Origin of the sequence: Conyzicola nivalis (genome assembly GCF_040548875.1) — a bacterium.
Taxonomy (GTDB): Bacteria; Actinomycetota; Actinomycetes; order Actinomycetales; family Microbacteriaceae; genus Conyzicola; species Conyzicola nivalis_A.
The window spans coordinates 337592-562333 of record NZ_JBEPSJ010000002.1; the positions used below are offsets into that span (position 1 = coordinate 337592).

The 224742-nt window shown below is 69.0% G+C and carries 225 protein-coding genes, 1 tRNA gene and 1 riboswitch (1 of these 227 running past the window's edge); of the genes, 84 read left to right on the forward strand and 142 right to left on the reverse strand.

What is annotated here, in order from left to right; genetic code table 11:
- Positions 1 to 13 precede the first annotated feature (13 nt).
- Complete coding sequence (locus ABIE21_RS10265) at positions 14 to 826, reverse strand: TetR/AcrR family transcriptional regulator (protein ID WP_354024722.1); 813 nt, start codon at positions 824 to 826, stop codon at positions 14 to 16.
- On the opposite strand from ABIE21_RS10265, the gene ABIE21_RS10270 reads away from it, so the two are divergent.
- Positions 798 to 1544, forward strand: coding sequence for an SDR family NAD(P)-dependent oxidoreductase (locus tag ABIE21_RS10270; RefSeq protein WP_354024723.1), 747 nt, complete (start codon positions 798 to 800; stop codon positions 1542 to 1544). The genes ABIE21_RS10265 and ABIE21_RS10270 overlap by 29 nt on opposite strands.
- A gap of 82 nt (positions 1545 to 1626) precedes the next feature.
- Here the strand turns inward: ABIE21_RS10270 and ABIE21_RS10275 are convergent, their stop codons facing one another.
- The 3 genes from ABIE21_RS10275 to ABIE21_RS10285 form a co-directional block, all read right to left on the reverse strand.
- On the reverse strand, positions 1627 to 1809 hold the full coding sequence (locus ABIE21_RS10275) for an Rv0909 family putative TA system antitoxin (protein WP_354024724.1): 183 nt from the start codon (positions 1807 to 1809) through the stop codon (positions 1627 to 1629).
- 109 nt (positions 1810 to 1918) lie between these two features.
- The gene (locus tag ABIE21_RS10280) at positions 1919 to 3145 is read right to left on the reverse strand and encodes an RNA polymerase sigma factor (protein ID WP_354024725.1); all 1227 of its coding nucleotides are present in this window, start codon (positions 3143 to 3145) and stop codon (positions 1919 to 1921) included.
- A gap of 15 nt (positions 3146 to 3160) precedes the next feature.
- Entirely contained in the window at positions 3161 to 3577 is a 417-nt protein-coding gene (locus ABIE21_RS10285; protein WP_354024726.1) for a YciI family protein, read from the reverse strand.
- 129 nt (positions 3578 to 3706) lie between these two features.
- On the opposite strand from ABIE21_RS10285, the gene ABIE21_RS10290 reads away from it, so the two are divergent.
- The 4 genes from ABIE21_RS10290 (at position 3707) to ABIE21_RS10305 (ending at position 6413) form a co-directional block, all read left to right on the forward strand.
- Positions 3707 to 4330 carry a histidine phosphatase family protein gene (locus ABIE21_RS10290; protein ID WP_354024727.1) on the forward strand — a complete coding sequence of 208 codons (624 nt, stop codon included), beginning with the start codon at positions 3707 to 3709 and terminating at the stop codon, positions 4328 to 4330.
- Positions 4327 to 5082 (forward strand): hypothetical protein, encoded by a 756-nt coding sequence (locus tag ABIE21_RS10295; RefSeq protein WP_354024728.1) that lies wholly within the window; start codon positions 4327 to 4329, stop codon positions 5080 to 5082. Before ABIE21_RS10290 ends, ABIE21_RS10295 begins: the two co-directional genes overlap by 4 nt.
- An 86-nt stretch (positions 5083 to 5168) precedes the next feature.
- Entirely contained in the window at positions 5169 to 6008 is an 840-nt protein-coding gene (locus ABIE21_RS10300) for an SDR family oxidoreductase (protein ID WP_354024729.1), read from the forward strand.
- A 12-nt stretch (positions 6009 to 6020) separates the two neighbouring features.
- Positions 6021 to 6413, forward strand: coding sequence for a hypothetical protein (locus tag ABIE21_RS10305; RefSeq protein WP_354024730.1), 393 nt, complete (start codon positions 6021 to 6023; stop codon positions 6411 to 6413).
- A 4-nt stretch (positions 6414 to 6417) separates the two neighbouring features.
- Here the strand turns inward: ABIE21_RS10305 and ABIE21_RS10310 are convergent, their stop codons facing one another.
- The 3 genes from ABIE21_RS10310 to ABIE21_RS10320 all read right to left on the reverse strand — a co-directional run bounded on the left by ABIE21_RS10310 (position 6418) and on the right by ABIE21_RS10320 (position 8086).
- Positions 6418 to 7224: a nitroreductase family protein gene (locus ABIE21_RS10310; RefSeq protein ID WP_354024731.1), complete on the reverse strand. Its 807-nt coding sequence runs from the start codon at positions 7222 to 7224 to the stop codon at positions 6418 to 6420.
- A gap of 5 nt (positions 7225 to 7229) precedes the next feature.
- Positions 7230 to 7592, reverse strand: a complete 363-nt coding sequence (locus ABIE21_RS10315) for a hypothetical protein (RefSeq protein ID WP_354024732.1) — start codon at positions 7590 to 7592, stop codon at positions 7230 to 7232.
- Positions 7593 to 7657: 65 nt separating this feature from the next.
- Positions 7658 to 8086, reverse strand: coding sequence for a hypothetical protein (locus tag ABIE21_RS10320; RefSeq protein WP_354024733.1), 429 nt, complete (start codon positions 8084 to 8086; stop codon positions 7658 to 7660).
- Positions 8087 to 8207: 121 nt separating this feature from the next.
- On the opposite strand from ABIE21_RS10320, the gene ABIE21_RS10325 reads away from it, so the two are divergent.
- On the forward strand, positions 8208 to 8642 hold the full coding sequence (locus ABIE21_RS10325) for a GNAT family N-acetyltransferase (protein ID WP_354024734.1): 435 nt from the start codon (positions 8208 to 8210) through the stop codon (positions 8640 to 8642).
- A gap of 105 nt (positions 8643 to 8747) precedes the next feature.
- Complete coding sequence (locus ABIE21_RS10330; protein ID WP_354024735.1) at positions 8748 to 9782, forward strand: hypothetical protein; 1035 nt, start codon at positions 8748 to 8750, stop codon at positions 9780 to 9782.
- A 2-nt stretch (positions 9783 to 9784) separates the two neighbouring features.
- Here the strand turns inward: ABIE21_RS10330 and ABIE21_RS10335 are convergent, their stop codons facing one another.
- Positions 9785 to 10426: a dihydrofolate reductase family protein gene (locus ABIE21_RS10335; RefSeq protein ID WP_354024736.1), complete on the reverse strand. Its 642-nt coding sequence runs from the start codon at positions 10424 to 10426 to the stop codon at positions 9785 to 9787.
- A gap of 107 nt (positions 10427 to 10533) precedes the next feature.
- On the opposite strand from ABIE21_RS10335, the gene ABIE21_RS10340 reads away from it, so the two are divergent.
- Genes ABIE21_RS10340 through ABIE21_RS10350 form a run of 3 tightly spaced genes read left to right on the forward strand, consistent with a single transcriptional unit; the run spans position 10534 to position 12991 of the window.
- Positions 10534 to 11025: a GNAT family N-acetyltransferase gene (locus ABIE21_RS10340; RefSeq protein WP_354024737.1), complete on the forward strand. Its 492-nt coding sequence runs from the start codon at positions 10534 to 10536 to the stop codon at positions 11023 to 11025.
- 14 nt (positions 11026 to 11039) lie between these two features.
- Complete coding sequence (locus ABIE21_RS10345; RefSeq protein ID WP_354024738.1) at positions 11040 to 11234, forward strand: hypothetical protein; 195 nt, start codon at positions 11040 to 11042, stop codon at positions 11232 to 11234.
- Entirely contained in the window at positions 11231 to 12991 is a 1761-nt protein-coding gene (locus ABIE21_RS10350; protein ID WP_354024739.1) for a sensor histidine kinase, read from the forward strand. Before ABIE21_RS10345 ends, ABIE21_RS10350 begins: the two co-directional genes overlap by 4 nt.
- Here the strand turns inward: ABIE21_RS10350 and ABIE21_RS10355 are convergent.
- Positions 12948 to 14411 (reverse strand): PLP-dependent aminotransferase family protein, encoded by a 1464-nt coding sequence (locus tag ABIE21_RS10355; RefSeq protein WP_354024740.1) that lies wholly within the window; start codon positions 14409 to 14411, stop codon positions 12948 to 12950. The genes ABIE21_RS10350 and ABIE21_RS10355 overlap by 44 nt on opposite strands.
- Positions 14412 to 14494: 83 nt before the next feature.
- Here ABIE21_RS10355 and ABIE21_RS10360 point away from each other — a divergent pair, with 83 nt between their 5' ends.
- The 3 genes from ABIE21_RS10360 (at position 14495) to ABIE21_RS10370 (ending at position 17271) form a co-directional block, all read left to right on the forward strand.
- Entirely contained in the window at positions 14495 to 15334 is an 840-nt protein-coding gene (locus ABIE21_RS10360; protein WP_354024741.1) for a DMT family transporter, read from the forward strand.
- A gap of 20 nt (positions 15335 to 15354) precedes the next feature.
- Positions 15355 to 16191, forward strand: coding sequence for an MBL fold metallo-hydrolase (locus ABIE21_RS10365; protein ID WP_354024742.1), 837 nt, complete (start codon positions 15355 to 15357; stop codon positions 16189 to 16191).
- 87 nt (positions 16192 to 16278) lie between these two features.
- Entirely contained in the window at positions 16279 to 17271 is a 993-nt protein-coding gene (locus tag ABIE21_RS10370) for a hypothetical protein (protein ID WP_354024743.1), read from the forward strand.
- A 142-nt stretch (positions 17272 to 17413) separates the two neighbouring features.
- On the opposite strand, the gene ABIE21_RS10375 is transcribed toward ABIE21_RS10370, so the two are convergent.
- Positions 17414 to 18595, reverse strand: coding sequence for a YihY/virulence factor BrkB family protein (locus ABIE21_RS10375; RefSeq protein ID WP_354024744.1), 1182 nt, complete (start codon positions 18593 to 18595; stop codon positions 17414 to 17416).
- Between the two features lie 100 nt (positions 18596 to 18695).
- On the reverse strand, positions 18696 to 18992 hold the full coding sequence (locus ABIE21_RS10380) for a hypothetical protein (protein WP_354024745.1): 297 nt from the start codon (positions 18990 to 18992) through the stop codon (positions 18696 to 18698).
- A 131-nt stretch (positions 18993 to 19123) separates the two neighbouring features.
- On the opposite strand from ABIE21_RS10380, the gene ABIE21_RS10385 reads away from it, so the two are divergent.
- The 4 genes from ABIE21_RS10385 to ABIE21_RS10400 all read left to right on the forward strand — a co-directional run bounded on the left by ABIE21_RS10385 (position 19124) and on the right by ABIE21_RS10400 (position 21740).
- The gene (locus ABIE21_RS10385; protein WP_354024746.1) at positions 19124 to 19933 is read left to right on the forward strand and encodes a hypothetical protein; all 810 of its coding nucleotides are present in this window, start codon (positions 19124 to 19126) and stop codon (positions 19931 to 19933) included.
- Positions 19930 to 20346, forward strand: a complete 417-nt coding sequence (locus ABIE21_RS10390; RefSeq protein WP_354024747.1) for a phage holin family protein — start codon at positions 19930 to 19932, stop codon at positions 20344 to 20346. The genes ABIE21_RS10385 and ABIE21_RS10390 overlap by 4 nt, the downstream gene beginning before the upstream one ends.
- Positions 20343 to 20909, forward strand: a complete 567-nt coding sequence (locus ABIE21_RS10395; RefSeq protein WP_354024748.1) for a DUF3618 domain-containing protein — start codon at positions 20343 to 20345, stop codon at positions 20907 to 20909. Before ABIE21_RS10390 ends, ABIE21_RS10395 begins: the two co-directional genes overlap by 4 nt.
- A gap of 153 nt (positions 20910 to 21062) precedes the next feature.
- Positions 21063 to 21740: a DUF6766 family protein gene (locus ABIE21_RS10400; protein ID WP_354024749.1), complete on the forward strand. Its 678-nt coding sequence runs from the start codon at positions 21063 to 21065 to the stop codon at positions 21738 to 21740.
- 10 nt (positions 21741 to 21750) lie between these two features.
- Here ABIE21_RS10400 and ABIE21_RS10405 read toward each other — a convergent pair whose 3' ends face one another.
- The 4 genes from ABIE21_RS10405 to ABIE21_RS10420 all read right to left on the reverse strand — a co-directional run bounded on the left by ABIE21_RS10405 (position 21751) and on the right by ABIE21_RS10420 (position 26873).
- Positions 21751 to 23661, reverse strand: coding sequence for a glycoside hydrolase family 127 protein (locus ABIE21_RS10405; protein WP_354024750.1), 1911 nt, complete (start codon positions 23659 to 23661; stop codon positions 21751 to 21753).
- A gap of 2 nt (positions 23662 to 23663) precedes the next feature.
- The gene (locus ABIE21_RS10410; protein WP_354024751.1) at positions 23664 to 24575 is read right to left on the reverse strand and encodes a carbohydrate ABC transporter permease; all 912 of its coding nucleotides are present in this window, start codon (positions 24573 to 24575) and stop codon (positions 23664 to 23666) included.
- A complete protein-coding gene (locus ABIE21_RS10415; protein WP_354024752.1) occupies positions 24575 to 25492 on the reverse strand; it encodes a carbohydrate ABC transporter permease in 918 nt (305 codons plus the stop codon). Before ABIE21_RS10415 ends, ABIE21_RS10410 begins: the two co-directional genes overlap by 1 nt.
- Positions 25493 to 25577: 85 nt before the next feature.
- A complete protein-coding gene (locus ABIE21_RS10420; RefSeq protein WP_354024753.1) occupies positions 25578 to 26873 on the reverse strand; it encodes an ABC transporter substrate-binding protein in 1296 nt (431 codons plus the stop codon).
- 162 nt (positions 26874 to 27035) lie between these two features.
- Here ABIE21_RS10420 and ABIE21_RS10425 point away from each other — a divergent pair, with 162 nt between their 5' ends.
- The 3 genes from ABIE21_RS10425 (at position 27036) to ABIE21_RS10435 (ending at position 29428) form a co-directional block, all read left to right on the forward strand.
- Positions 27036 to 28064 (forward strand): LacI family DNA-binding transcriptional regulator, encoded by a 1029-nt coding sequence (locus ABIE21_RS10425; protein WP_354024754.1) that lies wholly within the window; start codon positions 27036 to 27038, stop codon positions 28062 to 28064.
- 162 nt (positions 28065 to 28226) lie between these two features.
- Positions 28227 to 28841: a ClpP family protease gene (locus ABIE21_RS10430; protein WP_354024755.1), complete on the forward strand. Its 615-nt coding sequence runs from the start codon at positions 28227 to 28229 to the stop codon at positions 28839 to 28841.
- Positions 28838 to 29428: a ClpP family protease gene (locus tag ABIE21_RS10435; protein ID WP_354024756.1), complete on the forward strand. Its 591-nt coding sequence runs from the start codon at positions 28838 to 28840 to the stop codon at positions 29426 to 29428. Before ABIE21_RS10430 ends, ABIE21_RS10435 begins: the two co-directional genes overlap by 4 nt.
- Before the next feature lie 24 nt (positions 29429 to 29452).
- Here the strand turns inward: ABIE21_RS10435 and ABIE21_RS10440 are convergent, their stop codons facing one another.
- The gene (locus ABIE21_RS10440) at positions 29453 to 29854 is read right to left on the reverse strand and encodes a helix-turn-helix domain-containing protein (RefSeq protein ID WP_354024757.1); all 402 of its coding nucleotides are present in this window, start codon (positions 29852 to 29854) and stop codon (positions 29453 to 29455) included.
- 267 nt (positions 29855 to 30121) lie between these two features.
- On the opposite strand from ABIE21_RS10440, the gene ABIE21_RS10445 reads away from it, so the two are divergent.
- Entirely contained in the window at positions 30122 to 30445 is a 324-nt protein-coding gene (locus ABIE21_RS10445) for a hypothetical protein (RefSeq protein WP_354024758.1), read from the forward strand.
- On the opposite strand, the gene ABIE21_RS10450 is transcribed toward ABIE21_RS10445, so the two are convergent.
- The 3 genes from ABIE21_RS10450 to ABIE21_RS10460 all read right to left on the reverse strand — a co-directional run bounded on the left by ABIE21_RS10450 (position 30442) and on the right by ABIE21_RS10460 (position 35412).
- Positions 30442 to 31521 (reverse strand): alkene reductase, encoded by a 1080-nt coding sequence (locus tag ABIE21_RS10450; RefSeq protein WP_354024759.1) that lies wholly within the window; start codon positions 31519 to 31521, stop codon positions 30442 to 30444. The two genes, ABIE21_RS10445 and ABIE21_RS10450, sit on opposite strands and share 4 nt — an antisense overlap.
- A 103-nt stretch (positions 31522 to 31624) precedes the next feature.
- Positions 31625 to 33682: an ABC transporter ATP-binding protein gene (locus tag ABIE21_RS10455; protein WP_354024760.1), complete on the reverse strand. Its 2058-nt coding sequence runs from the start codon at positions 33680 to 33682 to the stop codon at positions 31625 to 31627.
- The gene (locus ABIE21_RS10460) at positions 33679 to 35412 is read right to left on the reverse strand and encodes an ABC transporter ATP-binding protein (protein WP_354024761.1); all 1734 of its coding nucleotides are present in this window, start codon (positions 35410 to 35412) and stop codon (positions 33679 to 33681) included. Before ABIE21_RS10460 ends, ABIE21_RS10455 begins: the two co-directional genes overlap by 4 nt.
- A gap of 254 nt (positions 35413 to 35666) precedes the next feature.
- Here ABIE21_RS10460 and ABIE21_RS10465 point away from each other — a divergent pair, with 254 nt between their 5' ends.
- Positions 35667 to 38057 carry a hypothetical protein gene (locus ABIE21_RS10465; protein WP_354024762.1) on the forward strand — a complete coding sequence of 797 codons (2391 nt, stop codon included), beginning with the start codon at positions 35667 to 35669 and terminating at the stop codon, positions 38055 to 38057.
- A 32-nt stretch (positions 38058 to 38089) separates the two neighbouring features.
- Here the strand turns inward: ABIE21_RS10465 and ABIE21_RS10470 are convergent, their stop codons facing one another.
- The gene (locus ABIE21_RS10470; protein ID WP_354024763.1) at positions 38090 to 40513 is read right to left on the reverse strand and encodes an MMPL family transporter; all 2424 of its coding nucleotides are present in this window, start codon (positions 40511 to 40513) and stop codon (positions 38090 to 38092) included.
- Positions 40514 to 40583: 70 nt separating this feature from the next.
- On the opposite strand from ABIE21_RS10470, the gene ABIE21_RS10475 reads away from it, so the two are divergent.
- The 5 genes from ABIE21_RS10475 (at position 40584) to ABIE21_RS10495 (ending at position 43320) form a co-directional block, all read left to right on the forward strand.
- Positions 40584 to 41165: a TetR/AcrR family transcriptional regulator gene (locus ABIE21_RS10475; RefSeq protein WP_354024764.1), complete on the forward strand. Its 582-nt coding sequence runs from the start codon at positions 40584 to 40586 to the stop codon at positions 41163 to 41165.
- Positions 41166 to 41222: 57 nt separating this feature from the next.
- Positions 41223 to 41981, forward strand: a complete 759-nt coding sequence (locus tag ABIE21_RS10480; protein ID WP_354024765.1) for a M23 family metallopeptidase — start codon at positions 41223 to 41225, stop codon at positions 41979 to 41981.
- Complete coding sequence (locus ABIE21_RS10485) at positions 41962 to 42237, forward strand: helix-turn-helix transcriptional regulator (protein ID WP_354024766.1); 276 nt, start codon at positions 41962 to 41964, stop codon at positions 42235 to 42237. The genes ABIE21_RS10480 and ABIE21_RS10485 overlap by 20 nt, the downstream gene beginning before the upstream one ends.
- Positions 42234 to 42719 (forward strand): hypothetical protein, encoded by a 486-nt coding sequence (locus tag ABIE21_RS10490; protein ID WP_354024767.1) that lies wholly within the window; start codon positions 42234 to 42236, stop codon positions 42717 to 42719. The genes ABIE21_RS10485 and ABIE21_RS10490 overlap by 4 nt, the downstream gene beginning before the upstream one ends.
- A gap of 79 nt (positions 42720 to 42798) precedes the next feature.
- On the forward strand, positions 42799 to 43320 hold the full coding sequence (locus ABIE21_RS10495) for a DUF5655 domain-containing protein (protein ID WP_354024768.1): 522 nt from the start codon (positions 42799 to 42801) through the stop codon (positions 43318 to 43320).
- Between the two features lie 43 nt (positions 43321 to 43363).
- Here the strand turns inward: ABIE21_RS10495 and aztD are convergent, their stop codons facing one another.
- The 4 genes from aztD to aztB are packed head-to-tail and all read right to left on the reverse strand — an operon-like array spanning position 43364 to position 47635.
- Complete coding sequence (aztD, locus tag ABIE21_RS10500; protein WP_354024769.1) at positions 43364 to 44593, reverse strand: zinc metallochaperone AztD; 1230 nt, start codon at positions 44591 to 44593, stop codon at positions 43364 to 43366.
- Positions 44594 to 44619: 26 nt separating this feature from the next.
- Positions 44620 to 45543 (reverse strand): zinc ABC transporter substrate-binding protein AztC, encoded by a 924-nt coding sequence (aztC, locus tag ABIE21_RS10505; protein WP_354024770.1) that lies wholly within the window; start codon positions 45541 to 45543, stop codon positions 44620 to 44622.
- Complete coding sequence (locus tag ABIE21_RS10510; RefSeq protein WP_354024771.1) at positions 45540 to 46763, reverse strand: ABC transporter; 1224 nt, start codon at positions 46761 to 46763, stop codon at positions 45540 to 45542. Before ABIE21_RS10510 ends, aztC begins: the two co-directional genes overlap by 4 nt.
- Positions 46760 to 47635 carry a zinc ABC transporter permease AztB gene (gene aztB / locus ABIE21_RS10515; RefSeq protein WP_354024772.1) on the reverse strand — a complete coding sequence of 292 codons (876 nt, stop codon included), beginning with the start codon at positions 47633 to 47635 and terminating at the stop codon, positions 46760 to 46762. The genes ABIE21_RS10510 and aztB overlap by 4 nt, the downstream gene beginning before the upstream one ends.
- A 44-nt stretch (positions 47636 to 47679) precedes the next feature.
- Here aztB and aztA point away from each other — a divergent pair, with 44 nt between their 5' ends.
- The 4 genes from aztA to ABIE21_RS10535 all read left to right on the forward strand — a co-directional run bounded on the left by aztA (position 47680) and on the right by ABIE21_RS10535 (position 49641).
- Positions 47680 to 48354: a zinc ABC transporter ATP-binding protein AztA gene (gene aztA, locus ABIE21_RS10520; protein ID WP_354024773.1), complete on the forward strand. Its 675-nt coding sequence runs from the start codon at positions 47680 to 47682 to the stop codon at positions 48352 to 48354.
- Positions 48355 to 48450: 96 nt separating this feature from the next.
- On the forward strand, positions 48451 to 48885 hold the full coding sequence (locus ABIE21_RS10525) for a DUF6325 family protein (RefSeq protein WP_354024774.1): 435 nt from the start codon (positions 48451 to 48453) through the stop codon (positions 48883 to 48885).
- A gap of 25 nt (positions 48886 to 48910) precedes the next feature.
- The gene (locus tag ABIE21_RS10530; protein WP_354024775.1) at positions 48911 to 49219 is read left to right on the forward strand and encodes an SHOCT domain-containing protein; all 309 of its coding nucleotides are present in this window, start codon (positions 48911 to 48913) and stop codon (positions 49217 to 49219) included.
- Between the two features lie 14 nt (positions 49220 to 49233).
- The gene (locus tag ABIE21_RS10535; protein WP_354024776.1) at positions 49234 to 49641 is read left to right on the forward strand and encodes an SHOCT domain-containing protein; all 408 of its coding nucleotides are present in this window, start codon (positions 49234 to 49236) and stop codon (positions 49639 to 49641) included.
- Positions 49642 to 49672: 31 nt separating this feature from the next.
- Here ABIE21_RS10535 and ABIE21_RS10540 read toward each other — a convergent pair whose 3' ends face one another.
- From ABIE21_RS10540 to ABIE21_RS10580, 9 genes are all read right to left on the reverse strand, one after another.
- Positions 49673 to 50413 carry a potassium channel family protein gene (locus tag ABIE21_RS10540; RefSeq protein WP_354024777.1) on the reverse strand — a complete coding sequence of 247 codons (741 nt, stop codon included), beginning with the start codon at positions 50411 to 50413 and terminating at the stop codon, positions 49673 to 49675.
- A 63-nt stretch (positions 50414 to 50476) separates the two neighbouring features.
- Positions 50477 to 51031: a hypothetical protein gene (locus ABIE21_RS10545; protein WP_354024778.1), complete on the reverse strand. Its 555-nt coding sequence runs from the start codon at positions 51029 to 51031 to the stop codon at positions 50477 to 50479.
- Between the two features lie 97 nt (positions 51032 to 51128).
- Positions 51129 to 51584, reverse strand: coding sequence for a Fe-S cluster assembly sulfur transfer protein SufU (gene sufU, locus ABIE21_RS10550; RefSeq protein WP_354024779.1), 456 nt, complete (start codon positions 51582 to 51584; stop codon positions 51129 to 51131).
- Positions 51581 to 52882 carry a cysteine desulfurase gene (locus ABIE21_RS10555; protein ID WP_354024780.1) on the reverse strand — a complete coding sequence of 434 codons (1302 nt, stop codon included), beginning with the start codon at positions 52880 to 52882 and terminating at the stop codon, positions 51581 to 51583. Before ABIE21_RS10555 ends, sufU begins: the two co-directional genes overlap by 4 nt.
- 42 nt (positions 52883 to 52924) lie before the next feature.
- A complete protein-coding gene (locus ABIE21_RS10560; RefSeq protein WP_354024781.1) occupies positions 52925 to 54241 on the reverse strand; it encodes an O-acetylhomoserine aminocarboxypropyltransferase/cysteine synthase family protein in 1317 nt (438 codons plus the stop codon).
- Positions 54238 to 55413, reverse strand: coding sequence for a MalY/PatB family protein (locus ABIE21_RS10565; RefSeq protein WP_354024782.1), 1176 nt, complete (start codon positions 55411 to 55413; stop codon positions 54238 to 54240). Before ABIE21_RS10565 ends, ABIE21_RS10560 begins: the two co-directional genes overlap by 4 nt.
- 82 nt (positions 55414 to 55495) lie before the next feature.
- Positions 55496 to 55825, reverse strand: coding sequence for a DUF7882 family protein (locus ABIE21_RS10570; protein ID WP_354024783.1), 330 nt, complete (start codon positions 55823 to 55825; stop codon positions 55496 to 55498).
- A gap of 63 nt (positions 55826 to 55888) precedes the next feature.
- The gene (locus ABIE21_RS10575; protein ID WP_354024784.1) at positions 55889 to 56254 is read right to left on the reverse strand and encodes a hypothetical protein; all 366 of its coding nucleotides are present in this window, start codon (positions 56252 to 56254) and stop codon (positions 55889 to 55891) included.
- A gap of 3 nt (positions 56255 to 56257) precedes the next feature.
- Complete coding sequence (locus ABIE21_RS10580; protein ID WP_354024785.1) at positions 56258 to 57619, reverse strand: hypothetical protein; 1362 nt, start codon at positions 57617 to 57619, stop codon at positions 56258 to 56260.
- A gap of 177 nt (positions 57620 to 57796) precedes the next feature.
- Between ABIE21_RS10580 and ABIE21_RS10585 the strand changes: the two genes are divergently transcribed.
- Complete coding sequence (locus ABIE21_RS10585) at positions 57797 to 59035, forward strand: polysaccharide pyruvyl transferase family protein (RefSeq protein WP_354024786.1); 1239 nt, start codon at positions 57797 to 57799, stop codon at positions 59033 to 59035.
- A 19-nt stretch (positions 59036 to 59054) separates the two neighbouring features.
- Here ABIE21_RS10585 and ABIE21_RS10590 read toward each other — a convergent pair whose 3' ends face one another.
- The 4 genes from ABIE21_RS10590 to ABIE21_RS10605 all read right to left on the reverse strand — a co-directional run bounded on the left by ABIE21_RS10590 (position 59055) and on the right by ABIE21_RS10605 (position 63083).
- The gene (locus ABIE21_RS10590; protein ID WP_354024787.1) at positions 59055 to 59510 is read right to left on the reverse strand and encodes a MarR family winged helix-turn-helix transcriptional regulator; all 456 of its coding nucleotides are present in this window, start codon (positions 59508 to 59510) and stop codon (positions 59055 to 59057) included.
- Positions 59503 to 61155 carry an MDR family MFS transporter gene (locus ABIE21_RS10595; RefSeq protein ID WP_354024788.1) on the reverse strand — a complete coding sequence of 551 codons (1653 nt, stop codon included), beginning with the start codon at positions 61153 to 61155 and terminating at the stop codon, positions 59503 to 59505. Before ABIE21_RS10595 ends, ABIE21_RS10590 begins: the two co-directional genes overlap by 8 nt.
- A 121-nt stretch (positions 61156 to 61276) precedes the next feature.
- Positions 61277 to 62098, reverse strand: coding sequence for an ammonia-dependent NAD(+) synthetase (gene nadE, locus ABIE21_RS10600; RefSeq protein WP_354024789.1), 822 nt, complete (start codon positions 62096 to 62098; stop codon positions 61277 to 61279).
- A 64-nt stretch (positions 62099 to 62162) separates the two neighbouring features.
- Complete coding sequence (locus ABIE21_RS10605) at positions 62163 to 63083, reverse strand: DsbA family protein (RefSeq protein WP_354024790.1); 921 nt, start codon at positions 63081 to 63083, stop codon at positions 62163 to 62165.
- Positions 63084 to 63301: 218 nt separating this feature from the next.
- Between ABIE21_RS10605 and ABIE21_RS10610 the strand changes: the two genes are divergently transcribed.
- A complete protein-coding gene (locus tag ABIE21_RS10610; protein WP_354024791.1) occupies positions 63302 to 64402 on the forward strand; it encodes an ABC transporter ATP-binding protein in 1101 nt (366 codons plus the stop codon).
- A 96-nt stretch (positions 64403 to 64498) separates the two neighbouring features.
- On the forward strand, positions 64499 to 65773 hold the full coding sequence (locus ABIE21_RS10615; protein WP_354024792.1) for a DUF4032 domain-containing protein: 1275 nt from the start codon (positions 64499 to 64501) through the stop codon (positions 65771 to 65773).
- Positions 65774 to 65876: 103 nt separating this feature from the next.
- Here the strand turns inward: ABIE21_RS10615 and rlmB are convergent, their stop codons facing one another.
- Genes rlmB through ABIE21_RS10635 form a run of 4 tightly spaced genes read right to left on the reverse strand, consistent with a single transcriptional unit; the run spans position 65877 to position 70013 of the window.
- Positions 65877 to 66905 (reverse strand): 23S rRNA (guanosine(2251)-2'-O)-methyltransferase RlmB, encoded by a 1029-nt coding sequence (rlmB, locus tag ABIE21_RS10620; protein WP_354024793.1) that lies wholly within the window; start codon positions 66903 to 66905, stop codon positions 65877 to 65879.
- Positions 66902 to 68329 carry a cysteine--tRNA ligase gene (gene cysS, locus ABIE21_RS10625; protein WP_354024794.1) on the reverse strand — a complete coding sequence of 476 codons (1428 nt, stop codon included), beginning with the start codon at positions 68327 to 68329 and terminating at the stop codon, positions 66902 to 66904. The genes rlmB and cysS overlap by 4 nt, the downstream gene beginning before the upstream one ends.
- Before the next feature lie 10 nt (positions 68330 to 68339).
- Positions 68340 to 69515: a 2-C-methyl-D-erythritol 4-phosphate cytidylyltransferase gene (ispD, locus tag ABIE21_RS10630; RefSeq protein WP_436232336.1), complete on the reverse strand. Its 1176-nt coding sequence runs from the start codon at positions 69513 to 69515 to the stop codon at positions 68340 to 68342.
- Complete coding sequence (locus ABIE21_RS10635; RefSeq protein WP_354024796.1) at positions 69516 to 70013, reverse strand: CarD family transcriptional regulator; 498 nt, start codon at positions 70011 to 70013, stop codon at positions 69516 to 69518.
- A 164-nt stretch (positions 70014 to 70177) separates the two neighbouring features.
- Between ABIE21_RS10635 and ABIE21_RS10640 the strand changes: the two genes are divergently transcribed.
- Positions 70178 to 70669 carry a hypothetical protein gene (locus tag ABIE21_RS10640; RefSeq protein WP_354024797.1) on the forward strand — a complete coding sequence of 164 codons (492 nt, stop codon included), beginning with the start codon at positions 70178 to 70180 and terminating at the stop codon, positions 70667 to 70669.
- A 397-nt stretch (positions 70670 to 71066) separates the two neighbouring features.
- Here ABIE21_RS10640 and ABIE21_RS10645 read toward each other — a convergent pair whose 3' ends face one another.
- Together ABIE21_RS10645 and ABIE21_RS10650 are read right to left on the reverse strand one after the other, a co-directional pair.
- Complete coding sequence (locus ABIE21_RS10645) at positions 71067 to 71747, reverse strand: response regulator transcription factor (RefSeq protein WP_354024798.1); 681 nt, start codon at positions 71745 to 71747, stop codon at positions 71067 to 71069.
- Positions 71744 to 72895, reverse strand: coding sequence for a sensor histidine kinase (locus ABIE21_RS10650; protein WP_354024799.1), 1152 nt, complete (start codon positions 72893 to 72895; stop codon positions 71744 to 71746). The genes ABIE21_RS10645 and ABIE21_RS10650 overlap by 4 nt, the downstream gene beginning before the upstream one ends.
- A gap of 165 nt (positions 72896 to 73060) precedes the next feature.
- Between ABIE21_RS10650 and phoU the strand changes: the two genes are divergently transcribed.
- A complete protein-coding gene (gene phoU, locus ABIE21_RS10655) occupies positions 73061 to 73714 on the forward strand; it encodes a phosphate signaling complex protein PhoU (protein WP_354024800.1) in 654 nt (217 codons plus the stop codon).
- Between the two features lie 88 nt (positions 73715 to 73802).
- Here the strand turns inward: phoU and ABIE21_RS10660 are convergent, their stop codons facing one another.
- Complete coding sequence (locus ABIE21_RS10660) at positions 73803 to 74546, reverse strand: phosphoglyceromutase (protein WP_354024801.1); 744 nt, start codon at positions 74544 to 74546, stop codon at positions 73803 to 73805.
- Between the two features lie 44 nt (positions 74547 to 74590).
- On the opposite strand from ABIE21_RS10660, the gene ABIE21_RS10665 reads away from it, so the two are divergent.
- Positions 74591 to 75382, forward strand: a complete 792-nt coding sequence (locus ABIE21_RS10665; RefSeq protein ID WP_354024802.1) for a class I SAM-dependent methyltransferase — start codon at positions 74591 to 74593, stop codon at positions 75380 to 75382.
- Positions 75382 to 75864 (forward strand): GNAT family N-acetyltransferase, encoded by a 483-nt coding sequence (locus tag ABIE21_RS10670; protein WP_354024803.1) that lies wholly within the window; start codon positions 75382 to 75384, stop codon positions 75862 to 75864. Before ABIE21_RS10665 ends, ABIE21_RS10670 begins: the two co-directional genes overlap by 1 nt.
- Before the next feature lie 102 nt (positions 75865 to 75966).
- Here the strand turns inward: ABIE21_RS10670 and ABIE21_RS10675 are convergent, their stop codons facing one another.
- From ABIE21_RS10675 to ABIE21_RS10690, 4 genes are all read right to left on the reverse strand, one after another.
- Positions 75967 to 77034: an FUSC family protein gene (locus tag ABIE21_RS10675; RefSeq protein WP_354024804.1), complete on the reverse strand. Its 1068-nt coding sequence runs from the start codon at positions 77032 to 77034 to the stop codon at positions 75967 to 75969.
- 44 nt (positions 77035 to 77078) lie between these two features.
- Positions 77079 to 78191 (reverse strand): CAF17-like 4Fe-4S cluster assembly/insertion protein YgfZ, encoded by a 1113-nt coding sequence (gene ygfZ / locus ABIE21_RS10680; protein WP_436232328.1) that lies wholly within the window; start codon positions 78189 to 78191, stop codon positions 77079 to 77081.
- Positions 78181 to 78777 (reverse strand): FABP family protein, encoded by a 597-nt coding sequence (locus ABIE21_RS10685; protein WP_354024805.1) that lies wholly within the window; start codon positions 78775 to 78777, stop codon positions 78181 to 78183. The genes ygfZ and ABIE21_RS10685 overlap by 11 nt, the downstream gene beginning before the upstream one ends.
- Before the next feature lie 161 nt (positions 78778 to 78938).
- A complete protein-coding gene (locus ABIE21_RS10690; RefSeq protein ID WP_354024806.1) occupies positions 78939 to 79196 on the reverse strand; it encodes a hypothetical protein in 258 nt (85 codons plus the stop codon).
- Between the two features lie 51 nt (positions 79197 to 79247).
- On the opposite strand from ABIE21_RS10690, the gene ABIE21_RS10695 reads away from it, so the two are divergent.
- The 4 genes from ABIE21_RS10695 to ABIE21_RS10710 all read left to right on the forward strand — a co-directional run bounded on the left by ABIE21_RS10695 (position 79248) and on the right by ABIE21_RS10710 (position 84161).
- Positions 79248 to 79940 carry a response regulator transcription factor gene (locus ABIE21_RS10695; protein WP_354024807.1) on the forward strand — a complete coding sequence of 231 codons (693 nt, stop codon included), beginning with the start codon at positions 79248 to 79250 and terminating at the stop codon, positions 79938 to 79940.
- A 92-nt stretch (positions 79941 to 80032) separates the two neighbouring features.
- A complete protein-coding gene (gene mshD / locus ABIE21_RS10700; RefSeq protein ID WP_354024808.1) occupies positions 80033 to 80887 on the forward strand; it encodes a mycothiol synthase in 855 nt (284 codons plus the stop codon).
- A gap of 52 nt (positions 80888 to 80939) precedes the next feature.
- A complete protein-coding gene (locus tag ABIE21_RS10705; RefSeq protein ID WP_354024809.1) occupies positions 80940 to 83117 on the forward strand; it encodes an RNA degradosome polyphosphate kinase in 2178 nt (725 codons plus the stop codon).
- A 168-nt stretch (positions 83118 to 83285) separates the two neighbouring features.
- Positions 83286 to 84161, forward strand: a complete 876-nt coding sequence (locus tag ABIE21_RS10710) for a S66 family peptidase (protein WP_354024810.1) — start codon at positions 83286 to 83288, stop codon at positions 84159 to 84161.
- An 82-nt stretch (positions 84162 to 84243) separates the two neighbouring features.
- On the opposite strand, the gene ABIE21_RS10715 is transcribed toward ABIE21_RS10710, so the two are convergent.
- Positions 84244 to 84651 (reverse strand): hypothetical protein, encoded by a 408-nt coding sequence (locus ABIE21_RS10715; protein ID WP_354024811.1) that lies wholly within the window; start codon positions 84649 to 84651, stop codon positions 84244 to 84246.
- Between the two features lie 180 nt (positions 84652 to 84831).
- Between ABIE21_RS10715 and ABIE21_RS10720 the strand changes: the two genes are divergently transcribed.
- The 5 genes from ABIE21_RS10720 to pstB all read left to right on the forward strand — a co-directional run bounded on the left by ABIE21_RS10720 (position 84832) and on the right by pstB (position 89961).
- The gene (locus ABIE21_RS10720) at positions 84832 to 85773 is read left to right on the forward strand and encodes an NUDIX hydrolase (RefSeq protein ID WP_354024812.1); all 942 of its coding nucleotides are present in this window, start codon (positions 84832 to 84834) and stop codon (positions 85771 to 85773) included.
- A 195-nt stretch (positions 85774 to 85968) separates the two neighbouring features.
- A complete protein-coding gene (pstS, locus tag ABIE21_RS10725) occupies positions 85969 to 87009 on the forward strand; it encodes a phosphate ABC transporter substrate-binding protein PstS (RefSeq protein WP_354025157.1) in 1041 nt (346 codons plus the stop codon).
- Positions 87010 to 87120: 111 nt separating this feature from the next.
- A complete protein-coding gene (pstC, locus tag ABIE21_RS10730; protein WP_354024813.1) occupies positions 87121 to 88056 on the forward strand; it encodes a phosphate ABC transporter permease subunit PstC in 936 nt (311 codons plus the stop codon).
- Positions 88057 to 88070: 14 nt separating this feature from the next.
- A complete protein-coding gene (gene pstA, locus ABIE21_RS10735; RefSeq protein WP_354025158.1) occupies positions 88071 to 89147 on the forward strand; it encodes a phosphate ABC transporter permease PstA in 1077 nt (358 codons plus the stop codon).
- Between the two features lie 34 nt (positions 89148 to 89181).
- On the forward strand, positions 89182 to 89961 hold the full coding sequence (pstB, locus tag ABIE21_RS10740) for a phosphate ABC transporter ATP-binding protein PstB (protein WP_354024814.1): 780 nt from the start codon (positions 89182 to 89184) through the stop codon (positions 89959 to 89961).
- Positions 89962 to 90031: 70 nt separating this feature from the next.
- Here the strand turns inward: pstB and ABIE21_RS10745 are convergent, their stop codons facing one another.
- From ABIE21_RS10745 to ABIE21_RS10760, 4 genes are all read right to left on the reverse strand, one after another.
- Entirely contained in the window at positions 90032 to 90385 is a 354-nt protein-coding gene (locus ABIE21_RS10745; RefSeq protein ID WP_354024815.1) for a hypothetical protein, read from the reverse strand.
- A gap of 21 nt (positions 90386 to 90406) precedes the next feature.
- Complete coding sequence (locus ABIE21_RS10750; RefSeq protein ID WP_354024816.1) at positions 90407 to 91279, reverse strand: anti-sigma factor; 873 nt, start codon at positions 91277 to 91279, stop codon at positions 90407 to 90409.
- Positions 91276 to 91878 (reverse strand): ECF RNA polymerase sigma factor SigK, encoded by a 603-nt coding sequence (gene sigK, locus ABIE21_RS10755; RefSeq protein ID WP_354024817.1) that lies wholly within the window; start codon positions 91876 to 91878, stop codon positions 91276 to 91278. Before sigK ends, ABIE21_RS10750 begins: the two co-directional genes overlap by 4 nt.
- A 195-nt stretch (positions 91879 to 92073) precedes the next feature.
- The gene (locus tag ABIE21_RS10760) at positions 92074 to 92703 is read right to left on the reverse strand and encodes a DNA-directed RNA polymerase subunit beta (RefSeq protein ID WP_354024818.1); all 630 of its coding nucleotides are present in this window, start codon (positions 92701 to 92703) and stop codon (positions 92074 to 92076) included.
- Between the two features lie 25 nt (positions 92704 to 92728).
- On the opposite strand from ABIE21_RS10760, the gene ABIE21_RS10765 reads away from it, so the two are divergent.
- Positions 92729 to 92801 (forward strand) — tRNA-Lys (locus ABIE21_RS10765).
- Between the two features lie 90 nt (positions 92802 to 92891).
- Here ABIE21_RS10765 and ABIE21_RS10770 read toward each other — a convergent pair.
- Positions 92892 to 94013, reverse strand: a complete 1122-nt coding sequence (locus ABIE21_RS10770; RefSeq protein WP_354024819.1) for a zinc-binding alcohol dehydrogenase family protein — start codon at positions 94011 to 94013, stop codon at positions 92892 to 92894.
- 75 nt (positions 94014 to 94088) lie between these two features.
- Here ABIE21_RS10770 and ABIE21_RS10775 point away from each other — a divergent pair, with 75 nt between their 5' ends.
- Entirely contained in the window at positions 94089 to 94670 is a 582-nt protein-coding gene (locus ABIE21_RS10775; RefSeq protein ID WP_354024820.1) for a TetR/AcrR family transcriptional regulator, read from the forward strand.
- A 1-nt stretch (position 94671) separates the two neighbouring features.
- Here the strand turns inward: ABIE21_RS10775 and ABIE21_RS10780 are convergent, their stop codons facing one another.
- The 12 genes from ABIE21_RS10780 to ABIE21_RS10835 all read right to left on the reverse strand — a co-directional run bounded on the left by ABIE21_RS10780 (position 94672) and on the right by ABIE21_RS10835 (position 110049).
- Complete coding sequence (locus ABIE21_RS10780) at positions 94672 to 95328, reverse strand: response regulator transcription factor (protein ID WP_354024821.1); 657 nt, start codon at positions 95326 to 95328, stop codon at positions 94672 to 94674.
- On the reverse strand, positions 95325 to 96635 hold the full coding sequence (locus ABIE21_RS10785; RefSeq protein WP_354024822.1) for a sensor histidine kinase: 1311 nt from the start codon (positions 96633 to 96635) through the stop codon (positions 95325 to 95327). The genes ABIE21_RS10780 and ABIE21_RS10785 overlap by 4 nt, the downstream gene beginning before the upstream one ends.
- 37 nt (positions 96636 to 96672) lie before the next feature.
- Entirely contained in the window at positions 96673 to 97497 is an 825-nt protein-coding gene (locus tag ABIE21_RS10790; protein ID WP_354024823.1) for a hypothetical protein, read from the reverse strand.
- Complete coding sequence (locus ABIE21_RS10795) at positions 97497 to 98231, reverse strand: ABC transporter ATP-binding protein (protein ID WP_354024824.1); 735 nt, start codon at positions 98229 to 98231, stop codon at positions 97497 to 97499. Before ABIE21_RS10795 ends, ABIE21_RS10790 begins: the two co-directional genes overlap by 1 nt.
- Before the next feature lie 147 nt (positions 98232 to 98378).
- Positions 98379 to 99602 carry a serine hydrolase domain-containing protein gene (locus ABIE21_RS10800; RefSeq protein WP_354024825.1) on the reverse strand — a complete coding sequence of 408 codons (1224 nt, stop codon included), beginning with the start codon at positions 99600 to 99602 and terminating at the stop codon, positions 98379 to 98381.
- Positions 99603 to 99729: 127 nt separating this feature from the next.
- On the reverse strand, positions 99730 to 102567 hold the full coding sequence (locus ABIE21_RS10805; RefSeq protein ID WP_354024826.1) for a discoidin domain-containing protein: 2838 nt from the start codon (positions 102565 to 102567) through the stop codon (positions 99730 to 99732).
- Between the two features lie 159 nt (positions 102568 to 102726).
- Positions 102727 to 103953: an ROK family transcriptional regulator gene (locus ABIE21_RS10810; RefSeq protein WP_354024827.1), complete on the reverse strand. Its 1227-nt coding sequence runs from the start codon at positions 103951 to 103953 to the stop codon at positions 102727 to 102729.
- Between the two features lie 14 nt (positions 103954 to 103967).
- Entirely contained in the window at positions 103968 to 105533 is a 1566-nt protein-coding gene (locus tag ABIE21_RS10815; RefSeq protein ID WP_354024828.1) for a glycoside hydrolase family 5 protein, read from the reverse strand.
- Positions 105534 to 105536: 3 nt separating this feature from the next.
- Positions 105537 to 106406: a carbohydrate ABC transporter permease gene (locus tag ABIE21_RS10820; protein ID WP_354024829.1), complete on the reverse strand. Its 870-nt coding sequence runs from the start codon at positions 106404 to 106406 to the stop codon at positions 105537 to 105539.
- Positions 106396 to 107274 carry a carbohydrate ABC transporter permease gene (locus tag ABIE21_RS10825; RefSeq protein ID WP_354024830.1) on the reverse strand — a complete coding sequence of 293 codons (879 nt, stop codon included), beginning with the start codon at positions 107272 to 107274 and terminating at the stop codon, positions 106396 to 106398. Before ABIE21_RS10825 ends, ABIE21_RS10820 begins: the two co-directional genes overlap by 11 nt.
- Before the next feature lie 71 nt (positions 107275 to 107345).
- Complete coding sequence (locus tag ABIE21_RS10830) at positions 107346 to 108590, reverse strand: extracellular solute-binding protein (protein WP_354024831.1); 1245 nt, start codon at positions 108588 to 108590, stop codon at positions 107346 to 107348.
- A 76-nt stretch (positions 108591 to 108666) separates the two neighbouring features.
- Complete coding sequence (locus ABIE21_RS10835; RefSeq protein WP_354024832.1) at positions 108667 to 110049, reverse strand: GH1 family beta-glucosidase; 1383 nt, start codon at positions 110047 to 110049, stop codon at positions 108667 to 108669.
- Positions 110050 to 110234: 185 nt separating this feature from the next.
- Here ABIE21_RS10835 and ABIE21_RS10840 point away from each other — a divergent pair, with 185 nt between their 5' ends.
- On the forward strand, positions 110235 to 111077 hold the full coding sequence (locus ABIE21_RS10840; RefSeq protein ID WP_354024833.1) for a GNAT family N-acetyltransferase: 843 nt from the start codon (positions 110235 to 110237) through the stop codon (positions 111075 to 111077).
- On the opposite strand, the gene ABIE21_RS10845 is transcribed toward ABIE21_RS10840, so the two are convergent.
- On the reverse strand, positions 111060 to 111854 hold the full coding sequence (locus ABIE21_RS10845) for an IclR family transcriptional regulator (RefSeq protein WP_354024834.1): 795 nt from the start codon (positions 111852 to 111854) through the stop codon (positions 111060 to 111062). The two genes, ABIE21_RS10840 and ABIE21_RS10845, sit on opposite strands and share 18 nt — an antisense overlap.
- A gap of 142 nt (positions 111855 to 111996) precedes the next feature.
- On the opposite strand from ABIE21_RS10845, the gene ABIE21_RS10850 reads away from it, so the two are divergent.
- The gene (locus ABIE21_RS10850) at positions 111997 to 112788 is read left to right on the forward strand and encodes an IclR family transcriptional regulator (RefSeq protein WP_354024835.1); all 792 of its coding nucleotides are present in this window, start codon (positions 111997 to 111999) and stop codon (positions 112786 to 112788) included.
- Between the two features lie 26 nt (positions 112789 to 112814).
- Here the strand turns inward: ABIE21_RS10850 and ABIE21_RS10855 are convergent, their stop codons facing one another.
- Together ABIE21_RS10855 and ABIE21_RS10860 are read right to left on the reverse strand one after the other, a co-directional pair.
- Positions 112815 to 113105 carry a Dabb family protein gene (locus tag ABIE21_RS10855; protein ID WP_354024836.1) on the reverse strand — a complete coding sequence of 97 codons (291 nt, stop codon included), beginning with the start codon at positions 113103 to 113105 and terminating at the stop codon, positions 112815 to 112817.
- Complete coding sequence (locus tag ABIE21_RS10860) at positions 113102 to 114949, reverse strand: bifunctional sugar phosphate isomerase/epimerase/4-hydroxyphenylpyruvate dioxygenase family protein (protein WP_354024837.1); 1848 nt, start codon at positions 114947 to 114949, stop codon at positions 113102 to 113104. Before ABIE21_RS10860 ends, ABIE21_RS10855 begins: the two co-directional genes overlap by 4 nt.
- Before the next feature lie 161 nt (positions 114950 to 115110).
- On the opposite strand from ABIE21_RS10860, the gene ABIE21_RS10865 reads away from it, so the two are divergent.
- The gene (locus ABIE21_RS10865) at positions 115111 to 115575 is read left to right on the forward strand and encodes a type II 3-dehydroquinate dehydratase (RefSeq protein WP_354024838.1); all 465 of its coding nucleotides are present in this window, start codon (positions 115111 to 115113) and stop codon (positions 115573 to 115575) included.
- Here the strand turns inward: ABIE21_RS10865 and ABIE21_RS10870 are convergent.
- The 7 genes from ABIE21_RS10870 to ABIE21_RS10900 all read right to left on the reverse strand — a co-directional run bounded on the left by ABIE21_RS10870 (position 115572) and on the right by ABIE21_RS10900 (position 122891).
- Entirely contained in the window at positions 115572 to 116963 is a 1392-nt protein-coding gene (locus ABIE21_RS10870) for an MFS transporter (RefSeq protein WP_354024839.1), read from the reverse strand. The two genes, ABIE21_RS10865 and ABIE21_RS10870, sit on opposite strands and share 4 nt — an antisense overlap.
- 15 nt (positions 116964 to 116978) lie before the next feature.
- Positions 116979 to 117866 (reverse strand): shikimate dehydrogenase, encoded by an 888-nt coding sequence (locus ABIE21_RS10875; protein WP_354024840.1) that lies wholly within the window; start codon positions 117864 to 117866, stop codon positions 116979 to 116981.
- Entirely contained in the window at positions 117863 to 118969 is a 1107-nt protein-coding gene (locus tag ABIE21_RS10880) for a Gfo/Idh/MocA family protein (protein ID WP_354024841.1), read from the reverse strand. Before ABIE21_RS10880 ends, ABIE21_RS10875 begins: the two co-directional genes overlap by 4 nt.
- A gap of 100 nt (positions 118970 to 119069) precedes the next feature.
- Positions 119070 to 119843 (reverse strand): IclR family transcriptional regulator, encoded by a 774-nt coding sequence (locus ABIE21_RS10885; RefSeq protein WP_354024842.1) that lies wholly within the window; start codon positions 119841 to 119843, stop codon positions 119070 to 119072.
- A gap of 85 nt (positions 119844 to 119928) precedes the next feature.
- Entirely contained in the window at positions 119929 to 120972 is a 1044-nt protein-coding gene (dctP, locus tag ABIE21_RS10890) for a TRAP transporter substrate-binding protein DctP (protein WP_354024843.1), read from the reverse strand.
- Positions 120973 to 121063: 91 nt separating this feature from the next.
- A complete protein-coding gene (locus ABIE21_RS10895; protein ID WP_354024844.1) occupies positions 121064 to 122338 on the reverse strand; it encodes a TRAP transporter large permease in 1275 nt (424 codons plus the stop codon).
- A 1-nt stretch (position 122339) separates the two neighbouring features.
- On the reverse strand, positions 122340 to 122891 hold the full coding sequence (locus ABIE21_RS10900; RefSeq protein ID WP_354024845.1) for a TRAP transporter small permease: 552 nt from the start codon (positions 122889 to 122891) through the stop codon (positions 122340 to 122342).
- Between the two features lie 170 nt (positions 122892 to 123061).
- On the opposite strand from ABIE21_RS10900, the gene ABIE21_RS10905 reads away from it, so the two are divergent.
- Both ABIE21_RS10905 and ABIE21_RS10910 read left to right on the forward strand, forming a co-directional pair.
- Complete coding sequence (locus ABIE21_RS10905) at positions 123062 to 123403, forward strand: UBP-type zinc finger domain-containing protein (protein ID WP_354024846.1); 342 nt, start codon at positions 123062 to 123064, stop codon at positions 123401 to 123403.
- A 168-nt stretch (positions 123404 to 123571) separates the two neighbouring features.
- Entirely contained in the window at positions 123572 to 123922 is a 351-nt protein-coding gene (locus tag ABIE21_RS10910) for a DUF7882 family protein (RefSeq protein ID WP_354024847.1), read from the forward strand.
- On the opposite strand, the gene ABIE21_RS10915 is transcribed toward ABIE21_RS10910, so the two are convergent.
- The 4 genes from ABIE21_RS10915 to ABIE21_RS10930 form a co-directional block, all read right to left on the reverse strand.
- Positions 123877 to 124320: a hypothetical protein gene (locus tag ABIE21_RS10915; protein WP_354024848.1), complete on the reverse strand. Its 444-nt coding sequence runs from the start codon at positions 124318 to 124320 to the stop codon at positions 123877 to 123879. The two genes, ABIE21_RS10910 and ABIE21_RS10915, sit on opposite strands and share 46 nt — an antisense overlap.
- A 34-nt stretch (positions 124321 to 124354) precedes the next feature.
- Positions 124355 to 125416 (reverse strand): VIT1/CCC1 transporter family protein, encoded by a 1062-nt coding sequence (locus ABIE21_RS10920; protein ID WP_354024849.1) that lies wholly within the window; start codon positions 125414 to 125416, stop codon positions 124355 to 124357.
- A gap of 203 nt (positions 125417 to 125619) precedes the next feature.
- Positions 125620 to 126543: an aldose 1-epimerase family protein gene (locus tag ABIE21_RS10925; protein WP_354024850.1), complete on the reverse strand. Its 924-nt coding sequence runs from the start codon at positions 126541 to 126543 to the stop codon at positions 125620 to 125622.
- A gap of 4 nt (positions 126544 to 126547) precedes the next feature.
- Positions 126548 to 127363, reverse strand: a complete 816-nt coding sequence (locus ABIE21_RS10930) for a DeoR/GlpR family DNA-binding transcription regulator (RefSeq protein WP_354024851.1) — start codon at positions 127361 to 127363, stop codon at positions 126548 to 126550.
- Between the two features lie 62 nt (positions 127364 to 127425).
- On the opposite strand from ABIE21_RS10930, the gene galT reads away from it, so the two are divergent.
- Together galT and galK are read left to right on the forward strand one after the other, a co-directional pair.
- The gene (gene galT / locus ABIE21_RS10935) at positions 127426 to 128541 is read left to right on the forward strand and encodes a galactose-1-phosphate uridylyltransferase (protein ID WP_354024852.1); all 1116 of its coding nucleotides are present in this window, start codon (positions 127426 to 127428) and stop codon (positions 128539 to 128541) included.
- Positions 128538 to 129698, forward strand: coding sequence for a galactokinase (galK, locus tag ABIE21_RS10940; protein ID WP_354024853.1), 1161 nt, complete (start codon positions 128538 to 128540; stop codon positions 129696 to 129698). Before galT ends, galK begins: the two co-directional genes overlap by 4 nt.
- A 176-nt stretch (positions 129699 to 129874) precedes the next feature.
- Here galK and ABIE21_RS10945 read toward each other — a convergent pair whose 3' ends face one another.
- The 6 genes from ABIE21_RS10945 to ABIE21_RS10970 form a co-directional block, all read right to left on the reverse strand.
- Positions 129875 to 129997: a hypothetical protein gene (locus tag ABIE21_RS10945; protein WP_354024854.1), complete on the reverse strand. Its 123-nt coding sequence runs from the start codon at positions 129995 to 129997 to the stop codon at positions 129875 to 129877.
- A 132-nt stretch (positions 129998 to 130129) separates the two neighbouring features.
- Complete coding sequence (locus tag ABIE21_RS10950) at positions 130130 to 130612, reverse strand: YbaK/EbsC family protein (protein ID WP_354024855.1); 483 nt, start codon at positions 130610 to 130612, stop codon at positions 130130 to 130132.
- Entirely contained in the window at positions 130605 to 131501 is an 897-nt protein-coding gene (locus ABIE21_RS10955; protein WP_354024856.1) for a bifunctional methylenetetrahydrofolate dehydrogenase/methenyltetrahydrofolate cyclohydrolase, read from the reverse strand. The genes ABIE21_RS10950 and ABIE21_RS10955 overlap by 8 nt, the downstream gene beginning before the upstream one ends.
- Before the next feature lie 85 nt (positions 131502 to 131586).
- Positions 131587 to 132879, reverse strand: coding sequence for a serine hydroxymethyltransferase (gene glyA, locus ABIE21_RS10960; protein ID WP_354024857.1), 1293 nt, complete (start codon positions 132877 to 132879; stop codon positions 131587 to 131589).
- 33 nt (positions 132880 to 132912) lie between these two features.
- Positions 132913 to 132994: riboswitch (ZMP/ZTP riboswitch) on the reverse strand.
- A 299-nt stretch (positions 132995 to 133293) separates the two neighbouring features.
- Positions 133294 to 134568 carry a hypothetical protein gene (locus tag ABIE21_RS10965; protein WP_354024858.1) on the reverse strand — a complete coding sequence of 425 codons (1275 nt, stop codon included), beginning with the start codon at positions 134566 to 134568 and terminating at the stop codon, positions 133294 to 133296.
- Between the two features lie 126 nt (positions 134569 to 134694).
- Positions 134695 to 135261 (reverse strand): TetR/AcrR family transcriptional regulator, encoded by a 567-nt coding sequence (locus ABIE21_RS10970; protein ID WP_354024859.1) that lies wholly within the window; start codon positions 135259 to 135261, stop codon positions 134695 to 134697.
- Positions 135262 to 135319: 58 nt separating this feature from the next.
- Here ABIE21_RS10970 and ABIE21_RS10975 point away from each other — a divergent pair, with 58 nt between their 5' ends.
- Positions 135320 to 136795, forward strand: a complete 1476-nt coding sequence (locus ABIE21_RS10975) for an MFS transporter (RefSeq protein ID WP_354024860.1) — start codon at positions 135320 to 135322, stop codon at positions 136793 to 136795.
- Positions 136796 to 136863: 68 nt separating this feature from the next.
- Here ABIE21_RS10975 and ABIE21_RS10980 read toward each other — a convergent pair whose 3' ends face one another.
- Complete coding sequence (locus ABIE21_RS10980; protein ID WP_354024861.1) at positions 136864 to 138081, reverse strand: MFS transporter; 1218 nt, start codon at positions 138079 to 138081, stop codon at positions 136864 to 136866.
- A gap of 91 nt (positions 138082 to 138172) precedes the next feature.
- On the opposite strand from ABIE21_RS10980, the gene purU reads away from it, so the two are divergent.
- The gene (purU, locus tag ABIE21_RS10985; protein WP_354024862.1) at positions 138173 to 139030 is read left to right on the forward strand and encodes a formyltetrahydrofolate deformylase; all 858 of its coding nucleotides are present in this window, start codon (positions 138173 to 138175) and stop codon (positions 139028 to 139030) included.
- A gap of 39 nt (positions 139031 to 139069) precedes the next feature.
- Positions 139070 to 140200 (forward strand): N-acetylglucosamine-6-phosphate deacetylase, encoded by a 1131-nt coding sequence (gene nagA / locus ABIE21_RS10990; protein ID WP_354024863.1) that lies wholly within the window; start codon positions 139070 to 139072, stop codon positions 140198 to 140200.
- Between the two features lie 431 nt (positions 140201 to 140631).
- On the opposite strand, the gene ABIE21_RS10995 is transcribed toward nagA, so the two are convergent.
- From ABIE21_RS10995 to ABIE21_RS11030, 8 genes are all read right to left on the reverse strand, one after another.
- Complete coding sequence (locus ABIE21_RS10995; RefSeq protein ID WP_354024864.1) at positions 140632 to 141405, reverse strand: glucosamine-6-phosphate deaminase; 774 nt, start codon at positions 141403 to 141405, stop codon at positions 140632 to 140634.
- A complete protein-coding gene (locus ABIE21_RS11000) occupies positions 141393 to 142307 on the reverse strand; it encodes an ROK family protein (RefSeq protein ID WP_354024865.1) in 915 nt (304 codons plus the stop codon). Before ABIE21_RS11000 ends, ABIE21_RS10995 begins: the two co-directional genes overlap by 13 nt.
- Positions 142304 to 143692 (reverse strand): glycoside hydrolase family 3 protein, encoded by a 1389-nt coding sequence (locus ABIE21_RS11005; protein ID WP_354024866.1) that lies wholly within the window; start codon positions 143690 to 143692, stop codon positions 142304 to 142306. Before ABIE21_RS11005 ends, ABIE21_RS11000 begins: the two co-directional genes overlap by 4 nt.
- Positions 143689 to 144525: a carbohydrate ABC transporter permease gene (locus ABIE21_RS11010; RefSeq protein ID WP_354024867.1), complete on the reverse strand. Its 837-nt coding sequence runs from the start codon at positions 144523 to 144525 to the stop codon at positions 143689 to 143691. The genes ABIE21_RS11005 and ABIE21_RS11010 overlap by 4 nt, the downstream gene beginning before the upstream one ends.
- Complete coding sequence (locus tag ABIE21_RS11015; RefSeq protein WP_354024868.1) at positions 144522 to 145430, reverse strand: carbohydrate ABC transporter permease; 909 nt, start codon at positions 145428 to 145430, stop codon at positions 144522 to 144524. Before ABIE21_RS11015 ends, ABIE21_RS11010 begins: the two co-directional genes overlap by 4 nt.
- Positions 145431 to 145562: 132 nt before the next feature.
- Positions 145563 to 146852, reverse strand: coding sequence for an extracellular solute-binding protein (locus ABIE21_RS11020; protein WP_354024869.1), 1290 nt, complete (start codon positions 146850 to 146852; stop codon positions 145563 to 145565).
- Positions 146853 to 146902: 50 nt separating this feature from the next.
- A complete protein-coding gene (locus ABIE21_RS11025; protein WP_354024870.1) occupies positions 146903 to 148075 on the reverse strand; it encodes an ROK family transcriptional regulator in 1173 nt (390 codons plus the stop codon).
- A gap of 346 nt (positions 148076 to 148421) precedes the next feature.
- Positions 148422 to 152042: a S8 family serine peptidase gene (locus ABIE21_RS11030; RefSeq protein ID WP_354024871.1), complete on the reverse strand. Its 3621-nt coding sequence runs from the start codon at positions 152040 to 152042 to the stop codon at positions 148422 to 148424.
- A 232-nt stretch (positions 152043 to 152274) separates the two neighbouring features.
- Here ABIE21_RS11030 and ABIE21_RS11035 point away from each other — a divergent pair, with 232 nt between their 5' ends.
- The 4 genes from ABIE21_RS11035 to ABIE21_RS11050 all read left to right on the forward strand — a co-directional run bounded on the left by ABIE21_RS11035 (position 152275) and on the right by ABIE21_RS11050 (position 155647).
- Complete coding sequence (locus tag ABIE21_RS11035; protein WP_354024872.1) at positions 152275 to 152736, forward strand: FMN-binding protein; 462 nt, start codon at positions 152275 to 152277, stop codon at positions 152734 to 152736.
- Positions 152737 to 152752: 16 nt separating this feature from the next.
- The gene (locus tag ABIE21_RS11040) at positions 152753 to 153586 is read left to right on the forward strand and encodes an FAD:protein FMN transferase (protein ID WP_354025159.1); all 834 of its coding nucleotides are present in this window, start codon (positions 152753 to 152755) and stop codon (positions 153584 to 153586) included.
- Positions 153587 to 153621: 35 nt separating this feature from the next.
- Entirely contained in the window at positions 153622 to 155088 is a 1467-nt protein-coding gene (locus tag ABIE21_RS11045) for an FAD-dependent oxidoreductase (protein WP_354025160.1), read from the forward strand.
- An 85-nt stretch (positions 155089 to 155173) separates the two neighbouring features.
- Positions 155174 to 155647, forward strand: a complete 474-nt coding sequence (locus ABIE21_RS11050; RefSeq protein WP_354024873.1) for a hypothetical protein — start codon at positions 155174 to 155176, stop codon at positions 155645 to 155647.
- A gap of 21 nt (positions 155648 to 155668) precedes the next feature.
- Here the strand turns inward: ABIE21_RS11050 and ABIE21_RS11055 are convergent, their stop codons facing one another.
- The 5 genes from ABIE21_RS11055 to ABIE21_RS11075 all read right to left on the reverse strand — a co-directional run bounded on the left by ABIE21_RS11055 (position 155669) and on the right by ABIE21_RS11075 (position 160720).
- Positions 155669 to 156367 carry a ribonuclease H family protein gene (locus ABIE21_RS11055; RefSeq protein ID WP_354024874.1) on the reverse strand — a complete coding sequence of 233 codons (699 nt, stop codon included), beginning with the start codon at positions 156365 to 156367 and terminating at the stop codon, positions 155669 to 155671.
- A 78-nt stretch (positions 156368 to 156445) separates the two neighbouring features.
- Positions 156446 to 157420 (reverse strand): malate dehydrogenase, encoded by a 975-nt coding sequence (locus ABIE21_RS11060; protein ID WP_354024875.1) that lies wholly within the window; start codon positions 157418 to 157420, stop codon positions 156446 to 156448.
- A gap of 123 nt (positions 157421 to 157543) precedes the next feature.
- Positions 157544 to 158758: an NADP-dependent isocitrate dehydrogenase gene (locus tag ABIE21_RS11065; protein ID WP_354024876.1), complete on the reverse strand. Its 1215-nt coding sequence runs from the start codon at positions 158756 to 158758 to the stop codon at positions 157544 to 157546.
- A 94-nt stretch (positions 158759 to 158852) separates the two neighbouring features.
- Positions 158853 to 159608, reverse strand: a complete 756-nt coding sequence (fabG, locus tag ABIE21_RS11070) for a 3-oxoacyl-ACP reductase FabG (protein ID WP_354024877.1) — start codon at positions 159606 to 159608, stop codon at positions 158853 to 158855.
- Complete coding sequence (locus ABIE21_RS11075) at positions 159605 to 160720, reverse strand: zinc-binding dehydrogenase (RefSeq protein WP_354025161.1); 1116 nt, start codon at positions 160718 to 160720, stop codon at positions 159605 to 159607. Before ABIE21_RS11075 ends, fabG begins: the two co-directional genes overlap by 4 nt.
- A 107-nt stretch (positions 160721 to 160827) precedes the next feature.
- Between ABIE21_RS11075 and ABIE21_RS11080 the strand changes: the two genes are divergently transcribed.
- Positions 160828 to 161280 carry a GNAT family N-acetyltransferase gene (locus ABIE21_RS11080; RefSeq protein WP_354024878.1) on the forward strand — a complete coding sequence of 151 codons (453 nt, stop codon included), beginning with the start codon at positions 160828 to 160830 and terminating at the stop codon, positions 161278 to 161280.
- A gap of 6 nt (positions 161281 to 161286) precedes the next feature.
- The gene (locus ABIE21_RS11085) at positions 161287 to 161589 is read left to right on the forward strand and encodes an MGMT family protein (RefSeq protein ID WP_354025162.1); all 303 of its coding nucleotides are present in this window, start codon (positions 161287 to 161289) and stop codon (positions 161587 to 161589) included.
- A gap of 78 nt (positions 161590 to 161667) precedes the next feature.
- Here ABIE21_RS11085 and ABIE21_RS11090 read toward each other — a convergent pair whose 3' ends face one another.
- The 8 genes from ABIE21_RS11090 to ABIE21_RS11125 form a co-directional block, all read right to left on the reverse strand.
- Positions 161668 to 163485, reverse strand: a complete 1818-nt coding sequence (locus ABIE21_RS11090) for an ABC transporter ATP-binding protein (RefSeq protein WP_354024879.1) — start codon at positions 163483 to 163485, stop codon at positions 161668 to 161670.
- The gene (locus ABIE21_RS11095; RefSeq protein ID WP_354024880.1) at positions 163482 to 165326 is read right to left on the reverse strand and encodes an ABC transporter ATP-binding protein; all 1845 of its coding nucleotides are present in this window, start codon (positions 165324 to 165326) and stop codon (positions 163482 to 163484) included. The genes ABIE21_RS11090 and ABIE21_RS11095 overlap by 4 nt, the downstream gene beginning before the upstream one ends.
- Positions 165327 to 165703: 377 nt before the next feature.
- Positions 165704 to 166774 carry a hypothetical protein gene (locus ABIE21_RS11100; RefSeq protein ID WP_354024881.1) on the reverse strand — a complete coding sequence of 357 codons (1071 nt, stop codon included), beginning with the start codon at positions 166772 to 166774 and terminating at the stop codon, positions 165704 to 165706.
- Between the two features lie 68 nt (positions 166775 to 166842).
- Positions 166843 to 168048 carry a dimethylargininase gene (gene ddaH, locus ABIE21_RS11105; protein WP_354024882.1) on the reverse strand — a complete coding sequence of 402 codons (1206 nt, stop codon included), beginning with the start codon at positions 168046 to 168048 and terminating at the stop codon, positions 166843 to 166845.
- Positions 168049 to 168123: 75 nt separating this feature from the next.
- Positions 168124 to 169773: a bifunctional phosphoribosylaminoimidazolecarboxamide formyltransferase/IMP cyclohydrolase gene (gene purH / locus ABIE21_RS11110; RefSeq protein WP_354024883.1), complete on the reverse strand. Its 1650-nt coding sequence runs from the start codon at positions 169771 to 169773 to the stop codon at positions 168124 to 168126.
- A complete protein-coding gene (gene purN, locus ABIE21_RS11115; RefSeq protein ID WP_354024884.1) occupies positions 169770 to 170363 on the reverse strand; it encodes a phosphoribosylglycinamide formyltransferase in 594 nt (197 codons plus the stop codon). Before purN ends, purH begins: the two co-directional genes overlap by 4 nt.
- 10 nt (positions 170364 to 170373) lie before the next feature.
- Positions 170374 to 171711 carry a cell division protein PerM gene (locus ABIE21_RS11120; RefSeq protein ID WP_354024885.1) on the reverse strand — a complete coding sequence of 446 codons (1338 nt, stop codon included), beginning with the start codon at positions 171709 to 171711 and terminating at the stop codon, positions 170374 to 170376.
- Between the two features lie 145 nt (positions 171712 to 171856).
- Entirely contained in the window at positions 171857 to 173377 is a 1521-nt protein-coding gene (locus ABIE21_RS11125) for an alpha/beta hydrolase (protein WP_354024886.1), read from the reverse strand.
- A 46-nt stretch (positions 173378 to 173423) separates the two neighbouring features.
- Here ABIE21_RS11125 and ABIE21_RS11130 point away from each other — a divergent pair, with 46 nt between their 5' ends.
- Positions 173424 to 174026, forward strand: a complete 603-nt coding sequence (locus ABIE21_RS11130; protein WP_354024887.1) for a DUF4166 domain-containing protein — start codon at positions 173424 to 173426, stop codon at positions 174024 to 174026.
- 149 nt (positions 174027 to 174175) lie between these two features.
- Here the strand turns inward: ABIE21_RS11130 and sucD are convergent, their stop codons facing one another.
- The 6 genes from sucD to ABIE21_RS11160 form a co-directional block, all read right to left on the reverse strand.
- Positions 174176 to 175066, reverse strand: a complete 891-nt coding sequence (sucD, locus tag ABIE21_RS11135) for a succinate--CoA ligase subunit alpha (RefSeq protein ID WP_354024888.1) — start codon at positions 175064 to 175066, stop codon at positions 174176 to 174178.
- Between the two features lie 18 nt (positions 175067 to 175084).
- Entirely contained in the window at positions 175085 to 176248 is a 1164-nt protein-coding gene (gene sucC / locus ABIE21_RS11140) for an ADP-forming succinate--CoA ligase subunit beta (RefSeq protein ID WP_354024889.1), read from the reverse strand.
- Positions 176249 to 176374: 126 nt separating this feature from the next.
- Positions 176375 to 176923 (reverse strand): hypothetical protein, encoded by a 549-nt coding sequence (locus ABIE21_RS11145; RefSeq protein ID WP_354024890.1) that lies wholly within the window; start codon positions 176921 to 176923, stop codon positions 176375 to 176377.
- 114 nt (positions 176924 to 177037) lie between these two features.
- Complete coding sequence (locus ABIE21_RS11150) at positions 177038 to 177616, reverse strand: hypothetical protein (RefSeq protein WP_354024891.1); 579 nt, start codon at positions 177614 to 177616, stop codon at positions 177038 to 177040.
- A 161-nt stretch (positions 177617 to 177777) separates the two neighbouring features.
- Complete coding sequence (locus ABIE21_RS11155) at positions 177778 to 178362, reverse strand: hypothetical protein (RefSeq protein WP_354024892.1); 585 nt, start codon at positions 178360 to 178362, stop codon at positions 177778 to 177780.
- A 110-nt stretch (positions 178363 to 178472) separates the two neighbouring features.
- Positions 178473 to 179054: a hypothetical protein gene (locus ABIE21_RS11160; protein WP_354024893.1), complete on the reverse strand. Its 582-nt coding sequence runs from the start codon at positions 179052 to 179054 to the stop codon at positions 178473 to 178475.
- Positions 179055 to 179176: 122 nt separating this feature from the next.
- On the opposite strand from ABIE21_RS11160, the gene ABIE21_RS11165 reads away from it, so the two are divergent.
- Positions 179177 to 179956, forward strand: coding sequence for an oxygenase MpaB family protein (locus ABIE21_RS11165; RefSeq protein ID WP_354024894.1), 780 nt, complete (start codon positions 179177 to 179179; stop codon positions 179954 to 179956).
- A gap of 76 nt (positions 179957 to 180032) precedes the next feature.
- Here the strand turns inward: ABIE21_RS11165 and ABIE21_RS11170 are convergent, their stop codons facing one another.
- Positions 180033 to 182459: an ATP-dependent helicase gene (locus tag ABIE21_RS11170; protein ID WP_354024895.1), complete on the reverse strand. Its 2427-nt coding sequence runs from the start codon at positions 182457 to 182459 to the stop codon at positions 180033 to 180035.
- Positions 182460 to 182685: 226 nt separating this feature from the next.
- Here ABIE21_RS11170 and ABIE21_RS11175 point away from each other — a divergent pair, with 226 nt between their 5' ends.
- Positions 182686 to 183555 (forward strand): endonuclease domain-containing protein, encoded by an 870-nt coding sequence (locus tag ABIE21_RS11175; RefSeq protein ID WP_354024896.1) that lies wholly within the window; start codon positions 182686 to 182688, stop codon positions 183553 to 183555.
- Positions 183556 to 183627: 72 nt separating this feature from the next.
- Here ABIE21_RS11175 and ABIE21_RS11180 read toward each other — a convergent pair whose 3' ends face one another.
- A complete protein-coding gene (locus ABIE21_RS11180; protein ID WP_436232329.1) occupies positions 183628 to 184698 on the reverse strand; it encodes a glycerophosphodiester phosphodiesterase family protein in 1071 nt (356 codons plus the stop codon).
- A 31-nt stretch (positions 184699 to 184729) separates the two neighbouring features.
- Here ABIE21_RS11180 and ABIE21_RS11185 point away from each other — a divergent pair, with 31 nt between their 5' ends.
- From ABIE21_RS11185 to ABIE21_RS11205, 5 genes are all read left to right on the forward strand, one after another.
- Entirely contained in the window at positions 184730 to 184954 is a 225-nt protein-coding gene (locus ABIE21_RS11185; RefSeq protein WP_354024897.1) for a zinc ribbon domain-containing protein, read from the forward strand.
- A gap of 92 nt (positions 184955 to 185046) precedes the next feature.
- Positions 185047 to 185835, forward strand: a complete 789-nt coding sequence (locus ABIE21_RS11190; protein WP_354024898.1) for a Bax inhibitor-1/YccA family protein — start codon at positions 185047 to 185049, stop codon at positions 185833 to 185835.
- A gap of 128 nt (positions 185836 to 185963) precedes the next feature.
- Positions 185964 to 187190 (forward strand): sensor histidine kinase, encoded by a 1227-nt coding sequence (locus tag ABIE21_RS11195; protein ID WP_354024899.1) that lies wholly within the window; start codon positions 185964 to 185966, stop codon positions 187188 to 187190.
- Positions 187187 to 187846 carry a response regulator transcription factor gene (locus tag ABIE21_RS11200; RefSeq protein ID WP_354024900.1) on the forward strand — a complete coding sequence of 220 codons (660 nt, stop codon included), beginning with the start codon at positions 187187 to 187189 and terminating at the stop codon, positions 187844 to 187846. The genes ABIE21_RS11195 and ABIE21_RS11200 overlap by 4 nt, the downstream gene beginning before the upstream one ends.
- Before the next feature lie 39 nt (positions 187847 to 187885).
- Complete coding sequence (locus ABIE21_RS11205; RefSeq protein WP_354024901.1) at positions 187886 to 188152, forward strand: PLD nuclease N-terminal domain-containing protein; 267 nt, start codon at positions 187886 to 187888, stop codon at positions 188150 to 188152.
- On the opposite strand, the gene ABIE21_RS11210 is transcribed toward ABIE21_RS11205, so the two are convergent.
- From ABIE21_RS11210 to ABIE21_RS11235, 6 genes are all read right to left on the reverse strand, one after another.
- A complete protein-coding gene (locus ABIE21_RS11210) occupies positions 188140 to 188484 on the reverse strand; it encodes a hypothetical protein (protein ID WP_354024902.1) in 345 nt (114 codons plus the stop codon). The two genes, ABIE21_RS11205 and ABIE21_RS11210, sit on opposite strands and share 13 nt — an antisense overlap.
- Positions 188485 to 188667: 183 nt before the next feature.
- Positions 188668 to 190218 carry a glutamine-hydrolyzing GMP synthase gene (gene guaA, locus ABIE21_RS11215; protein ID WP_354024903.1) on the reverse strand — a complete coding sequence of 517 codons (1551 nt, stop codon included), beginning with the start codon at positions 190216 to 190218 and terminating at the stop codon, positions 188668 to 188670.
- A 35-nt stretch (positions 190219 to 190253) separates the two neighbouring features.
- Positions 190254 to 190697, reverse strand: a complete 444-nt coding sequence (locus ABIE21_RS11220) for a DUF3817 domain-containing protein (RefSeq protein ID WP_354024904.1) — start codon at positions 190695 to 190697, stop codon at positions 190254 to 190256.
- Between the two features lie 4 nt (positions 190698 to 190701).
- On the reverse strand, positions 190702 to 191475 hold the full coding sequence (locus tag ABIE21_RS11225; protein WP_354024905.1) for an SURF1 family protein: 774 nt from the start codon (positions 191473 to 191475) through the stop codon (positions 190702 to 190704).
- A gap of 3 nt (positions 191476 to 191478) precedes the next feature.
- A complete protein-coding gene (locus ABIE21_RS11230; protein WP_354024906.1) occupies positions 191479 to 192861 on the reverse strand; it encodes a cation:proton antiporter in 1383 nt (460 codons plus the stop codon).
- Between the two features lie 2 nt (positions 192862 to 192863).
- Entirely contained in the window at positions 192864 to 193352 is a 489-nt protein-coding gene (locus ABIE21_RS11235) for a cation:proton antiporter regulatory subunit (RefSeq protein ID WP_354024907.1), read from the reverse strand.
- A 409-nt stretch (positions 193353 to 193761) separates the two neighbouring features.
- Between ABIE21_RS11235 and ABIE21_RS11240 the strand changes: the two genes are divergently transcribed.
- A complete protein-coding gene (locus tag ABIE21_RS11240; protein WP_354024908.1) occupies positions 193762 to 194730 on the forward strand; it encodes a hypothetical protein in 969 nt (322 codons plus the stop codon).
- Positions 194731 to 194847: 117 nt separating this feature from the next.
- Here ABIE21_RS11240 and ABIE21_RS11245 read toward each other — a convergent pair whose 3' ends face one another.
- Both ABIE21_RS11245 and ABIE21_RS11250 read right to left on the reverse strand, forming a co-directional pair.
- Positions 194848 to 196575 carry a glycerol-3-phosphate dehydrogenase/oxidase gene (locus ABIE21_RS11245; RefSeq protein ID WP_354024909.1) on the reverse strand — a complete coding sequence of 576 codons (1728 nt, stop codon included), beginning with the start codon at positions 196573 to 196575 and terminating at the stop codon, positions 194848 to 194850.
- A gap of 54 nt (positions 196576 to 196629) precedes the next feature.
- The gene (locus ABIE21_RS11250) at positions 196630 to 197751 is read right to left on the reverse strand and encodes a GuaB3 family IMP dehydrogenase-related protein (RefSeq protein WP_354024910.1); all 1122 of its coding nucleotides are present in this window, start codon (positions 197749 to 197751) and stop codon (positions 196630 to 196632) included.
- 68 nt (positions 197752 to 197819) lie between these two features.
- Here ABIE21_RS11250 and ABIE21_RS11255 point away from each other — a divergent pair, with 68 nt between their 5' ends.
- The gene (locus ABIE21_RS11255) at positions 197820 to 198914 is read left to right on the forward strand and encodes an SPFH domain-containing protein (RefSeq protein ID WP_354024911.1); all 1095 of its coding nucleotides are present in this window, start codon (positions 197820 to 197822) and stop codon (positions 198912 to 198914) included.
- 9 nt (positions 198915 to 198923) lie between these two features.
- Complete coding sequence (locus ABIE21_RS11260; RefSeq protein ID WP_354024912.1) at positions 198924 to 199829, forward strand: hypothetical protein; 906 nt, start codon at positions 198924 to 198926, stop codon at positions 199827 to 199829.
- 6 nt (positions 199830 to 199835) lie between these two features.
- On the opposite strand, the gene ABIE21_RS11265 is transcribed toward ABIE21_RS11260, so the two are convergent.
- Positions 199836 to 201527 (reverse strand): ABC-F family ATP-binding cassette domain-containing protein, encoded by a 1692-nt coding sequence (locus tag ABIE21_RS11265; protein WP_354024913.1) that lies wholly within the window; start codon positions 201525 to 201527, stop codon positions 199836 to 199838.
- Positions 201528 to 201786: 259 nt separating this feature from the next.
- The gene (gene guaB, locus ABIE21_RS11270) at positions 201787 to 203289 is read right to left on the reverse strand and encodes an IMP dehydrogenase (RefSeq protein ID WP_354024914.1); all 1503 of its coding nucleotides are present in this window, start codon (positions 203287 to 203289) and stop codon (positions 201787 to 201789) included.
- Positions 203290 to 203576: 287 nt separating this feature from the next.
- Between guaB and ABIE21_RS11275 the strand changes: the two genes are divergently transcribed.
- From ABIE21_RS11275 to ABIE21_RS11295, 5 genes are all read left to right on the forward strand, one after another.
- Positions 203577 to 204878 (forward strand): branched-chain amino acid ABC transporter permease, encoded by a 1302-nt coding sequence (locus tag ABIE21_RS11275; RefSeq protein WP_354024915.1) that lies wholly within the window; start codon positions 203577 to 203579, stop codon positions 204876 to 204878.
- Positions 204879 to 204887: 9 nt separating this feature from the next.
- Positions 204888 to 205862 carry a branched-chain amino acid ABC transporter permease gene (locus tag ABIE21_RS11280; RefSeq protein ID WP_354024916.1) on the forward strand — a complete coding sequence of 325 codons (975 nt, stop codon included), beginning with the start codon at positions 204888 to 204890 and terminating at the stop codon, positions 205860 to 205862.
- Positions 205855 to 206811: an ABC transporter ATP-binding protein gene (locus ABIE21_RS11285; RefSeq protein WP_354024917.1), complete on the forward strand. Its 957-nt coding sequence runs from the start codon at positions 205855 to 205857 to the stop codon at positions 206809 to 206811. The genes ABIE21_RS11280 and ABIE21_RS11285 overlap by 8 nt, the downstream gene beginning before the upstream one ends.
- Positions 206808 to 207587 (forward strand): ABC transporter ATP-binding protein, encoded by a 780-nt coding sequence (locus ABIE21_RS11290; protein ID WP_354024918.1) that lies wholly within the window; start codon positions 206808 to 206810, stop codon positions 207585 to 207587. The genes ABIE21_RS11285 and ABIE21_RS11290 overlap by 4 nt, the downstream gene beginning before the upstream one ends.
- 86 nt (positions 207588 to 207673) lie before the next feature.
- On the forward strand, positions 207674 to 208450 hold the full coding sequence (locus tag ABIE21_RS11295) for a hypothetical protein (RefSeq protein WP_354024919.1): 777 nt from the start codon (positions 207674 to 207676) through the stop codon (positions 208448 to 208450).
- A gap of 59 nt (positions 208451 to 208509) precedes the next feature.
- On the opposite strand, the gene ABIE21_RS11300 is transcribed toward ABIE21_RS11295, so the two are convergent.
- The 3 genes from ABIE21_RS11300 to groES form a co-directional block, all read right to left on the reverse strand.
- Positions 208510 to 209796 carry an ABC transporter substrate-binding protein gene (locus ABIE21_RS11300; RefSeq protein ID WP_354024920.1) on the reverse strand — a complete coding sequence of 429 codons (1287 nt, stop codon included), beginning with the start codon at positions 209794 to 209796 and terminating at the stop codon, positions 208510 to 208512.
- A 161-nt stretch (positions 209797 to 209957) separates the two neighbouring features.
- Positions 209958 to 210854 (reverse strand): EamA family transporter RarD, encoded by an 897-nt coding sequence (rarD, locus tag ABIE21_RS11305; protein ID WP_354025164.1) that lies wholly within the window; start codon positions 210852 to 210854, stop codon positions 209958 to 209960.
- A 213-nt stretch (positions 210855 to 211067) separates the two neighbouring features.
- Positions 211068 to 211364: a co-chaperone GroES gene (groES, locus tag ABIE21_RS11310; protein WP_184232811.1), complete on the reverse strand. Its 297-nt coding sequence runs from the start codon at positions 211362 to 211364 to the stop codon at positions 211068 to 211070.
- A gap of 156 nt (positions 211365 to 211520) precedes the next feature.
- On the opposite strand from groES, the gene ABIE21_RS11315 reads away from it, so the two are divergent.
- Positions 211521 to 212702, forward strand: coding sequence for a class I SAM-dependent methyltransferase (locus tag ABIE21_RS11315; protein WP_354024921.1), 1182 nt, complete (start codon positions 211521 to 211523; stop codon positions 212700 to 212702).
- Here ABIE21_RS11315 and ABIE21_RS11320 read toward each other — a convergent pair.
- The 9 genes from ABIE21_RS11320 to glmS all read right to left on the reverse strand — a co-directional run bounded on the left by ABIE21_RS11320 (position 212699) and on the right by glmS (position 219847).
- The gene (locus ABIE21_RS11320) at positions 212699 to 213172 is read right to left on the reverse strand and encodes a DUF4190 domain-containing protein (RefSeq protein WP_354024922.1); all 474 of its coding nucleotides are present in this window, start codon (positions 213170 to 213172) and stop codon (positions 212699 to 212701) included. The genes ABIE21_RS11315 and ABIE21_RS11320 overlap by 4 nt on opposite strands.
- A 51-nt stretch (positions 213173 to 213223) precedes the next feature.
- On the reverse strand, positions 213224 to 213565 hold the full coding sequence (locus tag ABIE21_RS11325) for a hypothetical protein (RefSeq protein WP_354024923.1): 342 nt from the start codon (positions 213563 to 213565) through the stop codon (positions 213224 to 213226).
- A 65-nt stretch (positions 213566 to 213630) separates the two neighbouring features.
- The gene (tsaD, locus tag ABIE21_RS11330) at positions 213631 to 214698 is read right to left on the reverse strand and encodes a tRNA (adenosine(37)-N6)-threonylcarbamoyltransferase complex transferase subunit TsaD (RefSeq protein ID WP_354024924.1); all 1068 of its coding nucleotides are present in this window, start codon (positions 214696 to 214698) and stop codon (positions 213631 to 213633) included.
- Between the two features lie 17 nt (positions 214699 to 214715).
- Positions 214716 to 215204 (reverse strand): ribosomal protein S18-alanine N-acetyltransferase, encoded by a 489-nt coding sequence (gene rimI, locus ABIE21_RS11335; protein ID WP_354024925.1) that lies wholly within the window; start codon positions 215202 to 215204, stop codon positions 214716 to 214718.
- Between the two features lies 1 nt (position 215205).
- Positions 215206 to 215823 carry a tRNA (adenosine(37)-N6)-threonylcarbamoyltransferase complex dimerization subunit type 1 TsaB gene (tsaB, locus tag ABIE21_RS11340; RefSeq protein ID WP_354024926.1) on the reverse strand — a complete coding sequence of 206 codons (618 nt, stop codon included), beginning with the start codon at positions 215821 to 215823 and terminating at the stop codon, positions 215206 to 215208.
- A 209-nt stretch (positions 215824 to 216032) separates the two neighbouring features.
- Entirely contained in the window at positions 216033 to 216482 is a 450-nt protein-coding gene (tsaE, locus tag ABIE21_RS11345) for a tRNA (adenosine(37)-N6)-threonylcarbamoyltransferase complex ATPase subunit type 1 TsaE (protein ID WP_354025165.1), read from the reverse strand.
- A gap of 29 nt (positions 216483 to 216511) precedes the next feature.
- On the reverse strand, positions 216512 to 217612 hold the full coding sequence (gene alr, locus ABIE21_RS11350; protein WP_436232337.1) for an alanine racemase: 1101 nt from the start codon (positions 217610 to 217612) through the stop codon (positions 216512 to 216514).
- The gene (locus ABIE21_RS11355) at positions 217606 to 217977 is read right to left on the reverse strand and encodes a holo-ACP synthase (RefSeq protein ID WP_354024928.1); all 372 of its coding nucleotides are present in this window, start codon (positions 217975 to 217977) and stop codon (positions 217606 to 217608) included. The genes alr and ABIE21_RS11355 overlap by 7 nt, the downstream gene beginning before the upstream one ends.
- 19 nt (positions 217978 to 217996) lie before the next feature.
- The gene (gene glmS / locus ABIE21_RS11360) at positions 217997 to 219847 is read right to left on the reverse strand and encodes a glutamine--fructose-6-phosphate transaminase (isomerizing) (RefSeq protein WP_354024929.1); all 1851 of its coding nucleotides are present in this window, start codon (positions 219845 to 219847) and stop codon (positions 217997 to 217999) included.
- A gap of 107 nt (positions 219848 to 219954) precedes the next feature.
- Here glmS and coaA point away from each other — a divergent pair, with 107 nt between their 5' ends.
- Complete coding sequence (gene coaA, locus ABIE21_RS11365) at positions 219955 to 220920, forward strand: type I pantothenate kinase (protein WP_354024930.1); 966 nt, start codon at positions 219955 to 219957, stop codon at positions 220918 to 220920.
- A 73-nt stretch (positions 220921 to 220993) separates the two neighbouring features.
- Here the strand turns inward: coaA and glmM are convergent, their stop codons facing one another.
- The 4 genes from glmM to truA all read right to left on the reverse strand — a co-directional run bounded on the left by glmM (position 220994) and on the right by truA (position 224510).
- Positions 220994 to 222373 carry a phosphoglucosamine mutase gene (glmM, locus tag ABIE21_RS11370; protein ID WP_354024931.1) on the reverse strand — a complete coding sequence of 460 codons (1380 nt, stop codon included), beginning with the start codon at positions 222371 to 222373 and terminating at the stop codon, positions 220994 to 220996.
- 19 nt (positions 222374 to 222392) lie between these two features.
- Entirely contained in the window at positions 222393 to 222878 is a 486-nt protein-coding gene (gene rpsI / locus ABIE21_RS11375; RefSeq protein ID WP_354024932.1) for a 30S ribosomal protein S9, read from the reverse strand.
- 31 nt (positions 222879 to 222909) lie between these two features.
- Positions 222910 to 223356 (reverse strand): 50S ribosomal protein L13, encoded by a 447-nt coding sequence (rplM, locus tag ABIE21_RS11380; RefSeq protein WP_354024933.1) that lies wholly within the window; start codon positions 223354 to 223356, stop codon positions 222910 to 222912.
- 143 nt (positions 223357 to 223499) lie between these two features.
- The gene (gene truA / locus ABIE21_RS11385; RefSeq protein ID WP_354024934.1) at positions 223500 to 224510 is read right to left on the reverse strand and encodes a tRNA pseudouridine(38-40) synthase TruA; all 1011 of its coding nucleotides are present in this window, start codon (positions 224508 to 224510) and stop codon (positions 223500 to 223502) included.
- Positions 224511 to 224586: 76 nt separating this feature from the next.
- Here truA and ABIE21_RS11390 point away from each other — a divergent pair, with 76 nt between their 5' ends.
- Positions 224587 to 224742 carry the 5' portion of an acyltransferase family protein gene (locus ABIE21_RS11390; RefSeq protein ID WP_354024935.1) on the forward strand. The gene runs 1704 nt beyond the window's last position, so the window shows 156 of its 1860 coding nt (coding positions 1-156); the start codon lies at positions 224587 to 224589; its stop codon lies beyond the right edge, outside the window.

A 224742-nucleotide genomic window follows, 5' to 3' on the forward strand; every position in this document is an offset into this window, starting at 1 on the left:
GAGCGATGAGGGGTCAGTCGCGACCCGTTGGCGATAGCAGCGATCGCAATGGGAATGCGGCACGGTGCAGGTCGGCGTCGAGCAGGGTCAGCAGTTCACCGGCGTCTCCGGCCCGCTTGGCGATCGCCCGCAGAGTGCCGACGAAGATTCCCTGGTATGCACCTGCGATCGCCATGGGCCCGACGCTGTCCTCCGACACACCCGTCCGTTCGGCGACGTATCCGGCGAGGACGCTTTTCCACCGTTCCCAGTGCTGGTATGCGCCGGGGCGCAATGCCTCCACGCTGTCGATAAGTTCGAAACGCTCCAACCAGACCGCACTGTCGTGGGTCGCCGATTCGGTGGAAGCCAGAATCGCGACGCGGATCACGTCGAGCGGGTCGTCCTCTGCGCGGGAACGCGAAATGGATCCCGACAGGTCTGCGATGTTGGCATCGAATGCAGCCCAGATGACGCCGGGCTTCGAACCGAAATAGCGGAACACCGTGGTGCGGCCAATGCCCGCCGTCGTCGCGATCATCTCGACCGATACGGCGTCATAGCCGTCGCGCAGCATCAGTTCGAGCGCAACCCTCTCGACATGCGCACGAGACGCAGCGGGAGGGCGTCCCGCAGATCGCGGCTCATCAGAAGCGGGCATGTTCCCGATAGTAGCCGAGCGACCGCTCGCCCTCGCCGCAATTTCGGGACCGAGTACCACTATTATCGAGAGCGCCGATGGAAACGCACGAGCGCGACCACCGACTCGGCATCTGCACACTGCTGTGCCGACCGATCGAACTGAGGAGTGACCCGACATGGGAAAGCTAGACGGCAAAGTGGCCATAATCACCGGCGCTGCACAAGGGATGGGCAAGGCCCATGCACGACGGTTTATCAGCGAAGGCGCCAAGGTGGCGATCACCGACCTCAACGTAGAGGGCGGTCAGAAGCTGGCCGACGAACTCGGCGAGAATGCGCTGTTCATCAAGCACGACGTGACATCCCTCGCCGACTGGGCCCGTGTCCTCGAGGAGGCCGAGAGCACGCTCGGAACGGTCACCGTCCTGGTCAATAACGCGGGCATCATCGGCCCGGTCACACCGACCGTGGAACTCGCCGAAGAGGACTACCTCAAGGTCGTCGCAGTGAACCAGCACTCGCAGTACTACGGCATGAAGACCGTCATCCCTTCGATGCAGAAGGCGGGCGGCGGCGCCATCGTCAACATCTCCTCCACGGCGGGAATGGTGTCGATCGTCGGAGCGCCGAACCTGGCGTATGTGGGCAGCAAGTTCGCCTCACGCGGCATGACCAAGCACGTCGCCGTGCAGTACGGCCCCGACAATATCCGCGTGAACTCCGTGCACCCCGGGTACATCAAGACACCGATGATGGCAGCGGCCACCGACGCCGAAGGAGGGGGAATCTCGGCGCAGGTGCCCCTGCGGCGAATGGCCGATCCGGACGAGGTCTCCAGCCTGGTGCTCTTCCTCGCATCGGAAGACTCGTCGTACATCAGTGGCATGGAGCATGTCATCGACGGTGGCCTCACGGCCTCCTGAGCCCCCCTGCCGCGTCGACGGTAGCCTGCCGCCGGGTCTCGGCGGGCCACCGTCGACGCGGCCTCTCTGCGCGAATAGCGCCTTAGTCGCCGACTTTCCTGTCGGCCGCGTCTCCGGCGCCCTCGATCTTCTCGTCGAACTTGCCACCGCTGGCGTTGCTCGCCGCGTCCTCGGCCTTGTCGATGCCGGAGTCCGTCGCCTTCTCGCCCTTGTCGCTGTTCGCGAAGTCTTTCGCCTTGTCGCCCAGACCGCCTAGATCAGCCATGATCTTCCTCCCGTGTTCGTCGGCCGCCGACGGCGGCCCTCGTTCCAGTATCCGAATCTCCCCAGACGTGGTGCTTCGGGGTTGCGTTCGCGACGACCCCGTGCGCGAGTCAGAGCGCGGCGGCCTTCGCCCGCAGCACGGCGCTCTCGCGCTCGTTGCTGGCGAGCCCTGCCGCTGCCATCAGCTCCGAGCGCGCCTCGTCGACGCGCCCGAGGCGGGCGAGCAGCTCGCCGCGCACGCTCGGCAGCAGGTGCGATCCGCGAAGCGCCCCCTCCGAGGCCAGGCGGTCGACGATGAGAAGGGCATTGGCCGGTCCGGTCGCCATCGACACGGCGACGGCGCGGTTCAGCTCGACCACGGCGCTCGGGGCGATGCGTCCGAGCGCTTCGTAGAGCACGACGATGCGGTCCCAGTCGGTGTCGTCGACGCGCGGGGCGATCGCGTGGCATTCCGCGATCGACGCCTGCAGGGCGTAGCTGCCGCGGCCGCGTCCCAGCTGATCGACGTGGCGTAGGGCCGCCCGGCCGCGCTCGATCTGCGCACGGTCCCACCGCGACCGGTCCTGGTCGGCCAGCAGGATCGGGGTGCCGTCACGCTCGACGCGCGCCCCGAACCGCGACGCCTGCAACTCCATCAGCGCGACCAGGCCGTGCACCTCGGGCTCGTGCGGCAGCAGTTCGGCGAGAATCCGGCCGAGGCGCAGCGCCTCGTTCGCGAGCTCGGTGCGGATCCAGCGGTCGCCCGAGGTCGCCGCGTAGCCCTCGGTGAAGACGAGGTACACCACCCCGAGCACGGCGCTCAGCCGAGACATCCATTCGCTCGGATCCGGCGTCTCGAACGGCACGTGCGCCGCCGACAGGGTCTTCTTCGCACGCACGATGCGCTGCTGCACGGTCGCGACCGGCACCAGCAGCAGGCGCGCGATCTGCTCGGTCGTGAGCCCTGCGACGACGCGCAGGGTGAGGGCGACCTGCGATTCGCGCGAGAGCACGGGGTGGCAGGCGGTGAACACGAGACGTACGACGTCGTCGTCGATCGGCTGCCATTCGTCTTCGGTGGTCTCCGACAGGTCGTGGGCGATTGCCCGGTACCGTTCGTCGAGGCGTTGCCGCCGGCGCCATCCGTCGATGGCCTTGCGCTTGGCCACGGCCGTGAGCCAGGCGCCCGCGTTCTGCGGAACGCCCGAGGCCGGCCACTGGGTCAGCGCATCGACGAGCGCCTCCTGCGCGAGGTCTTCGGCGAGGCCGACGTCGCCGGTCACCTTGGCGAGCGTCGCGACGATGCGCGCGCTCTCGATGCGCCAGATGGCGTCGACCGTGCGCTGGATGTCGGTCACGGTGTCACCGGCGTCTCAGTGGCGGTCGGGCAGCTCCGCCGCCTTCTTGACGTACTCGTTGTCGGCGAAGTCGGCGAATGCCTCCTCCTGGCTCGGGATGCGGCGTACCTCGAGCTTCGAGCCCGGCCCGAGCGGTGCGCGGCTCGCCCACTCGACGGCCTCCTCCTTGCTCGAGACCTCGAGAATCCAGAACCCGTTGAACAGCTCATGCGTCTCGCCGTATGGACCGTCGGTCACGATCGGCTTCTCGCCCGCGAAGTCGACGACGAACCCCTCGGTCGCCGGCGCGAGGCCCTCCGCGCTGGCGAGCACTCCCGCCTTCATCAGCGCCTCGTTGTAGGCGCCCATGGCGTTGATGATCTCTTCGAAGTCGACCTCCTGGCTGGCCTCGAAGGCCTCCTGCGAGTCGCGCATGATGAGCATGTACTTCATGGTGATACTCCTTTGTGCGGGGCCGCCCGTCGCGTCCTCCTACTATCGCGTCGAACGGGGTCGACAGGAATAGACATCACGCCCAAGATTTGACCAGGCGCACTGACCGAACGTGACGAAAGGCTGGCGATGAACGACAAGCCCGGACAGGTGGTGCTGGTGCGCCACGGCGAGACTGAATGGAGCGCGAACGGCCGGCACACCAGCCGCTCGGATCTGCCGCTCACACCGGATGGTGAAGAGCAAGCGCGCGCGGTTGGTCGCGTGCTGCAGTCCCGTCGCTTCGGGCTGGTCCTGACCAGTCCGAGACGCCGTGCTTCAGACACGGCGACGCTCGCCGGGTATCCGGGAACCGAGACCGACCCAGACTTGGCGGAGTGGGACTACGGCGCCTACGAGGGACTGACGACAGCCCAGATCTCCGACTCCACCGGCTACCGGTGGAGCCTCTGGGAGCACGGCGTGCTCCCCACGGCGGACGGTGTCGGCGAGCAGGCGGACGAGCTGCTGGTGCGCAATCGGCGGATCATCGACAGGATCTCGCCGGCCCTCGAACGCGGCGACGACGTTCTGCTCTTCTCCCACGGCCACTACCTGCGAACTCTCGCCGCCACGTGGATCGGGTCGCCGATCGCTCTGGGACAATTTCTCGTGCTCGACACTGCGGCCATCTGCGTGCTCGGCTTCGAGCACGACCACCAGGTTCTGTGCCAGTGGAACCGCTCCGCGTGGCGGGAGATGCCGTCTCGATGACGCGAATGAAGCCGCTGAAGACGCCACCCAACGAGGCCTTCTGGTTTCCGGGCCGCTGGATAGGCGGAATCTCCCTGATTTTCGGCCCGCTCCTGCTGCTCACCGCCGCCCTTCTCCGCCTCCCGTTCCACTACTTCTACGATGCGCAGTTGACGGCCTACGCCGAGCATCCGGCCCTCATCACGGCGGCCTACACCTGCTACACGCTCGGGTGGCTTTTCACCTGGCCGGGCGTCATCACCCTCGCGCGGCTCATCGGAATGCGACTTCCGACCCTCGCCGTCATCGGCGGAACGGTGGTCGTCCTGGGGCTGGTGGGTCGCGTCTTCCACGCCGGGATCGATCACCTCGCCTTTCAACTGGTCGATGCGCAGGGCCTCGAGGCGGCGATCCGAGCGGTGGATGATTCGTACCTGGCGTTTCATGTCGTCCGCTACTTCAACGGCATGATGATGGTCGGCTGGCTGCTGATCGCGATCGGCGCCTACCGAGCGGGTGTTATGGGATGGTTCCGCTCGATCGCCCTCGCGTCGATGTTTTTCCTGCCGTTCGGCACCCTCAAGGGAACGCGAGGCGAGACCGTGTTCCTACTGCTGGGCCTGTGCATCGCCTTCATCCCGCTGGGCATCAAGGTGCTGCGGGAGGGGCCTCGTCCATCGCGCAAGGCCGTGATCTGGTCTCTGGCGTTCGTGATCGGCGAGGCCCTGTTCATCTGGCTGTCGATCGTCTTCCCGGAGATCATGCGGCACTAGGCCCGGCGACCGGCTCGAGCAAGCCCCTTGTCGCATCCGCCGCGCACTGCGGTGATGGAAGGACACCCCTCGATCGAAGGAGACCCATGTCCCAGCCAGAACAGCAGCAGGATGCGCCAGGCACCACCGCGGAGATGACCCCCACGCCCGACCACGGTGAAGACAGCTATCGGGGGTCGGGTCGGCTCACGGGGAAGGTCGCCATCATCACGGGCGCCGACAGCGGCATCGGCAAGGCCACCGCCATCGCGTTCGCACGCGAGGGCGCAGACATCGTGATCTCCTACCTGGAAGAGGAGGAAGACGCGCAGAGCACCCGCGAGCTCGTCGAGAGCGCTGGCCGCACCGCGCTGCTCTTCGGCGGAGACCTCTCCACCGCCGAGCAGTGCCGGGCTCTCGTCGAGCGCACGGTCGCCGCGTTCGGCTCCATCGACGTGCTCGTACACAATGCCGCCTTCCAGCGCACCCACGACGACATCTCCGAGATCGAAGACGAGGAGTGGGACTACACGATCGCGACCAACCTCAGCGCCTACTTCTACCTGGTCAAGGCCGCGCTTCCGCACATGAAGAGCGGGGCATCCATCATCGCGACCTCGTCCATCCAGGCCGACGCGCCATCCCCGCAGCTGCTGCCCTACGCCGCGACGAAGGCGGGCATCGCCAACATGACGGCGTCGCTCTCGCAGCTGCTCGGCGAGCGAGGCATCCGCGCGAACGTGGTCGCGCCGGGGCCGATCTGGACACCGCTCATCCCGTCGACCATGCCCGCAGAGAAGGTTGCGGAGTTCGGCACCGACACCCCCCTCGGACGCCCGGGCCAGCCAGCCGAGGTGGCGCCGGCCTACGTCATGCTGGCGTCGGACGAGGCGAGCTACATCTCCGGCGCCGTCATCGCCGTGACCGGCGGCAAGCCGATCCTCTGAGCGGCCGGATCTATGGCTAAGGCATACGCGGTGATGCTCGGCATCCTCATCGGCAGCCACGCGCTCATCGGATGGTTCATCGAGGGGTCCCGCATGCTCGGGGTACTCAATGTCGACATCTTCAACGACATCGTCTACACGCTGTGTGCGGTGGCTCTGCTGATCGTCGGGTCGACGCACACCCCGGTCAAGGTCGTGCAGGCGGTGCTGGTGGTCGTGGGCCTGGTGTTCGTGCTGCTCGGCGTCGGCAGCGTGATCGACGAGCGCCTCGGCGGGCTGCTGCCCACAGGCACGACGATCCTCGACCACCTGCTGCTGTTCGGCACGGGCGGGGCGGCTCTGCTGCTCGGTGTCTCGCCGTGGGCGCGGAAGCCGCTCACCACCAACGGCGTTCCGCTGAACTAGGGGCTCAGGGGGCTGGGAGCGGGTCGTCCCAGCCCTCCTGCGGCGTCGCGCAGGTGCCGCGGAACACGAACTGCGACGGCAGCTTGCGCTGGTGGCTCGACCAGTCGATCGCCGGTCGGCGCTGTTCCGGCGGCAGATAGCCCAGCCGGTACACCGCCATCAGCTCGAGATCAGCCGGCACCTCGAGCAGTCGTTCGATGCGGCGCCAGTTGTCGGGCACCTCCATCGGGAACGACACGAACTGGATTCCCATGCCGAGCTCCACCGTGGTGAGCCAGATGTTCTCGATCGCGGCGCCGAGGCTGAACGTCGAGTAGAACGACGACAGCTCGCCCGGCCGGTTCTCGGAGCGGTCGAGCATCACCCCCAGCAGCAGCGGCGAGCCGGCCACGAGCTTCTCGTTCTCCGCGCCGAGCGTGGAGGGCACTCGCAACGCGTTCATCAGCATCTGTCCACGCGGTGTGTAGACCTGGTTGGTGAACGGTCGCAGTGGCGCCGGCAGCTTGTCGAACAGCATGCCGTCGCGACGTCGCTCCATCTCCTCGGCGCTGAACCGGAAGTACGGCTTGTACCGCTCGAAGAACGTGCCGTTCGACATGGTCGTCTTCATGCTCTCGCCGCTGATGCGGGCGATGGTGCGGATCGTCTCGGGCTCCTCGATGATGACGAACCGCCATGGCTGGCTGTTGAGCTGCGAGGGCGCCCTGCTCGCCACCTCGATGAGCAGCCGCTGATGCTCCTCGCTCACCGGATCGGGCATCAGGTGCCCGTTCGTGGTGCGGCGGCGGCGGATGGCATCGAGTAGTTGCACGGGAGCTACTTTCGGGAGTGGACGAAACCGGCGACGAAGAAGGGCGCGGCCGAGAGGGCGACGAATGGATGGCGCGGAAACCGGGGGCCGAGGCGCGCGAGTGCGGCCAGTGGCACCGCCGCGGGGAGCAGCGACCATCCGGCCCGGCTCGGGCTCCACACCAGCGAGCTCACGGCCGCTCCAGCGAGCGCGACGGTGCCGACGTACAGCGCGTGGTGCACCCAGCGCGCTCCGCGAAGGTCGAGCACACCGGTTGCCACGCCCGTGCCCACGGCACAGCTGGCGATGTACGCGGCACCGGCAGCACCGAACGCGGCGCGGACCGCGGGGGTCGACCGCGATCGCCTGCCGTGTCTCTGAGCGCTCATCACTGTCACGCTACGGGCAGACGGCGAGCGCTCGCTCGGGCTTGACGCCGCGTCGTAGCGAGGCCTCAGGTCGCCGCCTTCGCGACGAGCCCGCCGAGCATCGCCAGGTCGGAATCGGTCATCTCGTTGTGCACGGCGAACGCCGTCGCCCAGACTGCTCCGTCGTCGAGAGACGCCGCCGTGTCGAACTCGAAGGTCGAGTAGCGCACCTTGAACTTCGACTTGGGCTTGAAGAAGCAGACGACCTTTCCGTCGCGTGCCCAGGCAGGGAAGCCGTAGTACGTCTTCGGATCCAGGTGCGGCGCCGAGGCGACGACCATGTCGCGGATTCGCTCGGCCAGCTCGCGTTCGTCGTCGGGCAGGATCGCGATCGCCTGCTCGTTGGCCGCCGCGTCGTTCTCCCTGCCCGCCGCCGCCTTCAGTTCTTTCGCGCGGTCGCGCATCGCCTTCTTCTCTTCGGGGCTGAAAGTGTCTGGTTTCGTTGAATCGGCCATGCGCCCAGTGTAGGAACGCGAAGCATCCGCCCGCTTCTCCGAAACTGCTCGGTGGTCGTCACAAACCCGCCGCGCCCCCGGTCATTACTCACAACAGGACTCAGCAGAGGAGCATCGCGCCATGGACAGATACGAATACCCCGACGCCGCGGGATACCCCGACGGCGGCGGATTTCTCGACGAGGGCACCGCGGCGGTGCTCGACGGCACCGACGTCGACCCGCTGCGCGACATCGACACGCCATCGGCAGACACCGACTCCGAGGTCGACGTGCGCCGCGACGACGCGCACCGCGTCTACGCGGCCACTCTGGGCGGGCGGCAGATCGCGAACATCCGCTACGACGAGGTCGAGGGCCGTGTCGTCGTGCTGAAGACCACCGTCGTTCCCGAGTTCCGCGGGCGGGGCATCGCCGAGCAGCTCGCCGCCTATGCCCTCGACGACATCCGTGCCCGCGGCATGCACGTCACCGTCTACTGCCCGTTCGTCACCACGTTCATAAAGGGCAACCGGCAGTTCGCCGACCTGCTCGACCCGCAGTACCCGGGCCGCTGACTCTCGCCCGGTCTGACGGGGGGCGTCGGCGGACGCTCCGGAGCCGGCACCTCTGCGCGGGCGATTCCGCTTGACCGCCCGCAGGGCATGAGGTTGACTCGGCTCATGACGCAGTCGGGCCCGGACGTGACGAACTCGATCGACCGCGACGTCGAGCCCGTGGCATCCGGATCCCTCCCACCCGCCCTGCGGACGGCGCTCGCCATGGGGGTCACCGCTGTCGTCCTGATCGCCGCCCTGAGCGTCGGCATGGGCGGCGCCGTCGTCGCGATGTTCGGCGGGCCGTTGGGGCTGCTCGTGCCGGTCGTCGTCATGGCCGTCGCGGTCGTCCTGATCTCGCTGATCGTCTTGTCGCTCACCGGCCGGCGCCGAGTCGGGGCGGCAATCGTGGTGACCGTGACGGCCTTCGTCGCCCTGGGGGTCGCGGTCTTCGGCTTCGGCACCGTGCCGATGCTCTGGGTGCAGCCGGGATTCGAGCTCGTGTACGTGTTGATCGCAGTTCCCTCCGCGCTGATGCTCGGCCTGTTTCTCGAGACCCGGCCGCTGCGCGTCGTGGGGCTCGTCGGCGCCGCCCTGCTGGTCGCCGGCGCCGTGTGGGTCAGCGTGCCCGAGCCGCAGGCCGAGGGTCCGTCGGCCGAGCAGCAGCAGTTGGACGCGAACTTCGAGGCCTACATCGACAGCCGCGCCTTCCCGATGGTCGCCGACATGCCCGGCGGCACGGTCGCCGGGGTCGTCGCCGACGGCGGTCCCGCTCGGGCGCTCACCGTCACCGCAGACGGCGGAGTGGTCGAGGTCGTGATCGACCGGCAGCCGATCGCGACCAACCCCGAAACCGCGCCGTGCCTCTACCTGGCCGCACCCGACATGGGGCTCGAAGACACCGACACGCTCGACGAGTACGCCGACTGGTGCGTACGTGACGGTGACGAGTGGCGGCTGACCGACGGAACCGGCTACGCGCGGATGGAGAACGGCGCCCTCATCGCGGTGACGTCCGCCATCAGCCAGAACGTGCGGGCGGGAGCTGGCGAACGGGCGGCGGATGCCACGGAGGTGCTGGAGGCATGGCGCTCGCTGCGCGTCATGACCGAGGCCGAGGTGCGGGAGCAGCGGGAGCGCGAGCAGCAGGAGCGGGGTTAGCCTCAGCGCTCGAATGTGACGTGGATGACGCCGCTCTCGGCGATCTCCGACGACACGGTGTAGTCGCGCTCGAGCTCGCGCAAGTCGTCCCAGAGCCGCACGCCGCGGGCGAGCACGATGGGCGTTATGGCGACGTGCAGCCGATCGACGAGCCCGGCCGCCAGGAAGGCGCTGACCGTGCTCGCTCCCCCGCCGACGCGCACGTCGGCCCCGCCTGCCAGGCCCTGCGCGCGCTCGAGCGCCCCTTCGGGCGTCGCGACGAGAAACTCGAACCGGGTGCCGTTCGCGAACTCGAGCGGCGGGCGCTCCCGGTGGGTGAGCACGAGGATCGGGTAGCCGAACGGCGGCTCCTCGCCCCACCATCCGCGCCAGTCCGGGTCGTCGGGAAAGGCGTGGAGTCCGAACATCCCGGCTCCCATGATCTCAGCGCCCACACCCTCGAAGTACGCCGCGGCGTAGCGGTCGTCGACTCCGGTGGTCCCCTCGCCCGAGGTGTCGTGCATCACGCGCTCGCGCACGGTCTTCGTGGCGGCGTAGGGCGCGACCAGCCGGCCCCAGTCCTCGCCCATCGGGTTCTCGGGTGTCGGGTCGGCCGGCATCACGATGCCGTCGAGCGAGAGGTTGAGGTCGACGCGAACGGTCATGAGGCCCTTCCTGAGCGAATGTTGACGCTGTTCACATTGCCAGTCCGGCCCGGCCCCGTCAATAGCAGTGGCGCCGGCAGCCTCGACCCGTCACCATGGGGAAGGTCATGACCCGCATACGACTGATCCCCGCGACGCCCGACCACCTGACGGCGTTCCTCCGCGACCCGCACGAGCTGGCGGCGTTGCTCGGCTCCGCCCTGCCCGACGGATGGCCGGAGTTTCCCGAGGCGATCCCGCACACCCTCGACGAGTTGCAGAAGAACCCCGACGACGCGGACTGGTGGATGCACTTCTTCCTCGACGCCGATACCGGCGCGCTCGTCGGGTCGGGCGGCTTCGCCGGAAGACCGGAAGACCGGTGTGTCGAGGTCGGGTACGAGATCGCCCCCTTATACCGCCGCCAGGGATACGCCACCGCTGCAGCGAACGCCCTGGTCGCGAAGGCGCTGGCATCGGGAGAGGTCGGGAGTGTCATCGCGCACACGCTGGCATCAGACGAGAGGTCGGCCGGGGTTCTCCGGGCGACCGGCTTCGCAGAAGTCGCACACGTCACGCATCCCGACGACGGCGAGCTGGTGCGGTGGCGACGCGGATAGCGGCGTACTCTCTGATGACATCGAACGAAGGATTCGCCGTGCGCACCGACGACCAGTACCCCGCTCAAGAGCACATTCCCGGCCCGGACGAGCCCACCGTGCCGGAGCTCGAGGCCGACCAGACCATCGCGCCGCGCCCGGAAGAGGAGATCGCAGACGCCCTGCGCGCCAAGCCAGACGTCGAAGATCACACGCAAGATCCCGAGTGACGAAGACGACCTCGGGGCGGATGATTCGGGGAGACGTCATCCGTTCCGCTGACTCCGGCAAGACCGATCGCGCCATCCGAGTGCTGCTCGTACTCACGGCGATCGCGAACCTCGTGTACCTCGCCGCCCTCCTCGTGCCCGGAGACCCGGCCAGCACCCTGGTCAACGTGTGGCTGTCGCTACTGGTGCAGTGGATTCCGGTCGGCGTGTTCTGGCTCGTCGCCGTGCGCACGAGCTTCGCGAGGGGGGAGGTGATCCTCGCGGCGGCGGCCATGACGTTCAATGCCGCGGGCGACACATACTTTGCCTTGGCGATGGACTCGTCAGGAAATCTCCCCTCCCCCTCGCCCGCCGATCTCGGCTACCTCCTCTATTACCCGTTCATGATGGCGGCCGTCCTCGTATTGGTCCGGCGCAAATCGCAGAAGTGGACCGGCTCCGTGCTCCTCGACAGCGCCTTGGCAGCACTGGGTGCGGCAGCTGTTCTCGCGGTGGTCCTCGGCCCGGTGTTCGACGACGCGACCACTGACTCGACCTTCCTCGACGGCGCGATAGCCTCGCTCTATCCCCTCTTCGACCTTCTCCTCGTCGCCGTCGTCGTCGGCATCGCCGCATCCCCGGTCTTGCGCCTCGGGCCCAGGTGGCAGTTCCTCGTGCTCGGCCTCCTCCTCTTCACGGCCGCGGACATCGCCTACGCCCTCCTCAGCAGCGCGGGCAGCTACGGCTCGGGCACTCCGATCGACGCAGCGTGGACGGCGGCCGTCGCCCTCATCGCCGTCTGGGTCGACGGGGTCGGCCGTCCGCTGCCGGAGCAGCAGGCATCCACCTCGAGGGCGCGAATGCTGCCCATCCCCGCCCTCGCCGTGCTCGCGGGTCTCGCCGTGCTCCTCGTCGCGACTCAGACCCCGGTGCCCACCGTCGCCCTGGTGCTCGCGGCCGCGGCTGTCGCACTCTCCGCCGTGCCGGTGATGTTCCGTCAGGCCATGCTCGTGCGTCTGCTCGAGGGCCGGGAAGAGGTCGTCGCACAATTGACCGAGCTCGACAGGTCGAAGAGCGACATGATCGGCACCGTCAGTCACGAGATGCGCACCCCGTTGACCTCGATTCTGGGATTTCTCGGGCTCGTGATGGACGACCCGGGCGTTCCCGACGACGCGAAGGACATGCTGCTCGTCGCCGACCGCAACGCCCGACGACTCGAGACCCTGGTCGGCAACATGCTGATGCTGACGCGCCTGGACTCGGGCGAGGCCGCGCTCGCTCTCGCACCGGTCGACATGGCGCGGCTGGTCGGCCGGTCGACCGAGTCGGTGGGTTCTTTCGCGGACTCACGCGGTGTCACGCTCACGATCGTCTGCGACGTCTCGGTGGTGGTCGAGGGCGACGAGTTCCAACTCGAGCGGGTCGTCACGAACGTGATGGAGAACGCGGTCAAGTTCACCCCGGCGGGCGGGTCCGTACGCGTCGAGGTGGCCGCGGGCGCCTTGCTCGACGACCGGCCCGCCGTCGCGATCGTGGTCGCCGACACCGGCGTGGGCATCGCCGAAGACGAGATTCCCCAGCTCTTCGACCGCTTCTACCGGGCTGCGAAGGCCCGTGACGATGTCGTGCCGGGCACGGGCCTCGGACTCGCCATCGTGCGCGAGGTCGTGTGGGCGCATCAGGGCGAGGTCACGGTCGACTCCGCCGTCGGCGAGGGAACCACCGTGCGCATCACCCTCCCGCTGCGGCAGCGCGCGGTCGAAGCGCGACAGTAGCGAGAGTGCGGATGCCACCACGGATCTGCTCCTCGCCGACGTTGCCGAAGCCGAGCACGAGCGCGGGCGGAGGCGCCGACGGCTCCGACTCCCCGTCCGCGGTCGGGACCCGGTAGAGGCCGAGCGGGTTGACCCGCACGCCCATCGTCGCCGCGGTCGCCGCGACCTCCCGCTCGGATACCCCGTCGGGAAGCTGCAGCACCGCGTGGCATCCGGCCGCCAGTCCGCGCAGCCGACCCGGCCCGAAGGCGAGCTCCGCCTCTGCGGCGAGCACGTTGCGGCGATGGCGGTAGATGTCGCGCATACGCCGCAGGTGGCGGTCGAAGCGTCCCGTCTCCATCAGCAGCGCGAGCGCCTCCTGGTCGAGGCCGGGAGCGCCGCGGCTGCTGAGCCGCTTTTCGGTGATGATGCCGGCCAGCAACCGCGGCGGGGCGAGCACCCAGCCCAGCCGGATCGCGGGGGCGAGCGTCTTGCTCACCGATCCCAGGGCGATCACCCGGGCGGGACTCAGGCCCTGCAGCGAGCCGACCGGCTGGCGGTCGTAGCGGAACTCGGCGTCGTAGTCGTCTTCGAGGATCAGCCCGTCGACATCGTCGACCCACGCGACCAGTTCGCGACGGCGCGACGGTGCGAGCGCGACGCCCGTCGGACACTGGTGGGCCGGCGTCAGCAGAACCGCCCGCGCGCCGCTCTCGCGCAGTCGCTGCACGTCGAGCCCCTGATCGTCGACGGCGACGGAAACCACCTCGAGACCCGCGCGGCGGGCGATCAGCGCGTGCTCGCGAGGCCCCGGGTTCTCGAGCGCGATGCGGTGCACGCCGTTCTCCTTGAGGGCCGCGAGTGCGAACGTGAGCCCCTGCCGGAACCCCGAGACGATGACGGCGTCGTCGGCGCTGGCGCAGCCCGAGCGCACGCGCCGATGGTACGAGGTGACGACCTCGCGCAGGTGCCGCGACCCGGCCAGGTCTTCGTCGCCGAGCTCCGCCGTCGGCAGAGTGCGCGTCGCCTCCGAGATGGCCCAGCTCCAGTCGGTCAACGGCACCGAGCCGAGATCGGGGATGCCGTACTCGAAATCGATCGCGACCAGCCGCGACGGCGCCACGCCCGACGAGGAGACGGCAGAGGCGCCGGGCGCAGCCGCAGCCGGCCCCGACATCGCGGCCACCCGTGTGCCTGAACCGACGGCCGACTCGACGTATCCCTCGGCCAGCAGCTGCTCGTAGACGTCGACGACCGTGCCGCGCGACACCTCGAGAAGCCCCGCGAGGTGCCGGGTCGAGGGCAGGCGCTCTCCGGCCGCGAGACGTTGCTCCCGGATCGCCGCCCGCAACTGGTCCTGGATCTGTGTCCCGAGCGATCCCGCGTCACGGTCGAGCACCACGAGCAGGTCGGGTCCGCCGCGCGCCCACTTCACTGTCATGCCGCCATTACAGCAAATGGTCCACTCGCTTGGCCAGAGGGCGGACCTACAGACCGGACCGCATCGGCACCACACTCGATGCCATGAACATCGGCATCCTGTTGGCACTCGCGTCGGCCGTGGCGTACGGCGCATCCGATTTCGTCGGCGGCGTCGGTTCGCGGCGGTTCTCGTCGTGGCAGATCGTGCTGGTCGGTCAGAGCGCCGGCGCGGTCGTGATGCTCGTGGCAGGGCTCGCGCTTCCTGGCAGTCCGACCCTGCTCGACTTCGCCTGGGCCACCCTCGCCGGCGTGGGCTCGGCGACCGGCGGCATCTTCCTGTTCCGCGGATTCGCCCGCGGCCGCATGGGACTCGTCGCGCCGATCTCCGCCGTCGGGGCGGCCGTTCTGCCGGTGCTGGCGGGCGTCGCCTTCGGTGATCGCCCGGGGTGGCTGGCCTGGATCGGCATGCTGGTCGCCCTGCCGGGAATCTGGCTGGTCGCACGCGGCTCGGCCGCACACAGGGCGACGGATGCGCCAGGGGCGCTCGTCGACGGCGCCCTCGCGGGTGCGGGCTTCGGCGTGCTGTTCATCGCCCTCGGGCAGATCTCCGACGGCGCCGGATTGTTGCCGCTCGCCGCCAACCAGCTCGTCGGCGCGACCCTGACGATCGTCACGGCCGTGGCACTCCGGCAGGCCTGGCGCCCCGCACCCGGTGTGCTCGGCTGGGGCAGCGCTTCCGGAGTGCTCGGCGCCTCTGGCACACTCGCATTCATGATCGCGACCGGTTCGACGAGCCTCGGCATCGCCGGCGTCCTGGCCTCGCTGTACCCCGCGGTCACGGTGCTGCTCGCCGCCGCGTTCCTCGGCGAGCGGGTCGCACTCGGCCAGAGGGCCGGCATCGGAATCTGCACCATCGCGGTCGCCGCGATGGCCCTGGGATGACACGAGAGGAAGGGAAGCCCATGTTGACCGAGATCGCCGAAGGCGTCTTCGTTCGCGAGAGCGAGTTCATCCAGAGCAACACCACGGTCGTCCAGGGCAGGAACGGTGTGCTGCTGATCGACCCGGGCATCACAGAGAGCGAGCTCGCCGGCCTGGCCGACGACCTCGACGAGCTGGGCCAGCCGGTGGTGGCCGGCTTCTCGACCCATCCCGACTGGGACCACCTGCTCTGGCATCCGCGGTTCGGCGACGCGCCGCGGTACGGCACCGAGCTCGGCGCCCGGTCGATCCGCGACCAGCTGGCGAGCCCCGACTGGGAGGAGAACCTGGCCGGCGGGCTGCCGCCGGAGCACGCCGACGAGATCCCGACGCGCCTGCTCGGACTCATCGAGGGCCTGCCCGCCGGCACGACACTGATCCCGTGGGACGGCCCCACCGTGCACATCGTCGAACACCGCGCCCACGCTCCGGGACACGCGGCGCTGCTCGTCGAACGGGCAGGCGTGCTGGTCGCGGGCGACATGCTGTCCGACATCCTGATGCCGTTTCTCGACCTCGACGCCGCCGATCCGCTCGGCGACTACCTCGCGGCGTTGACGCTGTTCGACAGCGTGGCCGACGGCGTCGAGGCCGTCATCCCCGGCCACGGCTCGGTCGGCGTTGCCGGCGACCTGAGGGAGCGGATCGCACTGGATCGCGCGTACGTGCTCGCCGTGCGTGATGGCGGCGATCTCACCGACCCGCGGATCGGCCCGGCCGCGCCGCTGGAGTGGCTGCCCGACGTGCACGCCTGGCAACTGCAGCGGCTCGCCGCCAGACGGCGGGGCCGGGAGACCGACACAGCGACTTTCGGATGACCCCAGCCGCGTAGTCGACCCGAACGGCCGATGAGGCGCGTGGGGCCGCGCACCTAGCGTGAGAAGTCCGCTACCCGGAGGATTTCCATGCCCCAGCGCTCGCTGATCACCACTGTCGTCGCCCTAGCCGCCGCTCTCTCACTGACGGGATGCACCGCGGCGGCTCGCGAAACCTCCGTCGCCGCTGACGGCGACGCCACCCCGGCGGCGGCCACGGAGACGCCGTTCAGCCCCTACTGGGACGCGATGTACGGCGTGTACGACGCGCGCGACGAGATCGTGAAGCGGGAGAAGATCGAGAAGCTGGTGGCCGCCTGCATGACCGCCGAGGGTTTCGACTACACGCCGGTCGACCAGTCGCCCGACACCTCAGTGCCCGGCTACGAGCAGGGGTGGGGCACGGAGGCCTGGGTGGCCGAGCACGGATACGGCGCGTTCCCGACACCGGAGGAGACCCGGCAGATCGACGCGCAGGTCGTTGCCGAAGACCCGAACCTCGGCTACGTCGCGAGCCTGTCACCGAGCGAGCAGGAGGCGTACTATCGGGCGCTCGAGGGCCCGCTTCCCGACCGCGACACACTCGCCACGACGAAGGAGGGAGGCGACGCGCCCGCCTACGACTGGACGACGGCCGGATGCCGCGGCGAAGCGCAGCACACGGTGACGGGGGTCGACCCGACGCAGAGCAAGCGCTTCGAGCCGCTCGTGGCCGCGATGAACGCGATCGAGCAGGACCAATTGTCCGACCCGGCAATGCAGCCGATCGACACCGAATGGTCGGAGTGCATGGCCGGCGCCGGCTACGACGGCCTGGCGACCAAGCAGGCGGCGGTCGACGCCGTCTTCGCTCAGTCGTCTGCGTACTGGGACTCGGGAGCGACCGATGAACCGGCGGCTGACCTGCGCGCCGAGTGGCGCGACTTCGAGATCGACGTCGCGCTCGTCGACTTCCGCTGCGCCGAGGCCGTCGGCTACGCGGCGAAGGCTCTCGCCGTGCAGGCCGCGCGGGAGACGCAGTTCATCGCGGACAACAGGGTCGAGCTCGACGCCATGCTCGCCGAGATCGAGCAGGGCGGGTAGCGGCGGGGCCTCGACGAACAGATGAGGTACCGCCTCGTCGGCCTGTCGAGAGAGTCGGCGATCCGGTGCCTCACTCGCGCGCACACATGAGGAGCAAAGCGGTCGTAGAGCTCCGCGAAGGCGTCATGATCGCCCCTCGCGGCTAGTCGCGGCTGAGTAGCTTCTTCGCCTTGGTTAGGATCGAGCCGTCGCCGTCGCGCGAATCGTCGTCGTCCGAGCCATCCGACTTCTTGTCATCCGACGTCTTGTCCGCCGACTTGCCATCGTCGGCCGTCGACTGACGACGCAGATCGCGGCCCTCTTCGATGTCTTTGCGGTGCTGCTTCTCGATCTTGTCGCTCTTCTTCGTATCGCGCGGCGGGAGCTGGATGTTCTCCTCCGCCTCGATGCCCGCCTGCAGCTCGCGCCCGCGCTCGAGCTCGGCGTCGAGCTCGGCGCCGAACAGCAGGGCGAGGTTCGAGATCCACACCCAGAGCAGGAAGACGATGACGCCGCCGATGGATCCGTAGGTCTCGTTGTAGCTGGAGAAGTTGGCGACGTAGAAGGCGAAGCCCGCGGATGCCACGACCCAGACGATGAGCGCGAATAGAGCGCCGAAGCTCATCCAGCGGAACTTGGGCTGCTTCACGTTCGGCGTCGCGTAGTAGAGCACGGCCACCAGCAGCACCACGAGGAACGCGAGCAGCGGCCACTTCGCGATGTTCCAGATGAGAACCGCGGTGTCACCGATGCCGAGTGCCGCGCCGATCTCTTCGGCGACGGGCCCGGATAGGGTGATCAGCAGCGCCGCGAGCACGGCGATGACGATCGCCAGAACAGTGACGGCGAGGGTGACGGGGCGCAGCTTCCAGAAGGGCCGCCCCTCCTGGATCGAGTAGATGCGGTTCATCGCGCGAGAGAACGCTCCGACGTAGCCCGACGCCGACCACAGTGCGCCGACGACACCGGTGATGAAGGTGAATCCGGCAGCCGGCGAGGTGGCGAGATTCTCGATCGGGCCGCGCACGGCGTCGAGCGTCGTCGACGGCACGAGGCCGCCCAGAAGATCGAGCAGTGCGTCGGTCGTCTCGGCCGGATCGCCGAAGAGGCCGACGAGCGAGACGAATGCGAGCAGTGCGGGGAAGATGGCGAGGACACCGTAGTAGGTGAGGGCGGCGGCCAGATCGGTCGCCTGATCCGCACTGAACTCGCGGTAGGTCTTCTTGACCACGTAGATCCACGAGGGTTTGGATATCTCGCTGATCTCGTCGGGCTTGCGGGGGTCGTCGGGGTGCGGCGCATTCTTCGCGCGCGTGCTTGCCTTCTCGCCAGTTTCTTTCGCCATGTCGACACGGTAAGTACCGAATCGGATTCGCCACGAGGGGGTTGCTTATCTGTATGAAGGCTGCAGGGCGGGCGGCGACCGGTGCCGACCGCATCGGTGGTCAGCCGGCAGACAGCTTGGCGAGAACGTCGTCGACGACGGCGTCGTCGAGGCCGAGCTTCGTCTTCAGAAACTCCCGCGCGGCACCTTGGTCGCCCCTCGAATAGGAGTTGTACGCGGACTCCGCGTCACGCGCGAGCTCCGGGGTCAGCGTGCCTTTGGCACCCAGCTTGTCGGCCAGCTGCCCGGCGGTGTCGGCACCGAACGCCCGCTTGATCCGGTCGGGCAAAGGGTAGTTGGAGTAGTTTCCGAGGTCCATGAGGTCTCCGATCGTCGGGGTGGATGAGGCGGGGCGCACTTGCCCAACATGGCACTGTAAAGCGACTCTGCCGCAAATGGCAGGGGGTATTTATCCGAAAACAGACGTCGAACGCTTGAAGTGCACGGGATGAAGCACGTCCCGATCCATCGAGAGAAAGAGGAACGGGAATGTCGAACACATACTCATCGACACCATCGGATCCGATCGGCACGACGCCCATGACGAGCGGCATCGGCGGAACGACTTCTGGAACCGCGGCGCCCACGGGGACCACCGAGACGCCCGAGACTTTCGGAACCACCGGCACCGCGGGCACCACCGGCACGTCAGACACCTCAGGCACCGCCGGTACGGCGAAGGAGCAGGCGTCGCACGTCGCCGACAAGGCGAAGGACGCCGGCGGCAAGGTCTTCGGCACCGCCAAGGACGAGACCGCGAAGGTCGCGGGCGAGGCCAAGTCGCAGGCGAAAGACCTCTTCGCGCAGACCAAGGACGAACTCGTCGAGCAGGCGGGCAGCCAGCAGCAGCGCGCGGCCAGCGGACTCCAGACGCTCAGCGACCAGTTGCAGGAGATGGCCACCAACGCCCCGAGCGGTGTGGCGGGCGACCTCGTCGGCCAGGCCGCCAGCCGGGCCGGCAGCGTGGCGAGCTGGCTCGAGCAGCGCGACCCCGGAACGCTCGTCGACGACGTGCGTCGCTTCGCGCGCGAGAAGCCGGGCACCTTCATCGCCATCGCCGCCGGCGCGGGGCTGCTCATCGGCCGCCTGACCCGGTCCGTGGCGAGCGCGGGCTCTGACAACGCCGCGCCCACAACCGGAACCGCACCGAGCGGGGGCACCCGCGTCGACACCACCCCGCCCGACTACCCGGTCGAGACGGAGCGGGTCGTGGAAGTGGACGCCGCCCTCGAGGGCGACCCCACCTACCCTGACGCACGGTACCCCGGCGCGACGACCGTCGGGGAGACACGGCTGTGAGCGACATCCCGACCCCCTCGGAAGACAAAGCCAGCCGCACCTCGTTGGGCGACCTGCTCGGCGAGGTGACCCGCGACCTGTCGACGCTGATGCGTCAGGAGATCGAGCTTGCCAAGGCAGAGCTCTCGCAGTCGGCGAAGCAGGCCGGCAAGGGTGCCGGGCTTTTGGGCGGCGCCGGCTATGCCGCCCTGATGGCGGTGCTCTTTCTGTCGATCGCGCTGTGGTGGGGTCTCGGTCACCTCATCGACAACGGATGGTCGGCCGTCGTCGTGGCCGTGATCTGGGGCATCATCGCCCTGATCCTCTACCTCGTCGGCAAGAGAGAGATGAAGTCGGTGCAGGGCGCACCGCGCACCGTCGAGTCGATCAAGCAGGTTCCAGAGGCAATCAAGAGAAATGAGGAGAACCGATGAGCAACAACCCCGACCAGATCAGGGCAGACATCGAGAACACGCGGAGTAACCTCGGCCAGGACGTCGACGCTCTCGCCGACAAGGTGACGCCGTCGAAGATCGTCGACCGCCAGATGGGCAAGGTCAAGTCCGCAGTCGGCTCCGTTCGCGAGAGGGTCATGGGCGCGACATCCGATGCCCGTGGCGGCCTGTCCGACGTTCGCGACGGGCTCTCCGACGCTCCCGGCCGCGCCGTCGAGAAAGCGAAGGGCAACCCGCTCGCCGTCGGTCTCATCGCCTTCGGCGTCGGCTGGCTCGCCGCCTCGCTGATTCCCGCGAGCGAGAAGGAGAAGGAGCTCGCCGGCAACCTCAAAGACGCCGCGCAGCCCCTGGTCGAAGAGCTGACGGATGCGGCCAAGCAGGTGGGTGAGAACCTGAAAGAGCCGGCCCAGCAGGCCTTCACCGCGGTGAAGGACACCGCGACTGACGGCGTCGACAACGTCAAGTCGGAGGCGGGAACCGCGGCCGAAGACATGTCGGGCGAGGTTCGCGAGGCGAAGCACGCCGTCGACGACGAGAGCTAGCCGAGCCGTCACTGGCCGGAGCGGGACGACGCAGTCCCGCTCCGGCTGTCGGCAACGGAACATCGCATGCGCACCGTGTTCTTCTCCTGGCTGAGTGTCGTCACTGTCGGGCTGGTCTTTATGATCGTCATCGCCCTGTCGGGGAGGTGACTCGTGGCGCAGAGACTCCGACCGCACTCGCTGAGCATCTTCTTCGGCGCGATCTTCCTGCTCGCGCTGTTCGGCCAGTCGATCGCCGGGCTCGCCGCCTTCAACGAAGACCAGCTCTCCCACGCGCTGCCGCCGGTGTCGTACGGCGCGTTCGTCACGTCGTCCGACTTCGTGGTCGACGTCGCCGAGAACTGGCAGTCGGAGTTTCTGCAGTTCTTCCTCTTCATACTCGCGACGATCTGGCTCGTGCAGCGCGGCTCTCCCGAGTCGAAGAAGCCCGGCGACGAGGGTCCGGGAACCGACGAGGAGCAGATGGTCGGCGAGTACGCCGGGCCCTCGTCGCCGAAGTGGGCGCGGATGCGAGGCTGGCGGCTCGCCCTCTACTCGAACTCGCTGCTGCTCGTCATGGGCGCCATCTTCGTGCTCTCGTGGTGGACCCAGTCGATCGCCGGGGTCGTGGTCTTCAACGACGAGCAGGCCGAGCACGGCCAGCCGGCCGTCGACTGGCTCGCCTACGTGGGCTCGCCCGACTTCTGGAACCGCACGCTGCAGAACTGGCAGTCGGAGTTTCTCGCGGTCGGCGCCATGGTCGCGTTCTCGATCTTCCTCAGGCAGCGCGGCTCGTCGGAGTCGAAACCGGTCGGGGCGCCCCACCATCAGGCCGCCATCGAGGGCGAGTGACCGGGCCGGCCTAGCTCGTCGGGATCCACACCCGCATCGTCGACGGCCCCCGGGCCGCCCAGTTGTGGTACCGCACGAGGGCGACCTGCTCCGTGACATCCGGCTCCCCCCGGTGCACCAGATCGACGGCGACCCCGCTGCCCGTATCGCGCGGTGTCGCGCCGTCGGCGAGCCGCACGTTCTCGAACCCGCTGCGGGTCAGCCGGGCCGGCAGGTCGACCGACTCGAGGGCGAACACCTCGGGCCCGCGTTCGACCACGATGCAGCCGCGCACGGCGTCGACACGCGGATCCGGGTGGGTGACGCGCGGCGCCATGGGGAGCGACAGGCGCACGACGTCGCCCGCGCGGAACTCGCGCCGAACCTCGGCGTAGCCGGGAGCGACCTCCGCGACCGCCTCGTCGTTCACCGTGAGGGTCGCCCCCTGCGCCCACTCCGGCACTCGGATCGACAGCGTCCACGGTGTCGTCGGCGAGGCGACGACGCGCACCGCCAGCTCGCCGTCGGAGGGGTAGGCGGTGTCGACCCGGAGCTCGACGGCCGATCCGTCGGCGAGCGCCGTAGTGATTTCCGCCGCGGCGAGCTGGTGGAGCTGGAGGCCGTCGTCGCTCACGGTCGCCACGTAGGCGGACAGGCTGGCGAGGGTGCGCGCGACATTCGTCGGGCAGCAGGAGACCTCGAACCACGGCGAGCGCAACGACGAGGACGCCCGCGGCGACAGCTCGTCGCTGTTGCCGGCGACGCCCGCGCGGCGCTGGTGCAGGGTGTTCGCGTAGTAGAACTCGGTGCCCTCGTGCGATGGCGAGGTCGCGACGACGTTGTACAGGGTGCGCTCGATGAGGTCGGCGTACGCGGCGTCTCCCTGGCTGAGCAGCATGCGCCAGCTGAACTGGATCGACGCGATGCCGGCGCAGGTCTCGGAGTACGCCCGGTCGGGCGGAAGCTCGAAGTCGTCGCCGAACGCCTCGTCCTGGTGGTGCGAGCCCTGGCCGCCCGTGACGTAGGTGCGCTTCGCCCGGGTGTTCTCCCATTGGCGGGCGAGCGCCCGGGTCAGTTCGTCGTCCCCGCGGTCGGCCGCCACGTCGGCTGCTCCCGAGGCGAGGTAGTTCGCCCGCACCGCGTGCCCGCGCATCGCGTCGGCCTCGCGGACGGGCATGTCGTCTTGAAAGTACGAGCGCCCCCATTCGATGTCGGCGAGCACACCCGTGCCGCGCCGCTCGACGAACAGCCGCGCCTGCTCGGTGTAGCGGTCGTCGCCGTTGGCCCTGCCGAGTTCGGCGAGCGCGGTCTCGATCTCGGCGTGGCCGCACACCGACTGGATGCCGTCTGCGCCGAACACCTCGCAGACGAGGTCGGCCGCACGGAGCGCCACCTCCCACAGCCCGTCGTCTGCGCCGGGGCTGGTGCGCCGGCGGGCGACGGCTGCCTGCACCAGATGACCGATGCAGTACAGCTCGTGACCCCACTCGAGATCGCTCCACCGCGGGCGCTGGCCCTGGCGTCCGAACTGCGTGTTGAGGTAGCCGTCGTCTTCCTGCGCGGCCGCCACCCGCGCGACGACAGCGCGGAACAGCGTCTCGAGCTCGGAATCCGGGCGCCGGCCGAGCTCCCACGCGACGGCCTCGAGGTACTTGTAGACCTCGGAGTCGGAGAACTCCCGCCCGTGGCGCCCCTCGGGGAGGGTTCCCGCGACGGCGAGGTCGAAGTTGGGCAGCCAGCCGGCGCGCTCGAGCCAGTAGTGGATGTGGCCGAGGGTGGCCCGGGAGTTCGTCTCCTGCCGCTCCCCCCAGAAGCCGCCCGTGAGAGTGACCTCGTCGAGCCCGAGCGGGCGCAGGACGCCGGCGCGCGGAACGGCCGGAGCGACCGGCTGCCGCACGGCTGCGGCGCGACGGGTGTCAGTGGAGTTCTCAGTAGTAGTCATCGTTATCCCTTGAATGCACCGGACATGAAGCCGCTGACGTATTGGCGTTGGAGGAGGAGGAAGAGCAGCACGCACGGGAGGGCGAGAACGACGACGCCGGCCTCGGTGGCGCCGTAGTCGACAACGCCCTGCACCTGCCCACGGAGGTTCGACACGGCCAGGGGCAGCGTCATGCGGTTCGAGTCGTTGATCAGGATGAGCGGGGCCATGAAGTCGTTCCACGAGGCGAGGAACGCGAAGAGCCCGACCGTGAGCAGGCCCGGTCGCACGGCAGGGACCAGCACCCGCCAGAGCGCGGAGAACGTGGAGCAGCCGTCGACCATCGCCGCCTCGTCCATCTCCTTCGGGATCGACTCGAACGAGATGCGCATCATGAACGTGGAAAACGGCAGCTGGAACATGGTCAGCACCAGGGCCACGCCCACGAGCGAGTTCGAGAGCCCCACCATGTTGAGCAGCACGTAGAGCGGGATGAGCAGCGTCGCGTACGGCACCATCAGGATCGCCAGGGTCGAGAGGAACAGCAGGTTCTTTCCGGGGAAGTCGAACCGGGCGAACGCGTAGCCGCCGAGCAGCGAGATCGTGAGCGTGAGCACCACCGTCAGCGTCGACACGAAGAGCGAGTTGAGCAGGTAGACCCCGATCCCCGCCTGGTAGTTCGCGAGGGTGATGTAGTTGCCGAACCCCCAGCCGTCGACCTGGTTGGTGCCGGGGAGCGGCGAGACCGACGAGATCGCGGTCCAGACCAGCGGGTAGAGAAACAGCACGGCGAGGCCGGTGGTGAAGACCCAGTACGGGGTCTTGAGGGCAACACCTCCCAGGGTCATCCGCCGCTCTCTCCTTCGTCTGTCCGGGGGCGTGACGCCGGTCGAGACGGCGGTGGCCGCCGCGGGGCGTTCGTCGAGTGAAGTCATTAGTCCTCTGCCTTCCGGCTGAATGAGCGGATCTGCACGATGTTGATCACGACGAGGGCGAGCAGCACGATGACCGACAGCGCTCCCGCGACGCCGAGGTCGTTGCGGCCCTGGAACGCGACGCTGTAGATGAGCTGCACCACGGTGATCGTCGAGTTGTCCGGTCCGCCCTTGGTCAGGATGTAGAACTGCTCGAACGCAAGCAGGCTGCCGGTGACGCAGAGCACCGCGGTCAGGGCCAGCGTCGGCTTGAGCAGCGGCAGGGTGACCCCGAAGAAGATCTGCCGAGGCGAGGCGCCGTCGATGCGGGCCGCCTCGTAGACGTCGCCGGGGATGCCCTGCAGCCCGACCAGCATCAGCAGCATGTAGAAGCCGGCGAACCGCCAGACGATTAGGAAGATCGTCGACCACAGCGCGCCGTCGGGCGTGCCGAGGAAGCTGAAACCGAACGTCTTCATCAGGCCGGCGAACGGGCCGGCGATCGGCGAGTAGAAGACGTAGAAGAGCAGAGAGGCGGATGCCAGTCCGAGGGCACTCGGAATGAGGAACGAGGTGCGCAGAAAGCCCTTCCAGCGGCTCGACTCCTGCACGAGCATCGCGAGCCCGAGGCTGAGCACCAAGAGGATGACCGTGGTGAAGACGGTGTATTTCAGGGTGAACAGCACCGAGTCGAGGAAGAAGCGGTTGGAGACGGCCGCGGTGAAGTTGTCGGGCAGGTTGATTCCCTGGTCGCCGGCCAGCAGCGGCCAGTCGGAGGCGGACATCTTGAAGACGAGCGCCAGCGGCAGCACGAAGAGCAAGAACACGAACAGGGCCGTGGGCAGGGCGTAGAGCCAGCCCCGGTAGTCCTTGGCCTTGCGCTTCCTCCGTTGTCGAGTCGGGCGCCCCGTAGGGGAAATCGGGATAGTTGCGGCCATGCTCAGTCACGCCTCTCTGCGGTGCGGCCCGTGACCGGTGCCGGGCTTCACGCCCGGCACCGGCTGTTGCGGATGGTCGTGCGCTCTACTGCTCGAGCACGGCGGTGATCTCGTCGTTGTCGGCGTCGACCGTGGCGCCGTCGCCGAGCACGGCGTTGCGCACCAGCGTCAGCCACGGACTCGTCGGCGAGTTGAACGCCTCCTGGAAGTTGCGGGCGACGGGTGTCTCCCCCTCGCCGGCCACCTCGTTGATGGTTATCAGCCGCGGGTCCTTCGACGAGTACTCGTTGTCGGCGAGGTCGGAGCGCGAGACGACGTCGTTGTTCTTCGCGAGCACCTCCACCTGCGCCTCCTCCGACATCAGCCAATTGAGGAAGCTCCACGCCTGGGCTCCCTTCTCGGAGTCCTTCGAGATGCCGATGCCGTCGCCGCCGACGAACGTCGACGCGCCGCCGTCCGGGCCGGGGATTCCTGCCACGCCGGCCTCGAACGGAGTCGACGACAGAAGGGTCGCCGGGTAGAACTGCAGCCCGACCTTGCCCTCGGTGAACCCGGCGGTCCAGGTGGGGCCGGCCTCGTCCTTCGACGACGGCAGCACAGCGCCGGAGTCGTAGAGGTCCTTCCACGTGGAGTAGACCTCCTTGGCGGTGTCGCTCGCGAGCAGCGACTCGGCGCCGTCGTCACTCAGCACCTCTTCGCCGGCAGCCCAGACCGCTGGGAACCAGGTGAAGACGAGGCAGCCGCCGCAGTTGAGCCCCGTGGCGGTGCCGTAGGTGTCGGGCTTGTTGAGCGCCTGGACCGCTTTGGCCGCGTCGGCGAACTCCGCGAGGTTCGCGGGCGCCTTCTCCGGGTCGAGCCCCGCCTCGGCGAACAGCTCCTTGTTCCAGAACAGCATCGACAGGTCGAGCACGAAGGGCAGCGCGTACTCCTTGTCTTCGAACGTTCCCGCCTCGAGGTGGCCCTCGTTGATCTCGTCCTTGAAGTCGAGGCCGTCGATGTTCTCGGTGAGGTCCTGGAAGAGCCCCTGCTCGGTCCAGTTCGGCATGTAGACGATGTCCGCGGCGAAGAGGTCGGGCAGGCTTCCCGAGCCGGCGGCCGCGCCGACCTTGGCCACGTAGTCGTCGTTGGGCACGACGGTGAGCTCGACCTGGTTCTCGTGGCTGTCGTTGTACGCCTCGACCAGCAGCTTCGCCTGCTTCTCCAGCGGGGCGCGGGTCCAGAGGGTGAGCGTCGACCCGTCGTCGACTCCCTCGGCGCCCGCGTCGGCGAGCGACGACGCCGGTGCGGCGCCTCCGCCCGAGCAGGCGGCCAGGCCGACCACCAGGAAGGCGGCGAGCGCCGTCGTAGCGGCCTTCCGCGCCCTGCTATTCATGGATTTCATGGGTTCTCCTCTAGCTCGTCGTTGAGCCGGCCGGTGCCGGGCTGCGCTGCGGCGACTGCGGCTTTACGAAACATCCGAAATCGCTTTCGTCGAGTAAAGCGCAGGACTACGGCGCAAGTCAACCCATGTTTCCTGTAGGCTTTTCGGCGCGGGAGGAAATGGATGACACAGAGCAACCGGCGAGCCGGTCGAGCGGCGACGCTCACCGACGTTGCGCGCATCGCCGGGGTGTCGATCGCCACCGCATCCAAGGCCATCAACGGCCGTGACGAAGTGGCGCCCTCCACCCGCAAGCGCGTCATCGACGCGGCAGAACAGCTCTCGTTCACCCCCAACGCCCTCGCCCGCAGCCTCACCGAGGGCCGCTCGGGAACCGTCGGCCTGCTCACGAGCGACCTCGAGGGGCGGTTCGTGCTGCCCGTGCTGATGGGCGCCGAAGACGCGTTCGGGGCCGGGGCGATCAACGTGTTCCTCTGCGACGCGCGCGGCGACTCGATCCGCGAACAGCACCACCTCAAGGCGCTCCTCAACCGCCGCGTCGACGGCATCATCGTGGTCGGCCGCAGCACCGACCCGCGCCCGTCGCTCGGACAGGACCTGCCCGTTCCGGTCGTCTACGCCTACGCGCCGTCGGACGACCCGCGCGACGCGTCGCTCGTTCCCGACAACCGTGCCGGCGGCCGGCTCGCCGTGGAGCACCTCATCAGCTGCGGCCGTCGCCGCATCGCCCACATCTCGGGCGACCCCACCTTCGCCGCCGCCCGCGACCGCGAGATCGGCGTGCGCGAGGGCATGGCCGACGCCGACCTCGAGCTCGTCGGCGACGTGCTCTTCTCCAACTGGTCGGAGCATTGGGGCCGCGACGCCACGGCCCTGCTGCTGAACCAGCACCCCGACGTCGACGGGATCGTTTGCGGCTCAGACCAGATCGCGCGCGGCGTCATCGAGACGCTCCGCGACCTTGGACGGTCGGTCCCCGAGGACGTCGCCGTCGTGAGCCACGACAACTGGGAGACCCTCGCGACCAACTCGCGCCCCGAGCTGTCGAGCGTCGACGCGAACCTGCAACAGCTCGGCCGGGCCGCCGCGACCCGCATCTTCGAGGCCATCGACGGGGTCGAGGCCCCGGGCGGGGTCGAGCACCTGCCCGTGCGCCTGGTGATCCGGGGTTCCACGATCGCGAGGCGCTAGCGGCGCGCTGCTTGCGCTACACCTTGGGACAAGCGCTACAGCGCGCGCTGTAGCGCTCGTCCCGAGATGTAGCGCAACCGTGAGGTCGGGGTCTGCGCTGGGCTGATCAGCGCACGGCAGAGTTGCGGCACGGATCATCCGCCCCCGTCGCATCCTTGTCGCATGACAGACGACCAGAAACGCCCCATGTTCGACGAGCGGATGCGACAGCAGCTGCTCTACCAACGCGTGCTCGTGCTCGACGGCGCCCTCGACGACGACAACGGAACCCTGCTGATCAGCCAGCTGCTCACCCTGGCCGCCGAAGACGCGGCCTCCGACATCGCCCTGTGGATCCACTCGCCTGGCGGATCGGTGCCGTCGATGCTCGCGATCCGCGACGTGATGCGGCTCGTGCCGTGCGACGTCTCGACCCTCGCGCTCGGGCTCGCCTGCAGCGCCGGGCAGTTCCTGCTGTCGGCGGGCACCCCGGGCAGGCGGGCGGCACTCCCCCACGCGCGCATCCTCATGCACCAGGGCTCGTCGGGCATCGGAGGCTCGGCCGGCGAGGTCGAGGTACAGGCGAACGACCTGCGCCACACCCGCGACACGGTGCTCGGACTGATCGCGGCCGACACCGGCCAGACGCCGGAGCAGATCTTCGACGACTCGCTGCACGACCGCTGGTACACGGCGCCGGAAGCCAGGGACTACGGGTTCATCGACCGCATCGTCGACTCGTTCGACCAGGTGATGCCCGCGAAGACCCGCCGCGCCGCACTGGGGGTGAACGCATGAGCAGCTACACGATCCCCAACGTGATCGCGCAGCATCCGCGCGGCGAACGGATCATGGACGTCTACTCGCACCTGCTCACCGAACGCATCGTCTACCTCGGAACCGCGATCGACCCGGGCGTGGCCAACGCGCTGATCGCGCAGCTGCTGCACCTCGAGGCCGAGAGCTCGGAGCGCGAGATCAACCTCTACATCAACTGCGAGGGCGGCGACATGACGTCGATGCTCGCCGTCTACGACACGATGCAGTTCATCCAGGCGCCGGTCGCCACGACGTGCGTGGGCGAGGCGATCGCGGCGGGCGCGGTCCTGCTCGCGGCCGGAGCGCCCGGACGCCGCGCGGTGCTGCCGCACACGCGCGTCGTGCTGCACCAGCCGGCGGCCCGCGGGCAGGGGACGATCCCCGACCTGATCCTGCAGGCCGACGAGGTGGTGCGGGTGCGCGCCGACATCGAGTCGATCCTGTCGGAGCACACCGGACAGTCGGTCGAGGTGCTGCGCAACGACACCGACCGCGACCGGGTCTTCACCGCGCGTGCGGCGCTCGGGTACGGGCTGGTCGACCGGGTGCTGTCGCGACACGAATAGGGCTGATTCGAGGGCGGGCGGATGCTACGCCGCGAGCGACAGGACGACGCCGCCCGACGCGGCGGACTGATCGGCCGCGCCGCCGCTGCGGGGAAGCGCGGTCGGGCCGGTGAGGCCGAGGCCGGTCGACCCGGTGGGGCCCGTCGACCCGGTCAGGTCGAGACGCTGCCGGCCGAGCATCTCGTTCGCCACCTGGGCGGTCAGCGCCGTCAACGAGACCTCGAGGGCTCCGGCGATGGCGGCGATGATCTCGCTCGAGGGGTCTTTGAGCCCGCGTTCGACCTCGGAGAGGTACTGCGGCGAGATGCCGGCTCGCGCGGCGGTCTCGGTCAGCGTCTTCTTCTGGAGTTCGCGTCGGGCGCGGAACCTGCGTCCGAGCACCTCGCGCCAGAGCGGCTCGAATCGGGGGCGTCGGGTGATCTCCATGCGACCGAGAGTAGACGCTTCGCGGCGCCGCGTCGCGAGAATTCCGCTCACAGCAGACGCGGACGCGCAGGCTACCGCTACACCGCGGCACACGCGCGCCAGCTCGACGCGTAGCGCCTGCACCGAGATGGCGCGCACACCGCGCGCCAATGCGTACGGGCGCAGCCTCGCGCGCACTTTCACGCTCCATCCGCGATGCGTAGAGTGGTAGCGACCGACGCCCCAGACCCCGGCTGAGTTGTCATTTCGACGATTCGGAGGGGTGTTATGGAACGACGGGTCCGCGATACGACGGCGACTCGTGACAGCGAATGGCTCGGGCAGCTGCTCAGCGGTGCGATCGCCGACGCGATGGCCACGCGCGGCGCGCATCTGGAGCCGCTCGACTGGAACGTCCGGCTGGAGAGCGGCGAACTCTACGTGCGCGGCACGCCCGCAGCCGGGAGCGAGCGCCCCCTCGACACCTGCCGCGCCTGGGCGCGGGCACTCGAACTGTTCAAGCAGGAGTTCGACGGCGACGAGCAGCACATCGTGTGGTTTCTCTACTCGAACCCCTGGATGATCGAGGTCGTCTGCGACTCGCCCGCCTAACCGGCCGCCGCGATCGTCGGGTAGTCGGTGTAGCCGCGGGCGCCCGCCGTGTAGAACGAGTCGGCGTCGGGCTCGTTGAGCGGCGCGTGCTGCGACCAGCGGTGCGCGAGGTCGGGGTTCGCGATGACGAGCCGGCCCACGGCCACCGCGTCGGCGTGGGCGTCGCGCACGAGCGCGGTCGCCTCCTCGCGGGTCGTGACGGTGTCGAAGCCAGAGTTCGCGATCAGCTTTCCGCCGAAGCGGGCGCGCAGGTCTTGAACGAGGTCGCCGCCCATGTCGGGGTGCAGCACGCTGACGTAGGCGAGGCCGAGGTCGGAGATTCCGTCGACGAGAGCTTCGTAGGTCGCCCGCACGTCGGTCGCATCCGTCTCGACGACGTCTTGGATGTTCCGTTCCGGCGAGATGCGGATGCCTGTGCGCCCGGCACCGATCGCTTCGCTGATCGCGCGGGTCGTCTCGACGACGAAGCGTGCGCGGTTCTCGGGGCTTCCGCCGAACTCGTCGTCACGCACGTTGGAGACCGGCGACAGGAACTGGTGCAGCAGGTAGCCGTTCGCGGAGTGCACCTCGACGCCGTCGAACCCGGCGCGCATCGCGTTGCGCGCCGCGGCGACGAGCGCGAGCTTGGTCGACTCGAGCTCGTCGACCGTCAGCGCGTGCGGCACCGGGTACGGCTGCTTGCCGGTCGGGGTGCGCAGCTCGCCCGAGATGGCGACGGCACTGGGGGCGACGACACGGTCGCTGCCGTTGACGTCGGTGTGGGTGACGCGTCCGCTGTGCATGAGCTGCACCACGATCGTGCCGCCGGCGGCGTGCACGGAGTCGGTGACCCGCTTCCAGCCGTCGACCTGGGCATCGGTCTCGAGGCCGGGCTGGCCGCTGTAGGCCTTCGACTCCTGCACCGGGAAGGTGCCCTCGGTGACGATCAGGCCGAGGCCCGCGCGCTGCGTGTAGTGCTCGGCGACGAGCTCGGTCGGCACCCCGTTCTCGTCGGACCTCATCCGCGTCATCGGCGCCATGGTGATGCGGTTGGCGAGGCGGAGGTCTCCGAGGGAGAGCGGGCTGAACAGGTGCATTGACGATGCCTTTCGATGAGAACGGATGCTTCGAACCCAACCGTCGCTGGGGAGAAGTATTCCCGTCATCGGCCCGTCTCCGGGATCTCGTTACGAAGAGCGTCTACTCCTTGGCGGCCTCCGCGGCGAGCTCGGCGTCTGCGAACTCGGCGTCTGCGAACTCGGCGTCGATGTCGGTCGCCCCCTCGAACTGCGAGTTGTACAGCCGGTAGTAGGCGCCCTGGTTCTTGATCAGCTCGGCGTGGGTGCCCTGCTCGACGATGTCGCCCGCCTCCATCACGAGGATGAGGTCGGCGTCGCGGATGGTCGACAGCCGGTGCGCGATCACGAACGAGGTGCGCCCCTGACGGAGCGCCGCCATGCCGTGCTGCAGCAGCAGCTCGGTGCGGGTGTCGACCGAGGAGGTGGCCTCGTCGAGGATGAGCACCGACGGCTGGGCGACGAACGCCCTCGCGATCGTGATGAGCTGCTTCTCGCCCGCGGAGACGTTCGAGGCCTCCTCGTCGAGCACGGTGTCGTAGCCGTCGGGGAGGGAGTGCACGAACCTGTCGACGTAGGTCGCCCTCGCGGCATCCATCACCTCGTCGTCTGTCGCGTCCTGGCGCCCGTAACGGATGTTCTCGCGGATGGTTCCGGCGAACAGCCACGGGTCTTGCAGCACCATGCCGGTGCGCGAGCGCACGTCGCGGCGGGTCAGGTCGGCGATGTCCTGGCCGTCGAGCAGGATGCGTCCGCCGTCGAGCTCGTAGAACCGCATGATGAGGTTCACGAGCGTGGTCTTGCCTGCGCCGGTCGGGCCGACGATCGCGACGGTCTGCCCCGGCTTGACCGAGAACGACAGGTCGCGGATGAGCGGGTGGTCGGGGTTGTAGGAGAACGCGACGTTCTCGAACACGATCGTGCCGTCGCCGTCGACCGGCTCGGGCGCGTCGGCAGCGTCGGCTCCCTGCTCGTCGGCGTCGAGCAGCTCGAAGACGCGTTCGGCCGAGGCCGTTCCCGACTGCACGACCGCGGCCATGCCGCCGAGCTCCGACAGCGGCTGCGTGAATTGCTGCGAGTACTGGATGAAGGCCTGCACGTCGCCGAGACGCAGCTGGCCGCTCGCGACCATGAGGCCGCCGAGCACGGCGATGCCGACGAAGGAGAGGTTTCCGATGAACATCATGCCCGGCATGATCATGCCCGACAGGAACTGCGCCTTGAAGCTCGCGCGGTACAGCTCCTCGTTCTCGGCCATGAACTTCTCGTGGGCGTCCTTCTCGCGGCCGAACACCTTGACCAGCGAGTGGCCGGAGAACGACTCCTCGACGCGGGCGTTGAGCAGGCCCATCTTGCGCCACTGGATGCCGAACGCCTTCTGCGACTTCGGCCCGATGATGCCGAAGATCACGGCCATCAGCGGAAGGCTGACGAGCGCGACGAGGGCGAGCTGCCACGAGATGGAGAACATCATGATGAGCACGCCGACGACGGTGAGGATCGCGGTGAGCGCGCCGGAGAGCGACTGCTGCATCGTCTGGGTGATGTTGTCGATGTCGTTCGTCACCCGGCTGAGCAGGTCGCCGCGCTGCACCTTGTCGAAGTACGACAGCGGCATGCGGTTGATCTTCGCCTCGACGCTGCGGCGCAGGCGCCACATGGTGCGCACCATGATGACGTTGATCACGTAGCCCTGCAGCCAGCCGAGCACCGACGCCACGATATAGAGGGCGAGCACGAACACGATGACCTGGCTGAGGCGCGCGAAGTCGACGCCCTCCCCCGGGGTGATCTGCATCGCCCCGACCATGTTCGCGAGGTCGGTCTGCCCCGAGGCCCGCAGCTGCTCGACCGCCTGCGCCTTGGTGATGCCGGAGGGCAGCTGGGCAGAGATGAAGCCCTCGAAGATGATGTTCGTCGCCTCGCCGAGCACACGCGGGGCGAGCACGGTGAGCACGACGCTGATCGCGCCCAGCAGTGACACGAACGCGAAGGCGAACGCGTGTGGCCGCAGCAGGCCGATCAGCCGGCGGAAGCTCTGGCCGAAGTTCGCCGCCTTGCCGGGGGCGACGCTGTCCCACGAGTCGGAGGCCAGGCGCGCCTTCTCGGCGAGTTCGAGCTCGTACCGCTCGTCTTCGCTCAGCTCCGCGGGCGGGAGGGGGATCTGGTTCTCGACGCTCATGCCGTTGCCTCCACGCCGAGCTGCGACTCGACGATCTCGCGGTAGGTCTCGCTCGAGGCGAGAAGTTCTTCGTGGGTGCCGATGCCGACCATGGCGCCGTCGTCGAGCACGACGATGCGGTCTGCGCCGGTGATCGTCGACACCCGTTGGGCGACGACGATCTTGGTGACGTCGGGCAGCTCGCGCCAGAGCGCCTGCCTGAGCCGGGCGTCGGTGGTCAGGTCGAGGGCAGAGAACGAGTCGTCGAAGACGAGTACGTCGGGGGCGTGCACGATCGCGCGGGCGATGGCGAGCCGCTGGCGTTGGCCGCCCGATACGTTCGTGCCGCCCTGGGCGATGCGCGCGTTCAACTGGCCGTCCATCTCCTCGACGAAGTCGCGGCCCTGGGCGATCTCCAGCGCGTGCCAGAGGTCGTCGTCTGTGGCATCCTCTCGTCCGAAGCGGAGATTGGATGCCACGGTGCCGGTGAAGAGGAACGGACGCTGCGGCACGAGCCCGATTCCCGACCAGAGCAGGTCGAGGTCGACCTGTCTGACGTCGACGCCGCCGACGAGCACGGAGCCGCCGGTCACGTCGAACAGGCGCGGGATCAGCGAGATGAGAGTGGTCTTGCCTGCGCCGGTCGAGCCGATGATCGCCACCGTCTCACCGCGCGCGGCGGAGAAGGAGACGCCGCCGACAACGGGGAACTCCGCGCCCGGGTAGGTGAAGGTGGCGTCGCGGAACTCGATCGTGCCCGGCGTGGGGAGTGCGGCGACCGGATTCTCGGGGCGCGCGAGCGTGGTCTCGCTCGCAAGAACGGCGGCGACGCGCTCGGCCGACACGGCGGCGCGGGGGATCATGATGGTCATGAAGCTCGCCATGAGCACCCCGCCGAGGATGAGCCCGACGTACTGCATAAACGCGAACAGCGTGCCGATCTCGATGTCGCCGTTGTCGACGCGGATGCCGCCGAACCAGATGACGCCGACGACGGTGACGTTGAGCACCAGCATCGCGAGGGGGAAGAGCAGCACGAACAGCGATCCGACGCGACGGCCGACGTCCATGATGTCGGTGTTGGCGGCCTCGAACCGCTTCTCCTCGATCGGCTCGCGCACGAAGGCGCGCACCACCCGGATTCCGGTGAGCTGCTCGCGCATGATGCGGTTCACGTTGTCGAGGCGCTTCTGGAAGGTGCGGAACAGCGGCACCATCCGCGAGATGATGACGCCGACGACGAGCAGCAGAACCGGCACGATCACCGCGATGATCCAGCTGAGGCCGATGTCTTGGCGCAGCGCCATGATGATGCCGCCGATCGCCAGCAGCGGCGCGGAGACGAGCATCGTGGCGCCCATCATCGCGAGCATCTGCACCTGGGTGACGTCGTTGGTGTTGCGCGTGATCAGCGACCCGGCGCCGAAGTGGGAGACCTCCCGCTCTGAGAACGCGCTCACGCGCTCGAAGACGTCGTTGCGGATGTCACGGCCGGCCTGCATCGCGGCTCGCGCGGCGAAGTAGGTGGCGATGATGGAGGCGACGATCTGCCCGAGCGAGATGCCGAGCATCATCAGTCCGGTGGCCCAGATGAACTCGGTGTCGCCGGTGGCGACACCCTTGTCGATGATCTCGCCGTTGAGCGTCGGCAGATAGAGCGAGGCGAGCGCCGCGATGAACTGGAAGACGAGCACACCGATGAGCTGCTTGCGGTACGGACGCAGATAGCGTCCGAGGAGTTTTGCGAGCATGGGACTCCCGACGTTGGGGGGGGTGAAAGTGTGGGGGATTAAAAGCGAACCGAACCATCTTCGGCTTTTCGACGGCCGCGCTCAAGAGTCGGCCGCACTCAATATACGGCGAAATATACGGGGAGCCTCCGACACCCGTAGGACACGGACGTCGGGCCCCACAATGGGGCGGTTCGCGACGGAGGAGGCGGCCGTTACAGTTTGTAGTGGCACCGCCATCGTGGAGGGCCGCCACCCCAATCGAACGGACACCCATGTCGCGCGCCGCCCTGACCCCGAGCCGTCGACACCGGTACTCCGCGGTGGTCGCGTTCGGCCTCATCGTCGCACTGCTCTCCCCCGCCGCACCCGCCACGGCGGCACCCGGGCCAGTCGCCGGGCCGAGCGAGCTCACCGTCGCCTACGACGCGCTCGACAGTGTGACGCTGGCCTGGGGACCGGCGCCGGTCGACGCGGTCGGGTTCGCGCTGAGCTACATCGACACCGCGGGGGACGAGACGACCATCGCGCTCGCGCTCGCCGATCGCAGCATCCGACTCACCGACATCGGCTACGGGTCAGCCCCGGCCGGGCTTCGCAGTCGGTTCGCCGACGGTTCCTTCAGCGAACCCTCGCTGATCGACGTGCTGCGCGGCAGCGTCGCCAACCTCGCCTCCGCAATCGACCGGATCGAGCAGGAGACCGAGACGACCCTCACCGAGACGGTCACCCTGAGCTCTCGCACGCGTCTCGCCGCGGCGATCGACGCCGCGCGGGATCTCGTGGCCGATGGCGCGACACCCGACCAGGTGCTGGCAGCGGCCACCGCGGTGACCGACGCCGCGGCCGACCTCGTCGACTACCGGGTCGTGCTGAAGTACATCGCCGATTTCGAGGCTCGGGATGTCTCGGCCTTCACTCCCGGCTCGCAGGCGAGATTCGCGGCCGCTCTCGACGCCGCTCGCCAGCTGGTGGCGGTCGCCGCCACCGACCCTGCCGCCGCCGTCACCGGGGTGCAGATCGAGACGACGGTCAACGAGCTGAGCTACGCGTTCTTCTCGGCGCTTGCCGCCCCCGAGGAGCTCGCCGCGCTTCTCGCCGAGGCGCACACGGTCGTCGATGGGCCGCTCGCCGAGGATGTCACCGGTTTCAGCGCGCGCGGGATCCGCACGGCGATCGCCGCCGCCGATGCCGCCATCGCCGACGTCGACCCGACCGTCGACGCGCTCGACGCCGCCGTGGAATCTCTGCGGTCGGCCCTCGCGGCCACGGTCGCCCGCCCGTCGGCGCTGCGCGCGGCGTTCGCGGCATTCGCCGAACTGGGCCTCGACGGTTCCGAGTTCACCGGAGCGAGCGCCCGCGACATCGCCGCGGCTCACACGGCCGCCGTCGCCGCCGACGACGCCGACACCCGGATCGCAGACCTCACCGCCGCGGGCTCGACGCTGTCCACGGCGATTGCGGCGGCGGTGCGCGTCGACATCCTGCGCGACGCGATCGCCGAGGACGACGCGTCTCTCCTCATCCCCCTCGACTACACCTCTGCGAGCTGGACGGTCTTCGCTCGCGCCTTCCAGACATCCGTCGACCTGCTCGCCCAGGCCACAGCCTCCGACGCCGCACCGATCACCGCCGCGCGGCTCTCCGGCCAGGCGGACAGCCTGCACACCGCTCGGCTCGCACTGGTCAAGCCGACCCCGTTCGCCAGCTCGGGAATCACCGTCGGCGGACCGGTCAGGCCTGCCGGAGGCGCCCCGCTTCCGCCGGGCCTCTATCTGCAGGTGATCGACGGCATGATCTCGCTCAGCAACGTGGGCGGCAGCTTGAACTTCTCGGCCGGGCAGTTCGGGTACATCCCCCGCGCAATCCAGCCGCCGGTCATCGTTCCGGTGAATCCGAACCTGCCATTCACCCCGCCGCCCGCGTTCACGGCGCCGTCGACCACGATCACCGCGCCGTCGGTGGGCGGTGTCGACTGCGAGGTCCGTCGTGTCGCATTCGCCGCACCGGACGCCGTCGCGACCGACGAGGCGGCCTCCGGGCACCCCGTCGACGCATCCTCGGCGATCCCGGTCGCCGCGACGAGCCCGACCGACTCGGTGACCCGGCCCCCGAAGACGTACTGCAACAGGATGGCCGCGACCGGAGCGCGGATGGCGTCCCTCTTCGCCGTCACGGCTGCCGCGGCCCCGGCGTACCAGATCGTCTCCGTGCTGCCTGCGACGAGCCACCCGAGCGGCAGCGCGCGGGTCTCGTTCGCCCTGCCGGCCGACGCTGACGGAGGCGACCTGTTCCTCCAGTACACTTACAACGGTGTCTACGTCGAGACGGTCGCTGCAGTGAAGGTCACGCAGGCAATCGGCACTCCCGTGACCGGCAACCCCGCCACAGGTACTCCGGTGACCGGCACTCCCGTGACCGGCGTGCCCGCAGTCGGTGCGCCCTCGACTGGCACGCCGCCAGCCGGCACGCCCACGCTCACGCCCTCCGCGGTCGCCGCTGGGGCCGTTGCTACGCCGACCCGGCCCGCCGGCACCTCACCGTCGCGTCTCGCCGCGACGGGCACCGACTCGGGACCACTCGTCGGCGCCGCGCTGCTGCTCGTGCTCCTCGGCCTCGCGTTGTGGCTTGCCCCGTCGACCCGCCGCAGGCGTCGCTCGGCCTGAGCAGCGCACCCGGCGGGCCGACACCCGGCACGCTACACGTGGTGCTTGCGCTCGAGCGCTGCTCCCTCGACGTCGACGTTCGGCAGGATGCGGTCGAGCCAGCGGGGCAGCCACCAGGCGGATGTGCCGAGCAGGTGCATCAGGGCCGGCATAAGAAGCATCCGCACGATGAACGCGTCGATGAGCACACCGAACGCGAGACCGAAGCCGATGGCCCGGATGATGGTCGCGTCGGAGAACACGAAACCGCCGAACACGGCGACCATGATGAGGCCGGCCGCGGTGACCACCGCCCGTCCCGCCTTGACGCCCTGCATAACCGCTAGGCGTGCGGGCGCGCCGTGCACGTACGCCTCGCGCATGCCGGAGGCGAGGAACAACTGGTAGTCCATCGCGAGACCGAACAGGATGCCGGTGAGGATCACCGGCAGGAAGCTGAGGATCGGCCCCGTGCTGTGCAGCCCGAAGACCTGCGCGAACCAGCCCCACTGGAACACCGCGACGGTGGCTCCGAAGGTGGCGAACAGCGACAGGATGAAGCCGCCGGTGGCGATCAGCGGCACCAGGATCGAGCGGAAGACGAGGATCATGATGAGCAGCGACAGCCCCACGACGACCAGCAGGTAGAGCGGCAGCACGTTCTGCAGGCTCTCCGAGATGTCGATGTTGATCGCCGCCTGGCCGGCCACTCCGAGGGCGATTCCGCTCTCGATCGCGGGCAGGTCGCGCAGGTCGCGCACGAGCTGCTCGGTCGAGACGCTGTTCGGGCCCTCGGCGGGAATGACCTGGAACGCGGTCAGCCGGTTGTCGTCGGAGACGGCGATCGGCGCGATCGCAGTGACGTCGTCGTTGTCGGCGATCGCCTGCGCGACGAGCACCTGCTTCTCGAGCACCTCGTCGTCGGTGAGCCCCTCGGGGAGGGTGGCCGTTACCAGCAGGGTGCCGTTGGCGCCGGCGCCGAACTCCGACTCGGTGAGCGAGAAGGCGCGGTACGAGGCCGAGTCGGCGGGTTCGGATGAACCGTCGGGGAGACCCAGTCGCATCGACAGCGACGGGATGGCGATCGTCAGCAGCGCCGCGACGGTGACCAGCAGGGTCACGACGGCGCGGAGCGTCGACATCGCCCGCACCTCCTTGCCCTGAACGGGCACAGCCGGGCTGATCCGTGCGCGGGCGCGGCGACCGAGCACGCGTTCGCCGAGCAGACCGAGCAGGGCGGGCGTCAGGGTGATCGCGATGAGCACGGCGACGGCGACGCAGACCGCGCCGACGGTGCCCATCAGGCCGAGGAACGGAACCCCGGTGATGTTGAGCGCCAGCAGCGCGACCACGACGGTCGCCCCGGCGAAGACCACGGCGTTGCCGGCCGTGCCATTGGCCAGTCCGATGGACTCGCGCACCTCGGCGCCCTGCATGAGCTGCTTGCGGTGCCGGTTGATGATGAACAGGGAGTAGTCGATGCCGACGGCGAGGCCCAGCATGACGCCGAGCACGGGGGTGACCGACACCATCTGAACCAGTCCGGAGAACGAGAGCGAGCCGACGACTCCGATGGCGACACCGACCAGGGCCGTGACGATCGGGAGGGCGGCGGCCAGGAGGGATCCGAGCATCACGATCAGCACGATCGCGGCGACGGCGAGCCCCACGACCTCGCCGACGCCGAAGACCTCGGGAACGCCCTGGGCGATATCGGTGGAGAATGCTACCTCGACGCCGTCTATCTCGTCGGCTTCGAAGTAGTCGATCACGGCTTGCTTCGACTCTTCCTGCAGGTCGAGGCGGGGCTCGGAGAACGCGACGTTGACGAGGGCCGTCGACCCGTCGTCGGAGACAAAGCGGATGCCGTCGGAGAGCGCGAGGAGTTCGGCACCGAGCTCGAGCGCGGTGCTCTGCTGCTCGAGCTCGTCGAGCGATGCGGTGAGCGCGGCCTGCTGGGCCTCAAGCTGCGCGCGCTGGGGAGCGACCTGCGCGGCGCCGAACTGCGCTTCCGCGGCGTCGAGCTGGGCGAGTCCCGCGTCGAGCTGCGCCTGACCGGCATCCAGTTGGGTCCGGCCCGCGTCGAGCCGCGCCGCACCGTCGGCGACCTGGGCGGCCTGCTCGGCCCGCTGCGCCTCGGTCTCGAAGGGGTCGACGACCGCGGAAACGTCGGGCAGGTCGTCGGCGTCGGCGACGAGCGCGCCGATCTCGTCGCGCTGCTCGGCGGTCAGCGCAGATCCGTCGGCCGTGGAGAAGACCACGGTTCCCGAGGCGCCGCTGAACTCGGGCAGTTTCTGCTGCAGCTCGTCGGTCACGGCGCCGGAGGCCGTGCCGGGGATGTCGAAGCTCGACGACAGGCCCTTAAATCCGACGAGGAATCCGCCGACGGCGACGGCGAGCACCACGAGCCACGCGACGATGACCACGCCGACCCGTCTCGACGCGAACTTACCCAGGCGATAAAGCAACTCGGCCAATGTGATTCCTCTCGACGACCTCCTTTGATAATACGCGACGTCTCGTCTAGTCGAGAACTAGGATGTCTCTATGTCCGAGCACCGCCAAGGACCCGTGCGCAGCGAAGCGGCACGGGTCGCGATCCTTGAAGCGACCGCGCGCCTGTTCCAGATCCGCGGCTACGAGCACCTCACCATGGAGGGCATCGCCGCCGAGGCCGGCGTCGGCAAGCAGACCATCTACCGCTGGTGGCCGTCGCGGGCCGCCCTCGTCGCCGACTGCCTGCTCGAGGGCCGCCTGTTCTCCGAACGCTTCAACTTTCCGAACACGGGCGACATCCGCACCGACCTGGTCTCCTGGCTGGGCAACGTCTTCGGCATCCTCGAGGAGCCGGCCGGCGAACTGCTCTGGCGCTCGCTCATCGCGGCCGCGACCGAGAACGAGGCCGTGGGGCGCCGGCTCTACGAGAGCCTCGGGATCGGGTCATCCCTCGTGCCCCGCCTGCGCGCTGCGGTCGAGGCGTCCGACCTGCGCGCCGACGCCCCGGTCGAGGAGATCGGCGAGGCGCTGATGGGGGCGCTGATCCTGCGGGCGCTCAGCCGGCTTCCGACGCAGCCGGGAAGCGCGGAGCGTCTCGTCGACGCCGTGCTCGGAGACTCTTCCCGCCGTTAACAACGGCCCCTAGACTGCCCGCATGAACGAGCCCGGCTGCATGAGGAGCCTGGCCCCATGAGGAGCGCCGACGCTGCGGCCTCCGGCGCCGACCCCGGGCCGCCGACGCGGCTCGCGCTGCCCTTCGCCGGCCGGTGGCTGACGCAGAACAGCCCGGCGCGGAGGGTCCCCAGCCACGGCACCGACCTGTGGGGCGAGCGGTACGCGATCGACTTCGTCGCCGTCGACCACCGTGGCCGCACCGTCGACCGCAGCGACTGGCGCACCCTGTTCGACACCGAGCCGCCGGAGCGCTTCTTCGCGTTCGGCCGGCCGATCCTCGCGCCGGCCGACGCGACCGTCGTCGTCGCGCACGACGGCGAGTCCGACCACGCCGCCAGGCGGTCGCAGCTCGCGCTAGTGCCGTACGTGCTGGGCCAGCGGGAGCGGTTGCGGCAGGGCATCGCGGCGATCGCCGGAAACCACGTGGTGATCGCGTTGGCCGACGGGGGCTTCGCCGCTCTCGTGCACCTGCGTCGCGGGTCGCTGCGCGTCTCCGTAGGAGACGCGGTGTCGACGGGGCAGCAGCTGGCCGAGTGCGGCAACTCGGGAAACTCCACGCAGCCGCACGTGCACGTGCAGGTCATGGACCGCCGCACCGTCGGCCGCGCGCGGCATTCCGATGGAGTTCGAAGGGTTCGACGAGTGGGTCGCGGGGGCGAGGCATCCGCAATTCGTGCGCTCCGGGATGCCTGGCGAACGCAGCATCGTGGAGCCGCGGTAGCGCATCCGCTGTCCGTTGTAGTATATTTACTACATGGCGAAGCAAACAGGTGACGAGCAGCCGCAGTTCTTCACGCGGTTGCCCGTACTCAGGGCGGAACGCGGACTCAGCCGCAGAGCATTGGCCGACCTAGTCGGAGTGCACTACCAGACGATCGGCTACCTCGAACGCGGCGAGTACAGCCCGAGCCTCGTGCTCGCTCTGCGCATCGCCGAGTCGCTCGGCGTGCCGATCGACGCCGCGTTCTCGTTGAGACCGTTCTCGAGCATGGCCGACCAGCTGTACAACACAGAAGGAGAAGACCGATGACCGAATCTCTCACCAGGAACGAACGCCGCGCCGCGCGGCTCGACGACCCCGCTTTCGAGTACCTCCGCACGCCACGGTGGCGTCGACGCCTGGCCGCGACCCTCATCCTCGTGCTGGTGGCGGAGACCGCGGTCTTCCTCGCCGCTCCGGTGCTCCCCATGCCGGTGTTCCTGATCGCGATGGCGGTGCTCGTGATCGCGCTCGTCTTCGCGCTCGGCGCCCTGAAGGCGTCGACGCGCGGCATCGAGGAACTGCCTCCGGAGGCTCTCGACGAGCGCCAGGCGCAGGTCCGCGGTCTCGTGTACTCGACGTCGTACACCGTGCTGTCGGTCGCCTTCGCGGTCGCGGTGCTCCTGCTGCTCGCGATCGAGCAGGGCTGGCTGACCGTGCACACGGGAGTGGTCTACATCGTCCCGATGCTCGCGGTGCAGCTGATCGTGACGATCCCGACGTTCGTCACCGCGCTGCGCATGAAGGTCTAGCGGCGTCTCTTCGGCGCACGATCTGCGCCGTATGGGGCGCCCGGCTCGCCATCCAGCCCCATATGGCGCAGATCGACTGGTGGCGGGCGGCCGGGCGCAGCGCCGTGGCCTGCCCGTTGACGCCGCGCGGCCCGAGGTGCTGCCGGAGACCGGGCTGGAAAAGCACACCGAGCTCGTCGACTACCTCAAGAACGAGCACTCGGTGAGCCACGGTTTCGCCAACGGGATCGCGCTGCAGTACCGGTCGCGCGCCGCGTCCGACGCCGACGCCGACCTGGTCGAAGGACAGCACGCGGGGGCGAAGGCCGCGCTGCGTCCCGTCTACGAACGGCTGGTCGCCGCCGCATCCGCTCTCGGAGACGACGTCGAGATCGCGCCGAAGAAGACAGGAGTCTCGCTGCGCCGGTCGAAGCAGTTCGCCCTCGTCGAGGCGCCGAGCTCCCGCCGTGTGCAACTCGGTCTGCAGGTGCGGGAGCATCCCACGACCGATCGGCTGCTGGCCGGCAACGACATGTGCTCGCACCGGGTCAATCTCGCGAACGTCGACGAAGTCGACGAGGAGCTGCTCGGCTGGCTGCGGCTGGCCTACGAGCGCAACTGAGAAAGCCGGGGCCGCTCACCGCCCCCGGCCTTCCCGTCGTCGACTAGCCGGTGACGGCCGCGACCTCGTTCGGCGTCGCGGGCAGCTGAGCGGATGCGCCCACGGCCCCCGTCGCGATGTCGACCGCGTGGATCGAGTTCGTCGCGGGGTCGGTCACGTAGGCGGTGGCGCCCAGCACGACCAGCGCGGGGTGGGCGTCCTGCCACTCGGCCGGGCCCTCCCACGGGTCGATCACGGGGTACGAGGCGGTGATCGCACCGGTATCGGCGTCGAGCACGTGCAGCGAGCCGTCGGTGCCGAGCAGCAGCGTCTCGTCCGACGGCCCGCGGGCGACGCCGCGCCAGGTGTACGCGACTCCGGCAGGCAGGGTCACGATCGACGACGTCTTCGCGACCGTGTCGAGCAGCGTCAGCTGGGTGAGCTCGTAGCCCTCGGAGTCGGGGTTGCTGTTGTAGTCGCCGACGGCGATGCTCGACGTGTCGGTGACGTACTGGTTGCCGGTGCGTCCGTAGGCGTCGGGGGCGGCGATCTTGGTGAACTGGCCGTTCTCGTAGACGAGCACGCCGTCGCTGCAGCCGAAGACCACGATCTCACCCGCGGTGGTTCCCTCGCCGTGCACCGAGGGGCACTCCTCGTTGCGGGCGGTCTCCTCGCCGTCGGCGTCGAGCACCCGCACGCCGGTGCGGGCGTCGGGGGTTCCGATGGTGGTCAGCAGGGTGCCGTCCTCGAGCACGATCGACACACCGTGGTGCGCCTCGGGTGAGCTGACGATCTCGGTCTCCGGCAGTTCTCCGTCGACCTCGAGCAGGTCGGCGGTCTCGAACACCGTCGTGTCGCCGGTGCCGTCGGAGAAGAGGATCGTCTTGTCGCCGTGACGCACGACGTGGCCGGGCGTCGGCGCGTTGAACACGAGGTCGGTGAGCTCGGGCTCGGCGGCGAAGTGGTCGCCGTCGGTGGAGGTCCACGCGCCGGCGTCGAGCACCTGGAAGCCCTCGGCGGTGGAGACGAGCACGTGTCGTCCGTCGCCGGCGGGGTTGACCCGGTTGAAGCCGGCCAGCTCGATGTCGGCCTCGAGGTCGAGGGTGGTGGCGTCGAGCACGAGCAGCCCGCCGTCGTAGGTGAGGGCGAGCCGCGGCTGGGCCGCGTCGACGGAGTTCGCCGCCGTGTCGCCCGCGGGTGCCGGACCTCCTGCGGAGGCGCAGGCGGTGAGGCCGAGGGCGGCGGTGGCGGCGAGCGCCATGCCCATGACTGCCCTGTGGTGTCGCTGGATCATGATTTCCTTTCTGGGGTGGAAGCCGGTCACGGTGACAGGCCGGTTGAGATCAGGCGCTGGTTGGAGCGCATCATCTCGAGGTAGGTCTCGGCGCCCTCTCCGGGCGCAGACAGCGATTCGGTGAACAGCGCGACGACGTCGACGTCGATGTCCGCCTCGTCGGCGAGCACCTGCACGAGCCGGTCGGGCTGCGACGAGTCGGCGAAGATCGTGGCGACGCCCGCCTCCTCGATCGCCGTGGTGAGGTCGTCGAGGTCAGAGGCGCTGGGCGCCGCCAGGGTGGTTCCGCTCGGGATCACGGCCCCGATCACTCGGAAGTCGAACCGATCGGCGAGGTAGCCGAAGACGTGGTGGTTCGTGACGAGCGCGCGCCGCTCGGCGGGGACCGCCGCGAAGGCCGACGTCATCTCGGCGTCGAGCTCGAGGAGCTCAGAGCGATAGGCGGCGGATGTCTGTGCCAGCTCGTCGGCGTCTATCCCGTCGATGGCGACCGCGAACTCGCGTTCGAGGCCGTCGACGACGTCGACCATGCGCTGCGGGTCGGTCCAGAAGTGCGGGTCGAGGGTGCCCGCGGCGTCTCCGGCCGTGTACTCGAGCGGCTCGACGAGTTCCCCGGCCGCGACGACCGGAACGCCGTCGGCCCTGGCCGCATCCACGTGCCGTTCCAGTCCCTCCTCGAGTCCGAGCCCGTTCGAGACGACCACGTCGGCGTCGAGGATGAGCGCTGCCTCTTTCGGCGAGATCTCGAAGGAGTGCGGGTCGGCGCCCGGCGGCATCAGGGTGACGACGCGGGCCTGGTCGCCGACGACGCGTTCGACGACGTCGCCGAGGATGTTCGTGGTGACGACGACGAGGGGTCCGTCGTCGGCGGTGGTCGTCGAGCAGGCCGAGACGCCGACGCCGAGCGAGAGGGCGACCGCGACCGCGGCGATCCTGGTGCGCGCGGTCATCGTCCGGTCTCCACCATCAGGGCGGCGCCGGGCACGTCGAGCGTGCGAGCCACGCGGGCGTCGTCGGCGTAGTCGATCTCATATACGACGCCGGCGGCGGGCGAGTTGACGTAGGCGCGGGAGATGTCGACCTCGACGGTGACTCCGGCGGTGAGCAAACCGTCGGCGATGTCGGGCGCCAGCAGTGGTTCGGTCTGAGCGATAGTGCCGGCGGCCGAGAGCACGTGGAGCCGGCCGGACGCACCGACCGCGACGATCAGGCGGGCGTCGTCACCCACCGCGTTCGCCCGGAGCAGCGGCTCGGGGCTCGCGACGAGCGTGACGGTTCTCGCCCGGGAGTCGAGCAGCCACGCACCTCGCTCCCCCGCGATCGCCGCGACGTCCGGGCGGCCGGGGCGGCCCGCGAACGCGGTGGCCACGTCGTCGGCCGGCGTGCCGTCCGGGTATGCGATGGTCTCGAACGCGACGGCGCCCTCGCCTGTCTCGGTCGCGAGAACGACGCCATCCGCACAGGCCACAACGACGCCCACCCGGGTCGTCGCCGCTCCCCCGGCGTCGGGGCAGTCCGCGGTGGCGCCGGCGACGGGCTCCCCGTCGAGGTCGTACACCACGAGCGACGACGCACGACCGTCGCCCTCGGCCGCGACGCTGCCGACGAGGTGTCTGCCGATCGGCACGAGCACTCCGTCGTGGGGTGCGGTCTCGATGCGGGCGAGCTCGCTCGGCTCTCCGTCGGCCAGGGCGTCGGTGTCGAGCACGATGCCGGTTCCGACGTCGCCGAACCACACGGCGGTCGCGACCGTGCCGGCGGAGACGCGGGCGGCTCCGGCGCCCCGGCCGCCGTCGACGTCGCCGACGACGCGCGGTTCGGCGAGGTAGTAGTGCGAGTGGTCGCCGTGCGGCACCGTCCAGGCGCCCGCGTCGACGATGCGCACGCTGCCGCGCAGCGCGTTAGCGGTGTACACGAAGCGCCCGTCGGTCGACACCGATTCGGCGGCGGCGTCGGCGGTGAGCTCGGCAGTCTCGCCGGAGACGAGGTCGAACGACCACAAAACACCCGCGCCGTCGAGGGTGGCCAGACGCAGCTGCGGCTCCTGCATCTCGCTCGCCCCCTCGACGTAGCCGTGACCGGTCGGGGCGGTCCCTTGGGGCGCGGCGGAGGAGCAGGCGGCGAGCGTCAGCAGCGTGGTGACGGCGACTGCCGCTGTCAGGGTTCTCATGCGGGGGTGGTCACTCTCTGGGTGGTCGGTGCGGGCGAGGAAGCGTGGGAGCGCGCCGTGCGGGTCGTCGCGGCGCGCACGGCGGCGGATACCGCCGCGAGCGCCACCGAGCAGGCGGCGATGCTGGCCCCCGCCGCGGTCGAGGCGTGCCAGGAGACCAGCAGGCCGACGGCGACGGCGGTGCAGCCGAAGGCGACGGCGAGCGCCATCGTGCTCGGGATGCGCCGGGTCCAGTGACCCGCCGCGACCGCCGGCGCGAGCAGCAGCCCCACCACTAGAAGGCTGCCGACGGCCTGGTACGACGCGACGACCACGAGCGTGACGAGGCCGACGAGAACCACCTGCGCGAGCCGCGGGCGGAGGCCGAGGGTGCGGGCCACACGCGGGTCGAAGGCTAGGGCGACGAACCGGCGATGGAAGGCGGCGGCGACCGCCAGGGTGGCGGCGAGGGCCACGCCGAGGAAGACGAGGTCTGGCCCGCGGATGGCCAGCACGTCGCCGAAGAGGATCGCGGTGAGATCGGTGGCGAACGACCTCGATCGCGACACGATGATCACGCCGATGCTCAGCATCGCCACGAAGAGCAGGCCGATCGAGGTGTCCTGGCTGATCCGGGCGCGGCGGGTGACGAGGCCGACTCCCGCGGTCATGATGCTGGCGCTGACGGCCGCGCCGAGCACGGGCGGCAGACCGAGCAGGGCCGCGGTCGCCACTCCGGGCAGCAGGCCGTGCGCCATGGCCTCGCCGAGGAACGCCATGCCCCGGATGACCACCCAGGTGCCGACCACGCCGCACAACGCCGCGACCAGCATGCCGCCGACGAGGGCGCGCACCATGAAGTCGGCGGTGAAGGGCTCGAGAAGGAAGGACACGAGAAGCGACCCTACATGATTTTGATTCTCATTATGATTAGGAGATGCCTTCGCCCCTCGCCCAGCCCGCTCCGCCTACGACCGCGCCCTTCGAGGTGCGACTCGCCGCCGTTGGCGCCCACCACGACGGGCACGTCGCCCTCCGCGACGTCGACCTCCGCGTCGCCCCGGGCAGCATGACCCTGGTGGTGGGCGCCAACGGCAGCGGCAAGTCGACGCTGTTGAGCGTGCTTTCGGGAACCCATGCGGTCAGCTCGGGGGTGCTCGAGCGCGCTCCCGGGTCCTCGGTCGCATTCGTCGTGCAGCGCAGCGCCGTCGCCGACCGGCTGCCGCTCACCGTGCGCGAGACCGTGTCGATGGGGCGCTGGGGTGTTCGCGGTGCGTTTCGCCGTCTCACGCGCGACGACCGGGCGATCGTCGACGAGTCGCTGGAGTCTCTCGGAATCGCCGATCTGGCCAAGCGTCCGCTGGGCGAGCTCTCCGGCGGCCAGCGCCAGCGCGCCCTCGTGGCGCAGGGCCTCGCCCGTCGAGCGACGCTGCTGCTGCTCGACGAGCCGACCGCCGGTGTCGACAGAGCGGCCCAGCGGCTCATCGACCTGGCACTCGAACGGGAGATCGCCCGCGGCGCCGCGGTCGTGCAGGCGACCCATGACACCGCGGCGCCTCCGCACGGCCCCCTCGTCGTGCGGCTGGTCGACGGAAGGCGCGTGCGCGACTGATCTGAACACCGCCTCGGGGCTTCTCGCCCGTTTCGGGTCTATTCGCCCGACCCCCAGTGCCGAAAACTGCTTGCAATCGACACTCTGGAGGCCCCCATGCCGTTGGCACCGATTGAAATTCTCACCCTCGCGTTTCCGGGCAACCGGTTCACGGGGAAGATCCTGCCGGAACTGGCGAAAATCGTCGAGAACGAGACGATCACCATCGTCGACGGCCTCTTCGTGAGCGTCGACGAGAACGGCGATGTCAGCTACACCGAGTTCGACGAGCTCCGGCCGGGCAGCGACGAGGCCGCGCTCACCGAGCTCATCGATCGTTTCGACGAGCTGATCTCTGAGGACGACGTCGCCGAGCTCGCATCCTCACTCGACTCGAACAGCTCGGCGGCGATCCTCGTCTTCGAGCACACCTGGATGAAGCCGCTGCGCGACGCGATCGTCGACGCAGACGGCATTCTCATCGACAGCGTCCGCGTGCCGGGCCTGGTCGTCGACGAAGTGCTCGCCGCCGTGGCCGAGCTCGACAAGTAGAGGAGAGACGATGTTACGTCGAAGAATGGGACGACCCGGGCTCATCGGCACGATGGCGCGCACCGCCGTGGTCGCGGGAACAGCCACCGCCGTCGCAGGCGGCGTGCAACGCCGCCAGCAGGCGAGAGCCGACGATGCAGCCGACCAGCAGCAGATGGAGGCCGACGCAGCCGCCTACCAGGCGCAGCAGAGCGCACCGCCGCCCCCGCCACCGCCCGCCCCGGCCGAGGACGACCTGCTCACCCAGCTCGCGAGACTCGGCCAGATGAATCAGGCCGGTCTCATCGACGACGCCGAATTCGCGGCGGCCAAAGCCAAACTTCTCGGAATCTAGGAAAGAGGGACGCCATGGACGCCGTAAACAGCGCTTGGGACGCATTCTGGAACATCGCCGTGTTCTTCTTCTGGGGCTTCGCCTTTGTCGCCTACCTGTTCGCGATCATCGGCGTGCTCGCCGACATCTTCCGCGACCGGAAACTGAACGGCTGGGCGAAGGCGCTGTGGCTGATCTTCTTGATCTTCGTGCCGTTCCTCACCGTGCTGGTCTACGTGATCGCACGCGGCAGGGGGATGGTCGAACGCCTGGAGGACATCCAGCAGAGCGACCGGCCCCCGTCCGAGACCTACGCGCCGTCGCCCGCCATGGACAACCCGGCGAGCGAGATCAGTCGGGCCAAGGAGCTGATGGACGCCGGAGTCATCTCGGCCGGGGAGTTCGACGCCCTGAAGAACAAGGCGCTCGGCAACAGGTACTGAGCGGGCGTATCGGGCGGGCGGCGCTGGCGGATCAGTGTCGCCCGTCGCCCGCGTCGGCGGGTCCGCCCGCGTCGGCGGCACCGCGCCCGCCGCCCGCTCCGTCGCCGTGCGAGCGCACCCGCTCGGAGATGTACGAGAAGACCGTCGCCGAGCTCGTACCCACGATGGCCACCCCGCCGATCATCAGCACCACGGCGTAGATCCGGCCGAGAGACGTCACCGGGTAGGTGTCGCCGTAGCCGACCGTCGCCACCGTCACGCACGCCCACCAGATCGCGTCGCCGAATGTCGTGATCGTCGCGCCCGGCGCATCCCGCTCTGCCTGCAGCGCCGCGAGCGCGATGACGTACATAAACGTCGTCGTGTAGACGAGGGCGTAGATCACGACCTGTGCGCGGACCGCGGCGCCCGAACGACCACGGAAGAAACCCATCCCCCGCATCAGCCGCAGCACCCAGAAGGCGCGGAACAGCGGAAAGAACACAGAGAGCAGGTCGTTCGGATGCTTCGCCACGAAGCGACCCCGATTGCCCTTCCCGGCCCAGACCAGCCGCAGCACGTAGTCGGTCGCGAAGGCCAGCCAGGTGAAGACGATCTCCGACCAGAGAAGCACCCTGACCCACGTCGGCAGATCCTCGACGAGCACGAGGATCGAGTAGGAGACGATGAAGGTGACGCCGAGCAGGATCAGGGGGACGGATGCCCCGGAGTTCCAGCGCGCGGCGGGCGCAGAAGCAGCGTCGGCCGCTCGGGGTTTCGGGGGCTCCTGCATCCGCCGAAACTAGAGGCGCCCCGTGCGGGCATCATCACCCGAGCGGGGTGAGCAACGTCGGTGTCAGTCGTCGCTGGCTACGAGCAGGGACGCCCGGCCCTCGCGCGGCGCGACGATCACGAACTCGAGAAACCCGAACTGGCCGATGTGCCCTCCCCACTGGTGCTCCGCATCCGGGCCGAGGTTGCCGAGGCGGAACACGGTGGTGGCGTTCGCGAGGTGGCGGGTCAGCAGCTCCTCGTACTTGGCGGTGAAGACGGGCGAGAGGTCGCCTCGCAGCCCCGCCCACTCCCGCACGGCCTCGCGGCAGGCGCGGGCCGACACACGCTCGAACGAGTCGAGGCCGATGCTCGACAGCCTGTACGGGCCGTGGATGCCCCGGGAGGGATCGGGCAGCGTGCCGGACGGGCTCGCGTAGTCGTCGTCGTACCAGGCATCGGCGATGACGGCGGCGACGGCGGCCTTGCCCTTCAGGCCGCGCTCCATCGCGAACTCCTTGACGTCGATCCATCGGAAATCAGCACCGGCCTCGCGGAAGTTGATGATCTCTGACTGGCGGTACTCGATGTCGGCGACGGGATGCTCACAATGCTCGAAGGCCGTGACCGGTGTGGCCACGCTACCCCCTCGAGGGTATGCCCCAGGGCACACCGACGCCTCCCCCAGAGCGAGTGCGGCCAGATTGGGGGATGCGCCCTGCGCGAACCCGCTCGGGTCAGCGGGCGGCGTCGACCTGCGCGATCGCGTGCTCGGCAGCGACCCAGGCGAGCATCGCGCACTTGACCCGTGCGATGTACTTCGAGACGCCGCCGAGGGCCGCGGCGTCGCCGAGCAGTTCCTCGTCGGGCTCGATGGCGCCGCGCGAGCGCATCGCGGTGCGGAACAGGTCGATGCGACCCTGGAGGTCGGGGAGCGTAAGGCCGACGGCCATCTCGGTGAACAGCGAGGCCGACGACTGCGAGATCGCGCAGCCGTGTCCCTCCCAGGTCACCGCCGTGACGGTGTCGGTGCCCGGCTCGACGTGCAGCTGGAGGGTGACCTCGTCGCCGCAGGTCGGGTTCACCTGGTGCGACTGCGCGGCCGCGCCGTCCTTCAGACCGAACCCCTGCGGGTGGCGGGAGTGGTCGAGGATCAGCTCCTGGTAGAGCGCCTGCAGTTCCGTCGAGCTCATCGTGTCACTCCGAAGAAGGTGGCGGCGTCGCGCACGCCGTCGACGACCTGGTCGATCTCGTCGGCCGTCGAGTAGAGGTAGGCGCTCGCCCGCGTCGTCGAGGTGACGCCGAACCGCCGGTGCAGGGGCTGGGCACAGTGGTGTCCGACGCGCACCGCGATGCCGCGGTCGTCGAGGAACTGGCCGACGTCGTGGGAGTGCACGCCGGCTAGGTCGAAACTCGCGAGCCCCACACGGTGCAGGCCTGCCGCCTGACCGAGCACGGTCACCCCGGGCAGGGCGGCGAGGCCCGCGACGAGGCGTTCGCCCAGCGCGGCCTCGTGCTCGGCGATGCGGTGCATGCCGACCGTCTCGAGGTAGCGCACGGCGGCGGCGAGTCCCACCGTCTGCGACACGCGCTGGGTGCCTGCCTCGAACCGTTGCGGTGCCGGCAGGTACTGCGCCGACTCCATGGTGACGGTGGTGATCATCGAACCGCCGGTGAGGAACGGGGGCAGGGCGTTCAGCAGCTCGCTACGGCCGTAGAGCACGCCGATGCCGGTGGGGCCGAGCATCTTGTGGCCGGAGAAGACGGCGAAGTCGACGCCGAGGGCCTTCAGGTCGAGCGTCAGGTGCGGCGCCGACTGGCAGGCGTCGAGAACGGTGACCGCCCCTACCGCGCGGGCGCGGGCGACGAGCACGTCGACGGGGTTGACGATTCCGAGCACGTTCGAGACGTGCGTGAAGGCGAGCACCCGGGTGCGCTCGGTGACGATGGAGTCGAGACGGTCGAGGTCGAGCGAGCCGTCGTCGAGAATCGGGATGAAACGCAGGGTGGCACCGGTGCGCGCCGCCAGCTCCTGCCACGGGATGAGGTTGGCGTGGTGCTCCATCTCGGTGACGACGATCTCGTCGCCGGGCCCGATGCGCAGCGCGTCGTCGCCGCCGCGGCCGAGGCTGGCGTTCGAGATCGCGTAGGCGACGAGGTTGATGCCCTCCGTGGCGTTGGAGGTCCAGACGATCTCGTCGTCGGCCGCGCCGACGAAACGGGCGACCACGGCGCGCGCGTCCTCGAACGACTCGGTGGCGAGCGCCGCGAGCGTGTGCGCCCCGCGGTGCACGGCCGCGTTGTCGTGCTCGTAGAAGTATCGCTCGGCGTCGAGAACCTGGCGGGGCTTCTGCGACGTCGCGCCGGAGTCGAGGTAGACGAGCGGCGCCCCGTTGACGACCGTGCCGAGGATGGCGAAATCGGCGCGGATGTCACGCAGCTCCGCGTCGCTGAAGGCGCCAGTGAGGGTCGGCGAGGTCGTGTCTGTCACCCCACGATTCTACGCGCGGGCGCCGGAAGACGCTGGATGGCGTCAGCCCGCGGAGAGCGCCCGGTCGAGGTCGGCCACGAGGTCGTTCACGTCTTCGATGCCGATCGACAGTCGGATCAGCCCCGGCGCGATGCCGAGCCGGTCGCGCAGGTCCTGGCTGAACGAGGTGTGTGTCGTGGTCGCCGGGTGCAGCGCCATCGAGCGGGTGTCGCCGATGTTGGTCATCCGGCTGATCACGCGCAGCCGGTCGAGGAAGCGCGCGGCGCCCCGCTCGCCGCCCCGCACCGTCACCGAGAACACCGAACCGCTGCGCCCGCCGTACAGGCTCTGGGCGAGCTCGAAGCGGGGGTTGCCCGGCAGGCCCGCGTAGTCGACCGACTCCACGCCGGGGTGTCCGATGAGCCACTCCGCGATGGTCAGCGAGCTGGCCAGGTGCCGTTCCATCCGCAGCGAGAGCGTCTCGATGCCCTGGTGCAGCAGGAACGAGTTGAACGGCGACAGCGCCGGACCAATGTCGTTGACGACGGCCTCGCGGGTGGCGCGGGCGTAGGCGACGGGGCCGAATCTCTCGGCGATCGACGGGAGGCCGGCGGCGGCCGGCTCGGTGATGAGCGGGTACGGGCGGTTCGCGGATGCCCAGTCGAACGTGCCGCCGTCGACGATGGTTCCCGAGATGGCGGCGCCGTGGCCGCTGAGGAACTTGGTCGAGGAGTGCACGACGATGTCGGCGCCGTGCTCGAACGGCCGGATCAGGTAGGGCGACGCGATGGTGTTGTCTACCACCAGCGGTATGCCGTGGCGGCGGGCCACCCGGGCGACGCGGGCGATGTCGACGATGTCGTTCTTGGGATTCGGGATGGTCTCGGTGAAGATCGCCTTCGTCTGCGGGGTGATCGCGCGGTCCCACTCGTCGTCGTCGAACTCGTCCCAGACGTAGTCGACGCTCACGCCGAACCGCGCGAAGCTGCGGCCGAACAGGATGCGCGTTCCGCTGTAGATGCTCGCCGTGGACACGATGCGGTCGCCCTGCTGGGCGAGCGCGAGCAGCGCGGAGGTGATGGCGGCCTGTCCGGAGGCCACGACGATCGCCTCCGTCCCACCCTCGAGCGAGGCGATGCGCTTCTCTGCCACCGACCCGGAGGGGTTGCGCTGGCGCGAGTAGATGAGGCCGTCGTTCTCGCCCGAGAACCGGCCGCGCGCGTCGTCGAACGAGTCGAACCGGTAGCCCGCGGTCATCGCGATCGGCGAGATGCGGGCCCCGCTGGTGCGGTCCTCCACCTCGCCGGCGTGCACCTGGCGGGTGTCGAAGGCGTAGCCCTCCCAGTCGTATTCGGGTTCGGCTACCTCGTGGTCGGTCACTGTGTCTCCCTCAGCCGACGCACCGCGTCGGCCATGTTGATGATCGCCTGCTCGAGAATGGGGCGCGGCATCGCGAAGATGATGCGCACGAAGCGTTCGTAGCCGCGGCCGCACAGCGCGCCGTCGGTCAGGGTGACTCCCGCTTCGGTGCGGAAGAAGTCGGCGATCGACCCGTCGATCCCGAGGGCGGAGCAGTCCAGCCAGCCGATGTACGTGGCATCCGGCACCGTGTATCGCACCTCGGGGAGGTGCTCGGCGAGCAGATCGCGCAGCGCGAACCGGTTGCCGTCGAGGTAGTCGGTGACCTCGTCGAGCCACTCGCGGGTGTCGCTGTAGGCGGCGGTCGCGGCGACGACACCGGGGGTCGATGCCCCGTGCAGCACCGCGAACCCGAAGATCTGGTAGAGCTCCTCGTCGGCGGGGTTGGACGTGATGAGCTGCGCCGCCTTGAGCCCGGGCAGGTTCCACGCCTTCGACGCCGAGGTGGCGGTGATCGTGTGGTTGGCGGCGACGGTCGAGATCGACGCGTATGGCACGTGCGGGATGCCGTCGTAGCGCAGCGGGGAGTGGATCTCGTCGGCGAAGACGCGGCCGTTGTGCCGGTCGACGACCTCGGCGATGGCCTCGAGCTCGTCGCGTCCGATGGCCGTTCCGGTCGGGTTCTGCGGATTGCAGAGGATGAGCGTGCGGGCGCCGGCGTGGAAGGCGGCGTCGATCGCGTCGAGGTCGTGGCGCCAGCGGCCGTCGACCACCTCGCCGGGCACCTCGAACACCTCGCGGCCGAGGGTGGGGACGAAGCTGAGAAACGGCATGTACGCGGGCGTCGGGATGATGACCCCTGTGCCAGCGGGAGAGAACTTGCTGATCGCGACATCCAGAGCGGACATCACGTCGGAGACGGGGTGGATATTCTCCGGCGGGATGTCCCACGAACAGTCCGCGGCTAGCCACGCGGACGTCGCGCGGGCCATGCGCGCGGTGGTCGCCGGGGCGAGGTAGCCGAGGTCGCCCGTCTCGATCGCATGGTGCAGCGCGCGGGTCACCGCCGGCGACGTGCCGAAGTCCATCTCGGCCACCCAGGCGCCGATGGTGTCGGGATACAGGCTCCACTTACGGCTGCTCGCCCGACTGAGCTCATCACGAGTGATGTCGTCGAAGCGGGAGCGTGTCATGTCAACCGACACTAGTAACCGGCGTTGTCTGCCATCGCTCCCGCCGACTCATGGCGTAACCGACGAAGCGATGCCGGCCGTATCAGGCGGGTACTGCGGGTGCCGCGGGGGGACCGGCGGGCTCGGCCACGATCTTGAGGCCGGCCGGGGTGTTCGCGAGCTGCACGAGCTCTTCGAGCCATGCGCGGTTGAGCGCCGGGTCCTTCTTCACCTCGAAGTCGAACTGCACCGGGATCGCCGGGTGCAGCCATACCGAGCTGTGGCCGCCGCCGTGCGTCGACGAGTAGTCCCAGGAGAAGGTGAAGCTCTCGCCGCGACGCAGTTTGGCGAGGATGACGACCTGCAGGTGAGCGAGCACCCTGTCATCGAACTCGACGGTGATAGACGGGGTGCCATAGATGAATTTGCCCACGGTGGTCCTCACGGGGTGGTGTTGCGGTCAGAGGCGAGCAAGCGCCGGCCGGCTCACTCCATGTCAGGAATCATCGCTCTCGTCGAGCACCCTGTCAATTTCGGCGCTCGCGGCGTTGAAGTCGTCTCCGGCTTCGTCGGAGCCTTCGGTGGGAACGACCGCGACCATCACGTCGTCTGCTACCGGCAGTTCCGGTGCGGGAAAACGCGCACCTTCGTCGGTGTCGGGGTACGCGTCCGCCACATCGATCTGAGCCGCGGCACTCAGCGTGATGGTGTGGGTGCCGACCGTCCCGTCGGCCTCGAGCACGGGGATATCCACGCTGATGCTGTGCGACGACGGGGAGGCGCTCGAGACGTAGTCGAGCAGCGACGCGGCGACGGCGTCGCCGGTGACGAGCGTGCCGCTCGCGAGGGTGATGCTTTTCATACCTCAGACAATAGCGGTGTCCGGCTCGACCACGGCGTCAGGTTCGACCGCCGCTGGCGGGCGCTGCACGAGCTCGACGACGGCGATCGCGAGGAGGGCGACGAACAGCGTCCAGAGCACGAGCGAGGGCGACAGGGGTCGCACGAACAGCACGACGAGCGAGGCGATCACGGCGATCGCCGAACGCACCAGCACGCGTTGGCGGTAGATCCACTCCCCCACGCGGCCGGTCGTGACCCGGCGTTCCTCAGCGAATCCGCGCACCTCCGCGGCAGCGGACCGGGCGACGCCGCGCAGCCTCCTCGGCGTCTCGAACGGTCCGGCGAACCAGCCGACGACGGCCACGACGATGGCGAGCGTGAGCACGGCGACAGCCGTTCCGCGCATGCCGTCGACGACCGTCTGGAACAGCACGTCGGACACGTTGACCGGCACCCCCGACGAACCGGCGGCTGTCGCGAAGACGGCCTGTCCCACGGCGAGCAGCACCGCGAGAACCGCCATCGACAGGGCGAGGGCCACGGCCGCGGCGATCAGCGCGACGGCGCGGCGACGGGCGACGAGCACGCCGAGCACGAGCAGACCGATGGCCACCCAGGGCAGCCAGATGCCGGCGCCCACCGCGACGCCGTAGCCGACCTGCGCGGCCGGGATAGCGTCGGACTGCGCCACGACGATGGTGCGGTCGACGGTCGGGATCCGGTTCGCGAACTCGATGCCGCGGTCGAGCAGTGCCTTCTTGGCCGCCTCGACGATCGGGCCGAGCTGCACGCCGACCTCGCCGTTCGCGCCGACGGAGATCGCGGCGTCGGGGTCGTTCTGCATGGTGGCGACGAGCTGGGTGTGCGACACCCGAAGCGCCGTCGCCCAGACGTCGGCGAATGCGTCAGAAGCCACGAACGCCTCGACCTGCGACTCGATGAGCGACTGCAGGCCGGATGCCGCCGGGCCTTTGAGCGTCTCGAGCGCGGTCGCGGCCCGCGGCGGGACGCCGAGCGCGATGACGCCGTCGAAGACGTCGGAGGTGAGCTGCGCGACATCGATGTTCTCGTTGATCACAGCGACGGTCTGATCGGCGACGTACGCCTGCACGGCGGGGTCGTCGGCGAGCGGGGCGAAGCTCGCCACGAACCTGTCGGTGTCGGTGAGGTCGGCCTTCACCCAGGTGGCGATCACCGCGACGGGGGCGAGCAGGGCGCCGAGGGTGATGAGGACCGTCGCGAGCAGGGTCCATGCCCACGAGCGCTTCGCACGATAGGCGACCGGGGCCGGATCGTCCGGCGGCTCGACGACCGCACCCGACCGCAACGCCTCGTTCTCCGCCTCGAGTTCGGCGATCCGCCGCTCGAGCTCTGTGCTAGTCATGCGCGCCACAGGTCCACCCGCCTTTCCGGCACCAGCAGACACCGCTGGCGGCACCTCGGACACCACCCACGCCGGGTGAGCTCCCTCCCATGGGCGACGAGCGTGACCTCCGTCGTCGACTAACGTAAAGACGGCCCGCGGCGTGCGGGATGCACCCAGCGCCCCGGAGTGAAACAGTTGCGAATCGTAGTTATCGGCGACGTCGGAGTTATCGACGACATGGTCCACGTCGGCGACGAGGCCATGTTCGACGAGATGGTCTTCCAGCTGCGCAAGCGCGGCGTCGAACACATCACCGGGATCTCGTCCAACCCCGCGGAGACCCGTGAGCGCTACGGCATCGACGCCGTGGCGGGCATCGGGTTCCGCACCCAGACGACTCGCGCCGAACAGCAGGACCGCATGGATCGCGTCGTGCGCACCGCCGCGGGCCAGACCGGGCTGCTCGCCGCCGACGACTCGGCCATCGCCGTGATCGAGGCGATCCGCACGAGCGACGGCGTCGCCGTCTCCGGCGGCGGCAACATGGCGTCGACGTGGCCGTCGCACATCTTCGAGCGCGGCACCATCGGCGAGGTCGCCCGCCTGCTCGGCAAGCCGCTCGTCGTCTCGGGGCAGACCATCGGCCCGCACCTCGACGACCCCGACCGCGCGCTCGTCACCGCCCTGCTGTCGTCGGCCCGGCTCGTCGGGCTGCGCGAGAAGCCGTCGCACGCCCTGTCCCTCGAACTCGGAGTGCCGGCGGCGCTGCTCACCCAGACCGTCGACGACGCGAGCTTCCTCAGCGAGCAGACGCCGGCGCCGACCACCGCGGTCGCGCCGTACTGCCTCGTCTCGCTCTCGACCCATGTCGGCAGCGAGAACCGCGAGGAGTTTCAGCAGGCGGTCGCCGACCTGCTCGACCACGTGGTCGCCACCACCGGCCTCGACGTGCGCTTCTACGCGCACTTCGCCTCGCTCGACCCCGCCAAGTCGCGCGGCGACACGGTGATGCACGACGCCGTCAGGGCGCGGATGTCGTCGGCACGCGACACGGCCGCCGACGGCGGGTCGCCGCGGGTTGCGACCATCGACGAGGGCGACTCGGTCGCCGCCGCGCAGCTCGCCCGGGGTGCGGCTCTCGTGGTGTCGAGCCGCTACCACCCCGCCGTGTTCGCGGTGTCGGGCGGCGTGCCCACCGTCGGCATATCCGTCGACGACTACACGACGACGAAGCTCACCGGCGCACTGGGCAACTTCGGCCAGCACGGCCTGGTGAGCGCCGCGCAGCTGGTGGCCGGCGGGGCGCCGGCCGTGGCATCCGCGGTCTGGAGCTCCCGCGACGAGATCCGCGACCGGGGGCTGGCGATCGCGGAGACCAACCGCGCCGCCTCGCGCCTCTGGTGGGACCGGGTGGCGGGTGTGTTCGGCGCCTGAGCCCCGGCGCGTGGGCGGACTAGCGCGACTCGTTGAACTTCTTGAGCAGCCGGGCGAAGGCCTCGATGTCGGCCGCGTCCCACGAGGCCAGGATGCGCTCGTAGTCACTCTTCAGCTCGGTGCGAAACTCGTCGAGCCGCTCGTTCGCCTTGTCGCTCGCGACGACGAGGCTCGCGCGCCCGTCTTCCGGGTCGGGCCGGGCCTCGATGAGCCCGCTGTCGCGCAGCGTCGTGAGCTGGCGGCTGACCGCGCTCTTGTCCATCGAGAGCGCGGTCGCGATGTCGCCCGCGCGGATCGGCTCGTTCGCCATCACGTAGCGCAGCACAAGGTAGCCGGCGGTCTGCATGTCGGGGTCGAGGTGCTCGACGAGGCGCTTCACGCGCGCCTTGCTCGCGCGGTAGAGCACGGCGACGCCCTGCTCGATCTCGAGGGCGTGGGCGTCGCGGGCCTCCGCCGACTCCGGGGAGTCAGGCACGGGGACCGGCGTCCTCGTCCCGGGTGACCACAGGCACCGGGCGGGTGAGGGTCGTGGGCACGATCGCCTCGCCGCCGGCGACGTTCAGCTCGATCTCCGCCTCGGTCTCGGCGAGCTGCTCGATGCCGGTCTTGGTGCCGAGCTCGGCCTTGGGCAGGAAGATGATCGCGAGCAGGGTCATGAACGCGAGCGGCGCCGCGATGAGGAAGATCTCGCCGATGCCCTGCCCGTAGGCGCCCTCGACGAGTTCGCGCACGGGTTTCGACAGTTCGTTCACGTTCGGAATGGTACCCGTCGCGAGGGCCTTGAGCTCGCTCGCTGGTGCGTCGATCGCGCCGATGCCCTCGCCCACGATGGTCGAGACGCGCGAGGCGAGCACGGCGCCGAGCACCGAGACGCCGAGCGTGCCGCCGAGGCTGCGGAAGAACGCGACCGCGGAGCTGGCCGCACCGAGCTGACGCACGTCGACCGAGTTCTGCACGACGAGCACGAGGTTCTGCATGACCATGCCGAGCCCCAGGCCCATCAGGGCGAGGTAAATCGACACGTAGACGATGTCGGTGTCGAGACGGATGGTCGACATCATCGCGAGTCCCACGGTGAGCAGGCTCGCCCCGAGCACCATCCAGCGCTTCCACTTGCCGGTGCGGCTGATGACGACGCCGATGAGAGTGGATGCCACGAGGGAGCCGATCACCTGCGGGAGGCTGAGCAGTCCCGACTGGGTGGGGTTGGCGCCACGGCTGAGCTGCCAGTACTGGCTGAGGAAGACCGACGAGCTGAACAGGGCGACGCCCACCGTGAGGCTCGCGACGACCACGAGGGTGAAGGTGCGGTCCTTGAACAGCGCCATCGGCAGGATGGGCTCCTTGACGTTGAGCTCGACGATCACGGCGGCGACGAGCAGCAGCACGGAGCCGACCGCCATGCCCCACGAGATCAGGGAGTTCCACTCGAATTGGTTGCCCGCGAGCGACACCCAGATGAGCAGCAGCGACACCCCGGCGGCGATGAGCAGCGCGCCCGCGTAGTCGATCGACACGACGCGCGCCGGCCGCTTGGGCAGGCGCAGGGTGCGCTGGATCAGGATGAGGCCCACGATGGCGAACGGCACCGCGACGTAGAAGTTCCAGCGCCACCCGATCGAGTCGGTGATGACGCCGCCGAGCAGCGGGCCGCCCGCTGTGCCGACCGCGATGACCGCGCCGAGCAGTCCGACGTAGCGTCCGCGCTCACGCGGGCTGATGATGTCGGAGATGATCACCTGCACGAGCGAGAGCAGCCCGCCGGCGCCGAGCCCCTGGATGACGCGGAACACTATGAGCGTGTCGGTGTTCTCCGAGAGGCCGGCGAGAGCCGAGCCGACGACGAAGATGACGAGCGACACCTGCACCAGCATCTTGCGGTTGAACAGGTCGGCGAACTTGCCCCAGATGGGCGTGCTCACGGTGGTGGCGAGCAGCGTGGAGACCACGACCCAGGTGTAGGCGGTCTGGTCGCCCTCCAGGTCGGAGATGATCTTCGGCAGCGACGTCGAGACGACGGTCGAGGCGAGCACCGCGACGAACAGGCCCATGAGCAGCCCGGAGAGCGATTCGAGCACCTGGCGATGGGTCATCGCGGGCGCGGTTGTGGTCTGTGACATGTCTTCCCCATTCATGACGATGGCCCCCACGCGAATGCTCAGCGATGAGGGCCACAATCAGTTGATCTAAGTCAACTATACGACATGGTTGAGATATGTCAACTAGTTTCGTGGGCGCCGGTCAGCGCCACCAGGTGTCGGTGGGGCCGACCGGCGGGCGGCGCTTGTGCTCCGTCGACGCGTACCGCGCGGTCAGCGTCGACGCCACATCGGCGTGCACCTCCTTGCCCTCGAGGAAGTCGTCGATGTCGGAGTAGGCGATCCCGAGGTTGTTCTCGTCGGTCTGACCCGGGTTGTCGTCGAGGAGGTCGGCCGTCGGCTGCTTCAGGTACAGCCGCTCTGGGGCGTCGAGCGCCTGCAGCATGGCGCGGCCCTGCCGCTTGGTCAGCCCGGAGAGCGGGAGAACGTCGGCCCCGCCGTCGCCGAACTTCGTGAAGAAACCCGTCACCGCCTCGGCGGCATGGTCGGTGCCCACGACCAGCAGCCCGTGGTCGCCGGCGATCGCGTACTGCGCGACCATGCGCATCCGCGCCTTGGTGTTGCCCTTGGTGAAGTCGGAGATACGGGTGCCGACAGCGTCGGCGTACTCGGCCGCGACGCCGTCGACGCCGCGTCGGATGTCGAACGTGATCACGCGGGTGGGGCGGATGAACCGGACCGCGAGCTGCGCGTCGTCTTCATCGGCCTGCACGGCGTACGGCAGGCGCACGGCGACGAACTCCACGGTGAGGCCCTCGCCTGCGAGGCGCTCGACCGCGAGCTGGCTCAGCCTGCCGGCGAGCGACGAGTCCTGGCCGCCGCTGATGCCGAGCACCAGACCACGGGCGCCCGTCTCGCGCAGGTAGTCGCAGAGGAACGCGATTCGGCGTTCGATCTCCTCCCCCGCGTCGATCCGGGGGGAGACGGACAGTTCGCTGATGATCCGGGTTTGCTCTTCGCGCATGTCCCTACGCTACGGCCTCGGTGACGGATGCGTGCGACCCGCCGGCCGCGCGCTCCGCACAGGCCTACTGAGCCGGGACGGGAGTCGGCGTGGGTGTCGAGGTCGACTTCTCGTTGAAGTTCGTGTTCTCGGCCTGGATGACGAACGACGAGAACGCCTTGGCGTCGTCGAGCGCGCCGGTGTACTTCAGTCCGTTGACGATGACGGTCGGCGTACCGGCGATCTTCTCCACGTTGCTGTTGGCGATCGGGCCGGTCTGCGCGCGCGACCGTGCGTCCTCGACCCACTTCTTGAACTTCTGGTCCTCGATGCAGTCGGCGACGATCCGGGGGCTCGACACCTTCGCCTCGGCGGTCAGCGCGATGAGCTCATCGTCGGTGAGTCCGGCCGAGCCCTCCTTCGGCTGGTTGGCGAAGAGGATGTTGTGGAAGTCGTAGTACTGGTCGGGCGACGTGTCGGCGACGCACGCGGCGGCGTTCGCGGCACGGGTGGCGTACTTGGTTCCCTGCGAGAGACGGTCGAGGATCGCCATCGGGAAGATCTCCACGGTCGCGGCGCCGCTCTCGATCCAGGTGGTGAGCTGGTCTTCGTTGGCCTTCTCGAAGTCGCCGCAGACGGGGCAGAAGTAGTCGACGTACATCTGGATGCTGATGACGCCGGACTCTTCGTCGCGCTCGTTCGGCACCGGGTCGGCACCCGCCTTGAGGCCGGCCGTCGGGGTGGCGGTGAAGTCCTGGCCGATGAGGATGCCGTCGCTGAGCATGTTGCGCGGTCCGGGTCCGGGGGTCTTGACGGAGTTCACGATGACCAGTGCGACCACTGCGAGGATGGCGAGCGAGGCGATGATGACGCTGCCCTGCAGAACCACCTTGCTGCGGCGGTCCTTCTTGCGCTGTGATTCGCGCAGCTGCTTGGCTTTTTCGCGCGCGGCCTCGCGTCGCTCGTTCTTACTCTGGCGGTCGCCGCCAGATGTGCCGTACGTCATGAAACCTCGCAGAAGGACAAGATGTTTTGTGAGAAGAGTTGGGCCCCGATGCATCCAGAAGGCTACGGGGCTTTTCGATCTTAGGAGCGCATTCTGGGAATCGCCCAAACGACCGCTGTACGCACGTTAGTGCCATAATGACTGTGGCGACCTCTAGTCGCTGTCCATTCACTCGGATCGTCCGGCACGTACCTGCCGGTGAAGGAGCATTAATAGTCATGGCATCAGTCACTTTCGACAAGGCAACCCGCCTCTACCCGGGTTCCACCCGCCCCGCAGTCGACGCCCTCGACCTCTCGGTCGCAGACGGCGAATTCCTCGTACTCGTCGGGCCCTCCGGTTGTGGAAAGTCCACCTCCCTCCGCATGCTCGCCGGCCTCGAAGAGGTCAACGACGGCAACATCCTCATCGGCGACCGCAACGTCACCGACGTTCCGCCGAAGGACCGCGACATCGCCATGGTCTTCCAGAACTACGCGCTGTACCCCCACATGACCGTCGCCGAGAACATGGGCTTCGCGCTCAAGATCGCCGGCATCGGCAAGGACGAGCGCGCCACTCGCGTTCTCGAGGCAGCCAAGCTGCTCGACCTCGAGCCCTATCTCGGCCGCAAGCCGAAGGCGCTCTCCGGTGGACAGCGTCAGCGCGTCGCCATGGGCCGCGCGATCGTGCGCCAGCCGCAGGTGTTCCTCATGGACGAGCCGCTGTCGAACCTCGACGCCAAGCTGCGCGTGCAGACCCGTACGCAGATCGCGTCGCTGCAGCGTCGCCTCGGCGTCACCACGGTCTACGTGACCCACGACCAGACCGAGGCGCTCACCATGGGCGACCGCATCGCGGTTCTCAAGGACGGCGTGCTCCAGCAGGTCGGAACCCCCCGCGACCTGTACGAGCAGCCGCAGAACGTGTTCGTCGCAGGCTTCATCGGCTCGCCCGCCATGAACCTCTTCGACGCAGACGTCGTCGACGGTGGACTCAAGTTCGGTACCGCCATCGCCGCTGTCGACCGCGACACCCTCGGTGAGGCTACCGCCAAGAAGGTCACGATCGGTATTCGCCCCGAGGACATCCGTGTCTCGCCGACCGGCGAGGGCCTCCCCGTCGATGTCGACCTCGTCGAGGAGCTCGGCGCCGACGGCTACCTCTACGGCCACACCGAGATCGACGGCAACCGCGTCGACATCGTGGCTCGCGTCGACGGCCGTTCGCACCCGAACGCCGGCGACAAGGTCTTCGTTCTCCCGGAGCCCAACCACGTGCACGTGTTCAACACCGAGTCCGGCCTGCGCCTCAGCAAGAAGGCCGTCGTAGCAAGCTAGTCTCACCCATTCGCGGTTCGAGCTTGTCGAGATCCACTGACGAACGTCGGCAGATTTCGGCAAGCTCGACCGCGTTAAGGCCAAGGTAGGAAAATCATGAGCGGCTCATTGAACATCACGGCGGCAACGGTCGATCCCGGCCTGCTCGACCTGCCGTGGAATCTCCCCCTGGAGGTCTGGCCCGACGAGAACATCGCGGCACTGCCCAAGGGCATCTCGCGGCACCTCGTGCGGTTCGTGCACCTCAGCGGGTACGTCGTCGCCATCAAGGAGACCTCGGCCGAGCTGGCCCGCAAGGAGTACGACATGCTGCGCACCCTGCAGCGTCTCGACATCCCGTGCGTCGACCCCGTCGGTGTCATCACCAACCGCACCACCGGCCGCGACGAGCCGCTCGAATCGGCGCTCGTCACCCGCCACCTCAAGTTCTCGCTGCCGTACCGCGCGCTGTTCTCGCAGACGCTGCGTCCAGACACCGCCACACGCCTGGTCGACGCGCTCGCCGTGCTTCTCGTGCGGCTGCACGTGGTCGGCTTCTTCTGGGGCGATGTGTCGCTGTCGAACACCCTCTTCCGCCGCGACGCCGGCGCCTTCGCCGCCTACCTCGTCGACGCCGAGACCGGCCAGCTCTACGACGGCCTCTCCAACGGGCAGCGCGAGAACGACCTCGAGATCGCCCGCGTGAACATCGCAGGCGAGCTCTTCGACCTGCAGGCAGGCGGCAAGATGGCCGAGGAGGTCGACCCGATCGCGATCAGCGAGGGAATCGTCGCCCAGTACCGCACGCTGTGGAAGGAGCTCACCGGCTCCGAGCAGTTCGACTCCTCGGAGCGCTGGAGGATCAACGAGCGCGTGCAGCGTCTCAACGACCTCGGGTTCGACATCGAAGAGCTCGCTATCAAGACGGACGACACGGGAACGAAGGTGCGCATCCAGCCCAAGGTCGTCGACGCCGGCCACCACTCGCGTCGCCTGCTGCGTCTGACCGGGCTCGACGCCCAGGAGAACCAGGCGCGCCGCCTGCTCAACGATCTCGACTCGTACAGCGCCGCGTTCGGAAAGAAGAACCTCGACGAGGAGGCGATCGCCCACGAGTGGGCAGCCCGCGTCTTCGAGCCGGTCATCCGCGCCATCCCGAAGGAGCTCAAGGGACGGCTCGAGCCCGCGGAGGTCTTCCACCAGCTGCTCGACCACCGCTGGTACATGTCGCAGAACGAGGCCCGCGACGTGCCGCTCGCCGAGGCCGTGTCGAGCTATGTCGACAACGTGCTGCGCCACCGCCGCGACGAGGCCACGATCATCGACCCGCCGACGGGCACCATCACCGTGCCGGTCGAGGTCGTCGAGGACGACTGGCGCTCGACGGTCTGAACCGCGGCGGTCGCTGAGCTCGTCGAAGCGCCGCCCGCTCGCAACGGAGCGACAACGCACGAGACCCCGCCGACCTGGGTCGACGGGGTCTCGGCGAAAAGCGCTACTTCTTCTTCGCGGCCGCGCGCAGGCGGCTGACCTCGTAGAGCGCCACGGACGCGGCGATGCCGGCGTTCAGCGACTCGGTCGAGGCGTTGATCGGGATCGACACGATGGCGTCGCAGTTGTCGGTGACGAGGCGGGAGAGACCCTTGCCCTCGCTGCCGATCACGAGCAGCACGGGCTCCTTCGCGAGCGCGAGGTCGGGCAGCGAGACGTCGCCGTCTCCTGCCAGGCCGAGCACGAACACGCCGCGCTCCTTGTAGGCCTTGATCGTGGCGTTGAGGTTGGTGGCCATCGCGACGGGCGTGCGGGCGGCGGCGCCGGCGGAGGTCTTCCACGCGGAGGCGGTGAGCCCGACCGAGCGACGCTGCGGCAGGATCACGCCGTGACCGCCGAACGCGGCGACCGAGCGGATGATCGCGCCGAGGTTACGCGGATCGGTGATGCCGTCGAGCGCGACGAGCAGCGGCACGCGTCCCGACTTCTCGATCTTCTCGAGCAGCTCCATCGGGTGCGCGTACTCGTACGGCGGCACCTTGAGGGCGAGGCCCTGGTGCACCGAGTCGAAACCGGCGAGGCGGTCGAGCTCGGGTCGCATGACCTCGAGAATCGGGATGCCGCGGGTCGTCGCGATCTTGACGACCTCCTTCACACGGTCGTCGTATTCGATGCGCGTCGCCATGTAGAGGGTGGTGGCGGGGATGTTCGCCCGCAGTGCCTCGAGAACGGAGTTGCGGCCGGTCACGACCTCGGTCTCGTCGCTCGACTTGGCGCGACGCTGCTGCTGCTGGGGGCGCTGCTCGGCGCCGGGCGCCTCCTTGCCGCGCGAGGGCTTGCGTCCGCCGGCGGCCTCGAAACGGTCGTTCGCCGCTTTGCGCTTGCCCGCGGGGTGGTACGGGCGGTCGACGGCCTTGGGCGTCGGCTTCTTGCCCTCGAGGGCCTGGCGGCCCTGGCCGCCTGAGCCGACCTGCTTGCCCGAACTGGTCTTGCGTACGGCGCCTGCGCGCGACTTGTTACCTGGGTTTTTCACGACTCAATACTCCAATGGGGGCCTGACGGGGTGTCCTCGATAGAGATGCCCGCGGCCACTAGTTCATCACGGATGCGATCAGCTGCGCTGAAATCACGGGTTTCCCGTGCAATCTGTCGGTCGGCGATGAGCCGTTCGACGAGGGATGTGAGGGCGCGCTCGGCCGGGGCCGAACTCGCCGTCGCCCACTGCGGGGCGTCGGGGTTGATGCCGAGCACTTCGGCCATGGCCAGCACCTCGGCGCGGAGGGTGGCGACGAGGGCGAGGTCCTCTGCGTCGAGGGCCGCGTTGCCCGCGCGCACCCGGTCGTGCAGAACGGCGAGCGCCTGCGGAACGGCGAGGTCGTCGTCCATCGCTTCGGCGAACTCCTCGGGCACGACGGGCAGCCCGGTCGCGGCGAAGCGGGTGTTGGCGATGCGGCGCAGCGACCGGTCGAGGAAGACCTCGATGCGCTCGAGCGCGGCTTCGGCCTCGACGAGCGCGCCGTCGTGGTAGTCGATCGTCGAGCGGTAGTGCGCTGCGCCGAGGTAATAACGCACGACCAGCGGGCGGGCGAGCTCGAGAAACTCGGAGGCGTAGATCGAGTTGCCGAGCGACTTCGACATCTTCTGCCCGTTGACGTTCACCAGGCCGTTGTGCACCCAGTAGTTCGCGAAGGCGTCGCCCGCCGCGGTCGACTGGGCGAGCTCGTTCTCGTGGTGCGGGAAGCGCAGGTCGAGGCCGCCGCCGTGGATGTCGAAGTTCGCCCCGAGATACCGCGAGCTCATGGCCGAGCACTCGATGTGCCAGCCGGGGCGTCCGGCGCCCCACGGCGATTCCCATGCGGCGGATGCCGGCTCGGTGCTCTTGTGGCCCTTCCAGAGAGCGAAGTCCTGCGGTGCGCGCTTTCCACGCGGGTCGGCGTCGCCGGCGGCGACCATGTCGCGAGGGTTCTGGTTGGTGAGCTCGCCGTACGCGGGCCACGATGCGGTGTCGAAGTAGACGTCGCCGGAGCCGTCGCCGGCCGGGTAGGCGTGGCCGTTGTCGATGAGTCGCTGCACGATGGACTGCATCTGCGTGATGCTCGCCGTCGCCCTCGGCTCGTAGGTCGGGGGCAGGATGCCGAGCTGGTTGTAGCCGTCGGTGAACTCGAGCTCGTAGCGGTAGGCGAGGGCCCACCACTGTTCGCCGTCGGCGTCGGTGGTGGACGCGTTCGCCAGGATCTTGTCGTCGATGTCGGTGACATTGCGCACGAGGGTGACGTCGAACCCGCGGTAGCCGAGCCAGCGGCGCCACAGGTCGTAGACGAGCGCCGACCGTAGGTGCCCGATGTGCGGCGACGACTGCACGGTGGGACCACAGACGTAGAGACCGACCTGACCGGCCACGATGGGCACGAAGTCAGTGGTTTCTTGGCGTTTGGAGTCGTAGAGGCGCACAGTCACGCGCGCCAGTTTATCGTCGCAGTAGGGCGGTGGCGATCGCCGTCACTCCCTCGCCGCGGCCGGTGAATCCGAGTCCGTCGGTGGTGGTCGCCGAAACGCTCACCGGGGAGCCGACGAGCGCGCTCATCCGATCCTCCATGAGGGTGCGTCGCGGGGCGATCTTGGGGCGGTTGCCGACGATCTGCACGGCCACATTCTCGATAGAGAACCCCGCCTCTGTGACGAGTCGCACGGTCGCGCAGACGAAGACGTCGCCGTGCGCCCCCGCGTAGCGCGGGTCGGAGGTGCCGAAGTTGCCGCCGATGTCTCCGAGCCCGGCCGCCGACAGCAGGGCGTCGCACACCGCGTGCGCGACGGCGTCGCCGTCGCTGTGCCCGGCGAGGCCCTCTTCGTCTGGCCAGTGCAGTCCGCCGAGCCAGAGCGGCTGCGCGGCGTCGAAGCCGTGCACGTCGATGCCGATGCCGGTGCGCAGCGTCGCCGTCGGCGCCGCCTCGCCCAGGATCGACTCGGCGCGTCGCAGGTCCCACTGGGTGGTGATCTTGAACGCGAGCGGGTCTCCGTCGACCACGGTCACGGGCAGTCCGGCGGCGGCGAAGACCGCCGCGTCGTCGGTGTAGTCCTCGGCGGCTCGGGCGTAGGCGTCGATCAGTGCGGCGCGCGGGAACCCCTGCGGCGTCTGCACCGCGACGAGCTGCGACCGGTCGACGGTGCGCTCGACGGCGCCCGTCCAGTCGAGCTGCTTGATCGTGTCGGCGACGGCCAGGCCCGGGATGATTCCTCCGCCGGTCGAGCGCACGGCGGAGATGACCGCCTCGAACTGGCTCGCCGGCGTGAACGAGCGGGCGGAGTCGTGCACGAGCACGACGTCGACGGTGGGCTCGAGCACCGCGAGGCCCGCCTCGACGGACTGCTGCCGGGTGTCTCCCCCGGCGACTACCGTCACGTGGTCGGCGGCGGCGCCCGCGATGCGCAGCGCCAGGGCACGCGCGTCATCGAGCCGCGCGGCGGGCGCGACGACGATCACCTGCGCAGCATCCGCAAGTGAGAACACACGAGTGAGTGCGTGTTCGAGAATGGTCTGGCCGCCGATGGAGACGAGGGCTTTGGGCTCTGGCTCGCCGAGCCGCGTTCCGCTCCCCGCGGCAACCACGATGATTGCGACGGTGGAGCCGGTCACGGGCGCGATTTAGCTCGCCACGCTGTCGGAGGAGAGAACCTGGTCGAGCATGGTCGATGCCTTTTCTTCGTCGGTCTTCTCGGCCAGGGCGAGCTCCGAGACGAGGATCTGCCTAGCCTTGGCGAGCATGCTCTTCTCGCCTGCGGAGAGACCGCGGTCCTGGTCGCGGCGCCAGAGGTCGCGCACGACTTCGGCGACCTTGATGACGTCGCCGGACGCGAGCTTCTCGAGGTTCGCCTTGTAGCGGCGGGACCAGTTGGTGGGCTCTTCGGTGAACGGGGCACGAAGCACCTCGAAGACGCGGTCAACGCCTTCCCGGCCGATCACGTCGCGAACTCCGACGAGGTCGACATTCTCGGCTGGGACTTCGATGACCAGATCTCCTTGGGCAACCCGCAAAGTGAGGTAGAGCTTTTCTTCGCCCTTGATGATTCTCGACTTCACTTCGGTGATGGTTGCTGCGCCGTGGTGGGGATAAACGACTGTCTCGCCGACCTCAAACAACATGGAGTTTTGGTCCTTTCCAGAGCATCGAGTTTACCACGGCGAACTCTAAGTAAGGCTTGCCTAACACCGCGGGAGGCCTCTGGCTGGCTAAACTGAAGCTCCAGCAGGTCTGCGCGGTTCGCCGCTCGATTCTGGCCAATATCTTCTCTGTACTGGAGGGTCCAGTGATTGCTCGCCGTGCGGCATCCGCCATTCTCATCGGTGGTCTGCTCCTTGCAACGACCGGTTGCTCGCTCTTCTCCGAGAAGGCGACGCTGATCGAGTACGCGCCCAGCGACGGCGTCGAGGCGGACCTCGGATCGATCGAGCTGCGCAACGTGCTCGCGATCTCGGACGACGGCGTCGACCTCAACCTCGTGCTGACCGCAGTGAACACCAGCGACAACGGCATCTTCGTGAACTTCCAGTTCAACGACGGAGACGGCGAAGAGCAGCTGTACGTCGCGGGCAACTCGTCGAAGTCGATCGGGCAGCCCGACGAGGAGTCGGTGATCCTGGCCGACGCGAACACCCAGGTCGGCGGACGCTTCCCGGTCTACGCCCAGTACGGCGATGTTCCCGGCACGCAGATGCTCGTCCCGGTCTTCGACGGCAGCCTCGGCGAGTACTCGACCCTGGTGCCGGTGGCACCCACTTCCACCAGCATCCCCGAGTAGCGGCGGCACCGGCCGCCCGGCCCCGCCACGCGTTGGCCCGGTTCACGGGCACCGGCCGCCCGGCCCCGCCATGCGTTGGCCCGGTTCACGGGCACCGGCCGCCCGGCCCCGCCATGCGTTGGCCCGGTTCACGGGCACCGGCCGCCGAGAGTGCACTTCTGCCCCGGATTCGGGCGCAAAACGGGCAACACCTGCACTCTCGCGGAACGCCACGTGCCTGAGCGCACACCGCCCGAGCCGCAGACCTCGCTGGGTGGCCAGTTCGGCACGGATGCGCGCCGAAGCAGCAGCCACAAGTGGCCAGCCAGGTCTCACGGTCGTTGCCGCGGCCGGCCGCGGCGGACGCGGCGGGCAGGCGCGGCGGGCAGGCGCGGCGGGCAGGCGCACGCCGCAGCGGCTACGCCTCGAAGCGGTAGCCGAGCCCGCGCACGGTGACGAGCATCGCCGGCTCCGACGGAACGGCCTCGATGCGCGAGCGGATGCGCTTGATGTGCACGTCGAGGGTCTTGGTGTCGCCGAAGTAGTCTGCACCCCACACCCGGTCGATGAGCTGGCCGCGGGTGAGGACGCGTCCGGAGTTGCGCAGCAGCAGCTCGAGCAGCTCGAACTCCTTCAGCGGCATGGCGGTCTCGACGCCGTTGACGCTGACGGTGTGGCGCTCGACGTCCATCCGCACGGTGCCCGCCTCGAGCACTGCGTCGCTGTCGTCGTCGGCCTCGATTCGGCGGCGGAGCACCGCGCGGATGCGGGCGAGCAGCTCCCGGGTCTTGTAGGGCTTCGTCACGTAGTCGTCGGCACCGAGCTCGAGGCCCACCACGATGTCGATCTCGCTGTCCTTGGCGGTGAGCATGATGATCGGAACGGTCGACCGCGTGCGGATCTCTCGGCACACCTCGGTGCCCGAGAGCCCGGGCAGCATGAGGTCGAGCAGCACCAGGTCGGCGCCGTTGCGCTCGAACTCCGCGACCGCGGAGGGGCCGTCGGCGGCGATCGTCGTCTCGTAGCCCTCGCGTTCGAGCAGGTAGGCGAGCGGTTCGCTGAGCGACTGCTCGTCTTCGACGATGAGGATCATGGTCATGTGTCTTCTCCGGTGGTCGCCGGGGCGGGAGCCGCCTCGGGAAGTCGAATGGTGAAAGTGGATCCGCTGCCCAGCTGCGACCAGACACGCACGTCGCCGCCGTGGTTGTGCGCGACGTGCTTGACGATGCTGAGACCGAGCCCGGAGCCGCCGGTGTTGCGGCTGCGAGCCGGATCGATGCGGAAGAAACGCTCGAAGACACGGTCGAGGTCGTCTTCGGGAATGCCGACGCCCTGGTCGGTGACCGCGATCTCGACGATCCCGTCGACGTTGCTCACCCCGATGCCGATGCGCGACTTGCCTGGCGAGTACTGGATCGCGTTGGCGATGAGGTTGTGCAGCGCGACGACCAGCAGCGACTCGTCTCCATAGACGGTCGCCCCCGCGTCGCCGCCGCTGACCAGCTGCACCGCGCTCGCGTCGGCGGCGACATGGTTCTGGTCGATAGCGAGCGCGACGACGTGGTCGATCGCGACGAGCTCGGGCTTGGCGAGCGCGTCGGCCGCCTGCAGACGCGAGAGCTCGATGATCTCCTGCGTGATTCGCGACAGGCGCTCCGACTCCTTGGTGAGGCGCTTGGCGAACTTGCGCACCTGGTCGGCGTCGTCGGCTGCGAAGGAGAGCGCCTCGGCGAGGAGGCTGACCGCCCCGATCGGGGTCTTCAGCTCGTGGCTGATGTTGGCGACGAAGTCGCGGCGCACGTCGTCGAGCCGATACGCCTCTGTGCGGTCCTCGGCGAGCAGCAGGATGTAGCGGGCGCCCAGCCGGGCCACGCGCACGAAGAGGTAGAGGTTCGCGTCGCCGAACGGTCCACGCGCGAGGTGCACCTCCTCGGTGATCGACTCGCCCGAACGACGCACGCGGTCGACCAGTTTCACCAGCTCGGGATGCACGAGCGACTGATGGGAGACGAGACCGAAGGCGAGCGCGCCGGGGCTGACCTTGACCACGTTGTTCGACGGGTCGAGCACGACACCGGCGGACTCGAGGGCGTCGATGACCTGGTCGATCCCGTCGGGAACGGCGGAACTCACCACGTCGACCGCGCGCTGTCCGCGCTGCGCGGCTGCGACGATGATTGCCACCATGCCGGCTCCGACTATCACACCGAAGACAAGCGACAGGGGCACCAGCCATCCGGAGTCCATACGGACTAGGTTAGTTACAACTTGAGGGTCACCTGACAGGTGTGCCCGAACAGCCGCCGTGCTTCGTCCAGTGTTCAGCGAGTCAACACCCGTTGTTAACCTGACGAGGGCAGGCTGGCGTGAACTGTGCGGGATGAACCATGCCCGCAGCGAAAGGGACATAACGTGCGCGAGGTATTCCAGCAGGAGCTCCAAGAAGTTCAGGAGCGTCTTGTTGAGATAGCGACCCTGGTCGCCGTCTCCATCGACAATGCAACTCGGGCGTTCAACGAGTCGAACGTCTCACTCGCCGAGACCGTGATCGCCGACGACGAGAAGATCGACGTCGCAGCCCTCGAGCTCGACGAGCTCGCCATCAACATCCTCGCCCGCCAGCAGCCGGTCGCCCGCGACCTGCGCATCGTCGTGAGCGCACTGCGCATCTCGGCGTCGCTCGAGCGCATGGGCGACATGTCCGAGCACATCGCGCAGCTCGCGCGCTACCGCTTTCCCGACAAGGTCGTTCCGAAGAGCCTGCGCGGCACCTTCGCCGAGCTGGGCACCCTCGACGTGGCCATCGCGAAGAAGCTGGTGGAGCTGCTCAAGACCGAGGACACGCGTCTTGCCGAGGAGATCCGCAACGACGACGACCGCATCGACGCGCTGCACCTCAGCGTGTTCGACAAGGTGCTCGGCGAGACCTGGAAGGGCGCAGCGGTCGACACCGTCGACGCGACCCTCGCCTCGCGCTACCACGAGCGCTTCGCAGACCACGCGGTCTCGATCGCCAAGAAGGTGCAGTACCTGGCCACGGGCGACTGGCACGTTACCAGCAACTAGAGCCACGCTGATCGGCTCAATCGCCGTTAACGGTGGATGCCGCCTCTCGAGTCGAGAGGCGGCATCCGTCGTTTAAATGGCCGGCTGGCTACTTCTTGCCCTGGTTCGCGACGGCGGCGGCACCCGCGGCGGCGGCCTCGGGGTCGAGGTAGTACGCGGGCTTGATCGGAACGAAGTTCTCGTCGAGCTCGTAGACCAGCGGGATTCCGGTGGGAACGTTGAGCTCGGAGATGTCGGCGTCGCTGATGCCGTCGAGGTGCTTGATCAGGGCGCGCAGCGAGTTGCCGTGTGCGGTGACGAGCACGGTCTTGCCAGCCTTGAGGTCGACGGTGATGTCGCTCTCCCAGTAGGGCAGCATGCGGTCGATGACGAGCGCGAGGCTCTCGGTGCGCGGGATCTCCCCGTCGATGCCGATGTAGCGCTCGTCGTGCACCTGGCTGTACTCGGCGTCGTCGTCGAGCACGGGCGGCGGCACGTCGAAGCTGCGGCGCCACTCCATGAACTTCTCCTGGCCGTACTTCTCGAGCGTCTCGGCCTTGTCGAGGCCCTGCAGCGCGCCGTAGTGGCGCTCGTTGAGGCGCCAGGTGCGCTTGACCGGGATCCAGAGGCGGTCGGCGACCTCGAGGGCGAGGTTCGCGGTCTGGATCGCGCGGGTCAGGAGGCTCGTGTAGAGGATCTCGGGCTTCAGGCCCGACGCCGCCAGCAGCTCGCCGGCACGGTTCGCCTCGTCGACGCCCTGATCGCTCAGGCGCACGTCGACCCAGCCGGTAAAGAGGTTCTTCTGGTTCCAGTCGGAGTTTCCGTGGCGCAGCAGGATAAGCGTGTAAGTCATGCCGCCCAGCTTATCGACAGGGCGCGCACGCTTAGGGTTGACCAATGCCCATCGGATCCATCACTCGTGGCACGACGGGCACCAATCGCCTGCGCCGCATCGACCGCTGGATCGCGACCCTGGCCGTGCTGCGTCGCTCCGCGGATCCGCTCGTGGTCGATCTCGGCTACGGCGCATCCGCCACCACCTCTCTCGAACTGCACCACCGCCTCTCGAAGGTGCGCTCCGACGTCGAGATCATCGGCGTCGAGATCGACCCCGCCCGCGTGAAGCTGGCGTCGCTCAGCGCGAAGCCGGGCGTGAGCTTTCGGCTCGGCGGCTTCGAGGTTCCGCTGCCCGCAGGTCGCAAGGCGACGGTCATCCGCGCGCTGAACGTGCTGCGGCAGTACGACGAGTCGCTCGTGCTCGAGAACTGGCACCGCTGCGTCGACAGGCTGCAGCCGGGCGGCGTTCTCGTCGAGGGCACCTGCAACGAGGTCGGCCGCGTCGCCAGCTGGGTGGATGTCACGGCCCGCGGCCCGCAGTCGTTCACGATCTCACTCCGCCTCGACGAGCTCGACCGTCCGTCGATCGTGGCCGAGAGGCTGCCCAAGGTGCTGATCCACCGCAATGTCCCCGGCGAGCGGGTGCACGCGCTGCTCGTCGCGCTCGACAAGCACTGGCAGCACAACGCCGCGCTGTCGACCTACGCGCCGAGCCAGAGGTTCATCGCGACGGTCGCGGCCCTGCGCGCCGACGGCTGGCCCGTGCTCGGCAATAAGTCGCGCTGGCGCCTCGGCGAGGTGACCGTGGCGTGGCACGCGGTCGAGCCGCTCGGCTTCGCGTGGGGACGCTGATGGGCGCCGCGGTGCCCGGGCTCGCGCGCGTCGAGCTGCATCCGATCGGCATCGACGAGGCGCGGCGCATTCTGGCCGGAACGCCGGCGCCGCACGACCGCTGGGCGCCCGACTACCCCTTCGTCGACGAGCTCGACGTGCTGCGCGGGTTCGTCGAGCATCCGCGTGACGCGCCGTTCGGGCTGTACGCGATCCGCCGGCTCGCCGACGGGCTGCTCGTCGGCGGCATCGGGTTCTTCGGCCCGCCGCGCGACGGCGTGGCCGAGCTGGGGTTCGGCCTCGTGGAGTCTGCACGGGGCCGCGGATTCGCCCGGGAGGCGCTGACCGCGGCCATCCGCATCGCCCTGTCGAACGGGGCGACGTCGGTCATAGCGGATGCCGCGATCGACAACCATGCGTCGCACGCGACCATGCGCGGCGCGGGCATGCTCGAGCTGCGGCGCGACGCGGAGCTCGTGTACTTCGGCACCGCGAGCGCGTAGGGCGCCGGTTCGGGCGTGCGCCGGAGCCGGTAGAGCGCCAGTTCGGGCGTACGGCTGCTGCGCGCGCTGCAGCCCGACGCCCGAGGTGTAGCCCTGCGCGCCTCAGACCTCCGGCAGCAGCGCCCGCGCCTCGTCGGCCGGCCGCCCGGCAGCCACGAGCAGGTCGACCACGAGCGGGCGGGCGAGCAGCACGATGATCGTCTCGGTGACGGGGGCGTCGGGCACGATCGACTCCGGGTGCAGGCGCGGCGCGATCTCGGCGAGTATCGCGGCGGCCTCGTCGGCGCGGGCGGGTTCGTCGATGCTCGCGCCGAGCACTTCGATGCCGCGCGCGATGCCGCCCAGCAGCTCGGCCAGTTCGGGGCGCGGCACCCCGTCGCGCACGAGGAACGACACCCTGCGGTCGATCACGCGCAGGTGCCGAGCGGCGAGGTCGAGGCCCTGCAGCACGCGCGCCTGGTGCCGCAGCGCGGGGAGGTGCCTCCGCAGGAACGGGGAGATGCGCGAGATCGAGATCGCGGAGTCGAGCGAGGTGTTCCAGTCGTCGACCAGCGGCTGGGTGCGGCGTAGGCGCTCCACGGCGAGCGACGCCGCAGGCTCGTCGCCCGACCTCAGCCCGTCGAGCAGCGCGTCGAACGACTCGGCGAGCGTCGACAGCAGCCGGCCGGCGTCGCGGCGGGCGATCGCACGCGGGTCGCGCGGGATCAGCGCGGTGACCAGCAGTGCGATCACCCCGCCGACGAGCCCGTCGACGCTGCGCGTCAGCACTCCCCCGTCGGGGTTGGGCAGAAGCATGACCATCATCGACTGGATGCCGGCGGCCGCGGCGAACGCGGCGCTCGGCGACGTGAACCGCGCCACGATGAGCGTGAGGAAGAGGATGAGCGCCAGCTGCCACACGCCGCTGCCGAGCAGGGTGAACAGCACCTCGCTGAACAGGATGCCGATGAGGATGCCGACGACCGAGTCGAAGACGCGGCGCGGCCGGGCGTCGCGTCCGAAACCGAGGCTCGAGATGACCACGGTGATCGACAGCAGCGGAACCGAGTGCCCGAGCACGTAGTGCGAGAACGCGTAGCTCGCCACCACCGCGACGACGATCTGCACCGCGGCCGGCACCGAGTTCCAGGCGCGCGTGCTGGCGATCCCCAGGTCGAGCCGAATGCGCATCCGGCGCTCGAATCGGCGCAGCCTCTCGGCCGGGCTCGACACGATCAGCGGCGGACGGCGCCCAGGCGCGGCAGCCGCGGCACGTTGGCCTCGGCGCCCGCGTCACGCGGCACGATCACTTCTTGTGCCGCGGCGATGCGGATGTCGTCGGCGAGCACCGACAGCTCGGCGTCGTGCTCGGTGTTGCGTTTGATCACGGCGAGGGCGATCGGCCCCAGCTCGAAGTGCATCGCCGCCGTGGTGACGACGCCGATCGGGTCGTCGGAGCCGGCGAGCACCACGGGGCTTCCCGCGGCGGGCAGCACGCCGTCGGAGCCGTCGAGGTGCAGCATGACGAGCCTGCGCGGAGGGTGCCCGAGGTTGTGCACCTTGGCGACGGTCTCCTGTCCGCGGTAGCAGCCCTTCGTGAGGTGCACGGCCGAGCGCAGCCAGTCGAGCTCGTGCGGGATCGACCTCTCGTCGACCTCGGTGGCGAAGCGAGGGCGCCAGGCGGCGACCCGCAGAGCCTCGAGGGCGAGCAGGCCGGCGACGGGCAGGGCGGATGCCTCGGCCGACGCCGCACTCTCGATGAGCCGCTCGCTGTAGGTCCACTCCACGCCCGGATGCTCGGCGACGTGCGCGTACTGGTGGCCGCCCTGCACGACCGAGCGCCACGGGTCGTTCCAGACAAGGGGCACGCCGTTCGGCGCCGCCGCCTCGATCGCGGGAGTGCCGAGCGAGCCGATGGTGACGAAGTCGTCGCTGCGGTCGGCGAGCTCGACGCGCAGCATAAAGCGCATCTTGGTCAGCCAGGCGAGAAGGCCCTCGGCCTCGCCGGCGTCGACGAGCAGCCAGGTCGTGTCGCCGTCGTCGATGACGCGCATGGCGTATTCGAGCCGGCCGTTGATGTCAAGCTGCAGCGTCTCGCTCGAGTCGCCGGGCTTCATGCCCTTGATCGACTGCGAGGTGAGCGAGTCGAGCCAGCTCAGCCGGTCGGGGCCGCTGACGGTGACGACACCGTGGTGGGAGAGGTCGACGATGGCGGTGCCTTCGGCGAGGCGCTTCTGCTCGCCGAGCGGGTTGCCGTAGTGCTCGGGCGGCGAGCCGACAGCGCCGGGGAGGGATGCGAACGGGCTCGCGCCCTTCGACAGGTTCAGGGGGCGATCCTCACTCGACACGGCTGAGGCTCCCCGACGAGTGCGTGCGCAGGTCCTGACCGAGCGCGGCGATGTCCCAGGCCCAGAGCAGTTTGCTCTCGACCAGGCCGTAGATGCGGGTGGCCGCCGAGTACTCCTTGGCCGTGGCCGTGCGCAGCACGGCATCCGTCGCCAGATCGATCCGCGGGCCCTTGATCTGCCCGATGTAGAGCTCGCTCACCCCCAGCGGGTGCACGAGCGACACCTCGATGTCGAAACCGCCGTCGGTGTTGCGCAGCGTCTCGACCTCCTCCGCGTTCGCGTAGGGCTTGGCGCCGATGCCGGGCAGCATGCCGGGGCCGGAGTCGCCCTGGTGCGACGGACGGCTGAGCCGCCAGTATCCGGTCTCGGCGACGTGCGGGGTGTTGGCGCCGTCGAGCGACCACGTGTACGACGTGTAGTTCAGGTACGGCAGGCCGTCGTGGGTGAAGCTGAGGCGCTGCCCGAATTCGTGCTCACGGATCTCGTCGCCCACGGCGTAGTGCACGACGCCGGTTCCCTCCCACAGGCCGATGAGCCAGGAAAGGGGTACGAGTTCGGCGGGGAGGTCGGAGTTGAGCTCGATCACGCGCTACTCCAGGGGATCAGCGCTGGCCGCGGAAGAGGTTGTAGAGCACGACGATCGAGGTGTATCCGATCGCGAGGCTCGCCAGAACGAGGAGTCCGGTGAAGAAGAGTTCCAGAGCGACGATCATGACTTCAGCCTAACCGCGATTCGCGCGCGTCGCTTCAGGAAACCACGGCGAAGATCGCCGTCGACGCGGCGAGCGCGACGAGCGCCCCGCCGGTGGAGACCATCACCCGGGTGACGAAGCCCTCTTTGCGGCGGATGGCGAGCTGGATCGTGAAGGCCGCGATGATCGCGGCCGCGAAGACGATGGGCACCCAGGTGAAGTACTGGTCAGGCGCCGAAAAGAGCCCGATCACGACCGCTCCGATGATCGCGAGGGCCCACACGGGGAGGATGCTTGCCAGCTGCCAGGTCACAAAGCAATCTTAAGCCGCTTGTAGACTGTGCGGAGGCACTTTGGAGGACCCGTGGCGCAGCTGCTTATCCTGACCTCTGCGGGCGACAATGACGTACTCCCCGCATTGGGGCTACTCAGTCATAAAACTCGACAAATCCCGGCTGAGCCGGCTTCGCTCATCACCGCGCCCACGTGCGACCTCATCTTCATCGACGCCCGCTACGATCTGGCCAGCTCGAAGTCGCTCTGCAAGATCCTGAACACGACGGGCGTGAACGTTCCGCTCATCCTGATCCTCACCGAGGGCGGCCTCACCGCCGTCAGCGCCGACTGGGGCGTCGACGACGTCATCCTCGAGGGCGCGGGACCGGCAGAGGCGGATGCTCGCATCCGGCTGGCGATCGGACGTCAGGCCCAGGACAAGTCGAGCACCAAGATCCAGGCCTCCGGAGTGGTCATCGACGAGGCCAGCTACTCGGCCAAGGTGCACGGCAAACCGCTCGACCTCACGTTCAAGGAGTTCGAGCTGCTGCGCTTCCTGGCGACGCATCCCTCCCGTGTCTTCACCCGCGAGCAGCTGCTCAGCGAGGTGTGGGGCTACGACTACTTCGGCGGAACCCGCACCGTCGACGTGCACGTGCGCCGTCTGCGCGCCAAGCTCGGCGACCTCGAGTCGCTCATCGGCACGGTGCGCAACGTCGGCTACCGGTTCAACGTGTACGACGACGAGAACGAGCGGTTCCCGGCGCCTCTCGTCAACTGACGGTCATTGAGCCTGCGCGGTGGAGCTGTAGGAATCGCGCCAGCGATTCGGCGACCCCAGCGCCGACTGAGCCTGCGAGGGAGGATAGACCAATGACAGTCGAGCAACTCGCATCCCGCCCCGACTGGTTCGATGTTCTGGTTCAGCGCGCCGCCCGGGCCGACGGCCAGCCGCCGTTCTCCGACGGGAGTCTCGTCGAGCTCGCTACGGGTAGACGTCGGCTGCTCGCGATCGGCGATGTGGCGGCGGCGCTCTACACACCGGGCGAGGCCGAGTTCGTCGTCGACCCCGACGCCCGCAGACACGGGCACGGCACGGAGTTGCTCGAGCACCTGCTCGCACTCGACGCCGGGCTGAAGGTGTGGGCGCACGGCGACCACAGGGGCGCGCGGGCGCTTGCGGCGAGCCACGGGCTGGCGCCGATGCGCGAGCTGTTGCAGCTGCGGGCCACGGCCCCTGAGCACGTCGAAGGGGCGCACGCCGAAAGCGGCGCTTCGACAAGCTCGGCGACCGGAACAGGCTCAACGACCGGGGCGTTCGCGGTCGGACGCGACGAGGACGCCTGGCTCGAGCTCAACGCCCGCGCGTTCGCCTCGCACCCCGAGCAAGGCGCGGTGAACCGCGCCGACCTCGACGTGCTCATGGCCGAGCCATGGTTCGACGCCGACGACTTCCTGCTGATGCGCGCCGGCGACGCCCTCGTCGGCTACTGCTGGCTCAAGGTCGAACACGGCATCGGCGAGTTCTACGTGGTCGGCGTCTCCCCCGACCGTCAGGGCGAGGGGCTGGGCCGCCGTCTCGTCGAGGCGGGCCTGGGTCGGTTGGCCGAGCGCGGCATCCGCGAGGCCCGCCTGTATGTCGAGGCCGACAACGCCCCGGCCGTCGCCCTGTACCGGTCGTACGGATTCGACGACCACTCGATCGATATCCAGTACGCCCGGCCGTAGCCGCGAGAAACTCGTTCATCAGTCATTCACGCGACAGTGGGATGATGGCGGGATGGATAGCGAAAACACTCTCATCGATGCACTGGCCCCCAGCGAATCGCTCGACGAGTACGACATCGACGAGTCGTCGAGCGTCGACGACGGCTCGCTGCCCTACGACCGCTACCTCGACCGCGAACTGAGCTGGCTCGCGTTCAACCAGCGGGTGCTGGAGCTCGCCGAAGACACGACCCTTCCGCTGCTCGAGCGCGCGAACTTCCTCGCCATCTTCGCGAGCAACCTCGACGAGTTCTTCATGGTGCGTGTCGCCGGACTCAAGCGCCGCATCGCCACCGGGCTCGCCGTGCCCACCAACGTGGGCACCGCGCCGGAAGACGTGCTCGCCGCCGTGAGCGCCAAGGCGCACGACCTGCAGCACCGCCACGCCGTCGCGTTCGGCGACCACGTGAAGCCCGCGCTCGACGAGGCCGGCATCCACATCGAGACGTGGAGCGACCTCGACGAGGCCGACCGCGACCGCGCGCACGAGATCTTCTCGCTGCAGATCTTCCCGGTACTGATGCCGCTCGCCGTCGACCCGGCGCACCCGTTCCCCTATATCTCCGGCCTCTCGCTCAACCTCGCCGTGCGCGTGCGCAACCCGAAGACCGACAAGGTCGAGTTCGCGCGTCTCAAGGTGCCGACCGTGCTCCCGCGCTTCGTTCAGCTGCCCAACGACGGCAGCGGTCGCCTGCGCTTCATCCCGATCGAGGACCTGATCTCCAACCACCTCGGCGAGCTGTTCCCGGGCATGGAGATCCTCGAGCACCACGAGTTCCGCGTCACCCGCAATGAAGACGTCGAGGTCGACGAGGACGAGTCGGAGAACCTCATCCAGGCGCTCGAGAAGCAACTGCTCAACCGCCGCTTCGGCCCGCCGATCCGCCTCGAGATCACCGAGGACATGGATGACCTCACCCTCGGTCTGCTGGTGCGCGAGCTCGACATCACCGAGCAGGAGGTCTACCGCCTGCCCGCTCCCCTCGACCTGGGCGGGCTGTTCCAGCTCAACCGCATCGACCGTCCGCTGCTGAAGTACGCGAAGCACGTGCCGACGACGAGCGTGAGCCTGCTGCCGAACGAGCCGAACGCGGCGCCGAACATCTTCACGTCGATCGCGAAGGGCGACGTGCTGCTGCACCACCCCTACGAGTCGTTCTCGACGAGCGTGCAGACCTTCCTCGAGCAGGCCGCCGCCGACCCGAACGTGCTCGCCATCAAACAGACGCTGTACCGCACCAGCGGCGACAGCCCCATCGTCGAGGCGCTCATCGCGGCCGCCGAGGCCGGCAAGGCCGTTCTCGCGCTCGTCGAGATCAAGGCGCGTTTCGACGAGACCGCCAACATCAACTGGGCGCGCAAGCTCGAGAAGGCCGGTGTGCACGTGGTCTACGGCCTCGTCGGGCTGAAGACGCACTGCAAGCTCGCCCTGGTGATCCGCCAGGAGCGCGGCGTGCTCAAGCACTACAGCCACATCGGCACCGGAAACTACAACCCGAAGACCAGCCGCATCTATGAAGACCTCGGGCTGCTCACCGACGACGACGTCGTCGGCAAGGACCTCACGCGCCTGTTCAACGAGCTGTCGGGCTACGCGATCGAGAAGAAGTTCAAGCGCCTGCTGGTTGCCCCGCTGCACCTGCGCAAGGGACTGCTCAAGCACATCAAGACCGAGACCGACAACGCGAAGGCCGGCCTGCCGTCGGGCATCCGCATCAAGCTCAACTCGATCGTCGACGAGGCCATCATCGACGCGCTGTACCGGGCGAGCAACGCGGGGGTCCCGGTGGATCTCGTGGTGCGCGGCATCTGCGGCATCCGCCCCGGCGTCGAGGGGATGAGCGAGAACATCCGCGTGCGCTCCGTGCTCGGGCGCTACCTCGAGCACGCCCGCATCTTCTCGTTCGTGAACAACGGCGACCCGCAGGTCTACATCGGCAGCGCCGACATGATGCACCGCAACCTCGACCGCCGCGTCGAGGCGCTCGTGCGACTCGTGGCCCCCGACCAGCTGCGCCAGATCGACGAGCTGTTCGAGCTGGCCCTCGCCGAGGACACCTCGTCGTGGTGGCTCGACGAGACCGGCGAGTGGACGCGCCACTCCCGCGCCGAGAGCGGCGAGCCGCTGCGCGACATGCAGAACGTGATCATGAAGCGCATCTCGCAGCGCAAGCGCGCGATCTCCCGCTAGGAACGGGCGGCATGGCCGGCATCGTCTACCCCCGCCCGCTGCGGCGGGGCGGCGTGGTCGGCGTGCCTGCCCCGTCGTCGGGGATCCCCGACGACCTGCGCGGCCGGCTCGACTCCGCGGTCGCGGCGCTTCGAGTCCCGCGGCCTGCGGGTCGCTCTGGGCAAGCTGGTGTGGGCCGGCGGGCTGGTCTCCGGGCCGGCCGCCGACCGGGCCGCCGAGCTGACCGCATTCTTCGAACGGGCGGATGTTCGCGCGGTCGTCCCCCCGTGGGGAGGCGATCTCGCCATCGACCTCGTCGGATTGCTCGACTGGGACGCGCTCGCCCGCGATCCGACCTGGTTCGTCGGCTGGTCGGACATCTCGACCCTGCTGCTGCCGCTCACGATCACCACGGGCATCGCCACCCTGCACGGCGCGAACCTCATGGACGAGCCCTACGAGCTGCCGGAGGAGTTCGAGCGCTGGACGACGCTCGCCTCCGCCGCGGCGGGCGACACGGTGGTGCAACGGTCGGCGCCGCGCCGCCGGACCCGGCCATGGGCCGACTGGGAGCACGAACCGCTCGACCGGGATCGGGCGTACGAGGAGCCGACGGCCTGGCGCACGCTCTCCGGCGCCACCGAGGCCGCGTTCTCGGGGCGGCTCATCGGCGGCTGTCTCGACACGGTGTCGCTGCTCGCCGGAACCCGGTTCGGCGACGTCGACGGGTTCGCGGCCCGCCACGCCCCCGAGGGCCTCGTGGTCTACCTCGAAGTCGCCGAGGCCGACGCCGTGACCGCGGCCAGGATGCTGCACGCCGTGCGGCTGGCCGGCTGGTTCGACCACGCGAACGGCGTGCTCATCGGGCGCACCGTCGCGCCGTCCCGCGACGGGATGAGCCAGGAGGACGCCGTGCGTTCCGCCCTCGGCGACCTCGACGTGCCCGTCATCCTCGACTTCGACGCCGGCCACGAGCCGCCCCAACTGCCGCTCGTCAACGGCGCCCTCGCCGAGGTCGTGCTCGGGGCGGGCTCGGGCACCATCTCCCAGCGTTTCGTGCCCTGACCGGCGACACGATCTGCGGCGTTTGGGGCGGTTCGAGCGCGGCGGTGCCCCGATCGACGCAAACCGACGAGCGGAACCGAACTCAGACGGCGAAGTCGACCGGGGTCGTCGACATCGGACCGCCGCACCGCTCCGAGCCGCCGGTGCGGGTCCACTCGAGGTCATAGCCGTCTTCCGCGAGCAGGGCTCCGGCGTCGTCGAGGGCGCGCAGCGTGAGCCGGTCGGGCGTCGACGTGAACGACCCGACCGTCCACGAGCCGTCGCCGTCGGGCCTGACAGTGAACATCAAGGAGTTGGCCGAAGTCGCGTCGGCTGAGCTCACGCAGTCTCCGTCGGCGCAGGCCTCGAGCGTGGCGAACTCCCCCGTGATGTGCACCTCCACCGAGTAGAGGTGGCCGATCGCCGTGCACGCGAAGGTGCACCCGGTGAGGGTGGCGAAGAGCAGGACGACGGTGCCCGAAAACCCGACGATTAGTTTCATCCGCGACATGGGCCAACGCTATCGACCGGCCGGATGCCGCGACAGGGCCGACCGGGAACGTTGCCGAATCGACACCGCGGGTGAACGTGAGCGAAACGCTGTTCGAAAACGTGCACCGGGCGCCGACTCGTACCGGCAGAATGTTCGTATGACGTCTTCCACCGCGGCCGAACGAACGAAGTCGACCCGGTGAGCGAACCGACTCTGCCCGTTCTCGCGGCGGGTGCCGTGTGCTGGCGCATCGTCGACGGCAAGGCCCGCGTTCTGCTCGTGCACCGCGGCGACCGCGGCGACGTGTCGCTGCCCAAGGGCAAGCTCGATCCCGGCGAGACACTGCCGCAGACGGCGGTACGCGAAATCGCCGAGGAGACCGGGCTCGCGATAACTCTCGGCGCTCCGCTGGGCACGGTCGAGTACACGCTGCCGAACGGGCGCGAGAAGATCGTCTACTACTGGTCGAGCGAGATCGCCGACGACGCCGTCTCCACGTTCAAGGCGAACGCCGAGATCGCCGCGGTCGAATGGGTCACCATCGAGCGGGCGCGCAAGAAGCTCAGCTACGCGCACGATCTCGACGTGATCGACCGGTTCGAGCAGCGGCTGCAGACCGGTCGCGCGCGCACCTTCGCGATCATCGCCCTCCGCCACGGCACCACCGTTCCCCCGTCGATGTGGGACGGCCCAGACTCCACCCGCCCGCTCATGCAGCGCGGCGTCGACCAGTCGCTGAGCATCGCACCCGCGATCGCCGCCTACGCGCCGGCCAAACTCGTCAGCAGCACCGCGGCCCGGTGCCTCGCCACCATCGCGCCCCTCGCCGGAGCCCTCGACCTGCCCGTGAAGGAGTCGAAGGCGATCAGCCAGGACGCCTGGGAGAACGGAACCGGCAACGTCGAGAAGGTCGTCGCCAAGCGCATCGCGAAGGGCGTCACCGCCGTGCTCTGCAGCCACGGGCCGGTGCTTCCCGAGATCATCCTCGAGATCGCCCGCGTCACCCACACCCCCAGCGACTCCGCTCTGCGCCGCGCCGCCGAGCTCTCGACGGGCGAGTACGCCGTCATCCACATCGCTCGCGAGAGCGTTACCCCGAGAATCGTCGCGGTGGAGTCTCACGGGCCCGCACTCGGCTGAAGCTTCCCCCGTCGTTTACCTCCCGTTCACCTCGTGGGACGAGTCTGGTTAACCTCCGCGAATAGCGTCGTCTTTTGGGTCGGCACCGGCCCTCATCCTGTACTCAAGAACATTCCCGAAGGGAAACCCGTGAAGACGGCAACAACGAACTTCAAGCGTTTCGGCAGCATCGCGGCCATCGCTATCGCAGGCACCATGCTCTTCTCCGCATGCGCGTCGAACGAGGGCGGCGCGCCCGCCGACTCCGAGAGCACCCTCAGCGGCACGCTGGACGGCGCCGGCGCATCGTCGCAGGACAGCGCCCAGCAGGCATGGGTCGCTGCATTCCAGATCGAGAACCCCGACGTCACCATCAACTACGAGCCCTCCGGCTCGGGTGCCGGCCGTGAGGCGTTCATCGCCGGCGGAGTCTCCTTCGCCGGAACCGACTCGGCGCTCAGCGACGAAGAGATCGCCGGCGAGTTCGGCTCCTGCGTCGCCGACACCGGCTACGTCCAGGTTCCCGCCTACATCTCCCCGATCGCCGTGATCTTCAACGTGGAGGGTGTCGAAGAGCTCAACGTCGACGCGACCGTCCTCGCGGGCATCTTCAAGGGCACCATCACGACGTGGGACGATGCAGCAATCGTCGCACTGAACGAAGGCGTCACGCTTCCCTCGGCTCCCATCACCGCCGTGCACCGCTCGGATGACTCGGGTACCACCAAGAACTTCTCCGACTACCTCGGCAAGGTCGCTCCCGACGTGTGGGATGCAGAAGCAACCGACACGTTCCCCTACCCGGACGCCAAGGGCGAAGCCGCACAGGGCACCTCGGGTGTTGTCAGCGCAGTGACCGACGGCACCAACACCATCGGCTACGCCGACGCGTCGAAGGCCGGCGACCTCGGTGTCGCGAAGCTCAAGGTCGGCGACGAGTTCGTCTCCTACTCGCCTGAGGCAGCAGCAGCAGTCGTCGACGGCTCGCCCGCCGTCGAGGGCCGCGACGCCACCGACCTGGCGATCAAGCTCGACCGCAACACGACCGACCCGACCCACTACCCGCTGGTTCTCGTGAGCTACATCATCGCTTGCCAGGAGTACACGGACGCCGAGGTCGGCCCGCTCGTCCACGACTACGTCGCGTACCTGACGTCCGAGGCCGGCCAGGCCGAGGCCGCCAGCTCCGCCGGCGCCGCACCGCTCTCGTCCGAGCTGTCGGCCAAGGTCGCGACCGCGATCGAGTCGATCAAGTAACACCGCTTCGGCCTGTCGGGCTGCGAATCCCTGCTTCATTGCAGGCGGTCTCGCAGCCCGACAGACTTAGTTCAACCACCGCACTTCGAACAGATGGGTCCCGGAAACAGAATGACGACCGCACCAGCGCCGAGAGCCAAGCTCCGGCTCGGAGATCGAATCTTCTCCGGGAGCACCGTCACCGCGGGTGTCATCATCCTGGTGGCCCTCGCGGCCGTGGCGATCTTCCTCATCGCCCAGAGCATCCCCGCTCTCACCGCCGACCCGGCCGAGCTCAAGGGCTCGCCCGCGAGCTTCTGGGCCTACGTCGCCCCCCTCGCCTTCGGAACCATGTGGGCCGCAGCGCTCGCACTGCTCATGGCGCTGCCGATCTCCATCGGCATCGCCCTGTTCATCTCGCATTACGCGCCCCGCCGCGTCGCGCAGACCCTCGGCTACATCATCGACCTCCTCGCCGCCGTTCCCTCGGTCGTCTTCGGCCTGTGGGGCATCAAGGTGCTCGCCCCGGCCGTCACGCCGCTCTACGGCTGGCTCGTCGACAACCTCGGCTGGTTCCCCCTCTTCTCCCCGCCCGTCTCCGGCACCGGACGCACGGTGCTCACCGTCGCGATCGTGCTCGCCGTGATGATCATCCCGATCATCACCGCGGTCACCCGCGAGGTCTTCCTCCAGACTCCCCGACTGCACGAGGAGGCGGCACTCGCCCTCGGCGCCACCCGCTGGGAGATGATCCAGATGGCCGTGCTGCCGTTCGGCCGCCCCGGCATGATCTCGGCAGCCATGCTCGGCCTCGGTCGCGCGCTCGGCGAGACCATGGTCGTCGCGATGGTGCTCTCGCCCGCGCTCGTCATCACCTTCGTGCTGACCAGCTCGTCGAACTCGCCCACCATCGCCGGCAACATCGCCCTCAACTTCCCCGAGGCGCACGGCGTCGACGTGAACGTGCTCATCGCGACGGGACTCATCCTGTTCGCCATCACCTTCGCGATCAACTCCGTCGCCCGCATCGTCATCAACCGCCGCAAGGCGTTCTCTGGAGCGAACTAGTGAGCACCACAACGATGCGCCCTGTGGACTCGTCCACCGTCAACGCCCTCACCACCGGACGCCTGCCCCGTTGGGCGCCCTGGGTCCTCCTCGGCGGCAGCTGGATCGTGCTCTGCGTCGTGTTCGGCTTCGTCGCCGCCGCGAGCGACAGCGAGTTCAACATCGCCGCGGCGCTGTTCCTGGGAACCATCCTCTTCGACGTCCTGATCTTCGTCGTCGCGTACCTCGTCGAGGGCGCACGGCAGGCCAGGGACCGCCTGATCACCTCGCTCGTCGCGACCGCGTTCATCATCGCCCTGCTCCCGCTCGTGTCGCTGATCTCTACCGTTCTGGTCAACGGCCTGCCTCGCTTCGACATCCAGTTCTTCTCCGAGTCGATGCGCAACGTGGTCGGCGAGGGCGGCGGCGCCCTGCACGCCATCATGGGCACCCTGCTGATCACCCTCGCGGCGACCCTCATCTCGGTGCCGATCGGTCTGCTCACCGCCATCTACCTCGTCGAGTACGGCCGCGGCTCGCTTGCCCGCGCCATCACCTTCCTCGTCGACGTGATGACCGGCATCCCGTCGATCGTCGCCGGCCTGTTCGCCTACGCGTTCTTCTCGCTCATCCTCAGCGATCCCGGGGTGCGGTTCGGGCTCGGCGGCTCCGTCGCGCTGTCGCTGCTGATGATCCCCGTGGTCGTGCGCTCGAGCGAGGAGATGCTGAAGCTCGTGCCGAACGAGCTGCGCGAGGCATCCTACGCACTGGGCGTTCCCAAGTGGCTCACGATCCTCAAGATCGTCATCCCCACGTCGATCGCCGGAATCACCACCGGAGTCACGCTCGCCATCTCGCGCGTCATCGGCGAGACCGCCCCGCTGCTGCTCATCGCCGGATTCACCGCGAGCATGAACTACAACCTCTTCGAAGAGAAGATGATGTCGCTCCCGGTCTTCGTCTACACGCAGTACGCCAACCCCGGCACCGACGTGCAGTCGTACCTCGACCGCGCCTGGGCCGGAGCACTCGCCCTCATCGTGATCGTGATGGTGCTCAACCTCGTGGCGCGCCTCATCGCCAAGATCTTCTCCCCCAAGCTCGGTCGCTAGCCCCTCCCGGGCCAAGCAAAACTAAAGGAATCCCGTGTCTAAGCGCATTGAAGTCTCCGACCTCAACGTCTACTACAGCAAGTTCAAGGCTGTCGAAGACGTGACGTTGACGATCGAACCCCGCACCGTCACCGCCTTCATCGGCCCCAGCGGCTGCGGCAAGTCGACCTTCCTCCGCACGCTGAACCGCATGCACGAGGTCATCCCCGGCGCCCGCGTCGAGGGCGAGGTGCGCATCGACGGCAACAACCTCTACGCCGCCGGCGTCGACCCGGTGCTCGTGCGCCGCCAGGTGGGCATGGTGTTCCAGCGCCCCAACCCGTTCCCCACCATGTCGATCCGCGACAACGTGCTCGCCGGCGTCAAGCTCAACAACCGCCGGATGACCAAGAGCGAGGGCGACGACCTCGTCGAGAAGAGCCTGCAGGGCGCGAACCTATGGAAAGAGGTGAAGGACCGCCTGGCACTGCCGGGATCCGGCCTCTCCGGCGGACAGCAGCAGCGACTGTGCATCGCCCGCGCGATCGCCGTCTCCCCCGAGGTCATCCTCATGGACGAGCCCTGCTCGGCCCTCGACCCGATCTCCACGCTCGCGATCGAAGACCTCATCGAGGAGCTGAAGAAGGACTACACGATCGTGATCGTGACCCACAACATGCAGCAGGCCTCGCGTGTCTCCGACCGCACCGCCTTCTTCAACATCGCCGGCACCGGCGCCCCGGGCAAGCTCATCGAGTTCGACGACACCGCGACGATGTTCTCAAAGCCGAGCGTGCAGGCCACCGAGGACTACGTCTCCGGCAAGTTCGGATGATCCTCCGCCTCGCCTGAAGAACGCCCCACTCCGGTGGGGCGTTTTTCGTTGTGGCGGGGCCCGGTGGCGCTCAGCGGCGCACGGGACGCAGCGTGTCGGGCACGGGCAGCGGCAGCGTGTAGAACGACGGCAGGGGGCCACCCACGGCTCCCCCGTCGTCCTCCTTGAGTCGCACGCGCTCGGCCGACACCTCGACCAGACGCACGCGCAGCCAGTCGCCGTCGTCCAGCTGCAGCTCGTACGGGTCGGCGAGGTAGCCGATACCGAGCTCGTCGAGCGTCTCCTCGGCGTCGAGCCAGTCGACGACGCCGGTGCGCTCGCGGCCGAGCAGGTCGATCGCGACGAATCCATCGCCCGCCGGCCGCATCCAGCCCAGAAGCTCGCCGTCGCGACCGCGGCGATGCTCGATCCAGTCGTCCGCCATGGTCGACGATTCTACTGGCAGTTACGCGCTGGTGATCGCGACGATCGGCTCGGTGGTCGGGGTCTCCGAGCCACCGCGCGGCTCGACGGTCACGCCCACGGCGTCGCCGGCGTGCATCTCGCCGTCGAGCACCCGCAGTGTGCGGCCGTCGTCGCTGACGGTGAAGGTGCCGGCGGGACGAGCGCCGGTCTCCTCGCCGATGAACCAGAGCTCGTAGACCTTGTCGTCGGGCAGCTCGGGCAGGCCGTCCACGATCATCGCCGCGCTGGCGAGCTCGCCCGACCAGACGAGCGTGGCCGTGCCGCCGCCCTCGATCTCGGAGACCGCGCGCTGCGAGTCGCTCGCCGCGTTGATGGCCGCCAGCTGGTCGGCCGCCTGGTTGTTCTGCTGCGACTCGCCCATCGTGTTGACGAGCACTCCGCCGCCGATGATCAGGCCGAGAACGGCCGCGACGGAGGCCAGCGCGACAGCGGGCTTGGTGAACCAGCGCGCCTGCGCCCTGCGCTCGGCAGGCGTAGGGGCGGTGCCGACTGCGGAGGTCGAAGCCGACGGAGGCGTCGCGGCGGCAGTCGACGGCGAGGCCGGGCGGGGCGGGGCGATCTCGGTGACGGAGGCCGTGGCATCCGTCTCGCCTGTCGTATCGTCCTGCAGCGGAGGCAGCTGCGGCGTTGAGGCGATCATGTCCATGATGTTGGCCTTGAGGGCCGGCGGAGGCGTGACGGGGGCGACGGCGCGGCCGAGGAGCACCGCGGTGTCGGCGAGTTCTGTCACCTCGTGACGCAGGGACTCGGACTCGGTCAGACGCGCCTCGACGGCGGCGCGTTCCTCGGCGGAGAGCGCGTTCAGGGCGTAGGCGCCGGTGAGCGACGTGGGGTCGTTGCGCTGGTCGGTCACGATGCCACCCCCAGTTCGTCGCGTAGTCGGATCATGCCGTCTCGCAGCCTAGTCTTCACCGTTCCGATGGGGACGCTGAGGAGGGTTGCGACTTCGCTGTGACTGTATCCCCCGTAGTACGCGAGCGAGACGGCCTGGCGTTGAAGTTCGGTCAGTCGGAGCATCGCCTTTTCCACCCTCTCGTGTTCGACGCGGGTCTGTACTGTCTCTGCGACATTGTCGTAGGCGGCATCGTAGTCACGGATGCCGATCTTGGTGTCGCGGTCACGCGACGACTGGGAGGCGCGAACGCGGTCGACGGCACGTCGGTGGGCCATGGTCATGATCCACGTCGACGCCCCGCCCTTGGTGGAGTCGTAGCGCGTCGCCGTCTGCCAGATCTCGAGGAAGATCTCCTGCGTGACCTCTTCTGACTGTGCGTGGTCGCGCAGCAGCCGCCGCACGAGCCCGAGCACCCGAGGAGCGATCTGGTCGTACAGGGCGGCGAACGCCGCCTGGTCGCCCTGCGCGACGCGTGCCAGGAGCTGGTCCTGGGTCACGGGCGCGTCAGACTCGAAGTCCTGGCGGTCATCGGTCTCGCGGGTCACGAGCTTAAGCATGTCAGTAGTTCGGCGCGAAAGCCTGTACGGATTGGTGCGCCTCGGAACAGTGCTGAAATGGTGTGCCCTCAAGTCTTAGTGCCGGACCGCGGAACGCCTCTCGGCGCAAGGCCGCTCGAAGCGGCTATTAGTGGAGCCCGGGGTTACCGCGGCCCGGCGGCATCCATTTTACCCATGATCCGAGCGGATGCGCCGTCAGTCGAGATTTCCCGCACGGTCGAGGCGGGCGCACGTGCTCAGCTCGTCTCCCGTGAGGGTGAGCCGAAGCGCTCGGGTGGTGAGGTCGTTGGCGCGATCGGGGGTGATGAGCTCGACGTCGCCGGCGACGCTCACGCAGCCGGCGGAGGTGATGCGGCAGAACGACGCCGCCCGGTCGAGCGCTGTCGCGAAGTCGCCGCGGAACAGCCCGCGAAGGATCTCGTCGGCCAGTTCGGTGATCTCGTCGGGACCTGTGGGCATCGGCGCGCCGGCCACGGCGGCGTCGATCGTGCGCAGAACCTCGGTGCCCCGCTGGAAGAGGAAGGAGATGTTGTCGGGGTCCTGCCGGATGAGCAGCCGGATCAGGTAGATGCGCCAGAGTGCCCCCGCGAGGCTCTTCGCGCTCGAGCGGGCCCACAGTTCCGAGAGCGCGTCGACGCCGTGCTCGTCGGTGTACGCCACGAGACGTTCGACCACGGCGGGGTCGTCGGTCGCCCGGGCGCGGTCCACCAGCGCGTGGGCGGTGTCGTGCGCGACGCGCAGGATCTGCTCGGGATCATCGCCGCCCTCGAAGGTGTCGAACTTGTCGCCGGAGTACTGCGTCGGCTTATGGAACTCATCGGTCACAACTACACGCTACATTTAATACCAAGGGCCTCTAGCTCAGTTGGTAGAGCATCGGACTTTTAATCCGTGGGTCGTCGGTTCGAGCCCGACGGGGCCCACCCTTCGGGATCCGCGTACTCTGCGCGGATCCCCGTCTTCCGGGCGGTCGAACCGGTCTCGGAGCTGTTCGACTCTAGAGCTGTTCGACTCTAGAGCTGTACGACGATCTTCTCGGCCGATACGCCGGCGCGCTGCGTGTCGAGTGCGAGCTGCACATTCCGCAGTCCGCGCCCGACGACCCGCGGCGGCGGCGAGGGGAGGAAGGAACCGTCTTCGAGCGCACCAGGCAGGAAGTCGCGGAATATCAGGTCGCCGACTTCGTCGTCTTTCAGGCTCGACCCCCAGATGAACCGAGCCTGGATGCCACGCACACGAGCCCTGATCATGAGCGAGGTCGTCGACGACATCAGTCGCCAGAGCAGTCGGGGAATCTCGACGGACTTGCGGCGGCTGTCGGCGAGGGCGGCGAATGAGACCGCTGGGCTCGCGAGCGCCACCCGGCGGGAGCCTCCGGCTGCGTGGGCGATGTCGACGCACGGGCGCGCCGACCCCGTGCCGATGGCGAGAGTGCCGGCGAGGCGGCCGCCCGCGACGGCCGCCGTGACATCCGCCACCGCCGAGTCGCTCGCGTAGTCGAAGACCTCGCTCGCCCCGAGACGTCGTACATAGTCGAAGTTGCGCGGCGAAGCAGTCGTCACGACCCGGTACCCCGCGGCGACGGCCAGCTGGATGGCGTTGCTCCCGACGCTCGTCGATCCGCCCCACACCACCACCGTCTCGCCGGAGCCCGGCAGCGCGGACCCCGGGTGCCGCAGAGCGAGCTGCCCCTTCTGGAACAGCCCGCAGGCAGCCGTCGACAATCCCAGGGGCAGCACCGCCGCCGCCTCGAAGGTCATACCGTCCGGAATCCGGGAGGCGAGGGCCTCGGCAAGCACCGTGTACTCCTGGAAGGCACCCTGCCGCGGGTCGTTGACGTCCTTCTCGGCACCGACGGCGAGACCGAGGACCCTGTCGCCCACCGAGAACCGGGAGACGCCTGCTCCTACCGCCACCACCTCGCCAGCCACGTCGCTCCCGAGAACGAAGGGCTTCTTGATCCAGCGGTACATAAACGCTCCTGCCGTCTGGATCACCCAGTCGACCGGATTGACGGCGACGGCGAAGTTCCTCACCATGATCTGATTCGGGCCCGGCTCGGAGCGCCCAGCTTCCCTGACTTCGAGGGGTCGGTCGAGCGCGACGATGCTCGCCGTGTGATTGATCGCGGTCATGATCGGACTCCTTATGTCACAGTGTGACATCACACTACACGTCATGTCACTCCGTGTCATCACTAGACTGGAGCAATGGGACGTTGGGAGCCGAACACGCGCGCGCGGTTGGAGACCGCGGCGCTCGAACTGTTTCTCGAGCACGGGTTCGCCGAGACCACGGTCCCGCAGATAGCCGCCCGCGCCGAGCTGACGAACCGCACGTTTTTCCGCCATTTCAGGGACAAGCGCGAGGTCTTGTTCTCGGCCGGAGACGACTTTCCGGAGCGGATCACGGGGATCATCCGCGGAGCGCCCAAGACAGACGATCTCTGGGAGCTGGTGCGCTACGGAGTCGACACCGCGGCGCGCAACTTCTTCCCCAATCGGCGCGACTACTTCAGGCTCCGGCGCGCCATCATCCACTCCGACCCCGGGCTGCGCGAGCGAGACCTGGGAAAGCAGGCGGACCTGGCAGCGGCGATCCGTGCCGGATTTCTCGACCTCGGCTACGACGACCAGCAGGCGACAATGGCCGCTCAGGTCTCGGCCGTCGCCATGCACGACGCAATCGACCGCTGGATCGACGACGACTCCGGTGCGCCGCTCGAGCACTTCGTTCGGCGCAACCTCGACACCATCCAGGCGATGGCGCGCGCCGCAGGGACGTCTGCGTGACCTACCCCGCGTCGAGCCCGTTGCGGAACGCCCACACCACGGCCTGCAGCCGGTCTCGGGCGCCGATCTTCGCCAGCAGGCCGGCCAGGTGGTATTTCACCGTCGACGCCTCGATGAACAGGCGGGCGGCCATCTCCTGGTTGGAGAGGCCCTCGCTGAGCAGGCGCAGGATGTCGAGCTCGCGCGGCGTGAGCGACTCGGCGACGGCGTCGGTGCTGCGGTCGGGCGACGAGCGACGGCCGGCGAACTCCGAGAGCACACGGCGGGTGATCTTCTGGTCGAGGGTGCCCTCCCCCGCGGCGACGGACCGGATCGCGCCGACGAGCGCCTCCTCGTCGGCGCCCTTGAGCAGGAACCCGGCGGCACCGGCCTCGAGCGCGCCGAAGACGTAGTCGTCGAGGTCGAAGGTGGTCACGACGAGCACGGGGATGTGCCCCTCCTCGTCGGAGGAGAGCAGCCGCGTCGCCTCGATGCCGTCGCGTCCCGGCATCCGTATGTCCATGCACACCACGTCGGGTCGCAACGCGCGGGCCAGCTCGACCGCCTCGTAGCCGTCTTTCGCCTCGCCGACCACCTGGATGTCGCCGGCCGCCTCGACGATCACCGTGAAGCCGGCGCGCACGATCGCCTGGTCGTCTGCCACTACAACGCGGATCATCGGTCGCTCTTCTCTTCTTCGGCTGCCGACGCGTCGGTTGCCGATGCGTCGGTTGCCGACGCGTCGGTGTCCGATGCGTCGGCCGCCGGGTCGGGCGGGGGGAGCCGCAGCTCGGTGCGCCAGCCGCCGTCGGGCGTCGGTCCGACGCTCAGTTCGGCGCCGGTGAGGGCCGCGCGCTCGCGCATGCCGATGAGCCCGTGACCGCCGAGCGGCACGGACACACCCCGCGTGACCGGCCGCACGTTGGTGACGCTGATCGTGGTCGCGGCGGCGGCGCGGTCGACGCGCACGGTGCACGCGGCGCCGGGGGCGTGCTGGCGGGCGTTCGCGAGCGACTCCTGCACCATGCGGTACGCGGCCGACTCCGCGATCGGGCCGAGCGGCACGGGGTCTCCGGTCCACTCCTCGTGGATGCGCATGCCCGCGTCACGCAGCCCCGCGACCAGCTGCGGGATCTGCGCGATCGAGGGCGCAGGCGCGAGGTCTCCACGGTCGTCGGAGCGCAGCAGCCCGACGGTCTGCCGCAGGTTGGCGAGCGTGTGCTGGGCGTCGCGGGCCACGGTGCGCATGTAGTCGTGAGCGCGGTCCGGCTCGGTCGCGACGAGCGCTCCGGCGGCCTGCGCGCCGATGATGATGCCCGAGAGGTGATGCGCGGCGATGTCGTGCAGCTCGCGCGCCATCAGGGAGCGCTCGGCCTGCACCGCGTCGTGGGCGCTGCGTTCGCGTTCCCGCTCGGCGGCCTCCGCGCGCTCGCGCAGTGCGAGCACCGTGCGGGCCCGCGAGGCGACGAGCTCGCCGACGAGGGCGGGAACGGCGAAGACGAGGGCGGCGCGCAGGGCCGCGAACAGCAGCTCCCAGCCGTCGGGCACGGTCGTGTCGGTGACGTACGACCGCCAGGCGACGATGGTTGAGACGAGGGCGGCGCCCGCGAGCCAGGAATAGGCGGATGCGCCCCGCGCCCGACGGCACACCGTGTACGCGGCGACGACCACCGCGGGCGTGCCGACTCCGAGCGTGCCGTCGGACACCACGAGCAGCGCGACGTCGACCGCGGTCGCGACGAGCAGCACCGCTATCGGAAATCTCCCGCGCCACCAGAGCGCGACCGCCTGCACGAGCACGAGCACCACCGCGAGGGCGCTCGGCACCGGGGGCAGGGTCTCCCCCTCGGCGAGGTACCGGCCCGCATCGGAGCGCAGGTAGGCATCGGCGAGGGTTCCGGCCACACCCATGACCGCGACGAGCACGACGGGGGCGACGCGCCAGAGCCGCGACAGGTCGCGGCCCTGGCTCTCGTCGTTGCTCATGGGCTCATTCTGCCCTGACACCGGCGTCCGCGCCCGATCACAGGTCGCGGCGGCGCAACGCGATGGCGGCGGCCGCCGTCACGATCCCGACGATCGCCGCGAGGGCGGCGAGCGCGAGCAGGGGCTCGAGTGCTGCGTCCCCGGGCGCCGCCATGCCCGCGCGAGCGAGCGACAGCGGCAGGATCTGAGCCCAGACCGGCAGCGAGCCGGTGACCAGCTGCACGAACCCCTGAAGGATCGGTTCGCCCACGAGCACGACGGCGACCACGATGGACGCAGCGATCTGGCCGCGCAGGAGAACACCGACCGCGAGCCCCAGCAGTGCGAGCAGCACCACGGCGATGACCCCTCTGCCCAGCGAGCTCGCGATCTCCGCGGGCTGCAGGGCCAGCTCGGCGGGCGAGAACGCGACCAGCGAGAGCAGCACTGCGAGGGAGACCGCGGCGAGCGCGACCCCGAGCACCGCGGCCACGATCGCGGTCGCCGCGACCTTGCCGCCGAGGATCACGGTGCGGGCCGGCCGCGCGAGCGCCGCGCCGAGGATGCCGCCGTGGCGGAAGTCGGTGGTGCCGACGATCAGGCCCAGGGCGAGTACGGCGATCGTGGCGATGCCGATCGAGCCCGAGGACCCGCTCGCGCCGAGCACGTCGAGGGCCCCGTACTGGAACCCGGTCGAAGAGGTGTCTACCGGCCCCAGCTCGGCGCGCGCCGCCGGCTCGTTCGCGAGGATCGAACCGGCTGCGATGGCCGGCAGCACCGTGACCAGCAGGATCTGGGTGATCAGCAGGCCGCCCAGGGCCACGGCGAGCGCGACCCAGGTCGAGCCGACAGTGCGCATCTTCATCAGTTCTGCGCGGATCATCAGCGCACCTCCGCGTTCTCGGCGGTGAGGTCGAGGTAGTAGGCCTCGAGGTCTCCCCCGTGGTGCACGGTGAGGTCGTCGACCCTGCCGGAGCCGACGACCCTGCCGCGAGCGACCACCACCACCTCGTCGGCGACCTGGGCCACCTCGGCGAGGATGTGCGACGAGAGCAGAACGGCGCCGCCGCCGGCCGCGAAGCCGCGCAGCATGGTGCGCAGCCACCGGGTTCCCGCCGGGTCGAGCCCGTTCGCCGGTTCGTCGAGCACCAGCACGCTGGGGTCCCCGACGAGCGCGGTCGCGAGCGCCACACGCTGGCGCATTCCGAGCGAGTAGGTGCGGATCGCCCTGTCGGCCGACTGGCCGAGACCTGCGTCGTCGAGCAGCGGGTCGACCCGTGCCGCGTCGACGCCCGCCATGGCCGCGGCGATGCGCAGGTGCTGGCGCGCCGTGCGCCCGGGGTGGAGGCCGCCGGCGTCGAGCACGGCACCGACGGTGCCGACCGGATCGGCGAGCTGCGCATACGGGCGCCCATGGATGCTCGCCTGGCCGCGGTCGATGGATGCCAGCCCGAGCAGCATCCGCATCGACGTCGTCTTTCCTGCGCCGTTCGGGCCGAGCAGTCCGAGCACGCGTCCGCGCGCGACGGTGAAGCTCACCTCGTCGACGGCGACCGTGTGCCCGTAGGCCTTGTGCAGTCCGTGGACCGCGATTGCGGGAGTGTCGTGTGTGTTCATGTTTCCAGCGTGGATGTCGCGGGGCCGCAGCACCCCCGCCGCAGGTCGAGTCCTCGTCCCGTCCGTTTGGGTGAACGTGACCGTGGGAAGAACGCGGAAGGGGACGCCACCCGAAGGCGGCGTCCCCGTGCGCGGGCGAATCGCGCGTCACTTCTCGCAGAACGCGGCATCCACCGTCTCGGTCACGGATGTGTAGGCCCCCATGAGCCGCTCTTCGTCGTCGACGTCGATGAATCCCCACGGCAGCGAGGTCACAGCGACGGTGAACGCGGTTCCGTCGGCGGAGACGCCGTTGCGGGTCTCGAAGCCGTGGATGTCGCCGCCGTGTCCCCACACGACACCGCCGCAGCTCAGCGGGTAGCTCTGTAGTCCGAGTCCATACTCGGATCCCGGCCACAGCTCGTCCTCGCTCGGCACGCTCGTCTGCATCTCGGCCATCGTCGCCTCGTCGAGGAGGCGGCCGTCGAGCACCGCACGCATGAACTCGTTCAGGTCGCTCGGGGTGGCGATCATCTGCCCGGCTGCCCAGCCCCACGAGGGGTCGAGCCGGGTCGCGTCGAACTGCTCGCCCTCGGAGTCGACGTGGTAGCCGGAGGGGTGCTCGCCCCGGAATCCCTGCTCGCCGACGGTCGGGAAGTAGGTGTGCTCGAGGTGGAGCGGCTCGATGATGCGGCTGGTGATCTCCTCGAAGATCGGGCGCTGCGTCAGCTTCTCGATGAGCAGGCCGAGAAGCACGTAGTTGGTGTTGCTGTACTCCCAGCGCTCTCCCGGCGCGAAGTGCGCGGGCTGGGCGAGCGCCAGGTCGATGAGGTCGCGCGGCGACATGTAGGCGTGCTGGATCTTCTCGAGCGCGATGGCGATGCCGGTCGTGTACTCGGGGAGACCGCTGGTGTGCTGGAGCAGCTGCCGCACGGTGATCGCGGAGCCGTCGATGCCCTCCCCTCGCACGAGGCCGGGCAGGTACGACTCGACGGGGGTGTCGAGCTGCACGAGGCCCTCTTCGACCAGCTGCAGCACGACGACCGCCGTGTAGGTCTTCGTGTTGCTCCCGATCCTCACCTCGCCGTCGACGGGCACCTCGGAGCCGGTCGCGATGTCGCCGACGCCAGCGACGTAGTCGTCGTGCTCCCCGTCGGGATGGGTGACGGAGGCCAGTGCCGCGGGGAAGCCGAGATCGACGAGGCCGTCGAGCCGCTCCTGCACGACGGTGCCCGTGGCGGAGTTGCTGGGGAGTACCGCGCCTGCGCCCCACCAGGCGCCGGCGACGAGCGCGCCGGCGGCGACGAGGCTCGTCGCCGTCGTGACGACGACGCGCTTGCGAGACTGCTTCGGACGGTTGACTGGGGTTGGGGTTCCTGTGTCTGTGGTCATGAAAACAAGCCTTGCCGCGACACCCTGTCACCGCCCCGGCCGCGCGAACGGGATGCGGCCTCGACTTGAGGAGGGGGTGACGCCGACGAGGCCCCGGGCAATCGCCCGAGGCCTCGCCGACGGACCGCTAGTACGAGGAGTAGACCGTCACCTCGTCGATCGACCACCACTGCGGGGCGGCGCCGGTCTGGGTGATCCGGATGTACCGTGCCGAGGTCGGCGTGATGGAGATCGGCCGCTTCCACCCGTACGCGATCCCCGTGGCGGCCGTCGTCCAGTTCGTGCCGTCGGTCGAGGTCTGCAGGTCGAAGCCGCGTGGGTAGTCCCAGGTCGAACCCGACGGCGTCTGCACGGTGACCATCGCGACGGTCCTGTTCGCACCCATGTCGATGCGATACCACTCGCCGCCCGTCATCGCCTGGCCGCTGCTCCACGACGCGGAGTTCACGCCGTCGATGCCGCCGGCCGCCGACGTGCCGGGCGCCGTCGACGACGCCGTCGCCGTCCAGCCGGAGTGGGCGACGGCCACCGGCGCGAACGTGGCCGAGCCGCCCGCGTACTTCGCCAGCGTCGCGACGAACCGCGTGTTCTGGGTGAAGTTGGCGGTTCCGAACCTGCCGACCTTTGCGACGAACGTGGCCGAGTTGTCGCTGTTGATGATGGGCACGGGGTTCGGGTTGTTGAAGTACATCCCCCAGTAGGCGAATCCGTCGTTCGCCGACCCCTTCACCTTGTAGGTCCACGCCGACCACGAGACGTTCTGCGCGTTGAGCCCCGCCATAAACCGCGACCACACGTCGTCGTTGTAGTAGAGCGAGTACTCGCCGTACAGAATGGGGACGCCGGGGTTCGAGAGCTTCGCCGGCAGCCCGGCGAGCTCGTTGGTCACCAACTGGTTCTGAGCCGTCCAGTCCTTCGAGTTGGGCATGTCGTACGGGTGATACTCGTACACGACATTCGTCCATCCGTAGGTCGACGGCGCCGCGATCGAGTTCAGGCCGAAGAACGCACCGAGGAAGATCGTGTGGTCGGGATCGATGGCGCGCACCGCGTCATACAGCCGGTCGTAGTAGTCGCTCTTCTGGGCCACGTCGTCGGCGTCTTCTCCGTAGTCGATGAGGGGCTCGTTGATGAGGTCGTAGCCGGCGACTCCGGGATTACCCTCATAACGGGTCGCGATCGCCTGCCAGATGTCCTCGGTCCAGTCCTGGTACGCGGCGTTGCCCCAGAAGCCGTTGGGGTTCGGCCCGATCCGGCCACAGCTGCCCCACGGGCATCCGCCGCCGGGAACGGTGTGCAGGTCGATCAGCACGTACATGCCCCGTGCCGACGCCTCATTGATCACCCAGTCGATCTTCGTCCAGGGGTTCGACTTCCACGTGCCGTCGACGTTGAGGAAGGTGTTCCAGCCGATGGGCACCCGGATGAAGTTCATCCCCGTCGCGGCGATCTTGTCGAGGTCGGAGGCCGTCAGCCAGGCGTCCTGGTGGGCGTTGATCACCGTCTGCGCTCCTGCGGCACCGAATCGCGATGTCAGCGTGTTGTTCAACGAGTAGTCGTCGTTGTAGAGCCCGGCCGTCAGCTCGCCGACCGACCACCATTGAGCGGATGTCCCGGTCTGCACGATGCGGAAGTACCGCGCCGCCTGCGCGACGAAGTGGATCGTCGTCGCCTTGCGGGTTCCTGCTCCCGATGCGACCGTCGTCCAGGTCGAACCGTTCTTCGAGAGCTGGAGGTTGTATCCGCGCGGGAAGTCCTGCTCGTCTGTGGAGTTCTTCGCGGTGTCGGTGGTCACGTTGTTCATCGTGATGAGCGCGCCCATGTCGACGCTGAGCGTCTGCCCGTTCGTCTGGGCGGCGCCGGTGGTCCAGCGGGTGCCCGTCGAGTTGTCGACGACGCTCGCCGGTGCTGCACCGACGGACGAGGTGACGACCCAGCCGCCACGGTCGAGGTTGTTGCCCGAGGAGATCGCTATCTCGGCGATGGACCACCACTGGGCGGCCGTGCCGTTGGAGGCGATGCGCAGGTAGCGCCCGCCCTTAGCGCCCTGGAAGTCGGCCTGGATCACCCGGTTGGTTCCCGAACCGCTGGCCACGTGGGTGAAGTTGACGTTGTCGTAGGAGGTGTAGACGTCCCAGATGCGCGGGAAGTCGTTGGGCGCTGCGGCCCCGGAGTCGAACAGCACCTTGTCCATGTCGACGTTGCGTCCGAGATCGATCGTGTAGGTCTGGCCGGGCGCCTGCGCGGCTCCGCTCTGCCATGCGGTCGCGACGTCGCCGTCGAGCGCCAGCCCGGGGGTGGTTCCGCCTGCGGTGGCCGACGCGGTGGCCGTGTGCGGCCCGTTGAAGAGCACGGGGTCGTTGAAGAGGTTGATCTCGCCCACCGACCAGAGGGCGCCGGCCGTGGCGGTCTGCGACACGCGCACGTAGCGCGCGACCTGCGGGCTGAACTTGGCGGTCGTCACGCCGTCGACGCCGGGCTGGCTGCTCGCGCTCCTCCAGGTGACGGCGTCGCTGGATGTCTCGATGGTGATCGTGCGCGGATACTGGCCGGCGTTGTTGGTGTTGTCGACGGAGAGGCGGTTGAACAGTGTCGGGGCGCCCAGGTCGAGCCGGATCCACTCCGCCCCGGTCTGGTTGGAATTGGTGGTCCACCGCGTGGTGGCCGCGCCGTCGAGGGCGGCGCTCGGGGTGCCGGCCGACGCCGTCGCGGCCCAGCCGCTGCGATCCGCGGCGAACTCGCCGAGCGGCGACATCCAGTCCTCCTGGGTGAGCCACCCTCCGACGTTGGTTCCGCGCAGATTGACCGTCGCGCCGGTTCCCGATCCCTTCTTGAGCACCGATCCGCTGGCCTTGATGAAGTCGGTCGCGGTGATCGCCGCGGCCTCCGCCTCGAGGGGTGGGGTTGCGAACGTCGTCACCAACGCCGCCGCGACGAACGTCGCCACTATCATCCTATTCTTCATGATCCTCCTTGACCACTACCAAGCGCTGTCGGGAACTCGCGCGCGGACGCTCGTCCACGGCCATAGCCTCCCAGAGAGCCGTCGCTTTGTCCACTGTTTAAAATAAGTCGTGAATAAAGCGGATGCGACGCCTCGTCGGCGCACGCGGATGTGGCGGAGTCAGGCGCTGATGTGCGTTCCGCGCGGTTGGTTGACCACCGCGTTGAGGGGCAGGATCGCGGCGCCGAGCGCGACGGTGTCTCCGCCGAAACGACTCGCGGAGAGCTCGAACTGGGAGCCGGGCCGGTCGAGCGCCTCGGCTCTGATCGCGGACTCGATGCGCGGGGCGAGCGACTCCATCAGCCGCAGCCCGACCCAGCCGCCGATGATCACGCGTTCGGGGTTGGTGAGGTTGACGAGTCCGCCGAGCGCGGAGCCCAGCACTGCGACGAGTTCCTCGACGACCGCGGAGGCGACGGTGTCGCCTGCGGCGTCGGCGGCGAGCAGATCGCCCACGGCACGCCAGCCGCTGCCGTCGAAATCGCCACCGGCCTCGCGCCACGCCTCGAGGATCGAGTCGGCCCCGAGGTAGGCCTCGACGCATCCGCGCTTGCCGCATCGGCACAGTCGCCCGCCGTGGACGATCCTGACGTGCCCCCACTCGCCCGCGCTGCTCCTGGATCCGTGTGCGAGCTGCCCGTCAGAGATGATGCCGAGACCGACACCGCGGCCCATCAGCACCACCAGGGCCTCGCCGACCCCGCGGGCCGCCCCGTCCCACAGCTCCGCCATCGCCTGCGTCTTGGCCCCGTTCTCCGCGAAGATCGGGATGTCGTGCGAGACCAGCTCCGTGACCGCGACGGCCGGCCACCCCTGGCTCTGGGCGTAGAGGATCTGTCGGCCCGAGTCGTCCGTCTCGACGATGCCCGGCAGGCCCAGACCGAGGCCCACCATCCTGTGCCATGCCTCGGGATTGCGTTCGCGGAGCGCAGCGAGCGCCTCGTCGAGGTCGCGACCGATGGCGTCCACGGGCTCGCCCTCGCGTCCGCCGCGGAACTCTATGTCGATGCGTTTCATCGAGAGGTCGAACAGTTCCACTGCGACGCCGCGCTCGCCGACGTCGGCGCCCAGCAGGTAGGCGCCTGCGGGGTTGGGCTCGATGAGGGTCGTCGGCCGCCCGCCGCTCGACGCGACGGTGCCGGCCTCGAGAACCAGGCCCTCGGCGATGAGCTCGGTAACCAGGTTGGTCACCGATGCGACCGACAGCCCGGACTCGCGGGCGAGCTCGGCACGTGTCGTGGATCCGGCGAGGATGATGCTTCGCAGCGCCTGCGAGCGGTTGCGCTGGCGTACGTCGCTCACCGTTGCGGGCGCTGAGGTTCCGGCGGCAGCGGATCGCGTGGTCATGGTTCCAGAACCTATCAAGTTCTCGGGCTCCCCATCACCAGCCGCGAGAACGTCGACTCCGCCGTCGCGACCACGCGGATCCCGCGTTCGCTCTGCTCCACTCTCGTGGTCGCCGCGGCTCCGATCACACGCACGTCGGCGGCATCGACATCGGTCATCTCGAACTCGAGCCAGTCCCCCGCCTCGAGCGTGACGACCAGCTGCTCGTCGCTCGTGTACGGCCTCCCGTCGGTCTGTTCGAACGGGTTGGCCGGGTGGTCGCCGGGCGACGCCCACGCCAGGACGACGGCGTCGGACTCCCGGATGCCGTCGATCGTCGCCGCAGACGCGGACGAGTATGACTCCTCCGGTCCGCGCATCCCGAAACCCCACGCCGGCACGACGATCGGATGCTCGGCGAGCAGGGCGGCGACGACGTCGGGATTCCACCCGCTCGCATCGAGCGACATGTTCGCGAGCAGTCCGTCGAAGATGCTGGCGGCGTCGGCCACCTCGATCCGCGGGTCCGACGCGGCAGCGACGACGCTGTCCCATCCCTCGGGCGTCTCGATGGAGACGGGAGACGTGGCGGTCTCCACCTTCTTCCACGGCCAGAAGTTCCAGCCGATGTCGTGCGACTCGTAGAGCCTGAACGCCGTGTACAGCCACTCGAGGGTGTTCTCGCCGCCCTCACCCATGTAGATCGGCAGCCCCAGCCGGTCTCGGACGTCGAGGAACTGCGCGATGCTCTCGGTGTCGGGCGACGACCAGTACTTGTGGAACTGGAGCAGGGAGTTCTCGTCCCAGACCTCGGTGAAGATGCTCCAGTTGGTCGCCCAGTGCGAACCCTCGTAGACGATCAGGTGGCTCGCGTCCTGCTCCCGGATGACCGCGGTGATGTCCTTGTACAGCTGCGCGAGCTCGTCGCCGTAGACGTGCTGCCACTCGTTCGGCAGCGGTTCGTTGAGCAGGTCGTAGCCGAGCACCACCGTCTCGTCGGCGTAGGTGCGAGCGAGGTCGCGCCACAGACGGATGGTGAGCGACCGGTACTCCTCGGCCATGAAGAGCTCGGGCTTGTTGTTCGGCGAGTCGTCGATGTTGGTGCCTGTCTGCCCTCCTGGAGCACCGTGCAGGTCGAGCAGCACCCACAGCCGGTGCTCTCGGCACCAGGCGATGAGCCGGTCGATCATGGCGTAGCCGCTCGCGCGGGGCGAGCCGTCGTCGTTCTGGATCAGCCGCGAATTGATGGGGAGCCGCACGTGGTCGAAACCGCTCGCTGCGATCCGCTCGATGTCGGCCTCGGTGATGTATCCCGCGTAGAACGACTCCCAGAAACGGAGCGCGGCGGCTTCCCCCAGCAGACGAGTGGTCAACGCCTCGATCTGGCGCGGCGACTCCGCGCCCTGCCCGAACTTCCACATGTAGCCCTCTGGCAGCATCCAGTTGCCGAGCCCGACCCCGCGCAGCAGCAGTTCGCGGCCCGACCCGTCGAACAACCGGGCGTCGCGGGCGTGCACGAAGCCGTCGAAGGAGGCGGGACGGCGGTGGAAGGTCGGCGCGGCTGCGACGGGGGAAGCGGTGAACACGGTGGCTGACTCCATTGGTTATTTCAATCCGGACAGGGCGAACCCCTGAATGACGAAGCGCTGGAAGACGACGAAGACGATGAGGATCGGGATGACCATCACCGACGCCGCGGCCATCTGCAGCGAGGGGTTCACGGCGAGCTGCTGGTTCAGCAGCGACAGCCCCACCGACAGGGTGTAGAGCTTCTGGTCGCTCGCGATGATGAGGGGCCAGAGGAAGCTGTTCCAGCCGGCGATGAACGTCAGCACGATCTGCACGGCGAGGATCGGTTTCGACATGGGCAGCACGATCTGCCAGAAGGTGCGCCACTCGCCCGCGCCGTCGAGCCGGGCCGCCTCCAGCATCTCGGTGGGGATGGTCGACATGAACTGCCGGAAGAGGAAGATGCTGAACCCGCCGACGAGCGTGGGAAGCGCGATGCCGATGAGCGTGTTCGTGAGCTTCATCTGGTTGAGGATCAGATAGGTCGGGATCATCGTCACCTGGATCGGCACCATCATCGTCGCGAGGACGAGGAAGAACATCCACCGCTTGCCGCGGAACTCGAACTTCGCGAAGGCGTACCCGGCCATCGCCATGAGCACGAGCCCGACCATGCCGATGGCGACGACGGCGAGCGTGTTCACCAGGTAGCGGCCGAAGTCCAGCTCGGTGAACAGCATCCGGTAGTACTCGAGAGTGGGTTCGTGCGGAAGAACCGACGGCGGGAAGTCGGTGGACTCGCGCTGCGGTTTCACCGACGCGGAGAGCATCCAGATGAACGGGAAGGCCGTGATGAGCGCACCGGCCGCGAGCACCCCGCCGATGAGCACGGTGAGCCAGCGCGTCTTGCGGGCCGCCGAGCGGTCGGACCGGCGCATCCGGAGTCCGAGTCTTCTAGTAGTCATCGTCGGCCTTCCGCGCCCGGAGCTGCACGAGGGTGATGACCGCGATGATCGCGAACAGCACGATCGACCCGGCGCTCGCGTACCCGAACTGGTTCATCCGGAAGCCCTCCTTGTAGAGGAATATGGACACGCTCGTCGTGGCGCCGAGCGGACCGCCGTCGGTCAGCACGAACGGCTCGTCGAAGAACTGCCCCCAGGAGATGATCGTCGTCACGGTGACGAAGAAGATGGCGAATCGCAGCAGGGGCACAGTGATCGAGAAGGTCTTGCGCCACTCACCCGCCCCGTCGAGCGACGCGGCCTCCAGATAGTCCTTCGGCACGCCCTGCAGCGCCGCGAGGAAGATGATGATGTTGAGCCCGGTACCTCTCCACACGGCGACGAGGGCGACCGAGAACTTCGCCAGCACCGGGTCGGAGAGCCACTGCACCTGTTCGACCCCCACGAGCGAGAGCAAGTAATTCAGAAACCCGAACTGCGTGTTGTACAGGTATCCCCAGATCAGCGAGATCGCGACGATCGCCGTGATGGCGGGGATGAAGTAGAACGATCGCAGTGCCCGGAAGAACGGGTGGTCGCTTCGGTTGAGCAGCAGCGCGACGGCGAGCGAGAGCACGACGACCGCGGGAACGCCGACCGCCGCGAAGATGCCCGTGTTGGTCAGCGCCTGCCAGAAGTCGGCGTCGCCGAACAGCGTGACGTAGTTGTCGATACCGACGAACTTCACGTTTCTGATATTCGCGAACGCCGAGATGTTCATGTTCGTGAAGCTCACGGCGAGCGCGACGAAGATGGGGAACACTCCGAAGGTCACCAGCAGGAGCATCGCCGGCGTGACGAAGAGATACGGAGACAGCCTGTTGCGCACGATCGCTCCTTTCGAGACGGTGGACGGATGGCGGAAGGGGCCGACGCATTCGCAGCGACGGCCCCGCTCTGCTAGTCGACCGAGAGACCCTCGGTCTTGGCGAAGAACGCGGCCAGCGCCTCGTCACGGTCGGCGCCGGTGAGCGCGATCGCGTTGAGCGCGTTGAGCAGCTCGGTGCCGACGGCGCCGTCCCAGTTGGACACGAGCGGCAGCACCTTCGACGAGGCGAGCTGCTCGGTGTATACGGCCACGTTCGGGTCGCTGTTGAGGTCGGCGTCGTCGAGCGCAGAACTGACCGTCGGGAGCTCGCCGCTCAACTCGTACCAGTCGAGCTGGGTCTCGGGCTGCGAGAGGAACTCGAGGAGCTCGAGCGACGCCTCCTGCTGGTCGGTGTTGGCCCACACGCCGAGGTTGGAGCCGGCGAAGAGGGAGGTCGACGAGTCCTCGGCCGGCAGGAGGCTGGCCTGCCACTTCCCCTCGAGTTCGGGCGCGCCATCCGCGATCGCCTTGCCCAGGTACGGTCCGCTCACGAGCATCGGCGCGACACCGGAGATGAACCCCTGGGTCTGGTCGAAGTCGCCGTTTGTGGGAACACTGCCGTCGGCGTACAGGCCGGTGTAGATGTCGACCGCCTTCTGGAACTCGGGGGTGTCGAAGTCGACGTTGCCCTCGGAGTCGATGACGTCGCCGCCGAGGCTCCAGGTCATCTCCACCGGCAGCGGGGCGTCCCACTGCGGGATGTAGTAGCCGAACTGGCCGCTGCCCCGACCGGCGAGTACCTTCGCGTCGTCACGCAGCTCGTCCCAGGTGGTGGGCGGCGCGTCGATGCCGTTCTCGGCGAGGATGTCTGTTCGCGTGAAGAGCACACGGGTGTCGCTGACCCAGGGGATGCTGACGATCTGTCCGTTGACGGATGTCGCATCGCCGCTGACCCCGGAGGGGAAGTTGGCGGGGTCGAGGCCGGCGTAGTCGCCGATGAGGTCGTCGAGCGGGAGGAGCGCGCCGGCGTCGGCGAAGGTGCGCAGTTTGGACAGGCCGATCTGCAGCACGTCGGGCCCGGACCCGGATGCGACCGAGGTGGTCAGCTTCTCGTCGATGCTGTCCCACGGGATGGCGACGACCTCGACCTCGTGGCCGCTCTCCGTCACGAACGGTTCGACGAGCGATTCGAAGTTGGTGCCGGAGTCGCCCATGACCCACACGGTGAGCGGCCCGTCTGCCTCGGCGGTGCCCGGATCGGATGTGCAGGCGGCGAGGCTCAGGGCCAGACCCGTGATTGCCACGGGAGCGAGGGCCTTGGTCAGTATTCTCTTCATTGAGTTTCCCTTTCTAGGTGCAAGTAAAGCGGGATTTGGCGCTGGGATGGCCCGCGACAGAGGGCTTCTCCCGTTTTTATGCCGGAACGACAACCGATTCCACGGAGGAACGGTGCCGGGCAATCTGGTGCGCGTACCAGTGAGCGCTTCGCTTGGGGATGCGCGTCTGGTCGCGGTAGTCGACGAAGACGAGGCCGAAACGCTTGCTGTAGCCCTCCGCCCACTCGAAGTTGTCGAGGAACGACCAGGCGTAGTAGCCGCGGAGGTCGACCCCCTCCTCGATCGCTCGTCCTGCAGCGGCGAGGTAGCCGCCGAAGTACGCCACCCGGTCGTGGTCGTTGACCTGGCCGTCGGGGTCGACGTAGTCGTTGTAGCTGGCGCCGTTCTCGGTGATGTAGATGGGCAGGCTCGTGAAGTCGCGCGACACACGACGGAGCACGGCGCCGAGCGACTCGGGGATCACCGACCAGCCGAATGACGTTGTGGCGGGGGAGGCCGGTCGTTCGCCGACTCGCAGGTAGGTGCCGTCGTCGTCGTGCCAGGCTTCCACGCGCTGATAGTGGTTCATGCCGACGAAGTCGACGGGCTGGCCGATGACCGCGAGGTCGCCGTCGTCGACGAGCGCGTCGAGGCCGAGCGGGGCGAATAGCTCGCGCACGGCGGTCGAGTAGTCGCCCAGATACACGGGGTCGAGGAAGACGCGGTTGCTCATGGCATCCAGCCGCACGACAGCTTCGGCATCCGCCGCCGAGCTGCTGGCCGGCACGATGTCGGTCACGATGTTCGAGTTGCCGACGCGCAGCCCGGGGTCGATGGCGCGGATCGCCGACACGGCCAGGCCGTGGGCGAGGTTGACGTGGTGGGCGGCGGCGACGGCGAGCCTCGGGTCCTTCTTGCCGGGCGCGTGCGCGCCGCGACCGTAGCCGAGGAATGCGACGCACCACGGCTCGTTGATGGTGATCCAGTCACGGGCGAGGTGTCCGAGTGCGCGCACCGTGCGGTCCGCGTAGTCGGCGAACAGATACGCCGTCTCCCGGGCGGGCCAGCCGCCGGCGTCTTCGAGCGGCTGCGGCAGGTCCCAGTGATAGAGCGTGACCATGGGGGTGATCCCCCGCTCGCGCATGCCCTCGAGCAGCGCCGTGTAGAAGGCCACACCCTCCGGGTTGAGGTCGCCGCGTCCGGTGGGCTGCAGCCGCACCCACGAGAGCGAGAGACGGTAGTGGCTGATTCCCAAACTCGCCATCAGGTCGAGGTCGTCGGCCCAGCGGTGATAGTGGTCGCAGGCGATATCGCCGTTGTCGCCGTTGAGCGTCAGGTGGTCTACGTTGGCGAACGTGTCCCAGATGCTCGGCCCCCGCCCGCCTTCGCGAGCGGCACCTTCGATCTGGTAGGCCGCCGTGGCGACGCCCCAACGGAAGTCCGCGGGGAACGGCGCGATGTCTAGAGCGTCTGTCGTCATCGACCGGTGCTTTCACTCGGGGGGAACCACTTATTTCAATATTTATAATAACCCTTGCACTAACGCTGTCAAGCATTTTCACGCGAGGCTTCCGTGGGCGCACGGAGGCCGTCTCGGCCGCCGTGCCCCAGCATTGAACGGCGGCGCGATAGCGCAACGCGTACCCCTTCGACGGAGACCGAGCGATGCAGCAAGCGAACACCCACCTTTCCGAGCTCGTCGAGCGCAGCGAGGCCGAGGCGATGCACCTCTGGCTCTCGGGTCTGCCCGAGCCGCAGCGATCCACACTGCGTACCTCCGCCGTGCGTCTCGCCGGCGGGGTCGTCTGCACGATGGCGAACGACCCGGTGAACTACTGGAGCAAGGCCCTCGGCTTCGGCTTCGAGAGCCCCGTCGACGCGCGCCTGGTGCGGGAGGTCGTCGAGGTGTTCCGCGCCCGGGGTGTGCGCGAGGCGACCATTCAGATCGCGCCCGGGAACCTTCCCTCCGACTGGGACGACATCCGCAGCGCCCACGGGCTGACACGCGGCAACCCCTGGGTGAAGCTCGCCGGCGAGATCGACGTCGACGTGACCGCGGCCGAGCCGCGGGAGAGCCGGGTGCGCGTCGGCCGGGTGCACGCAGACAGGGTTGCCGAGTGGGCAGATGTCGTGTTCAGCGGGTTCGGGATGCCTCCCGCCGATCTTGGCCGGATGGCGGAGTCGTCGACGCGGTCGGCCTCCTCGCTGCCGTTCGCGGCCTGGCTCGGCGACGAGATGATCGGCGGCGCGAGCCTCTTCCTGCACGGCGAGACCGCGCACCTGTTCGGGGCATCCACTCTCCCGGGGTTCCGTGGTCTCGGCGCGCAGTCCTCGCTCATCGCCGCCCGGGCTCAGGCCGCCCGTGAGGCGGGAGCGCGGTGGCTGGTGGGCGAGACCGGCAAGCCCGATGCCGACGGCGAGAGCGCGTCGCTCTCGAACATGCTGCGGGCCGGGTTGAAGCCCCTCTACGAGCGCGAGAACTGGGAGTGGTCAGACACCGCGCTCTGATCCGCGCTGCGGTCGACCGAGCGTGGCCGCGTTGCTCAGCCGGCCGAGGTGGAGGGCGGCGAGGTGCACGGCCGACCCGACCTTCTGCGGGTCGAACCCCCCGATGCGCCCCGAGACCGAGAGCGCAGCGACCGCGCGTGCGTCTGCCGTGAGGATCGGGCTGGCCGCTCCGGTCACGCCCGGCCCGGCCTCGGCGTTCGAGTAGGCGAGGCGCGTGCGGCGGATGGCCTCCAGCTCGCGCAGCAGGGAACCGGCGTTGGTGATGGTGCCCGGTTGGTAGGCGACGAAGCCGCGTTCGATAACCCGCTCGACCACCTCGGCCGACGAGAAAGCCAACAGCGCCTTGCCCGCGCCCGTCGCGTAGGCCGGGAGCCTTCCGCCGACGCGCGACAGCAGCGCCGAGGAGTCGAGACCGGGCAGGATGCCGATGTAGACGACCTCGGTGCCCTCGAGCACCGAGAGGTGCACGGTCTGCCGGGTGGCGTTGCGCAGGTCGGCCATCGTGGGCAGGGCGAGCGAGCGCAGCTCGTTGGGTTGGCCCGACAGCTTGCCGAGCTCGAACAGCTTCAGCCCCACGCTCACGGAGTGGCCCTGCCGCTCGAGGTAGCCGTGTCGGACGAGGCTCGACACGAGCCGGGAGGCGGTGGACTTCGGCAGCCCCGACCGGCGCGCGATCTCGTTGACGCCGATGCGGTCGTCGGCGGCGGAGAACGCGTCGAGCACGGCGGTCATCCGTTCGATGACGGAGACGGCAGCGCTCGGGTCTGAAGTCTGCACGTCACCACCTTTGGTCTCGTCCACTATCCATATCGTGGATACAGCATCTACAATATGAATACAGCATGGCCTCGCCCGATGGCGCAGTCAATCCGTTTCAAGAAATAGACCGCGCCCCGTGCGCCACGATAGGTTTCCCCCTATGACCCCAGATCAGTCCGACACGGGCGTCGATTCCGACAAGCGCGACAAGTCCGACATGGTCGAGAAGGCCCTCTCGCTGCTGGTCCTGTTGGGCGACTCGGCCCAGGGAGCGTCGGCGACCGAGCTCGCCGGCGCCGCCGACCTCCCGTTCAGCACCACCCACCGCCTGCTCCGCTCGCTGTCGCGCCAGGGGTTCGTGGCATTCGACCCCGCGTCGAAGCGCTACACGCTGGGTATCCGTGTCTTCCAACTGGGTCAACGCGTGTCGAACGCCAACGGCTTCGCCGGGGCCTCGCTGCCCGTTCTCCGCTCACTCACCGAGCGCACACGGGAGGCCAGCATCCTCGGCGTTCGCGACGGCTCGCATGTGCTCACCGTGAGCAAGGTCGACGGCCCGCAGGCGTTCCGGGTCACGAGCGACCCGGGAACCCACAGCCCCCTGCACACGACGGCTCTCGGCAAGGTGCTCGTCGCCTTCGCCGACGACTGGGAGCACCTGGTCGACTCGCTCGACCTCTTCGCCCGCACCGACACCACGATCACCGAGCGCGCCGTCTTCCGCGCAGACATCGAGGGGGTGCGCGAGCGCGGCTACAGCACGATGCGGGAGGAGAACGAGGTGGGAATGCACGCCCTCGCGGTGCCCGTGCACGCGATCGACGGGCGCGTCGTGGCGGCCGTGGCCATCGCCGCTCCCGTGTTCCGGCTGCCCTTCGACGACCTGCTCGCCCTGCTGCCTCCGCTCACCTCCGCCGCGGCCGAGATGTCGGTGCGGCTGCCCCTGCCCTAGCGCCGGGAGGCCGGGCGGCCGGGCAGCTAGAGCTCGAAGTCGACGACCGCGAGCGACGCCTTCACGGGCGCCGACATCGCGAGCACGGGGGCGTGGGCCGGATGCGCGGTGTACGTCGCGAGGTCGGCCAGCGAGTCGAAGTCGGCCACGATCGCGATCTCGTGCGAGCTAGGTCCGTGCAGCAGGTCTTCCCCTACAGACATGCTGCGGATCTGCGGAATCTGGCGGGGCAGGTCGGCGACCATGGCCATCCACTCCGCGCGCTGTTCCGGCGTGAACCCCGGCACGAAGGTGAAGACGGCGACGTGCCTGATCACGACGCTCCCGCCAGCAGCCGACGGTCGTGCTGGGCGGCGAGCCGCACCGGCGCGTTGGCGGCGCCGTAGCCCGCGTAGCCGCCGCGGCGCTCGACGATCTCGAAGAACACGCTGCCGAGCGACTCGGTGTAGAAGTGGAGGAACTCGCCCCGGTCGTCGCGGTCGTACATCAGCTGCAGCTCGCGCAGCTCGTCGAGGAACGCCGGCTCGAGGTCGAAGCGCGCGTCGAGGTCGTCGTAGTAGTTGTCGCCGATGGGCAGGAAGCCGAGCCCGCGCTCGCGTGCGCGACGCGCGGTCGCGACGGCGTCGTTGGAGGCGAAGGCCACGTGCTGGGCCCGCACCGCGGTCTCGACGCTCTCGGCGGGCGCGAGGTTGAGCACGAGCCGCACGACGCAGTCGGGGGTGCTCATGACCTGGCTGCGCACGAGCCCCGTGGGAGCCGCGACGTCGAGCGAGGGTTGCGGGTCGAGGGCGAGCACGCTCGTGCAGAACAGCACCGCCGCGTCGAAGTACTCCCAGGACTGTGCCAGGTTCACGTGGTCTACCCGGGTGACGAGAGCGTCCGCCGACGCCGACGTTCCCGCGGAGAACTCGGCGACCCACGCGGGCACTCCGCCGCTGCCCACACGGCCGAAGAAGACCTCGCTCGAGTCGGGTGCCCGCACTCCGAGCAGGACCTCGTCGCCCGCTCCCCGCTCGCGGGGCACGGCGGGGGCCAGGAGAGTGGCGGCGCGGGAGGCCGCGAGCTCGGGGTCGGCCACGTCGAAACCGAGGGCGGCGACGGCCGGGGCGCCGGCGGTCGCATCCCCGCTGTTGATGATCACGCGAGCCCCGCCCTGCGACCAGAGCTCGACGGGTTTGGAGTGGTGGGTGCCCGCGTCGTCGAACCCGAGCTGGTACAGCGTCGTGCGCACGCGCTCGCGCTGGTTCTCGTCAGCGCGCACCTCGACGAAGTTGAACCCGAGCGGGGGCGGCATGTCGGGCAGCGGGGCCACGGCCATACGCACTCCCTCGCGTCCCTCGCGATCGAGGGACTGCGACGCGAGCTCCTGCAGCCATTCGAGCGAGCGCATGGCGTCGAGGGCGGTGCGGTGCGGATCGGTGCGGCGGAACGTGTCGTTGAAGATCTCGAGCGACACCGGCCCGTCGTAGCCGGAGCGCAGCAGGTGGCCCATGAAGTCGGCCAGGTCGAACGCGCCCTCGCCGGGGAACACGCGGTGGTGCCTGCTCCACGAGAGCAGGTCCATCGTGAGCCGGGGAGCGTCGGCCATCTGCACGAAGAAGATCTTGTCTGCGGGTATCGTCTCGATCGCAGCGGGATCCCAGCCACGCGACAGGATGTGGAAGCTGTCGAGACAGTGGCCGACGGCGGGGTGGTCGACGGCGCGCACGATCCGCGCCGCGTGCTCGTAGTCGCTGACGAACCGCCCCCAGGCGAGCGCCTCGTAGGCGACGCGCACGCCGTGCAGCGCGGCCAGGTCGCCGAGCTGACGCAGCTGGTCGACGGCGAGCGCGTCGTCAGCGCTCACCGCGGTGCCGACGTTGCTGCAGAGCAGCATCGTGTCGATGTCGAGACGGTTCATCAGCTCGAACTTGGCCTCCGCACGCCGCAGGTTCTGCCGCAGCCGGCCCTGCGCGACGCCCTCGAAATCACGGAACGGCTGATACAGGTCGAGCGTCAGGCCGAGGTCGCGGGCGAGCTCGGCCACGAGCTCGGGTGAGAGCGGCGACGCGACGAAGTCGGGCTCGAAGATCTCGACGCCGTCGAAACCGGCCGCCGCACTGGCGCGCAGCTTCTCCTCGAGCGAACCGCTGAGGCAGACAGTGGCAATGGAGGTCTTCATCGACGCACAGCCCTTCCGTGTTGTGGCCCCCAGTGTGCGGCGGTGCGGCGACACGCCGCAATCGAGCCGCCCACTCAGTGGAACGGCGGTGGACGCGCACTCACGGTGCGCACTCACAATGGCTTCGAACCGACTACCCGCGACGTCGAAGGAGACAGCGCATGACCGCACAGCGTCCCAGCATCCTCGTGGTGAACGGGCCGAACCTGAACCTTCTCGGTCTGCGCGAGCCGCGCATCTACGGCCACGACACCCTCGCCGACGTCGAGAAGCTGGCGCGCGACACCGCGGACGCCGCCGGTTACGACTTGGACTTCTTCCAGAGCAACTGGGAGGGCGCGATCATCGACCGCCTCCACGAAGGCCGGGGTGTCGCGAGCGGCGTCATCGTGAACCCGGCGGGCCTCACGTCCGTCTCGATACCGCTGCTCGACACGCTTCTCGCCGTCGCGCTGCCCGTCGTCGAGGTGCACGTGTCGAACATCCACCGCCGCGAGGAGTTTCGCCACTTCTCCTACACGTCGACGATGGCCGAGGCCGTCATCGCGGGCTGCGGCATCGCCGGCTACCGCTACGCCGTCGACTTTCTCGTGAACCACATCGCGTCGAAGAACAGCGCAGTCTAGGCGGGCGACCTGCGGCGCACGTCGTCGGCGACGCCCGGAGGCAGGCGGGCGGCGCCGACGGCGCTGAGGCACGCGATCGCCGCCATCACGACGAGCGCCCACCGGTACGGCGCCAGACCGCCGTGACCTGCGGCGTCGACGAGGCGCACCACCACGGCCGCCACGGCCACCCCGAGCGCCGATGCGACCTGCACGACGGTGGAGGACAGCGTGTTCGCGCCGTTCATGCGCTCGGGAGCGATCTCGGCGAACTGGATCGTTCCGTAGGCGGTGAACCCCGTGGAACGGAAGACTCCGCTCATCAGCAGGACTCCCGCCATGATCACGATCGGGGTGTCGGCGGTCATGGTCGCCACGGCCAGAAGAGTGAGGGCCACACCGACCGCCGACCAGACCATGACGCTCGCGAACCCGAGCCGGCCGATGAGCCAGGTCGTCGCAGGCTTCACCGCCAGGTTGCCCGCGAACACCCACATGACCATCGCACCGGCGGCCACCGGCGTCCACCCGAAGCCCTCCTGCATAAGCAGCGGCAGCAGGAACGGCACGGAGCTCACCGCCGTGCGGTACCAGACGCCGCTCGAGTTCGTTACCCGGAACGTCGCGACGCGGTAGCCCGTCAGATCGAGCAGCGGCCCCCGAGCGGCGACGAGGTGCCGCACGGTGAGCACCCCGGCCACGGCGGCGAGTGCGAGGAGCGCGGCACCGAGCGGCACCCCCTCGGCGGAGACGATGCGCTCCAGCCCCAGGACGAGCGCCACGAGCGTCGTGCTCGTACCCGCGAGACCGCGCAGGTCGAGCCGGCGCCGGACGCGCGCGGCGTCGATCGGGATCACACGCAGCGCGACGAAGAAAAGCGCGACTCCGAGCGGCACGTTCACGTAGAAGATCCACGGCCAGCCGAGCGACTGGGTGATCAGTCCGCCGGCGAGCGGAGCGACGACGGGGGCGACGAGCGCCGGCCAGGTGAGGTACGCGATCGCTCTCAGCAGCTCCGCCTTGTCGGTGGTGCGCAGCACGATCAGCCGGCCGACCGGCACCATCATGCTGCCGCCGATGCCCTGCAGGGCGCGGGCCAGCACGAGCGAGAGCAGGTCGGGGCTCAACGCGCAGAGCAGCGATGCGACGACGAAGACGACGATGGCGGCGCAGAAGACGCGTCGGGCACCGAACCGGTCCGCCGCCCAGCCGCTCACCGGGATGAAGACGGCCACGGCGAGCAGATAGGCGGTCATCGCCAGACCCACGTCGGCCGCCGCGACGCCGTAGTCGCCGGCGATCGCCGGGATGGCGGTGACGAGAACCGTTCCGTCGAAGGTCTCGAGGAAGAACGCCGTCGCGACCACGAGCGCGACCGGGCGCGAGAATCCTGCTCGGGCGGCGCTCACCGCACCGCCCGAGCGTCAGACACGGGCGGCAGTGACCTGCCCGCCGTCGGCGATGATGCGTTCGAGGTGCGCGAGCATGCGCTCGGAGTCGGGGGTGATCCCGGTGAACAGGCGGAATCCCTCGGCGGCCTGGAACACGAGCATGTAGCCCCCGCCCACGGTGAGGCACCCCATGCCCCGGGCGGCGGCCATGAGTCTCGTCTCCAGCGGCATATACACGATGTCGTGCACCCACAGCCCGGGACGGAGCAGGTCGAGCGGCACGGCCGAGCCGGGGTGGGTCGGCATTCCGACCGGGGTCGCGTTGACGACCCCGTCGGCCTCGGCCATCCAGCGTTCGGACTCATCCTTGGAGCCTGCCACGATGGCGGCCGTGCCGTGCGCCGACCCCAGGGATCTGGCCACCTCGTGTGCCCGGCCGTCGTCGACGTCGACGAGCACGAGCCGCTCCACGCCGCTGCGCAGCAGGGCATGGGCCACCGCGACGCCGGCACCGCCCGCGCCGAACTGCACGACGGTGCGGCGCGGGACGCCGCGCAGGTTCAGCTCGATGGAACGGGCGAAGCCGTACCAGTCGGTGTTGTGGCCGATGGACCGCGGCCCGTCGAAGACCACGGCGTTCACCGCCCCCAGCACCCGGGCGTCGTCGGACATCTCGGTGACGAACTCGGTGGCGGTCTGCTTGAACGGGTGGGTGATATTGACCCCGCGGTATCCGCTGTCGCGCACCGAGGCCAGCAGCGCGCCGACGTCGTTGTAGGCGGGGTCGCGGTCGCCGTCGAACACCTCGTAGGTGTAGTCGAGACCCAGCGCCTCCGCCTCCGTCTCGTGCAGCACCGACGAGAGCGACAGGTCGAGCCCGAGGCCGATGAGGCCCACGCGATAGGAATTAGTCGCGCTCACGCCGCCGCTCCCGAACGGGCGCCGGTCAGCCGCACGGCACCGCCCGACTCCGACGACCGGTAGATCGCCGTCACGATCTCCAGCGCCCGCCGGGCGTCCCGACCGGTGACGAGCGGGTCTCGGTCGTCTCGCACGGCCGCGACGAAGTCGGCGATCTGCAGCGAGTGCGCGTCCACGAGGCCGAGGTGCACGTCGGCCAGCGGAATGTCGAAGACGCCGCCCGCCGCGTAGGGTGCCGCGAATTCTCGCTCGCCGGGCAGCGTCCAGACGTCGGTGAGGCCCGTGCCCTCGGGAAACTCGAGCACACTCGCCGCCCTGCCTTCGGCGTCGCTGACGAGCACCTGCGCTCCGAGACCGGGGTCGAAGGTCGAGCTCGCCTGCACGACGGCGAGGGCGCCCGAGGCGAACTCGATGGTGGCAACCGCGGTGTCCTCGACGTCGATGTACGCGCCGTGCCTGAGGGTCGCGACGCGACCCGTGACGCTCACGGCGTCGCCCATGAACCACTGCAGCAGGTCGATGTGGTGCATCGCCTGCGTCATGAGCACGCCTCCGCCCTCGGTGTCGCGGCGCCCCCGCCACGGTTCGGCGTAGTACTCGGCGTCGCGGCGGAGCCGGACGATACAGCTGCCCGATACCGGCGTTCCGAGGGAGCCGCCGTCGATGGCCGCGCGGATGCGGGCGGCGGCCGGCCAGAACCGGCGCTGGAAGACCACTCCGAACCTCACCCCGGCGGCGTCGGTCGCCGCGATCATGCGGTCGGCCTCCTCGGTGGTGGTCGCGACGGGCTTCTCGCAAAGCACGTGCAGGCCCTGCGCCGCGGCCGCGACGACCCCCTCCTCGTGCGCCGGATGCGGCGTGCAGATCGTCACGGCGTCGAGGCCGGAGCCGAGCGCGCTCTCGACGTCGTCGAATGCCTCGGGGATGCCGAAACGCTCCGCGAACGCCCGAGCCCGCGCGGCATCCGTGTCGACGACGGCCGCGACGGTCACCCCGGGCAATGCCTGGAGGGCGGCGACATGGTTGACGGCGATGGCGCCGCACCCGACTATCGCGAAGCGGATCGCCCCCGGTGCGCCCGAAGGCGTGAATTCTTCTGCCATGACCTCATCGTCTCGCCGCAAACTCGTTGACCGAATTGTGACGTGGGCCATCGGGCCGGGCAACGCGACGTGCCATCCAATGGAACACGCCGACGCCCGGTCAGAGCGGCCAGCTGAGTGCCCGAGCCGGGAGGTTGCGGCCGAGCCCGAGGGCGGCGGTGCGCACGGCGGCGCCGAGGTGCTTCACGTCGATCAGCCCGGCCCGCCCGGACACGGAGATCGCCGCGATCGGCCCGTACCCGCTCTTCAGGATGGGGCTCGCCACGCAGACGATGCCACGCCCCGACTCCTCGCGGTCGTAGGCCAGACCCGAGCCTCGCACGGCCTCGAGCTCCCGCCTCAGCATGTCGGGATCGGTGATGCTGTTCGGCTGCAGCCGCGCTAGCCCGCCCGCGATCACGGCGTCAACGGCCTCGGGCGGCGAGAAGGCGAGCAGCGCCTTGCCCACCCCGGTGGTGTGCGCCGGCAGCCGGCCGCCCACCCGCGCCGGGGCGCGCGACGCGTTGCGTCCGCGGAGCATCCCGATATAGACGACCTCGCCGCCCTCCAGCACCGCCAGGTTGACCGTCTGCCCCGTTGCATCCCGCAGGTCCGTCATCGTGGCGAGCGCGAGGCTCCGCAGTTCCTTCGGCTGGGTGGCGAGCTCGCCGAGTTCGAAAAGGCGCAGTCCCGGGCGCACCCCCGCACCGTCGCGCTCGAGGTACCGATGCTCCACCAGCTCGGCCACGAGACGCGACACGGTCGACTTGGGCAGGTTCGCCCTCCGCGCCAGCTCCGACACGCCGAGCCTCTTGTCGTCCGACCGGAAGGCGCCCAGCACGAGCGTCACCCGGTCGATCACCGACACGGCGTCGTTCCATTGAGCGGTACGCATGGGGGAAGTATGGGAGTCGTCGGCACGGCTGCGCAAGCGGCGGGGCGAGCCGGATTCGGCACACCCCCGCCGCGCACGGCGTGCTCTACTCCGTCATCCCCCGGATGGCGGTGTAGAGCTCGAGGCGTTCGCCGTCGTAGTAGGAGTTGAAGAACTCCTCGGCCTTCTCGATGAAGGCCTCCTTGTCGACGTCCTCCTCCTCGACCACCGTGAACGAGTCGTCGGCCCGGTACTCGTCGAGGATCTTGTTCGTCTCCTCGTCGACGCAGTCGCGGTTCTCGGCGCGGATGCCGTGGATGGTCTCCTCGAGAAGCTCGGCCTGCTCGTCGCTCATCTTGTCGTAGGTCTTCTCGCTCACCACGAGCCAGTGGATGCCCACCTGGTGGTTGTTGAGCGATGCGACCTTGAGGATCTCGTCGAAGCTCTGCGAGTGCGTCGCGACGATGGGGTTCTCCTGGCCGACGGCGATCCCCTGCTGCAGCGACACGTAGATCTCCTCGTTCGCCACCGCCACCGGGGTCACCCCCATCGCCTCGGCGTTGGCGAGGAACTGCGGCGAGTCGGGGAACCGGATGGGCAGGCCCTCCAGGTCGTCGGGGCTCTCGATCGGGGTGTCTTTCGTGGTGAACGTGCGGTTGCCGAAGAACCATCCGTCGACGATGCGGGCGCCCGTCTCCTCGTTGAAGCCGGCGAAGAGATCGGATGACTCGTTGTCGATCCACTCGAACGCGTGGTCGACGTCATTGAAGACGTAGGCCGCGTCGACGACGCCGATCGGCTCGTAGGTCGCACTCAACGCCGACGCGCCCTGCAGGTCGATGTCGATGTCGCCTGCCTGCACCGCCGCGAAGCGCTCGGTGTCGGGTCCGAGCTGGCTGGCCGGGAACAGGTCGACGGTGAACCCGATGTCGGCCTCCTCGAGCCGCTCCTTGAGCAGCTCGACCCCGCAGTAGTAGTTCGGTGTCGTCTCGGGCTGGCTGGTCGCGACCGTCAGCGTGACGTCTTCGTTGCCGCCGGTCGCCTCTCCGCCGTCGTCGGCGGGTGAGGAACACCCGGCGAGGAGCAGAGCGCCGGCCGTCAGCACCGACGACGCGAACACCACCCGGGACTTGCTGTGAGCGTGGCTCATGTGATTCTCCCTCGTACTGTGCGTTTGCCGGAGCCGCTTGGCCCGGCACTGGACGGCCCGTAAGCGGGGCCGAGGTCGTGCGGTTGTGGAGTTATAGGCCCAACAGGTCGGGCACGATGGTGACGATCTGCGGAAACACGGTGAGCAGCAGGAGCACCGCGACGAGCGGGATCAGGAAGGGCAGCACGCCGCGGAACACGACGCCCATGGGTTGCCTCGTGATCGACCCGACGACGAACAGCACCGCTCCCACCGGGGGTGTGAGCGAGCCGATCATGAGGTTGAGGATCATCACGACCCCGAGGTGCACCGGGTCGATGCCGAACTGCGCCGCGATGGGCATAAGCACCGGCACGAGGACGAGGATCACCGGAGGTGCCTCGAGGAAAGTGCCGAGGAGCAGCAGGATGACGTTGAGCACGAGCAGGAAGACGATCGGGTTGTCGGTGAGCTCGGTGAGCCACTTGCCGAGCACGCGCGACACCTGCTCGCGGGCGAGCACCTGGCCCATGAGGTTGGCGGCCCCCAGGATCAGCAGGATCCCGCCGGTGACGACGACCGTCTCTCTGGCCGACCGGATCAGCACCTTGAGCGTGAGGGTGCGGTAGAAGGCTCCGAGCAGGACCATGTACGCGGCCGCGACGCCGGCGCCCTCGGTGGGGGTGAAGATGCCGCCGAGGATCCCGCCGAGAATGATGACCGGGGTGAACAGCGGTCCGATCACCCGTGCGCCGGCCCAGCGGAACCTCGCGACGTCGAACCGCGTGCCCTCCATGCCCTCGCGTTTGCGCGCCCAGATGAAGATGTAGAGAGCGAGGCCCCCGGCCATCAGGAAGGCGGGCAGGATCGAGCCGGCGAACAGCGCCCCGGTGGAGATGGATGCCGTCGCGGCGAAGAGCACCGCGGGGATGCTGGGCGGCATGATCGTGCTGAGCAGCGAACCGGAGGCGCTCAGCCCGGCGGCGAAGCCGTAGGGATAGCCCTGTCGGATCATCTGCGGCACCTGCACCTTGCTCAGCGCCGCCGCGTCGGCCAGGGCCGATCCGCTGATCCAGGAGAAGCCGACGCTCGTCGTGAGGTTGACGTAGGCCAGGTTTCCCCGCACCCGCGGCAGGCTGGCGAGGGCGAAGTCGAAGAGGCGACTCGCGATGCCCAGGTGGTTCGCGATCGCTCCGACGAAGATGAACAGCGGCACGGCCAGCAGGGGGAAGCTGTTGATCCCGTCGACGATCGACCGGATGGCGAGGCCCGCGGAGTTGCCGTTGGTGTAGAAGTACAGCATGCTCGCGGCGATCATGCTGAAAGCCACGGGCACCCGCAACAGCAGGAGCGCCGTCATCACCAGGAGGTAGATGGTGAGGTCCATGTCAGCCCTCCATCTCGGAGATGTCGAGCTTCGCCTCTGGGCGGCCGGCCGCGGCGATCTTGGCGATCGAGTGGATGATGCCCGAGGTGAAGCCGATCAGGGCGAAGATGTAGAGCACGGCGAGGGGCATGTGCAACACCGTCGACACCCGCCGCCAGCCCTGCTCGATCATGAGCAGCGACTCCCAGGCGAGGGCGCCGCAGGTGAGCACCATGACCACCGCGGCGAAGACCCGCAGCGCGACGAACAGCTTCTTGCCCTGCAGCACCGAGTCGAAGACCTCGATCACGATGTGCCCGTTCTTGCCGATGAGGTAGCCGGCCATGACGAAGGTGAGCGCCACCATGGAGAGACGAGCGACCTCGCCGGCACCGACCCAGGCGATCTGCGGCACGTAGCGGCCGAGCACCTGGTACATGACACCGAGGAAGAGGAGCCCGAAGAACACGGTTCCGGTCCAGATCTCCACGCGGGACAGCCAGCGGATGGGCGCGGGGGCGTTGTGCTCCGGCTCGTACGCCGCAGAGGCCTCTGCCGGGTCATCCGTTGACATCATCAACCTCTCTGTCAATGCGCGAGCTAGTGCCGCTGATGTGACTTTGGGCTGTCGCGGCGCTGCGCACAAGCGGATGTTCCACGGAATGGGACACCGCGACGGCCCGGCTCCGAGGCTATCGGGGAGTACGGTCGTCGTGACGGACCACGACCATCGGAAGAGGAGACATGACCGAGGGAATCAACCCGGGAGCAGCGCCCACCGGAACCGGCTGCGTCGAATGCGAGGCGCGGTCGGGCTGGTGGGTGCACCTGCGTCGCTGCGCCGAGTGCGGCCACATCGGCTGCTGCGACAGCTCCCCGGGCAAGCACGCCACCGCGCACTACGCGACCACGGGGCATCCGATCATGGCCAGCTTCGAGCCGGGCGAGGATTGGTTCTGGGACTACCGATCGAACGAGGCCGTCGAGGGCGAGGCGCTCGCACCACCGTCGAGCCGGCCCGTCGAGCAGGCCTCGCCGGGTCCGGCAGACCGGCTTCCGGCGGATTGGCGAGAGAAAATCTCGTAAACGCTAAAGTTCGTAGGATCCCACAACGAAAAAGCGAAGCGGAATCGCTAGTGTTCTGAGCGTTACATCGGATTGAGTGTCGAGACGAATGACCCGAATCGTCAACAACCATTCGTCACACCGTGCTTACCGCCATCGATGCCCTTCCGACCACCGATGGGGGGAATCATGGGCGCACTGATTTACGACGGAAACGAAGTCGAGTTCGACGACAGGCTGCTGGCACACCTGCACGTGGTCATCGTGCAGAAACTCCGCAGGGGGGAGAGCTTCAGCTTCTCCTGGCGCGATCCGCACGGGGTAGGCGGCGGGCGCAGCTCGTTGTGGCTTCACCCTTCGATTCCGCTCTACTTCAAGTTCTACGGCAGCAAGCAGCCGACCATCAACCGCGAGTGGATCCAGGCGCTCACGCTGTCGTCGAACAGCTCGCAGGGACTGGTCGTGACGCCGGAGGGCGAGCCGGCGTTCGCCGGTCAGCTGGCGACGGAGTCCAGCAGCGCGATGAGGGCGCGGGCGTAGGCGTCTGCGGCATCCGTCGCCTCGAAGGCGCGCGACTCGCCGCCGACGACAGCGCTGACCCTGAACGCCGGGCCGGTGAGGGAGACCTCGCCGATGGTCTCGGTGCCCTCGATGCGCTCGAGCGAGCCGAACGCGCCGCCAAGCAGGTCGCGCAGCTGGTCTTCGCGCGGCAGCCAGAGGGCGTCGTCGAGGGCGACCGAGTCGAGCGCCCACTCGGTGGTGCCGTTGAAGCCGAGCACCGTCCCGCTGGTGAAGGTGTGCGCCTCGACGGTCATGTCGCTCAGCGTGTACACCTCGGCGTCGGCCTCGATGCGGTCGATGCTGAAGTTGTCGCCGCGCACCGGATGCCAGGCGAGGCCGGAGTCGCGCAGGGCACGGGCGAGTTCGACGGTGATCATCGACCCATTATGCGCGCGCCGGCCGAGACTCTCATCAGACCGCGGCGACGCCGAACAGCAGGCCGAGCAGGTACGTGGCGCCGGCGGCTCCGAACCCGATCGCGAGCTGACGCAGCGCGCGGTTGAGCGGCGGACCGCCCGAGAGCAGCCCGGTGACCGCTCCGGTGGCGAGCAGGGCCAGACCGACCAACACCGACGAGGCGATGACCGCCGCGAGGCCGTCGACGCCGAACAGGTACGGCAGCACGGGGATGACGGCGCCCGACGCGAAGAAGAGGAAGCTCGACACAGCCGCCCCCAGCGCCGAGCCGATCTCCTCGTGGCCGTCGATGTCGTCGGGGCGCGAGTGGTCGACGGTGAGGTCGCGCATCACCTCCGCCGCGTGCGCGGTCGCGTCGTCCTCGCTCATGCCGCGTGCGCGGTAGACGAGCGACAACTCGTTGGCGTCGACGTCGAGGTGGGGCAGGGCGCTGCGCGTCTCGGGGTTCGGGTTCGAGGCGGCGAGCAGCTCGCGCTGCGAGCGGATCGACACGAACTCTCCCGCGCCCATCGACAGTGCGCCGGCGAGCAGCCCGGCGAGACCGGTGGCGAGGATGATCGGGGTCGAGACGCCGGTGGCGCCGATTCCGAGCACGAGTGCGAGGTTGCTCACCAGGCCGTCGTTGGCGCCGAACACCGCGGCGCGGAAGGTACCGGAGAGGCGGTTGCGCCCTCGGGTGGCGAGGCCGCGCACGACCTCCTCGTGGATGCGCTCGTCGGCGGCCATCGCGGGCGTGGCGTCGACGTCGGCCTCGTACGGCGAGCGGGCCTCGGCGCGCTGGGCGAGCGCCAGCACGAACACCGAGCCGAACCGCCGGGCGAGCCAGCCGAGCGCACGGGTGCGGATGTCGCCGCGCAGGGGCTTGCCGGCGTCGTCGCCGAGGAGTGCGATCCAGTGCGCCTCGTGGCGGGCCTCGGCGTCGGCGAGGGCGAGCAGGATCTCGCGCTCCTCGCCGCTGCGGCGCCCGGCGAGGTCGCGGTACACCGCGGCCTCGGCGCGTTCGTCGGCGAGGTACTTGCGCCATCGACGAATGGTGGAGGGTGCTGGAGCGGTCACGTGCGGTCCTTCGGCTAGGGCCGACCGACGATTTCCGGGGTGGGGAAACTTCGGTCAGTCATGATTCTGACCGAAGGTCTCGTTCGCCTAGTGACTTCCTAATCACTGAGGTGGAGCACCGGGTTCGTCGTCGTGACGAACCAGTATGTCGATGTCTCGCGCCTCTGCCGCGCGCGGCAGATGGGAACTACTCCCCTTCGTTGCTATCCAGAGTAGCGGATGCCCCAGCGGACGACCCAGCGCTCGTCGGGTTCGAGCCACTTGAGCCCGAGTCCGGTGTTGAGCGCGTTCGGGGCGGCGGTCATCGGCTCGATGGCCACGGCGAGGCCGAGGCCGCCGTCCTTCGGGAACTTACGGGTGGTGAAGACCTGCACGTAGGGATGCTGGTCGTCCTGCCACATCTCGACCCGTCGGCCGTCGGGTGCGGTGAGAGAGCTGACGCTCTCGCCGTCGGTGACGGTGACGCCGCCGAACGCGTCGTCGAGACGGAGGTCTCCGACGCGCACACCGTCGCGCAGGTCGAACTCGGTGCCCTCGACGGGGTTCTCCGACAGCGGGATCAGCCGATCGTCGGTCTCGAACCTGGTCGAGGCCGAGAGACGCAGCACGAGGTCTTCGACGGGCACGTCGCCGATGCGGAAGAACGGGTGCGTGCCGACGGCGACCGGAGCCTTGGCGCCCGAGAGGTTGCGGAACGCGTGGGTCACCGTGAGGCCGCCCTCGACGAGCTCGTAGGTGACGGTCGAGTCGATCATGAACGTGTAGCCGTGCTGCGGATAGACCGTGGCGGCGAGGGTGACGGATGTCTCGGACTGGTCGGTCACGCGATACGCGGTCGAGCGCAGCAGGCCGTGGATCGCGTTGTGACGGGCCGGCTCGGTGATGTCGAGGTGCTGGCGCTTGCCGTCGAGCAGCCAGATGCCGTCTTCGACGCGGTTGGGCCAGGGCACCAGCACGATGCCGTCGCCGAACGGCGGGGTGCGGTCGGCGGCGAACGGCTCGGTCAGGGCGACGCCGTCGATCTCGAAGGTGCGGAGTCCCGCGGCCACCTCCGTGATGATCGCGGTCGACGATCCCGTCGGGGTCGTGCGGGTCAGGACGAACTGTTCTCCGGTGGGCGCGCGCATTTCATCAGCCTAGCGCCGCGTGGGGGAGGTCGGCATCGACCACCTGGAGACCGGCGACCCTGAGCCGCGCGACCACGTCGGCATCCGGCCCGCCCGCCGTCACCAGCGACTCGAAGTCCGACAGCGGCCCCACGTTGCCGAGCCGGCGGCTGCCGAGCTTCGACGCGTCGGCCACCAGCACCCGTCGCGCGGCCGACTGCATCATGCGCCGCTTCACCTCCGCCTCGGGCAGGTTCACGTTGGTGACGCCGACCTCGGGGTCGACGCCGTTGCAGCCGATGAAGGCGATGTCGCCGTGCAGGCTCTCGAGAAAGGCCGACGCGAACGGGTTGACGAGGGAGTGCTGCAGCGGCCGGAGCGTGCCGCCGGTGACGACGACGCTGAGCCGCGGCATCCCCGGCTCGAGGGCGAGGGCGATCGACAGGCCGTTGGTCACCACGAGCACGTCGCTCAGATCGGTGCGCCGGGCCAGCGCGTGCGCGACGGCGAGCGCGGTCGTGCCCACGTCGAGCAGCACGCTCTGGCCCGAGCTCACCATCTCTGCGGCGCGGCGGCCGATCGCGAGCTTCGCGGCGGCGGCGTGCGCGAGCGACGACTCGAACGACGACTCTCCCGCGGTTCCGGCGCCGCGCGGCATGGCGCCGCCGTGCACCCGCACGATGCTGCCGGCGAGCTCGAGCGCGGTGAGGTCGGAGCGCACGGTGACGGCGCTGACGCCGAGCTCGACGCTCGCGTCGGCCACGCGCAGGAAGCCGCGGTCGACGATCTCCTGCAGCAGCCGCTCGCGACGGATGACCGTGGGGGCCGACTCGTCCGCCATCGTCGTTTGCTCCTTGCGATTGCTTACGAAAAGAAAGGGCTAACTTTCGTTATCGTAATAGCATGACAGACTCGGCGATCGTGAAACGCCCCACCATCCTGGCCGACGGGCGCGAGCTCATCTATTTCGACGACGCGGACACCACGCTCGGCCCCGACCGCGCCGTCGACGCGCGTGTTCTCGACCCGCGGCCCCAGACCGCGACGATGCGGCAGGACGTCCTGACCGGGGAGTGGATCTCCATCGCATCGGCGCGCCAGAACCGCGTGTTCCTGCCGCCGGCCGACCAGGATCCGCTGGCACCCGCCACCGCGACGAACCCGTCGGAGGTGCCGAGCAACTACGACGTCGCCGTGTTCGAGAACCGCTCCCCGTCGTTCGGTCCGCAGATCGGCATGGAGTTCTCGCTCGACGAGCTCGACCAGGTCGGTCTCGGCCGCACCCTGCCGTCGATCGGCCGCTGCGAGGTCGTGTGCTTCAGCCCCGAGCACGAGGGCTCGTTCGGCAGCCAGACCGAGTCACGCGCCCGCACCGTGATCGAGGCCTGGGCCGACCGCACGGCCGCCCTCTCGGCGATGCCGGGCATCCAGCAGGTCTTCCCGTTCGAGAACCGCGGCGAGGCCATCGGCGTCACCCTCCTGCACCCGCACGGCCAGATCTACTCCTACCCCTACGTGACCCCGCGCACCAAGCGACTGGTGGAGTCGATCGATCGTTTCTCAGCCAGTAACCCGGGCGAGAACCTCTTCCAGGCGATCCTCGAGAGCGAGCAGACATCGGAGCGCGTCGTGATCAGCGGTGAGCACTGGACCGCCTACGTACCGTTCGCGGCGCGCTGGCCCATCGAGGTGCACATGCTGCCGCACCGCCACATCCCCGACTTCGCCGCGACGAGCGACGAGGAACGCGACGAGCTCGCCGGCCTCTACCTCACTCTGCTGCGCGGAATCGACAAGCTCTACGACACACCGACGCCGTACATCGCGGCGTGGCACCAGGCGCCGGTAAACGTCGCACGCGACGACATCCGTCTAATGTTGCAGGTCACGTCTCCGCGCCGCGCGGAGAACAAACTCAAGTACCTCGCCGGGTCTGAGGCCGCCATGGGCGCCTGGATCGGCGACGTCACTCCAGAGGCAACGGCAGCATTCATTCGAGAGGCAATCGCACGAGTATGAGCGACATCAGGGACGACGTAAAGGCCGACTTCAGCGAGCTGTACGGCTACGAGGCGCACGGCGTGTGGTCGGCTCCCGGACGGGTCAACCTCATCGGCGAGCACACCGACTACAACGAGGGCTTCGTGCTGCCGTTCGCGATCAACAAGCGCACCGTGCTCGCCCTGGGCCTTCGCGAAGACGGCATCCTGCGCATCGCCAGCTCGTTCGCCGACGAGGTGGCCGAGATCGCGATCTCCGATCTCGCCCCCGAAGAGCTGAACGGATGGTCGGCCTACCCCTTCGGTGTCGCCTGGGCGATCGGCCAGTTCGGCGCAGACCTCGCCGGCGTGCCCGGCGTCGACGTCTTCATCGACTCGGTCGTGCCCGTCGGCGCCGGACTCTCGTCGAGCGCCGCGATCGAGAGCGCCGTGGCGCTCGCGCTCAACGACGTCTGGCAGCTCGGCTTCGACCGCCCGACGCTCGCGAAGATCGGCCAGCTCGCCGAGAACAAGGCCGTCGGCGCGCCCACCGGCATCATGGACCAGTCGGCGTCGCTGCTCGGCAAGAAGGACTCGGCGGTGTTCCTCGACTGCCGCTCGCTCGAGGCGCAGGTCATCGACCTCGGGTTCGCCGCGGCCGGCCTCGAACTGCTCATCATCGACACCGGGGTGAGCCACTCGCACTCCACCGGGGGCTACGCCTCGCGCCGCGCCTCGTGCGAGGAGGGCGCCCGGGTCATGGGCGTGCCCGCGCTGCGCGACCTCACGGTCGACGACCTGCCCCGCGCGCAGGAGCTGCTCGACGACGAGACCTTCCGGCGCGTGCGCCACGTCGTCACCGAGGACCAGCGTGTTCTCGACACGGTGCGCGCCCTGCGCGAGGAGGGTCCGGCCGCGATCGGCGAGCTGATGGATGCCTCGCACCGTTCGATGCGCGACGACTTCGAGATCTCGGTGCCGGAGCTCGACCTCGCGGTCGAGACCGCCCTCGCGAACGGGGCCATCGGCGCCCGCATGACCGGCGGCGGGTTCGGCGGTGCGGCGATCGCGCTGATCGCGTCCGACGCGGTGTCGCGCCTGCAGGTCGCGATCGACGGCGCGTTCGCCGAACACGGCTTCGGGCAGCCCGTCACCTTCACGGTGAGCGCCGCCGACGGAGCGGTGCGCGAGAGCTAGCCACTTCGCGGCATCCACCCGCTCGTCCTCCTCCGCTGAAAACGAAGGAGTCTGCGCGCTCACCGCGCCGGAAACGGTGTTTCAGCGCCGATAGCGGCGCGAAGTCCTTCGTTTTCGGAGCGGGCGGCGCGGCTCGGGGCGCGTTCGGGGAACGCGGGGCGCGGACGCGCGGGGGACTAGCCCAGGTCGACGCCGAAGAGGTTGACGTCGAAGATCGCGACGGCGATGAAACCGGCCGCGAGCACGACTGCGAGAACGGCCGCGAGGCCGACGAAGAACTTGCCCGACGAGAAACTCATGCCCCCACTGTATCGGGCGCGCTCTGCGCTTCGGCCACAGTCCGGTACGAGCGCTACACCTCGCAATGTGGCGCGGGTACCGAACTGGCGCGGAAGCCGGCGAGGATCGCGCGACGGCGACCGGGGGCGCGGTCAGCCGGCGACGGGCGGGGCGACCGGGGTGACCGTGCCGTACGTGACGCGCACGAGCTGGTCGTAGGTCAGCGGGAACACCGTGTGCGCGTGCCCCGCGGCCGCCCAGACCTCCGGGTAGTCGGCGAGCGCCTCGTCGACGAACGTGCGCAGCGGCACGGGATGCCCGAGCGGAGCGATGCCGCCGATCACCTGCCCCGTGGCATCCTTCACCGTCGTCGCGTCGGCGCGGGAGAACGTGCCCCCGACCCGTTCGCCCAGCCACGCGGTGTCGACCCGGTGGGCGCCCGAGGTCATGACGAGCACCGGCTCGCCGTCGAGCAGGAAGACGAGCGAGTTGGCGATCGCCCCCACGTCGATGCCGAGGGCGGATGCCGCTTCCGCCGCCGTCTTCGCGGCGCCGTCGAGCCAGACCACCTGGGTGACCACGCCGGCCTCGGCCAGCGCGGCCTCGACCCGCACGACGGCGGGATGCTCAGGCACGGCGCTCCGCGGCCTGCACCACGTTGACGAGCAGCATCGCGCGGGTCATCGGTCCCACGCCGCCGGGCACGGGCGACAGGAATCCGGCCACCTCGGCCACGCCGGCGTCGACGTCGCCGACGAGGCGGGCCTTGCCGGTCTCCGGGTCGACCACGCGGGTGATGCCCACGTCGAGCACGGCGGCGCCGGGCTTGATCCATTCCGGCTTCACGAGGCCGGCGACGCCGACCGCGGCGACGACGATGTCGGCCTGGCGCACGTAGCTCTCGAGGTCGACCGTGCGGGAGTGCGTGAGCGTGACGGTGGCGTCGAGGCCCTTGCGGGTGAGCAGCAGCCCGAGAGGGCGCCCGACGGTGAGGCCGCGGCCGATGACGACGACGTGCTTGCCGGGGATCGTCACGCCGTAGCGACCGAGCATCTCGACCATGCCGGCCGGTGTGCACGGCAGCGGTCCTTCGAAACCGGTCCCTGAGCCCGTCGAAGGGGAGACACCGAGCACGAGCCGTCCGAGGTTGGTGGGGTGCAGCCCGTCGGCGTCCTTGTCGGGGTCCATGAGCTCGAGCATCGCGTTCTCGTCGAGACCGGCTGGCAGCGGCAGTTGGATGATGTAGCCGGTCACGGCCGGGTTCTCGTTCAACCCGATGATCGCGGCGCGCACCTCGTCGGCGGTCGCCGTCTCTGGCAGGTCGACGCGGATCGACTCGATGCCGACCTCGGCGCAGTCGCGGTGCTTGCCCGCGACGTAGGAGAGCGACCCGGGGTCGCTGCCGACGAGGAGGGTGCCGAGGCCGGGGGTGATCCCCCGCGCCTTGAGCGCTTCGATGCGCGCCTTGAGTTCGTTCTTGACGGCGGATGCCGTGGCGACGCCGTCGAGGAGGGTTGCGGTCATGAGGGGTCCTAAGTCGTGAGTGCGGTCGGACGCTTCGACAGGCTCAGCGACCGTGCGGTCCCTGAGCCTGTCGAAGGGCGGAGTGTTACGCCCAGCTGCCCGGGCTGGTGAGTCCCTCGTAGAGCGGGAATCCGTCGGTGAGCTTCAGCACACGGGCGCGGAGAGCCGCGACATCCGGAGTCGGCTTCAGCGCCGTCGCGATGATGTCGGCGACCTCGGTGAACTCCACGTCGCCGAAGCCGCGCGTGGCGAGCGCCGGGGTGCCGATGCGCACGCCCGAGGGGGTCATCGGCGGGCGCGGGTCGAATGGAACGGCGTTGCGATTCACGGTGATGCCGACCGAGTGCAGGATGTCCTCGGCGTCCTGGCCGTGGATGGCAGAGTTGCGCAGGTCGACGAGCACGAGGTGAACGTCGGTTCCGCCGGTGAGCACGTCGATGCCTGCGGCCTTCGCGTCGGGGGCGGTGAGGCGCTCGGCGAGGATCTGGGCGCCGCGGATGGTGCGCTCCTGGCGGTCCTTGAACTCGGGCTCGGCGGCCAGCTTGAACGCCGTCGCCTTGGCGGCGATGACGTGCATGAGCGGCCCGCCCTGCTGGCCGGGGAAGACGTTCGAGTTGATCTTCTTCTGGATCTCGAGGTCGTTGTTCAGGATGAATCCGGAACGCGGTCCGCCGATGGTCTTGTGCACGGTCGACGACGTGACGTCGGCGAAGGGCACCGGGTTCGGGTGCAGGCCGGCCGCGACGAGTCCGGCGAAGTGCGCCATGTCGACCCAGAGCTTGGCGCCGACCTCGTCGGCGATGGCGCGGAACGCCTCGAAGTCGAGCTGGCGCGGGTAGGCGCTCCACCCGGCGATGAGCACCTGCGGGCGGGTCTCGATCGCCTTCTCGCGCACGACGTCCATGTCGACGAGGAAGGTGTCGGGGTCGACGCCGTAGGCGTGCGCGTCGTAGAGCTTGCCCGAGAAGTTGAGCTTCATGCCGTGCGTGAGGTGGCCGCCGTGCGCGAGCTCGAGGCCGAGGATGCGGTCGCCGGGGCTGGCGATGGCCGCGAGGACGGCGGCGTTGGCGGATGCACCGGAATGAGGCTGCACGTTGGCGTACGAGGCGCCGAACAGGCTCTTGGCCCGCGAGATGGCGAGGCTCTCCGCGACATCCACGAACTCGCATCCACCGTAGTAGCGGCGTCCCGGGTAGCCCTCGGCGTACTTGTTGGTGAGCACGGAGCCCTGCGCCTCGAGCACGGCGCGCGGAACGAAGTTCTCGCTCGCGATCATCTCGAGGGTGCCGCGCTGGCGGCCGAGCTCCTGATCGAGAACGGCTGCGATCTCGGGATCGACGACGGACAGCGGCGAATTGAAGGTAGAGGACACTGGCAACTCCTTGAGAGCGAACGGATGTATCTAAGGTATCCGTTCAGCCCAGGCGTACGGCCGAATCGTGTATCTCGCTCCCTGATGGTTACCCATCTCAACGCCAGTTGCGACCCGTCCAGTGTAGGGGAGCCGTGGCATCCCGCGCCAGCGTGCGGGTGAGCGGCGGTGTTCTCGCGGGCCGGTTCGGCGTGTTCTCGCGGGCCGGTTTGGCGGTGTTCTCACGCGCCGGTTTCGGCGCGATGAGCCGACTCCGGCGACGGCGTGCGGTTCGCGAGGGGAAACCGGCGAAATGGGCCCGCCGCGGCGGCGTCATCGGGCCGGAAACGGCTCGGCGAGATACGCGAGGTCGCGCTGGCCACGGGAGGATCGAGCGCGAAAAAGGCCCCCCGCTTTCGCGAGGGGCCCTTCACGGTGTTGCTAGTTGCTGTTGCGGCGACGGTAGACCGACACGCCCGCGAGGCCGAGGCCGGCGACGAGCAGGCCCCCCGCGATCAGCGACGGGACCATCAGGTCGGTGCCGGTTGCTGCGAGCTGCGGCGCGGTCGCCGAGACGGAGAGCAGCGTGCCCGTGGCGCTCACGGTGAAGTAGAGCACCGAGGTGAACGGGGTGCCGTCGGCGCGCGTGCTGGTCACGGTGATCGAGTGCGATCCCGCGGCGAGGCCGGCCGGGATGGTGACCTGCTGGGCGAGCTGGCCGCCGAAGGCGATCGTGCCGGAGCCGACGATGATCGGGGTGGAGCGCACGGTGACATCCCATGCTGCGCCTTCCTTGAGGCCGGCGACGATGATGGTGACCTTCGCACCGGCGACGGGCTGGCCGGCTGCCGCCTGGATCTGGATCGGGCTGTTGATGCCGCTGGCCGGCGCGATGTTGAACACGATCGAGCCGAAGCCGACCGAGGTGTTGTCGCCGACCTGGAAGCCGCTCTCGACGACGCCGGAGTACTTGGGTGTGCCGTACACGCGCAGGGTCGGAGTGACGCCCGGGGTGTTCTCACCGATGGACTCGTACTGGAGGCCGTCGAGCGGGTAGATCTCACCGTTCTCTAAGCCGGCCGACGACTGCGGGCCGGCGGCGATCCAACCGCCCTTGGCGCTGAAGTCCCAGCCGGCGCCGAACGTGATCGCGACGATCTGGTCGACGGCGACGCCCTGCTTGACGGTGATCGGCGCCGCGGACGCGGGGAGCTCGGGAGCGGCCGGGGTCGGCACGAGGGTCAGCGAGGCCTGCACGAGACCGGGCGTGCTGAGGGCGGGTGCGACGCAGACGAGGTCGCCCGTCTCGTTCTCAACCGGCTCGGCATAGGCGACGGTGTAGACGTCGCCGACCGCGTAGCCGTTCGAGTTCAGGAAGCCCCAGTTCTGCAGCGGAGCGACGGCGGAGTAGCTGGGCTGCGTCTGGTTGAACTTGTGCGGCTCGCCGTTGATGTAGTCGAAGGTGCAGATCTGGTAGTCGTCGACCTGCTTCAGCGCGGGGTCGCCGTTGAAGTACGACTGCGAGTCTTCGCCGTAGACGAGCTCGGTGTCGGGGAAGGTGACCGAGGTGATGGGGAACACGGGGTCGACGACCGCGGCGAACGCGGGGGCCGCCGCGAAGACGGGGGCGATGACGACTGCTGCGGCGAGGGCCACGGCGCTGGCGCGACGGGACATCCAGCGATTGGCCGTGCGGTCAAGGGGACGGATGTTCATGGCTCTCCTGCGAGGTCGTCGGCGTACTCGAGACGCCGTCATCAATAACGCGACACTTGTCAACATATGGAGACTACCGGGCGAGAGCTAAATCGCTTAGCGAGACCGTGCCCCCCGTTCGGGGAGTCAGGGCGCGATGAGCTTCGCCGCGGCGCGCATCGCCGCGGCGCGCTGCCGGGCGGTGGCCCCCGGCGAGGCATCCGCCGTGCCGTTGAGTACACCGACGTTCGCCTGCGAGAGGGCGATGGAGAACAGCAGCCCGAAGAGGTCGGCGGGTTCCCACGCCGGATCGACGATGCCGCGGCGCTGAGCCTCGACGATCGCGACCCGGTCGCGCTCGATCACGACGGGGGAGATGGGAGGGAGCAGGTCGAAGTCCCCGCCGAGCCTGGCCCAGTCCATCATGCGGAAATGCTCCGGATGCGACCTGGCGAAGTCGAAGATGCGGCCCACGAAGCCGGGGAGGTCGTCGGCGGAGAGCGGAATCGACTCGAGCACCTCGTCCATGTGGGCGGTCAGCACGGCGACGAAGAGCGCCCTCTTGTCGCCGAAGTAGGCGTACAGGCGCTCCTTGCTGGCGTTGGCCTCCGCCGCGATGCGGTCGACGCGCGCTCCGGCCAGACCGTGGGCCGCGAACTCCCGGCCCGCCGCCTGAAGAATCCGCTCTCGTGTCGCTTCTCCGTCGCTTCTCATGACTATGATCATACATAACCCAACCAACTAGTTCGTTTGACAGGATCCCGCTCTCCCTATGGCCACTACCGCCCCGACCGCCCCGCAGCAGTCCACCCCGTCGCCGATCCACCGCTGGTGGCTGCTCGCGGTTCTCGCACTCGCCCAGCTCATGGTGATCCTCGACGGGACGATCGTGAACATCGCCCTCCCCGACGCGCAGATCGACCTCGGAATGACCGACGGCGACCGCACCTGGGTCGTCACCATCTACGCCCTCGCCTTCGGCTCGCTGCTGCTGCTCGGCGGCCGCATCGCCGACTACTGGGGCCGTAAGCGCTCCTTCATCGTCGGCATGGTCGGCTTCGCCATCGCCTCGGCGCTCGGCGGCCTCGCACTCAACACCGAGATGCTGCTCGCCGCCCGCGCGCTGCAGGGCGCCTTCGCGGGCCTGCTCGCACCCGCGTCTCTCGCCATCCTCACCATCACCTTCCCCGGCGGCAAGGATCGCATCAAGGCGTTCGCCGTGTACGGGGCGATCGGCGGCGGCGGCGCCGCGGTCGGGCTGCTGCTCGGCGGGGTGCTCACCGAGTTCGCCAGCTGGGAGTGGTGCCTGCTCGTGAACGTGCCGATCGCCATCGTCGCGATCGTCGGCGCTCTCGCGTTCATGAAGGAAAGCCGCGCCCACGGCAACACCCGGTACGACATCCCCGGCACACTGCTCGTCGTCGCCGGGCTCGCCTCCCTGGTGCTCGGCTTCTCGCGTGCCGAAGAGGGCTGGGCGCGCTTCGACACCATCGGATTCCTCGTCGCCGGCGTCGTTCTCCTGGCCGCGTTCGTGCTCGTCGAGCGGCGGGTGTCGAACCCGCTGCTGCCGATGCGCGTCATCGTCGACAAGGTGCGCGGCGGCGCGTTCCTCGTCTCCACCCTCACCGGTGCCGCCCTCCTCGGCGGGCTGCTGTTCCTCACGTTCTACTTCCAGATCGTGCTCGGCTACTCGCCGCTGCACGCCGGGTTCGCGTCGCTACCCATGACCCTCGTGATCATGGTCTGCGCCACGGTGCTATCGCAGCTGCTGCCGAAGATCGGCGTGCGCATCCCCATGACTGTCGGCCCGATCATCGCCGCGGGAGGGCTGTTCTACCTGTCGTTCATCACGGTCGAGGGCAATTACGTGCTCGAGGTGCTGCCCGGCGTCGTCCTGCTCGGCATCGGACTCGCCTCGCTGTTCGTGCCGCTGCAGAACGTCGCGCTCGCTGGCGTCGAGGAGCACGACGCGGGCGTCGCCAGCGCCGCGGTGGCCGCCACCCAGCAGATCGGCGGCTCGATCGGCACCGCGCTGTTCACCGCGCTGTACACCTCGGCGATCGCGAGCTACCTTGCCGACAACCCGCCGGCCCCCACCGCGCAGCTCGAGGCATTCGTCAGCGGCTACTCGGCCGCCTTCGTGTGCGCCGCCGCGCTCATGCTGGTTGCGGCGCCGATCTCGTTCTTCCTGATCCGCCCCTCGAAGGCAGACCTGTTGAAGAACGTCGACGCCGTGCACATGGGCTAGAGCCCGAAGCACGAACGGCCCCGCGCAGAAGGTTGCGCGGGGCCGTTCGTCGTCGGCTGACCGGGCCGCTAGCCGAGACGCGGCCGGCGGGCGCGCGCCGCGAGCCACACGTTCGACAGCAGCATGAACGCGACGCCGACCGTGATGATCGCGACGTCGACCGCGGGCAGCGAGATGACGCCGAACTGATCGAGCAGCAGGCCGCCGACGAGCGCCCCGAAGCCGATGGCGAAGTTGAACGAAGTGGTGAACAGCGCGGCGGCGAGGTCCCGCATTCGGGCGGATGCCGTGTGCAGCATGCGCGTCTGCAGCATCGCCGGGAGGCCGCCGAACGCGATTCCCCACACCACGATCGCCGCGACGATGACGACCTGCGACTGCGAGAACAGGCCGAGCACGAGCACGGCCACCGCGACCACCGAGGTGGCCACGATCAGGCCGGCGCGCGGGAAGCGGTCGCTCACCAGGCCGGCGAGCACTAGGCCGATCGCGCCGGCGCCGCCGAACAGGAAGAGCAGGATCGCGATCGAGTCCTCGGGGAAGCCGCCGACGCCGATGAGCCAGGGCGCGATGTACGTGTAGAAGAGATTGTGGCCCGTCATCACCACGATGATGATGATGCAGAGAATGACGACGCCGGGAACGCTGCGGTCCTTGCGCAGCGGCAGCGCGATCTCGCCGGTCGCGAGCGTGACCCGGTGGTCGACGGCGGGCAGGAATCTGAGCACGAGCGCCGCGAGGATGATCACGATGACGCCGATCGTGGCGAAAGCGAGCCGCCAGCCGAGGGCGTGACCGAGCGCCGTGCCGAGCGGCACTCCGAGCACGAAGGCCGCGGTCCCGCCGCCGCTGGTGATGGCGACCGCGCGGCCGATCTGGTGCTTGGGCACGAGGTGGGCGGCGTAGGCGCCGACGACCGCCCAGAACAGTCCGTGCGCGAGCCCGCCGATGATGCGCGCGCCGACGAGGATCTCGTAGGTCGGCGCCACCGCGGCCAGCACGTTGCCGGTGGCGATGACGAGCAGCACGATGACGACGAGGTACTTGCGCGAGTAGGCCCGGGTGAGCGCGGCCAGCGGGGTGGTCGAGATGACGACCGTGCCCGCGAAGATCGTCACGAGCAGGCCGATGCGCGACTCGGAGACGCCGAGCTCCTCCGCCATGTCGGGGAGGAGACCGGTGGGGAGGAACTCGCTCGTGACCGAGACGAAGATCGCCCCGGCGAGAACGAGGAGTCCGACCCAGGGGAAGGCGGGCGCAGGAGTAGTGGGGCTGTTCGAAGACAACGGGAGGAAATCCGTTCGGAATGGTGATGGCGTGGCGAGCCGCGGGTTGCCGTGTACGAGCGAGGCAACTTTTCCAGAATACTCTGGAGCCGTGACTGACACCTCGACCCACTGGATTCTCACCCTCGTCTGCGAAGACCGCCCGGGCATCGTCCACGCCATCAGCGGCGCGATAGTCACCGCCGGCGGCAACATCACCGAGTCGCAGCAGTTCTCCAGCGACGACACGGGAACGTTCTTTATGCGGCTCCAGGTCGAGTCCGCAGCATCCAGAGCCGTCTTCGAAACGGCGCTCACACCCGTCACCGAGCGCTACGCGATGACGTGGCAGCTCGATGTGGTCGGCCGCCCCCTGCGCACCCTCGTTCTGGTGTCGAAGGCCGGGCACTGCCTCAACGACCTGCTCTACCGGGAGCGCGCCGGGCAGCTGCCCATCGAGATGCCCCTCGTCATGAGCAACCACCGCGACCTCGAGAACCTCGCCGAGTTCTACGGCGTGCCGTTCGAACACCACCCCGTGACGAGCCCCGGGCAGAAGCTCGCGTTCGAAGACCGCGTGCTCGAGGTGGTCGAGCAGCACGACATCGAGCTCGTCGTGCTCGCCCGCTACATGCAGATCCTCTCCCCCGAGCTGTGCGCCGCGCTCACCGGGCGGGCCATCAACATCCACCACTCGTTCCTGCCGGGGTTCAAGGGCGCGAATCCCTACAAGCAGGCGCACGCCCGCGGGGTGAAGCTCATCGGCGCGACCGCGCACTTCGTGACGAGCGACCTCGACGAGGGACCGATCATCGAGCAGAACGTCGTTCGCGTCGACCACTCGCGCACCGCCGCAGAGCTCGTGTCGATCGGGCAGGACGAGGAGAGCCGCACCCTCACCCAGGCCGTCAAGTGGTTCGCCGAGCACCGCGTGCTGCTCGACCAGGCGCGCACCATCATCTTCAAATAGCCGCCGTCGGGCAGCGCCCGCGGCTCTAAGCTGAGCGCTATGAGCACGCTGTTCGAACACGCCCGCAAACTCGACGCGCACGGCCAGGTCGACGACTTCTGGATGCTCGTCGAGGGCGACACCATCGTCTCGACGGGAAACGGGCAGGGTCCGGATGCCGCGACCCGGGTCGATGTGGACGGGCGGTGGCTCGTGCCGGGGTTCATGGACCTGCACGGTCACGGCGGGGGCGGCCACTCGTACGACGACGGCGCGCGCGCGATCGGGGAGGCCCTCTCCACCCACCGCGCGCACGGCACCACCCGCTCGGTGATCAGCCTCGTCGCCAACCCGCTCGCGAGCCTGCGCACCAGCCTCGCCGAGATCGCCGACATCGCCGAGGCCGACCCGCTCGTGCTCGGCTCCCATCTCGAGGGCCCGTTCCTCGCGCCGGGCCGCCGGGGAGCGCACAACGGCGAGTTCCTGCGCGAGCCGGCGCCGTACGAGGTCGAGGAACTCATCGGCGCCGCGCGCGGCACCCTGCGGCAGATCACGATCGCCCCCGAGCTGCCGAACGCGATGGAGGCCATCGACGTGCTCGTCGAGGCCGGCGTGGTGATCGCCATCGGACACACCGAGGCCGACTTCGACCAGGCCCGCGAGGCGTTCGACCGGGGTGCGCGCATCGTGACGCACGTGTTCAACGCGATGCCCGGCATCCACCACCGTGCTCCCGGCCCGGTCGTCGCCGCGTTCGAGGACGAACGGGTGACGCTCGAGCTGATCCTCGACGGCGAGCACGTCCACCCGGATGTCGCGGCGATGGTCTTCGCGTCCGCGCCCGGCCGGGTCGCGCTCGTGACGGACGCGATGGCCGCCGCCGGATCGCACGACGGCGACTACTCGCTCGGCTCGCTGACGGTGAGCGTGCGCGACGGCATCGCGCGCCTGCGCGGAACGCCGACGATCGCCGGCTCGACGCTGACGCAAGACGTCGCGCTGCGCATCGCGATCCAGCGCTCCCGAATCGCCCCCGCGCGCGCCGTCGAGGCACTCACGCTGACGCCGGCTCGCACGCTCGGTCTCGAACACAGGCACGGGCTGCTCGCGCCCGGCTTCGCCGCCGACGCCGTGTTCATGGGCCACGACTGGCAGACCCTCGACGTGTGGGCCGACGGGCGTCGGCTCTAGCGCTGCGCGCCTCGCGCCCTCGCCTGCCCTAGCGCGCTCGTTCTCGCGCTCGCTCTTCTGCCAAATGAAGGAGATTCCGGGTGTGAGTCACACGTTCGTGCGGATGCGCGGCCCTCGCGACCGAAATCTCCTTCATTTGGCACGGGGCAGCGACGGCTGCGCGGCCCACTGGGTCGGGCGGCGGGATACGGGGCGCGGATGCTTCGGCTCGGGCTCTCGTCGCCGCGACGCGTTCACGACCCGACCCGGCCGAGGCGCACGCCGAATCCGGCGGCGCGACCCGGAGCATCCCACCGCCCCTCCCCGCCTCGCGTGCCAAATGCAGGAGAATTCGCGCCGAGTCACAGGTTGGCGCGGATGCGGGGGTCCTTCGACCGGGATCTCCTTCATTCGGCAGCACAGGCCGAGGACGGAAAACGCGCGCCCGCGCGCTAGAAGCGCTCCCAGTCGAAGCGGTTGGCCCAGGCGTGACGGTAGTAGTCGGCGTGCTCGAGGTCTGCGGCCGCCGCCTCGTCGACGATCACGGTGACCTTCGGGTGCAGCTGCACCACCGAGCCGGGCGTCGACGCGGAGACGGGGCCCTCGAGGGCGGAGGCCACTGCCGCCGCCTTCCCCGATCCGAAGGCGAGCAGCACTAGGTGCCTGGCGCGCAGAATGGTGCCGAGCCCCTGCGTGATGCAGTGCGTCGGCACGTCGTCGATCGACGGGAAGAATCGCGAGTTGTCGATGCGGGTCTGCTCGGCGAGGGTCTTCACCCGGGTGAGCGAGGCGAGCGAGGAGCCGGGCTCGTTGAACCCGATGTGGCCGGTGCGTCCGATGCCGAGGATCTGCAGGTCGACGCCGCCTGCCGCGATGATGTCGTTCTCGTAGCGGGCTCCCGCCCCGGAGAGCGCGCCGCCGCCGTCGCCCGGCACCCGGACCAGCGCCGGGGTCAGTCCGAGCGGTTCGGCCACCTCCCGCGCGATCACGGCGCGGTAGCTCTCGGGATGCCCCTCGGGCAGCCCGACGTACTCGTCGAGCGCGAAGCCGCGCACGCGCGACAGGTCGAGCGCCTGAGCGGCGAGCGCCCGCCACGTCGTCAACGGCGTCGAGCCGGTGGCGAGCCCGAGCACGGCGTCGGGCGTCGTCGCGACGAGGGCTGCGATGGCCCGCGCCGCGAGCTCGCCGGCCTCCGCGGCCGAGGGGAGGATGACTACTTCGGCCACGCCATGCCTCCCAGGTACGCGGCGCCGAGCGCGGCGACGGGCGCTCCATCGGGCAGGATGCGGATGCGCTCGGCGAGTCCGAGAGAGTCGATGAACGGCGACTGCGCGCTCCAGGCGGCGAAGATCTCGTTGACCCCGCCCATCACGCGGTCGCCGAGGCTGCTGATGCCGCCGCCGATGACCACGAGGTCGACGTCGACGGTGAGCACGAGGATGCGCACCGATCCGGCGACCCCCTCGTAGAGCCGGCGGCGGATCGCGATCGCCTCTGCGTCGCCGTCGTCGGCGGCGTCGAGCACCGCGCTCACGGCGTTGCCGTTGCCGCGCCCCCACTGCCGGGCGATGCCGGATCCGGACGCGATGACCTCGAGCCCGCCGTGCTGGCCGTCGAGGTCGATCGGTCCGGCAGGGTCGACGAGGATGTGCCCGATCTCGCCCGCGCCGCCGCGGGCACCGCGCCACAGCTCGCCGTGCAGCACGAGCCCGGCGGCGAGTCCGGTGCCGAGGTTCAGATACGACATGGATGCCGTCGCCGGCTGCTCGAAGAGATGGAACGCTCCGAGGGCGGCCGCGTTGACGTCGTTCTCCACCCGCACGGGTGCGCCGAGCCGGGCGGCGAGGTCGGCTCCGAGGTCGAGCTGTTCGAGCCCGAGGTTGATGGCGTGCGAGACCCGACCGGTCGCCGCGTCGACGGCGCCGGGGATGCCGACTCCGATCGTGGAGAAGTCGCCCGCGTCCGTGCCGGTCGCGGCGGTGAGCCCGCGCACCGCGTCGACGGTGGACTCGACGACGGCGTGCGCCCCGAATCCGGTCGGGATGCGCAGCCGCTCGAGCACCCGCCCGTCGTCTGCGATGGCCACCGCCTCGGTCTTCGTGCCGCCGATGTCGACGCCCATCCTCATGGTGTCTTCCCTTCGAGCCAGGCGGCGAGCGCCTCGCTGACGTGCCGTGATGCTCCGAATGTCGCGACATCCGCGTACCGCCGGCCCGTGTCGGGCCAGCCCATGTCGACGACGACGGTGCCCGCGTGGGCGCGCCGCGCGTCGTCGATGAGCGACCGCACCCACGCGTGCCTGTGGTTGTTCTTGCCGACGATCACGAGCTGTCCGCGCACCTCGGGCAGAGGGTCGCCCTCGGCGAGGCGGGCGTCGACGGACGGCCCCCACGGCGAGTCGCCGACGGCGATGTTCGCGGCGGTGTCGATCGCGACGACGGTGCGCTCGGACGACACGGAGACGCCGGGGGCGAGCGCGAAGGCGGCGATCGAGCGATCGAGCGGGAAGCGCGGGTCGGCGGGCTGTGCGGCGGGCGCGACCGCCAGCCGGAGGGCGAGCGCGATGTTGCGGGCGGCTGCGTCGGCGAGCCGGGCGCCGTCTAGCCTGCCGTCGGCGACCGCGGCGTCGAGCGCGCTCTCGATGTCGGCGAGCTGCGCGTCGGTGTTCTCCGTGCCGATGCAGAGCAGGTCGCAGCCTGCGGCGATGGCGCGCACCGCAGCCTCCGGGATACCGATCTCGCCGCTCGCGCCCACCATGTCGAGGGCGTCGCTCACGATGACGCCGTCGAAGCCGAGGTCGCGGCGCAGCAGGTCGTCGAGGATCCGCCGCGAGAAGGTCGCCGGGTTGTCGGCGTCGAGCTGCGGCAGCAGGATGTGCGAGCTCATGACCGTGCTGGCGCCGGCGGCGACGGATGCCTCGAAGGGCAGCAGCTCCCGCGCCCGCAGTGCGGCGAGCGGCAGGTCGACCACGGGCAGCGCGAGGTGCGAGTCCTGCGCGGTGTCGCCGTGCCCGGGAAAATGCTTCGCGCTGACCGCCACGCCGGTCGCCTCGTGGGCGGCGACCCAGGCCGCGCTGTGCGCGGCGACGAGACCGGGGTCGGCGCCGAAGCTGCGGATGCCGATGACGGGGTTGTCGGCGTTGGAGTTGATGTCGACGTCGGGCGCGAAGTTGAGGTTCACGCCGACGGCGCGCAGCTCGTGCCCCACCGCGGTGGCGACGCTCGCGGTGTAGTCCAGGTCGTCGATGCGGCCGAGCAGCGCGTTGCCGGGAAACGGCGAACCGGTGGCCTGATAGAGGCGGGAGACGTCGCCGCCCTCCTCGTCGATCGCGATGAGGGCGTTCGGGTTGGCGGCGGTGATCGCCGCGGTGAGCGCCCGCAGCTGCTCGCGGTCGACGACGTTGTCGCCGAACAGGCACACGCCGGCGAGCCCGTCGCGCAGTCGCGCCTCGAGCCAGCCCGGCAGGGTGGTGCCGACGAACCCGGGCAGGAGTACTTGCGAGGCCCGGGTCATCCCTTCACCGCCCCGCTGACGAGACCGGAGGTGAGGCGTCCCTGCACGAGCAGGAAGAACACGATCACCGGCACCGCGACGAGCGTCGAGGCGGCCATGACCTGGCCCCAGTCGGTCTCGCGGGTGGCGCTCGCCTGCACGAATCCGCGCAGCCACAGCGGCAGGGTCTGCGCCGCCTCGGAGGGCAGCAGAACGAGGGCCACCGTGAACTCGTTCCAGGCCTGGAGGAACGCATAGACGCCGGATGCCACGAGCCCGGGTGCGAGCAACGGGAAGGTGATGCGCATAAAGGCCCCGAATCGGCTGAGGCCGTCGACCATGGCGGCCTCTTCGAGGTCGGCCGGCACTCCCGCGACGAATCCCCGAAGCATCCAGATCGTGAACGGCACGACGGCGGCGATATAGATGACGCTCACCCCGATCACCGAGTCGAGCAGATTCACGCTGGCGACCATCTTGTACTGCGCGATGAAGAGACCCTCGGCGGGCAGCATCTGCACGACGAGCACCGCGATGATGAAGCTCTTCCTCCCGCGGAACCGGAAGCGGCTGATCGCGACCGCGCCGAGGAAGGCGAAGATGATGCAGAAGAACACGGCGATGAGGGTGATCGAGACGCTCATGCCGAGCGCGGAGTAGAACTCCCCGTCGGCGAGCGCTTCGGCGAAGTTGTTGAGCGAGCCGCCGAACGGCACGAACGTGGGGATGAACGACTGCAGGGTCACGTTGGGCAGCAGCGAGGAGTTCACCATCCAGTAGACGGGGAAGACCCAGACGAGCGCGATGACGATGGAGAGCGCGCCGAGCAGGTTTCGTGCGGTGCGAGCTCTCATTGCTCGTCCTCCTTGAGCAGGCTGCGGATGTAGAACCAGCTGAGCGCGATGGTGATGGCGAGCACGAGGATCGACACGGCCGATGCCATGCCGAAGTCCTGCGACTTGGTTCCGAGCTTGTAGATGTACGTGCCCAGCAGGTCGAAGTCGCTCGACTTCGAGCCTGCGTCCTGCAGCATGGTGATCTGCGTGAACACCCGCAGGTCCCAGATGATCTGCAGCAGGAACACGATCGCGATGACCGGCTTGATCATGGGGAGGATGATGCCGAAGAACCGCTGCCGCGCCGTGGCGCCGTCGAGCTGTGCGGCCTCGAGCACCTCCTCCGACACCTGGGTCAGCCCCGCGAAGCTGGAGAAGGCGACGAACGGCACCGACATCCAGATCACGATGATGCTCGCGACGATGAAGAACGTCGTCGGGCTCTCGAGCCAGTTGTACCGGTTCATGTCGACGCCGGGGATCATGTCGAGCAGGTAGTTCACGGCGCCGCGACGGCGGTCGAAGAGCCAGATCCACACGGTCATGGCGGCGACGACCGGCATCGACCAGGCCAGCAGCAGGCTGATCTGCAGGATGATGCGGGGGGCACGGCCCACGGCGTTCATCAGCAGCGCCAGCAGCACGCCCACCGCAAGGGTGATGACCGCGGTGACGAGGCAGAACGCGATCGATCTGCCGACGACCGCCCACAGCTGCGGGTTGGCGGCCAGCTCGAGGTAGTTCTCGAAGAAGACGAACGGCGCGGGCTTGCCGAACTGCTGCTGCAGCCCGTACTCCTGCATGGAGGTGATGACCTGCCAGATGAGCGGATACCCCATGCCGATGAGGAGGATGCCGACGGCCGGGATGAGGAGCAGGTACGGGACGCGGTTCTTGCGTCTGCGGTCGACGAGTGCGGTCATGGCTTCCTCCTTTCGGGGTGGTGGGTGGGCGCGGTCCCTGAGCCTGTCGAAGGGCAGGGTGGTCCGGTCGGGCCCTTCAACCCTTCGACAAGCTCAGGGACCGAAGGGACCGACCGGACGTGGTGGAGATGGCTAGCCGTTGATCAGATCGTCGATCTTGGCGTCGTACTCCTTGGCGAGGGCGGGGATGTCGCCGCCGCCGTTGACCTTGCCGAAGAACTCCTCGAGCAGTCCGGATCCCTCGACCGCTGCCCAGCCGGGAGCGGCGGGGGTCAGCTTCGACTCGGCAGCCGACTCGATGAGAGCCGTCGCGAACTGGTCGTCGCCGAGCGACGAGGCGTAGTCGAGGTTGGCCGGTCCGAGGCCGTTCTCACCGAGCAGGTTCTGGTACTCCTCGGAGAAGATGATCTTCATCAGCTCTTTCGAGGCGTCCTGGTTCTTGCTCGCGGCCGAGATGGCGATGTTCGATCCGCCGGCGAACACGGGTGCGACCCCGCCGTCGATGCCCGGCAGCACGAAGGTGCCGAAGACCGCGTCGTTCCACGTGGCGACGGTCTTGGTGGGGTCCTCCGGGTCGGGCGCGAGGTCGCCGATCGACCAGTGCGCCCAGCCGGGTGCGATGATCGTGGCCGCCTCGGGGGCGCCCGTCGTCTCGTTGTTGTTGATGTTCACCCACGGCGTGCTGTCGGCCTCGGTGACCGGAGCGAGCGACGCTTCGGCGAACAGGGTCTGCAGCTGCGTGAGCCCCTCGATCGTGTTCTCCTCAGACAGGGTCGACTTCCAGCTGTCGCCGTCCTTCTCCGCGAGCTCGCCGCCGTTGGCGAAGACCCAGGAGAGGCCGTTGCGCCAGTCTTCTCCGCCGATGTAGAAGCCGCTCTGGCTGTCGGTCTTGAGCTTCGCCGCCGCGTCGTTGAACTCGGCGAGGGTGGTCGGAACCGTGATGCCGGCCTTCTCCCACACGTCCTTGCGGTAGAACATGTAGCGCGAGCCGAAGTAGTACGGCAGCGCGTACTCGGCGCCGTCGACCGATCCGACCTCGACGAACGAGGGAAGCAGCTTGTCGCCGCCGAGCTCGTCGTACATGTCGCTCAGGTCGGTGAACGCTCCCGCGTTGGTGAACGTGGGCGCCCACGTGTTGCCGATCTCCACGACATCGGGGGTATTCTCGGCATCAGGCAGTGCGGTGGTCAGTTTTGCGAGAGCATCCGTCCACGACTGCTCCTCGATGGTAAGGGTGCCCCCGGTCGCGTCTGCGAACTCTGTCTTAAGGTAGTCGCGCAGCTCGTCCGGGGTGTCACCCCCGTTCAGCCACAGGGTGATGTCGTCCCCGCCGCCCTCGGCGGGAGCGTCGTTCGACGAACACCCCGCCAGGATAAGAGCTGCAGCGGTGGCTGCTGCGACCGCTACGATTCTTCTTTTCATGTCGTACTCCCTTTTAAGTGGTGCTGTGGTGGTGAGTGCAGTGCCCGGCTCTACGAGACTCCGAGCTGCCCGGAGAGCACCATGACGGCCGCGCCGCGCATGACGATGTCCTCTCCGAGGGTTGTCATCCGCAACGACAGATCGCCGTGGAACTCGGCCATCGTCCGCGCGCGGAGTGTCTCGATGACCGCTTCGGCGAGCGGTCCATCAAGCAGTTCGGTCGGGCCGCTCAGTACGACCTCGGCGAGGTCGAGCGCACCGACCACGGGGGCGAGGGCGATGCCGAGGCGTTGCCCCGCTTCCCGAAGAATCGTGTTCTTCTGTTCGGATGATTCGGCCGACGCGATCGCCGCGTCGAGCCTCGGCGTAGCCAGCCAGGTCTCGAGGCAGCCGTGCTTTCCGCAGACGCAGGCAGCTCCCCCGTCGGTGCCGACCACGACATGACCGATCTCGCCGGCCGCCGAGCGCCCGCCGAAGAACGGGGAGCCGTCGAGCAGCAGGCCCGCGCCCACACCGTGACCGACCTTGATGAGGATCATGTCGCTGTCCGCCCCGCCGAAGCTGTGCTCGGCGAGCGCCGCCGCGTTGGCGTCGTTGATCACGAGAACGGGCAGACCGAACTGCTCGGCGAGGGTCGCCTGCAGCGGCTCGCCCGTCCAGCCGAGGTTCGGCGCCGTGAGCACCACCCCATCGCGGTCGACGATGCCGGGCGACCCGACGCCGACGCCGAGTATCGGAAGGGTGGCCGCCGAGACGAGCGACTGCACCAGGGCGGCGACCTTTGCCGTGGCATCCGCCCCCCTGCTCGACTCGAGCGGTACCTCGACGCGGGAGATCACGCGGCCGCGGAGGTCGAGCACCGCCCCCCGGAAGATCGCGTACTCGCTGAGGTCGATGCCGATGATCTGGAAGGCGAGGGCGTTCAGCTCGAGCAGCGTGGCCGGCTTGCCGGGGCGGGCGTCTTCGCGCTGACCCATCTCCACGACGAGGCCCTCGACGATCAGCTCGGCGACGAGGTCGGAGACCGTGACGCGGGTGAGACCGGTCTCGCGGGCGATGTCGGCGCGGCTCTGCTGGCCGGCGCGGTAGAGCGTCTGGAGCACGAGCGAGCGGTTGTGACCGCGGGCGTGCTCGGGGAGGACCTTGCTGCTCGGACGCAGGGCGCGACCGCTCGGGAAACCGTGCGTGCGTGCTACCGCGAACGGCGACTTCTGCGTCGTCATCTGTTCGTCACGTCTCCTTTGCCGAATGATTGATTGTTAGTGAACCTTACGAACTAGGTTCGCGCAACACTTTTCGACAAATTCGTTAGGACTATTTACAAATGTGTTACACGCGGAAACCGCGCAGAATTGTGAGCCGCTTTCGGCACGACGAGCCGCTTCCGGCGAAGAGCCGACCCATGCGACGAGTTCCGGGCGGATGAGCCCCGCCGCGGCGGAGTCATCTGACCGGAAGCGGCTCGCGTGCCGCGGGCCGTGTTGCCCTTAACGGGACCCGCCCCGGCGGGTGGTGCGCACTGGGAAGCGCTCCAACCGCCGGGGCGGGGGTCTGTTCGCTCGCGCGCCCCTAGAAGACGACCCAGACTACGGCCGAGGAACTGCGCGAACCGGTGACGGAGTCGCCGCCGCCGTAGCTCGCCTTCACCGTGTAGACGCCCGCCGTGAGCTTCGGCAGCGTGTAGCTCACCCTGCCGTCGCTGTCTGCGGTGAGCGGCACCTCGACGGACTTGCCGTTGACGCTCACCGACACCGTGCCGACGAGCGGCTCGGGCGAGGCGCTCTTCACGGTGACGGTGGCCTTGACCTGCTGCCAGCTGAACGCGATGTGGCGGTTCAGCGAGAGGGTCGTCGTCGAGGCGAACGGCACGGCGACGCCGGCGCTCGAGGCCGTGGCGGGCGGGAGGCCCTCCGCGGTCGCGGTCACCACGACGGTGAGCACCTTGCCCTGGTCGGCCGCCTTGACGGTGTACCTGGCCTTCGTGGCGCCGGCGATGTCGACTCCGTCGGCCTGCCACTGGAAAGCGAACGCGAGGCCCTCCGTGTCCCACTCGCCGGGTGTGGCCGTGAGCTTCTTGCCGGGCTCGGGGGTTCCGCTGATCGTCGGCGGGCTCAGGTTGACCGGGGCGTCGGGCGCCGGCGCCTCGCCCGTGGCCACCTGGACGGCGGTCGTGACCCCTGTCTCGCCGTAGGTGACGAGTCCGAGGTAGGTGGACTGCGGCGCCAGGTCGGCCCACGAGGCGGTGTAGGTGGCCGGCACCCCCTGCACGCCCGGCAGAACCGGCGGGGTGAGGGTGAGCGGGCTGCCTCCCGGCAGCACACTCGTCACCGTGGCATCCCACGCCGTCGACGGGTTAGCGGCGAACACGTCGACGATGACCCGGTAGGTCGCCGCCTCGGGTGCCACTATGTCGACGCGCTCGTCGGCGGAGCCGGTGGCCGACTGCCAGCCGACGACGGGCTCCCCCGCCGCGTTCAGCCGGTACACGATGAGATCGAGATCGGCGAGGTCGTCGACCGCGTCGAGGTCGAAGCGCGCGAACTCGGCGCCCTCCGGCACCGCGATCTCGTAGACCGCCTGGTCGCCGCGCACGCCGGAGCCGGAGTGCACGGCCTCGGTACCGGTCGGGTCGGGCAGCAGCGCCCCCAGGCTGAGGCCGGTGGTCGCGAGCGGGATATCGCCGGTGCCGCCGGGGGTGACGGTGACGTCGACGGACCCGGTGACTCCCGTGCCCTCGACGTCGGACGGCGCGACGAGCGTCGCGGGCCGCACGGCGATCGGGCTGCGCACCGTCGTGTCACCCGAGGTCCAGACGAGCGAGCCCGACGTGAACACGTCGAGCGGCGCGTCCGTTCTCGACAGCGTCACCGTGAACTTCTTCTTCTCGCCGGCGGCCCCGAAGCTGAGCACGGCCGGTTCGACGGTCGCGGTGATCCCGGCGAGTCCCTCGATCGACGCCGTGAACTCGCCGGCCTGCGTCGAGGTGACCTCCCTGGTGATCGTCTCGGGCGCCGTGAGGGTTCCGATCGCGATCGACGCGAGGTTGAGATTGCTCGGATCGACGGGTTCCACGCCGAAGTCGTAGCCGATCGCCTGCAGGTAGGCGGCCCAGTCGGCTGGACCGTTGAGGTACAGCAGGCCCGGCTCGAAGTACTTCGTCGGGTCGACGTGACCGGCGCCCTGCGCGAACGGGTCGGTGATGGTCGCACCCTCGCCGTCGACCGTGTTGTAGGCCGTCGTCATCATGGCCGACTTGATCTCGGCCGGGGTCGCGTTCGGGCGCTCACCGAGGTACAGCGCCGCCGCTCCCGCGATGTGCGGACTCGACATCGACGTTCCGCTGAGGAACTCGAACGTGGGGGTCTCGCCCTCGCGGTTCGGTCCAGCGGCGAGGATCGCGACGCCGGGCGCCGTGATGTCCGGCTTGAGGATGTCGCTGCCGTCGGCGAGCACCGGGCCGCGCGACGAGAAGCCGGCGAGCGCCGGTGTCGGCGGCTCGTAGCTGGTCCAGTTGCCGTCGGTGAGCGTCACCGTGGCGCCGGGGGTCGCCGCGTAGGCGACGATCGGGGCGCGGAATCGGGCGTCGACGTGCACCGTGGGGATCGAGTGCGCGTCGGGGTCGATCGAACTCGGTGTGGCGTTCGTCAGCACCATGCCGATGCCGCCGACACGGGCGACCTCCGCCGACTTCGCGGTGCGGTCGACGACGCCGCGGTCGCAGACGACGAGCGTCGGCGTGGCGGGCATCAGCGCGGGGTCGAGGCTGCCCGGTGCGCACAGGTTGGCCTGCGCCCCCGCGGCTCCCGCGGCGGCGACAGCCGTGGAGTTCACGAGGCCTCCGGTGACGGGGTCGGTCACGGTGATGGTCGAGCCGACGAAGGCCTGTCCGTCGCCGAGGGTCACGGTTCCGTAGTAGCTGGGGATGGTGCTCGCGGCCACCGTGGTGATCCAGGGCGACGCGTTGTCGAGGGTGGATGAACCGGGGCCCGAGTTTCCGGCGCTGGCCGCGACGAAGATGCCGGCCGCCGCCGCGCCGAGGAAGGCGTCGTCGGTGGGCGAGTAGGTGGTCTCGGCCGCGCCGCCGCCGATGGAGAAGTTGAGCACGTCGACGCCGTCGAGCACAGCCTGGTTGATCGCGGCGAGCATGTCGGTCGTGGTGCAGCCGTCGTCGGTGGTGACGCCGGCGTCCGGTCCCGACCAGCACACCTTGTAGGCCGCGATCTTCGCGGCGGGGGCGACGCCGGAGACGACACCGAAGTCGCGTCCGAGAACGTCGGCCTCCGTGCCGAAGTTGCCCACCGCGGTGCTGCCGGTGTGCGAGCCGTGGCCGTCGCCGTCACGCGGGGAGACGAACTCGCCCGTGCCGGTCGACGCGTCGCCGAGGTTCGCCTCGCCGAAGCCCTTCACGAAGTAGCGCGCCCCGACGATCTTGGTGCTGCAGTCGTCGACGCCGAACTGCACACCGGTCTGGCAGGTGCCGGTGAACGTGTCGCCGTCGCCCTTCACATAGGCGATGGTGTCTGCGTCGGTGAGGTAGGGCTCCGCGCCGGCCGTCGTGCCGAGCGGTTCTCCGGCGAAGGCGGGGTTCTCCGGCGCGATGCCGGTGTCGAGGATGCCGACGACGACGCCGGCTCCGGCCTCCTCCGGCCCGCCGACCGACGACCACACGCCCGTCTCGCCCGAGAGACCGAGGAAGTCGGTCGAGGGCGTCGCGGTGATGTGCTTGAGCTCGTCCGGGGTGATCGCGACCACGTCGCGGCTCGAGGCGAGCTTCGCCGCCTGCTCGCCGCTGAGGTTCGCACTGAAGCCGTTCAGCGCCATCGTGTACGACACGTCGATGTCGGCGCCGACCGAGGCCGCGACATCCTGCTGCTTCGACGCGAGGTAGTCGCTGTAGCTCTGCGCCGGGGCCTTGCGTGCGTTGAGCTGGTCGCCCGTGTCGGGGGTCGTCGCCGGGTAGCCGGTGATCCCGCCGTCGTAGGTGGCCACCGCGCTGTCGGCGAGGGTGACGATGTAGCGCCCCGGATCGAAGCTGGTCTGTCCCGACCCTCCCGGGGCGACGGGAGCCGCGCTGGCTGCCGACGCCGAGCCGACGGCCACGGCCGTGGCGAGCAGCCCGGCGGTGGCGATCGTGGCGAGAATTCTGCGGACGGGAGAATAGGCCGATGGGCCGCCGGACGGTTTGCTCACAGGTGAGTTCCTTCTTTTTTCAAGAGTGGACACATATGAGGCAGTCGGGCCTGCGCACTCGCTCACCCTAACCCGGGAACCGCCCCCCGAACAGGGGTGGAGCGAGAACTTTGTGTTTCCATCACCTGTAAATGCGCTGGCTGTTCGACTCTCGTATAGCGAACTGCCGAACTCGCGTTGGATACTTCAAGCGACAACTGATTCGCCTGTCACCGATCCGGAAAGCGACACCATGAAGACGCAACACGCAAAGTACCCGCTCGCCATCCTCACCGGGCTGACAATCGTCGGGGCTCTCGCCGGTTGCGCGACAGACGCGGCCGGTGGCGGAACGACGCCGAGCAGCCCGAGCACCGACAGCGGCACCGAGACCGGCACCGACGAGGCCGCGACCGGCAGCTACACCGACGGCGAGTACACCGAGAGCGCCGACTACCAGTCGCCGAACGGCACCGAGGAGGTCACCGTCACGGTGTCCCTCGCCGACGGAGTCATCACCGCCGTCGAGGTCGTGGGCGACGGCGACAACCCGAACTCGAAGCGTTATCAGGGCGAGTTCGCCGACGGTATCGGCGACGTCGTCGTCGGCAAGAACATCGACGAGATCTCCGTCGACAAGGTCGCCGGCTCGTCGCTCACGAGCGCCGGCTTCAACGACGCGATCGACGCGATCAAGGCCGACGCTGCCAGCTAGCCACCGCTTCGACGCCATCGGAACGGCGTGGCAGATCGACACCGTCGAGCCGCTGCCGTCCGATGTGCGCGAGGCCATCGCCGCCCGCGTCGAGGCTTTCGACCGCACCTACTCGCGCTTCCGCGACGACTCGCTCGTCACGCGCATCGCGAGCACCGCAGGCACCTTCGCCTTTCCCGACGACGCCGCCGAGCTCTTCGAGCTGTATCGACGGCTGTACGAGGCGACGGATGGCGCGGTGACACCCCTCGTCGGGCGCACTCTCGAGAGCCTGGGGTACGACCGCGGTTACAGTCTGCAGCGGTCGGCGGTGACCGCGCCGGTGCCCCGCTGGGAGGACTCGCTCGCCTGGGACGGCCACGAGCTGCAGACCGTGCGCCCCCTCGTGCTCGATGTCGGAGCGGCCGGGAAGGGCTACCTCGTCGACATCGTCGGCCGGCTGCTCGACGCGGCGGGCATCGACACGTTCGTGATCGACGCGAGCGGCGACATCCTGCACCGCGGCGGCACGGCCATCCGCGTGGGTCTCGAGCACCCGCTCGACGCGACCCGCGCGATCGGGGTTGTCGGCCTCGCGGGCGCGTCCCTCTGCGCGTCGGCGTCGAACCGCCGCGCGTGGGGAGACGGCCTGCACCACATCATCGACCCGACGACCGGGCTCCCCACCGAGCGGGTCGTCGCCGCGTGGGCCATCGCCCCGACCGCCCTCGTCGCCGACGGACTCGCCACCGCGCTGTTCCTGGCGGAGCCGGCGAGGCTCGCCGAGTTCTTCGAGTTCGACTTCGTACGCATGTTCTCGGACGGGCGCGTGGAGCGCTCGGCCCACCTGAATGGAGAGTTGTTCGTATGAGACGCTGGCTGGATAGAGTCACGGGCTACGTGACCATGTACCGACTCGTGCTGCTCGCACTGGTGGCGGTCGCGGTGGTCGCGGTAGTGCTCTCGGCGCTCGGGCAGCTCGCGTTCCCTGTCGTCGACCTGCTGGCGATGCTCGCGGTCGCCGTGGTCACGAGCTTCGCCTCGAGCTGGCTGTTCGCGCTCGTGTTCCGCACCCGCCCGCACCCGGAGTCGTCGCTCATCACCGGGTTCCTTCTGTTCTTCCTCCTCTACCCGAGCTCCAGCGCGGCCGATCTCGGCAGCGTGGCCCTCGCGGCGACGATCGCGAACGCCTCGAAGTACCTCTTCGCGATCCGAGGGAGGCACATCTTCAACCCCGCCGCGATCGGCGCCCTCGTCGTGTCGCTGCTCGGCCTCAACTTCTCCGTGTGGTGGGTGGCGACGCCCTACCTGCTGCCGCTGACCGCCGTCGGCGCCTTCCTCGTGCTCTACCGCTCACGCCGCCTGCCGGTCGGGCTCACGTTCGTCGCGATCGCCGCGGCGATCGTGATGGTTCGCCTGATGTCGACCGGCACCGACTTCGGCGGCGCGCTGGCCACCACGTTCACGTCGTTCCCGCTCGTCTTCCTCGCCGGATTCATGCTGAGCGAACCGCTGACCCTTCCGCCGCGTCTCTGGCAGCAGCTGGTCGTCGCCGCGGTGGTCGCGGTGCTGTTCGCTGTGCCGTTCACCATCGGCCCGGTGTTCTCGAGCCCGGAGCTGGCCCTGGTGGCCGGCAACCTCGTCGCCTTCGCGTTCGGCCAGCGCCGTGGCATCCGCCTCGCCTATCGCGGAAAACGCGCGCTCACGCCCACATCGTGGGAGCTGTCGTTCGACCCCGTGAGACCGGTGCGCTTCCGGCCCGGGCAGTACCTGGAGTTGACGGTGCCGCACCGGGCAGACTTCCGCGGCAGCCGCCGGATCTTCAGCATCTCCTCGCCACCGACCACGGATGGCCCGCTGACGGTCACGCTGTCCGTTCCCGAGAAGCCGTCCAGTTTCAAGCGCGCGTTCCTGGCGCTCGAGCCGGGCGCCACGGTGCGCGCCACCAGCGTGGGCGGCGACTTCACCCTGCCGGCCGACGCGACGGTGCCCCTCGTGCTCGTCGCTGGCGGCATCGGCATCACGCCGTTCGCGAGCCAGTTGGCGCACGACCATGCCGCGGGAGTGCGCCGCGACGTCGTCGTGGTCTACGCCGTGCGCGACACCGCGGAGCTCGGCTACTCCGACCTGCTCGAGTCGTCGGGTGTGCGCGTCGTGCTCGTCAGCCCGGAACCGCCCCGGCCTATGCCCGCCGGCTGGACATGGGCCGGCAGCGGACGCATCACGGGCGACGTGCTGCGCGACGCGGTCCCCGACCTCGCCTCCCGGCGGGCATACGTGTCGGGCCCGCCGGGGCTCGTCGCCGACATGCGCGTCGCGCTGGCAGGGCTCGGTGTCAAGCGCGTCAAGGCCGACTACTTCAGCGGGTACTAGCCGGGCCGAGGGCGCTGACGGAGCCCCCGTTCGGGGGTAGGTTGGAGAGGCACTCAACTTAGTGCCCATTGAACTTAGGAGAATCTTGGCCACCTCACGTCCCACCATCGCCACCGCACTCGCCGGGTTCGCCCTCGTGGGACTTCTGCTCAGCGGATGCTCCGCGGGCGGATCCGACACCGCCTCGTCGGGCTCCTCGCCCGAACCGAAGTCCGAGTCGTCGAGCCAGACCACCGAGGAGGCCTGCACGGTGCTCAAGGACGGCGTCTCCGGCACCATGGAAGACCTGCAGGGCAGCCTGAGCGAGCTGCAGAGCGACCCCGCAGCGGCCTCGGCCGCCGTCGGCACGCTCGCCGCCGCATTCGAGGACACCGCCGCCGACGTGAAGAACACCGACGTGCGCGCCGTCGCCGACAGCGCCACCGATGCGCTCAACGCGTTCGACATGCAGATCGCCGCCTACGCGGCCGACCCTGCGAGTGTCGACGCCACCGCCGTGCAGGACTCGGCGACCGCCGTTCAGGAGGCCATGACCAAGCTCGGGGCCACCTGCCCGTAGTCCGGTTCAGAACCTGAGGACTCAGACGAGTCCGGCGAGCGCCTGCTCGGCCGAGACGCCCGTACGGGCGGCGAGGGCGAGCAGGCGCTCGTGCTGTGCGGGGGTGAGTGTCGCGGTGACGGCGATGCCGGGAGCGCTCGACCCGGCGGGTTCGAGCGGCTCGTCGTCGAACGAGAACAGCGATGGCGCGGCCTCGGCCGGGGCGTCGTCGACCGGCGTCCACGCGATGACCGGAGCCGCGGCATCCGCGTCGCCCTCACGGGTGAAGCCGGGACCCTCGGGAACCGGACGGCCGCGCATAAACGCCTCGGATGCCGCCCGCGCGCGGGCGTCGGCCGCCTCGTTCAGCGGGTGGTTGGCGTGTCCCTTCACCCATTCGAAGCGGTAGGTGCGGCCGACGAGCGCCGCGTCGATCTCCTTGAGCAGCTCGACGTTCATGACCGGCTTGCCGTCGGCCTTGCGCCAGCCCTTCCTCTTCCAGCCCGGCATCCACTTCGTGATGCAGTTGATGACGTACTGGCTGTCGCAGAGGATGAGCAGATCGTCGTCGAGGTGCTCGGTCGCGCGGAAGAACTGCAGCACCGCCATCAGCTCGCCCTGGTTGTTGGTGGCGTGCTTCCAGCCGCCCGCCGCCCAGCTGGAGTCGTCGACGTACCACGCCCAGCCCGCGGGTCCGGGGTTGCCGAGCGCTGAACCGTCTGCCGCCGCGCGAATCGTCATGTGAGCCTTTCGAAGAACAGAGGGGCAAGAAATCGACCCTCACCGAAGCGGGGAGAGTCGTTTCTTTGCCCCTCAACCCTATGCGGGTGCGAGCAGGCCGAGCGCCTCGACCGCCGCGCGCTCCTCTGCGAGCTCCGCCGTCGACGCGTCGATGCGGGCGCGCGAGAACTCGTCGATCTCGAGGCCCTCGACGATGGTCCACCGGCCGCCGGTCGAGGTGACCGGGAACGAGCTGACCAGGCCGGCCGGCACGCCGTACTCGCCGGTCGAGACGACGCCCGCGCTGGTCCAGTCGTCGACCGGGGTGCCGAGCACCCAGTCGTGCACGTGGTCGACGGCGGCGCTGGCTGCGGATGCCGCGGACGACGATCCCCTCGCGGCGATGATCGCGGCACCGCGGGTGGCGACGGTGGGGATGAAGTCCTGCTCGACCCAGCCGCGGTCGATCTCGAAGGGCTCGCCCTCGATGCGGGCGTGCGACAGGTCGGGGTACTGCGTCGACGAGTGATTGCCCCAGATGGTCAGGCGCGAGATCGCCGAGACCGGCGCTCCGGTCGCGCCGGAGAGCTGGGCGAGGGCCCGGTTGTGGTCGAGTCGGGTCATCGCGGTGAAGCGTTCGGCGGGAACGTCGGGCGCGTGGGCGCTCGCAATCAGCGCGTTGGTATTGGCCGGGTTGCCCACCACGAGAACCCGCACGTCGTCGGCGGCGTTGTCGTTGATCGCCCTGCCCTGCGGTGCGAAGATCGCGCCGTTGGCACTCAGGAGGTCGGCGCGCTCCATTCCGGCGGCGCGGGGTCGGGAGCCGACGAGCAGCGCCACGTTCGCGCCGTCGAAGGCTGCGGCCGCGTCATCCGTTATCTCGATGTCCCGCAGGAGGGGGAACGCGCAGTCGTCGAGTTCCATCGCGACGCCCTCGGCGGCCTCGAGGGCCTGCGGCAGTTCGAGCAGCCGGAGGCTGACGGGCACTTCGGGGCCGAGCATGGCGCCGGAGGCGATGCGGAAGAGCAGGGCGTAGCCGATCTGGCCGGCGGCGCCCGTGACGGTGATGATCATGGTTCGAGCGTACGCCCGCTGGCCGGTTGAGAGAGGCCGCCCACGGCCTGCATCGAAACCGGGATTCCGATGCGGCCGTGGACGGCCTGCTCACTCAGCGTGCGGTGCTACGCCAGGCGCTGCCTATGACAGGCGCAGTGCCAGGTTCTTGTCGAGCGTGTCGAGGAACTCCTCGGTGGTCTCCCACTTCTGGTCCGGTCCGACGAGGGCCGCGAGGTCCTTGGTCATGTGGCCGGCCTCGACGCTCTTGATGACGACGTCTTCGAGCGTGGCCGCGAACTCGGCGAGCGCCGGGTTGTCGTCGAGCTTGGCGCGGTGCGACAGGCCGCGGGTCCACGCGTAGATCGACGCGATCGGGTTCGTCGACGTGGGCTTGCCCGCCTGGTGCTGGCGGTAGTGGCGCGTGACGGTGCCGTGGGCGGCCTCCGCCTCGACGACGGACCCGTCGGGAACCGAGAGCACGCTCGTCATCAGGCCCAGCGAGCCGAAGCCCTGAGCGACGGTGTCGCTCTGCACGTCGCCGTCGTAGTTCTTGCAGGCCCAGACGTAGCCGCCCTCCCACTTCATGGCCGATGCGACCATGTCGTCGATGAGGCGGTGCTCGTAGGTGAGCCCGGCGGCGTCGAACCTGTCCTTGAACTCCGTCTGGAAGATCTCCTCGAAGATGTCCTTGAAGCGACCGTCGTAGGCCTTGAGGATCGTGTTCTTGGTCGACAGGTAGACCGGGTAGTTGCGCGAGAGGCCGTAGTTGAGCGAGGCGCGGGCGAAGTCGATGATCGACTCGTCGAGGTTGTACTGCACCTGTGCGATGCCGTCGCCGGGGGCGTCGTAGACCTCGAACTTGAGCGGCTCGCTGCCGTCTTCGGGAGCGAACTCGACCGTGAGCTTGCCCTTGCCGGCGAAGCGGAAGTCGGTGGCGCGGTACTGGTCGCCGAACGCGTGACGGCCGATGATGATCGGCTTGTTCCAGCCGGGCACGAGACGCGGGATGTTGGAGATGATGATCGGCTCGCGGAAGATGACGCCGCCGAGGATGTTGCGGATCGTGCCGTTCGGGCTCTTCCACATCTTCTTCAGCCCGAACTCCTCGACGCGCGCCTCGTCGGGCGTGATCGTCGCGCACTTGACGCCGACGCCGTGCTTCTGGATGGCGTGGGCAGCGTCGATCGTGACCTGGTCGTCGGTCGCGTCGCGGTGCTCGATGCCGAGGTCGTAGTACTCGAGGTTGATGTCGAGGTACGGGTGGATCAGGGTGTCCTTGATCTTCTGCCAGATGATGCGGGTCATCTCGTCGCCGTCGAGTTCGACGACGGTGCCTTCTACCTTGATCTTGGACAAGCGATTCTCCTCGTTGATGAGCTGGTACAGATGAGCTGGTGCAGCGCGTACCAGCCTACTCGTTCTCCAAACTATCTCGATATCGAGATAGTTCTCAGGCTTTCGGACCGCCGGCCACGTAGAGCACTTGGCCCGACACGAACGACGCCTCCTCGCTGACGAAGAACGCGGCGGCGGCGGCGATGTCGTCGGGCGTTCCCGTGCGGCCGACGGGGATCTCGCTCGCGGCGCCGGCGAGGTAGTCCTCGAAGCTCATGCCGATGCGCTCCGCCGTCTCGCGCAGCATGTCGGTGGCGATGAAGCCGGGGGCGATCGAGTTCACCGTCACGTTGAACCGGCCGAGCTCGATCGCGAGGGTCTTGGTGAACCCCTGGATGCCGGCCTTGGCCGCGGCGTAGTTGGCCTGTCCGCGGTTGCCCAGCGCCGACGTGCTCGACAGGTTGACGATGCGCCCCCACCCCGCCGCGACCTGGTGCGCCTGCACCGCCCGGCTCATAAGGAACGCGCCGCGCAGGTGAACGCCGATCACCGAGTCCCAGTCGTCGTCGCTCATCTTGAAGATCAGGCTGTCGCGCAGGATGCCGGCGTTGTTGACGAGGATGGTCGGCGCGCCGAGGTCGTCGACCACGCGCACCATCGCCGACGCGACGTCGTCGGAGTTCGCCACATCGGCGCCGAGGCCGATGGCCTCGCCCCCCGCCGCGATGATCGCGTCGACCGTGCGCTCGGTGTCGGCGACCCGCAGGTCGACGACAGCGATGCGGTGCCCTGCCTCGGCCAGTCGCAGGGCGATGGCGGCGCCGATCCCGCGCGCTGCCCCGGTGACTATGGCGGTTCGTGGCTCGGTCATCGTGCTCCCTCGTCGAACGTGATTATCTGGCGCACGGCGAGGCCGTCGGCGAGCGCGTCCATCGCGCCGTTGACCTCGTCGAGACGGATGCGCGACGAGACGAGTTTCTCGACGGGCAGCCGGCCCTGCCGCCACAGCTCGGCGTAGCGGGGGATGTCGCGTCCGGGCACCGACGAGCCCAGGTAGCTGCCGACGATCGTGCGCGCCTCGGCGACGAGCTTCAGCGGAGAGACGCTGGAGCGGGCGTCGGGCGCCGGCAGCCCCACGGTCACCGTGGTGCCGCCCGGGGCGGTGAGTTCGAGCGCGGTCTCGAAGGCGCGCGCGTTGCCCGCCGCCTCGATGACGACCGGAGCCCGAACCTCGGCGTCCACAGCCGCGGCGGGGCTGAAGACCCGGGTGGCCCCGAGTTCGAGCGCCCTGGCGAGCTTGTCGGGCACTCCGTCGACGCCGATCACCGGGTGGCCGAGCGCGAGGGCGACGAGCACGGCAGCCATCCCGACTCCCCCGAGTCCGACGACCACGATCGTGTCGCCCGGCGACGGTCTCGCGGCGTTGATCACGGCGCCGCCGCCGGTAAGGACCGCGCAGCCGAGCACCGCGGCGACCTCCGGCGGGATGTCGTCGTCGACGGCGACTACGGAGTGCCGGTTGACCACCGCGTGCGTGGCGAAGGCCGACACTCCGAGGTGGTGGGCGACGGTCTCTCCGCCGCGGTGCAGGCGGGCGCCGCCGCCGAGCAGTTCGCCCGCCCCGTTCGACGCGGTGCCACGCTCGCACGGCAGCCGTCCGTCGGTGGCGCATCCCGCGCAGTCGCCGCATCGCGGCAGGAAGGCCATCACGACACGGGCTCCGAGGTCGAGGTCGGTGACCCCGGGGCCGAGCTCGACGACCCTGCCCGCCGCCTCGTGCCCGAGCAGCATCGGCACGGGCCGCACGCGGTTGCCGTCGACGACGGAGAGGTCGGAATGGCACAGGCCGGCCGCCTCGATCCGCACCAGGATCTCGCCGGCTCCCGGCGCATCCAATTCGAGTTCGCCGACCGTGATCGGCAGGGAGTCGGCGTACGGTCTCGACCGCCCGATCTCCTCGAGAACGGCCCCGGTGATCTTCACGCGCACTCCCCACATCGTCGTTGTTGTGTGTCGCCTCACTCTCTCACGGCAGACGGCGGGCGTAACAAACTCGTGCGATCCCAGTCGAGGCGGGTTAGCCTGTTCGCATGCCTGAGTTGAGACTTGAAGAGTTGTCGGCCAAGACCATCGTGGCCGCAAACGGGCTCACTCTGCGTCCCGGGCAGGAACAGTTCGTCACCCCCACCTCCTATGCGATCGCCGACGCGTACATCGACCCGCTCACGTCGTGGCCCCGCGTCGTGCTCGACGGAGACACCGTCGTCGGCTTCATCCGCGGCAACTTCGACCCCGACAACCCGCAGGAGGAGTTCCGCAGCTGCATCTGGCGCATCAACGTCTCCGCCGACGCGCAGGGGCTCGGAATCGGCAAGTTCGCGGTGCTCGCCCTCGCCGAGGAGGCGCGCACGCGCGGCTTCACCCGGCTCACCGTGATCTGGGAGCCCGGCGAAGACGGCCCGGAGGAGTTCTTCCTCGCGGTCGGCTTCAGGATCGTCGGCGAGACCCAGTACGGCGAACGCATCGGCGCGCTGGACCTCTAGGTGCCGCTGCCGGCAGACGACTTCGTCTCGCGTGTGCTCGAGGTCGTCGAGTCGATCCCGGAGGGTCGCGTGATGACCTACGGCGACGTCGCGGCGGCGATCGGATCCCGTGCGGCGCGAGCCGTGGGAACGGTCATGTCGCACTACGGGTCGGATGTCCCGTGGTGGCGGGTCATCCGCGCGAGCGGGCACCCCGCCGTCGACCACGAGTCGCGTGCCCTCGAGCACTACCGAGCCGAGAACACCCCGGTGAAGTGGGCGAACGGGGTGTTCCGCGTCGACCTGAGGGCGGCGCGGTACACCCCGTGACCCGCGGTCGCTGAGCAGGCTCAGGGACCACCCTTCGACGGGCTCACGGACCACCCTTCGACAGGCTCAGGGACCGCCTCAGACCAGCGACTCCCGCCAGGCCGCGTGCAGCTGCGCGAACCGCCCGGTGCCGGCGATCAGGTCGCGGGGCGTGCCGTCTTCGACGATGCGGCCGTGCTCCATCACCAGAACACGGTCGGCGATCGCGACGGTCGACAGCCGGTGCGCGATGATGATCGCCGTGCGGTCGGCGAGCAGGGTGGTGAGCCCCTCCTGCACGAGCCGCTCGCTCGGGATGTCGAGCGACGCCGTCGCCTCGTCGAGGATCAGCACGACGGGGTCGGCGAGGAACGCGCGGGCGAACGACAGCAGCTGTCGCTGGCCCGCCGACACCCGGCCGCCGCGCTTGTTCACGTCGGTGTCGTAGCCGCCGGGCAGCGACTCGATGAACTCGTGCGCCCCGACCGCCTTGGCCGCGTGCACGATCTCGTCTCGAGTCGCGTCCGGCTTGCCGAGCGCGATGTTCTCGGCCACCGACCCGGAGAACAGGTACGCCTCCTGCGTGACCATGACGATCGCGCGACGCAGGTCTTTCGGGTGCAGGTCGCGCAGGTCGATGTCGTCGAGGGTGACCCGGCCGCTCGACGGGTCGTAGAACCGCGCCATCAGCTTGGCCAGCGTCGACTTGCCCGCTCCCGTCGAACCGACGAGCGCGATGGTCTGCCCCGCCGGAATCCGCAGGTCGAACTCGGGCAGGATCACCCGGTCCTTCTTGTACGCGAACTCGACGCCGTCGAAGTTGACCGCACCGCTCGCCGTCCAGAGGTCGACCGGCGACACGGGGTCGGGGACCCCCGGCTTCTCCTCGAGCACGCCGGAGATCTTCTCGAGCGCCGCGGCCGCCGACTGGTAGGAGTTGTAGAACATCGCCATGTCCTGCGCCGGGGCGAAGAACTGGCGCGTGTACAGCAGTGCCGCGAGCAGGGCGCCGATCGCGAGGCTGCCCGCGGCGACCCGCAGGCCGCCCGCGACGAGCACGACGGCGAGCGCCACGTTGCCGATGAGCACCAGCCCGGGGTCGAAGATGCCGAACAGCTGGATCACCTTCGAGTTGACGTCTCGGTAGTCCTCGACGAGGTCGCCGAACTCCTTCTCGTTGCGTTTCTCCTTGCGGAACGCCTTCACCGCGCGGATGCCCGTCATGGTCTCGACGAACTGCACGATCAGGCGGGCGGATGCCACCCGGGTGCGACGGAACAGCTGCTGTGAGCGCTTCTGGAACCACCGTGTGAGGAACGCGAGCGGCACGAGCGCGCCGAACAGGATGAGGCCGCTCACGCCGTCGACCCAGAACATAGCCACGGCCACGAAGACCATGTACAGCGCACCCTGCACGAGCTGGTTGATGCCCGAGTCGAGCAGCTCCTTGATCGAGTCGAGGTCGCTGGTCTGGCGGGAGATGATTCGGCCCGAGGTGTAGCTCTCGTGGAACTCGAGGCTGAGCTGCTGCGTGTGCAGGAACACCCGTGTGCGCAGGTCGAACAGGATCGCCTGGCTGATCTTCGCGGTCAGCACCGTGTACCAGGCGATGAGCACCGCTCCCACGACGCCGGCCACGAGGTAGGCGGCCACGATGAGGCCGAGCGGCATCCAGTCGCGGCCGTCGAGCAGCGCCGGCAGTCCCTTGTCGATGCCGTAGGCGACGAGTGCGGGGCCGGCGACCTGCGCGGCCGTGCTGATGATCACGACGATCATCGTCAGGATCACCCGCGCGCGCTCCGGCCGCAGCAGCGACCCGAGCAGCCGCAGCGACCGCTCGCGGATCTGCTTGCTCTCGGCCTTGGTGAAGTCGTTGCGTTCTTCGCCCTCGACTCCCTCTACTCCGGCGATGCTCATGCGCCCACCTCCTCGTCTGTCTCGTCGTTCGTGAATTGCTCGTCGGCCCGCTCCCGTTTCTCCTCGTCTTCGAGCGACGAGATCACGAACCGGTAGTGGTCGTTTGTGGCGAGCAGGTGCGAGTGGGTGCCGACGGCGGTGACGCGTCCGTTCTCGAGCAGCGCCACCCGGTCGGCCAACGTCACCGTCGACGGACGGTGCGCCACGATGAGCGCGGTGGTCGACGCGAGCACCTTGCGCAGCGCGGCCTCGACCAGCGCCTCCGTGTCGACGTCGAGGGCCGACAGCGGGTCGTCGAGCACGAGCACCGACGGCTTGGCGGCGACGGCGCGCGCGAGCGCGAGTCGCTGGCGCTGCCCGCCGGAGAGGCTGAGCCCCTCCTCGCCGACCTTGGTGTCGAGGCCGAACGGCAGGTCGTAGACGAACCCGGCCTGCGCGATCTGCAGCGCCTCGGCGAGTTCCTCCTCGGTCGACTCGGGCCGGCCGAGCAGCACGTTGTCGCGCACCGACGCCGAGAACAGCGTGGCGTCTTCGAACGCCATGGCGAGGTGGGTGCGCAGCTCGGTGCGGGTGAGGTCGCGCACGTCGACGCCGTCGATGCGGATCGCGCCTCCGGTCACGTCGTACAGCCGTGTCGTGAGGGCGGTGAGCGTCGACTTGCCGCTGCCGGTGATGCCGACGACGGCCATGGTCTCGCCGGGCTCCAGCTCGAGGCGCACCCCGTCGAGGATGTCGGCGCGGTCCAGCGGGGCATCCTGATACCTGAAGTGCACGTCGTCGAAGACGAGGCGTCCGAGCGGCTCGGCGACCGTCTTCGGGTTCTCCGGGTCGGTGATGGTGTTCTCGGAGTCCATCACCTCGAAGAAGCGGTCGGTGGCGGTGCGGGTGTCGAACGTCATCGAGAGCAGGAAGCCGATCGACTCGACCGGGAAGCGCAGCACCGTCGCGGTGGCGAAGAACGCGACGAGCTCGCCGACGCTGATCTGTCCGTCGGCGGCCAGCCACACCCCGCCGAGCAGGCAGAGCGCGAAAGTCACGTCGGGCACGAGCAGCAGCCAGAGCCAGATGCCCGCGATGGCGCGGGCCTTCTCGATCTCGGTGCCGCGCAGGTCTTCGGCCTGCGATGCGAAGTTCTTCAGCGCGTGCTTGCCGCGGCCGAACGCCTTGAGCACCCGGATGCCGTGCACCGACTCCTCGACGGTCGTGGCGAGGTCGCCCGACTGGTCCTGGCTGCGACGCGTGACCGTGGAGTACTTGTTCTCGAACAGGTAGCCGTAGATCCACAGCGGGATCGAGCAGACCATGAAGGTCACGCCGAGCACCCAGGAGATGTTCACGAGGAAGACGAATCCGACGAGGATCATAACGACGTTGACGACGAACAGCACGAGGCCGAAGGAGATCCAGCGGCGGATGAGCCCGAGGTCGCTGACCGCGCGGGAGAGCAGCTGGCCGCTCGGCCAGCGGTCGTGGAAGCTCACCGGCAGGTCTTGCAGTTTGGCGTAGAGCGCGTTGCGCATGCGCGCCTCGATGTGCGTTCCCGGGGTCAGCACGAACCAGCGGCGCAGGGCGATGAGCACGGCCTCGAGCACGCCGAGGGCGAGCACGAGTGCGAACGCCGGCCAGACCTGCGACGAGTCACCCGTCGCGAGCGGGCCGTCGACGAGCTGACGCAGCACCTGCGGGATGAGCAGCGCGACGACCCCGGCGACGAGCGCCGACGCCATGCCGAGGTAGATGCGCGGCAGCGCGGGCTTGGCGTAGGGGTAGAGCCGGCGGATCGACGCGAAGGTTCCCCCGCGCTGTTGCGTGTGACCCGTGGGGGTCGGTGTTGCAGACATAGATGTGTCCCAGAGTGTCGGGCGCGACCGGTCGGGCGGTCGAATGGGTGGAGAAATTCGGTCGTCTCCGCGATGCGGCGGAGACCGTGGTCGGGCTGGTGCAGTGCCCCGACGGCGGAGGAGAGCCGGCTAGATGCCGGTGGACCGCGGATGTCCCGGGGCGCGGCGGACGGCCATGACAGTGCCGGATGCCGCGATGGTGCGCGCCGTGGCGGTGACTGTCTTCATGGTGTCCTCCCGGGGTTGTGGCTCTCGCCGGTCGATCACACGCGCGGGTGGCGGTGGTGCCGGGACAGCCCTCCAGAATAGACCGTGGATTCGCTGGGAGGCAAGCTTTATCCAGGACCTCGTCCGTTCGCGCGCAGCGCCGGAGGCGGTCAGCCGGCGGCGGGGCGTTCTCGCGCGAATCGTTCGAGCAGCTCGTTCACTTCTTCGGGATGGTTCTCTTGAGGACTCCACGAGGCCGGCACGTCGATCGCGATGAGCTGCGATTCCGTCGGGGGCCGACCGTGCCCGTCGTAGAGGGCGAGCGCCATGAGCCGGTCGGCGTACCCGTCTGCGTCCGGCGACTGGCTCCACGCGAACCCGGTGTAGCCCTGTCCGACGGCGAGCGGATCGAAGCCCCAACGCTCGACCCGCGCCTGCGCCTCGTTCGCCACGGTCTGATCTGCCCGCGCCGCGCGCCGCTTGGCTCTGCGCACGACGAGCAGCACGATCCCCGCACCGAGCGACAGCGCCAGCGGCACGGCCAGCTGGACGGGAGGTCCGGCAGGTCTGATGGCGTCGCAGTCTGACTGGCTGAGCAGAAGGTTGTCCGGGTCGCTCAGCGTCGCGAGGCACTGCTCGTAGGTGAAGTCGCCGTTGTCGGGCGCGGACTGCGCCATCGACGAGACGAAGATCTGAACGAGCAGACCGAGCGCGAACAGGCCGGCGAGAACGAAGGCCGCAATGGACGCGGCCAGGAGGCCGGTCTGCTTCAGGCGCGCGGGATGCTGTCTGACACGCTGTTTCTCGCCCTCGGGGATCTCGGCCTGCGCGCGGCCGATGGCGCGCGCCCATCCCTGGAGCCATTCAGAATCACGATTGCGCAGAAACTGCGCAAGCCTGAACGCCGGGTCGCGCCATGCGAGGAAGGCGATCCCTTCCGCGGACTGCCGCCACATCGAGAACTGGTGCCACGTCGCCTGCTCCTCCATGTTCTGCTGGCGCTCGGCCATCGCCTGCTGGAGTGCGAGCTGCTCCTCCGCCGCCCGCGCAGCGCGCGCTGCCTGGAACGCCGTCACAGCCTGGAAACCGGCACCGACCCACGCGCCGGTCGCCGCGCTCTGGGTCGCGCGGGCGGTCGTGGCACCGGACTGGGCGGACCGGGTGGCCGACTGCTCCGTGGCCTGCATGCTGCGCTCGATGTTGTTGAGAGAGTTCTTGACGTCTCGGTTGTACCTTGGCATCGCTTCGATCTCTCTTCTGGTTCGGTGTCGCCGTACTGCTGCGACTATCGGGAGCTAGAGCGAGCCGGTTAGGGGCGCACGCGTACCGAGAGGCAGGTGACGCAGCCCTCGAGTTTCTCGAACTCGCTGATGTCGACGACGACGACGCGGTAGCCGAGGCTCTCGACGAGCGCGGCGCTCTGCGGGGCGGACGCCGCCATGAGCACCGTGTCGTCGGCGAGCACCACCACGTGCGCGCCGGCCTCCTCGGGCATGGCGAGGAACCGGTCGAACACGGCGGGGTCGTCGACGAGCGGCGGGTAGCCGATCACGGTCCCGTCGGGCAGGGCGGTGACGGCGCTCTTCAGGTGCAGGACCTTGCTGACCGGAACAGCCACCACGGTGTATCCGCGACCCGACAGGATCGCGCGCAGCTGGCGGATCCCCTCGGCGTTGGTGCGTCCGCCCCGACCGACGTAGACGGTCGGACCGACCTTGAGCACGTCGCCGCCGTCGAGGGTTCCCGGCGCCTCGATGCGGGCGATGTCGAGGCCCAGTGCGGTGACGGATGCCTCGGCGGCCACGATCTCGCCGCGGCGGCTCTCGTGCCCGGGGTTCGCGATGACTGCGAGCCCGTCGAACACGACGACGGCGTCTTCGACGAAGACCGAGTCGGCCAGGTCGGGTGCCGCGTCGACCTCGACCGTGGTGAAGCCGTTGTCGGCGAGGGCGGCGACGTAGTCGTCCCACTGCGAGTCGGCGAGGTCGGTGTCGATCGCGGCGCGGTCGATGTGGGTGACCACTCCGTCGGCGAGGTTCGGCGAGGGCGGGCGAACGAGGGCGAACCGCTCCGTGCGCGGCGAACCGGTCGGTCCCTCCAGGGCCGCCCAGACGCGACGGCCGAGGGTGGCCGTCGCGACGACGCTCGTGACCAGGAAGACGAGGTTGACCGTGAGCAGGGTGCCGACGAGGGGTGCGGCGATGTCGGCGGTGATGGTCGCACCGGCCGCGACGGCGCCGACGAGCGAGCCGACGAGGGGTGCGACGACTCCGGCGACGACTCCCGAGGCCAGGGCGGTGTACCAGAGCCGGAGCGCGCCGACGAGGGCGAACAGGAAGTAGATCACGAAGGCGAGGAGCGACGCCGGCAGGAAGTAGCTGTTCATCTGCCCGAGGCTCTCGGGCGCGAAGCTGTTGGCGATCGAGAAGGCGAACAGCGAGGCGAGGTGGACGGTGAGCGCGAGCGCCGCCGCGGTCACGAGTGACGCGATGAGACGTCGGACGATGGGGAGCATGGTGTCGAGCGTATCCGAGCGCGCCCGGTGATCGAGCCTGTCGAGATCCTTGCCTCGACAGGCCGACCGACCGTATCAGTGGAAGAAGTGGCGCTCCCCGGTGAAGTACATCGTGGCTCCGACCTTCTTGGCCGCCGCGATCACGTCTTCGTCGCGGATCGACCCGCCGGGCTGCACGACGGCGCGAACGCCGGCCGCGAGCAGCACCTCGAGCCCGTCGGCGAAGGGGAAGAACGCGTCGCTCGCCGCGACCGAGCCGTCGGCGCGGTCGCCGGCGCGGCTGACCGCGAGCTCGCAGGAGTCGACACGGTTCACCTGGCCCATGCCGACGCCGACGGATGCACCGTCGTTCGCGAGCAGGATGGCGTTCGACTTCACGGAGCGCACTGAGCGCCAGGCGAACTCGAGGTCGGCGCGTGTGGCGTCGTCGGCCTCTTCGCCCGCCACGAGGGTCCAGGCGCTCGAGTCGAACGCGTCGTAGTTGTCGACCGACTGCACGAGCAGCCCGCCGGAGATCTGCTTGAACTCGATGGTCTCGCGCGCGAAGTCGGCAGGCAGCTTGAGCAGGCGCAGGTTCTTCTTGGTCGACAGCAGCTCGAGCGCGGCAGGCTCGAAGTCGGGGGCGACGACGACCTCGGTGAAGATGCCGACTATCGACTCGGCGGCGGCGAGGGTGAGGGTGCGGTTGGCGGCGATCACTCCCCCGAATGCCGACAGCGGGTCGCACTCGTGCGCGCGCTTGTGGGCAGAGGCGATAGCGTCGCCCGAGCCGCGCGCGACGGCGATGCCGCAGGGGTTCGCGTGCTTGATGATCGCGACCGCGGGCTCGTCGAAGTCCCATGCCGCCCGAACCGCGGCGTCGGCGTCGACGAAGTTGTTGTACGACATCTCCTTGCCGTGCAGCTGCTCGGCCTGGGCGATGCCCGTGCCGTTCTCCTTCACGTACAGGGCGGCGGTCTGGTGCGAGTTCTCGCCGTAGCGCAGCACGTTCTTGAGGTCGGCGGTGACGGTGAAGGTGTCGGCGACCTCCGAGTGTTCGGCCGCTGCGGTCTCTGAGCTTGTCGAAGGGTTCGAAGGGTCAGAAGCGCCCGCGGGCGCCACGTTCTCGGCGAACCACGACGCGACTGCCGCGTCGTAGGCGGCGGTGTGCGCGAACGCCTCGCTCGCGAGCGCACGGCGCTGGTCGAGGGTGGTGCCGCCCGCGGCGAGCGCGTCGACGATCTGCGGATACGAGGAGGGCGACGTGACGATCGCCACGTTCGCGTGGTTCTTGGCCGATGCGCGCACCATCGCCGGACCGCCGATGTCGATCTGCTCGATCGCGGCGTCGCCGGTGACGCCCGCGGCGATCGTGGCGACGAAGGGGTAGAGGTTGGAGACGACGAGTTGGAACGGGGCGATGCCCTGGCTGGCGAGCTCGTTCTCGTGCGACTCGAGGCGAAGGTCGGCGAGCAGCCCCGAGTGGATCACCGGGTGCAGCGTGCGCACGCGGCCGTCGAGCGACTCCGGGTAGCCGGTGACGTCGCCGACCTCGGTCACGGGCAGACCGGCCGCCGCGATGGCCGCCGCGGATCCGCCGGTCGACACGATCTCGACGCCCGCGGCGGCGAGCGCGGACGCGAGCTCGACAAGCCCCGTCTTGTCGCTCACAGAGACGAGGGCGCGCGTGATCTCGACGACGTCGCGCGGGCGGTACAGGGCTGGGTCGTGCGTGGGGCCGCTCATGCGAGTGACAGCTCCTTCAGGTCGATGTGTCCATTGGCGATGTCGAGAACGGCCTGCACGAGCAGTTCGCGTTCGACGACCTTGATGCGGTCGTGCAGGGTGTGCTCGGTGTCGTCCGGCAGAACGGCGACGCGCTGCTGGGCGATGATGGGCCCGCTGTCGACGCCGTTGTCGACGACGATGACGGATGCGCCCGACTGCGTCACGCCGGCCTCGATCGCGTCGCGGACGCCGTGCGCCCCGGGAAACTCCGGGAGGTATGCGGGGTGCGTGTTGATGAGGTTGGGGCTGAGCGCGCTGACGACGCTGGGCGGCAGGAGTTTCATAAATCCGCTCAGCACGACGAGGTCGGGCTGCCAGACCTGGATCTGCTCGAGCAGCGCCTGACCCCACGCGTCGCGCGACTCGAAGTTCGACAGCGCGACCGAGAAGGTGGGGATGCCGAATTCCTCGGCGTGCTCGAATCCCTCGGCGTCGCGGTCGGCACCGACGGCGACGACACGGGCGGGAAACTCGGCGTCCTGGGCGGCTTCGAGCAGGACGCGCAGGTTCGAGCCTCCGCCAGAGATGAGTACGACCAGCGATAGCACGAGAGACAGCCTATCGCGGGGTGATCGGCGAGCTCTCCCCCGGGGTGCCGGCGCTGGTCGGAGGAGCCGAGGGCGTCGGCTCGGCGGTCGTCGGCGTCACAGTCGTCGTCTTCTCGGCCGTGTGCTCGGCCGGGGCGGTGCGCGGCGCCGCGAGCAGGCCGATGGTCGCGGCGACGCCGATCTCGAGCGCCGCCCAGAGTCCGACGGCGAGCGCGTCGGGGCCGACCATGGCGAGACGTCCCGGTCCGGCAGCCCCGGATGCGGCTGCCGACAGCAGCCCCAGCACGAGACCGCCGACGACGCCCATGCCGAGGCCGGCGCCGATGAGCCACCGGAACGGCGGCCGTCCGCCGAGCGACTGCACGAGCCCGGGGCGCAGCAGCGCGGCGGCGAGGAAGCCGACGACGACCGGGGCGAGCAGGCCGACGAAGCCGAACGACGACTCCCCCGAGGGCAGCGCCCCGAGAATCGGTATCGCGGGCACCGGCCCGAGGGTCGTCGCGAGCGGGCTCACCGACGAGCCGACGCCGATGGCGAAGCCGGGGCCGACGAGCCAGGCAGCGACCCAGATGACGAAGGTGGGGATGAAGGCCAGCTGCGCGAGCGTGAGGGCCGCGCCGCCGAGCACCTCGGTGTGCAGGCCCTCGTAGAGACGCACGACGCCCGCGTAGTTGATCGCGACGAGCACGGCGAGCAGCACGGCTGCGACCGTCACGACGCCCATGGCCGCGGCGAGTCCCCCGCGCAGGGCCGTCGCCGCCACCAGTCGGACGGTGCGCGGCACTGCGGCCAGCCAGGAGGTGATCCTGGCGCGGATCGGCTTGATCGCGGCATCCGTCGCCGGCACGCGCGCGCGCAGCGATCCGACGACGACGGCGACCGCGAAGATCAGGGTGGGCAGCAGTGCGCCCTGCACGATCGAGGGACGGGCGAGCGGATGCAGCGCGCTCAGAGTGACCAGCAGCGAGAGAACGCCGAACGTGCCGATGGCCGCCAGTTCCCCGAGCAGCAGGTGCTTCGTCTCTGCGACGCGGCGGCCGGCCCGGAGTCCGAGCAGCACGGTGAGCAGGGCGAAACCGAGGATCGCGATGGTGACCCGGAACGCGGCATCCGCCCCCGCCAGTCCGAGGGTGGCTGCTGTCGCCGGGTCGAGGGTGAAGATCGCGTCGACGCCGTGTCCGAGCAGCCAGATGTCGACCGACGCGCGCCAGAACACGATCCAGTCGATCTGGAAGCCGAACTGGGCGGCCCACATGATGGTGAGCGGTGCGAGCGAGATCCCGATCCCGATCGCCACGACGAGAGCCGCCTCGAAGGCAGCGAAGAGGGCGGTGAGCGAGCGATTCATACCCGAGCGAGCGTACCCGCGCGCGGCCGTGAATCCCGAGTGCCGCGCCCCGGACCCGGCACGCGGTCGGCCAGCACGCCGGTCGTCGGCACGCCGTTCGTCAACACGCCGTTCGTCAACACGCCGGTCGTCGACACGCCGTTCGTCAACACAGCGGGTCGGCCTTCGGCACCGTGCCGTCGATGAGGTAGTCGTCGACAGTGGTGTCGATGCAGTCGTTGCCCTGGCCGTAGGCGGTGTGCCCCTCGCCGGCGCGGGTGACGAGCACGCCGCTCGCGAGCTGGTCGGCCATGGCCTGCGCCCACGCGTACGGCGTCGCCGGGTCGTTGGTCGTGCCGAGCACGAGGATGGGCGCCGCGCCGTCTGCGACGATCGCGTGCGGAGTGATCGCCGACGGGTAGGCCCAGTTCTGGCAGGCGATGTCGATGTGCGCCCAGTCGCCGTAGCTGACGTACTCTCCCACGGTGGGCGCCGCCGCCTCGATCGCCGCCATCGTGGCCTTCGTCGCCTCGAGGCCGCCGGTGTAGGTTCCGTCGAGGCAGGTGGCCGCGGTGTAGACCGCCATCGACTGGTCGGCGTAGGTGCCGTCGTCGTTGCGGCTGTTGTACGCGTCGGCGAACTGCAGCGCGAGGGTGGCGTCGCCCGCGCCGAGCTCGGTGAGCATCTGGCTGAGCGCGGGCCACGAGCCCTCGTCGTAGAGCGGGTACGCCAACGCGGTGCCGAGTGTCGACGCGGTCAGCTGGCGGCCGTCGTCGGACTTCAGCGCCCGTGCCTCGACGCCGGCGAACAGCTCGCCGGCCTGCGCCAGCGCCGCCTCGAGGTCTCCGACGAACGGGCATGCGGTGGTCGACAGGCAGTCGGCGATGTACGCCCGGAACGCGTTCTCGAAACCGGCCATCTGCACGGTGAACGTCTCCGACGACGGTAGCGACGGGTCGATCGCGCCGTCGAGCACCAGCCTGCCGACGTTCTCGGGGAAGAGCTCTGCGTAGTGCGCGCCGAAGGAGGTGCCGTAGGAGAAGCCGAGGTAGTTGAGCTTGGAGTCGCCGAGCACGGCACGCAGCATGTCCATGTCGCGGGCGTTGCTCTCGACGTCGATCTGGCCGAGCAGCGGGCCGGTGTTGGTCGCGCACGCGGCGGCGAACGCCTTCTCGCGGTCGACCTGCTCGGCGTACCAGGCGTCGGAGCCGGCGGGGTTGGCGGGCACGCCGTAGAGGAACTCGTCCATCTCGGCGGGGCCGTAGCACTCGACGCCGGTGGACTGGCCGACACCGCGGGGGTCCCAGCCGACGATGTCGAAGTTGTCGCGCAGGTCGTCGGAGGTGACGAACTCCGCCGCCTGCTGCACGAGCTCGACGCCGGAACCTCCCGGTCCGCCCGGGTTCATCAGCAGTGAGCCGACGCGTGTCGGCGAGTCGGTGGCGAGGCGCACCACGGCCAGCGAGATGTCGCCGTCGTCGGGGTTGGACCAGTCGATGGGCGCGGTGACGGTCGAGCACTCCATGCCCTCCGGCTCGCAGTCGGCCCAGTCGATCTGCTGCGAGTAGAACCGCTCGAGACCGGCGGGCGCGCTCATCGTGGGGGCCGGCGGGGCGGCGATCCCGCATCCGGTGAGCAGTGCGACGGCGGCCGCCGTGGCGAGGGCGGCGAGGGTTCTGGTCGTCATAGATGCACCCTAGCCGTCACGGGCGACGCGGCGAATACACTGGCGTGTGCCTGAATCCGTCTACCAGCGTGTGCTCGGATCGCAGTACGACGCCCTCGCCCCCGAGCTCCGCTCGTACTTCTCCGCCCTCGACGCCGGCACAGTGGGCCGTGGCACCGGCGTGTTCGACGAGGCCGGGTCTCGGCGGCCTCTTCTCACACCGGTCTTCGCCTTCCTGGCCGGGCGGCGCATCCTGTTTCCCGAGTCCGGCCGCGACGTGCCGTTCACGGTGACCAACATCCCGGGGCCGGGCGAGGGGCTCAGCGCCCGCCGCGAGTTCCACCTCCCCGGCGTGGATCGCGTTATGCAGGACACGATGCACGTCGTCGACGGCCGGCTGCACGACTTCCTCGGGCGTCGCGGCGGCCTCGAGGTGCGCCTCGACCTCCGCGTCGTCGACGGGGCGCTTCACATGCGCTCCGACCGCGCCTGGCTGCACCTGCGCGCGCTGCGCCTGCCGCTGCCGGGCCTGTTCAGCGCCCGCGTGCGCCTGACCGAGAGCTGGGTCGACGGCCACCAGCGGGTAGACGTGCGGATGATTCATCCGCTGTTCGGCCACATCTTCGGCTACACCGGCGCCTTCACCTACGCCCGCGTCCCCCTCGACTGACCCTTCTGCCAAATGAAGGAGATTTCTCCCGAGAGGGCCGCGCATCGGCGACTTCGTGTTACTCGACGCCCGGTTTTCCTTCATTTGGCAGCGAGCGCGCTGGGTTAACGACGGATGGCCCGCCGAAGCGGGCCATCCGAGGTAGCTGGTTACAGAGCGGCGAGCACCTCGCGCATGAGGGCTGCGGTCTCGCTCGGCGTCTTGCCGACCTTGACCCCGGCGGCCTCGAGGGCCTCCTTCTTGCCCTGTGCGGTTCCGGCGCCTGCCGACACGATCGCGCCGGCGTGGCCCATGGTCTTACCCTCGGGCGCGGTGAATCCCGCGACATAGGCGACGACCGGCTTGGTCACGTGCGCCTTGATGTAGTCGGCGGCGCGCTCCTCGGCGTCTCCGCCGATCTCGCCGATCATCACGATCGCCTTCGTCTCAGGGTCGGCCTCGAACGCCTCGAGCGTGTCGATGTGCGTCGTGCCGATGATGGGGTCGCCGCCGATGCCGATCGCGGTCGAGAAGCCCAGATCGCGCAGCTCGTACATCATCTGGTAGGTCAGGGTGCCCGACTTCGACACGAGGCCGATCGGTCCCTTGCCGGTGATGTTCGCGGGGGTGATGCCCACGAGCGCCTCGCCGGGGGTGATGATGCCGGGGCAGTTCGGGCCGATGATGCGCGTGGTGCCGCCCTTGGCCTTCGCGAGCGCCCAGAACTCCGCCGCGTCTTGCACGGGGATGCCCTCGGTGATCACGACGACGAGCGGGATGCCCGCCTCGATGGCCTCGACGACGGCGTCCTTCGCGAACACCGGCGGCACGAAGACGATCGACACGTCGGCGCCGGTCTCGGCGATGGCCTCGGTGACCGAGCCGAACACGGGCAGCTCGACGCCGCCGTCGTGCGTGACGGTGGTGCCTGCCTTGCGGGCGTTGACGCCGCCGACGACCTGGGTACCCGCCTTCAGCATCAGTGCGGTGTGCTTGGTGCCCTCGCCGCCGGTGATGCCCTGGACGATGACCTTGGAGTCTTTGTTGAGATAGATCGACATTTACTTGTTCCTAGTCCTTCAGCGAGCGGCCAGCTCGGCGGCCTTGTCGGCGCCCTCGTCCATGGTGGTCGCGAGGGTGACCAGCGGGTGACCGGCCGCGACCAGGATCGCGCGCCCCTCTTCTACCTTGTTGCCGTCGAGGCGCACGACGAGCGGCTTGCTCGCGGTGTCGCCGAGCACGGCGAGCGCGCCGACGATTCCGTTGGCCACCGCGTCGCACGCGGTGATGCCGCCGAAGACGTTGACGAAGACGCTCTTGACCTGCGAGTCGCCGAGGATGACGTCGAGACCGGCCGCCATGACCTCAGCGGATGCTCCGCCCCCGATGTCGAGGAAGTTGGCCGGCTTCACGCCGCCGTGGCGTTCCCCCGCGTAGGCGACGACGTCGAGGGTCGACATGACCAGCCCGGCACCATTGCCGATGATTCCGACCTCGCCATCGAGCTTCACGTAGTTGAGGTCGTGCAGCTTGGCCTTGGCCTCGAGCGGGTCGGCCGCCTCTGCGTCCTCGAGGTCGGCGTGGGCCGGGTGACGGAAACCGGCGTTCTCGTCGAGCGAGACCTTGCCGTCGAGGGCCACGATGTCGCCGTCCTCGGTGAGCACGAGCGGGTTGACCTCGACGAGCGTCGCATCCTCACCCTTGTAGACCTCGTAGAGCTTCACGAGAACCGGGGCGACCTTGTCGATCAGCTCGGCGGGGAAACCGCCGGCGATCACGATCTTCTTCGCGGCCTCGAGGTCGATGCCCACGGTGGGGTCGACCTCGATCTTGGCGAGGGCCTCCGGGCGTTCGACCGCGAGCTCCTCGATCTCCATGCCGCCCTCGACGCTGCACAGCGACAGGTAGGAGCGGTTGGCACGGTCGAGAAGCACGGAGAAGTAGAACTCCTGCGCGATGCGTGCGCCTGCGGCGACCATCACGCGCTTGACGGTGTGGCCCTTGATGTCGAGGCCGAGGATGGCCTCGGCGGCAGTGAACGCGTCTTGCGCGTTGTGCACGACCTTCACGCCTCCCGCCTTGCCGCGGCCGCCGGCCTTGACCTGAGCCTTCACGACGACTGTGCCGCCGATCTTCTCGGCTGCTGCTTGAGCTTCTGCTGGGCTGTCGGCAATGATGCCGGCAAGTACAGGCACGCCATAGGACTCGAAGAGGTCCCTAGCCTGGTACTCGAAAAGATCCACGGGGCATATCCAATCGCACGTCGGTTTAGCTGGAAGGCCGGGTCATCTCGACTTCGAGATAGTTCGATGTCAAGAGACTTTGACCACCAAAGACTCTACCCGCTCAAGACCGGGAGCTTGCCCGCGTCAGTTCTGCGAGGGCTGCTCCTGCAGCTCGAGCTTGAGCACCTCGTCGGATTCCGGGCCGCCCGTCAGCGCGCACACGCCCGTCGCCGTGATACTGATCGACGGCTCCTGGCCCTCCGCCTTGAGCGCCGCCTCGATCTGGATCGCCGCGAGCGAGGCCTCGCTCGTCAGCTCCGTCACGACGCGAGTGTCGGTCGACGAGTCATCCACTGTCGACGTCCAGCCCTGGGCCACGAAGCTCGCGGCGAGCTCGTCGGCCACGGCGTGGATGCGGGGTGCGGTCGAGTTGGTGATCAGGATGCTCATGCCCGAGCTCCACGACCGTTCCAGCCCGGAGGGGTCGGAGTCGCAGGCGACCGACACGTCGCTCGACTGTGCGACCTCCTTGAGCACGATCTCCGGCAGCCGCGACGACGCCTCGTTGCGCAGCAGCTGCGCGTACGACTTCGACTGAGCGAGAGTCACCTGGCTCACCGCCTCCGGCGACTCGGCGCCTCCCGCGCTCGCGCATCCCGCGAGCGCGACGAGAACGAACGCGGCAGCGAGCATCCCCCCTATTGTCTTTCGGCCCCCACCGACCATGAACGCACCCCTTTTTATGGCTGTAAGCCAGCACCGTATCGATGCAAGGTGAACGCGAGGTAGCGCGTCGGGGGCGTGGGGCTACTTGACGATCTCGAGCTTCTTTACCTCGTCGGACTCGGCGCCCTCCGTGGCCACGCACGGTCCCTTCGAGGTGATGAGCAGCTTCGCCGGGGTGGCCGCGGCGAGGTCCTCCGTCGTGACGGTGAGTCCGATGGTGGCGGCGGATGTCTCGCTCTTGAGTCCCGTGTAGGTGACGGCGGATGGCGCGCCGCGTGAGGCAATCCAACCCTGCTTCTCGAACGAGGCGATGAGCTCGTCGGCGACGATCGACGCGCGCCAGGCGCTGCCCTCCTTGAGACTCACCTCGACGCTCGACGTCCACGAGCGCGAGAGGCCGAGCGGGTCGGCGGCCTCGGTCTTGCAGGCGACAGACAGGTCTTCCGTCTCGTCGACGTTCTCGACGATGAACTCGTCGATGCGGCTCGCAGCCTCGTTGCGCAGCAGCTGCACTGGCGACTTGGTCTGCGCGAGAGTGAGCTTCGACCCTCCGCCCGAACCGGCGGCGCCGGAGTCGGTCGCGCAGGCCGTGAGGCAGACGAGTGAGAGTGTTACGGCCGCCAGACCAGCGGCAATTCGAGTGTGGTCCCCCCAGACCATAACTGCACCTCTTCGGTAATAGCGACGCGTGGGTCGCTGTTCATCGACGGTTCTAGGCAACCGTTCGTGGAATTTACCCCGACGTCATCAGCGGTTGTGAAGAACATAGCAGCGCGCGAGGTGCCGAAACCGGCACCGGATACCCCAGTGCTGGGGGCACGTCAGCCCGTCTTCTCGAGCTTCTTCACCTCTGCCGATTCGGCGCCCTGCGTCTCGACGCACGGTCCGTGCAGCTCGAGGTCGATCGTCACCGGGTCGGTCGCGTCCGACTCCAGCGGCGCCGCGGCGTCGGGGCGGTGGGCGGAGACGCGGATCTCGCTCGTCGACCCCTCGCGGCTGAGCTCGACCGAGTGGATGCGCCCGCCGGCGTCGATGGGGGTCAGCGTCCAGCCCTGGTCGACGAACGACTGTGCGAGTGCGTCGACGATCGCGTCGACGCGCCAGATGGCGGCGGCTTCCACGGTGACCTGGGCGTCGGAGTGCCACGAGCGGCGCAGGCCGAGCGGGTCCTCCGACTCGGTGCGGCACCGCACCGACGCGTCGAGGGTCTCGGTGACAGAGGCGATGGCGGCGGGCGGGATGCGGCTGGCCGCCTCGTTGCGCAGCAGCTGCACGGGAGACTTGGTGTCGGCGAGCGTGGGTCCGTTGCCCGTCGTGGGTGTCGCGGAGCACGCCGTCAGTCCGACGAGCGACAGACCGACCACCGCGAGAACCGCGGAAAGCCGAACGTGGTTCCCCCGAACCATAAGCACACCTCTTCGTATCGACAGACCGTTACAACGCCTCACGAATTTAGCATTTCTCATGCTGTTCAGACGGCGTCCATCTACTAAGTCTGTACCCCAGTGCTGGGGGTCTACTCGCGACCCTCGAGCTTCTTGACGGCGGGCGAATCGGGGCCTTCCGTCTCCACGCAGGGTCCGTGCACCGAGAGCTCGATGCTGACCTCCTCGACCGCGGCCACGGTCGTGGTGGGCGACGCGTCGGGGTCGGGCCGGTTGGCGGAGATCTGGATCTCGGCCGGAGAGGTCTTGCTCGAGAGCAGCAGCACGTGGCTCGTCGGGCTTCCACCGAGCGGCCTCGCGGTCCAGCCCTGATCGACGAACGACTGCGCGATGGCGTCGGCGACCGCGTCGACGCGCCACACGCTCGCGTCTTCGACGAGCACCCGGGCGGTGGAGTGCCACGAGCGCATGAGGCCCTCGGGATCCTGGTCTTCGGCGCGACAGCTCTTCGACACGTCTTCGGTGTTGGTGACCGACTCGATGGTCGCCGGCGGGATGCGTCCGGCGGCCTCGTTGCGCAGCAGCTGCACGGGAGACTTCGTGACGGCGAGAGTCGCGGATGTCGGCGAGTCGACGGTGTCGCAGCCGGAGAGTGAGAACGCCAGTATGGATGCCGCGGCGACCACAGACCACGTGCGTAGGTGTGCGGCCACAACGTCCCCCAGTCCTCCGACCGGCACCAACGCTGGTCGAGCAAAACTCTAACAGCGCGCGCCCGAGCCCACCGGCCCCAGTATTGGGCACACCCGTGCCGTGGAGGGGCGAGACTGGAGCGGTGACCCTGCGACTGCGCGACATCTCGAACGAGGCGATCCTGCTCGCCGGCGGTGCGCGCGCCATCCTGCTGCAGGTCGCGATGCCTGCGGTCGGCCGCGGCGTCGCCGACCACAGCGACTTCACGGCAGACCCGGTGCGCCGCCTGCGCAACACGCTCACCTACCTCTATGTGCTGGTGTACGGAACACCGCAGGAAGTCGAGCGCATCACCGGCTACGTCGACCGCGCCCACGCACCCGTGCACTCGGACGAGGGCTCGCCCGCCTACGACGCCTTCGACCCGCACCAGCAGCTGTGGGTCGCCGCGACGCTCTACGACTCCGCCCTCACCGTGTACGGGGCGGTGTTCGGAGAGCCGGGGGCGGATGACGCGGAGTCGCTGTATCGGCAGTACGCGGTCATCGGCACGGCGCTGCAGATGCCGGCCGAGCTGTGGCCGGCTGACCGCGCGGCCTTCGCCCGGTACTGGCGGCAGAGCCACGCGCGACTGCGGGTCGACGAGTCGGCACGCCGCATCTGCCGCGACCTCCTGTACCCCGGCACGGGCCCGCTCTGGTTGCGCGCCGCGATGCCGGCGATGCGCTTCTTGACCGCCGGTTTTCTCGACGCCGACCTGCGCTCGTCGTTCGGCCTGCCCTGGGACCCGCGACGCGAGCGGCGGTTCGAGCGCACACTGCGCCTGCTCCGTCTCGTCTATCCGCGACTGCCCGGATGGGCGCGGCACTGGCCGGCGCGGCACTACCTCACGACATTCCGCTCGGCGTCGCCTCGGCGCTAGCGCGAGGCGCCGCTGCTCGAGCAGCGCGCTCTACGGCCCGTATCGAAACCCGTGAGAATCCCCTCCCGCGTTCGCGCTACTCGACCTTCTCGATCGGCGCGATCTTGATCAGCAGGCGCTTGCGCCCCGCCGTGTCGAACTGCACTTCGGCGACCCGCTTGGCGCCCTCGCCGGTGACGGCGGTGACGCGTCCGTCGCCGAAGTCGGTGTGCCTGATGCGGTCGCCGGCGCTCAGTTCGAGCGCGCTGTTGTCGCGCACCACGTTCGTGACCATGTTCGCCCACTGCGTCTTCTCGCGCGGCTTGCCCGGCGGGAGCGCGGCGGCCTCGCGCAGCGACGACCCCCACGACGAGCCGTCGCGGCGCGCGTTCAGCGCCCGCGGCTCGGTGCCGCCGCGCGAGTTCGCCATGCCGGGCGACTGGCGCCACTCGATGAGGTCGCTCGGGATCTCCTGCAGGTAGCGGCTCGGCATGGCCACGTTCACGTTGCCGTACGCGGCCCGGGTCATGGCGAGCGAGATGAACAGGCGCTTGCGGGCGCGCGTGATGCCCACGTAGAACAGGCGGCGCTCTTCGGCAGGTCCGCCGGGCTCCCCCGCCGACATGCGGTGCGGGAGGAGGTCCTCCTCGACGCCGGTGAGGAACACGGCCTCGTACTCCAGGCCCTTCGCCGTGTGCAGCGTCATCAGCGACACGGTTCCGCTCGAGTCATCCAGATCGTCCGCGGCCGCGACGAGCGAGACCTCGGTGAGGAAGTCGAGCAGCGTGCCATCCGGATTGTTCTTCTGGAACTCCTTGGTCACCGCGACGAGCTCTTCGACGTTCTCGGCGCGTGCCTCGTCTTGCGGGTCGCGGCTGGCGCGCAGCGACTCGATGAACTTGGTCTTCTCGAGCAGGGCGGTGAGCACGTCGGCGACCGGGGCGGGGCGGGCCTCGGAGCCCTCGGGCGGGTACACCTTGGCCATGACCTCGTCGAGGATGCTGCCGAACTCGAGGATCTCGCCGGTGACCTTCGGGCCGAGCCCGAGCTCCCCCGCGTGACGCACGGCCTCGCGCAGCGACATCTCGTGCGCGTCGGCGTACACCTGCAGCGCGGTCTCGGTCGCGGGTCCGATGCCTCGCTTGGGCACGTTCATGATGCGGCGCAGGGCGAGCGGGTCGGCGGGGTTGGCGACGGCGATGAGATACGCCATCGCGTCCTTGATCTCCGCCCGCTCGTAGAACTTGGTGCCGCCGAGCACCCGGTAGGGCAGCGCCGAGCGGATGAAGATCTCCTCCAGCGCGCGGGTCTGCGCGTTGGTGCGGTAGAAGACGGCGATGTCTTTGTAGTCGATGCCCTCGTCGTGCATCTTGGTGATCTCGTCGGCGATGAACTGCGCCTCGTCGTGCCCGGAGTACCCGGTGAAGCCGATGATCTTGTGGCCCTCGCCGATGTCGGTGAAGAGCTTCTTGTCTTTGCGGTCGAAGTTGTTCGAGATCACGGCATTGGCCGCGTCGAGGATGTTCTGGGTCGACCGGTAGTTCTGCTCGAGCAGGATCACCTTCGAGTTCGGGAAATCGCGCTCGAACTCGACGATGTTGCGGATGTCGGCGCCGCGGAACGCGTAGATCGACTGGTCGCTGTCGCCGACGACGGTGAGGGATGCACCGGGGATGGCACCCATCGCATCGCGCTCGGTCTTCACGAGGCCGCCGGCCGACTCGACCTCGTCGGCGATGTCGGGCGTGACAGGCCGGGTGAGCTCGTGGATGAGGGAGTACTGGGCGTGGTTCGTGTCCTGGTACTCGTCGACGAGGATGTGGCGGAACCGGCGGCGGTAGTGCGCGGCCACGACAGGGAAGGCACGGAAGAGGTACACCGTCTGGCCGATGAGGTCGTCGAAGTCGAACGCGTTGGCGCGGCTCAGCGCCTGGGTGTAGCGGCGGAAGATCTCGAGGAACATGACCTCGGCGGGGTCGTTGAAGTTCGCACCCCGCGCGTAGCTCTCGACATCCTGCAGCTCGTTCTTCAGCTTCGAGATCTTGCCCGACGCGCTCGAGACGGTGAACCCGTAGGTGTCGGCGTCGAGCTCCTTCAGGATGCGCTTGAGCAGGGCGCGGCTGTCGGCGGAGTCGTAGATCGTGAAACTCTTCGTGAAGCCGAAGTGCTCGGCCTCGCGGCGCAGGATGCGCACGCAGGCCGAGTGGAAGGTGGAGATCCACATGCCCTCGGCCTGGTTGCCGACGATGTGGTGCACGCGCTCGCGCATCTCGGCGGCTGCCTTGTTGGTGAACGTGATGGCGAGGATCTGGCTGGGCCACGCCTCGCGGCTCTGCAGCAGCCCGGCGATGCGACGGGTGAGCACGCTGGTCTTGCCCGAGCCGGCGCCCGCGACGATGAGCAGCGACTGGCCGCGGTACTCGACCGCCTCGCGCTGCTGCGGGTTGAGGCCTTTGAGCAGGGCGTCGTCGAAGGCTCCGTCGCCGGTGGGCTCGGGGTCGATGATGTTGGGAACGAAAGACATTTGCCCCCAATTCTACGCGGCGCCTCCGACGCCGCCGCGGCGTCTCGCCGCCCTCCCGTGCTGCCCCGTGCTGCCAAATGAAGGAGACTTCGGCGAGGAGGGCGATCTGGCCGCACGAACGTGTGACCAGGTACCGACTTCTCCTTCATTTGGCAGAAGCGACAGGGGAGTTCACAGATTTCGGATGTCGCGGTGGCCAGCATCAGCCGGCCGTCAGTCTGTGCCCATGATGTCGCTCACAGAATCGATCCGCCGCCGTGGCGGACTCGCCGCCACGTTCGAACTCTACGGCGACGGCCACACCCGCGCCGGGCTATCCGCGGCCGCGGCATCAGGCCTCATCATCCGCGTACGCCAGGGCTGGTACTCGACGCCCGACATCCACCCTCTGTTTCTCGAGGCGGCGCGGGTCGGTGGTCGGCTCACATGTCTGTCGGCGCTCGATGTGCAGGGCTATTGGAGCTATCCGACGCCCGATCTCCACGTGGCCGTCGCCCGGAACTCCTGCCGGCTCCGCTCTCGACGGAGCAAGACCACCCGCCTGGTCGAGTTGCAACATCCCCAGACCACGGTGCATTGGCGGGACGGTGGCGACGACGGTAGCCGCTTCACTCTGTCGCCGATCGCGAGCGTGGCCGACCTGATCGTGTGCCAGCCAGACGAGGTGATCGCGGCCGTGGCCGGTTCGGTGCTGCACAAGAGTCCCGGGCTCGCCGGGCAGTGGAGTCAACTAGTACTGCATGCGCCCGCCTCCATCCGCGGCCTTCTGGCATCGATCGACGGTGTGTGTGAATCGGGAACCGAGTCGCTGTTCCTGTTCCGTATCTCCCCACTGGGCATCCCGATCCGACGACAGGTGGTCATCGCGAGCGTCGGCCGCGTCGACTTCCAAATCGGCGAGCGTCTGATCGTGGAGGTCGACGGCGCCGAGTATCACACCGATCCCGTGAAGTTCGAGGCCGACCGGCGGCGGGACGCGGTGCTCAGCAGGCTCGGCTACCGCGTGCTGAGGTTCAGCTACCGGCAGGTGATGTTCGCCTGGGCCGAGGTGGAGGCCGCGGTGTTCGCCGCCGTGCTGCGCGGCGACCACCACTGAGCGGCCTATCCCTGGCCATCCGCATCGCGTCTGACTGCCAAATGAAGGAGAACCCTGCCTCTAGTCACACGTTCAACGGCTTGCGCGCCCCTTCGCCGAAGTTTCTCCTTCATTTGGCAGAACCACGGCGGGCAGGGGCGCGGCGGGGCGAGCGGCCAGCGCGAGGTCGGGCTGGTCGGCGAAGACGCCGTCGACGCCGCTCGAGTAGAGCAGCTCGAACTCGCGGCGCCAGTTTCCGTAGGCGAACACCTCGCCGCGCACACGGTTGTTCTTGGCGAGGAACTTGTTCTCCGCGCGCAGCGTCCAGCAGAAGACGATGAGCCCGGCGGCGTGGGCGCGCGTGACGAGGTCGGTGACGCCCACCGCGTTCTTGGTGAGGTCGAGTTTGAGCAGCAGCTTGCGGCTGACGCTCACCCCGTCGACCTCGGCGGCCAGGCGGGAGAGTCCGGCGGGCGTGAGGTGGTCGGCATAGGAGCGCGCCTTCCCTCCCGAGGAGGCCACGAGGTCGGCCGGGGCCCCCTTCGCCTCGGCGAGAAAGACCAGACGGCCCGGGATGCCCCGTGCGCGGATCTTGGTGAGCACCGACTGCTCGAAGCACTCCACGATCAGGTTGTCGGGTGTCGCCCAGCCGCGCACGGCGTCGGCGAACAGCTCGTCGAGCGGCAGTCCGATCGACTCGAAGTAGGTGGGGTGCTTGATCTCGGCAACGAGCACGAGCGGCCGGCGGGCCGACATCGTCGCCGCGTCGATGATGTCGAGCAGGTCGACGAGCCGCAGAATGCCCTCGTGCCCGTCGAAGCTCGAACTCGCCTGACGCACCGCTGGGATGCGCTCCGTCGCCCGCAGCGTCGCCAGCTCCGCCCAGGTGAAGTCCTCGGTGAACCAGCCGGTCAGCGAGACCCCGTCGATGACCTTGGTCGTCTTACGCGACACGAATTCGCTCCGCTTCGCGACATCCGTCGTTCCTGAGATCTCGTTCTCGTGCCGCAGCACGAGCACGCCGTCCTTCGACGCCACGATGTCGGGCTCGACCGCGTCCGCGCCCAGGGCGAAGGCGAGCTCGTAGGCCGATCGGGTGTGCTCGGGGCGGTAGCCGCTCGCTCCGCGGTGGGCGATGACGAGGGGGCGCGCGCTGGTGATCACGCCTTCACGCTACGCGAATAGGATTCTCGACATGGCCCGGTGCAGAAGTTGTTCAGCAGAACTTCAACCGGCGTGGAAGTACTGCATCTACTGCGGCGAGCGCGTCACCGGCGACATTCCGGCCGCGATCAGACCGGCGGATGGCGCGGCCGAGGCACCCGTGAGGCACGTCACCGCGCTCGGCCTCTTCGTCGGCGGACTCGTCGCGCTGCTAGTCGTCATCGGCGTCGTCAGCGTGCTGCTGCTAGCATTCTGACTACGCTCTGGGCGATCACTCCCTTTATTCAGGTGTCCTGAGCTAAAATCGGGCACGGGAGAAAATCTCCCGTCTAAGCCAAGGAAGAAAAGATGTCGAACCCCGCGTTCAATAACTCGCCCGTGTTCACAACCAAGGCCGTCGTGAACTCGACGACCGTCAACGGCAAGACCATGACGCCCAGCGAGCTCGACGAGCTCTACGGCCGTCCGTCGGCGACTCCCACCGACACCGACCGCATGACCTACGAGGACACGATCGTCAAGATCGTCATCGCCTTCGGGATCCTGCTCGCAGGTGCCGTGGTCGGTTGGATCGTTCCGGTCCTCGCCATCCCCGGCGCGATCATCGGCCTCGTGCTGGCGCTCGTCAACATCTTCAAGAAGAAGCCGTCGCGCGGGCTCATCCTCGCGTACGCGGCGTTCGAGGGTCTCTTCGTCGGAGGCATCTCGGCGATCTTCGAGCAGGCGTACGGCGGCATCGTCCCGCAGGCCGTCTTCGGAACGCTCGGCGTCGTCGGCGTGACGCTCGCCCTCTTCGCCACCGGCAAGGTCCGCGAGTCGAAGCGCGCCACACAGATCTTCACCGTCGCGATCTTCGGCTACATGGCCTTCCAGCTCGTGAACCTCGTTCTGGTCTGGACCGGCGTGCTCCCCACGTTCGGCGTCCAGAGCATGCACCCGCTGATCAACCTCGGCATCGGCCTCCTGGTCGTGCTGCTCGCCTCGTACTCGCTCGTGATGGACTTCACGTCGATCAAGCGCGGCGTCGAGGGTGGCGCACCGCGCATCTTCGGCTGGACGGCGGCCTTCGGCATCATGGTCACCGTCGTGTGGCTGTACACCGAGATCCTGCGCTTCCTGGCGATCTTCCGCCAGTAGCGGCAGCCGGCGAACGGCCTCTCTCCTTCGGGAGGGGGCCGTTTCCCGTTTAACGGGCACCTCATCAGTTCGGACGATTTGCGCCTCCTGGCGGCCCGCGAGACCCGCGGCCGACCTATCGTTGCGACATGTCCTCAAATCTTCTGAAGCTCCGACCGCGGTTCGAGCCGGCGGTCGGCGGGGTGTTCCTCGTCCTGTGGCTGGTGGGGGAGGCCGGGCGCGGATACGGCGGCTCCGGCCTCTTCGTGCTGATCGCGATCGCGGCGGCGATGGCGATCTCGCGGGTGCTGCCCGTTGTGGCGCTGGCTGTGGTCGCATCCGTGACCCTGCTGCAGGTGGTTGGTCTGATCCTGCCTCCCGTCTCCACGATGTGGCCGGTCAATCTGGGCGTGCTGTTCGTGGCGTTCGTGGTGGCGCACGAGGCGCCGAAGCGCGTCGCCTACGCCGCGCTGATTCTCGGTGTGCCGCTCTCGGCGTGCGCGGGCTACCTCCTCGGCACGAGGCTGAACCGTTGGACCGGGCGCGGGGCCGACGCGAACGAGATCATGTCGTTCATCACGACTTCGCTCATCACCCTCGGCCTGTACGCCGGCGCGTGGGCGATCGGCTTCGCCCTGCGGGCCAGCCTGCGCGAGCTGCGGGCGCTGCGGCTGCTGCGCACCACGACCGAGCAGCTCGACAGCGTCGAGGTGGAGTTGATGCTCGCCCACGAACGCGACCGGATCGCCCGCGACGTGCACGACGTGCTCGCGCACTCCCTCGCCGTGGTGATCGCCCAGGCGGACGGCGCGCGGTTCGCGAGCGTCGCCAAACCCCAGCTGACGGATGCGGCGTTCCATGCGATCTCCGACGCCGCGCGCGCCGCGCTGATCGACGTACGCACTCTCATCGAGGGTCTGCGCGAGGAGCCGGGCGACACCCCGCAGCCCGGTCTCGCCGACCTGGACCTGCTGTTCGTGCAACTGGGTGCGACCGGCATGACGGTCGACGCCCGGCACTTCGGCGACGCGAAGGCCATGACGCCGGCGCAGGAGCTCGCCGTGTACCGCATCGTGCAGGAGAGTCTCACGAACAGCCTCAGGCATTCCGGCGGGAAGCCCAGCGCGCGGCTGTCGTTCGACTGGCGAGGGCCAGGGCTCGCGCTGACCGTGACGAGCCGCGGCGACGTCGGCGGGCCGCAGTCGACCGGCGGGGGTCACGGCATCAGGGGGATGAAGGATCGCGCGCGTCTGGCCGGCGGATGGCTGACCGCGGGCGCATCCGAAGAACCGGAGAGCGAGTTCGTCGTGACGCTGTTCCTGCCGACCGGCGTCGAACGCGCCGTCGAACCCGCGCAGAGCGGGGCGGGCGCGTGAGGCAGGTGCGGGTCGCGGTCGTCGACGACCAACCGTTGTTCGTGTCGGGCATGCAGATGCTGATCGAGTCGCAGCCCGACCTGCAGTTCGCCGGATCGGCGGGGACCGGCCGGGGCGGCGTCGACCTCGTGGCCCGCGAGGCGCCGGACGTCGTGCTGATGGACATCCGGATGCCGGTGATGGACGGTATCGAGGCGACGCGGCTGATCGTGGCGAGCGGGTCGGCGACGCGGGTGATCGTGCTCACGACGTTCCAGCGCGACGAGGCCGTGTTCCGCGCGATCCGCACGGGTGCGAGCGGATTCATCACCAAGGACGCGACGCCGGAGTTCATCCTCGCCGCGATCGGCACCGTGCACGCCGGCCAGTCGGTGCTCGCCCCCGCCGCGACCTTCGACCTCGTCAAGCGTTACGCCACGCCGCGCGTGGACGCCGGCCGCCCGCTCGAGGTAGCCATCGCCGCGCTCACGCCGCGCGAGCGCGAGATCTTCCTGCTCGTCGCCCGCGGGCTCAGCAACGCGGAGATCGCCTCGGCCGCGTTCGTGAGCGAGGCGACGTCGAAGACGCACATCCGCAGCATCCTGAGCAAGCTAGGCCTGCAGAGCCGCATCCAGGTCGTGGTGTTCGCCTACGAGAACGGCCTGCTCGAATACTGAGGATTGCCCCGCGTCGAGCCATGCGGGAGAGTTGGGGCCATGGCCGCCGAGATCGAGACGAAGAATCCGCTGATCCCCGAGATCTACGACCTGGTCTGGGTGGCGACGCCGATCCTGTTCCTCGCTCTCACCGTCGTCGCTCTGGTGAGCTTCAGCCGCACCGCCCACCGGTCGATGACCGAGTTGTTCGTATGGCTCGCGATCATCCTGTTCGTGCCGGTGTTCGGCCCGATCGCGTGGCTGCTCGTCAAGTCGTCGCTGCGCAAAGCCCCGTCCGCCGTCGACACGGGCGCTCAGCCGGAGTAGTACTCCGTCGACTGCCTCAGCAGCTCGCCGATCGTGCTCATAGCCGGAATGACCACGGCCGCCGCGTAGCAGACGCCGATCACGACGACGAGCGACGCCCACGCCACGCGCATGCCTTCGAAAGTCTCGGTGTAGGCGTGGTGTCCACGCACGAACAGGTAGACGACCGGAAGCACCGCCAGGTAGGGCTGGGTGCGGGCAGCGTGACCGAGCTCCGCGAGCCGGGTCTGGTCGCCGCGCGCGAATTCGACCGCAAGCACCGTCGCGCCCACGGTGACAGCGACCACCGCGAGTATCGCGAGCTCACCTCCGACCGCAGACAGGACAACCACGTCCGCGACGAGTGGACCGCGCCATCGACCTGCGCCGTTCGGGGCAGTCGGCGCCGAAAAACGCCCCGATCGGCGCAGACCGTCGCACCGGAGACGCGAAAAGCGGGGCACCCTCTCGGATGCCCCGCCTTTCGTCGGTCCCTTCGACAGGCTCAGCCCTTCGACAGGCTCAGGGACCGGATGCTACTCCCACTCGATCGTCCCCGGCGGCTTCGACGTGACGTCGAGCACCACGCGGTTCACACCGGGCACCTCGTTCGTGATGCGGTTGGAGATGCGCGCGAGCACGTCGTACGGCAGGCGCGTCCAGTCGGCGGTCATGGCGTCTTCGCTCGACACGGGGCGCAGCACGATCGGGTGACCGTAGGTGCGTCCGTCGCCCTGCACGCCGACCGACCGCACGTCGGCCAACAGCACGACCGGGCACTGCCAGATCTCGTTGTCGAGGCCGGCGGCCGTCAGCTCGGCGCGGGCGATCGCATCCGCCTTGCGGAGCAGCTCGAGACGCTCACGGGTAACCTCGCCCACGATGCGGATCCCGAGGCCAGGCCCCGGAAACGGCTGGCGGCTCACGATGACCTCGGGCAGGCCCAGCTCGCGGCCGATGGCCCGCACCTCGTCCTTGAACAGGGTGCGCAGCGGCTCGACGAGCTTGAACTGCAGGTCTTCGGGCAGGCCGCCCACGTTGTGGTGGCTCTTGATGTTCGCGGTGCCCGATCCGCCGCCCGACTCGACGACGTCGGGGTAGAGGGTTCCCTGCACGAGGAAGTCGATCGACGCACCATCGCCGCGGGCTTCGAGCACGAGCGCCTCTGCGGCGCCCTCGAAGCTGCGGATGAACTCGCGGCCGATGATCTTGCGCTTCTGCTCGGGGTCGGTGACTCCGGCCAGGGCGTCGAGGAACTGGTCGACGGCGTCGACGGTGATCAGGCGCACACCGGTCGAGGCGACGTAGTCCTCCTCGACCTGGCGGCGCTCGTCCTGACGCAGCAGGCCGTGGTCGACGAAGATCGCGGTGAGCTGGTCGCCGATCGCCTTGTGCACGATCGCGGCGGCGACGGCGGAGTCGACACCGCCGGAGAGACCGACGATGACCTTCGACGTGCCGACCTGCTCGCGGATGCGGGCGACCTGCTCGTCAATGACGTTGGCGCTGTTCCAGTCGGCGGGGATGCCGGCCGCATCATGGAGGAAGTTCTCGAGGACCCGCTGGCCGAACTCCGAGTGCTTGACCTCCGGATGCCACTGGACACCGTACATCCGCTTCTCATCACTGGCGAAGGCGGCGACGGGCGTCGACGCGCTCGATGCGAGAACGGTGAACCCGTCCGGGGCCTTCGACACGGAGTCGCCGTGGCTCATCCAGGTGGTCTGCTCGGTGGGCTGGTCGCCCAGCAGGGTGGAGGTGCCCTCGGCGAGGGTGACGGCGGTCGAGCCGTACTCGCGCAGGCCGGTGTTCGCGACCTCGCCGCCGAGCTGCTGCGCCATCACCTGGAAGCCGTAGCAGATGCCGAGCGTGGGCACGCCGAGCTTGAGGATGCCCGGGTCGAGACTAGGCGAGCCGGTCTCGTAGACGCTCGAGGGTCCGCCGCTCAGCACGATGCCGATCGGGTTCTTGGCCGCGACCTCCTCGGCGGTGATCGTGTGCGGCACGATCTCGGAGTAGACGCTGGCCTCGCGCACGCGTCGGGCGATGAGCTGCGCGTACTGCGCGCCGAAGTCGACGACGAGCACGGGGCGCTGCGCCGTGGAGTTCGCCTGAGCCGGAGTTAGTTCGCTGATGGGATCGTCTCCACTTTCTGTGCGGATTGCAGGGTCGTAAGCTCCGCCACCGTCTGCGCGTGGACCCGGCGCTCGACGATGAAGGACAGGAAGGGCACCACGCCGCCGAGGGCGATGATGATGAATCGGGGGAAGGTCCAGCGCATGAGGCTCCACAGGCGGAAGTCGCTGTAGAGGTAGACGACGTAGAACCAGCCGTGCAGGATCAGGATGACCGTGGAGAGGTTGACGCCCTCGATCATCTCCTTGGGGGTGAGTGCGAGGAAGCCGTACGGCCCGTTCATCTCGATGTCGACGCCGAATCCGTAGCGGGTGACCATCATCAGCACGAGCAGCAGCAGGAAGGCGCCGGTGACGATCGAGGTGACCCGGTAGAGGCGAAGCGCGCTCCAGATCTTGGGAACGTTGGAGAGCTTCGGTTTGAGGGCCATTGCTCTAGTTTACGTGCTGCTCTTCGGCGAGCTCTTCCTGTTCGCGCTCCCACGCGTCCTTCACGAGGCGGAACCACAGGAACACCGCGAAGCCCGCGAACACCGCCCATTCGACCGAGTAGAAGATGTTGAGCCAGTTGACGGTCACCTCGGTGCTCGGGGCCGGGGCATCGATCTGGTCGAGTCCGGCCGGGGCCGCATCCGTCACCAGGTATCCCGCATAGACGGTCGTCGGAGGCGTCCCCCACTGGTTGACCAGCGCGGCCGTCGAGAGCGAGTTCTGCTCGCCGTTCTCGAAGTCGTCTTCCTGCGGCGCCTCGGTCGGCAGGTAGCGGCCGCGGAAGCTGTCGGGGGCGTCCCGCTCGAGCTGGGAGATCGCGGATGCCGCATCCTCCTCGGTCGCGGCCCAGCCGAGTGCCACGGCGAGAGACGCGCCCGCGCTCGGGCTGTCGGCGGCGGAGTCGTCGGCGAGCAGGTGGCCCACCACCCAGTAGCCGGGGGTTCCCTCATGCAGGCGCCCGCTGAGCGTGACGTACTCGTCGGGCAGGAGAGTGCCCTCGATCGTGACGATGCGGCCCGCCTCGGTGGTGCTCAGCGGCTTCTGCGGCTCGGCCAGCTCACCGAGCGGCACGGGCGTCTCGGTGGTCTCGTCGACCGGAACGCCGGCGTCGATGCTGCGCGACAGCTGCCACTGCCCGAGCGCGGCGAAGCCTCCTGCGATGGCGAGGCACAGCACGAGGGCGGCGATCCAGCGCGGTCTGCGCGCGAGTTCCCACATGGTCTAGTACTCCGGGTCGCGCTGGCGACCGGGCTTCTCGGCGTCGGACTGCTGTGCGGCCTGTTCGGCGATGGGGTCGGGCGCGGGCCGGTCGCCGTCGACGTCGTCGAAGAGGTCGTCGTCTGGGCCGGCCACGTCGTTGCCCGACATGGCCGCTTCGACGAGCGCGAAGTTCTCGTCGGCGGTGAGCGTGTGCTCGGCCTGTTTGGACGGGGACTTCTTCTTGGCGGGGAAGATGCGCGCGCCGATCTTCTCGGAGTTGACGGCGAGAACGGGTCCGATGATCGCCATGGAGAGCACGTAGAGACCCGCGAAGGGCGTGAGCCGGTCGTCGAGGCCGGCAGACACCGCGAGAGTCGCGAGGATGAGCGCGAACTCTCCGCGATTCTGCAGCATGGCGCTGGCGTTGAGCCCCTCGGCGGGTGTGAGCTTGTTCTGCCAGGCGATGAGCTGCCCGCCCGCGGTGTTCACGACGAGGGTCATCAGCACGGCGACGCCGACGGGCACGAGCACCGCGCCGAACGTCGACGGGTCGAGCGCGAGGCCGAAGTTGAGGAAGAAGAACGCGCCGAAGACGTCGCGCAACGGAAGCGCGAGCTGCTCGATGCGCCCGCGGAAGCGGGTGGCGCCGAGCACGAGGCCGATGAGGAACGCGCCGATCGCGTCGGAGACACCGAGCAGTTCGCCGATGCCGCCGAACGCGACGGCGAGTCCGAAGAACAGGATGGTGAAGAGCTCGTCGTCTTTCGTGCGCACGAGCCGGGCGACGACCTTGCCGCCGTACCTCGCCACCACGAACATAACGATGAGGAAGGTGAACGAGATCGCCAGCTGCAGGGTCACGGCCCAGACGTCGGCCTCTCCGCCGATCACGACGGCCACGATCGCGAGGTAGATGGCGATGAACACGTCTTCGAGCACCATGATGCCGAGGATGATCGGCGTCTCGCGGTTGGCCAGTCGGCGCAGCTCGATGAAGAGCTTCGTGATGATGGCGCTCGACGAGGCAGCCGTCATTCCGGCGATGATGAGCGCCTCCCGCGTCCCCCAGCCGATCCACATGCCGAGTGCGAAGCCGGCAGCCATGTTGATCGCGATGCGGGTACCGCCGGAGATGAGCAGCTTCCCGGCGTTGCCGTAGAACTCGTCCTGGTCGAACTCGAGCCCGAGGCTGAACAGCAGGAAGATGAGCCCGAACACCGCGATGAGTTCGACGTCGGCAGATTCGAAGCTGAGCGGGAAGAGATGGAAGTACGGGCTGGCGATGAGGCCGACGAGCATGTATATCGGGATGGCGGGCAGCCCGATGAGCTTGCCCAGCCGCCCGAAGACGTACGAGATGATGAACAGAAGTCCCAGAGTCAGGAGTTCTTCACCCAGGTGCACGGCTAGCCTCCTGGCGGGGAATCGACCGGCGTCTTCGCCTTGAACTCACCGGTGCGATAGAACGCGAACGCTTTTGCCACCTTCTCGGGCGAGCCGGCCACCACGAGGGTGTCGCCGGGGAAGACCTTGAAGTCGTCGGCCGGGGCGGGGTTCGCCGACTCGCCGCGCACGACGGCGACGACCGTGAGGCCGACGATGCCGCGGCTGGTCAGGTTGCCGAGCTCTTGCCCGGCTATGTGGTCTTCGTAGTCGACCGTGAACCAGTCGATCGAGAGTCCGGGGATCTGGTCGAGGCTCGAGAGCGACTCGGTGATGCGCGTGCCGCCGAGCAGCTCGGCGAGGGTGTGGGCCTCGTCTTCGTCGAGACGCAGCGAGACCTTGCTCGAGTCGCCGTCTTCGGAGTCCGCGAAGGTGATCAGGTCGCTGTGTCCCGAGCGGTGCGTGATGACGCCCACCTTGCCGCCGTCATCGGTCACAAAGGTGTGAAGCACACCAACACCGGGGAGTTTAACCCGCCGAACGTCGACCATGAGAGCACTCCTTGTGGGGTTTCGGGCAATTCCGACAGTCTACTGGAGCGACCCCGGGAGGGTGGTCGGGCTGTGCGCACTCCTGCGCGTGCTCGCGTGCCCGACGGCGTCCCGCCTGGCGGGTGCAATCGCTTTCGAGCCGCTTCCGGACAAATGACTCCGCCGCGGCGGACTCTTTTGCCCGGAAGCGGATCGCGAAACTCGGCTCGCGCCGGAAGCCGCTCGTTGCGCCGAAACCGGCTCACGAGACACGCCTTCGCCACGGACGCACACGCGGCCTCACCGAGACACGGCTTCTCCACAGGCGCGACTTCTCCACCGGTGCGGCTCTCGGCCTCGGCCGCACCGTCGGCGCGAGCAGGGTTGCGGGATGACTTCGAAACACACGTTCATTCTCAGTCGCGAGGCCGAGCGCCTCGGCTCCGACCGTGAACTCCGCCGCAAGTGCGCGGCCGGGCTGCTCTCGAGAGTCGCGCCCGGCGTCTACATGGAGAAGACCGAGTGGGCGTCGCTCGATCCCGACGAGCGCTACCGTGCGCGGGTGCAGGCCGCCTCTCTTCGGTCGCGCCCGGGCGCGCAGTTCTCGCACGACTCCGCCGCGGCGATGTTCCGCCTCCCTTCGCTCGGCCCGTGGCCCGCCAGCGTGCACGAGCTGGTGCCGCTGTCAGACGGTGGAACGTCGCGACGAGGTATCCGTCGACACGGCCTAGGCGTCGATCCCGCACCGGTGACGATCGACGGCGTGACAGTCACCTCGCTCCGACGCACCCTCGTCGACATCGCTTGCGCCGTTCCGCTCGTGCGGGCGGTGGCGATGCTCGATGAAGCCCTCCGCCCCGCGCGCAAGGGTGAACCTCGCTGGGAGCTCGGCCTGCCGCTCGTCACGAAGGCACAGCTGCTGGCGACGATGAGCGACCTCGCGCCCTACCGCGGACTCGTCGCCGCGCGTCGGGCGGTGGAGTTCGCGGACGGTGCGTCCGGTTCCCCCGCCGAGTCGCTCTGCCGCGTGCAGTTTCACGCCCTGGGCCTTCCCGCCCCCGAACTCCAACGCGAGTTCTTCGACGAGCAGGGCTCCATCGGCTTCGCCGACTTCTACTGGCGAGAGCTCGATCTCGTCGTCGAGATCGACGGCCGCGCGAAGTACGGGGCCGACCGCCACTTCCAGCGCGGCGCCTCCCTCGACGAGCTGGTGTGGCTCGAGAAGCAGCGCGAAGACCGCATGCGACGCGTGGTGACGGGCTTCGACCGCCTCGGCTGGGACGCGGTCAACGATCGTCGCGGCCTCGCGATGCGGATGGCGCGGCACGGGCTGATACCTACGCGAGCCGTTTCCGGCTAAATGACGCAGCCGCGGCAGGGCCAAACGTCCGGAAATGGCTCGCGCAGATGCGTCGGCTGCCGGGAGCGGCTCGCAGCGCCGGAGATTGCTCGCGCAGGAGGTCCGGCCGCGCACCCCCTACTTCGCGCTGATGTCAGGCGCCTCCAGCCGCACGCGGTCGGCGGACTCGTCGTCGGGCTGCTGCTGGCTCTCGATCTCGGCCTGCACGCGCTTGAGGTAGTTCGCCACCTCGTCGGCGGTGCGCTCGGCGTCCCATCCGAGCACCTCGCCCATGAGCGCGGCGGCGACCGGGGCGGCGGAGACGCCGCGGTCCCAGGCCTCGATCGAGATGCGGGTGCGCCGGGCGAGCACGTCTTCGAGGTGCAGCGCGCCCTCGTGCGACGCCGCGTAGACGACCTCCGCAGCGATGTAGTCGTCGGCGCCCGGCAGCGGCTCGATCAGCTCGGGCCGTTCGTGGATGAGCTCGAGCAGCTCGTAGCTGAGCGCCCCGTAGCGGTTGAGCAGGTGCTCGATGCGCACCTTGTGCACCCCGAACTGCTCCGCCAGACGGGAGCGCTTGTTCCAGGCCGCCTTGTACCCCTCGGCGCCGAGCAGCGCGATGTCCTGCGTCGTCGACGGCGGCACCTTGCCGTCGAGCGACGACACGGCCGCGTCGATCGCGTCCTTGGCCATGATGCGGTACGTGGTCCACTTGCCGCCGGCGACCACTACGAGTCCCGGCACGGCGTGCGCCACGACGTGCTCGCGCGACAGCTTCGACGTCTGCTCGCTCTCGCCGGCGAGCAGCGGTCGCAGTCCCGCGAACACGCCCTCGACGTCGTCGCGGGTGAGCGGCACCGCGAGGATCGCGTTCACGTGCTCGAGGATGTAGTCGATGTCGGCAGCGGTCGCCGCCGGGTGCGCCTTGTCGAGATGCCAGTCGGTGTCCGTCGTGCCGATGAGCCAGTGCCTGCCCCAGGGGATCACGAACAGCACGCTCTTCTCCGTGCGGAGGATCAGGCCGATCTTCGACTGGAACCTGTCGCGCGGCACCACGAGGTGCACTCCCTTCGAGGCGCGCACCTTGAACTGGCCGCGCTCGCCGACCATGGCCTGCGTGTCATCCGTCCACACGCCCGTGGCGTTGACGACCTGGCGGGCCTTGATCTCGAACCGCTCCCCCGTCTCGAGGTCGTGCGCGGTCACCCCGACGACCCGCTGGCCCACCTTGAGGAATCCCTCGACCCTGACCCGGGATGCCACGTGGGCGCCGTACGACGACGCGGTGCGTGCGAGCGCCGCGACGTACCGGGCGTCGTCGACCTGGGCGTCGTAGTAGGTGAGCCCGCCGACGAAGGCGTCGTTGGCGAGGCTGGGAGCTGCGCGCAGCATCTGCCGCTTGGTTAGATGGCGGTGATGCGGCACCCCGGGCGGGCGTCCCCCGCTGTAGCTGAAGATGTCGTAGAGGAACATGCCGGCGCCGATGTAGAAACGCTCGTAGACCGGCTTGGAGAGCGGGTAGAGGAACCGCACCGGCTTCACGAGGTGCGGGGCGATGCGTTGCAGCAGCAGGCCGCGTTCGATGAGGGCCTCGCGAACGAGCCGGAAGTCGAGCTGTTCGAGATAGCGGATGCCGCCGTGCACGAGTTTCGACGAGCGGCTGCTCGTTCCCGACGCCCAGTCGCGCGCCTCCACCATGCCGACGGTCAGGCCGCGGGTGACGGCGTCGAGCGCGCTGCCCGTGCCGACGATGCCGCCGCCCACCACGAGGATGTCGAGTTCGACCGTCCTCAGAGCCTCGATGGCGTCGGCGCGTTCCTCTGGACCGAGCTTGGATGAGCGGGCAACTGACCGTGGTGCTGACATCTTCGTCTCCTCGTCAGGGCCTCCGCTGGAGGCTCTGGAGGCGCCGCTTTCAGACTAACTCTGCTGATACGGGGCGACAACTACCTCGACGCGCTGGAACTCCTTGAGGTCGGAGTAGCCGGTGGTGGCCATCGAACGTCGGAGCGCGCCCATGAGGTTGACGCGGCCGTCGGCGACCGACGAGGGCCCGTTGAGGATCTCGGCCAGCGGAGCGAGGGTTCCGACGTGCACGCGGTTGCCGCGCGGAAGCTCGGAGTGGTGCGCCTCGGCACCCCAGTGGTAGCCGCCGCCGGGGGCGTCCGTGGCGCGGGCCAGCGTCGAGCCGAGCATGACCGCGTCGGCTCCGACCGAGATGGCCTTGACGATGTCGCCGCTGGTTCCGAGGCCGCCGTCGGCGATGACGTGTACGTAGCGGCCGCCCGACTCGTCCATGTAGTCGCGACGTGCGCCCGCGACATCCGCTACCGCCGTCGCCATGGGAGCGTGGATGCCGAGGCTGGCGCGGGTCGTGGATGCTGCGCCGCCGCCGAAGCCGACGAGCACGCCGGCGGCTCCCGTGCGCATGAGGTGGAGCGCCGCCGTGTAGGTGGCAGCGCCGCCCACGATCACGGGGACGTCGAGCTCGTAGATGAACTTCTTGAGGTTGAGCGGACCGACCGACTTGGAGACGTGCTCGGCGCTCACCGTGGTGCCGCGAATGACGAACATGTCGACTCCGGCCGCGACGACCGTCTCGTAGAACTCCTGGGTGCGCTGCGGGCTGAGCGCTCCGGCGACGGGCACTCCGGCGGCGCGGATCTGCGCGAGGCGGTCGCGGATCAGCTCGGGCTTGATCGGCTCGGCGTAGATCTCCTGCATCCGGCGGGTCGCGACCTCGGGTGCGAGCGTGGCGATCTCGGCGAGCAGCGCGGTGGGGTCGTCGTACCGGGTCCAGACGCCCTCGAGGTCGAGCACGCCGAGGCCGCCGAGGTTGCCGATGGTGATCGCGGTCTCTGGGCTCACGACGGAGTCCATCGGGGCGGCGAGCACGGGGATCTGGAAGGTGTAGGCGTCGATCGTCCAGCTGATGGACACGTCCTGCGGGTCGCGCGTGCGCCGGGAGGGCACGATCGCGATGTCGTCGAAGGCGTACACGCGGCGGGCGCGCTTGGAACGGCCGATCTCGATGTCACTCACCCCGCAAGCTTACCGGCGCGGCGCGGGTGCCGAGTCGGTCCCGCCTCGGCACGACCCTAAACTGAGAATTGCACCATCGACTGTTCTACGGGGGAACCATGGCCGACATCCGCAGCTTTCCATTCGCACGCCACCTGAGGTCGATCCCCACGAGTCACATCGTGCACGCGCAGCGCGGCAAGATCGTGCACAGCGGACCGGGGATCTCGTTCTGGTTCCGCGCGCTCAACGCCGCGATCAGCGAGGTGCCCGTGGCCGAGTCCGAGCTCTCGGTCGTCTTCGGCGCCCGCACCCTCGACTTCCAGGAGGTCAGCGTGCAGGCCACGGTCACCTACCGCTTCGGCGACCCGACGGTCGCCGCCGGCCGCATCGACTTCTCGATCGACCCGTACAACGGCCGTTGGCTCGGCAAGCCCCTCGAGCAGGTCGGCACGCGCATCACCGAGCTCGCCCAGCAGTACGCGGTCGAGCACATCTCCACGGTGAACCTGGTCGGCCTGCTCGGGCAGGGCGTGCCCGCCGTGCGCTCGGTGACGACCGCGGGCCTCGCCGGCGACGCGCGTCTCGCCGAGACGTCGATCATCGTCATCGGCGTCCGCATCGTGTCCATCCGCCCGCAGGCCGACCTCGAGCGCGCGCTCGAGGTGCCGGTGCGCGAGCGCGTGCAGCAGGACGCCGACAAGGCCACCTACGAGCGCCGTGCGATCGCCGTCGAGCGCGAACGGGCCATCGCCGAGAACGAGCTGCAGAGCAAGATCGAACTGGCCACCCGCGAGGAGCTGCTGGTGCGGCAGGAGGGCGCGAACGCCCAGAAGCGCGCCCAGGAGGAGGCCGCGACCCGGCTCATCACCGTCACGTCGCAGGCGGAGGAGCAGTCGGTGCAGGCCAAGGCCGCGGCGTCCCGCGTGCAGATCGAGTCGACCGTGCGCGCCGAGTCGACCCGCACGCTCGGCGCCGCGAACGCCGAGGCCGAGACCGCGCGGCTCGCCTCGTACAAGGGCATCGACCCGGCCGTGCTCACCGCGCTGGCGATGCAGAGCCTCGCGGAGAACCTGCCCAGCATCGGCACGCTGAACCTGACGCCCGACATCCTCACGGAGGCGCTCACCCGCATCGCCGCAGCACCCGCGGCCGCGGCATCCGCCCCCTCTTCCGAGAAATAGCGGCGAACGGTGGCACTCGCCGCGCGCGTCGTGATCGTGCACCGCCGCTCGGAGTACACGGAGCTGCTCGAGCGGCACGCCACCTACGGGCAGGCAGAGTTCTTCCTGCGCGAACGCGGCCGGTCGATCGACGACGTCCGCGAGCGCCACGAGGTGCTCGAGGAGGCGATGCACGAGGTCTCCACCCGCCTGCCGAACGACGTGCGGCAGGCGCGCCTCGAACGCTCCGAGCTCGACCGCTTCCTGTTCGGACCCGAGGACATCGTGATGCCGATCGGGCAGGACGGACTCGTCGCGAACGTCGCCAAATACCTCGGCGGCCAGCCCGTCATCGGCATCAACCCCGAGCCCGACCGCAACCCGGGTGTTCTCGTGGCGCACAGGCCGCTGGATGCCACGGGCCTGGTGCAGCACGTGCGGGCGGGCCGCGCCACCATCCAGGCGCGTGCGATGGTGCAGGCGACCCTCGACGACGGCCAGTCGCTCGAGGCGCTCAACGACCTCTACATCGGCGACAGCGGGCACCAGTCGGCCCGTTACACGGTGACGGTCCCCGATCGCGGCTCGGAACGGCACTCGTCGTCGGGCATCATCGCCGGCACCGGCACGGGCAGCACCGGGTGGTCGTCGTCGATTGCGAGCGACCGCCACATCGAGCGGCGGCTGCTGCCGTCGCCCGTCTCGACGGATATCTCGTGGTTCACCCGCGAGGCGTGGCCGTCGATCGCCACCGGTGCCGAGCTCACCGGCGGGGTGCTGCTCGACGGCAAACGTCTGGAGCTGCTCGTCGAGAGCGACCGACTCGTGGTGTTCGGCGACGGCATCGAGCGCGACTACCTGATCGCGGGCTGGGGCCAGCGGCTGAGCGTCGGCCTGAGCGAGCGACGGCTCAACCTGGTGGTGCCGACCGTCTGACGCCGGTCACGCACGGTCGCGCACCACGCGCGCCTCGTCCCACACCGGCTCGTTCGACTCGTAGACGTTGCCGTCGGAGCCGAACACCACGTACCGGTCGAACGAGCGGGCGAACCAGCGGTCGTGGGTGACCGCCATCACGGTGCCCTCGAACCGGCCGAGGGCCTCCTCGAGCGCCTCGGCGGAGACCAGGTCGAGGTTGTCGGTCGGCTCGTCGAGCAGCAGCAGGGTGACGCCGCTGAGCTCGAGCAGCAGGATCTGCAGCCGCGCCTGCTGGCCGCCGCTGAGCGACTCGAACACCTGCTCCGCCGACTCGACGAGTCCGTAGCGGTCGAGGGCGCGGCTCGCGGCCTCGCGGGCGAGGCCCCGGCGGTTGTCGTCGCCGCGGTGCAGGATGTCGAGCAGGGTGCGTCCGAGCAGGTCGGGATGCTCGTGCGCCTGCGCGAACCAACCGGGCACGACGCGTGCCCCGAGCTTCGCGCGGCCGGTGTGCGGAACGGGGTCGAGGGTCGCGCCCACGCTGGTGAGGTGGCCGTGCAACGGTTCGGGCTCGCTGCCGCCGAGGGCGAGCAGGCGCAGGAAGTGCGACTTGCCCGACCCGTTCGACCCGAGCACGGCGACGCGTTCGCCGAACCAGACCTCGAGGTCGAACGGACGCATGAGCCCCGTGAGCTCGAGCTGCTCACAGACGACCGCGCGATTGCCGGTGCGGGCACCCTTCAGGCGCATCCGCAGGTCTTGTTCGACCGGGCGTTCCTGCGGCGGCCCGACCTCTTCGAACTTGCGCAGCCTGGTGAGCGCTGCCTGGTAGCGCGAGGCGAAACCGTCGTTCGCGGTGGCCTTCACCTTGAGGTTCGCGACGAGCTGCTTGATGCGCACGTGCTGTTCGTCCCAGCGGCGTCGCAGCTCGTCGAGGCGGGCCATGCGGTCGTCGCGGGCGGAGTGGTAGCCGGCGAAGCTGCCGCCGTGCGTCCAGGTGCTGTTGCCCGCCGCGCCCACCTCGAGGGTGATGATGCGGTCGGCGGCTCTGGCGAGCAGCTCCCGGTCGTGGCTCACGAGCAGCACCGTCTTCGGGGTCGCCCGCAACGCCTCCTCGAGCCAACGCTTGCCGGGCACGTCGAGGTAGTTGTCTGGCTCGTCGAGCAGCAGCACCTGCTCGGGTCCGCGCAGCAGCGCCTCCAGCACGAGCCGTTTCTGCTCTCCGCCGCTCAGCGTGGTGAGCTCGCGGTACTTGGCGCGTTCGAAAGGGATGCCGAGCGCCGTCGTGACACAGGTGTCCCACACCGTCTCCTGGTCGTAGCCGCCCGCGTCCGCGTAGTCGGCGAGCGCCGTGGCGTAGGCGAGCTGATTCACGGTCGTGTCGTCGTCGATGAGGGCGAGCTCGGAGGCGTCGAGGGCGAGGCTGGCCTGGCGCACGGCCTCGGGCGAGACGGACACGAGCAGGTCGCGCACGGTGGAGGTGTCACGCACGTGGCCGACGAACTGGTCCATGACGCCCAGGCCGCCGTCGATCGAGATGGCGCCCGAGTCGGGCTTGATCTCGCCGCGGATGAGCCGCAGCAGCGTGGACTTGCCCGCCCCGTTCGCCCCGATCAGGGCCGAGGTGGTGCCCTCGCCGACCCGGAACGAGACCTCGTCGAGCAGCGGCCTGCCGTCGGCGAGAGAGTAGGAGACGGTGTTGACGTCGATGTAGCCCATGCGCGGTGCTCCAGAAGAAGGGTGCGCCGCCCGAGTGGGCAGCCGACCAGACTACCCCAGACCAGCGGGGCAACCTTTCGACGTTTAAGCGGTCGCTCAGGGTAGAAACCCTGCCCCTCCGCTCGACGACCAGTGCGCAGGGGCAAGGAATCGACGCTGACGGGCTGCGTGAAGGTCGAATCCTTGCCCCTCGGGTCGGAGGCGGGTGCGGGCGCGCAAAAGGGGCCGGCCCCGAAGGACCGGCCCCTTACGGATACCGCTAGCGCGTGTAGTTCGGCGCCGCGACGACCATCTGGATGTCGTGCGGGTGCGACTCCTTGAGTCCGGCGGCGGTGATGCGCACGAACTTGCCCTTCTGCTTGAGCTCCGGGATCGTGCGCGCACCGGTGTAGAACATCGACTGGCGCAGCCCGCCGAGCAGTTGGTACGCGACGGCGGAGAGCGGTCCGCGATAGGGCACCTGGCCCTCGATGCCCTCGGCGATGAGCTGCTCGTCGGAGGGCACGTCGGCCTGGAAGTAGCGGTCGCGCGAGTACGACGTCTTCTTGCCGCGGGTCTGCAGCGCGCCGAGCGATCCCATGCCGCGGTAGTTCTTGAACTGCTTGCCGTTGACGAAGACCAGGTCGCCCGGGCTCTCGTCGCAGCCGGCGAGCAGCGATCCGAGCATCACGGTGTCTGCACCCGCGACGATGGCCTTGGCGATGTCGCCCGAGTACTGCAGGCCGCCGTCGGCGATCACGGGGATGCCGACCTCGCGCGCCGCGAGGGACGCCTCGTACACGGCGGTCACCTGCGGAACGCCGACACCTGCGACGACGCGCGTGGTGCAGATCGATCCGGGGCCGACACCGACCTTGATCGCGTCCGCCCCCGCGTCGATGAGCGCCTGCGCGCCGCTGCGGGTGGCGACGTTGCCGCCGATGACGTCGATGTGGGCGAAGTCGGCGTCGCTCTTCATCCGGCTGATCATGTCGAGCACGCCCGCCGAGTCGCCGTTGGCGGTGTCGACGACGATGACGTCGACCCCGGCCTCGTTGAGGGCCACGGCGCGGTCCCACGCGTCACCGAAGAAGCCGATGGCGGCGGCGACTCGCAGCCTCCCCTCGTCGTCCTTCGTGGCGTTGGGGTACTTCTCGCTCTTGTCGAAGTCCTTCACGGTGATGAGGCCGCGCAGCTTGCCCTCGCCGTCGATCAGCGGGAGCTTCTCGATCTTGTGCTGGGCGAACAGCGAGATAGCGACATCGGAGCCGACACCGACGGGAGCGGTGATGAGTCCCTTGGTCGTCATGACGTCGCGCACATACGTGGTGTGCTTCTCGAAGTCGGAGACGAAACGCATGTCGCGGTTGGTGATGATGCCGACGAGCCGGCCGTCGGCCTCGACGACGGGGAGACCCGAGACACGGAATTCGCCGCAGAGCGCGTCGACCTCGGCCACCGTGGCATCCGGAGTCGTCGTGACGGGATTCGTGATCATGCCGCTCTCGCTGCGCTTGACCTTGTCGACCTGGGCGGCCTGGTCGTCGATCGACAGGTTGCGGTGCAGAACGCCGATGCCGCCGTTGCGGGCCATGGCGATCGCCATACGGGCCTCGGTGACGGTGTCCATCGCCGCGGAGAGCAGCGGGGAGGCCACGGTGATGCGCCGGGTCAGGCGGGTCGCAGTGTCGGCCTCGCTCGGGATCACGTCGGTGTGCCCCGGCAGCAGCATGACGTCGTCGTAGGTAAGTCCAATGAAGCCGAAAGGATCAGGCTGGTCCATGAGTCCCCTTGTAGGAAAGAGTGAGAAAGGCCCGGATGCAGCTCTGGATACCGGTATGCAATCTTAACGCGCCTTGACCTCTAGTTGTTCCCCAGTCAGTATTGCGACTACGCGTTTCAGCGTCGAAACACGAACGACACAAACCCGTTGTATTTTGGGGTGTCGCCTGACAGGCGTTGTTCGACACACACAGCAGCTAGAAGTGCCCGACACCTGGAGGTCCATCCGTGGCAGAGCCCGCGCAGAAAAGCCGAGCCCAAAAACTCGCGCTTGGAGCATTCGGACTGGTGGTGACCCTGTTCGCGATGATGCCTGTCGCCGCGAACGCATCAACCCCGGCCGACATCATCCCGCCCGAAGAAGCAGATCAGTCCATCCAGGTCTGGATCCGCCTCGACGACGCAACCAAGACCCCGGTCGCCAACGTCGGCGTCAACGTGGAGGGCGAGGACTTCGACGAGGACTTCGTGACCGACGCGGAAGGAAGGGTTCTCGTCGGAGTGCCCGACCCCGGCGCCTACACGGTCACGATCGACGAGGCCACCCTCGCCCCGGAGGCCGGCTTCCCGAACAAGAACCCGCGTGAGCTGTCCGTGTCGTCGGAGCAGAAGGGCACCCCGGCGATCTTCCTGGTGTCGCCAGACAACCCCGCCATCGGCGCGGAACCGACACCGGAGGCAGGCGGTGGATCGCAAGCCGCAGGACCCGACTTCTGGACGCTGTTCTGGCCCAAGGTCGTCACCGGGCTCATCTTCGGTCTGCTGCTCGCTCTCGCCGCGATCGGCCTCTCACTGATCTACGGCACGACGGGGCTCAACAACTTCGCCCACGGCGAGCTCGTCACCTTCGGCGCTCTGATGGCCTACACGTTCAGCGGGATCTTCGGCTGGCCCGCGCCCATCGCCATCGTCGCGGCGGTGATACTCGGCGGCGTGTTCGGCTACGTGCAGAACAAGGGGCTGTGGAAGCCGCTGCGGAAACGCGGTCTCGGCCTCATCCCGCTCATGATCGTCACGATCGGCCTCTCGCTCGTGCTGCGCTACACGTTCGCGTTCATCTGGGGCGCCGACCGGCTGTCGCTCCCGAGCTCGCCCAAGCCCTTCCTCGTCATCGGTTCGGTGAGCCTGAGGTTCACGGATGTCGCGGGTGCGATCATCGCGATCGTGCTGCTTCTCGTGGTCGCCTTCATCCTGCTCCGTACAAAGATCGGAAAGGCGACCCGCGCGGTCGCCGACAACCGCTCGCTCGCTGCGGCCTCCGGCATCGACGTCGAGGGCGTCATCCGCACCGTGTGGATCGGCGGAGCGGCTCTCGCAGCCCTCTCCGGCGTCTTCATCGGCTACTACCAGTCGCTGCGCTGGGACACGGGAGCGTCGATCCTGCTCCTCGTCTTCGCCGCCGTGACCCTCGGTGGCCTCGGCACCGCGTTCGGCGCTCTCGTCGGATCGCTCGTCATCGGCGTCTTCATCAACGTGTCGACGCTCTGGCTCCCCGAGAACCTCAAGTACGTCGCCGCTCTCGTGGTCATGATCATCATCCTGCTCTTCCGGCCTCAGGGAATCCTCGGCCGCCGAGAGAGAATTGGCTAGGGACAACATATGGAATTCAACTTCATCCCCCTCGCGCTCGGTGAGATCTTCTCCCCGACCACGGCGGCGTACGCCCTGGCCGCACTCGGCCTCGCGGTGCACTTCGGCTTCACCGGCCTCCTCAACTTCGGCCAGGCCGGGTTCATGGCGGTCGGCGGATACGCGTTCGCCATCACGGCGGTCAAGTTCGAATGGCCGCTGTGGGGCTCGTTCCTCGCGACGATCATCGCCTCGACCCTCTTCGCCCTCATCCTCGGCATCCCCACGCTGAGGTTGCGTGCGGACTACCTGAGCATTGTCACGATCGCCGCGGCAGAGATCATCCGGCTGTCGGTCAAGACCCCGGAGTTCTCGGATGTCACGGGAGGATCCGAGGGGATCAACGGCGCCGCTCGAACCTTCAACGAGCTCAACCCGCTGCCCGAGGGTCGCTTCGGCGCCGGGGTGCTCACGTACTCCGCCGACCAGTGGTGGGTGCGCATCGTCGGCTGGGCCCTCGTCGGGCTGGCCTGCCTGCTCGTCTACCTGCTCGTGCGCAGCCCGTGGGGCCGCATCATCAAGGGAATCCGTGAAGACCAGGATGCCGTGCGCAGCCTGGGCAAGAACGTGTTCGCCTACAAGATGCAGGCGCTGATCCTCGGTGGAATCCTGGGCGGTGTGGCGGGAGCGATGTTCATCCTGCCGCGGTCGCTGCAACCAGACAACTACGGCACACAGCTGACGTTCTTCCTGTACACGATCCTGCTGCTGGGCGGGGCCGCGACGGTCTTCGGGCCGATCGCCGGCGCGATCATCTTCTGGGTGACGCTGTCGCTCTCCGACGGACTGCTCACGCTGCTCGTCGCCAACGACCTGCTGCCCATCGCGAGCACGCAGCAGGGCCCGATCCGGTTCATCATCATCGGAATCACACTCATGCTGCTGGTGATATTCCGGCCACAAGGAATCTTCGGCAAGAAGAAGGAGGCGTTCTTCAGTGTCTGATAAGACTCCTGTCGCAGACCTGGTCATCGATGTCGACAACATCGTCCCGGGCGCGAAGAAGAAAGATCCCATCGTCGTCGCACACGGCGTCAGCCGGCAGTTCGGCGGCCTCACCGCCGTCGACGTCGACCACCTCGAGATTCCGAGGGGCGCCATCACGGCGCTCATCGGACCGAACGGAGCGGGCAAGACCACGTTCTTCAACCTGCTGACCGGCTTCGACAAGCCGAACACGGGCACGTGGAACTTCGGCGGCAAGAACCTGGCCGGCATGCCCGCCTTCCGGGTGGCACGCCTCGGCATGATCCGCACGTTCCAGCTCACCAAGGCCCTCGGCGGCATGACCGTGATCGAGAACATGCGCCTCGGCGCCGGCCGGCAGAGCGGCGAGAACATCTTCACCGCCGTGTTCAAACCGCTGTGGCGGGGACGTGAAGACGAGATCACGGCGAAGGCCATGGACCTGCTCGCGCGGTTCAAGCTCGACTCCAAGGCCGACGACTACGCGTCGTCGCTCTCCGGCGGCCAGCGCAAGCTGCTCGAGATGGCACGTGCCCTTATGAGCGAGCCCGAACTCGTGATGCTCGACGAGCCGATGGCCGGCGTGAACCCGGCCCTCACCCAGTCGCTGCTGCACCACATCCTCGACCTGAAGACGCAGGGCATGACGGTGCTGTTCGTCGAGCACGACATGCACATGGTCAACGAGATCGCCGACTGGGTCGTCGTGATGGCCGAGGGACGCATCGTCGCCGAGGGCCCGCCCTCGACGGTGATGAGCGACCCGGCCGTGATCGACGCCTACCTCGGCGCCCACCACGACGTCGACCTCGGCACCCTCACGGGCCAGCAGGAGATCGCCGAGACGATGGACTCCGATCTGGTCAGGCACGAGATCGAGGAAGAGGCTGCCACGGCGCAGCCGAATGCGAAGAAGGCGACAAAGTGACCGAGACCGTACTGCGCACGACCGACCTCGTCGCCGGCTACATTCCCGGCGTCGACATCCTCAACGGGTGCAGCGTCTACGTCGAGAAGGGCGAGCTCGTCGGCATCATCGGCCCGAACGGCGCCGGAAAGTCGACGCTGCTCAAGGCGATCTTCGGCCAGGTCAACATCCGCAGCGGCGCCATCGAGCTGAACGGCGGCGACATCACCGGCCTCAAGGCCGACAAGCTCGTCTCCCGCGGCGTCGGCATGGTTCCGCAGAACAACAACGTCTTCCCGAGCCTGACCATCGAGGAGAACCTCGAGATGGGCTCGTACCAGAAGCCGAAGATGTTCAAGGAACGCCTCGAGTTCGTCACCGACCTGTTCCCCGAGCTCGGCAAGCGGCTCAAGCAGCGCGCCGGCGCCCTCTCCGGCGGCGAACGCCAGATGGTCGCCATGTCGCGTGCACTCATGATGGACCCCAGCGTGCTGCTGCTCGACGAGCCGAGCGCCGGGCTCTCCCCCGTGCGTCAGGACGAGACGTTCATCAACATCTCCATCATCAACAAGGCCGGCGTCTCGGTGCTGATCGTCGAGCAGAACGCCCGTCGCGCGCTGCAGATATGCGACCGCGGCTACGTGCTCGACCAGGGCCGCGACGCCTACTCGGGTTCGGGGCGCGAGCTCATGAACGACCCGAAGGTGATCGAGCTCTACCTCGGCACGCTCGCCGCCGGCCAGGAGAAGGCCACGGCCGACAAGGCGAAGGCCGCCGAACTGCCAGCGACGGAGTAGCCACGACCGCACGCACACTCAGCAGGGCCTGCCTGGGCATCGTCATCGGTGTCACGGCAGGCCTTTCTGCTTGTTCGGCGGCGCCCATGACGGCACTGCCCGACGGGGTGTCGGTGAGCATCAAGCAGTACCGCCTCGACTACGCACCCCGGGCGCTCGAGATCTCGGTGACGAACGACACCGCCGAGCCGATCACCGTCACCCGCGCCTCGTTCGACTCCCCGCTCTTCGACGGCACCACCAGCTGGACGCGGCGCGTCGAGGTGCCGGTCGGCTCCACCCGCGACCTGCGCGTGCTTCTCGGCGAGCCCGTGTGCGACGCACCAGCGCCCGTGCGGCCGCCGCGGGCGACGATAGCGTTCGAGCTGGCGGATGGCGCAGCCGGCGTCGGGTCGGCAGAGCCCGCAGACCCGTTCGACACCGTGGCCGAGGTGACCGCCCAGGACTGCATCGCCGAGCACACCGCCGCCATCGCCGAGATCACCGCGGGCGACGTCGTGCGCACCGAACAGCGCGCGGGCGAGCTCGTGGCCCTGCTCGAGCTGCGGGCGCGTCCCACGGGCGCACAGGGCGTCGCGAACGTGGCGACCGCGGCGCGCACCACCCTGATCGGTCCCGTCGACCGCAGCACGGGCTGGAACCTCGGCTGGGCGGCCTCGGCCGCATCCGGACCGCTCAGCACGACCCTCGCCATAGTTCCCAGCAACTGCAACCCGCACATCGTGGCCGAGGACAAGCGCGGCACGTACTTCCCGCTCGCGGTCGCCCTCGACGACGGCGAGGAGGGCACCGTGTTCGTCGGGGTCTCCGACGGGGTGCGCCAGCAGCTCTACGCGTACATCGGCGAGTACTGCGGCTGGTGACCGCACACGAAAGGGCCCGGTCTCGCGACCGGGCCCTTCGTGTCTAACAGAGGTTGTGACTACTCGAGCTTGCCAGCGACCTGGTCTACGCCCTCGGTCTTGTTACCGGCCGAGTACTGGAAGATCGAGACGAAGGCCTCGGTCTCGTCGCCGTTGTCGTCCCACGAGATGGGTCCGGAGACTCCGTCGTAGTCGATGTCGGCGTCAGCGTCGTCGGCGAGCAGCTTGGCGCAGTCGGCGAACGACTCGCACTTCTCGCCACCCTCGGAGACGTCCTGCAGGTTCGCCTTGATCGTCGCACCGTCGGTCGCGCCACCCTTGAGCGCGGCGAGAGCGGAGAGCACGGTCGCGTCGTAGGACTCGGCCGCGTAGCTGAACACGGTCAGGGGGTCTTGTCCCTGCTCGGCGACGAGGTCCTGCAGCTTGGCCTGGAAGTCCTCGGTTGCGAGGACGCCCGGGTTGGTGAACTGCGCGCCGGCGATGTCGACGTTGGTGTCGGCCTCTCCGATGACGCCGTAGTTGCCGTCAACGCCGTACAGCTTCGAGAAGTCGAAGCCCTGGCCGGCCAGCTGCTCGGCGATCGTCTTGATCTCGTCGAACGAGATCACGACGAGTGCGTCGGGGTTGGTAGCGAGCAGTGCCTGGATGGCGCTCGTGAAGTCGGTCGACGCGGGCTCGAAGATCTCTTCGCCGACGACGGATGCTCCGCCGTCTTCGAGGCTCGTCTTCAGGTTGTCGTACAGACCCGTTCCGTAGGCGTCGTTCATGTACAGGATCGCGACGTCGGTCTTGCCGTCGTTGACGATCTTGTTGCCGAGGATGCGGCCCTGAAGCACGTCGGACGGAGCGGTGCGGAAGTAGTATCCGTCGTCCGGGTAGTCCGTGAAGTCGGGCGAGGTGTTGGCGGGAGAGATCTGGACGATCCCGGCGCCGGTGACCTGGTCGATGAAGGTCTTGGAGACACCCGACGATGCGGCACCGATGACGACGCTGACGCCGTCGGCAATCAGCGACGTCGCCGACTGGGTCGCGAGGTCGGTCGTGGTGTCGCCGGAGTCCTTGTGCTCGACGGAGATCTCGATGCCGGCTTCGGCTTCGTTGATCTCCTTGATCGCGAGGTCTACACCGGCGAACTCGGGCGGGCCGAGAACCGCGAGGGTTCCGGTCTGCGGGAGGATCGTGCCGATCTTCAGGTCGAGGGTCTCGGAGGATCCGGCCTCGGTGTCGCCGGTCGAGGTACAGCCGCTGAGAACCAGCGCGCTCACGCCGAGGAGGGTGAGGCCGCTGATCGTGGCCTTGACCGACTTCGAGCGAGTGGCCGAGTTGGCCCGGGAGAATGCACCCATGTTGCTCCTTGATGAAGTGATGTGAATGTGATTGGTGAGCACAGCGGTGCTGTGCGCGTGGTGTAACGCTATTGGGCGAACAGCACCGGCACAATACATGGGTGTTACAGCCGTGTAACACGGCCCGATTGTTATATTCCGTTACCTGGGGGCGTTTCGCCCTAGCGCACCCGCACGACGGATCGCGTCGTCCGCTGGGCCCGGAACATGTCGATCGTGAGAATAACGAGCGCAATCCAGACGAGACCGAACCCCAGCCAGCGGGCCGGCGGCATGGCTTCCTGCAGCACGAAGACCCCGATGACGAACTGCAGAAGGGGCGCGATGTACTGCGTGAGGCCGAGGTAGGTGAGCGGCAGGCGGCGCGCTGCGGCGGCGAAGAAGAGCAGCGGCACGGCGGTGACGATGCCGGCGCAGAGCATGGCGACAGCCTGCAGCACATTCTCGGACCCGATCGTGAGAACCCCGCTCGAGGCGAGCACGATCAGCGCGACGGCCGCCGGCACCGAGAGCCATGCCGTCTCGATCGTCAGGCCGCTCACGGCGTCGACGCGGCCGCCGACCTGCTTCTTGACGAGCCCGTAGAGCCCGAAGGAGAACGCGAGCGTCAGGGCGATGAACGGGAACTGGCCGTAGTTGATGGCGAGCACCAGCACGGCGACCGCGCTGATCCCGATCGCGACCCACTGCAGCACGCGCAGGCGCTCACGGAGGACGAAGACGCCGAGCAGCACCGTCACGATGGGATTGGTGAAGTAGCCGAGCGCAGCCTCGACGACGTGGTCGGTGAGCGTCGCGTACACGTAGACGAGCCAGTTCACGAGGATCAGCGCGCCGGCCCCGCCGAGGATGAGCGTCGTGCGGCGGTCGCGCACGATGGCGACGAGCGCCGGCCACCCCCGCGTCACGGTGAGCAGCAGCGCGCAGAAGATCAGCGACAGGACGATGCGCCAGGCGACGATCTCGATCGCGCTGGCCGGTCGCAGCAGCAGGAAGAACAGCGGGAGCACGCCCCACAGCGCGTACGCCGCTATGCCGAACAACAGGCCGCGCCCCATGGGCAGCCCGGCCCCGCCGGCCGCCGCACTGGCCGAGTCGGCGGCCGAGTCGGCGGCCGAAAACGAAGGAGATCCGGGAGTAATAGGGGCTGGTGGCACGTACTCCAGCCTATCCGGGACGCGATTCCTTCGTTTTCGTGGGGCGCGGGGGTTTGGCGTTAACGACGAAACGCCCCGAGGCGAGGCCTGGGGCGTTTCGAGTGGAACGGATGCTTAGCGGACTACGACCGCGAGCACGTCGCGAGCGGAAAGCACGAGGAGGTCTTCTCCGCCGTACTTCACCTCGGTTCCGCCGTACTTGGAGTAGATGACCTTGTCGCCGACGGCGATGTCGAGGGGGATGCGGTTGCCGTTGTCGTCGATGCGGCCGGGGCCGACGGCGACGACTTCGCCCTCCTGGGGCTTTTCCTTGGCGGTGTCAGGAATGACGAGCCCGGAGGCGGTCGTCGTTTCTGCCTCGACCTGCTTGATCACGATGCGATCCTCGAGCGGCTTGATGGAGACCGACACAGTTGACCTCTTCTTTCTAACTCACGAAAACTTGGGTTGGCACTTCCCGTACGAGAGTGCCAGAACAACTATACGTCGGATGCTGGCACTCGATCAATCCGAGTGCCAACGGCCGCGCCATCCGCCCCTCTGGGGAGGGGCTGGGAGAATGGGCGGATGGACACCACCGAGTTGCGCGAGCTGTTGTCGACCGACGGGCTGCGGCTGCTCGACTCGCTGCCGGCCTTCGACCAGACGGCCGACGTCGTGCGCACCGTCGCCGAGCTGCGCAAGGCCGGCCACTCCCCCGCCCTCGTCGCCGCCGTGCTCAGCCAGAGCAAGCTGCGCTCACGCGCCGAGGCGAAGTTCGGACCGTTCGCGGCGTCGATGCTGTTCACCGAGGCCGGCCTCGAGCAGGCGACCAGGCTGCGGGTCGCTGCGATGCACGCCGGACGCTTCCGCGCAGCCGGGCTCGCCCGGGTCGTCGACCTCGGCTGCGGTATCGGCGCCGACGCACTGGCCCTGGCAGCGATAGACATCGAGGTGACCGGCGTCGAACGCGACGAGGTCACGGCGGCGATCGCGGCCTTCAACCTGGCACCGTTCCCCCATGCGACGATCGAGAACGCGGATGCCACGGCCGTCGACCTCGGAGGCTACGACGGTGTCTACCTCGACCCGGCCCGGCGCAGCGACGCCCGCAGGCTGAAAGACCCGGCCGACTGGTCGCCGTCGCTCGACTTCGCGTTCGAGATCGGCGGACGACTGCCGACCGGGGTCAAGCTCGGACCGGGCATCGACCGCGATCTCATCCCGGCCGGCGTCGAGGCGCAGTGGGTGTCGGTCGACCGCGACGTGGTGGAGCTCGGCGTCTGGTTCGGCGCGGTCGCCCGCCCCGGCGTCGGCCGCTCGGCGCTCGTGATCGGCGAGCACGGCACCGCAGAGCTGACCGCCCCCGCCGACAGCGAGGACGCCGAGCTTGGTGCGCTCGGCGAGTACCTCTACGAGCCCGACGGCGCGGTGATCAGGGCGAGACTCATCGGCGACCTCGCGCGCAGCCTCGATGCCCGCATGCTGAGCGACCAGATCGCCTACCTGACGGCCGACACCGCGGTGGCGACGCCGTTCGCCGTGTGCTTCCGCATCACCGAGACGCTGCCGCTCGACGAGCGGGCGATCAAGAAGCGCCTCGCCCAGCTCGAGGTCGGCACCGTGGAGATCAAGAAGCGCGGCGTCGACATCGACCCGGCCGCGTTCCGCGCGAAGCTGTCGCTCAAGGGCAAGGGACGCAACAGCGCCACCCTCTTCCTCACGCGCGTGGCGGGGAAGCGAGTGGCGCTGCTGGCCGAACGGGTCTAGCTGTAGTCGGTGTAGTACCCGCTGTCGCCCTGGCTCACGCCGAGCACGATCAGGAAGATGAACAGGCCGGTGACGACGAGGCCGATCAGGATTCCGAAGTAGCCGGTGATGATGCCCGTCAGCCAGAACGGCTTGGCATAGGGCTGACGGCGCTGGCCCATGTGGCCGGTGATGACGGCTGCGATCGAGATCAGCAGGCCGAATCCGCCGAACAGCACTCCGACGATGCCGAGCACCATCGACGTGATCGAGAGGCCGCGGGGCGGTCCGGCGACGCCGGGCTGGTAGGGGTTCTGCTGGTTGGGCGTGTACGTCGGCGGGGCCGACGAATACGCGGGTGCAGCCTGAGGGCTCTGGGCTGCGGGAGACCCGGCCGGCGGGGCGTAGGGGCTCGCGGATGCGGCGGGCTCGTTCGGCACCGGGGGAATCGGCGGCACCGAGGAGTTGGGCTGGTCGTCAGGGTTTGACATTTTCGTGCTCCTCACTGGTCTGCAAGCAGTCTAACGAGGGTTGCTCTCGTCTCAGCGGTCGTAGTACCAATACGCGCCGGTGCCGGCCAGGGAGGCGAGCACGATGATCCAGATGATGATCACGACGACGTTGATGAGGATGCCGATGTAGCCGGTGATCAGCCCGGTCAACCAGAATCCGCGGGCCTCCGGCTCCTTGCGCTGGCCGAGGTGGCCGAGCACGACGCCGCCGACCGAGAAGAGCAGGCCACCGCCGACGAATCCGATGATCAGCCCGAGGATGCCGAGGATCATCGAGATGATGGACAACGACGGCGTCGGCGCCGTCGTGCCGGTGGCTGGAGGGATCGGTTTCGAGTACGGCGCCGGATCCGGAACGGTGGGATCGGTCATGGCAGGCTCCTTCGTCGATCGCGGCTGTTGGCGGTTATGTTGCCACCACGGCCACACCGCGTCAATCAGGCCTGGATCACCGTCGCCGGGAGAGTAGAGTCTGCGCCGAAATCCAGCGTCGACGGGGCGTGCCCGGCGATGATCAGCTGGGCGCCGAGGGCCGCGATCATGGCTCCGTTGTCGGTGCAGAGCGACAACGGGGGGATACGCAGCTCGATCCCCTCGGCCGCGCACCGCTCGGCCGCGAGCTCGCGCACCCGCGCGTTGGCCACGACGCCGCCGCCGAGGAGGAGGCGGGGGATGCCGTGATCGTGGCACGCCGCGATGGCCTTGGTGATCAGGATGTCGGCCACCGACTCGCGGAAGCTCGCCGCGACATCCGCCAGCGGCACCTCGTCTCCGGCGTCGCGGGTCTGTTCCACCCAGCGCGCCACCGCGGTCTTGAGACCCGAGAAGGAGAAGTCGTAGCGGTGCTTCTCCATGTCCTTCTGCTGGCTGAGCCCGCGGGGGAACCGGATGGCCTTGGGGTCGCCGCCCACCGCCACCCTGTCGATCTCCGGGCCGCCGGGGTAGGGGAGCCCGAGGAGACGGGCGACCTTGTCGAAGGCCTCCCCCGCGGCGTCGTCGATGGTCTCGCCGAGCAGTTCGACGTCGGAGACGAGGTCGCGCACGAGCAGCAGGGAGGTGTGCCCTCCGGAGACGAGCAGGGCGACGGTCGGGTATTCGAGCGGGCCCGTCCCTGAGCCTGTCGAAGGGCTGTCGAGCACGTCGGCGCCGACGTGTCCGACGAGGTGGTTGACGGCGTAGAGCGGCTTGTCGAGCGAGACCGCGAGGGCCTTCGCCGCGCCGACGCCGACCATGAGCGCGCCGGAGAGCCCCGGACCGCTCGTGACCGCGATCGCGTCGAGCTCGTCGAGGGTGACGTCGGCTTCGGCGAGCGCCGCCTGCAGCGCGGGCACGAGCGCCTCGAGGTGCGCGCGGGCGGCGACCTCGGGCACGACGCCGCCGTAGCGGGCGTGCTCGTCCATCGAGGAGGAGATCACGTTGGCGAGCAGGGTGCTGCCGCGCACGATGCCGATGCCGGTCTCGTCGCAGCTGGTCTCGATACCGAGCACCAGGGGTTCGTTGGTCACGAGCGCACCTTCGTTCGTCACGAGCCCACCGCCGGGCTCGTCTTCGGCTCGGGGATCGTCAGGCGCATGACCGCCGCGTCGACGTTGTCCGGTTGGTAGTAGCCCTTGCGCACTGCGATCCTTTCGAAGCCGAGCGAGTCGTAGAGGCTCGCGGCGTTCGGGTTGTCGACGCGCACCTCGAGGAAGATCTCCCGGGCACCGCGGTCGCGTGCCTCGGCCACGAGCGACTGCACCATGGTGCGGGCGAGCCCCCGGCGTCTGGCGTGCTCGGCGACGGCGACGGACTGGATGTCGGCCTGGGTGGCGCCGCGGGTGGCGAGCAGCCCGGCGTACGCGTCGAGGCGCTCCGGCTGCCCGGGCTGGAACGCCACGAGGTAGAAACCGTGGGCGCTGGCGAGCTCGGCGCGCATCGACTCCCGCGACCACGCGTCACGGGGAAACACGGCGTGCTCGATCTCCATGATCGCGTCGAGGTCGTCGACGCCCGCGCGGCGAAGCTGCCACACGTCAGCTCACCCGCTTCGGGCCGGCGCTCATCGTGACGTCGGGCGAGCGCAGGTAGAGCGCCTCCCCCGTGGCGAACGGTCGCTTGTGCAGGTACAGGCCTTCGGCCAGAAGGCCCACGGATGCCGCGGACACCAGTGCTGCGTCGAGGCGGGTGTAGCCGTCGAAGTCGGGCACCGCGTCGGCCAGCTCCGCCGGCTTGCACAGCGCCGGCCCGTGCACGCGCACCGGCAGGCCGGCCTCGTCGCTGCCCGCGTAGGCGCTCCAGTAGATCTCGCGTCGGCGCGCATCCGTCACTATCAGCGTCGGCCGCGTCAGCCCGAAGGCGATCGCATCGTGGCTGACGACGGGCACGACCGGCTTGCCGGCACCGAAGGCGAAGGCGCGGGCGGCGGCGATGCCCACCCGCAGACCGGTGAAGGGACCGGGGCCCATGCCGACGGCGACACCGGACAGGGCGGTTACGGCGACTCCCGACTGCTCGAGGCACTCGCTGATGTACCGGCCGATGATCTCGGCGTGACCGCGGGTGTCGGGCGACGAGCGCTCGGCGAGTACCCCGGCATCCCGGTCGACGACGGCGACGCTGGTTCCGGCGGAGGTATCGATCGCGAGCAGCACGTCACAAGCCTAGGCGGGCTGGGCGCGTCGTGCCGCGCGCCAGCCAAACGCGAGCGCCCGGCCCGAGTGGAGGGGCAGACTTTCGACGCTCAAGCAGCCGTTCAGCAGCAGAACCTTGCCCCTCAGTTCTGGTCGTCTCGCAGAGGGGCAAGCTTTGTACGCTCAAGCAGCCGTTGAACAGCAGAACCTTGCCCCTCAGCTCGGAGCGGCTACGCGCCGTGGGCGGCGAGCCAGCCGAGGTCGGCCCAGCGCGGGCCATGGCCGGTGACCGTGACGGTGCGGGCCTCGACGCCGTCGTCGGTCACGACGCCGCCGACCGGGCGCACGATGTCGAGCTGCAGCCACTCGTCAGTGATGCCGTCGAGGAGCCCCTCGCCCCACTCGACGACGACGACGGACGCGGCGAAGTCGATGTCGAGATCGTCGAGCTCGACGGCGCTCGACAGCCGGTACGCGTCGACGTGCACGAGCGGCGGGCCGTCGACGCGGGGATGGGTGCGGGCGAGCACGAACGTGGGGCTGGTCACGGCTCCGCGCACGCCGAGCGCCTCGCCGAGGCCGCGGGTGAGCGTCGTCTTGCCCGCACCGAGTTCGCCGTTGAGGGTGACGAGGTCGCCGGCGCGCACCTGGCCGGCCAGCCGTGCGCCGAGCTCGGCCATCGCCTCCGGGGTGTCGATCGTGAGCAGCACTAGACGTACCTGCGCGCGACCCGTCCGCCGATGCGGGTGACGATCTCGTAGTTGATGGTGCCGGCTGCATCCGCCCAGTCGGTCGCGCTCGGCACGCCGGTGAGCGGGTCGCCGAACAGCACGGCGCGGTCGCCGACGCTCACCGGGGTGTCGCCGACGTCGACGACGAACTGGTCCATGGCCACCCGGCCGCTGATCGTGAACCGCTCGCCGCCGATCGAGACCGGGCCGGTGCCGGAGGCGTGCCGCGGGATCCCGTCGGCGTACCCGATCGGCACGAGCGCGAGCGTCGTCTCGCGGGGCGTGACATAGTCGTGGCCGTAGGAGACGCCGCTGCCGGCGGGGACGCGCTTGACCGACACGATCTCGGCGCTGAGTTCCATCGCGGGGGTGAGGCCCAAGTCGGCGCTCGACGCGTCGTCGAACGGCGACAGCCCGTAGGCGGACACCCCGACCCGCACGAGGCCGAACCGGGCGCCCGGCACCCGGAGCGCTCCGGCGCTGGCGGCGAGGTGCACGACGCTCGGGTCGAGTCCGGCGGCGATCGCCTGCTCGAGCATGGCGGTGAAGCGGCGCAGCTGGGCGTCGTCGGCGGCGCGGCCGGCGTTGGCGAGGTGGCTGAAGAACCCGGCGACGCGGATGCGCCCGGCGCGCTCGTGGCCGGCCGCCGCCGCGAACAGCGCCGCGCATTCCGCCTCGCTCGACCCGTTGCGTCCGAGGCCGGAGTCGACCTTGAGATGCACGACCGCGGTTCCGTCCGCTGCGGCGACACGTTCGAGCTGCTCGACGTGGTTCACTCCGAGGTCGATGCGCGCGTCGGTGGCTGCGGCGAAGTCGGCGTCTCTGCCGTGCAGCCAGGCGAGGACGGGGGCGTCGATGCCCGCGGCCCGCAGCGCGAGGGCCTCCTCGATCTCGACGACGCCGAGCGAGGCGGCTCCCCCGGCGATGGCGGCCCGCGCGCTCTCGACCGCGCCGTGGCCGTAGCCGTTGGCCTTGACGACGACCATGACGTCGACGCCGTCGACCGCGCGGCGGATCGTCTCGACGTTGCGGGAGATCGCGCCCAGGTCGACGCGTGCCTCACGGAGCGCGCTCACGATGTCCCCTCGGCGACGACGTAGGCGATCGCCACTCCGGCGTCGTGGCTCATCGACAGGTGGACCGCGGTGACTCCTCTGTCTGCAGCGACCTGCGCCGCGGCATCCGAGAGCCTGAAGGAGGGGTTGCCGTGGCCGTCGGAGACGATCTGCATGTGATGCCAGCGGATCCCGGCCGACTCGCCGAGGGCCTTGATGAGGGCCTCCTTCGCGGCGAAGCGGCCCGCGAGGGAGCGCAGCGCGAGCACGCGTTCGCCGGAGACGAGCTCGGCGTCGGCGAAGAGGCGCGACTTGAGCTTCGGGGTGCGGCTGAGGGCGCGCTCGAACCTCGCGAGGTCGACCACGTCGACGCCGATCCCGACGATCATGAGCGTGCCTGGTCGGGCACTATTCCACCGTGACGGACTTCGCGAGGTTGCGCGGCTGGTCGACGTCGAGGCCCTTGGCCGCCGCGAGCTCCATGCCGAAGATGTGCAGCGGCACCACCGCGAGAAGCGGCTCGAACAGGCTGCCGGCGAGCGGGATCGGGATGACCTCGTCGGCGAAGGGCAGCACGGCAGCGTCGCCCTTCTCGGCGATCGCGATGACGCGGGCACCGCGGGCGCGGATCTCCTGGATGTTGGAGACGACCTTGGGGTGCAGCGAGTCGGGGTCGCGCGGGCTGGGAACGACGACGAACACGACCTGTCCGGGCTCGATGAGCGCGATGGGACCGTGCTTGAGCTCGCCGGCGGCAAAGCCCTCGGCGTGGATGTAGGCGAGCTCCTTGAGCTTCAGGGCGCCCTCGAGGGCGACCGGGAAGCCGACGTTGCGGCCGAGGAACAGCACCGACTGGGTGTCCGTCATCCAGTGGGCGAGCTGGCCGATCGACTGCGAGGCGACGAGAACCTCTTCGATCTTCTCGGGGATCGCGAGCAGCTCGTCGGAGTACTCGGCGATCTGGGACTCGGTGAGCGTGCCGCGCACCTCGCCGAGGTGCAGGCCGAGGAGGTAGAGGGCGGTGACCTGGGCGACGAACGCCTTGGTCGATGCGACCGCGACCTCGGGGCCGGCGTGCGTGTAGATCACGGCGTGGGACTCGCGCGGGATCGTGGCGCCCTGGGTGTTGCACACGGACAGCACGCGGGCGCCGGCGGCGGTCGCGTACTTGACGGCCATCAGGGTGTCCATGGTCTCGCCGCTCTGGCTGATCGAGACGACGAGCGTGCGCTCGGTGAGGATCGGGTCGCGGTAGCGGAACTCGTGCGACAGCTCGACGTCGACGGGGATGCGCGACCACTTCTCGATGGCGTACTTGCCGAGCATGCCGGCGTAGGCGGCGGTGCCGCAGGCGATGATCACGATGCGGTCGATGTTCGCGAGCACGTCGTCGCCGAGCGGCTCGAGCTCGGGCAGGCGCACTTTGTGGTCGACGACGCGACCGAGGAGGGTCTTGGCGACGGCCTCGGGCTCCTCGCTGATCTCCTTCGCCATGAAGCTCGACCATCCGCCCTTCTCGGCGGCGGCGGCGTCCCAGGCGATCTCGAACTCCTCGGTCTCTACCGGGTTGCCGGAGAAGTCGGTGACGAGCACCGAGTCGGTACGGAGTGTAACGATTTGGTCCTGACCGATGGCCACGGCGCGTCGCGTGAACTCGACGAACGCCGCGACGTCGGAACCGAGGAAGTTCTCGCCGTCGCCCAGCCCGATCACGAGGGGGGAGTTGCGGCGGGCGCCGACGACGACGCCGGGCTGGTCTTCATGCATCACGAGCAGGGTGAAGGCACCGTGGAGCTTGTCGACGACGACGCGCATGGCCTCGGTCAGGTCGCCCGACTCCTGGTAGGCGTGGCCGACGAGGATCGCGGCGACCTCGGAGTCGGTGTCGCTCGTGAAGGTTTCGCCCTTGGCGAGCAGATCCTGCTTGAGGTCGTAGAAGTTCTCGATGATGCCGTTGTGGATCAGCGCCAGCTTGCCGTTGTCGCCGAGCTGCGGGTGCGCGTTGCGGTCGGTCGGTCCGCCGTGGGTCGCCCAGCGGGTGTGGCCGATGCCGGTGGCGCCGTTGGCCAGCGGGTTCGACTCGAGCTCGTCGACGAGCATCTGCAGCTTGCCGCTCTTCTTGCGGGAGTCGAGGTTGCCCTCCGGATCGATGATCGCCACACCGGCGGAGTCGTATCCCCGGTATTCGAGTCGCTTCAGCCCGCCAAGGAGCACTTCAAGAGACTTGTTGTCACCGACATAACCCACGATTCCGCACATGAGTGAAGATTTTACGTCAAGGAATGAGAATTAGCCGACGAGGCGCGGCGGGCGGGCCCCGCCGGTCGATACGGATGCCGCTTCCGCCCGGCGTTAGGCTGGACGCGATGACTGACCTCGCTGGCTCGAACGGCCACCTGTCCCCGTTCGTGGAGATCGACCGCCAGAACTGGGCGGCCCTCGCCCCGCACACCCGGCTGCCCCTCACGCAGACGGAGATCGTGCAGCTGAGAGGCCTCGGCGAGGTGCTCGACATGGACGAGGTGAGCCAGGTCTTCGTGCCGCTCAGCCGGCTGCTCAATCTCTACGCCTCCGGGGCCCGCAACCTGCACACGGCGACGACGCGCTTCCTGAATGCCGGATCGGCGCCCGACGCCCAGGCGCGCAGCACCCCGTTCGTCATCGGCGTCGCCGGCTCGGTGGCCGTCGGCAAGTCGACGGTCGCGCGACTGCTGCGCGAGCTGCTGGCCCGGTGGGACGACACCCCGCGCGTCGAGCTGGTCACCACCGACGGCTTTCTCTACCCGAACGCCGAGCTGGAACGACGCGGCATCATGGACCGCAAGGGCTTCCCCGAGTCGTACGACCGGCGCGCGCTGCTGCGCTTCGTCACCCAGGTCAAGAGCGGCGCATCCGAGGTCCGCTCCCCGTTCTATTCGCACCTGCACTACGACATCGTCCCCGACGCGGAGATCGTCGTGCGGCAGCCCGACGTGCTGATCGTCGAGGGCCTCAACGTGCTGCAGCCGCCGTCGCCCGGGCACCGTCTGGCGGTGAGCGACCTGTTCGACTTCACCATCTACGTCGACGCCCGCACTCACGACATCGCCCGCTGGTACGAGGAACGGTTTCTCAGCCTGCAGCGCGGCGCGTTCTCGAACCCGCGGTCGTATTTCCACCGGTTCGCCTCGCTCAGCGAGGACGAGGCTCGCACCCGCGCACGCGGCATCTGGACGAGCATCAACGAGCCGAACCTGGTGAAGAACATCCTGCCGACGAAGGCGCGGGCGTCTCTCGTGCTGCGCAAGAACGCCGACCACGCCGTCGACAGCGTGCTGCTGCGCAAGATCTAGCGCGATCCCGAAGGGCGCCAGTCCGGGCGTCGCGCTGCTGCGCGCGCTGCAGCCCTATGCCCGAGCTGTAGCCCTACGTGAGCGGAGGAGCCTGGAGCGCCAGCTCGGCCCGCACGACGTCGGCGAGCTCGTGGGCGATGCGGTCGGCGGTGTTCTGGTCTGCGGCCTCGACCATGACGCGCACCATCGGCTCGGTGCCGGACGGGCGCAGCAGCACACGGCCGGTGTCGCCCAGCTCGGCTTCGGCGGCAGTGACGGCCGCGGCGATGACGTCGTTGGTCTTCAGCGCGTGGTGGTCGACGCCGCGCACGTTGATCATGATCTGGGGGAACACGGTCATGACGGAGGCGAGCTCGGCGAGGCTCTTGCCGGTGCGTGCCATCTCGGCGAGAAGGTGCATTCCGGTGAGGATGCCGTCGCCCGTCGTGGCGTACTCGCTCATGATCACGTGGCCGGACTGCTCGCCGCCGAGCGAGAGCCCCTTCTCGTTGAGAGCCTCGAGAACGTAGCGGTCGCCGACGGCGGTCTGCAGAACGGTGATGCCGTTCTCCGCCATCGCGACTCGCAGACCCAGGTTGCTCATGACCGTGGCGACGAGGGTGTCGTCCTTCAGCAGGCCGCGCTCTTTCATCGACAGCGCGATGATCGCCATGATCTGGTCGCCATCGACGACGTTGCCGAGGTGGTCGACCGCGAGACAGCGGTCCGCGTCGCCGTCGTGGGCGATGCCGACGTCGGCGCCATGCTCGAGCACGGCGCGGGCGAGGTTGTCGAGGTGGGTCGAACCCACTCCGTCGTTGATGTTGTAGCCGTCGGGGTCGGCGCCGATGAGGGTCACGGTCGCGCCGGCGTCGGTGAACACCTGCGGAGACACTCCGGCGGCGGCGCCGTTGGCGCAGTCGAGGACGACGTGGATGCCGTCGAGCCGGTGCGGCAGTGTCGACAGCAGGTGCACGACGTAGCGGTCTTCCGCGTCGGCGAACCGGCGGATGCGGCCGACCTCGACGCCGGTCGGGGAGAGCTTTTTCTCGCCGAGCGCTGCCTCGATGCGGTCCTCGACGATGTCGGGAAGCTTCGTGCCGCCGACGGCGAAGAACTTGATGCCGTTGTCGGGTGCCGGGTTGTGCGACGCGGAGATCATGACGCCGAAGTCGGCTTTGAAGTCTGCGGTGAGGAATGCCGCGGCGGGGGTCGGGATGACTCCGGCGTCGAAGACATCGACGCCGGAGCTCGCGAGACCGGCTGCGACGGCGGCGGAGATGAACTCCCCGGAGACCCGGGGGTCTCGGGCGACGACCGCGATCGGTCGGCGCCCCGAAGCGCGCCGACCGTCAGCGTGACGACCTTTACCAAGGACGACGGCTGCCGCCTGGGATAGTCCCAGGGCCAGCTCGACCGTCAACTGTTCGTTCGCTAGACCGCGAACACCGTCCGTGCCGAAGAGCCTTGGCATTGGATCCGCGAAGCGCGAGTTAGCGCTTCGAGAACTGCGAGGCCTTACGGGCCTTCTTGAGTCCGGCCTTCTTGCGCTCGATGACGCGAGCGTCACGAGTGAGGAAGCCGGCCTTCTTCAGGGCCGCACGGTTGTTCTCACGGTCGATGCCGTTGAGCGAACGCGCGATGGCGAGGCGCAGTGCGCCCGCCTGGCCCGAGGGGCCGCCGCCGGTGATCTTGGCGATCACGTCGTAGCTGCCGAGAAGGTCGAGGACCTTGAACGGGTCGTTGATGAGCTGCTGGTGCAGCTTGTTGGGGAAGTACTCGGCGAGCTCGCGACCGTTGACGGTAGCGGTACCGGTGCCGGGGGTGATGCGCACGCGGGCGATGGCCTGCTTGCGACGACCCACGGCTGCGCCGGGAACGTTGAGTACTGCACGGGGAACCTTGACAGCCGCCTCGGCGGGAGTCTCGGTCGAGTAGCTCTGAGGAGCTTCTTCGATGATGTCTGAAATCTGGGCCACGGTAGTTACGTCCTTAGTTTCTAAGCCGGCGCTACTGAGCGACCTGGGAAAGGGTGTAGATCTTCGGCTGCTGCGCAGCGTGAGGGTGCTCGGTGCCGGTGTAGACCTTGAGCTTGGTCAGCTGTGCGCGACCAATCGAGTTCTTGGGGAGCATGCCGCGAACGGCCTTCTCGACCGCGCGCGTCGGGTGCTTCTCGAGCAGCTCGGCGTACGTGGTGGCCGTGAGGCCGCCCGGGTAGCCGGAGTGGCGGTATGCCTTCTTCTGCAGGAGCTTCGCGCCGGTGAGGGCGATCTTCTCAGCGTTGATGATGATGACGAAGTCGCCCATGTCCATGTGGGGAGCGAACGTCGCCTTGTGCTTGCCGCGGAGGAGCGCAGCGACGTGGCTGGCGAGACGGCCGAGAACGATGTTCTCTGCGTCGATGATGAGCCAGTCGCGCTGGACATCCTCCGGCTTGGGGGAAAAAGTACGAGTCACAGTAGTGCTGCCTTCTTGATCGAGTGAGTTGTTCGTGAATCCCGCTCCGTGGCCGTTTCACACGCGCAATGCGCGGAAACCGATCCGGTGGAGGGCTCATGATCGGATGTCACGCACAGGGGCGCAGACACCAAGGGTCAACACTAGTCCACGGGTGGGGGCTTCGTCAAAAGGCCGTCGGATGCGCCTCGCGCGAACTCCTCCGCCTCCTTCTCGCGGGCGGCGATGATCGCCTGCCCCTCGGCGTGCCGCAGGGCGGTGACCCGGTCGTCCCACACCACGACGCCGCGCCGGCGCCGGGTGAGTTCGGCGCGCTCGGCCACCTCGTGGTCGTCGGGGTAGCCCACCTCGGTGAAGATGAGCCCCTTGGCCGGCATGACCTTGAACTCGGAGGTGCGCTCGAGCAGGTCGCGGATCGCGACGACGCTCTCGATTCCGAGTTTGCCCTCGCCGACGGCGACGCATGCACCGACGAGGGCACGCACCATCGAGTGGCAGAACGCGTCGGCCTTGATGCGCGCGACGAGGATGCCGTCGTCGCGGCGCTCCCAGCTGAACTCCTGCAGCTCGCGAATGGTCGTGGAGCCGGCGCGCGGCTTGCAGTACGACGCCCAGTTGTGCAGGCCGACGAGCGACAGTGCGGCGAGGTTCATCGCGTCGACGTCGAGCTTGGCGTGGTACCAGAGCGTGTGGTTGCGCAGCAGCGGGTTACGTGGGATCGAGGCATCCGCGATTCTGTATTCGTAGCGTCGCCAGATCGCGGAGAACCGCGCGTCGAAGCCCTCCGGCGCCCAGCTCGCGGTCTCCACCCAGACGTCGCTGCTGAGACCGGCGATGCCGTTGAGGCGGCGGGCGAGGGCGGCGGGAGCGCTGTTCTGCGGCGCGGTCGGCCCCCCGCGATGCTTCTCGAGCTTGGCGATCTGGGCCGGGTTCAGGTCGATGTGGGCGACCTGCCCTAGGGCGTGCACGCCGGCGTCGGTGCGACCGGCGACGGTGAGTACGGGCGGAGTTCCGTAGCGGCGGAGGATGATCGCGAGGGCGCCCTCGAGCTCGCCCTGGACGGTGCGCAGACCGGGCTGGTTTCCCCACCCGGAGAAGTTGGTTCCGTCGTAGGAAATATCCAGTCGGACGCGCCGGGTCGCTTGGTTTTCCACGCAGCGAGTCTAGGCTTGTCTGATGCGCTGGTCGAAAGCGCGCCTCCCCATGACAGCGACAGTTGCTTCTCCCCGGGTGTCCACTCCCCGAGATCGGCTCGCAGGCCTCGACGGCTTGCGGGCTGTCGCGGTGACCCTCGTCGTCGTGTTCCACCTCGGCACCGGCGTTATGCCCGGCGGATACCTCGGCGTCGACATCTTCTTTCCGATCAGCGGCTTTCTGATCACCACC

Coding starts and splice junctions, on each gene's coding strand:
- ABIE21_RS10290 (WP_354024727.1), top strand. CDS start 3,707: ATGAACGACAAGCCCGGACAGGTGGTGCTGGTGCGCCACGGCGAGACT.
- aztA (WP_354024773.1), top strand. CDS start 47,680: ATGCCTTCGCCCCTCGCCCAGCCCGCTCCGCCTACGACCGCGCCCTTC.
- glmM (WP_354024931.1), bottom strand. CDS start 222,373: ATGCCAAGGCTCTTCGGCACGGACGGTGTTCGCGGTCTAGCGAACGAA.
- ABIE21_RS11100 (WP_354024881.1), bottom strand. CDS start 166,774: ATGCCAAGGTACAACCGAGACGTCAAGAACTCTCTCAACAACATCGAG.
- ABIE21_RS10565 (WP_354024782.1), bottom strand. CDS start 55,413: ATGACACGCTCCCGCTTCGACGACATCACTCGTGATGAGCTCAGTCGG.
- galT (WP_354024852.1), top strand. CDS start 127,426: ATGACAGACTCGGCGATCGTGAAACGCCCCACCATCCTGGCCGACGGG.
- ABIE21_RS10325 (WP_354024734.1), top strand. CDS start 8,208: ATGGACAGATACGAATACCCCGACGCCGCGGGATACCCCGACGGCGGC.
- ABIE21_RS10850 (WP_354024835.1), top strand. CDS start 111,997: ATGACCCCAGATCAGTCCGACACGGGCGTCGATTCCGACAAGCGCGAC.
- ABIE21_RS10805 (WP_354024826.1), bottom strand. CDS start 102,567: ATGAAGAATAGGATGATAGTGGCGACGTTCGTCGCGGCGGCGTTGGTG.
- sigK (WP_354024817.1), bottom strand. CDS start 91,878: ATGCTTAAGCTCGTGACCCGCGAGACCGATGACCGCCAGGACTTCGAG.
- ABIE21_RS10480 (WP_354024765.1), top strand. CDS start 41,223: ATGAGGAGCGCCGACGCTGCGGCCTCCGGCGCCGACCCCGGGCCGCCG.
- ABIE21_RS10970 (WP_354024859.1), bottom strand. CDS start 135,261: ATGAGAAGCGACGGAGAAGCGACACGAGAGCGGATTCTTCAGGCGGCG.
- ABIE21_RS10300 (WP_354024729.1), top strand. CDS start 5,169: ATGTCCCAGCCAGAACAGCAGCAGGATGCGCCAGGCACCACCGCGGAG.
- ABIE21_RS10915 (WP_354024848.1), bottom strand. CDS start 124,320: ATGATCACCGTCGAACTCGCCCGTGCCCTGCGCGACTCCGGCCTCGCC.
- ABIE21_RS10525 (WP_354024774.1), top strand. CDS start 48,451: ATGCCGTTGGCACCGATTGAAATTCTCACCCTCGCGTTTCCGGGCAAC.
- ABIE21_RS10715 (WP_354024811.1), bottom strand. CDS start 84,651: ATGTCGCGGATGAAACTAATCGTCGGGTTTTCGGGCACCGTCGTCCTG.
- ddaH (WP_354024882.1), bottom strand. CDS start 168,048: ATGCTCCCCATCGTCCGACGTCTCATCGCGTCACTCGTGACCGCGGCG.
- ABIE21_RS10885 (WP_354024842.1), bottom strand. CDS start 119,843: ATGCGTACCGCTCAATGGAACGACGCCGTGTCGGTGATCGACCGGGTG.
- glmS (WP_354024929.1), bottom strand. CDS start 219,847: ATGTGCGGAATCGTGGGTTATGTCGGTGACAACAAGTCTCTTGAAGTG.
- ABIE21_RS11020 (WP_354024869.1), bottom strand. CDS start 146,852: ATGAAAAGAAGAATCGTAGCGGTCGCAGCAGCCACCGCTGCAGCTCTT.
- ABIE21_RS10270 (WP_354024723.1), top strand. CDS start 798: ATGGGAAAGCTAGACGGCAAAGTGGCCATAATCACCGGCGCTGCACAA.
- ABIE21_RS10670 (WP_354024803.1), top strand. CDS start 75,382: ATGGGCGCCGCGGTGCCCGGGCTCGCGCGCGTCGAGCTGCATCCGATC.
- ABIE21_RS10785 (WP_354024822.1), bottom strand. CDS start 96,635: ATGAGCAACGACGAGAGCCAGGGCCGCGACCTGTCGCGGCTCTGGCGC.
- aztC (WP_354024770.1), bottom strand. CDS start 45,543: ATGACCGCGCGCACCAGGATCGCCGCGGTCGCGGTCGCCCTCTCGCTC.
- ABIE21_RS10295 (WP_354024728.1), top strand. CDS start 4,327: ATGACGCGAATGAAGCCGCTGAAGACGCCACCCAACGAGGCCTTCTGG.
- ABIE21_RS10580 (WP_354024785.1), bottom strand. CDS start 57,619: ATGACTAGCACAGAGCTCGAGCGGCGGATCGCCGAACTCGAGGCGGAG.
- sucD (WP_354024888.1), bottom strand. CDS start 175,066: ATGTCGATCTATCTCAACAAAGACTCCAAGGTCATCGTCCAGGGCATC.
- ABIE21_RS11240 (WP_354024908.1), top strand. CDS start 193,762: ATGACTTCGAAACACACGTTCATTCTCAGTCGCGAGGCCGAGCGCCTC.
- ABIE21_RS10460 (WP_354024761.1), bottom strand. CDS start 35,412: ATGCTCGCAAAACTCCTCGGACGCTATCTGCGTCCGTACCGCAAGCAG.
- ABIE21_RS10790 (WP_354024823.1), bottom strand. CDS start 97,497: ATGATCCGCGCAGAACTGATGAAGATGCGCACTGTCGGCTCGACCTGG.
- ABIE21_RS10900 (WP_354024845.1), bottom strand. CDS start 122,891: ATGTCAACGGATGACCCGGCAGAGGCCTCTGCGGCGTACGAGCCGGAG.
- tsaE (WP_354025165.1), bottom strand. CDS start 216,482: ATGGCCGAGCTCGGCGCACGGCTGGCCGGCCAGGTGCGCGCCGGCGAC.
- ABIE21_RS10340 (WP_354024737.1), top strand. CDS start 10,534: ATGACCCGCATACGACTGATCCCCGCGACGCCCGACCACCTGACGGCG.
- ABIE21_RS11125 (WP_354024886.1), bottom strand. CDS start 173,377: ATGACGACCAGAACCCTCGCCGCCCTCGCCACGGCGGCCGCCGTCGCA.
- ABIE21_RS10860 (WP_354024837.1), bottom strand. CDS start 114,949: ATGAAGACCTCCATTGCCACTGTCTGCCTCAGCGGTTCGCTCGAGGAG.
- ABIE21_RS10345 (WP_354024738.1), top strand. CDS start 11,040: ATGACATCGAACGAAGGATTCGCCGTGCGCACCGACGACCAGTACCCC.
- dctP (WP_354024843.1), bottom strand. CDS start 120,972: ATGAGCCACGCTCACAGCAAGTCCCGGGTGGTGTTCGCGTCGTCGGTG.
- pstA (WP_354025158.1), top strand. CDS start 88,071: ATGCGCCCTGTGGACTCGTCCACCGTCAACGCCCTCACCACCGGACGC.
- ABIE21_RS10800 (WP_354024825.1), bottom strand. CDS start 99,602: ATGACCACAGACACAGGAACCCCAACCCCAGTCAACCGTCCGAAGCAG.
- ABIE21_RS10375 (WP_354024744.1), bottom strand. CDS start 18,595: ATGGCGAAAGAAACTGGCGAGAAGGCAAGCACGCGCGCGAAGAATGCG.
- ABIE21_RS10665 (WP_354024802.1), top strand. CDS start 74,591: ATGCCCATCGGATCCATCACTCGTGGCACGACGGGCACCAATCGCCTG.
- pstC (WP_354024813.1), top strand. CDS start 87,121: ATGACGACCGCACCAGCGCCGAGAGCCAAGCTCCGGCTCGGAGATCGA.
- galK (WP_354024853.1), top strand. CDS start 128,538: ATGAGCGACATCAGGGACGACGTAAAGGCCGACTTCAGCGAGCTGTAC.
- ABIE21_RS10650 (WP_354024799.1), bottom strand. CDS start 72,895: ATGGACTCCGGATGGCTGGTGCCCCTGTCGCTTGTCTTCGGTGTGATA.
- ABIE21_RS11095 (WP_354024880.1), bottom strand. CDS start 165,326: ATGTCTGCAACACCGACCCCCACGGGTCACACGCAACAGCGCGGGGGA.
- ABIE21_RS10770 (WP_354024819.1), bottom strand. CDS start 94,013: ATGACCGCGATCAATCACACGGCGAGCATCGTCGCGCTCGACCGACCC.
- ABIE21_RS11060 (WP_354024875.1), bottom strand. CDS start 157,420: ATGATCATCACCGTCACGGGCGCCGCCGGCCAGATCGGCTACGCCCTG.
- coaA (WP_354024930.1), top strand. CDS start 219,955: ATGACTGACCTCGCTGGCTCGAACGGCCACCTGTCCCCGTTCGTGGAG.
- ABIE21_RS11080 (WP_354024878.1), top strand. CDS start 160,828: ATGCCTGAGTTGAGACTTGAAGAGTTGTCGGCCAAGACCATCGTGGCC.
- ABIE21_RS10360 (WP_354024741.1), top strand. CDS start 14,495: ATGAACATCGGCATCCTGTTGGCACTCGCGTCGGCCGTGGCGTACGGC.
- ABIE21_RS10815 (WP_354024828.1), bottom strand. CDS start 105,533: ATGGAGTCAGCCACCGTGTTCACCGCTTCCCCCGTCGCAGCCGCGCCG.
- ABIE21_RS10395 (WP_354024748.1), top strand. CDS start 20,343: ATGAGCAACAACCCCGACCAGATCAGGGCAGACATCGAGAACACGCGG.
- ABIE21_RS10445 (WP_354024758.1), top strand. CDS start 30,122: ATGGAACGACGGGTCCGCGATACGACGGCGACTCGTGACAGCGAATGG.
- ABIE21_RS10365 (WP_354024742.1), top strand. CDS start 15,355: ATGTTGACCGAGATCGCCGAAGGCGTCTTCGTTCGCGAGAGCGAGTTC.
- ABIE21_RS11300 (WP_354024920.1), bottom strand. CDS start 209,796: ATGGGTGCATTCTCCCGGGCCAACTCGGCCACTCGCTCGAAGTCGGTC.
- nadE (WP_354024789.1), bottom strand. CDS start 62,098: ATGCGCGAAGAGCAAACCCGGATCATCAGCGAACTGTCCGTCTCCCCC.
- ABIE21_RS10330 (WP_354024735.1), top strand. CDS start 8,748: ATGACGCAGTCGGGCCCGGACGTGACGAACTCGATCGACCGCGACGTC.
- ABIE21_RS10840 (WP_354024833.1), top strand. CDS start 110,235: ATGCAGCAAGCGAACACCCACCTTTCCGAGCTCGTCGAGCGCAGCGAG.
- ABIE21_RS10335 (WP_354024736.1), bottom strand. CDS start 10,426: ATGACCGTTCGCGTCGACCTCAACCTCTCGCTCGACGGCATCGTGATG.
- ABIE21_RS10575 (WP_354024784.1), bottom strand. CDS start 56,254: ATGAAAAGCATCACCCTCGCGAGCGGCACGCTCGTCACCGGCGACGCC.
- ABIE21_RS11195 (WP_354024899.1), top strand. CDS start 185,964: ATGTCCTCAAATCTTCTGAAGCTCCGACCGCGGTTCGAGCCGGCGGTC.
- ABIE21_RS10930 (WP_354024851.1), bottom strand. CDS start 127,363: ATGGCGGACGAGTCGGCCCCCACGGTCATCCGTCGCGAGCGGCTGCTG.
- ABIE21_RS11000 (WP_354024865.1), bottom strand. CDS start 142,307: ATGAGGATGGGCGTCGACATCGGCGGCACGAAGACCGAGGCGGTGGCC.
- rarD (WP_354025164.1), bottom strand. CDS start 210,854: ATGGGGCGCGGCCTGTTGTTCGGCATAGCGGCGTACGCGCTGTGGGGC.
- ABIE21_RS10675 (WP_354024804.1), bottom strand. CDS start 77,034: ATGCGCATTCGGCTCGACCTGGGGATCGCCAGCACGCGCGCCTGGAAC.
- ABIE21_RS10425 (WP_354024754.1), top strand. CDS start 27,036: ATGACACAGAGCAACCGGCGAGCCGGTCGAGCGGCGACGCTCACCGAC.
- ABIE21_RS11325 (WP_354024923.1), bottom strand. CDS start 213,565: ATGACCGATCCCACCGTTCCGGATCCGGCGCCGTACTCGAAACCGATC.
- ABIE21_RS11005 (WP_354024866.1), bottom strand. CDS start 143,692: ATGACCCGGGCCTCGCAAGTACTCCTGCCCGGGTTCGTCGGCACCACC.
- ABIE21_RS11150 (WP_354024891.1), bottom strand. CDS start 177,616: ATGGTCTGGGGGGACCACACTCGAATTGCCGCTGGTCTGGCGGCCGTA.
- ABIE21_RS10645 (WP_354024798.1), bottom strand. CDS start 71,747: ATGACCATGATCCTCATCGTCGAAGACGAGCAGTCGCTCAGCGAACCG.
- ABIE21_RS10285 (WP_354024726.1), bottom strand. CDS start 3,577: ATGAAGTACATGCTCATCATGCGCGACTCGCAGGAGGCCTTCGAGGCC.
- ABIE21_RS11015 (WP_354024868.1), bottom strand. CDS start 145,430: ATGACCGCACTCGTCGACCGCAGACGCAAGAACCGCGTCCCGTACCTG.
- ABIE21_RS10810 (WP_354024827.1), bottom strand. CDS start 103,953: ATGACCACGCGATCCGCTGCCGCCGGAACCTCAGCGCCCGCAACGGTG.
- ABIE21_RS10355 (WP_354024740.1), bottom strand. CDS start 14,411: ATGACAGTGAAGTGGGCGCGCGGCGGACCCGACCTGCTCGTGGTGCTC.
- mshD (WP_354024808.1), top strand. CDS start 80,033: ATGACAGTCGAGCAACTCGCATCCCGCCCCGACTGGTTCGATGTTCTG.
- ABIE21_RS10370 (WP_354024743.1), top strand. CDS start 16,279: ATGCCCCAGCGCTCGCTGATCACCACTGTCGTCGCCCTAGCCGCCGCT.
- ABIE21_RS10535 (WP_354024776.1), top strand. CDS start 49,234: ATGGACGCCGTAAACAGCGCTTGGGACGCATTCTGGAACATCGCCGTG.
- ABIE21_RS11145 (WP_354024890.1), bottom strand. CDS start 176,923: ATGCTCGCTGCCGCGTTCGTTCTCGTCGCGCTCGCGGGATGCGCGAGC.
- ABIE21_RS11220 (WP_354024904.1), bottom strand. CDS start 190,697: ATGGCCCTCAAACCGAAGCTCTCCAACGTTCCCAAGATCTGGAGCGCG.
- ABIE21_RS11010 (WP_354024867.1), bottom strand. CDS start 144,525: ATGAGAGCTCGCACCGCACGAAACCTGCTCGGCGCGCTCTCCATCGTC.
- ABIE21_RS10320 (WP_354024733.1), bottom strand. CDS start 8,086: ATGGCCGATTCAACGAAACCAGACACTTTCAGCCCCGAAGAGAAGAAG.
- ABIE21_RS10975 (WP_354024860.1), top strand. CDS start 135,320: ATGGCCACTACCGCCCCGACCGCCCCGCAGCAGTCCACCCCGTCGCCG.
- ABIE21_RS11035 (WP_354024872.1), top strand. CDS start 152,275: ATGAAGACGCAACACGCAAAGTACCCGCTCGCCATCCTCACCGGGCTG.
- sufU (WP_354024779.1), bottom strand. CDS start 51,584: ATGAGCTCGACGGAACTGCAGGCGCTCTACCAGGAGCTGATCCTCGAC.
- ABIE21_RS10275 (WP_354024724.1), bottom strand. CDS start 1,809: ATGGCTGATCTAGGCGGTCTGGGCGACAAGGCGAAAGACTTCGCGAAC.
- ABIE21_RS10430 (WP_354024755.1), top strand. CDS start 28,227: ATGACAGACGACCAGAAACGCCCCATGTTCGACGAGCGGATGCGACAG.
- ABIE21_RS10880 (WP_354024841.1), bottom strand. CDS start 118,969: ATGGCAGAAGAATTCACGCCTTCGGGCGCACCGGGGGCGATCCGCTTC.
- ABIE21_RS11295 (WP_354024919.1), top strand. CDS start 207,674: ATGACGGCACTGCCCGACGGGGTGTCGGTGAGCATCAAGCAGTACCGC.
- ABIE21_RS11045 (WP_354025160.1), top strand. CDS start 153,622: ATGTACCGACTCGTGCTGCTCGCACTGGTGGCGGTCGCGGTGGTCGCG.
- ABIE21_RS11355 (WP_354024928.1), bottom strand. CDS start 217,977: ATGATCGTCGGGATCGGCGTCGACGTGGTCGACCTCGCGAGGTTCGAG.
- ABIE21_RS10530 (WP_354024775.1), top strand. CDS start 48,911: ATGGGACGACCCGGGCTCATCGGCACGATGGCGCGCACCGCCGTGGTC.
- ABIE21_RS10610 (WP_354024791.1), top strand. CDS start 63,302: ATGGCATCAGTCACTTTCGACAAGGCAACCCGCCTCTACCCGGGTTCC.
- ABIE21_RS10465 (WP_354024762.1), top strand. CDS start 35,667: ATGTCGCGCGCCGCCCTGACCCCGAGCCGTCGACACCGGTACTCCGCG.
- ABIE21_RS11315 (WP_354024921.1), top strand. CDS start 211,521: ATGGACACCACCGAGTTGCGCGAGCTGTTGTCGACCGACGGGCTGCGG.
- purH (WP_354024883.1), bottom strand. CDS start 169,773: ATGAGCGGCCCCACGCACGACCCAGCCCTGTACCGCCCGCGCGACGTC.
- ABIE21_RS10895 (WP_354024844.1), bottom strand. CDS start 122,338: ATGGACCTCACCATCTACCTCCTGGTGATGACGGCGCTCCTGCTGTTG.
- ABIE21_RS11320 (WP_354024922.1), bottom strand. CDS start 213,172: ATGTCAAACCCTGACGACCAGCCCAACTCCTCGGTGCCGCCGATTCCC.
- ABIE21_RS10745 (WP_354024815.1), bottom strand. CDS start 90,385: ATGGCGGACGACTGGATCGAGCATCGCCGCGGTCGCGACGGCGAGCTT.
- ABIE21_RS11225 (WP_354024905.1), bottom strand. CDS start 191,475: ATGTGGGAACTCGCGCGCAGACCGCGCTGGATCGCCGCCCTCGTGCTG.
- ABIE21_RS10835 (WP_354024832.1), bottom strand. CDS start 110,049: ATGACGACAGACGCTCTAGACATCGCGCCGTTCCCCGCGGACTTCCGT.
- nagA (WP_354024863.1), top strand. CDS start 139,070: ATGAGCACGCTGTTCGAACACGCCCGCAAACTCGACGCGCACGGCCAG.
- ABIE21_RS11280 (WP_354024916.1), top strand. CDS start 204,888: ATGGAATTCAACTTCATCCCCCTCGCGCTCGGTGAGATCTTCTCCCCG.
- ABIE21_RS10510 (WP_354024771.1), bottom strand. CDS start 46,763: ATGAGAACCCTGACAGCGGCAGTCGCCGTCACCACGCTGCTGACGCTC.
- ABIE21_RS10490 (WP_354024767.1), top strand. CDS start 42,234: ATGACCGAATCTCTCACCAGGAACGAACGCCGCGCCGCGCGGCTCGAC.
- ABIE21_RS10435 (WP_354024756.1), top strand. CDS start 28,838: ATGAGCAGCTACACGATCCCCAACGTGATCGCGCAGCATCCGCGCGGC.
- ABIE21_RS10440 (WP_354024757.1), bottom strand. CDS start 29,854: ATGGAGATCACCCGACGCCCCCGATTCGAGCCGCTCTGGCGCGAGGTG.
- ABIE21_RS10415 (WP_354024752.1), bottom strand. CDS start 25,492: ATGGCCGCAACTATCCCGATTTCCCCTACGGGGCGCCCGACTCGACAA.
- ABIE21_RS10780 (WP_354024821.1), bottom strand. CDS start 95,328: ATGATCCGCGTTGTAGTGGCAGACGACCAGGCGATCGTGCGCGCCGGC.
- aztD (WP_354024769.1), bottom strand. CDS start 44,593: ATGATCCAGCGACACCACAGGGCAGTCATGGGCATGGCGCTCGCCGCC.
- ABIE21_RS10475 (WP_354024764.1), top strand. CDS start 40,584: ATGTCCGAGCACCGCCAAGGACCCGTGCGCAGCGAAGCGGCACGGGTC.
- ABIE21_RS11090 (WP_354024879.1), bottom strand. CDS start 163,485: ATGAGCATCGCCGGAGTAGAGGGAGTCGAGGGCGAAGAACGCAACGAC.
- ABIE21_RS10775 (WP_354024820.1), top strand. CDS start 94,089: ATGGGACGTTGGGAGCCGAACACGCGCGCGCGGTTGGAGACCGCGGCG.
- ABIE21_RS10605 (WP_354024790.1), bottom strand. CDS start 63,083: ATGACGTACGGCACATCTGGCGGCGACCGCCAGAGTAAGAACGAGCGA.
- ABIE21_RS10265 (WP_354024722.1), bottom strand. CDS start 826: ATGGCCACTTTGCCGTCTAGCTTTCCCATGTCGGGTCACTCCTCAGTT.
- ABIE21_RS11190 (WP_354024898.1), top strand. CDS start 185,047: ATGTCGAACCCCGCGTTCAATAACTCGCCCGTGTTCACAACCAAGGCC.
- ABIE21_RS10450 (WP_354024759.1), bottom strand. CDS start 31,521: ATGCACCTGTTCAGCCCGCTCTCCCTCGGAGACCTCCGCCTCGCCAAC.
- ABIE21_RS10660 (WP_354024801.1), bottom strand. CDS start 74,546: ATGACTTACACGCTTATCCTGCTGCGCCACGGAAACTCCGACTGGAAC.
- ABIE21_RS11055 (WP_354024874.1), bottom strand. CDS start 156,367: ATGACGATTCGCGCGGCGGCAGACGGTTCAGCGCTCGGCAACCCCGGA.
- ABIE21_RS11265 (WP_354024913.1), bottom strand. CDS start 201,527: ATGGGCTACATCGACGTCAACACCGTCTCCTACTCTCTCGCCGACGGC.
- ABIE21_RS11170 (WP_354024895.1), bottom strand. CDS start 182,459: ATGTCTTTCGTTCCCAACATCATCGACCCCGAGCCCACCGGCGACGGA.
- ABIE21_RS10965 (WP_354024858.1), bottom strand. CDS start 134,568: ATGAACATCCGTCCCCTTGACCGCACGGCCAATCGCTGGATGTCCCGT.
- ABIE21_RS11185 (WP_354024897.1), top strand. CDS start 184,730: ATGGCCCGGTGCAGAAGTTGTTCAGCAGAACTTCAACCGGCGTGGAAG.
- fabG (WP_354024877.1), bottom strand. CDS start 159,608: ATGACCGAGCCACGAACCGCCATAGTCACCGGGGCAGCGCGCGGGATC.
- ABIE21_RS10945 (WP_354024854.1), bottom strand. CDS start 129,997: ATGAGTTTCTCGTCGGGCAAGTTCTTCGTCGGCCTCGCGGCCGTTCTC.
- ABIE21_RS11025 (WP_354024870.1), bottom strand. CDS start 148,075: ATGACGACGCAGAAGTCGCCGTTCGCGGTAGCACGCACGCACGGTTTC.
- ABIE21_RS10830 (WP_354024831.1), bottom strand. CDS start 108,590: ATGAAGAGAATACTGACCAAGGCCCTCGCTCCCGTGGCAATCACGGGT.
- ABIE21_RS10865 (WP_354024838.1), top strand. CDS start 115,111: ATGACCGCACAGCGTCCCAGCATCCTCGTGGTGAACGGGCCGAACCTG.
- ABIE21_RS10420 (WP_354024753.1), bottom strand. CDS start 26,873: ATGAAATCCATGAATAGCAGGGCGCGGAAGGCCGCTACGACGGCGCTC.
- ABIE21_RS10925 (WP_354024850.1), bottom strand. CDS start 126,543: ATGCGCGCGCCCACCGGAGAACAGTTCGTCCTGACCCGCACGACCCCG.
- pstS (WP_354025157.1), top strand. CDS start 85,969: ATGCTCTTCTCCGCATGCGCGTCGAACGAGGGCGGCGCGCCCGCCGAC.
- ABIE21_RS10705 (WP_354024809.1), top strand. CDS start 80,940: ATGGATAGCGAAAACACTCTCATCGATGCACTGGCCCCCAGCGAATCG.
- ABIE21_RS10540 (WP_354024777.1), bottom strand. CDS start 50,413: ATGCAGGAGCCCCCGAAACCCCGAGCGGCCGACGCTGCTTCTGCGCCC.
- ABIE21_RS10405 (WP_354024750.1), bottom strand. CDS start 23,661: ATGACTACTACTGAGAACTCCACTGACACCCGTCGCGCCGCAGCCGTG.
- ABIE21_RS11155 (WP_354024892.1), bottom strand. CDS start 178,362: ATGGTTCGGGGGAACCACGTTCGGCTTTCCGCGGTTCTCGCGGTGGTC.
- ABIE21_RS10410 (WP_354024751.1), bottom strand. CDS start 24,575: ATGACTTCACTCGACGAACGCCCCGCGGCGGCCACCGCCGTCTCGACC.
- ABIE21_RS10615 (WP_354024792.1), top strand. CDS start 64,499: ATGAGCGGCTCATTGAACATCACGGCGGCAACGGTCGATCCCGGCCTG.
- ABIE21_RS10455 (WP_354024760.1), bottom strand. CDS start 33,682: ATGAGCGTCGAGAACCAGATCCCCCTCCCGCCCGCGGAGCTGAGCGAA.
- ABIE21_RS10485 (WP_354024766.1), top strand. CDS start 41,962: ATGGCGAAGCAAACAGGTGACGAGCAGCCGCAGTTCTTCACGCGGTTG.
- ABIE21_RS10595 (WP_354024788.1), bottom strand. CDS start 61,155: ATGTCACAGACCACAACCGCGCCCGCGATGACCCATCGCCAGGTGCTC.
- ABIE21_RS11205 (WP_354024901.1), top strand. CDS start 187,886: ATGGCCGCCGAGATCGAGACGAAGAATCCGCTGATCCCCGAGATCTAC.
- ABIE21_RS10905 (WP_354024846.1), top strand. CDS start 123,062: ATGACCGAGGGAATCAACCCGGGAGCAGCGCCCACCGGAACCGGCTGC.
- ABIE21_RS10910 (WP_354024847.1), top strand. CDS start 123,572: ATGGGCGCACTGATTTACGACGGAAACGAAGTCGAGTTCGACGACAGG.
- ABIE21_RS10305 (WP_354024730.1), top strand. CDS start 6,021: ATGGCTAAGGCATACGCGGTGATGCTCGGCATCCTCATCGGCAGCCAC.
- ABIE21_RS10385 (WP_354024746.1), top strand. CDS start 19,124: ATGTCGAACACATACTCATCGACACCATCGGATCCGATCGGCACGACG.
- ABIE21_RS11175 (WP_354024896.1), top strand. CDS start 182,686: ATGATGTCGCTCACAGAATCGATCCGCCGCCGTGGCGGACTCGCCGCC.
- ABIE21_RS10955 (WP_354024856.1), bottom strand. CDS start 131,501: ATGACCGCAACCCTCCTCGACGGCGTCGCCACGGCATCCGCCGTCAAG.
- ABIE21_RS10795 (WP_354024824.1), bottom strand. CDS start 98,231: ATGAACACACACGACACTCCCGCAATCGCGGTCCACGGACTGCACAAG.
- guaB (WP_354024914.1), bottom strand. CDS start 203,289: ATGGACCAGCCTGATCCTTTCGGCTTCATTGGACTTACCTACGACGAC.
- ABIE21_RS10635 (WP_354024796.1), bottom strand. CDS start 70,013: ATGTTGTTTGAGGTCGGCGAGACAGTCGTTTATCCCCACCACGGCGCA.
- ABIE21_RS11245 (WP_354024909.1), bottom strand. CDS start 196,575: ATGTCAGCACCACGGTCAGTTGCCCGCTCATCCAAGCTCGGTCCAGAG.
- ABIE21_RS10820 (WP_354024829.1), bottom strand. CDS start 106,406: ATGACTACTAGAAGACTCGGACTCCGGATGCGCCGGTCCGACCGCTCG.
- ABIE21_RS10315 (WP_354024732.1), bottom strand. CDS start 7,592: ATGAGCGCTCAGAGACACGGCAGGCGATCGCGGTCGACCCCCGCGGTC.
- ABIE21_RS11120 (WP_354024885.1), bottom strand. CDS start 171,711: ATGAATCGCTCGCTCACCGCCCTCTTCGCTGCCTTCGAGGCGGCTCTC.